The following is a 230,686-nucleotide window of genomic DNA, read 5'->3' on the forward strand; positions in this document are numbered from 1 at the left end:
GCGAGGCCGTGCCCTCCGATGCTATGCCCAACGGCCATGATGGGAAGACTGTAGAAGCGATTGTGTGCCCACCTGGTGACAGTGGGCATATCCACCGTGAGCCAGTCCCTCATCCGCAAGTCGGGAAAGAGCTGGCACGGACCGGAATGTCCGGTGCCCCGATAGTCATAGGTGAGCGCCGCGATGCCACGGCCCGCCAGGTACTGGGCAAACCCTCGATAGAAGCCCTGGGGTGTGGCAGTAGCCGAGTGAATGATCGTGACGCTCTTTGGTTCACCGTCTGGAAGGTAAAGGGTGCCGATGATGGGAGTGCCGGCAGTTGGAATGTCGACCAGTGAACCATGTAGAGCTGTGTTGACCATGAACCCAGCCTAGTGAGGTCAGTCGTGTTTGCACCCGAATCGATCCATTTCAGCTTATGTTCCGACTATTTGCTGCATCAGAGGGGAACAACCGGGGTGGAACTCGGCTTTACTGACCAGGGCTTCGCCTCCGGCAGGTCGAGCGCGCCAATCTCGGTGGTGATGGCGAGGAGGCGCTCGCGGAGAGGCTTGGCACGACCCGCAAAGTTCCGTTGCATCGCGGCATACTGGCTCCGCCCCGCGGGCGTTTCGATTCTGATGGGGTCAACACCCAGGTGGGAGAGGTCGTAGGCCGCTGCCGCCATGTCCATCCACCGAATGTCTCGGGCAAGATCAAAAGCATCGAGAAGAAGATCGCCGGGGATCGCGGGGCCGAGTTGAAGGCACCACTTGAGCACATCCATATTCGCGTGCAAACAGCCACCCTGCTCAAGTTCGAGCACCTTTTCACGCGTGGGCTGAAGCGTGTTGTGGGGGACCGCCTCGTCGGTGAAGAACCGGAACGCATCGTAGTGCGTGCACTTCACCGTCGCCTCATCGACAGCTTTCTTGGTGCCCTCCTGTCCGAGGCGGAGCGGGATGCCGTGGCGCGTTTCTCCGTCATACACCATGCACCACTCGTGCCAACCAAAGCAGGAAAATAGGGGAGTGCGACCAAGGATTGCTTTCGCAAGATCGTGAACAAAACGGATCCCACGAGCCCGGTCCGGAACGTACTGGGCGAGATCGAGGAACAGGACACCATTAATCTCCCGATGCCACCGCCACCCCAGCCTCTCCACGTACTCCTCGTACGCAGGATGATCTTCACCGGGGCGAGCGAGCCCAACCCCAGCGCCGGGATGCCAACGCTTGAGGAAGCTGGGACGGAGCGGATAGTACTCCCACAGGAAGTCCTCAACCGCGTGCCGTTCACCTAGCGCCCGACGCTGTTCGTGCGCTGCTGAGCGTGCGCCCGCGGCTGCCACGTGCTGTTGGCGCAGGTTCCACCAGGTATCAACGGAGAGGATGAACATCCCAACCATCTTGCCACGCTAATGTAGGAACATGCAGATCGCTCGAATTTCACTTGAAGCCGGCCCCCGCTATGCCATAGTCGACCACGAAACTGACGAGTATGTTGTGCTCGCTGGCGACCCCATCTTCCAAGCTCTTGACACGACCGGGCAGCGCGTGCCCATGGCGGGCACGCGGGTCCTCTCGCCGATCATTCCCCGTTCCAAAGTCATTGGTGTAGGCAAGAACTACATGGACCACATTGAAGAAATGGGAGGGGAAGTCCCAACCGCCCCGGTCCTGTTCTTCAAGCCCAACACCTCGGTCATTGGCCCCAACGATCCGATTGTTGCACCGTCGTGGGCCAAGGAACTCTCCTATGAGGCGGAACTCGCCGTGATCATTGGCCGCCCCTGCAAGGACGTACCTATCGAGCGTGTGGACGAAGTGATTTACGGGTACACCGCTGCCAATGACATCACCGCCCGCGACATTCAGCGCGATGAGCCCCAGTGGGCGCGAGCGAAAGGCTTTGATACCTCATGCCCCCTCGGCCCGGTCATCGACCTCGACTTCGATCCATCCGATGTTGCTGTGCGCTCCACGGTCAACGGTGAGCTACGGCAAGATGGTCGGACCTCGCAGATGATTCGTCCTGTCAAGGAACTCGTTTCCTACGTCTCTCACGCATTCTCACTGCTGCCTGGCGATGTGATCCTCACCGGCACCCCGGCAGGCGTAGGCATCATGTCGGAAGGGGACACCGTGACCGTTGAAATCGAAGGGCTCGGAGAGCTAACTAACCAGCTTCATTCCAGCTAGCAATTTCGCTTTCGAGCAAAGATTGAGTGGTGGCCTCGCATCGTGCGAGGCCACCATTTTCTTTGCCACCAAAGGGAATGGTCGGAACTTTCGGTGGTCCCGTTAGTCTGGGAAATCAAATATTTCACCCGGAAATCGATCGCATGGGTGCCGTCATAGCCGAAGGGGTTGAGTGATGTTCCTCACCCAAAGCTTCGCGTCTGCAAGATTTTCAATCAAAGAGCGGTGATGCCGCGCCGATTGAGAAGTTGGTGCGTAAAAAATTGCTGCGGTTTATTTCTGGCTCGGGGAATGGGCTTTAATCTCAAGATTAAACACGGAATAAGCCGTATCATGGAGAGCGGAGTTGACGAAACTCTGTTGAGACATCGAGGCCAATCAGTTCCCCAAGGAGGAAACATGGATCCGGATTTTCCTACGTGGCTTCGTGCCGCGCATCTCATTAACTTTGTTCTGATCGGCATTTTGCTACGAAGTGGTTGGGAAATGCTGGCATCACTGCCGCGCCTGTGGTGGCGAAACGACTGTGCACCCGGGACAGAGTGGCTCCGATTCACGCGGCGTAAGCTGCCCAAGGAGGAGGGTGTCTACACGTCGCTCATGGATGAGCGCAGCCTGAGCCCGCTTATTGCCCTTCCGGGCAAGAAAAACATCGGGTTAGGTCGGCACTGGCACGGTATCGGCACCACCCTGTGGCTCCTGAACGGCATTGTTTATGTGGTGCTTCTTTTCGCCACGGGACTGTGGCGTCGGATCATCCCAACGTCATGGGATGTCTTCCCTGAGGCGTGGGATTCCTTCGTGGTGTACATAGGTTTTGCCAAGCCCTCGATCGAGCACTTCCAGCCCTACGATGCGCTCCAGATGCTTGCATATACGGCGGTTATTTTCATCATCGCCCCGTTGATGATCCTGACCGGACTGGCAATGTCGCCAGCGATCCGTTCCCGTTTCCCCTGGTACGTCAAGCTGTTCGGTGGGCACCAGGGGGCTCGTTCCCTGCACTTCATTGGCATGGTGTCGATGACCCTGTTCATCATTGTTCACGTGACTCTTGTCTTCACCGTGCATGCTGAGTACAACCTGCCGCGCATGGTCTTCGGCTCCGATAACCCCGAACGCTACGCACAGGCATTTACTATCGCCATCACAACCATCGTCGTTGTTGTTCTCTTCTGGGTCGCTCTGTCCTACTGGTCGCTCTCGGATCGTCCGCGTGCGCAACGCTTCCTCGTTGCGGCCACCGAACCTGTCCGCAGAATCGCCTTTGGTTGGATGAAGCCCCGCAATCGCACCCAGGGGGCATACACGGAGAAGGACATTTCCGAATTCCATTGGACCAACGGACTCCCGCCGACCGAGGATGAGTCACCCGAGTGGCTGGAGATGAGAGACAACGAGTGGGATGGCTGGACGCTGCACGTGGGTGGCGACATGCTCGATGAGTCCCTGGAACTGACCATGGACGACTTGAAGAAACTTCCCAAGCACGAATACATTGCCACCCACACGTGCATGCAGGGGTGGTCCGCAACATCGAAGTGGGCCGGAGCCCGCCTGGAAGACATCCTTGCGCTGCTCGGCCCCAAACCGGAGTCGGCCAGGTACGTCATGATCAGTTCGCACGGCCTCGCCCAAGAAATGATCGACCACCGACCACGCGAACCCTTCTATGCGGTCATAGATCTTGAGACCCTTGCCGAAGAGGATACGGTCCTAACCTATGAGCGGAACGGCAACCCGATCGAGGAGCACCTCGGTGCGCCAGCACGACTTCGTGTTGAGTCGAATCATGGTTATAAGATGGTGAAGTGGGTGAAGTCCGTCGAATGGATTGAGGACTACACCGTGTATGGCGATGGCCGTGGCGGTACCCGCGAAGACTCAGCATTGCAGGCGTTCAATGGCCGCATCTAACGAACAGGAACACATGATCTCGACGATCTACCGAATTGATGGCGTGAGCTCCGATGACGATGTCCTCAAGCTGCGACTCGCCGTCAGTTCCTACGACGAGCAGGTCGGAGGTGTCTCTTTCGAGAGGCATGACGATGGCTCGACACTCATGATCATCAAGCACAAAGACGACGTCACCCTGAACGAAGAAAACATTCGTCGACTCGTCACCTCATCCGGTGAATTCACGCTGTACCGGAACGATTCATAGTTGCGAGAATAGGTTGGCCCAGATTCTATTCGGATCTGGGCCAACCTATTCAGGACGGAGCCTCAATCTACGTCGGCAACTGCCTTTTCGATAATGTTGAGAGCTTCATCCAGAATTGCTGGGGTAGTGCCGAAAACGAGGCGAACGTAATTCTCGTAGCCCGGTCCGCAATCAGCTCCCGGAGTGAGTGCCACTCCGCGGTCACGGAGGTAGTCAGTGACCGAATCGACCCGATCAGCAATTCCGGAAACATCGATCCAGGAAATGTAGGTGCCTTCGGGAAGGATCGTGGACAGGCCCGGAATGGCATTGATGCGTTCCGTGACAGTCTTGCGGTTCTGGGACAGGATCGCCTTGACGTTATCCATCCACTCGGTCGAGTCACGATAGGCGGCGATGGCGGACTCGACGCCGACCGTGGAGATCTGTCGCTCAATGAGACCGGCGGGAGCAGCAATTGTTGCCTGGAAGGGATGGCCGACAATCATCTGAGCATTCTTCAATCCCGGAGTATTCCAGCCCTTCGATGTGGACGTGGCGGTAATCGTGTGGTCGGCAGCTCGGTCCGACAGGCTTGCGTATGGAATATGCTCCCCATCGAACACGTGCGGGGCATGAATTTCATCGGAGAACACGACAGCATCGTTCTTAGCGACGATCTCGCACACCCGCTCGAGCTCGGCCCGCTCTAGTACCCGGCCAACAGGGTTCCAGGGATTGCAGAGAACAAATAACCCGCCGTCCTTCAATGCCTCATCGATCCCGTCGAAGTCGAGTTCCCAACGACCGTCCTTGATGAGGGAAGGTACGGTCACGAGTTCGCGGCCCTCCTCGGCTGGGAGGTTGAGGAAGGGCATGTACGCAGGGGTGGGAATGACGACCGGCCCCTCGGTTACGAGGTGTCGCAAAACATCCCTCATAGTCGACAACACGTCGGGGTAGAGGTAGACGGTTCCCGGGTCAATTTCCCAGCCGTAATCCCTCTCCATGAGCTCCGCGGTCGCCTCACGCAGATCCCCTGCCATGTTCGCCGGCAGATACCCTAGTGCGCCGTTTGCGGCGCGCTCACGAAGCTTCTCCGATACGACCGGCGGCACGCCGAAATCCATTTCGGCAATGAACATGCCGATCGTTCCAGGGAAAGAGGTCCACTTGACGGAACCGGTGGCGCGAAGAGTTTCGGGTGTGATGTTGTCGAACATGAGACCACTCTAGTAGCCGTGACGATTCGTTGCGCCAGCGAGGGCGGTAGTCTTGAGTCATGACTGAAGTTCGCGTTCGTTTTTGCCCATCACCCACCGGCACACCACACGTCGGTCTCATCCGCACAGCCCTCTTCAACTGGGCCTACGCCCGCCACACGGGCGGCACCTTCGTGTTCCGTATCGAAGACACCGATGCGAAGCGCGACTCCGAAGAGTCCTACCAGCAGCTGCTCGATGCCATGAAGTGGCTCGGCATGGACTGGGATGAAGGGGTGGAGGTGGGCGGACCCCACGGTCCCTACCGACAGTCGGAGCGCATGGACATCTACGCCGATGTCGCCAGGAAACTCCTCGACGGTGGATACGCGTACGAATCGTTCTCGACCCCGGAAGAAGTTGAAGAACGCCACCGGGCTGCTGGACGCGACCCCAAGCTGGGATATGACGGCTACGACCGCGACCTGACCGAAGAGCAGAAGGCAGCATACCGTGCCGAAGGTCGCGAAGCTGTTCTGCGCATTCGCATGCCCGACACAGACGTGACGTTCACAGATGCGGTCCGCGGGGACATCACGTTCGCTCCGGGCTCGATCCCCGACTACGTCATCGTGCGCGGCAATGGACAGCCCCTCTACACGCTCACCAACCCGGTTGATGATGCTCTCATGAACATCACCCACGTACTCCGCGGTGAAGACCTCCTGTCCTCCACGCCCCGCCAGATCGTTCTCTACCGGGCCCTCGTGGAACTTGGTATCGCGCAGCAGATCCCGACCTTTGGTCACCTGCCGTATGTCATGGGGGAGGGGAACAAGAAGCTCTCGAAGCGCGATCCCCAATCCAACCTCTTCCTCCACCGCGAGAAGGGTATGATTCCCGAAGGTCTCGTCAACTACCTGGCACTGCTGGGATGGGCGATCGCACCGGACAACGACATCTTCACCGTTGACGAGCTCGTCGAAGCATTCGATGTTCATGACGTTAACCCGAACCCGGCTCGCTTCGATGAGAAGAAGGCCATCGCCATCAACGCCGAGCACATCCGCCGACTCGAAACCGATGATCTCGCCCGCCGCATCATCCCCTTCCTCGATGCTGTTGGTGCAGGCTCCTACGAAGAGCTCAATGTCGAAGAGAAGCGAATCGTGGACGCAGCTACACCGCTTGCCCAGACCCGCATCCAAACCCTCTCTGAAGCGGGTACGATGATGGGCTTCCTCTTCAGATCCGCAGATGAGATCGAATACGACGAAAAGGCACTCGGCAAGCTCCGCGAAGAATCTGGCGCCGTTCTCGCCGCCGCCATCGAACACCTCGGCAAGCTTGAGGAGTTCACCGCCGTCACGATCAAGGACACCCTGTCAACGGTCGTCATCGAGGGAATGGGAATCAAACCACGACTTGCATTCGCGCCCCTCTTCGTTGCCATCACCGGTACCAACGTGTCCCTGCCCGTCTTCGACTCCATGGAGATCCTTGGCAAGGAAGAATCGATTACTCGTCTACAGAAGCTGGCTGATCACCTTTCGGCTGCTGAATAATTCACGGTAGGACTAAGTAGTGTGCTCGGACTGGTTTTCCAGTCCGAGCACACTCATGTCTAGACGTCTGTATGCCAACAAAGATTCAAATGGTCCAGAGGCGTTTATTGTGTCACTGTGCGCGAGTTCACCGGTAGGCCGCAGCTGGAATTTGGGAACTCATTTATGCTGATTTGAGAATCAAACTGGGTTAATTTCTCGTCCTCCCGATAGTAAAGCCGCCACGCCATGCGTGGCCTTTCTTATGTCGAGTGGGCGGATTTGAGCAGAGAGCGGGATGCGTGAAATCTCAGCGAACTTCTGCCTCCGGGCAGTCGAAGGAAGGACTGTCTGAACAGGCGGTTAGCTTTCTTCGAGACGAACATTTCCACTATCGCCTGTTGAGTGGCGTCGATGAGGAGACAGGCCTTCGAATTTTCGTTGGGAAGACAGGTCGCGCAGTGCTTGTCACTACTCCCGAAGAATTACCGAAGGCAACATCGTGGGCAAAGCAAAAATCTTCGCGGGTCAAGCCCGTATGGCTTCTCATGACCTACAAGCCAACTGAGGACGAGGAATCTAGACTCAGGTTGCGTTTTAATGCCATCGCACTCCTCGGGGATGATGGATTTGCGATGCGCGGAACCTTGAACCAGGGACTGCTTCGTAACGGTCTCACCCCTGGGTTTTCTGCATTAGGAATGCTGGTGCTGATGCCAACCTTGGTATTCCTGAGCTTTGGGATTGTGTTCCTTGCAAAAGGTTTGGCGAGTAGCGATCAATTCTTTGTAGACTTTGTGCTTCTGCTGCTTTTCGCACTTGTCACGTGGAAATTTACCAAACTAACTGTGAATTTGGGATACCGCATTGCCCGTCTGACATACAGGGCTCAGAGAAGTAAGAGTTCTGACGGCGGCGATAATGTCAATCTGGTAAGAAAGGCAACTCGGATAAATACGCTGACTGCGGCTGCAACGACACTTTTTCTATTCTTCGGCGTTACAGGAGGGGTGGCAAGTGAAGCTGACAGTAGTCGCGGAACCATTACAGTTGTTCGAGTTGTTGATGGCGACACTATCGTAGTTGAACAAGGCGGAAATGAGTTCACCGTTCGGCTCTTGAACATTGATACGCCCGAAACTGTTGATCCCGATGAAGACGTTCAGTGTATGGGGCCCGAAGCAACCGAGTTCCTCACCGAACGATTGCCGGTGGGCACGCAAGTTACGCTCGACTATGACAAGGAACGCCAGGATCAATACGGTCGCGACCTGGCGGGTATCTTTGAATCCGGTTCACTCATCAATGAGGAAATTGCGTCGCATGGCTACGGGTTTGCGGTCAGCTATGGCGAGAACGTGAAGTTCTATCCGAGAGTTCTTGCGGCTCAACAGCGAGCGCAGGAAGACCAGGTCGGACTCTTTGACCCAGCTATTGAATGCTCTTATCCAGCGCAGGTTCAAGAACTTCAGGCCCAGGTTGAAGAGGCCACATCCGCAAACCTGGAGGAGGCCGAAACTGATGAGCTCGATGAGGCAAGTTCTAACATCGCCGAACTACTTCTGCTCATCGATGCTCTCGAGGACCGCATCACCAAGCACCCCACGTGGTCCGAGAGTGATGGCCCCGCTGATGAACTCTTGTCCGAGCTCATACTCATGAAGACGATGCTAAGTGATCGGGATGAAGAGATTTCCGAGGAAGTCGAAGTTCGGGAACGAGAGGCAGAGGAAGAACGGCAGCGCGAAGAAGATGAGCGGAAACGTGCTGAGGAGGAAGATCGCGAACGCGAAGAGCGTGAGAGGGCTGAGAGAGAAGCCTCCCAGCAGGGAGAAGGAAATGCGGCAACCAATACTTCTGCGCCGACAAATAGTCAGGGAACGAGACAGCAGCCCGCCCCGGCCACTCAACCTGCTCCCGCAACGCAACCCGCACCGGCGCCACAACCTGCTCCGGCTCCGCAACCGGTGCCGGCTCCCAGTGTTGACAAGTACACGGGCTGTCGAGCCTACGGTGGCAACTACATTCCGAATGCGATCGATAGGCAGGGCAGACCCTATACGAGGATCGATTGCACAACGAAGGTACCGTTGCCATAGTGCGGTTCGACGGTGTTCGCAGAGTGTTTGTGAGGTGAAGTGCGGTCTTTGGTCGGGGATGGTACGGGTCTGAAACCCCTGTCAGTGACCACCTTCACCCCCAACAATTTTGCGAACAAAATGGCAAGCCGGTAGAGTCTAGTTCTGCGCGCAACCACGGTTGAATGCAAACCCTTGGGGTATGGTGTAATTGGCAGCACGAGTGATTCTGGTTCATTTAGTCTAGGTTCGAGTCCTGGTACCCCAGCAAGTTTCTTCCAGTTGTAAGACTGATAAGAGACTGAGGCCCCGTTCGTCTAGCGGCCTAGGACGTCGCCCTCTCACGGCGGTAACACCGGTTCAAATCCGGTACGGGGTACAGGTAGTGTCAACTACCGAGCGATAATTTCATACATTGTCGTGGAGCCCCGTTCGTCTAGCGGCCCAGGACGTCGCCCTCTCACGGCGGTAACACCGGTTCAAATCCGGTACGGGGTACCAAGGAAAGTCCAAGCATTGCTTGGACTTTTTGTTTACCATTTTCTTCGATCTAAACGCCCATTCGAGGATCTCCAACTTTTGCGATGGCGTTATGCAAAGACATAGTCCAGTTTTTAGCTCACACAATGGATGGAACAAGCCCCTAAGGGGCGTACTTTTCAGTATTTTTGAATTACGGGATTGCTGTTGCCGGAAAATTGTGGAATTCGCAATGCTTTGTCCAACCGCCATGAGAGAATCCGGTTAGTTGCAAAACGAGTTTTTCGTATCCCTTTTAGAGCATAGGAATCGTAAATGAGCGATACTCAGGAATTTGAGTATGGTCCCGCGTCGCTACCAGCGGATAACGAAGTGCAAGTTCAAAATGAGCCTCAAGTACCTTCCGCACCCTGGTTCAAGAATAAGCGGTATCTTTTCCCCACGATTCTGATGAGCCTTGTTTTAGTCGGGGGAGTGAGTTTTGCTATTGCAGATAGTGGTAACGATGAAGCAAGAACAGCTTTTTCGTTTGAAATTGAGTTACCGGAATCGAAGGATCCCATAACCGAGTCCACGGAATCTGAATCCGTGGAGACCAAGACTCACGACCCTGAAGCTAAGGAAGTCGAATCTCCAGAGCCAGAGATTGCGAATACCACAGAGGCAGTAGTCGATTCCGTCCCTGCCCAGGAAACGAGTAGGGAGCCTGTGCCTAGTGAGAAAGCTCCAACAACGATATCAGTGGATGATTCTGCACTTCGAGAGGAGGCATTGCTCTACGCTAGATCCATGTTGGGCCAGCGGGCCCACTCGCGTGGTGGGATAATTGGCGTCCTGGAACTCTCTGGGTATTCAAGAGAAGTTGCAACCTGGGCTGCCGATCAAACTGGTGCCGATTGGTACCATCAGGCATCTCTCGCGGCCTGGGAACATTTGGGAGTTATTGCAATCTCTCGTTCTGCTCTCATTATGGAGCTTGAGACATATGGATTCTCCCCGAGTGAGGCTGTTTACGGTGTCGATAGCATGGGGCTTGACTGGTATCAAGAAGCATCTGTGGCCGCAAGTGATTACGCCTCAATCTACGGGTTTGACCCGGATGCGATGTATAACTGGTTGATTTATGAGCGATTCACAGCATCAGAGGCCAGTGAAGCCGTTACGTCGGTCGGATTATCGATGCAGGAGTAGCTCTTGCAATTCTGTCAAGGTGACCCTTACTTAAGTATTTAAGACAGTCTGTAATCCACCAACCCATGCTGAGCATTTGTATTTACAGATCTTGGCATCGCAGTTAAGAGTAGAAAAGGTACGTAAATATGAGTGCTTGGCGCGGACTGGGACGAAGGTCAACAGCACAAGAATCTGATAGCGAATCGGCTCGCAGCGATGTGGTTAGCAATGAAGTGAGACATTGGTGGGGCAACAAGTGGTTTCTTTCGTTGTGCAGCTTTCTAGGACTTGCGATTGCAGTAGTTTTGGGCGTGCAGTTTGCAGATCGAACACCTGTGAAAGAATCTCGCGAAGTGATCGTTATCGATCTATCCACGGTTGACCCTGAAGCTCGGACAACAGAACCGCCTTCGTCCTCTATCGACAAGGACGATCCTGACAGTGCGGCTGATCCACGGACAGAGTCCACTGAGACACTTGAGATTTCTGCTGAGCCAGAATCAGGAACTAACCAAGGTACGACAGTACCTTCAAATCAATCTGAGATCTGGCTGAGTGAATGGTTTATTTTTCCAGGTTTTTCAGTCGTCGGTGGTGATGGTGATTACGACGATGATGAATTTGAAGATGAATCAGTGACCGAGCCCGAAGAACAGACGGTTCAAGAGAATCCGTATAGTCGAGAAAATGCATTGCGAACAGCGGAGAGTTTTCTCTACTACGCTTATTATTCTCGAAGTGGACTCATTACGGAGCTAGCGTACGAAGGGTTCTCACGAGACGACGCGACTTGGGCGGTCGATCAAACTGGAACGGATTGGTACGAGCAAGCGCTTGGAGCCGCGATTGATTACATCCATGATGCTCCCTATTCTCGCTCGGGCCTCATAAGTGTGCTGGAATATGACGGATTCGCAGCAAACGAAGCCGCATACGGTGCCGATAATTTTGCAGTCGACTGGTATGTGCAGGCGGAGCGATACGTCAGAACCTACTTGAATGATCCAGAATACTCTCGAAGCACTGTCTACGATCTTCTCATTTATGATGGATTTACCGATGCTGAAGCTCTACATGGAATGAACTCCATGGGCTATTGAAATCCTCTCACTCCGATGAATCCTATCGCTGTGCGAATTCGGCACGTGGCAGGGTCGAATTCGCACAGCTCACGGCAAGGTGCCTGGATGCCTTGCCGAAGTGTACGTTGCGGCAAGACATCGACAACGTGACGGAACCTAGAGCCGCGCAAGCACCTCAATGTCCTCCTCAAATTCCTTAGCGACTTCAGCCGACACAGTGGTTCTGGTTTGCGAGATCGCACTGAGATAGTCATCTGTGCTGAGGTTTGGGCTTTCCGATTTTGACACTGAGTTGGTAACTGCGCGTTCGAATGCGGCCTGGGATGCTCCTCTGGCCGCGAATTCGATATCGGCGGGGGAGAAGCCTTCAGTTGCTTGGACGAGCTGATCAAGATCGATCTGGGGGAGGATTTGCTCTGGAATGAAGCCCTGCCAAATGGCCTGCCGTGCCTCATCATCCGGTAGCCCAATGGGGATGACGTAGTCGAATCTGCCGTGGCGAAGGAAAGCAGGATCGAGTGCTCGAATGAAGTTGGTGGCACAGACCAGGAGCCTGCCAGGCTTTTCCCGGAAGGCAGGAATAGTCTTGAGAAGTTCGTTCGTCACCGCCTGCATGGGAGACGGTGGTTCACCACCTCTCCTGACGGCGATCTCCTCTACCTCATCAATGAAGACAACGACATTGTCGAGTTCCTCGATACGATCGAATGTTTCGCGTAGCTCGGCTGCGAGTCCCTTGGGTGAAGAAGCCAGGCGAGAGGGGAAGACTTCTACAAATGGCCATTCCAACCTCGAAGCAATCGCCTTGGCGAAGGTGGTCTTGCCGGTACCTGGAGGACCAAAGAGGACGATGGAGCGGGGAGGGACCACACCGTACCGGTCGGCTTCGGAAGGATTGGCGAGCGGAAGGACAAGACGGCGCTCGAGCATGTCCTTTTCCCTGGACATGCCGCCAATTGCATCCCACCGATCACGTGGCAGCATCCTGCCACCGAGTTCTTTCAGGGTGAGGATTTCTTCCTGACGGATGGGAATGATCCGCTCAAAGTATCTCAGGTGCCGCTGATCAGCAAAGCCCGCACGAGTCAGTGAGGTGATGGGTTCAATGCCATCGGGCACGAGAATAGACATGGAGTGAATGCCTTGGCTGGCCAGGCGCTGTTCGATGGCGGACAGCATCGCGCGGCTGATGCCTCGACGCCGCCATTTCTCATCCACCGTGTAGAACACGATCCATGCCTGGTCGTGTGCGGCCCTCGCGACTGTCACACCCACGATCTCGTTCCCGACTGTCGCAACAACGGCAGTGTCGGCTCGTGTGGAGGCAAGCACTTCGTTGAGCGCATAGACCGGGACGGTGACTTCTTCGACGTACTTCTCCCAGAGTCGAAAGAAACCATCAAGGTCGGTTTGCTGAAGGTCGCGGATCCGCCAGTGAGTCATGTCTACCTGCTTCGGTGAAGGGACGTTGAACACACAGTACTGAACCGAAGCGATGAAACCGTTGAGGACAGTGCGTTGTCTTTACAGGTGGACGTGCAGGAACTGGGGAGCATTAGGTAACTTGTTCTCAGCGGGGGTAGCGGAATCAAAGTTTCAGTGAATGAGGCATCGGTGTTTGGCTCATGCAGGTATGCGAGAACTTTCGGTTATTAGGTGAGAGCAGAAGAGTGTGCGGTCCGAGCACGTTTGCTCGGACCGCACATCAGCGAAGAATGTTCTTTACCTAGTTGGCGGTAGTGCTACTTCCTGCCGATGAGGTGCCAGGTGGCAGGCAGTAGTGCCATGGCGACAACGCCTTTGATGGCGTCACCGATCAGGAACGGGACGACGCCCATGTTCAGTGCCGCGGTGAAGCTTGCTCCGGTGTAGCCCATGAGCCAAGGCAGGCCGATCGAGTAGGTGAGGAGCGAGCTGGCGATGACAAGGAGTGCCATCCGTCCAATACTGCGGTCAAAACCGCGTTCGGCAAGGTAACCTGCCGCAACTGCTGCGAGGATGTAGCCGAGGATGTATCCGAAGGAAGCAAATGCCCATCCTGAGGTTTGCTCAGCGAAGATCGGTGCCCCTGCCACGCCGGCCACTGCATAGAGCCCGAGTGACAGGAATGCGCGGGTTGTGCCGAGGCAGGCTCCCGTAAGGATCACGGCAAAGGTCGAAAGTGAGAGCGGTACCGGCGTGAACCCGAGAGGAATGGTGATCTGGGAGGAGATGGCAACAAAGAGTGTCCCTCCCAGGACAAGCAGAACGTCTCGGACTCGTGAGGTAGGGATGCGGTCGGCAAGAACGCCGACGGTCACAGTAGGTGAGGACACATGGTTCCTTTCGTAGTTACGAATCAGTAAGTTACCAAATAGTAAGTATGGGCTATTGGTGACTGCAACGACATCTGACACTTGGACGCCAAGTGAGAGGGCAATCACGATTCTTTTCGGTTGTGACTTTGTCCGCTAAATGGCGTGACATCTTGATCGCTGTGTGGCGCCCTCAGAGTGTCCACTCGTGAGACGCGTCGCCGGTAGGGTGAACAGGTATGAAACCCGCTTGTCTCACAAACGCATCAACGACAGACGGTGACACCGCTCTGGCAGGCCTTCTACTCAACTCCTTGCCGCTCAACCGCCCCGTCTATGCTGCCTGTCTCGCCACAGTCGGCCCGGCAGGCACTCGCATCGCCACGATCGGGTGCGACCTGCAGAAAACGTTCCACATCGGTTCAATCAGCAAAGCCCTCAACGGCTTGATCTACACCGACATGGTGCAGACCAGGCTGATCTCACCGCACGACCGGCTCGAAGAGCACCTCCCCCTGGCCGGAACAGCTGCCGGTGAAGCAACCTTGGAGTCCTGTCTGACCCACACCTCAGGACTGCCTGCCACTGGTGGGGGAATCCGCTCAGCAGCCCGAGCGCTCGGCGCTGTACTGACAGGTGGTGATCCACAACCAGAGAACCTCGACGATCTGATGAAACAACTTCGCCGATCACGTATCCGTCATCCGGGGCGCTTCAGCTATTCCAACCTCGCTGCCTCAGCATTGGGCCACGCGTTAGCGGCCGCCGACGGGGCGGACTATCCGACCCTGGTGCGAAACAGGCTGACGATACCGCTGGGATGCCCCCGGCTGCGCGCTCAGCAACCTGCACAGCGAAACCTCCCGCATGACCTCAACGCTCTCACCGTGTGGGGCACTGACCAACTGCCCTGGACCGGGCAAGGCTATGGACCGGCCGGAGTGATCAGGGGAAGCGCCCATGATTTCGCCACGGTCATGTCAACCCTTCTCGCCGATGACTGTGTCTACGAGGACGCTTTCCGAGTGCGCTTCACTGATGACACTGAATCTGTCGCGGCGGGGTGGTTTGTTGAAGACAAATCCGATCGAACCCTGGTGTGGCACAACGGTTACGCCTCCGGATTCGGCGCTCACATGGTGCTGGATCGCCAGCGCCGACGAGGGGCGTTCATCTCGGTGGTCAGCCCGTATCCCGACCCGGACATCGAGCCCGTCGCGATGACAATGCTGGATGCGGCGGTGTAAGCGACATCCTCTGTACGAGGCCACGACGACAGCAGGACGTTCTCGTCAGTGCCCGAGGACCAGGGTGCTGGCAGCAGCCTCAATGACATCGTCGGTGATGGTCTCCAACTCGTTGATCTTCAACACCCGCTTGATCTGGGGGAACAATCGCTCCACTACGCGGAAGTTGCCGCGGGTCAGTCGCTCGATCGCGGCGATGGCCTGCGCATCCGTGAAATCCTCCGGGTCCAGTTCTCTACCTAGGCGCTTGTAGTGCCGGTTCAGCACGAACAGCAGCTCGTCTTTGCCCAGGGCACGGTAGCGATGAGAGAAGCCCAACCGGCTGAACAACTGGGGGTAGTGCCGGAAGCGCTGGTCAATGCCGGGCATGCCGATGAACATGATCGCCACACCGTCACGATCATGGATGTCGCGCAGCATCTCCAGGGCGGTGGGAGGCAGACGTTCTGCTTCATCAATGATAATCAGTTGGGTGAGCTTCTCACCACTGGATCTGCGCATGTGGAGCCTGTCTCGCTGCCCGGTGGCCATCAGATGCTCCATGATGCAGACATCGAGTTTGCCCCGGTAAAACTCGATATCCTTGATCAACGTCCGGTACTTCGGTTGGACCTCAGGGGTGTAGAACACCGTGCGGGCCCGGTGGGCTGCCGCGTAGATGGCCAGGTCTGATTCACTGCGCGGTCCCCATTCATCGATGAACGTGCCCAGGGTGTCCCAGTGGGCGTACCGTCTGGCGGACTGTGTTTTGCCGACTCCTGCCTCGCCGTGGCAGATGCCGATGGTGGTGTCTTTTCGGATGGCGTTGGCGAACTCGACGAAGCGACGGTGCTCTTTGGTGACAATGAAATCGCGGCTCATGGTGACAGGTCCTCTTCATAGGTCCGCAGGCGAGACGTACGACCACGCGGCCGTGGCGCTTCGGCGCTCACATCGGGGTTCACAGGGGAAAGGTCTGTTGGGTGTGACTCGTGAATGGGGATACGCTCGTTGATCCCGGCACGTAGTTGACGTCGTCGGCGTCGACGAGCGGCCTGGATATCTGCCAGGCTGTAGCGCTGGTTGGGGTGGTCTTCATCCACGGCGACACACAACAACGTGTCGTGGTCGTAGACCCGGATCTCGGAGAGATCCCTCGGGTCGTAGCGGATGGTGACGTCATGGCCGACAAAAGGTGCCAGGGTCGGACTGAGGTAGCGCTGTCCTTGGAAGTGGATGCCGTCTCGCTGCACCCGGCGGTGGGTGGAGACCCGCAGCAGGAGCCCGTCGAGTTCTTCCAGGTTCTCTGGCATCCTGGGAATCCATCCCCGTCCGATCCACGCGGCCTTCGGGCTGGTGTTGATTGAAGAATGCGTGCGTTGGTTATAGCTGCTGATGAACTCGCCGACAGCGGTATCCAGGCTTGTCAGGTCCAGTACGGGGTGTGGGTTTCGGACGCCAGGGGCGAGGTGGCCGGGCAGGGTGGTGAGCAGTTCGGTGTTGACGGTGCTGAAGAACCGCTCGATCTTGCCGCGCCCCTGCGGACGGGCAATAGTTGAATGGATGATCCGGATCTTTAGCGCTGTCGTGGTGTATGTGATGTGGCCACTGGTGAAGTCGGAGCCGTGATCGACATAGAGGACGTCGGGAATACCGCACATCGCCCAAGTGGGGTCTGTTTTCCGCCAGATAGCTTGGCGTAGTGCCAGGGCGGTGTTCATCGCTGAGGGCGCGGTGGTGGTGACCATGTAGCCGCACACTGCCCGGGAGTAGTCGTCGATGATGATGGTGAGCCAGGGGCGAGTCGGCGTGCCGTCCGGGTTCTGGATGAGAATGTCGAGTTGGGTGTGATCGGCCTGCCAGATGGCGTTGGGGCGTTCAGCCCGGTGCCGGTAGACGAGTTCGTGTCGATCCCGGTAGGACGCCGGGCCCTCCAAGGCGAGGGTGACCATCGCCGGGTCAAGCGCTTGGATGATGCCACGCACCGTGGCGTAGCTGGGTGGTTTCACCGATAGTTGCTGTGCTCGGGAGTTCACCAGGCGGTGCAGGGCGGCCATCGATGGCCGTGGCCTGGTGAGCCCGAGGTGTTCTATGTAGGCGACCAGTTCCGCGGATATGCGATGTGCCCCGGCATCGGATCGTGTGGTGGTGCGCAGACCGTGGATTCCGTCGGCCCGGTAGCGGGCAGCCCACCGGGATAGAGTGCGGGTGCTGATGCCGGTGGACCGTGCCAGGTCGGTCAGGGTGATGCCGTCTTCGATGTGCAGGCGAAGGATCTCCCAGCGCTGCATCTCGTCCATCACCATCACCTCACGACCTGGTCATTGTGCCCGCATCAGGCGGGCAGTGCTGACTGTCGTCGTTTAGCACCCTGCAGATGCCGGTACAGTGTTGCCCTCGACCAGCCGACCATGCTCGCGGCGTCTTCGGCACTACGGCCTTTGGCTCTCTCCTCGGCGACGATAGCGAGCTTGCGGTCGACCACCTCTGGATCCACAGGTGGTCGGCCGAAGCGGGTGCCCTGGGCTTTCGCTGCGGCGATGCCGGCGTTGACGCGTTCGGTGATCAGTTCTCGTTCGTACTCAGCCAGAGTCCCCAGCATCCCGAGCATCAGCCGACCCGAGGACGTCTCCGGGTCGATGCCGTCAGAGACCGACTTAATCTTCACCTCTCGTTCGCGCAGCAGGTTCACCGTGTTGAGTACGTCGAGCAGGGATCGGCCCAGCCGGTCGATGCGCCACACCACCACCGTGTCACCGGGTTGGGCATAGGCGAGAAGTTTCTTCATTCCGGGACGCTCGATCGCATTCTTCGCCCCGGAGGTGACATCGCTGAAGACATCACGGTCCTGGACCCCGGCGGTGACCAAGGCGTCGTGTTGAAGTGTCGGATCCTGACCGACGGTGGATACCCGGGTGTAGCCCAACAGTCTCATACCCACCATCATGCCTCACTAAATCCCAGCATGGAAGAAGGCGGGACACTTTTCGGTGAGACAGGTTGGTAAGACATTTTTCGTGTTGGTTTCCGCAGGAGCCCCGGTTCTCGACATGCTCGCCGCAGGTGTCTTTTAAACCTTTAGTATTTCAAGACAAGAAAGAACGGGCAGTACAGTTTTGCATTACTACTCATCACCTAGCCCGAGCCGAGGGAGAACATCAGACAGAACTGTTTCCACGGGCGTATGGACGTTGCTTGCCGCCGTGCCCCCATGGAGATGTAGGTACTCACTCACCAATCTGACCCCGGCGGCGTATCCAGCACCAGTGGGCAGGCCGACCGGTTCCGCCCCGAATAGTTGGGCGGTCTTGTCGCCGAGTACCCATGCAGCAAAGTCCTGCATTCCGGTGACCTGTAGGCCACTGGCGACCTTGGCCAGAACACTGTCGTCATTGCGGGTCTGGTCATCGACGAAGTGGGTGTAACCGTGGCTGCCGTAGAGCTCGGTAGCAAAAACATCAGCTAGGCCCTCTGCAACGACATGTTCGCCCACTGTCACTGTGACCGGATCCCACACGACTCCGCCGGGCGAGTACCGAACATTGTGGTGCAGTTCATGGACAACGATGGCCTCCAGACGATTGAGGACGTCAATGGTGGGCCAGACCGATATGACGATATAGCCACTGATGCCGCCGAACGCGCTGAGCCCTTTGACTTCCTCCATGAAGTGCCTGTTGGTGGGATCGCCAAGCAGCAGCAGTACCTTCAGGTCTGGGATGTGTAGGTCTGGGTTCGCTGTCTTCAGCGTTTCGATTCCACGTTCCAGAGCGTGGTGCATGCGTTCCCATGCGTTAGCCCGGATCAGGGTGTCCAGGGATTCACGAAGCTCTTCTTCGGGGCCATTTTCCGGGAAGCCGAAGTTCTGCTTGTGGATGACGGCCAGGTCCATCTCGCCGGGAACGAAGTGATACATGCCGTTCATGGGCGACCACATCTTCCTAATGAGGTCACGACGATGCTCTGGGGCCACGTCGAACACTCGGGTCATAGCTGCAGCAGTATCGATGATGTCGATGTTCATGCTGGCTCATTCTAGACCCTGACGCAGCGTCAAGGTCAAGGGATGATCGGGTAAAACAGAATAATGAACTATCAAGGGGTCCTCGCCGACGTCGTGTCCTGGGCCGAGCGAGAGTCCAACGTCCGAGCAGTCATCCTGACCGGTTCCGCCGCATCCAACGCCGAGCATCCGCTGTCCGATCGTGATCTTGAACTGCACGTCCAGCAAAGAGGGCCACTGGAAAACTCGGATGAGTGGTGGTCGAGCCTGGGCGATGTCCTTGCGGTCGAGCGACTAGAAAACGGCGAAGATCAACCAACCCGACTGAATCTACTATGTCGGTGGCAAGTTGGACTTCACGCTGATTCGTATCGATGAGGAGCGCGGGGTGTACGACCGCCCGTTCACCGTCTTGCTGGATAAGGATGAGGTAGCTGGTGATTTCACGCTCTGCGCTCCTACGGTGGTAGGCCCCACTCAGGCAGTGTTCGACGAATCCGCCAATTGGGCGGGTGCTGCAGTGTTGATGACCGCCAAAGCAATCATGCGTGATGAGCCCTGGTCGGTGATGATGCGTGACGCTGATTTCAAAGTTGAACTGCTTCGCATGATCGAGTGGGATCATATCCTGCGATACGGATCTTCCCGTGACGTGAGATACCTGGGGACACAGATGAGATCGTGGATGGACATCGGTGTTCAACATGTCCTTGACACCTGCACTGTGACGTATGGAGCTGATAACCGAGATGCCCTCTCTGCAGGGATCGAATTCTTCAGCCGTCTTTCCCATCAGGTGGCGGGTGAAGGTGGACTCGCGCCGTTTCCTTTCGAACGGATCGAGACCGAGGTCCTCCGCATCTTCAGTGCTTCATCATGGGCATGACCAACCACTGTATGGGCCCCTCACATAGTCGAGATGAAAGTTCGGATGACCAGGACAAGCAGGTCAGGCATCCGCGTGCTGTGATATGATTCGCGCCATGGGCGTAATGAATGCAATTTTCACCACCTTCGGTCGGCTCCGGAGCTCCGGAGCCGCCGGTGGGTGTGTGCGCTAACGGAGGACGTTCCACGGAGGTAGAGACACCCACCGCTCAGCTTGTCCAGCCGGGCGGCCGTTTCGGCATGCCCGGAGCACGATATCTGCTGCGGAGTGTCTTTTCTATGCCTACCTACAGGCCGAACAAGGGCCGTCACGAGAACGGCCAGAACTACCTTGTCAACAAGTCAATGATTAAGAAGGTCGTTGACCTTGTCCCTGTCAGTGCGTCCGTCCCGGTCATAGAGATCGGCCCGGGACACGGGGCGCTGACCTTTCCCCTCCAGGACCGTGTCCTGGCTACCGGTGGATCGTTGACCGCCATCGAGATCGACCCGGCCTCCGTCCGGTGGCTGGAGGAGCGGCTGCGCCCGGAGGTTCACCTGTACGAGCAGGACGTCCTTGATTTTGTGCTGCCGGACGGCCCGCACGTCCTGGTGGGGAACCTGCCGTTTCACCTGACCACCGCGATCCTGCGGCACGTCCTTCACTCACCGGGGTGGACTCACGCGGTCTTCCTGGTGCAGTGGGAGGTCGCGCGTCGCCGCGCCGGCGTCGGTGGTGCCACGATGATGACAGCCCAGTGGTGGCCCTGGTTCGACTTCGAACAGCACGGGCGAATACCATCCACACATTTCCGTCCCCGCCCCACCGTCGACGCCGGTGTCCTGGTGATGCGTCGCCGGGAAGAGCCTCTCGTCAACTGGTCGGAGCGTGCGCGGTACGCGTCGTTCGTCCATGCCGTGTTCACCGGCAAGGGCCGAGGCATCGCCGACATCGTGTCCCGGGTCGTGGGGCGTCGGCGTGAACGACGGTGTGCTGAGGTCCTGCGTGAGGCCGGTGTTCCGGCAAACGCACTGCCGAAACAGTTGGACGCGGGGCAGTGGGCCACACTGTTTAAGGCCGTGGGGCGCTAAAGGCGAGCTGATCGCGATGTGATCGGTCGCTGCGTCTGATGTCGGCAGCAGAAGAAGTGCCATCCCTCCCAGATCCTGTTCCAGGGAAACTCTAAAGACAGCACCGTTGGCCATACGAAGAGCAATGTCTTCCCGGTCCATCAGACCAGCACGCCATAGAGTGATCAAGAATCCACGCCATATAGCGCTCATATTCACACTTTTCGGTCTCGATAGCTCGGAGTGTCCAGAAGTCATTGCCGTGGGATAAAACATCGTTCCCACAGGTGCGAGCCTTGGTCGGGCGTACAGTTGGGGCATGGATATTGCTGGGATGAGGCGGGATTACGACGGAGTGGAACTTCTGGAGGAGAACATTCACTCAACCCCAAGCCAACTTTTTGAGCAGTGGCTCGAGGAAGCGGTGGCAGCGGGCGTCACGGATCCGAACTCCATGGTGTTATCGACGGTGAGCCCTAGCGGCACACCGTCGAGTCGAGTGGTTCTTGCTAAAGACATTACTGATCGGGGAGTTACGTTCTTTACGAATTACGACTCTCAAAAGGCGCATGAGATCGGTGCGAACCCCAATGTGTCGCTTCTCTTTCACTGGGCCGAACTGAACCGAGTCGTGAGGATTGAAGGGCGAGCGGAACGAATTTCGGATGAGGACTCTGACCGTTACTTTGACTCTCGTCCCCGAGGCTCAAGACTTGGTGCCATTGCCTCCCCGCAGTCGCAGGTGATCGCCTCGCGAAGCGTATTGACCGACAAGATTGCTGAACTTGAGAAGAGTGAAGAACCAATCAAACGACCCGCGAACTGGGGCGGTTATCTCGTCAGGCCATCGAGCGTCGAATTTTGGCAGGGTAGGCCCGACCGCGTTCACGACAGGATGCGCTACCGCGTGGATGGCGCGCAGTGGGTGAAGGAACGCCTCGCACCCTAGAGGAAAAATATAGGGTTTCTCGAGGATCGAAGTTGAGGCTTCGATCCTCGAGCTATGCTGTGGGCAGAAAGTTGGGCTTGGTTTTCGCGAAGTCGACCATGATTCCAGCCTGGCTGGGGGCACCGAATCCGGTCCCGCGAATGGCCTCCCGAAGCTTATTCGCGTCCGGTGTCGTAAATCCCGACAGGCCGTTTGCACCATGGTCGTAGAGGGCGGGGGACATGGGTGTGCTGGGGCCGGCAATCACAACGAAAGCATGCTGAGTCAGCTCGAGCAGTCGCGGGAGTGTTTTGTTCACGAGTGTGGATCCCGTGATGAATACGAAATCCTGCTCGGGAATTAGATACTCGGCGGCCGAATCGATGTAGTCGCCGGTCCGGGGCTCGCGCTCGAGGATTGTCAGTTCGCCAGCGTGCTCGAAGCGCTTCTCAATGAAAGCAAAGTGGCCAACCGTTGCCACTTTCTTGCCCTTAACAGCTTCTGCATAGGTGTCAAAGGCACCATCTCCCGCCCCGTTTAGCGGAAACTGGTATCCGCAATCGCCCAAGCGTCCCGGGTGCGAATACCAGGAGTTGATGGCGGCGAGGCCGATGGAGGCCTCGACAAGATTCCACGACTTCACAAGGGCGGCAGCATCACGCAGGCTCTTACCGACTAAGGATCCTTCAAAGAGTGCTGGTCTAGTTCGCACATCGGTTGTCATGGCGAGGCCGCTCGCACCATCACTCGAACTTACCCTCGTCCAAATATGACCCACCTGGTAGTCATCAACGGTGACGGAGCCAATGCCGTCAATCAGGTCATCGTAGAGAGCCCACGGATTCTTCATGACTTCAGGATATTGCACAAAAAGGCGCCAAACCGTAGGACCCAAGACTGAAGATAGTCCCCATCTTTACTGAAGTTCTCTGTATTTGATTGGGTTCAAGACTTGTGATGTCCAGTTTCTGAGATTCTTTGTGGCTGCCTCGTCGGGGTTGTTGGGAGCACATAGTCTGGTGCCACTATCGCGAGCAACTGAGAGACCTGGCTCTATGACGTTGCAGCAACCAGCCGAGATCCGGTCAGGTGCTAATGCCACGGTTCGATGGAGGAAGAAATGCGAATGTTCGCCGCGGCGCGAGGCCGCAGTAGCCCAAAGCTCTAAGGGGGTGCGACGCTCTCGTACCCACTCCCCATGGGGATAAATTGGCGTGCCAGAAAACACGCAGAAAACAATCAAACACAAACTTTTTGAGGAATAACTATGTCTATCGCAACTGAAACCAAGCCCAAGCTCACGACCATCTCCGCCAACGGCACCTGGGTGGGGGAGAGCAGTGCGGACGTCACATCTGGTGAATTTTCGTTCCGTGTCTCAGAACCGCAGGCGCTCGGAGGCAACAACTCCGGCCCGAATCCCTTCCAGTACCTCATCGGTGCTTTCGAGGGCTGCATCGCTGTCGTTGTCGAAACGGTGTCCAAGGAACAGAACTTTGATATCGACAGCGCCGATATTTCGATCTCTGGAACCCTGGATCTGCGAGGTTTTGAGGGTGTCGAAGGAGTTTCCCCGCACTTCCAGAGCGTCGTTGGTGAAGTGAACATCGGTGCGAATCTCGATGCAGAACAGTTCGCGTTCCTCGTGACGGAAACCGAGCGTCGTTGCCCCATCTACAACCTGATCAAGGACGCTGGGGTCACTCCCCAGATTTCCTGGAACCTGAACAACTAAGTTAATAGTGTGGGCACGAAATGCTCGCACTCACCGATCAGTTCGTTCGCCATAATCATGCTCAGGTCGGTTAGGTAAATGGGTGGCCTGACCGAGCGGAACTAGGTAGGTCTGCGTCCAGAATGCGGTGATTGAAATTAGAGTGTGGCTGTGCCCGAGATGTGGCTTCTCGGGCACAGCTACACGCCTTTAGGTTCCAGAGAACTTCAACGGAGAAGTGCCACGCAAGAGAGGCACACCAACAGATTCGCAAGATGAGAATCCAAACATGCTTTTAGAAGCTATGTCTTTAAAGACGGCATGTAGTCGAGGGAGTTACTGCCAAGAAAATGTTTCAAGGGCTTAAGCAAAGTTTTCGGAGAGATCGCTCTGCGAAAACCTAGAGGATGTGCTGGAGGGGCTGGATGAGGTGTTCCCAGCGCCAGGCTTCATCCACCCACTGTTTGCCTCGCTCACCCATGGCCTTCGCTCGATCGGCATCCTCGAGGAGATAGGTGAGGGCCTCGACGAGAGCGTTGCCGGATCTGCCATCGACCACGAGACCCGTTTCGCCGGGAACGACTGCTTCGGGGGCGCCGCCGGAGTTGCCTGCAATGACCGGCAGACCCGCTGCGTAGGCTTCCAGGTAGACGATGCCAAGTCCCTCGATATCGAGTCCGCCGCCTCGCGTGCGGCACGGCATCGCGTAGACGTCACCGAGAGAGTAGTGGCCGGGTAGCTCGGAGTAGGGGACCTCGCCAGTAAAGATAATGGAATCGCGGGCAGGCGAGGCCTCCGCCATTGCGTCCAACTTCTCCCGGTAGGGGCCCTTACCGACAATGACAAGGCGGGCCTGGGGGAAACGAGCAGAGACTCTCGCCCAGTTGTTAATGAGAAGGTCTTGACCCTTGCGTTCGACGAGGCGGGAGATGCAGATGACCACGGGCGCATCGGGAGCAATGTTGTAGCGCTCCCGAAGCTCCCGCCTCATATCCGCGTTGAACGCGAACTGTTCGGGGTTGATGCCGCCCGGCATTCTCATCGTCTCCACCCCGTCAAGGAGCGGCTGAAGCCTGTGAAGTGTGGCTTTCGTCAGGTAGGTGACAATGTCGTTGTCGCGGAAGATCTTAGCGACGAACTGGCGCGCACCCGGGATCATCGACCAGCCGATCTCGTGACCGTGAGTGGTCGCAATCGTTTGCTTGGCCCCTGCTTTCCTTGCATCGTTCGCCATGATCCCGAGCGGTGTTGATGCCCCGAACCATACGTTGTGAATGTTCTTCTCCCGGATGATCCTCATCATCGTGTCCCGCACGGTCGGAATGGGGAGCATCATCGTGCCGGGGTAACGGACCACGTGATAGGGAACCTTCGCGTCGTAGTCTGCCGCACCACCGTCGGGGGTGGAGGCGTACACGGTGAGCTTTGTTGGGTCTAATTGCCCAACAAAGCCCTCCAAGTAGGTTTGAATCCCTCCCGTGCGTGGAGGGAAATCGTTGGTGACGAGAAGGGTTTCCTGCATGCCCCTATCTTTGCAGACTTAGTAGTCTTCCGACCGCTTGAGCACCTCGGTCAGCCTGTTTGCTGCTGCGACAACGGAAACGGAGTGCTGGCGGCCGGGTTGGCGACCCATGCGCTCGATCGGGCCGGAGATGGAGACGGCTGCGACGACCCGGCCACTCGGTCCCCAAACAGGTGCCGAGATCGAGGCAACACCGGCTTCGCGCTCGGCAACTGACTGTGCCCAGCGCCTGCGGCGAACGGCAGAGAGGGTCGTGGCGGTGAAGTTAGCGCCATGGAGACCCCGGTGTAGACGGTCGGGTTCCTCCCATGCGAGGAGAACCTGGGCGGCTGAACCGGCGAGCATCGACAGGGCGGCACCGACGGGGATAGAGTCCCGGAGCCCGCCGAGATTCCGTTCGGCAGCCGCGACGCAGATCCTCACGTCACCCTGCCTGCGGAACAGCTGAGCTGATTCGCCCGTGTGATCGCGCAGCGCGATGAGGACGGGCTTGGCCGCGGCGAGAAGCGGATCGCCGCCCGCTGCGGAGGCGAGTTCCTCCATGCGGGGGCCAAGAATGAACCTGCCCTGCATGTCTCTCGTGACAAAGCGATGGTATTCAAGTGCAACAGCGAGGCGGTGTGCTGTTGGTCTCGCCAGGTGGGTTGCGGTGACCAGCTGAGCGAGTGTGTGGGGTCCCGATTCAAGCGCGCCAAGTACTGACGCGGCCTTGTCGAGAACGCCAACTCCAGATCCCTGTGAAGTGTCCATGTAGTGATATTCTCATCTCGCACTTTGATACGCAAGTGCGCTACAGTTGGAAAAAGCACATTGTGATGGGAACACCTTCCGGTGTGTCAGAACCGAGAAAGAAAGAGAGATTGTCATGGGCTCTACCCTGGCCGAAAAGGTTTGGAAGTCGCATATCGTCGCGCGCGGCGAAGACGGAGCTCCGGACCTTCTCTACATTGACCTGCACCTCGTTCACGAGGTCACCAGCCCCCAGGCTTTCGAGGGACTGCGACTGGCCGGCCGTGAGGTGCGTCGTCCCGATCTGACGATCGCGACCGAGGACCACAACGTTCCCACCCTCAATATTGACCTGCCGATTGCCGATAAGATTTCGGCCAAGCAGATCGACACGTTGCGCAAGAATGCCAAGGATTTCGGTGTGCGCCTGCATTCGCTCGGCGATTCCGAGCAGGGCATCGTGCACGTTGTTGGCCCCCAGCTGGGCATTACCCAGCCCGGTATGACCATCGTCTGCGGTGACTCTCACACCTCGACGCACGGCGCCTTCGGTGCGCTTGCCATGGGCATCGGCACCTCGGAGGTTGAGCATGTGCTCGCCACCCAGACCCTGCCCCTGCAGCCTTTCAAGACCATGGCGATCAACGTCAATGGCAAACTGCGCCCTGGCACTACGTCCAAGGACATCATCCTCGCGATCATCGCCAAGATCGGCACCGGTGGCGGTGCCGGTTACGTCCTCGAATACCGCGGTGAAGCCATCGAGGCGCTCTCGATGGAAGCCCGCATGACCATCTGCAACATGTCGATCGAAGCCGGCGCTCGCGCCGGCATGATCGCACCGGACGAGACCACGTTCGAGTACATCAAGGGCCGTCCGCACGCTCCCGAAGGTGAAGACTGGGACCGCGCAGTTGAGTACTGGAAGTCCCTGCGCACGGATGACGATGCTGAATTCGATGCCGTTGTCGAGCTGAACGCAGATGACCTCGAACCCTTCGTCACCTGGGGTACCAACCCCGGTCAGGGCCTGCCGATCTCGGCATCGGTTCCCGACCCGGAAGACTTCGCCGACGAGACCGAACGCAACGCTGCTGAGCGGGCACTGGAATACATGGATCTGAAGCCGGGCACCAAGCTCAAGGACATCCGTGTCGACACGGTCTTCATAGGCTCGTGCACCAATGGCCGCATCGAGGACCTCCGCAACATCGCGAACGTCATCAAGGGACAGCGGAAGGACCCCAACGTTCGAGTCATGGTCGTTCCCGGATCCGCCCGTGTCCGCCTCCAGGCGGAAGCCGAAGGTCTCGACAAGATCTTCACCGAGTTCGGTGCAGAATGGCGTAATGCTGGATGCTCCATGTGCCTCGGCATGAACCCGGACCAGCTGGCACCGGGTGAGCGTGCCGCCTCCACCTCGAACCGTAACTTTGAGGGACGCCAGGGCAAGGGTGGACGCACCCACCTGGTTTCTCCGCTCGTCGCCGCAGCAACCGCGATCCGCGGCACCATCTCGACCCCCGCCGATCTGTAAGGAGCACCCATGGAAAAGTTCAGTACCCACACCGGCATTGGCGTGCCCCTGCGTCGCTCCAACGTCGACACAGACCAGATCATCCCAGCCGTTTACCTCAAGCGCGTGACCCGCACCGGTTTCGAAGATGCTCTCTTCGCTGCTTGGCGCAACGACCCGGAATTCGTGCTCAACCAGGACGAGTACAAGAACGGTTCCGTCCTCATTGCGGGCGCGGACTTTGGAACGGGTTCCTCCCGTGAACACGCGGTATGGGCGCTCAAGGACTACGGCTTCCGCGCCGTTCTCGCACCTCGGTTCGCCGACATCTTCCGCGGTAACTCCGCCAAGCAGGGTCTCGTCGCCGGCATTATCACCCAGGATGACTGCGAACAGCTCTGGAAGATCCTCGAAACCGAACCCGGCACTGAAGTAACCGTGGATCTTGTCGAGCGGACCGTCACCGCGGGTAGCTTCACCACGACCTTCGAGATCGAGGATTACACGCGCTGGAGGCTCATGGAAGGCCTTGATGACATCGGTCTGACGCTCCGTCAGGAGGAGAAGATCACCGAGTTTGAAAAGACCCGTCCCTCCTTTAAGCCGGCCACGCTCCCGATCAAGGCGCTTCCCGTAGAAGAAGTTGTCTCGGCACGTCCTGTCGATGGGGAGGCACCGCTCACCTAATGTGAGCTCATGGTAGAACTACGAGTTGTGACAGTCGCCGATGTACCGGAGTTGACTGAGCTTCTTGTGCTGAGCAGAGAGTTCCTCGCGCCGTATGAACCACGGCGCGAGGACTCGTATTATGACCGTGCTTTCCAATTGAAGCTTGTGACGGCGAAACTTGCTGATCATGAGCAGGGCTCCGAAGTGCCGTTCGTCATCGTCGACAACGGCAAGATCGTGGGTCAGCTCGTCATTGATCGAATCGAATTCGGTCCCTTCCGCTCGTGCGACATCGGATACTGGGTGGCGGAAAGGTCCTGCGGCAAAGGCATAGCAACTGAAGCTGTTTCCCAAGCCCTCGACTATGTGCGTGATGAGCTTGGGCTCACCCGCGTCACCGCAGCGACCCTGCCCGACAACATTCCGTCGATCAAGGTCCTGGAAAACAACGGGTTTGAAACGATAGGGCTCGCACGTAGCTTCATGGAGATCGCGGGGGAGCGGCGCGACCACGTGCTCTTTGAATTCGTGCATTCGACGACCCAAAGCTGATCACCACACATTTCCCACATTGGTAAGCCCCTGGTGGTCGGTCGTAACGTTGCTAAAGAAGGTGACGAAATATGGCGGATCCTTGCAACAGGAATAACATCCGATATTAGTTCAAATAATATTGCGCAAATAATTGGAATTAATTGAGTTAAAGGCTTAGTCTCAAGTCGTGAGTGAAAAATTGGCAGTTGAGCCGCGGAAGTCGATTTGGCGCAATGGCAACTACACGTGGTGGCTCGCAGGCGATACGACGGGTGCGATTGGTCGCGGATTCTCCCTCTTCATCGTCAGCTTCGTCGCCTACGACCTGTCGGGATCGGAGGCCATCGCCGGCTCGATCAATACCGTGATTCTTCTTGTCATTCTGTTCTTCTCCGTACCCGGGGGAGTGATCACGGACAGGTCCGACCGTCGCACGCTGGTCTACCTCTATTCGGGTGTCGGCGCGGTGATTAGCCTGTTCCTATTTGCCCTCGTGCTCATGGGGAAGCTCAACATGGGAGTCTTCATCGCCTTCATGTGCATCCTCGGGGTCGCGGTTGGCTTCTTTGGCGAGGCGAGCAACGCTTCCCTGCGATCGATCGTTCAAGGGGTTGACTACGTTCATGCCCAGGCCGCAAACCAGGGCCGCGATGCTGCCGTTCAGCTCGCAACACGTCCTCTTGCCGGATTGTTTTATGGGATTGCCGCCTGGCTGCCCTATCTCCTGTCGGGCATCATGTTCGCCCTCCAAGGCCTCTTCTTCACGAGAATCAAGAAGTCCCTCAAGGCATCAGACGAGACTGCGGCATCGGATGCAAGATCCAGTGATACCGAGACCTCTCTGTGTGATGAAAATAGTGGCGACCAGGAACTTGATATCGATTCCCTTGATCCTGAATCACCGGTTGGCTTCGAAGGGGAGCCGGCGATGGATGGTGAGCACCTCTTCGTTGGGATGGGGCACGTCGAGGCCGAGAAGCAGAATGCTTCTCGGCCTCGCAGAGGCTGGCTTTCCTCGATGAAGGACGAATTTGTGGAAGGGCTGCGCTACCTTGTTGGGAGACCAACTCTGCTCACACTCGGAATTATCGTCACCATTATCAACCTGGGAACAGCGGGTATTGCGGCCGCCATCACCCTCTCCCTGATCGGGCGCGGCTACGCTGCAATCGAAGTGGGCTACGTGGGTGTTGCCGTTGGGGTTGCCGTCATCATCTCCTCGATATTTGCCGGAAAGATTGCGGCAACTCATCCCACCGGAATTATTACCATTATTGGTCTGGGATGGTGCGCGGTCTCCAATGTGCCAATGATCTTCTCCGATTCTTACGTCATGATGCTCGTGTGTTCGTTCCTGTTTGGTCTTGGCATGCCGATCATCAATGCGGCACTCATTGCCTATATCTTCGGGCGCACACCGGAGGGCCTGCAGGGCAGGGTGGGCACGGTTGTGAATCTGGCAGCGTCGGGCCTGGCGGCCCTTGCTCCGCTCATCGCCGGTGTGCTTGTTGAACAGGTGGACTTTAGGGCCACATGCGCGGTCTTTGTCGCGGTGTGTGCGATCAGCTTTGCAATTGCGCTCTTCTCCGCGCGCATCAGAAACATTCCGGTACCGAGCCATTGGGAACAATATGAGTGAAATGAATCGCCTGCGGGCAGTGTCGCATCCGCTCCGGTTACGCATCCTGTTTGCGTTAGATGCGCAAGGGGAGGCGCGCACCTCGGATCTGGCGAGCGAACTGGGTGTGGCCCCCAACAAGGTGTCCTATCATCTCTCCCTCATGGAAAAGGCAGGACTGCTCGAGAAGCGTGCCGGTGAGGATGCTCGAGAAACCTGGTGGAGCGTCATTGAAGAGAAGATGAGCATGGAGGCGGAAGGGGATGGGCAGCTGCGGGCCGAAGATGGTCGGACCTCGACCCTCGCGGCACTCGAGTACCTGCGCAGTCTCGTGCCGGGCCTCGTCCCCGCCCCTGATGGGTCCGGCCCCCGCCAGGCGGTCATGCTAACTAACGCCTACCTGACGGACGAGCAGATGACCAAGATAACCGGCGACATGGTGGCCTTGATCGAGCGTGCCAGGTCACTGTCGCAGCAGAATCGTGAGGAAGGTAATGGCCGTCTTTACGCGCTTGGGGCACAGCTCCTACCGGCACGCGCCGAGCTTGGATAAGCTCAACCAAGACTCTCCTGCCAGTATCCTTGTGGGAGACCACTTGAGGAGGAAACGTGACTTCAGTTCTTGAAGTACGTGGCGGGAAGCCACTAAAGGGCGAGATTTTTGTTCGCGGAGCAAAGAACCTGGTGCCAAAAGCCATGGTTGCCGCGTTGCTGGCAGAAGAAACCTCGACCCTGAGAAACGTTCCGGCGATCCGGGACGTGGAAGTCGTTTCCGAGCTTTTGAAGATGCACGGTGTGGACGTCGATTACAGCCAGGAAGAGGGCGAACTGAAGATCACGCCCGGCTCCCCGGAACTGCCGGACCCGGTCCAGGTCGATGCGCTTGCCGGCTCCTCACGTATCCCCATTCTCTTCTGCGGGCCGCTCCTGCACCGCCTCGGTGAAGCGTTCGTACCCGACCTGGGTGGCTGCCACATCGGTGACCGCCCCGTCGACTTCCACCTGAAGGTCCTGGAAGACTTCGGTGCCGTCCGCACCTCGACCCCGTACGGTATGCACATCACCGCGCCCCGCGGACTCAAGGGACGTCCCGTACGGTTGCCCTACCCGTCCGTAGGCGCCACTGAGCAGACCCTGCTGACGGCCGTCATGGCCCGAGGCATCACCGAGCTCTCGAACGCAGCCATGGAACCGGAGATCCTCGACCTCATTGCCGTCCTGCAGAAGATGGGTGCCATCATCTCGGTCGAAATGGACCGCACGATCCGCATCGAGGGCGTCGATAAGCTTCACGCCTACAACCACACGGCCATGCCCGATCGCATTGAGGCCGGCTCTTGGGCCTCCGCGGCACTCGCGACGAAGGGCGATATTTTCGTCAAGGGTGCCGAGCAGAAGGACATGACCACCTACCTCAACCACTACCGCAAGATCGGTGGCGCGTTCGATGTGCGCGATGATGGTATTCGCTTCTGGCATCCCGGCGGTGAACTCACCGCGGCCGTTCTTGAAACCGATGTGCACCCGGGTCTCATGACCGACTGGCAACAGCCACTCGTTGTTGCCCTCACGCAGGCCACCGGACTTTCGATTGTTCACGAAACCGTGTACGATAACCGTTTTGGGTTCACTGACGCTCTGCGTGGCATGGGTGCGAACATCCAGGTGTACCGTGAATGTCTCGGTGGGCTTTCCTGCCGTTTTGGGCGACAGAACTTCTACCACTCCGCAGTCATCCAGGGCCCGGTCAAGCTCAAGGCCGCCGACATTGACGTGCCGGATCTGCGCGGCGGATTCTCGCACCTCATTGCTGCCCTTGCGGCCGAGGGGACGAGCCACGTGTCCGGGATTGAGCTCATCAACCGCGGCTATGAGCACTTCATGACGAAGCTGGAGAAGCTCGGCGCGGATGTGACACTGTCATGACATTCGTCCCGCTCAAGGAGCGGACACCGGAGCGGGACATCCCCTCCCTCATGAGGGCAGTTTCCTGGCCCGTTATCACCCTGACTCGGTCGATCCAGAACTTGGTGGTGACGGGCCGGCACAATATTCCGACCACCCCGGCGATCTACGTTGCCAACCATACGAGTCACCTTGATGGTTTCATCGTGGCCGTCGCCCTCTACGAGGCCGGTGTTGCACCCCGGTTCATGGCCAAGAAGGAACTCTTTACCGGGCCGCTGGGGTCGATTATGAGGGGACTGGGACAGGTCCAGATCGACCGCGATACTCCCGGTGGGGCAGTGGAGCAGATGGCGGCGGAACTCGATCGGGGACACTCGATCATCATCTTCCCCGAAGGCACGTTCACGCACGATCGTGCGGGATGGCCGATGCGAGCAAAGACGGGAATCTCCCGCCTCAACGAAATCCGCCCCAACGTTCCCATCATTCCCGTCTCCCACTGGGGAAATGAGAGAATCGTGCACCAGTGGACCGGCAGGATCAGCTGGGGCAGGATCCTCAACCGGTCAGAAGAGGTTCTCCTCCATTTCGGCCCCGCGCTCACCATGCAGGGCGAAACTCACCAGGAACGAGCCAACTCGGTCATGACGATCATCGCCCAGGATGTTGCTCGTCTGAGGAAGCTCCTCGGCAGGCCCATGGGTGAACCGCCCGAGGAGCGCTATGTCCCCGGCACACTCAATCACGTCAAACGCAAGGAAATGCTGGCCGAAAAGAAGCGGAAACGGAAGCTGTCTTTCCCTTGGAAGCGCGGGAAGTAGCCCAATAGTGAGGATTCCCAGCTCCGCATTCGCGGAGCTGGGAATCTTTGGTTTCACTTGGTGAATGATTAATTCACGAGTTACTTCTCGATATCGACAACGATGCGGGTCGGGTCGTCGAAGACCTGCACCCTGTAGGGGCGCTTCTCGTCGGTTCCGATGAAGATCGTGTGCATGCCCTCAAACGGACCATCCACGTGGACGTCCTGGATGATGCTGGACTGGTCGAGTCCGGAGATCGGGAATTCTTCCTCAGTCATCTCATCTTCTGTGGGGTAGCGGACTCCCGATACCCAAATCGTAAGGAATTCAGTTCCTTCCATGTCCACTTCGAAGCCGGAACCATCTTGGATGGGGGCTTCTTCGTAGTTCGCTGCCCAGTTCAGTTCACCTTCTGTTCCGTCGTACTCAATGACGACACGGTCAAAGTTCTCGTGGCCACCCACGCGCCCTTCGGTTGCGTGAAACTCGCCGAGGAGGTTCGGGAACGATTCTGACTGCGTCTCCTCGAGACCGAATGCTGGAATCTCGGTTCCTTCGTCGCCGGTTTCATCCGTGCCGGTACTGGTGGAGTCTTGGTCCGGATCTTCAGTCACGGTGAGTTCCTCCGTGGTCGGATCCTCGCTCGAGCTCGGGTTGCCGGTTTCTGTTGGCTCTTCAACAGAAGTGCCTGCGGAGCCTTCCTCCGTGGCGCTCGGAGAGACGGTTGGCTCGCTATCTGTACTGCTCGAACAGCCCACGAGGGCGGCCGAGAGCACTACTGCCATCATTAGTCTTCTCATGAGGACAAATGTAGACCCACTACTGCACCTCCGTCCAAGGTAAAACGCAACTGTTACTGTACTGCAACGCGCCCGTAACGAGTTCGCAATTGCACCACTACGAACTTGCCATTGTGGGCAAAAATAAGAACTCTAGGTTCAATCAGATGTCATGTGAGAGCTGAGTGCAGGTTGATTACTGCTTTAGGTCTTTGGTGAGACTTCCCTTGGCCACGTCACACCGTGGCAAGGGAAGGAACATGCCCCCTGTGCCTCGCTTCGTGAGGAAGGGCAGCGGGCGGTGTTCTGGACTGTTGGGTATCTAGCTTTCCTGGACCGCGGTCTTAAGCGCCTGGTCGAGGTCCTCCCACAGGTCCTCGATGTCTTCGATGCCGCAGGAGAGCCGGAGCAGGTCGACGGGAACGGTTTCAGCTTCGTCCTCAAAACGACGCCTCCGTTCGAGCGTTGACTCCACTCCACCAAGGGATGTCGCGGGCAGCCACAGATTAGTTGCCTCAACGAGCCGGTCGGCCGCTTCCTGGCCTCCCTTCGGGCGCAACGTCAATACACCGCATCCCTTCGGTGCTCGTTCCCGGTTGGGATGATTGGGCAGGGACGGGTGGGCAACTGCCTCGACGAGGGGATGAGTGGACAGCCTTGCTGCAAGCTCGGCAGCGTTCTGGGTGATTCGCTCAAATCGTAGCGACAAGGTTCTCATGCCGCGCAGAGCAAGCCAGGTCTCCATAGGGCCCGCGATAGAGCCGGTGTGGGTGCGGTAGTTCCACATCCGGGTGTGAAGCTCCTCGGAGTTCGTGACAACCGCGCCGAGAACGACATCGGAATGCCCGGCGAGGTACTTCGTGGCCGAGTGTACGACGATGTCTGCACCGAGGGCGAGGGGCTGCTGACCGAGGGGAGTGGCGAATGTGTTGTCGACAATGACGAGGACGCCGAGCTCGTGGGCTGCCTTGGCAACTGTTTCAATGTCCGCAAGTTCAAGCATTGGGTTCGTTGGTGACTCCAGGAGAACAGCCTTCGCGCCCGGCAGTGCAGCCAGGGTCTCATCGGTGTTGGCGATGTCGACGGTCACGACCTCACCGCCCTCCCGCTCCGCCATCTCCTGCGCCACGATCAGGGAGGCGTGGTAGGAGTGGCGGGGTGCAACGATCTTGCCGGGAGGTGCACAGTGCAGGGCTGTGGTGATGGCGGCCATGCCCGATGCGTGCACGAGAGCGGGAAAAGCCGCCCCTTCGAGCGTGGCCAGGGTCTGCTCGAAGGGATTCCAGGTTTCCGTATCCCAGCGAGCATAGATGTTGCCCGGGCCGGTTCCTGCGTTGCGGTAGGTGGAGGACAGGACAATGGGCGGGTTGACCGGGTTGCCTTGGATTCGTTCGGGCCGACCAGATTGGGCAAGAATTGTTGCTGGGTTCGTCATGAAATAGACCCTAACTTGATAGGCTCGAGCGGTGAAGAATGGTTCCAGAATTCGAGTCGCGTTAATCTACGGTGGCCGCTCCGGTGAGCACTCCGTGTCGTGCATGACCGCCGCCTCCGTTATGGCGGCGATCGATACTAATCGGTATGAGCTTATTCCCATCGGGATCCGTCAAGATGGCACCTGGGTGGCGGGCACAACCGATACCGAGGTGCTCGGTACGGGAACCGCGACCGTGGGTCCCGGTGAACCCATCACCATGCCCTACGGCACGGGACTGATCCAGCGCGGGAATGAAACCCTTGAGGTTGATGTGGTGTTCCCGCTCCTGCACGGACCGTTCGGAGAGGACGGAACAGTCCAGGGGCTGCTGGAGATGGCGGGACTGAAGTACGTGGGTTCCGGTGTCTTTGCTTCCGCGGCTGTCATGGACAAGCACTACACGAAGATCGTCCTCAAGGAAGCCGGCCTTCCGGTCGGACCCTGGGTGCTGGTGACAGAAAACGGCTGGGCAACGCGCCGCGATGAACTCGTTGAGCAGATCAAGGAACTGGCTTTCCCTCTCTTCGTGAAGCCCTCACGTGCCGGATCCTCTCTCGGCATCTCCCGCATCGAATCCCTCGATGAGCTCGATGAAGCAATAAAGGTTGCTCAGGAACATGACCCGAAGGTCATTGTTGAGCAGGGAATTACCGGCCGCGAGATTGAATGCGCGGTCCTGGGCGGGCATGGCACAGAAGGCTCGCGGGCCTCCCTGCCGGGTGAGATCGTGCTCGACAATCCTGACTCCGGCTTCTACGACTACGAATCGAAGTACGTTGATACGGACGGCCTCATCTTGCAAATCCCCGCCGCGATGCCCGACACCGACCGGGAACGCATGAGGGACATGGCACTGCGGGCCTTCGAAGCAATCGATGGCGAAGGCATGGCCCGGGTTGACTTCTTCTACGATAACGGCGATCTCGTTATTAACGAGATCAACACGATCCCTGGCTTCACCCCGTACTCGATGTACCCACTCATGTGGCAAAAGACTGGACTCACCTACAGCGAACTGATTGATGAACTCATCGAGCTCGCGCTCGAGCGACGCGTGGGACTTCGCTAACAGAGATGCTTAACTGTGAGTGTGACGTGAGGTGGCTGCCCCGACTATGACGGGCAGTCACCTCTCTTTCTATGTGTCCTCTATGTGTCGAACTCTCTGTCGAAGGCTGGGGCTGTGAGGTTCCAGCCTTCGGAGATTCCCGCGCTGGATTGAACTTCAGGAGATGCGGGCGGTCAGAGACTTCTTGATATTTGACTGACCACCTACATGTGTAGCGAGACTGAAGGTCTCGTTCCTAGTCTTCCGTGCCGGTCCCGGGCGTGGCGGATGTTTCGTCCTCAACAATATTGTCGTCCTCGTCAACGAGGGGAGCATCGGTGAGCCCCACGCATTCCCGCTCCACGGTTGCTTGAGAAAGGGCGGGAGTGAATTGGGACAGCAGATCTGTCACCGTGCCACTACCAACAGCCTCGGTCGATAGGACGACCTCGACGGTGGGAACCCTGCCGTAGGACAGGAACGTCCAGGTCCCATCCCCACCATTGTCTGGAATGCGGGGATCGCTCGCATCGAGGCTCAGCCAATCCACACCATCAACGGTGATGCAGCGGTCGGTTGACGGGGTAGGGGGTTCGAGTCCGCACCGGAACGAGCCACCCTCACCCCACGCCGTGGTGGCCTGCGCTGAGCTCTTCGTGCGAGGAAAACTAGAAAGGTCCTCGGGTGTTGCCATGAGCATCGTTGCGCACGTCGGGTCCGAGGCATACGGGGTAGCTTCGAGCCCCACCGTCGTGGAACAGCCCGCAAGGGCGGTGGCGGATGCGAGGAGACCAAAAACGAGGCGAGACTTCACCCCTCCACTCTATCCTCCACCCGGTGAGTGAACACGGAGCGGGCCGTGAGAGAATATCCGCATGAGTGAAGACGAGCTCCTGGACCTCATCGGACGCCACCTGCCACCATCCACCGCCCCCGTTCCGACGGGGGATGATTGTGCGGTGCTGGCACCAACCGGTCAGGTCGCGGTCTCAACCGATATTCTTGTCGAGAGCATTCACTTCCGTACCGATTGGTCGAGCGGTGCTGATGTGGGGTGGCGGTGCGTCATGCAGAACGTGGCCGACGCCGCTGCCATGCGAGCCCGCCCCATGACCCTCGTGGTCGCCATGACCATTCCAGAGCACGTGAGCCCAGACTGGGTGGAAGACTTCTCCATCGGACTGCGAGAAGCCTGCGACCATGTTTCCGCACTCACGGGGCCGATGGCGGTTGATGGTGGGGACATGTCGAGAGGCCCCATCATTGTTGCCTCGGGAACGGTTCTGGGAGACATGGAGGGACGCAAGCCCGTGCTGCGTAGCGGTGCCCGCCCAGGAGACCTCGTCATCCACACCGGTAACCTTGGCGCCTCCGCGCGGGGCCTCGAACTGCTGGAAGCTGGGCACGTCGGGCCAGAGACGGAACTCTTCCGCAGGCCAGTTCCGCCTGTGGATCGGGCGCTCGCGGTTGAAGCGAGGGCGATGATGGACGTGTCGGACGGTCTCATCCGAGACAGCCGGAGAATCCTCGCGAAGTCAGCGGTCGCTATCGATCTTGATTCGGCGGCTATTCAAAGCGCCATGAGTCCGGGAGCCACCCTGCACCAGGCACTCATGGGAGGGGAGGACCACGGTTTCCTCGCCACCGTGGAACCGGGTTACGTACCGGAATCCTGGACTGTCATCGGCACCGTCAACGAAGGAAGCGGCGTCACGGTCGATGGGGAACCCGTAAGCGAACTGGGCGGCTGGGACCACTTCACTCAATGAGCTGGGACCACTTCACTCGGCAAAGCAAAGGAATGGGAGTATCTGCCGGATCCCTTTAGGCATCGCTTGACGAGCGAACAAACCTTCCGCGATATGGATGTCGCTGAGTCCGAGGTCGAAGCCGGATAGAGGGGCGAAGCTGGACAGGTCAGGGAATGACCTAGGTGCCCGGGTGTAGCCGCGAGGTGCATCGTGTGAGAAGCGTGCTCCGCACATTGTCCCGGAGACGACGGAACCCCCACCGGGGTGGGGGTTCTCGAGCTTACGGCTTTATCGCGTGTTGCGGACGATGCGGTCTGACTTAATGCAGTTCGTGCATACGTTCAGACGCTTCGGTGCTCCATCGACGAGGGCGCGCACACGCTGAATGTTTGGGTTCCACCGGCGGTTGGTCCGCACGTGGGAGTGCGAGACGCTCTTGCCGAAGCCCGGGCCTTTGCCGCAGACGTCACATACTGAGGCCACGGTTCTCTCCTGATCTTCTCGCTGACAAGACGCCAGCGGCGTCTCCTGACATGCACACACGGTGGTATGCAACCTGTTCATATTAACCGAGCTAGCCGAAAAGTGCCAAGATCTGCGTCCCCCTTCGGACGTGGTATCGCACACTATTCACGCGAATTGGTGCTCGACCACAGGCCGCGGGTATGTCCCGAACTTGGTGGACGCTACCGCTAGTCTATTACGGGGAGGGAACATGAAAGCTGTAGCGTCCGATGGTTTGACACTCATGGAGACCGGTCTTTACCGGATCCTAGGTGCACGGACAGCCAAAGCCCTCGACAAGCTCGGGCTCGAAACCGTGCGTGATCTCCTCGAGCATGCGCCGCGACGCTACGTCCACCGGGGCGAACTCGTTCCCTTATCGCATGCTGTCGAAGGGGAAAACGTGACGGTGGTGGCGCGGGTTCTGGACACGAGTGTGCGGCCCATGAACGCGCGCAGGGGGTTCCTCCTCAAGGTCGTGATCTCGGACGGTATGTACGACATGTCGCTCACCTTCTTTGCAAGCTCGTCCCGCCCCCTTGCTTTCCACCAGTCCAAACTCCAAAAAGGTACGCTTGCGACCTTCTCCGGCACCGTCTCCTCCTACCGCGGAGCCCTTCAGCTCACCCACCCCGAATATCAGGTGCTCGAGGACGAGGAGGATGTCGACGAAGAGGATATTGCTCGCCCGCTACCGCTCTACCCGGCCGGGGTGAAAGTCCCAACGTGGACCATCGAGAAGGCGGTGGGTGCTGTCCTTGATCAGCTCACACCTCAGGATGTGAAAGAGACCCTGCCGGAGGACTATCGCAAACGCTACGAACTGCTCGGGTCCTACGAGGCACTACTTGCCCTGCACCGCCCGAAAACGGATGCTGACTGGCAGCAGGCGCACACGCGTATGAAACACGAGGAAGCACTCGTCCTGCAGACTGTTCTCGCCCAGCGTGCCCACGAAACCACAGCGGTGGATTCCGAACCGCGGCCACGACTCAATGATGGGATCGCGGCAGAGTTTGATTCCCGGCTTCCTTTCGAGCTCACGGAGGGACAGAAAAAGGTGGGCCAGGAGATCGAAAAGGATCTCTCGTCCCGGCGGCCTATGAACAGGCTCTTGCAGGGCGATGTGGGTTCCGGTAAAACCATCGTTGCGCTCCGTGCAATGCTTCAAGTGGTCGACGGCGGGGGACAGGCCGCCCTCCTCGCCCCCACGGAAGTGCTCGCCGAACAGCACTACAGGTCGATTCTGTCCATGCTCGGAGACCTCGCGCAGGGCGGTATGTTCGGCGGATCCACGATCGGTACCCGGGTGGATCTCCTGACGGGATCGCTCGGAGCCCAAGCAAAAAGGAACGTCCTCGGCAGGCTTGCCGGGGGAGAGACCGGAATCATTGTCGGCACCCACGCGCTCCTGTCTGACAGCGTGCAGATTCCCTTCCTGTCCCTCGCCGTTGTGGATGAGCAGCACCGGTTCGGTGTGGATCAGCGAGATGCTCTGCGGACAAGCCCCGGTGTCAACCTGCTTGTCATGACCGCAACCCCGATTCCCCGCACCATGGCTATGACCGTTTTCGGGGACCTCGACGTGTCCGAACTGACCGAACTACCCGGTGGCAGGCAGGAAGTCTCCACCACGATCGTGCCGGCATCTAAAACCACCTGGGTTAACCGAGTGTGGGAACGTGTTGGTGAAGAAGTGCGGGCCGGGGGCCGAGCATTTGTCATCTGTCCACGCATCACCCCCACCGAGAATCCAACACTTCTTGAGGACAGTGAAGCCGAGTCGCGGCCGCCTCTTGCGTCCGTGGATGAAATTATTGAACAGCTCCAGGCCAACAGCGACCTAGCCGGACTGGTGATCGGGCGGTTGACGGGGCAGATGAGTTCCGAGGAGAAGACAGCCGCAATGGCTGCCTTCCAGTCCGGTGAGATACCGATCTTGGTCGCCACCACGGTTGTCGAGGTGGGCGTTGACGTTCCCGATGCCACCGCCATGGTCATCCTCGACGCGGACCGGTTTGGGCTGTCCCAGCTCCACCAGCTGCGTGGCCGTATCGGGCGCGGAAGGAAGCCCGGGATCTGCCTGGCACTATCGTGGGCGCCCCCGGGTACCTTGGCTTCCGACAGGCTTGATGCGTTCGCGAGCACGCGAGACGGCTTCGTGCTGGCAGAAAAGGACCTCGAGCTACGCCGAGAAGGCGATGTGCTCGGAACGAGCCAGTCAGGCTCGCGCTCCCACCTGAAATTCCTCAGCATGAGAAAAGATGGGAAAATCATTGGATCAGCGCGAGCTGATGCGATCGCCTACATTGAAACCGACCACACATTGAAACAGTGGCCCGGACTGCAGGACGCCGTCACCACGGCACGCACGCTCACGGAAACAGACTATTTGGGGAGGAACTGATGCCCCGCATCGTATCCGGCACCGCCAAGGGCATGACCATCAAAGTCCCGAAATCGGCTCGCCCCACCCCGGACATGGTGCGCGAAGCGATCTTCTCCCGCCTCCTCCACCGCGGCTACCTCGATGGCACCGACATCCTCGACCTCTATGCAGGATCGGGAGCCTTCGGCCTGGAAGCACTCTCCCGGGGAGCCGCACGAGTGATCGCCGTCGAAGCAAGCAGGGAAGCGGTCAACACCATCACCGCAAACGCGAAAAAGACCGGGCTCTCGCTCCAGGTCGTTCACGGTAAGGTCGACACCTTCCTCACCACCACAACGCTCATCTACGACCTCATCTTCCTCGACCCGCCCTACGACATGGACAACGAGGCTCTCGCAAGCGCACTCGAAAAGTCCGTTCCGCACCTCGAATACGACGGGCTCCTCATGGTGGAACGTGACAAGCACTCCGGGGAACCCCACTGGCCCGACGGAATCGTGCTCGATGAGCAACGCACATGGGGCGACACTGTTATCTGGTCTGCACTCCACGCCGACTATCAACGTAGTCTTAACTCATGAGTATCGCCGTATGCCCAGGATCGTTTGATCCGATCACGCTCGGACACGTCGACGTTGTTCGTCGCGCCCTCACTATTTTTGACGAAGTCATCGTCGGGGTCGCCCAAAACCCCGGGAAGAACTACCGGTTTGCTCCCGAGGAGAGGCTGGCGCTCGCGGAATCCGCGATTGCTGACCTGCCGGGGGCGAGGGTCATGCCCGTGCACGGACTGTTGGCCGACTTCGTCCAAGATACGGGTGCCTCCGCAATCGTCAAAGGCCTGCGCGGTGCGGCAGATTTTGATGCGGAGCAGGCTATGGCGCTCATGAACCGACACCTCTCCGGTGTTGAGACCGTGTTTATCATGGGTGATCCGCGCCTCGCCCATGTGGCCTCGTCACTCGTCAAGGACGTGGCGCGCCACGGCGGTTACATTGATGATCTTGTTCCAACGGAAGTTGCGGCAGCCCTGACACGAAAGGACTCAGATGTCTGAACACGAATACGATACTGACAATCAGATGGCAGGCGATTCGCTCATCGCAGTCCTTGACGAGTTGCGGCAAATCGTCGAAACGGCCCGCGGGGTACCGATGTCGGCCTCCGCCATGATCAACCGCTCCGAAGTGCTTGACCTGCTCGACACGGCACGGGACATCGTGCCCGACCAGATCGAGGCAGCGGACCGGATCATTGCAGAAGCATCCGAGGTGAAGACGGATGCGCAGAGGCGTGCCAGGACTATTCTGGAGCGTGCCCACGAGGATGCTGAACGAGCCATTAGCGAAGGCCGCCGCAAGGCAGCCGACCTCGTTGCCGAGCACGCCATCACGGCCGAGGCAGAGGCGAGGGCCGCGAAGATCATTGAGGACGCCAATACCTCGGCCGGGAAGCTTCGTGCCGGAGCCGATCGCTACTCGGACGATTCTCTCGCCCATCTGCAAAACGAACTAGACTCCCTCCTCGCGAAGGTCCATGCCGGCCGCCAGGAGCTCAGCCGCAGGCAGTCCCAGCCGGCAAGTGTCGAAAACGGACTTGACGAGGGGCAGACACCGCGGAGCGAACAGCTTGCCGAGCCGGCCGTTGATGCGAATGGGCAGGATTCTGTCCAGGCACCCCAGCGTCCCACGATCCGGGAAATCCGCGTCTCACCTATTGACGAAGAAGAGTTCGAGGAGCCCTTCGAGCCGGGACGCTAGGGCAGTCCGCCAGTGAGCAGTATTTTCGCTACCGAATAAATGCCTTGAAACCAACCCTGGTTGCGTGTTGACTAAAGGGTAGGAAGTAATGTTTGTCAGCAACGAAAGGAAACACAATGTCTGACTCCGTAGGTTCAGCACTTCAGTCCGTCCTCGTCGACCTCATCGATATTTCCCTCCAGGGCAAGCAGGCCCACTGGAACATTCAGGGACCGCGATTCCGTTCGCTCCACCTGCAACTGGACGAAATCGTTTCTTTCGCCCGCACCGCATCCGATGATGTTGCCGAGCGACTCTCCGCCATCAACGTTGCTCCCGACGGCCGCGCCGCCAACGTCGCCGCCACATCCTCTATCGGAGACATCTCCGGAACCTGGATCAAGGTGTCCGACGCGTACGAGATCATCGAGTCGAAGCTCCAGACCGCGTCCGATAACATCAAGAAGAACCTTGAAACAGTGGACGAGGCCGACCCGCTTTCGGGTGACCTCCTCATCGGGATCGCCACCGAGCTGGAGAAGCAGGCATGGATGCTCCGCGCAGCATCCGTCGCAGAATAATTTCCTTCATTTTTACTGGGCCCCGTGCGTTCGTCAGGAAGGCGCGGGGCCCCCACCATCACGAGGAGACACCATGTCCGATCCCTACCGCATCTCCCTGTCCGATCTGCGTCACCAGGAGGGATCACAGGCCGATCTATCGCTCACCATTACCGAACCAGACTTCGCAACGGATCTTGTGAAAACTGAGGGTGACGTCGATATCGAGGGAACACTCCAATCGGTCTCCGAGGGCGTTCTTGTCACCGCCCACGCCACCTACGACACGGTTGCCGAGTGCGCACGATGCCTCAAGGTCGTGGAAGAACCGGGTGACGCTGACCTGACAGAACTGTTCTTCTACCCGAACAGGGCGAAGGCACTGCAGGAATCGGGTGATGAGGAAGCTGAAGAGCTCCCCCTCATCGAGGACGACACCATTAACCTGGAAGTCCTCCTCCGCGACACAATTGTGGGCCAGATGCCGTTCATTCCCCGTTGTGAACCTGATTGCCAGGGATTGTGCGGGGTGTGCGGAGAACGCCTGGCGGACCTTCCCGAGGATCACGCACACGAGCAGGCACCTACCGAACCGGATCCGCTCGACGAACTGCGCGCCAAACTCGTTGCCGAAGAGCGTGGCGAATGAGCCGCTCGAAAGGACTGCGGAAGGTCAATCCGCCCGCACGAACGGATCGGGACGCCCTCATCACCTCCTGGGGCGCCAAGGTCGATTCCGAGCTTCTTGAGCTTGCCCTCACCCACCGTTCCTGGGCATTTGAGAACGGGGGAGTGCCAACGAACGAGAGGCTAGAGCTTCTCGGCGACTCCGTGCTCTCCATCATCGTCACCGACCGCATCTACCACGATTATCCGAACATGTCCGAAGCGGACCTAGTTCCGATCCGTGCCGCTGCCGTTTCCGAGAAGCCACTTGCGGAGATCGCGAAGACCATCGGGCTGGATGAATTTATTCTCCTCGGCAACGGTGAGCTCGTCACCGATGGTAGGAACAAGCCGTCGATCCTCTCGGACACTCTCGAAGCACTCATCGGCGCCACCTACCTAACCTCGGGACTGGCTGAGGTGAGGGGAGTCGTGGAACGACTGACGATGCCCTACGTGAAAGAGGCAACCGAGGCGGGTCCAGCACTCGACTGGAAGACATCGATCCAGATGTTGGCGAACGACGGGAAGCTGGGGGACGTCAGCTACGAGATCGTTGGTTCCGGCCCCGACCACGCTCGCCAGTACGTTGCGACCGCGATGATTGGCGGGCGTGCATGGGGGAAGGGCGAAGGTACCTCGCGTGCCAAGGCCGAGATTGCTGCGGCTGAAGCCAGCTACGACATGCTTCAGAAAGAAATGAATGCCTGAGTTACCCGAGGTGGAGACGGTCCGAGAAGGACTGGAGCGGCTCCTCCTCGGCCGCACACTCGAACTCATTACGGTCCTGCACCCGCGTGCCGTTCAACGTTCCGAAGGGGGCGTGGCCGGGCTTGCTGGCTTGCATGGGAGAACCGTTGAAGCTGTCGCACGCCGAGGCAAGTACCTGTGGTTTGAGATGGAGGGGCTGGCCCTCCACTTCCATCTCGGCATGTCCGGGCAGCTCCTTGTCTCGAAGCCTGGCGCATCCGCACCCGATCATCCCCACTTGCGTGCCAGGCTGCACTTCACGGACGGTAGCCAGCTCCGGTTCCTCGACCAGCGCACGTTCGGATACATCCAGAGATCGTCCCTGACCCCGGTTCCCGATGGGGCGCCGGCCGGTCTTGGCACCACATCCACGCTGATCCCCATTCCCGTTTCCCACATCGCCCGTGACCTCCTCGACCCGGCACTGGACCTCGCCGACCTACCGAAACGGACGAGGAAGAAACGAACAGAGATCAAACGAGCAATGCTTGACCAGACTCTCGTGTCGGGACTGGGAAACATTTATTGCGACGAGGCACTGTTCCGTGCTCGCATCAATCCGCGCAGGAAAACCAACGGACTCCCGTATCTAGCCCTTGAGGATCTGTGGCTTCAGTCAACGGAAGTCTTGACCGAGGCTCTCGCCCAGGGCGGCACCTCCTTTGATGCTCTCTACGTGAACGTGAATGGTGCGTCGGGCTACTTCGAACGTTCCCTCCAAGCCTACGGCCGAGGTGGGCAAGCGTGCGTCCGGTGCGGGGCGACGATGACCAAAATCCAGTTCATGAACAGATCCTCAACCTTCTGCCCGGTCTGCCAGCCACTGTCTACCAGGACCTAAGGGTAGGTGCCGCCGTATTTCCCGTTGAGTACATGGTCGCAAGGCCCAAATCCTTGGCAACAACCGTAAAAGAACGGCATGCAACTGGCACCGCTAGGATAGAATACTCGTATGAGCGAAGTCAGGGATGATATCCATGTCATGATCATTGACGACCACGAAGTGGTCCGTCGCGGAATCTCCGAAGTCGTTGAGCGAGCCGAGGGCCTATCAGTTGTGGCTGAAGCTGGCTCCGTTGCGGAAGCAATGACGAGGGCGAAGGTTGTGAGGCCCGATGTGGCGCTCGTTGACCTGCGTCTTCCAGATGGTACCGGTATCGACATTATTCAGCAGCTCGCGATTGAAGTGCCCACGGTGCGCCCCATTGTCCTCACGTCCTTCGACGATGATGATGCGCTCGACGAGGCCCTCCAAGCCGGTGCCAAGGCCTACCTGCTGAAGTCAGTTCGTGGCGCTGAGATCACGGAAGTGATCAAGGCGGTTGCTGCCGGTCGCGTGCTGCTTGATGAGCGGACGCTCACGCGTCGCCGTGCCGATCATGACGATCCGACCGCGGATCTGACCCCATCAGAACGGAAGGTCTTGGACCTCATCGGTGAGGGCCTCTCCAACCGTGAGATCGGCGAACGTCTCGGCGTGGCTGAGAAGACCGTGAAGAATCACATCACGTCCCTGCTGTCGAAGATGGGTCTGCAACGCCGCACCCAGGTTGCTGCGTGGGTGGCCGGTCAGCGTGCGGCGGGATGGCGGGCACAGAACTAGCCCAACTCATTCCTTTCATTCCTTGCGGTGCGGGAACTGATGATCGCACCGTTCTGGGTAGCAGGCTTCCGGCTTGCTACCCATTTTCTTAACTGCAGCAGCACTCTATCCTCGCGACTGCGAACCTCGTCAATGCGATCCGATTCAATTCAAGCCACCTCACACTGTTCCCTGCCATTCTGACCAAGACCGCACGGATCATCACCGCCCCATGACTGGAGTCGTCTCGGTAGCGGCTTGAGAGCCGGAATCCTCAGTGGTGTGATTCGGAGAAGGGGTGCTAGGTGAGAGGAACCGACCAGGTCATGATGCTTCCACGGTCAGGTGCAGGCGAGATGGCGAACGAGCCGTGGTGGCGGCGGGCACGCGCAGCGAGATTCGACAGACCGGAACGACGTGACTGGGACGGGCTGAGGCCCACACCATCGTCTTCCACCATGATATCGACCGACTCGTGAGTGATAGCGACGGTGACCGCTACCGAGGAGGCCTTAGCGTGGCGAGCAGCATTTGACAGGCCCTCACGAGTGACGGCGACAATGTCGTCCGCAATATCGGCACCGACCCTGTTGTCGACGTTAGCAACCGTTTGTAGATCAACATCGGGAGGGAGAATAGTGCCGTCGAGGGAGATGACGAATGATGGGGCGAATCCGAGGGAGTTGCGAGCAAGGGAGGCTTCCCGGCGGAGTCGCTCCACTAGAACAACGGTGGCATCGGGTTCGCGCAGACGGTGAACGATGTGTCGGATTTCTTTCACGGACTCGTCAACGGAAGATATTGCTTGATTGAGGAGCGACACGATGGCCTCGTCAGCTCCCTTGCTTTCCAGGCCTTCCCTGATCGCGGTGATTTGCATTCCGGTGGCGAAGAGTTGCTGGATGGCAAGATCGTGGAGGTCGCGGGAAATTGCGGCACGTTCGTCGATCTGTGCCGCGACGTCCTGGGCGTGGCGGGCTGCCGCAAGCTCAAGGGCAAGTGCCGCCTGCTTGGAAACAGATTCGGCCATCGCCAAATCCGCCAAATCAAACTCTTCCTGGCTGCGTGAACGCAGAAGGATGATGACACCGGCACCGGTACCACCGACGATCATTGGGGCGTACAGTGCGGGGCCATAGCCGCGCAGTTCCGGGATCCTCATGGTTCGGGTGCGGGTCATCGAGTCGACGACAACACCGGAGCCTTCGCGGATCACGGTTTGGGCCCTGCCATCGGGTGGGAATTCCAGACCGATGAGTTCATCGGCATTGAGGCCGTCCGCAATCTCGCACACCCAGGCATCCCCGATCGAGGGGAGGACGATGAGGGAGGTACAGGACTTGGACACTTCCCTCATTTTCTTCGCAATGAGTTCGAGTGCCTCCTCCTCGTCGGTTCCCTCCAAAAGTGCCGTTGTGATTGATTGGGAGACCCCGATCCAGGCTGCTCGGTCTTCGGATTCGGAATAGAGGCGGGCGTTTTGTATGGCGACCGCGGCGGCGGATGCGAGGAGGGAAATGTTGGAGGCATCGTCTTCGTTGAAGCCGTTCTCCTTGTCCGCCAAATAGATCCGGCCAAAAACCTGCTCCTGGATGCGGACGGGGGCACCGAGGAAGTTCTTCATCCGCGGATGGTAGCTCGGCCACCCTTCGAACGCGGGATGGTTGGACAGGTCGTTGATGATGAGAGGGGAGTCGACGGGTATTTCCGCAAACACACCATTACCGTGGGGCGGGTGGGGCAGTTTGCTCGGATCCGGCACGTCCATCCCCGAATAGTGGAAGGCGACCGTTTCCCCTCGGCTACCGAGAATGCCGAGGGCAGCGAACTGGGCCCCGGTCAGCTTCCGTGCAGATTCGACGAACTCCTGGAGGGCGGCCGTGATGTTGAGCCGGGAAGTCAGTGCTAGCGCAGAATCAAACAGGCCGCCGTGGTCTTCGTCGTTCTGGGTGATCGCATATCCGATGGGATCGGTCATTGACTCTCCTGTACCGCCCACCTCAGCTCGGGGCTCGTTGCCATGAGATCGGCCAGTGTGCCGACCTCGATACCATTGTCGCTCAGATAAACAATCGTATCGACATTCTCCAGTCCGGTCAGTCGGTGCGTTACAACAATCATGCCCAGCTCTGACGCAAACAAGTCTGCCAGCAACCTGTCAGCAGTCTCCGGATCGAGGTGTTCGCCCGGTTCGTCGAGGGCAAGGATCGGGGCGTGAGAGGCGTGTGCTCGGGCGAGGAGGAGCCGGCGTCGCTCACCACCGGAAACCGTCGTTCCATCCACACCAAGAATCGTGTCAAGACCGTGCGGGAGCCGCTCCAACCAGTCACCGAGCCCGGCCCGAGCAATAGCATCGTGAGCCTCGGCTTCGGTCAGGTCACGACGCACCACCCGGAGGTTCTCCATGACGGTCGTGTGGAAGATGTGAGCGTCCTCATAATTGAGCAGGAGGACGCGCGAGACGGACTCGCGGTCAAGATCGTAGGCGGGAAGATTGCCTATCGTGGCGGAACCGGCATGCGGTGGAATGAGTCCCGCAAACGTGGCTAGCAGGGTCGACTTGCCGATCCCTGAGGGGCCAACGATCGCGATCTTGCTGCCCGGTGTGATCGTGAGATTGAACGGACCGGCAATATCCGGTCCTCCCGGCCATCCCACCACCAGGTCCCTGGCCGCCACGACCGGTTCGAGGTCGGTAGCGTTCTTTTTAGGTTGCGGCTCGTCCTCACCGAGGAGGTCGCTGATCCGTAGCGCGGCCTGACCGGACTGGACAAGTTCCTGGGCGGCCGGGCCGAGCGCCGCGGTGCCCTCGAATGCTGCGAGCGGAACAAGAACGCAGACGGCGAGCTCAATCCCGTTGATGATCCCCGCATCGAGCTGTCCCACACCGATGATGATGGCGGCGATGACCGACAAGCCAAGCGCAAGCGTATCGATTGCTGCGGCCCACGCGAGCGGCTTCGCGGATCTGTCGCGGTGGCCGCGGATCCGGGCTTCGGTTCGTTCGACCTCCGCCATCATCTCACCCAGCCGGCCCGACACTCGAAGCTCGCCTGCACCCTCGAGAACGGCCAGGGACAGTGCCGTCAGCTCCGCCTCATCATCCACCTGGTCGGCGCCTGCCCTGCGGGCGCTGATGCCGGACAGGACGGGCCCCACTACACCGGACAGGAGGAGGCAGAAGATGAGGGCAATGGCAATGGGAGGCGACAGCCACCAGACGATGCCGACCGAAATGAAGGCGGTGGTGAAGGCAATGCAGGCGGGCAGGATCGCCTTCACCACGGTGTCGCCGATCGTATCCACGTCCGCACCAGTCCGGGCGAGAAGGTCGCCCCTGCGTAAACCAGCGACCCGCGAATCGGTCGAATCGGCGAGGTGTGCATAGATATTGGTCCGCAGGTTCCCCATCCCCGCCAGGGCCACCCGGTGGGAGGCGAGGCGTTCCAGGTAGCGGAAGAGGGCTTTACCGATGCCGAACATGCGCACGGACGTGGCTGCGACGGACAGTTCGAGGACGGGCGGCATTTGGCTCGCGCGAGCAATGAGCCACGCGGAGACCGCGGACAGCGCGATCGCACTGCCGAGCCCGAGGGAACCAAAGAGGACCGACAGGAAGAACCGGCCCTTCTTGATGTCGAGCATGGCCAGCACCCTGCGGAGGGCGTGGCGTTCGTTCCGACCCAGAATCATGAGACCAGTTCCTTACTCGTCACGTGAATGACGCGATCTGCGATCTTGAGGAGGGAGTCGCGGTGGGCGATGACGAGAACGGTTTGCCCGCGTTCCTTGGCGGCCTGCACCGTTGCCAAGATCCGTGACTCTGATACGGCATCCAAATGCGCGGTTGGTTCGTCAAGGACCAGGAGGGGACGATCCTCGGTGAAGGCCCTCGTGAGGGCGAGCCGCTGGCGCTGCCCAAGCGACAGTCCGACACCGCCCTGACCGATAACCGTGTCCCAACCGCTCGGTAGATCAGCGAGAACCTCATCGAAGCCGGTTAATTCGGCTGCAGCACTGTCCTGTGAGCCCACGTTGTCGGCGACGGTTCCGGGGACGATGACGGGGCGCTGGGGAACCCAGGAGATCTGGGACCACCAGGAAGCGGGATCGATCGTTGACAGATCCGCACCACCGACCGTGACAGTGCCCGTCGTGGGGGTGTGGAGTCCGAGAATGAGGGAGACGGCGGTTGACTTGCCGGCACCGGACGGTCCCGCGAGGGCCGTGATCAGGCCGGGTTCGATTGTCGCACTGAGGTTGGCGGGGGCAAGGACGCCGCGTCCTTCGGCCTCCACGGACACATCGAGGAGCTTGATGGGGGAGGTGGGCACGGGCGGTGCGGGAGTTTTGCCGGGCTCGGACACGGGAGTTTCGATGATCTCAATCGCCTGCTCGGCCGCAGCCAGACCATCCGTCGATGCGTGGTACTGGGAGCCCACCTCCCGCAGGGGCTTGAAGATCTCGGGAGTCAGCATGATGATGATGAGCCCCGTGGTCAGATCAAGGTGACCGTAGACCATGCGGAAGCCAACCTCGACTGCAACGAGAGCGGTCGACAGGGTGGCAAGAAACTCGAGGACAGAGCCCGACAGGAAGGCGATACGGAGTGATTCCATCGTTGTCTTCGTGTAGGACTCACCAAGGTCATTGATGCGCTTTTTCGGCCCCTGCTCGCGGCCGAGGGCCTTGAGCGTCGGCAGGCCTGCCAGCAGGTCGAGAACCTGCCCGCCAAGAGACTCCATCGCCGCCAGCTTCCGCTGCGACGTCGACTCCGTCATCTTCCCAATGAGGATCATGAAGATGGGGATGATGGGGATGCAGAAGACAACGATGAGAGCGGACGGCCAATCAAGCAGCAGGACGACAAGGAGGGAAGCGGGGGTGACGGTCGCGGTGAGAAGCAGTTGGGGCAGGTACTTCACAAAGTAGGGTTCGAGATCTTCCAATCCCCGGATCGCAAACGTCGCGATCGAGCTCGTGCGTGACGCAAGCCAGCGCGGCCCGAGCGCCCCCGCCCGGGTCAGGACGTTTTCCCGCAGTGTTGCGATCGTTGCGAGAGCAGCTCGATGTCCGAAGGATTCTTGCACCCACGTGACGAGAATGCGGCCCAGGACGACAAGTGCAAGCATGCCCACGTACGGCAGAGCATCCTCCAGACCCGCCCTACCGCCGATGGCGGGGGAGATCGCGTAGGAGATGAGGAAGCACTGGGCGATGATGAGCGCTGCTGACAGGAATCCCGTGAGGGTGACGAGCAGAACGTAGCGCCGTGCCGGGGATGCGTGGGACAGCAGTTTGGGATCCAGGGGTTTCACAACCACAACCTTAGAGAAAAGAAAGAGGTGGGCGCGGCCAGAGCCGCGCCCACCAGTCGTGCTACTAGCGTGCGTTATCCATCTGGATTGGCAGGCCTGCAGGAGTGTCAGGAATATCGTCGACGTGCAGTCGCTTCGAAAATACCTTATAGGACCAGATCGAGTATCCGATGATGATCGGTACGAGAATGAGTGCCGCCACCGACATGATGATCTGGGTTGGGCCAGTCGCGGACGCTTCACTAATGGTCAGGGAGTAGGCGGGATCGATGGAGGACTTCATGACGTTGGGAGCCATGGCGGTGAAGATGAACGCCACCGCGGCCGCGATTGCAATGAAGTTGGCGACGAAGGCACGCTTCTCGTCTGCTCGCTGCGTGAACAACACGGTCAGGACCAGGCAGATCGCGGAGATGCCGAGCGGCAGCCACGACCAGGCACCTGTCGCGTAGGCAAGCTGAGCCCAGATTGCCCACACGGCCGTGATGAGGAGGGAAGCGATGGAGAGGCGGGCCGCGAGCTTCTTCGTCCGTTCGTGAATATCACCGGAGGTCTTGAGCGCCATGAAGACCGCACCGTGGGTGAGGAACAGGCTGAGGGTGACAAGGCCACCGAGGATCGTGAACGGTGTGAGCAGGGAGAAGAACCCGCCCGTCAGGTGGTGCGTGTAGCTTGCGGCTTCCGCAACAGTTGCCGACTCAACCGCGGCGGGTGAGACGACCTCGAAGGTCTGCGTCGCGGGATCGGTGATGTGCAGGACCTCAATCTCCATCCCCTGCACGAGGTTCGCGAACGCGACACCCCAGAGGATCGAGACGAGCCAGGCAGATCCGGTGTGGATAATGTCCCAGCGCTTACGCCACACGTCGGAGTTGATCTTGCCACGCCATTCGAGCGCGCAGATGCGGACAATGAGGAGCAGCAGGACGAGGAGGAGTGCGAGGTACATGCCCGAGAACATGGTTGCGTACCATTCCGGGAAGGCAGCGAACATCGCGCCACCTGCTGTCAGCAGCCAGACCTCGTTACCGTCCCAGTGAGGGCCGATCGTGTTGAGCGCGACGCGGCGCTCCTTTTCGCCCTTCGATACGAGTGGGAACAGCATGCCGACACCGAAGTCGAATCCTTCGAGGGTCAGGTACCCAACCCAGAGGACAGCGATGAGAATGAACCAGAGTACGGGAAGAAAATCCATGATGTCTCCTAGTAGATGAAGCTCAGCGGCTGGTTTTCGTCATCGGGATGCGGTGCCTTCTCCGTCGTCAGGTCGATTCCCTCTAGCGTGTACCGCCGAACGAGGAAGAACCACACGACACCGAGCGCTGCATAGAGCAGGGTGAAGGCGATGAGCGAGGTGAGGACCGCGCCGGGGCTCGTTGTTTGCGAGACACCGTAATCGGTGAGTAGCAGGACGTTGTCGACACCCGTCGGGTTCGGTGCCACCACCCAGGGCTGGCGACCCATCTCGGTAAAGATCCAACCGAAGGAGGAGGCAATGAAGGGCATGGGGATTGTGACGAGCGCAAACTTCTGCCACAGGGGCGACTCCCAAATGCGGTCCTTGCGGGTGTACCAGAGCCCAGCAAGAGCAAGGATCACGGGGAACACGATCGGACCGATCATGAGGCGGAACGAATAGTAGGTGACGACGAGGTTCGGACGGTAGTCGTAGTCCTCACCGAACTGGTCCGCGTACTTTTCTTGGTAGTAGGCCTGGACCGAGTCCACGCCAGCAACCTCGGACTCGGGGCCCGTGAAGTGGTTGGTTGCCATGAACGAGGTCACGAAGGGGATGTCGATAATGCGAACGACGTTGTCACAGTCGTTTGTAAAGTCACCGATTGCGAGAATGGACAGGGGGGCGCTCTCTTCTGTGTGGCACTGTGCTTCGGCGGATGCCATCTTCATCGGCTGCTGCTCGTACATGAGCTGACCCTGGTAGTGGCCTGACAGGGCAACACCGGCGGACGCAATGAGGATCGTAACGAAGCCGAAACGGGCGGCCGAACGCCACATCTCGGGCTGGCCTTCAATATTCTGCTTCGAGGAACGCACCATCCACCAGACAGAGATGCCTGCCACGACGGTGCCCGCCACGAGGAACGCGGCCGTCACGGTGTGCGAGGTTGCGGCAATCGCCGTGTTGTTTGTCAAGACTTCGAGGAAGCCACCAACACCGTCGAGTTCGGCGCGGCCCGTCTCCTCATTGTAGATCGCACCAACAGGGTGCTGCATCCACGAGTTTGCGCAGAGAATGAAGTAGGCGGACAGGTTAACGCCGATAGCCACCATCCAGATGCACAGGGTGTTGAGCTTCGCGCTCATCCGTCCCTTGCCAAAGACCCACAGGCCAAGGAAGGTCGACTCGAGGAAGAACGCCATGAGCGCCTCGAAGGCGAGCGGAGCACCAAAAATATCTCCCACGAAACGGGAGTACTCCGACCAGTTCATGCCGAACTGGAACTCTTGGACGATGCCGGTGGCAACACCGAGAGCAAAGTTAATAATGAGAATCTTGCCGAAGAATTCGGCTAATTTCAGCCACTTCTCTTCGCCTGAACGCAGCCACTTGGTTTGCATGATGGCAACCAGTGGTGCGAGGCCAATCGTCAGTGGGACAAGGATAAAGTGGTAGACGGTGGTAATACCGAATTGCCACCGTGCGAGGTCGAGCGCTTCCACCTACATCCCCTTCCTTTTCAGTAATAGATGGCATAAATTTATGCCCTCAGCCCATTCGAGCATAGGACCAAAGTCCTGTTTTAAGACACTGTGTCATATAAAAACTTTAGATCTTTGACACGGCGCGGATTAGGTCGCCTCCCTTGATCAGTTGTTGATCTCCTCACCAAGTCAATCACCTTGCGGGCCTCTCGCGGCGTACACCTGCGCAAATGTCTCATTTGGATTTAAAGAGGTGGGTGATGGTGCGCCGCTAGGTTCGTCAAAGTGGCCAAATTTCAGGTGCACGACAGGTGTCTGGAAACGTGCTGGTCCCGTGCCGGCAATCCTGCACCCTTCTTTCCGTTCACCCGCGGTGCCATTCAGACAGGTGGGTATGAATCGAAAAAGAACGGACTTCCGTGCCCGCCTCTTCATGTCCGCTCACGCCGGCTGGTGGAAAGTATGAGAGAATTGCACGGAGCTTGACGGGCACGAGCCGTGAAGTGACTGCTGTTTGAGTGTGCGCCACCGCCGGTGTGCTGCCCGAGAACGATGCAGCTGAAGACTTCCGCCACAGCGGCGATTCACGTGGGAAGTGTTCCGTGCGACCTTCCCGGACAGGAGTTCTCATGGCCGAAGAACAGGCCGAAAACAACGCAGCGCCAAAGCGCGCCCTACCCGCAACCTACCTACTTTTCCAGGAACCGGACCCCAGCACCGCAATTCGACGCAGCGCACCCGAACCGGTCCGCCACGATGACGACGAGGACGAGCGTAAGCCCCGCAGAAGAGGATCGCGTGGCCGCGGACGCTCAAACGACAACCCAGACAGCTCCGACAATACCGACAGCACTGAAAGCAATGAGCAGTCGGATCAGTCGGATGATCACGGTGACTCCTCCGAACGGCACGAAGAAAGCAGTAACCAGCAGTCCCGTACCAGGACCCGGTCACGCTCGCGCAGGCAGACAGCCTCGTCCGATTCTGATGAATCTGGCTCGCAGGATGATCGTTCAGACTCTGACGACACCGACGGCTCCGGCAACACCGACCGTTCCGCTCGCGCCAATAGGAACACTGGCTCCGCGAATGCAAACAGGTCAGATGACAACGATTCCTCGGGCAGTGACGAGAGTGACGATCACGACTCGGTAGAAGAAGGGGTGACGACGAGGCGTCGCCGCCGTCGCCGCTCCACCTCCTCTGATGAAGTGACGGCACTCAAGGGGTCGACGCGACTGGAGGCGAAGCGCCAGAGACGGAAGGACGGCCGCGAGGCCGGACGCCGCCGCACCACGATCACCGAATCGGAGTTCCTCGCACGCCGCGAATCCGTCAATCGAAAGATGCTCGTACGCGAGCAGGACGGTCTCAACCAGATTGCCGTTCTCGAGGATGACATCTTGGTCGAACACTACGTGGCCCGCCACACCCAGGTGTCGATGGTTGGCAACGTCTACCTCGGCCGCGTCCAGAACGTACTGCCCTCAATGGAAGCCGCCTTCGTTGACATCGGTAAGGGACGCAACGCCGTTCTCTACGCGGGTGAGGTGAACTGGGAGGCCGCAGGCCTCGAAGGCAAGCCCCGCCGCATCGAATCCGCCCTTAAGTCCGGCGAAACCGTTCTCGTTCAGGTCACGAAGGACCCGATCGGGCACAAGGGTGCGCGCCTAACCGCGCAAATCACCCTCGCCGGTCGCCACCTCGTTCTCGTGCCCTCGGGCGCCATGACCGGTATTTCCCGCAAGCTCCCCGAGCGGGAGCGTCAGCGCCTGAAGAAGCTTTTGAAGGAACTGGTTCCCGATGAGCACGGCGTGATCGTTCGGACCGCTGCCGAGGGTGCTACGGAGGAGCAGCTCCGTAAGGATATTGAGCGACTGACCAAGAAGTGGGCCGAGATTCAGGAGAAGTCCGATTCCGCCAAGTCCGCCCCAGTCCTCCTCAAGGGCGAACCGGAGTTGGCTGTTCGCGTGGTCCGTGACGTCTTCAACGAAGACTTTGAATCCCTCCACGTGCAGGGCAACAACACGTACTCCACCATCAAGGAATACGTTCACGAACTGTCGCCCGAACTCGATGAGCGGGTCCACAAGTGGGTTGATCGCAAGGACATCTTCACCGATGCTCGCGTCGATGAACAGCTGGCGAAGGCCATGGACCGCAAGGTGTATCTGCCCTCGGGCGGCTCTCTTGTCATCGATCGTACGGAAGCCATGACGGTTGTTGACGTCAACACGGGACGCTTCACGGGAACCGGTGGCACCCTCGAAGAGACGGTCACGAAGAACAACCTCGAGGCCGCCGAAGAGATCGTCCGTCAGCTGCGCCTGCGCGACATCGGTGGCATCATCGTCATCGACTTCATTGACATGGTTCTCGAATCTAACCGCGACCTCGTGCTACGCCGCCTCATCGAGTGCCTGGGCCGGGACCGTACCCGCCACCAGGTAGCCGAAGTGACCTCCCTCGGTCTCGTCCAAATGACCCGTAAGAGGGTCGGGCAGGGCCTCGTGGAAGCCTTCTCGAGCACCTGTGAACACTGCGATGGGCGCGGCTACCACATCCACACGAACCCGGTAGAAAAGGGCGATGCCTCCAAGCAGGTGCAGCAGCAGCCCCAGAAGCAGGACAAGCCTGCTCCCGCACCGCAGGAAGATGATTCTGCCAAGCGGGAGGAAGTGAAGTCCGCTCTCGCCTCAATCGCTGCGGCTGCCGCTCAGAGTCACCAGGACAGTGAGAAACAGGACGACCAGTCGGCGAAGAAGCAAACCGCTAGCGGCGACTCTTCTTCGACCGAGGACAAGTCCGGCACTTCCACGCGCGGGGGTAAGGGCTCCGGTCACGGACGAAATGGAAAGAACGGTCGCTCGCGCTCGCAGTCACGCAAGACCTCGAACCAGTCGAAGTCGGATGCGGGCCACGAGATTCCGGACCTGAGCGAAGACCTGTCAAAGCTGGCAGCGGATGCATCGAGCAAGCCCGCCACGAAGGCGGTCTCGGGCAAGATTGAGTTCGGCAACGACACGGCGAACGTCCCCGCACATGTTGACGAACTTTCCGGTAATTCCACAGCATCAACGGGAGTGAGTGAGAAGGACCAGCAGGCTACGAGCACCGCACCCGCGGCAGAGCGGAAGTCCCGTCGCGCATCCTCAACGGGAACGATCACCACGTCCTCGGCAAGCCCCATTATCGTCACCGAGAAGCCCGCCCCCGCGGCCCCGGCGGTGAAGAAGGACAAGCCGAAGCCTGTACCGAAGGTTGTGGAGGCGAAGGTGGAGGATGAGAACCGGAAGACCCGACGTTCCGCCTCCTCGGGTACGATCATTCCCAAGTCATCCACGCCCGCGATCATGACCTTCCCAGCGAAGTAGTGCTGAAAAACACAGCCAATCGCCCTGACTTTCGCAGTTTCGGGCTTGGCTGGAAGAAACCGAATAAAGTAGTATGGGACGTCGGTGCCTAACCCGGGCACAAGACTTTAATGTCCGCATACGTCAACCAGAGATGAGCAACAACGTGGCTTACGCGATTGTCAAGGCTGGCGGCCGCCAGGAAAAGGTGTCCGTCGGCTCCATTGTCGTCATGAATAAGATCGAGGGCGAGGCCGGTGACAAGGTCGAGCTCGACCCGATCCTGCTTGTCGATGGCGATAAGGTCACCACGTCTGCGGACGGGATTTCCGCAACGGTGACCGCTGAAATCGTCCGTGCCGAAAAGGGCCCGAAGATCGACATCATTAAGTACAAGAACAAGACGGGGTACCGCAAGCGCCAGGGTCACCGCCAGCAGCTGACCCGCGTGAAGATCACCTCGATCGCCTGAGTAAAGAAGGACCTGAACTATGGCAACCAAGAAGGGTGCATCCTCAACGCGCAACGGCCGCGACTCTAACGCACAGCGCCTCGGCGTGAAGCGTTTCGGTGGTCAGCTCGTTTCCGCCGGCGAGATCCTCGTCCGCCAGCGCGGCACCAAGTTCCACCCCGGCAACAATGTCGGACGCGGCAAGGACGACACACTGTTCGCACTTTCCGCTGGCACCGTTGAATTCGGTGTCCGTCGCGACCGCAAGGTCGTCGACATCGTTCCGGTTTCCGCCTGAACTAGTATGTAGGGGAGGGGTGGACGGCACTGCCGTCCACCCCTCCTGTCATTTTATTTGGAGGTTACGGTGGCGAGTTTCGTTGACAGGGTCGTCCTGCACGCAAAGGCAGGGAACGGCGGCAACGGCTGTGTGTCCGTTCGTCGTGAAAAGTTCAAGCCCCTTGGCGGCCCCGATGGTGCCAATGGCGGCAATGGTGGCGACATTATTCTTCGGGTTGACCCGCAGGTCACGACTCTCTTGAGCTATCACCGTTCTCCTCACCAGAGTGCCGCGTCTGGCAAACCGGGTGAAGGTGACCTGAGGATCGGCAAAAGCGGCGAGGACCTCGTTCTTGGTGTGCCGTCCGGCACGGTCGTGAAGTCGATGAACGGGGATGTGCTGGCCGACCTGGTCGGTGCAGGTGCCGAATATCTGCTTGCGCAGGGTGGTCAGGGTGGCCTCGGCAATGCTGCTCTTGCCTCCCCGAAGCGTAAGGCCCCCGGTTTCGCTCTCCTGGGTGACCAGGGTGATGAGATCGATGTCGTACTCGAATTGAAGTCCGTGGCCGATGTAGCTCTGGTGGGCTTCCCGTCCGCAGGCAAGTCCTCTCTCATCGCCGCCATGTCCGCTGCTAGGCCCAAGATTGCGGACTACCCCTTTACGACCCTCATCCCCAATCTCGGTGTCGTGGATGCTGAGGGGGTGCGATACACGATCGCTGATGTGCCCGGACTGATTCCCGGGGCGTCGGAAGGTCGTGGCTTGGGGCTTGAGTTCCTTCGCCACATCGAACGCTGCGCTGTGATTGTCCACGTGCTTGACTGCGCCACACTCGAACCGGGCCGGGACCCGATTACGGACCTGGAAACGATCGAGAACGAGCTCGAGGTTTACTCCCAGCAGATCCCGCCCACCCACGGTCATGAGCCGCTCATGGATCGCCCCCGCATCGTCGTCCTCAACAAGGCCGATGTTCCGGAAGCGAAGGAACTGGCAGAGTTCGTGGCGGAAGAAATTGGCGATAAGTACCCGACCTACGTTGTGTCCGCCGTGTCCCACGAGGGACTGAGGGAGCTGTCGTTCGCTTTCGCAAGGACCGTGACGAAGGTGCGTGCCAACCAGCCCGAGGAGGAGCCCGCACCGATCGTGCTACGTCCCACCCCGCGCGGCGCACGGAACGAATTCCACATTAATCGCCTCGGTGGTAGCCAGGGCACGTTTTACCAGATCATTGGCGACAAGCCGGAGCGCTGGGTTCGTCAAACGAACTTCGACAACGATGAGGCCGTGGGCTACCTCGCTGACAGGCTTGCGAAGCTCGGTGTTGAAGACGCCCTCGTCAAGGAAGGTGCCCTCGCCGGGGATACTGTAGTCATTGGTGAGATTGATGGGGGAGTCGTGTTCGACTGGGAGCCGACCATGGCGACCGGTGCTGAACTGCTCGGCCCGCGCGGCACCGACCTGCGCTTCGACGATGTTTCCCGGCCCTCCCGTAAGGAGAAGCGCGAGGCCTTCTACGAGAAGATGGACGCGAAGGAGGCGGCTCGTCAGGAACTGTGGATGGAGCGTGAGTCCGGAGTCTGGACCGACCCGGAGGAACAGTGACCAGCGGAACCGACAAGAGGGGACTTGCCAACAGGTCGCTCGTCCCCAGCGCCCCCAAGTTCGTTGTCAAGGTTGGTTCCTCATCCCTGACTCTGTCCGATGGCACGCTCAACCACGAGCAACTCCAGTCACTGTCGGAGACCCTGGCTGAGGCCTATCGGCGGGACCAGCGCTTCGCGCTCGTCTCATCGGGTGCGGTGGCAGCCGGTGTCGGTAGCCTCGGTATCACATCCCGCCCCACGGACATGTCCGGACTTCAGGCCGCCGCCATGGTCGGACAGACGAAGCTCATGGCCGAATATAGTGAACGTTTCGCGGCTCACGGCATCGGCATTGGACAGGTCCTGCTCACGGCCGATGATGTGATCCGTCGCAATCACTACCGCAATGCTCGACTGGCTCTCGACAAGCTCCTCACCATGGGAATTGTTCCAATCGTCAATGAGAACGATGCCGTGGCAACGACGGAGCTACGACTGGGGGATAATGACCGACTTGCCGCACTCATCGCCCACCTGATCGATGCGGACTTCCTGCTTCTCCTGACGGACGTTGATGCGCTCTATTCCGGCCCGCCCAAGGAGCCCGGCTCACGCCGCATCCCCTTCGTTGGCGACATGTCCGAACTGCAGAAGTATTCAATCACCGGGCGAGGCAGCTCGTTTGGTACGGGTGGCATGGCAACGAAGGTGACGGCGGCCCGCATGGCCACCGCTTTCGGAATCCCCACGATCGTCACTTCCGCTGACAACCTCGGGAAGGCTCTCGCTGGAGAACCGGTCGGCACCTGGTTTGCGACAACCGGCAATAAGTCGAATGCGAGGGCTTTGTGGATCGCTCACGCAGCTCAGTCGTCGGGACAGGTTCGTCTCGATGCTGGTGCGGTCACAGCCCTTGAATCCGGAGGGAACTCGCTTCTCGCTGTTGGTATCACCGATGTTGTCGGCACCTTTGACCCAGGCGACCCCATCGACATTATTGGGCCCGGCGGTAATTTGGTTGCTCGTGGACTCGCCGGATGGGATTCGGAGCGCCTGCGCGGCTCCGCCGGTGTGGCGGGAGCGGGCCGTCCCGCGGTGCACGTCGACGACATGGTGCTCATGCGTCAATAGCGTTGCTTCACTATCCTCACTCACCGGGATTTCCACACGTAACCACGTAGATACCCCGGTGAGTTAGAGTCGCGGGATAGGTCATTTGCGGATGAACCCGTTTGGTGTTGTAGGCCTGATTGGTACCTAGGAGCTGACCTTCTTCTAGATCTATTCGGTACCTCGACCATTGGGCGAGCGAAAATTCCTATATGCTCAAGTTGAGCGCCGATGGCCTTGCTCCGATTCTGCTTGTTTGGTCGAATTGTCATGGCCGACTGAGGAATGGTGGGCAAATGGGGTGGTGACGGTGGGTTTTTCACAGCTAGTTATGATGGGAAAATTGTGAACCGTCCTGGGTTTTGTTCCGTCCTGTGATGAGAGGATGGAACTATGCCAAGTAAGTACCCTCAATCGTTTAAAGACCGCGCGACGCGTATGGTGTTTGATCGATTAGAAGATGATGATGCGCCAAGTCGCTATGTGGTGATTCGTGAGACCGCGCCGAAGCTGAGTATCGCAACCGAGACGTTGCGCCGATGGGTGGAACAGGCCGAGGTTGATACCGACAAGAAGTCGGGAGTGTCTACGGATGCGCAGGAGCAAATCCGGAAGCTCAAACGCGAGAACGCCGAGCTGCGCCGGGCCAATGAGATCCTCAAGACGGCGTCAGCTTTTTTCGCAGCGGAGCTCGACCGCCCCACGACGAGATGATTGCTTACATTGACATGTTCAGGGATCGTTTCGGAGTCGAGTCCATCTGTCGCGTGTTGGGTGCGACAGACCGTGGGTTTATCACCTCACGCGGGTACCGGGCAGCCAAGACACGACCAGCCAGTCAGCGCGCGCAACGCGATGCGGCGTTGATTCCGGTGGTCAAAGAGTTGCACCAGGCTAATTATGGGGTCTATGGGGTGCGCAAAATGTGGCATGCCATGACCCGTGCTGGGTGGGATGTGGGCCGCGACCAAGTCGCCCGGCTGATGCGCCTGGCCGGAATCCGCGGTGTCGTTCGTGGCCGGAAGCCACGCACGACGAGCCCAGCGAAGGTGCCAGATCACCGGCCGGATCTGGTCAATCGGAACTTCAAGGTGAATGCACCGCATCAGCTGTGGGTTGCTGATATTACCTATGTGCGCACGACCAGCGGATTTTGCTATACCGCGTTTGTCACCGATGCATTCAGTCGCAAAATTGTTGGCTGGGCGACTCGGACCACGATGCGCACCGATGCGCTGCCGTTGGAAGCGTTGGAACACGCGTTGCTCAGCGCCAAGGGCCAAGCGCTTGAAGGATTAGTTCATCACAGCGATCGAGGGTCGCAAGGTGGATTCAATTGATTGTCGCAACACCTTGGTGGGAAAGGTGTGAGTCGATGGCTACGGATGACTGGAGTAGGAAGCCTGGTGATATGCCGGTGGAGGTGCGTCGTCAGTGGCGGGCGGATCGGGCGCTTCGTCCCCCGATGCGTTCACCTGGCCGGCCGGTTCCCTCGCGGGCAGTTCAACGTGACTTTTGGGCGTTGATCGCTACGGGAATCACGACTGCGGAGGCTGCCGTGAGGGTGGGGGTGTCCGTACCGGTAGGGACACGGTGGTTCCGTCATGCTGGTGGGATGAGACCCTTAACATTGGACGAGCCCTCGGGGCGGTATCTATCGTTTGCTGAACGGGAGGAAATCGCGATCTTAAGCTCCCAAGAGTTGGGGGTACGTGAGATCGCCCGCCGGATCGGACGCAATCCGGCGACGATCTCTCGTGAGCTACGGCGTAACGCTGCCACCCGTGGTGGCACGACCGTCTATCGGGCAGGGGTGGCGCAGTGGAAAGCTCAGGAAGCCGCCAAGCGTCCCAAACAAGCAAAACTCGTGGGTAATCCGCGACTGCGAGACTACGTTCAGGATCGTCTTGCCGGGACGGTCCGAGATGAAAACGGGGTCGTTATGGCGGGGCCTGGTACTGCTGGGTGGAAGGGCCGGAACAAACCTCACAGGGCAGACCGTCAGTGGTTTACTGCATGGAGCCCGGAGCAGATATCGCAGCGGTTAAGGATTGACTTCCCCGATGATGAGAGTATGAGAATCAGCCATGAAGCGATCTACCAGTCCTTGTATATCGAGGGGCGCGGGGCGCTTAAGCGTGACCTCGTTGCCGCACTACGCACTGGGCGGGCACTGCGTAAACCCCGGGCCAGGAGCAAGTCGAAACCGCATGGACACGTGACTGACGATGTTGTCATCTCTAACCGGCCCCCTGAAGCCTCGGATCGGGCAGTACCTGGCCATTGGGAAGGCGACTTGATCATCGGCACCGGACGTTCAGCGATCGGGACCGTGATTGAACGCTACAGCCGGTCGACCCTGCTGGTGCACCTGCCTCGCCTGGACGGCTGGGATGAACAACCAAGGACGAAAAAGGGACCTGCCTTGAGCGGATTCGGAGCTCAAGCGATGAACTCCGCCCTACAAACCGCGATAACCGATCTGCCATTACAATTACGTCAAACGTTGACCTGGGACCGAGGAACCGAGCTCGCTGACCATGCCGCTTTCACTCTAGCCACGGGCACGAAAGTGTTCTTCGCTGACCCTCACTCGCCATGGCAACGGCCCACGAATGAAAACAGCAACGGGCTCTTACGCCAGTATTTCCCCAAAGGCACCGACCTGTCTCGATGGACAGCCCAAGACCTCGCCGCCATCGCCTACACGCTCAATAACAGACCAAGAAAAGTCCTCGGATTTCGAACCCCAGCCGAAGTATTTAAAGAACAATTACAATCAATTCAAAACAGCAGTGTTGCAACCACCGATTGAATCCAAGCAATACGTCAGCATTCGCTACACTGAACATCTGGCCAGGGCTGGTCTGACGGCCTCGGTTGGCACTGCTGGAGACGCGTACGACAATGCGTTAGCTGAGACCGTCAACGGGTTATATAAGGCCGAGTTGATCTATGCTCGCCCCGCTTGGCCGTCAGCTACTGAGGTGGAATTCGAAACGATGAACTGGGTCCACTGGTGGAACACGAGACGATTGCATGAAGCCCTGGACTATCAGACCCCGACCGAAATCGAAGCAAGTTATCATATGACCCAGGCTCAAGCCCTGAGCCCCGTATAAAAAGCGGAACAAAACCCAGGGCGATTCATTTCCACTGTTTGGTAGGTTAAATTGCTTGCTTTATGTGATGTGAAGCGAGTGGCAAGTGGTTGGCTTAGGGTTCTTCTGCGTGACGCGGGTCGGCTTGCTAAGAGAAAATAATCTGTGTCATGATGAAGATCTCACGAAGGGAAACTTCCTCCGCACAAAAAGTTAGGAAGTTGTCTGTGAATACCTTGCCGGCAAGGACGCTGGTGAGCTTTTTGGATGTCCGAAGGAGGACACAACATGTTCAACGCTAGGAAGGCCGTCGCAGCGCTGACGGTCGGCGCCTTTACTCTCGTCGGCCTTACTGCATGCGGGTCCGATGACGAGTCCGATGGCAAGGGCAAGGTCTATTTCCTCAACTGGAAACCGGAATCTGAAGAGACCTACAAGGAGATTGCGGCTGCCTACACGGAAGAGACCGGTGTCGAGGTCAAGGTCGTCACCGCAGCCTCGGGTACATACGAGCAGACCCTCAAGTCCGAGATCACTAAATCTGATGCCCCGACCCTGTACCAGATCAACGGACCGATGGGTCTCGTCAACTGGCAGGATTACGCTCTTGAACTAGACGACACCGATTTCGCTCAGGATCTGAACGACCCGGGCCTTGCCCTCAAGGGCGAGGACGGCAAGATCTACGGTGTGCCGCTGGCCGTTGAGGGTTACGGCATCATCTACAACCAGGCGATCTTCGATGACTACTTTGCGATGGACGATGCGGTCGTCACCTCCATGGACGAAATCGACAACTTCGACACCCTGAAGGAAGTCACGGATGATATGCAGGCTCGCAAGGACGAGCTCGGCATTGAGGGCGTCTTCGCCTCGACCTCGCTCGCAACGGGTGAGGAATGGCGCTTCCAGACCCACCTGGCGAACATCCCGGTGTTCTACGAGTACGACGAGGAGGGCGTGACCGACAAGGAAGAGATCGCCTTCTCCTACAACGAAAACTACAAGAATATTTTCGACCTCTACCTCACCAACTCGACGGTCGAGCCTTCGCTCACCCCCTCGAAGACCGTCACCGACTCCATGCAGGAGTTCGCGACCGGCAAGGCCGCCATGGTACAAAACGGCAACTGGGCCTGGAGCCAGATCGAAGGCATCGAAGGCAACGTTGTCGCCGAGGAAGACATCAAGTTCCTCCCGATCTACACCGGCGTTGAGGGCGAAGAGTCGAAGAGCATCAACATTGGTACCGAGGCTTTCATGGCCATCAACTCCGAGGCTTCCGAAGCCGACCAGCAGGCAACGATTGACTTCGTCAACTGGCTGTTCAGCTCCGAGGAGGGCATGGACTACGTGACCAACGATCTCGGCTTCATTGCCCCCTTCAAGTCCTTTGGTGATTCCACCCCGAACGACCCGCTCGCCCAGGAAGTAAACCGATACATGACCGACCCGGATCTTGAACCGATTCCGTGGGTGTTCACCACCTTCCCGTCACAGAAGTTCAAGGAAGACTTCGCTGGCGGCCTCGCACAGTACGCATCGGGCAACATGGAATGGGATGAAGTAGTCGATATCTTCGTCACGAGCTGGGCCACTGAAAAGGCCAACCTAGGCTAATACCTGACCGCTGGGGGCGGTGACCATACCGCCCCCAGCACCACCTTTGTCGATGGAGTGCAAGGACGCGCTCCCGAATCGAGACAGCATGCAAAAAGCATTAAAAAAATACTTCCCCGTCTTTGTGGCACCAACAGGAATTGCGTTTACGATCGCGTTCCTGCTGCCCTTCGTCATCGGGATCTACCTGTCGTTCTCTGACTTCACGACGATCACGAATGCCGAGTGGGTGGGGATCGAGAACTATCAGCGCGCCCTCGAGGAGAGCCAGGGCTTCACCAGCTCGTTCACGTTCACGATCCTCGTTGTCCTTGTCGCCGTCGTGTCGGTCAATATTTTTGCGTTCGCGATCGCGCGAATGCTCACCCAAAGGCTGCGGGGCACGAACTTCTTCCGGTCCGTGTTCTTCATGCCGAACCTCATTGGCGGAATCGTTCTCGGTTACACATGGCAGCAAATGATCAACGCCGTCCTCTCCAACTACGGCACCACCATCATCTCCAAGTGGGAATATGGTTTCGTTGGCCTCATCCTGCTCATCAACTGGCAGCAGGTGGGCTACATGATGATCATCTACATTGCCGGCCTGCAATCGGTCCCGCAGGAACTCACCGAAGTGGCTGAAATTGACGGGGCTACGAGGTGGCAGACCCTCCGGCACGTGACCATCCCGGTCATCATGCCCACGATCACGATCTGCATCTTCCTCACCCTCTCAAGTACCTTCAAGCTGTACGACCAAAACCTCGCACTGACCAACGGCGCACCGCAGTCGCAGACGGAAATGGTTGCGCTCAACATCGTCAACACGATGTTCGCCCGGATCGGACAGGAAGGCGTGGGCCAAGCCAAGGCCGTCATCTTTGTCGTCATCGTAGTCTTCATCGCACTTATCCAGTTACGTATGACCCGAAGCAAGGAGGTTGAGGCATGAGCGCCATCATCGAACATGCTGAACAGGCGGGTGAGCCGTTGCCCGAGGGAAACGAGAAGCTCGCGGCGGGGGAGAAGCCCAAATCGGTCCGCAACGGCTTCTACTACGTTGTGCTCGTCCTTCTTGTTGTTGTCTTCATCGGGCCAATCCTGTTCATCCTCATCAACTCGTTCAAACACAAGTTCTCGATCAGCTCCGATCCGTTCGCTCTGCCACTGGGGGACATGTGGGCGGGACTCCAGAACTACACGACAGGCCTGGCACGGACAGGGTTCTTCGAGGCCATCCTCTGGTCCTTTGTCATCACCGTGCTATCCGTTGCGGCCGTGGTGTTCTTCAGTGCAATGACCGCCTACTACATCACCCGGGTCAAAACCTGGTGGACATCGATCATCTACTACCTGTTTGTTTTCTCGATGGTGATCCCATTCCAGATGGTCATGTTCCCCACCGTGAAGATCGCCGACATGTTGCACTTCAACAACCCGCTCGGCATGGTGGTCCTTTACCTCGGCTTCGGCGCAGGGCTCTCGGTGTTTATCTTCTCCGGGTTCGTCAAAGGCATCCCGTTCGAGATTGAGGAGGCGGCCTACATTGATGGCTGCGGGCCGATCCAGAACTATTTCCGGATTGTCCTTCCCATCCTCAAGCCCACAACCGTGACCGTGGCAATCCTCAACGCCATGTGGATCTGGAACGACTACCTCCTCCCATACCTCGTCATCGGCCTATCTACCCGGTACAAGACCATTCCCGTGGTGGTACAGATGCTGGTGGGTTCGAATGGTAATCGGGACATGGGGGCGATGATGGCGATGCTGGTACTCGCGATCATTCCGATCGTTGTCTTCTACCTCGCGTCCCAGAAGTACATCATCAAGGGCGTCGTCGCCGGATCCGTCAAGGGCTGATTGGTATGGCGGGGTGGCTCGCACCCGACACCAAGTTCTACAACGGATTGCTCGCGGTTACCGAGGCAATCATCATCAACGTGCTGTTTGTTCTCTTCTGCCTACCCATCGTTACCGTGGGTGCCTCAGCAGCGGGTGCCCACGCGGCCCTCCTCCAGCAACTCCGGGAGGAGGGCTCCTCACCAGCCCGCACCTTCTGGAACAGCTTCAAGAAAACTTTTCGGCGGGCGACCGGTGCGTGGCTTTCAATCCTGGTTTTGCTGCTGGTGGCAACCTGGGAAATCTGGGCGATTGGCCGCATGGCATTGGGCCTGCCGGGCACGATCGCCACGATCCTTTCCATCACCGGCATCATCCTCATCCTGGGCTTTGCTATCTGGTACTTCCCGTACATCAGCCAGTACCGGGCTCCCATGAGTTCAGCATCCAAGAGATCAGCACTCCTGGCGATCCGATTCCTGCCCCGAACCCTCGTGTGCCTGGCTCTTCTCCTCATCCAGCCCGTCATCCTCTACCTCAACCCTGATATTCTCGGCGTCCTCGTCTTTGCCAACCTCATCATCCTTCCCGCAGCCATCATCTACGTTCACGACCTGCTCCTCGCTACTCCTCTCAAGACATTCGGCAGCGACGAGTAGCGAGGCCTGCCAAGGCGCTTTTAGTCATGTGTGACCGGTCTCGTACTTATTGATTATTTGGATTCAGGGGACCACGGCCAGACAAACCGGCTTCAGCCGCCCTCAGCCTGTGATTTCGAGGCTCACTATTCACCGCAGAAGAACCGGCCTTTCCTTGCCCTATCACCGAAAACAGATTGTGTCCCGTGTGCCTGGGTCGGGATCTGCATAGCTGGGTAACTCAGCGCCCGGTGAGCCTTAACGACACCCCGGAAGCTACCGATCGGTAGCTAGAAATTGGTGAACCCGGGCCGAGTATTGCCATGAGAACTGCCAATCTCACTTTTTGGGCAAGGCAGTCTTGACATTTGGACCGCTCATCGTGTTATTCTGTCGGTGGTCCAGAGAACCAGCGAAGAGCCCCGGCTAGCTGGTCGACAACCCCTCACGTGCGAGGGGTGCCCCGGGTGACGACCAGGCCTCAATTGGCAAGCGAAGCGCCGTTCGCGGTGGAGAGCACGAAGGAATAAAACATGACATTCTCGAATATTTATCGGACGACAGAGCAGAGCGTCAGCGTAACGGGTACATCCCGAATTCGCCGAATGTACATGTGCATGCATAAGTCCATGGCCTGATCTGGCCAACATGATCCGCCTGGGTTTTTTCCCACTCAGCGTTCACTTACGCACCTTCAATGAGCTCCGGTAGGAGCCGAAAGCTATACCATCCCAAGGATTTGATGATGACCATCGAACTGCCCGCCAATACCCAGCAACGCTCACGTTACAAAGTTCCCGCCCTGTCGATTGACCTGTCTGCCCTCGGTGCCGAGGTGCTCGACCCCTCCAGCGATTTCGATGAAGATTTCCCCGTCGAGACCTGCAACCTGGGCAAGCTCTCGACCATGGCCTCAGCCGCACTGACCGATGGCCTTGCCGGTATTTGTCTCGGCTCCTCATTCCTGCTCCGTTCGGATCTGCACTTGCGAGACTGCAGGCTCGACGCCGTCCGAGCAGCCCTCAAACTGACTTCCCGCATCACCGGCCCCATCTACGCATCCGTTACGGGCGACGCCGTTGGTGAAACTGCCCTTGAGGCGGTGAAGGATTCCGATGTTGGTCTTGAAATCCACCTGAACAAGCAGGATCTCGATTCCGCCCTCGATCTGGTTGCCCGTGCGAAAGAAGCCGGCACTCGGGTCGTCGTGGCCTTGACCGGCGATACGGCGCAGCAGATCGATCTCAGCAAGCTCGGTGCCGTCGTTGACACGGTGCGCCTGCGCGAGCCGGATCCGCACACGGCCCGCGAAATCCGTTACTCACTGCGCTCCGCAGCGCTCGAAGAGGGGCGGGATCTGACCGTTGTTGCCGACCTCTTCATGATCGTATCGGCGTGTGCGATGGATGCGGAGGAGAGGGCCAACCTCATCTCCGCCATCGGTGCCGACCGTTACGCCGCAGGCTCGGCCCGCGTCCTGGGAACGGTCCACGACGTGGCCGATCACATCGAGTCGTGGATCGCCCTCGGTGCAGCAGATGCCTTCACGATTCTTCCCGGCTCGCTCCCTACCGACCTTGCCTCCACCGTGTGCGGAGTTTTACCGCTGTTGAACGCCCGTCGCACAGTCGAAGCTCAGCAACAGTAAACACGTAGCTCAACTCTTGAGACCTGTCAGTGTGCCCGGACCGCGCGTCCGGGCACACTGCTGTCTTCGCTTGGTAGTGAGCCAAGGCTTTGGTTTCTCAGGTCTTCCTGCCTCTGCTTACCGGATCATCCCGATACTTCGGTTTTTCCCTCATGTGCCGGTCTGTGCTGCCGAAGAAAGGGGGGTGCAGAGTTGAAGAAAGTGGCAGCTACTGAGTTGTAGAAAATGGGGGCGCGTGAAAAGAAAGGAAGGTGGCGGGCACCTGTCGGTACCCGCCACCTCTATGCGCACAGCTATGTATGTGAACGTATATTGCTTACTTCTCGGCAGCTGCCTGCTGTTCGGCGATCTGGGCGCGAACCGCGTCCATGTCCAGCTTCTCGGCCTGGCCGATGAGATCGTTGAGAGCGGACGACGGCAGAGCGCCGGCCTGCTCGAAGATCTTGATGCCGTCACGGAAGACCATGAGGGTCGGGATCGACATGATCTGGAAGCTCGCGGCGAGTTCCTGCTGATCCTCGGTATCGATCTTTCCGAAGGTCACGTTCGGGTTCTCTTCCGCTGCCTTCTCGAAGGTGGGCGCGAACTGCTTGCACGGACCACACCAATCTGCCCAGAAATCAAGGAACACAGTTCCTTCCTTCACGGTCTCGGTGAAGTTTTCCTTCGTGACTTCGATAGTCGCCATTCTTCTACTTCCTATACAGTCGGGGACCTCAAAAGGTGATACATAGGCTGTAACACGGTGGACAGGGAATTAATTCCCTATACGCTTATTCCCATGACCAACACGAGTGAAGCAGTACGAGCGCTGGCGACAAAGGGGCGCGCAGCAGCCGGGGTGTTGAGGGCTGCATCCACCACCCAGAAGAATGATGCGCTGGCCGCCATTGCGGTCGCTCTGGAAAGTAATATTCCAGCGATTGTGGAAGCCAACGCGCGAGATCTGGAACGGGGGAGGGACACGGGGCTCACCGAAGCGCTCCTGGATCGTCTCACCCTGAACGAAGAACGCATTCGCGGTATTGGTGACGCCGTCCGCCAACTCATCGCCCTCGCCGATCCCGTTGGAGAAGTCGTTGCTGGCAGGACACTGCCCAACGGACTCGTTGTCCGCAACGTGCGGGTGCCCATGGGCGTGGTTGGCATGATCTATGAAGCACGGCCTAATGTCACTGTTGACGCCGCTTGCCTCGCACTCAAGTCCGGCAACGCCGTACTCCTTCGGGGAGGTAGTGCCGCTGAGGAGACGAACGTTGTTCTCGTGGGGCTCATGAGGGAGGCCATCGAGTCTGTTGGGATCCCTGCGGATGCCATCGCCTCAGTCGACGAATACGGCCGTGAGGGAGCAACAGAGCTCATGCGGGCCCGAGGATACATCGACCTCCTCATTCCGCGTGGCGGAACCGGGCTCATCCAGTCCGTTGTTCACGAATCCGTTGTTCCCGTCATCGAAACCGGTGTCGGTAACTGTCACGTGTTCGTCAACGCGGATGCTGACCCGGCGAAGGCCCTCCCGATCGTCATCAATTCCAAGACCCACCGCCCGGGCGTGTGCAATGCGGCAGAAACGCTTCTGCTCCACGAAGGATACGGTGAGGGTGGCGCCATCCTCCGTGCGCTGGCCGAGGCCGGAGTGCTGCTCCACGTCGATGCCAAGGCGCGGGCACTGGCCGAAGAGGCTGGCGTGGATGCTGAGTCACTCGTGGATGTGACGGATGAGGACTGGGATGCTGAATACTTGGCGCTGGAGATGGCAGTCGGAGTCGTTGACTCCATCGGCGCCGCCATCACCCACATCGCCAACCATTCTTCCGGCCACACGGACGCGATCGTGACCGATTCCGTCAAGGATGCCAATTCATTTGTTGCAGCCATCGATTCCGCTGCGGTCATGGTCAATGCCTCGACAAGGTTTACTGATGGCGGGGAGCTCGGGCTCGGTGCTGAGATTGGGATCTCCACTCAGAAACTTCACGCTCGTGGGCCGATGGGGCTTGCAGAGCTGACGACCACGACGTGGATCGTGGAGGGCTCGGGGCATGTCCGGTAACGGCGGACACGACCGTTCTACGGTCACCGACCTGTCGGCCATTCGGGCACCCCACCCGAACCCGGGTCCGCACCGCAAGATCGGGATCATGGGTGGCACGTTTGACCCGATCCACCATGGCCACCTCGTCGCCGCATCGGAGGTGCAATACCGGTTTGGTCTCGATGAGGTGATCTTTGTTCCTACGGGGGAGCAGCCCTTCAAGCAGGGGCAGCAGATCTCGCCGGCCGAGCATCGCTACCTCATGACCGTGATTGCAACCGCGTCCAATTCCCGTTTCTCCGTGTCCCGAATCGAGATCGATCGCCCCGGACTCACGTACACGATCGATACCTTGCGGGAGCTTAGGAAGCTCTATCCCGATGATGAATTCTTCTTCATTACGGGCGCCGATGTACTTCCCCAAATCCTTGAGTGGAAAGACTCCGGTGATCTGTGGGAGCTCGCCCACTTTGTCGGAGTCAACAGGCCGGGCCATACGTTGAAAACCCGTGGCCTGCCGTTCGAGCACGTCACGGTCATTGAAGTTCCGGCCATGGCGATCTCGTCCACCGATGTTCGTCTGCGTGAAGCCTCCGGCATTCCCATCTGGTACCTCGTGCCCGATGGGGTGGTCCAATACATTCGTAAGTACGCACTGTACTCAAGTAAACGTGTTCCTCTAGTTTCACAGCCGTGATGACCGGCGATCAGGGAGTGAGCCAGGTAGACTAGGCACCAGTCAAGTAAAGGAGAACCGATGAGCAAACGCATGTCGCGACGCGAAATGCGTCAGGCCGGGCTTCTGAAGCCAAAGCCGGCTGACGATCGCGAGGTCGAACCCACCGACAGTGCCCCGGATGCTGAACAGTCTCCCGATGCGCAGTCTGCAACCAGCGCGGGAACCGCACTTGATGAAGGCCGCGCAGTCGAAGGCGATGATGCCGATGATACGCGCGGATTCGATAGCCTCACGGACGATTCAACGCAGCAGCATGACACTCTTGGTAGCTACGAGAAAACTGATGAGCAAGAAAGCGCTGAGATCCCCGAACGGACCAGTGTCTTCGATCGTTTCTCCGCAGTTGAGAAAGACAAGGACGCTGAAGCAGACGGCGACCTAGGGGAGCAGGCGCCACGTGCGAGCTCGGCTGAGTCCGAAGACTTCGCGACCGGTGATATCGATGCGAATGATCAAGGAGCAGATCAGGAAGCTGCAGACGAGGTAGCGGCAACGGGTGCCTTTGCTGCTGGGAACACTGATGCTTCCGGCGATGACTCCGATCAGACCGAGCTCCACGACCGCGCTGTTTCGGATACTTCGGAGCCCAATGTGGCTCAAGATGTGTCCGACAGCGATCACGACGGGGAGTCGAACCACGATGATGATGAAGACTTCGCCGGTGCTCTGCGAGCCAAGCTCAAGTCCCAGCCTCCCATCCAGGAATCTGAGCGTGAGCGAACGGAAGACGTCGAGTACGAGGATGCTCCCACGAGCAAGTGGAAGACGATCCTGCTCTTCCTCGTGCTCATTGTTGTTGGCTTCGGTGTTGGCATCCTGCTCGGATCCCTCCTCTTCTCTGGCGGGGGCTCATCAGCATCCGCACTTCTGTCGACTTACTACCCTGGAGCATTGTGACCGCCACTCCTATGTCCGTCACCCACGCGCGAGCCGCCGCTGAAGCGGCCTTCGATAAGCTCGCAACCTCAGTTACCGTCATTGATGTGTCGGAACGACTCCCGTTCACTGACATTTTTGTCATTGCATCGGGCGAAACACCCCGCCAGGTCCGCGCCATCGTGGATGCCATCGACGAGGCCCTTGGAAAGGTCGGTGTCGATCGGATACGTCGTGAAGGATTCGAGGGCGAGGCTAGGTGGGTGCTCGCAGACTACGGGGACGTTATTGTCCACGTCCAGCACGATGAAGAACGCGATTTCTACGCATTGGATAGGCTGTGGGCGGACTGCCCAACGATTGACGTCTCTGACCTGGAGGAAAACCATTGATCACCAGAATGATCTTCTGGCGCCACGGACAAACCGATCTCAACAAGCAACGCCGGTTGCAGGGATCAAGCGACTACCCGCTGAACGATACTGGTAGGGAACAGGCGAAGGCCGCAGCCCCCAAGATCGCTGCACTCAAACCTGATTTCATCATTGCCTCCAACCTCGCCCGAGCCTACGACACAGCCCAGGCCCTGGCAGCGGAAACCGGACTCGACATCATCGTTGACCCCCGGATCCAGGAACGTACCTTCGGGGCCTGGGAAGGCCAGAACCTCGAGGAGATCGCTGTGCACTCCGCTGAGCGGCTCCAGCTCTGGCGGGACGGGAAAGAGCCCGGTGGCGACGTGGAGTCGCGACAAGACTGCGGCATCAGGGTTGCCAATGCCGTCCAGGATTGGACCGAGAAGCTTCACGATGAAGAGGGAGAAACCGTTGTGTTCGTCTCCCACGGCGCTGCGATCTCCAACGCAATCATGACGATGCTGGGTGTGAACCCATCAGAACAGCAACCGCTTGGGGGAATGGACAACTGCCACTGGGCAATCATGTCCCGCCAACAGAACCGCGAACCCATCTGGAGACTCAACTCCTACAACGTCAATTGATGATGTGTTGGGTACCACCCATTTCCGATTTGGTATCTGACAGGTGTTTCGGCCTAAAATGGGTAAGCACTCGGGGCTATGGCGCAGTTGGTAGCGCGCTTCCATGGCATGGAAGAGGTCAGGGGTTCGAATCCCCTTAGCTCCACAATCCGATAAGTCGGGACAAAGGTAAGAAGCCTTGGCCCCGACTTTTTCATTTCTCTGGTTCTGACCAGGGCCTGTGCCTGCGCTGGCCGATCTGGAAGTTCAACGGGATCTGGTTGCCTTTTGGCTCTATGTGAGGCGAGCAAGACTGCGCTGGATCTCGATGTGGGACCGGAAGCTGGCAGACATGGCGCGGGAGTCATGGAAGTTCATGACGATTGTCGTACCGTCCTTCGGGTTGATAAACGTGTGGACGGCAGTGACCCCAATGTGACCGGTGGGCCGGGGGAGGCCGCGTAGGAGCGGCATGAATCCTTCAAATTGCACCTGCATGGTTCCCAGGCCGTATTTGATTCCTGAACGGAAGCGATGTTGCGGTGTGGCCATGGTTTTCCACGTTTCTTGTTGAAGAAGGGTTCCGTCCGAGCAGGCGGTAATGAATCGGTGGAGGTCGTCTAGGGTGGTGACGATTCCACCACCTGCCCAGTCGCAGGAAAGGGAAGTGAACGTGCTGACCTCGACTCCGTTGATCCAGGCCGGAGCGATCTGGTCAGGTCCGTTCTCCCGCAGCCACAGGACGCTATCCTTCATCCCACACCTATCAAAGATCCTGCCGTGTAGGAGTCTCGTAAAGTCTTCACCCGTATGCTCTTCAAGGATCCGGCCAAGAAGAACATATCCCGTATCGGAATAGGAGAACTTTTCACCCGGTTGACCAATCGGGCGCTGATTGTCCCGGGTGAAGGAGAGTAGGTCGGAAGGCTTCCAAAACTTGTTCGTGTCGCCGAGGAACTGGTCGATGAAGGAAGGCCCGGACAATACTTGGCCTTCAAAGTAGTCCGATATTCCCGAGGTGTGCGACAGCAGGTGCTCGATGGTCACATCGGGAGTGGCAAAGAGACCGTTGTATTCCTTCGGTACGAGCGTTCGCGACTCCGTGGAAAGTGAGAGCCGGCCCGCCTCCACCTCCTGCATGACCAATACAGCCGTCGCTAGCTTACCGACCGAGGCGGCGTGGAATGGCAGATCCCGGTCCCCGAATCGGAAGCTGAATTGCGGTGTCGAGACGAGAACTTGTGGTTCAGGTAGGTTCTTCTTTGCTCGGCGCTGCGATTCTCGTGTGAAGTGGCGGTGAAGTGAATCGCTAACGGTGGCTTGGGATCGAGGCATGGCAAGTCCTTTCACGAACCTGTAGAAAAATCTACCGGTCAATGGGCTCCCGCGCATTGCCCCACACCGTTCCTCACCTCCGTGTTAAGCGAGGTCCTCAAGGCACCTTAGCTACGTACTGGCAGTAAGTCGGCTTCGGGAAAAGAAAAGTGGGATGAAACGAAGCGATGTGAGACCTGGGAGCGAGTGCCTGAGAAGAGGAATTGAGTTAGAGCATGAGAGATAGCCCGGAGGTGAACTCCGGGCCATCAATCTATTCAGATTGTCGTGAATGCTTGTCAGGCGTTAACCTGCTCGACTGTCTTTTTGGTCTGTGCGGTCGCCTTCGGTGCTGCGGTTGCTCCGTTGGTGTTTCGGAGTAGTCGCATGGCGTTGATGATGACGACGAGCACGGACGCTTCGTGGACGAGCATCCCGACCGACATGGTCACGCCACCCGCGAACACTCCAGCAAGGAGGAGGGCGACGGTGATGAGGGCGATGGCGATGTTCTGGCGCATGATCGACACGGTGCGCTTTGCGAGGCCAATCGACTCGGGCAGTTTGAGCAGATCATCACCCATGAGTGCGATGTCTGCAGTTTCGACTGCTACGGCTGATCCTGCGGCTCCCATGGCGACACCGATATCGGCGGTGGCGAGTGCCGGGGCGTCGTTGACGCCGTCACCGACCATTGCGATCGTGTGTCCCTCGGCCTGCAGCTTCTGCACAACATCAAGCTTGTCCTCCGGCAGGAGGGAGGCGTGAATCTCGTCGATTCCTGTTGCCTTGCCGACTGATTCGGCAACAAGCTGGGTGTCACCCGTCAGCATGACTACCTTCTTGACGCCGGCCCTGTGCAGGCGTGCAATCATCTCGGGTGCGTCTTCACGAATCTGGTCCGCGACTGCAATGACTCCGATGACGCGGTCGTCGATCGCGATGATCATGGGTGTCTTGCCTTCGAAGGCGAGAGTCGTCGCAATCTTTCCAGCACCCCCATCGTTCATCACCTCGTACTGTTCGAGCAGTGCGGAGTTGCCGATGAGGACGTTCTGGCCATCGATGTCGGTGATGATGCCCTTGCCCGGCACGGGGGTGACGGTTCCCGGAATGCCATCCGGGGAGACTCCCGCTTCACGAGCGGAATCAAGGATGGGGCGGGCGAGCGGGTGTTCTGAGCCAGCCTCGGCCATCGCAGCCCACCGCAAGACCTCAGTCTTGTTCATGTCACTATCGAGAGTGACGATGTCGGTGAGGACGGGCTGACCTTCGGTCAGGGTGCCGGTCTTGTCGAGAGCAACTGCCGAGATCTTGGCCGAGGTTTCGAGGTATTCGCCGCCCTTGATGAGGATGCCGTTGCGGGCTGCGCGTCCGATTCCAGCCACGATGGCGACCGGGATGGAGATGACGAGTGCACCGGGGCAACCAATCACGAGGAGGGTGAGAGCGAGGACCACGTTACCGGTGATGAGACCGGTTGCGAGAGCGAGGACCATGACCGCGGGGGTGTACCAGCGGGAGAAGCGGTCCATGAATGCCTGTGTGCGGGCCTTCGCATCCTGTGCTTCCTCCACGCGGTGGATGATGCGGGCGAGGGTCGTGTCCCTGCCAACGCCCGTGGCCTCGACCTGCAGGAAGCCGCCGCGTGAGACCGTTCCGGCGAACACCTGGTCGCCAACCGCCTTCTCGACAGGGATGGATTCACCGGTAATGGTGGCCTGATCGATTGCGGCGGTTCCCGAGACGACCTCACCATCGACCGGAACCTTTGCGCCGTTCTTGACGAGGACAATCTCGCCCATCTGCACCTGACCGGCGGGGATGTCCTGCTGCTGGCCATCGCGGATCACGGTTGCCCAGTCGGGAGCGACTGCCACGAGCTCTGAGAGTGCGGAACGTGTCTTATTGAGGGTTGCTACCTCAAGGGCGTGACCGATCGCGAATAGGAAGGTTACGGCCGCGGACTCCCAGAAGTTACCGATGATGAGGGCACCGATGGCCGCAACAGAGACGAGCAGGTCGATGCCGATAATCTTGACGGACAGGGCACGGAAGGCCTTGATGACAATCTGGTAGCCAGCGACGACCGCGGCCGCGATCATGAAGACATCTGCGAGCGTAAAGACGCCCTGGGCATGCGTTGCGTGCGCACCAGCATCGAGCCACCACTGGGGACCAATCGTGGGATTTGCTGAACCGCCGCCCAACTTCTCAAGAGCAAAAGAAATGAGGATCAGTACACCGGACAAAGTGGGAATAAACCAGTTTCCGGAAGCCCACGCCCGTAGCGTACTGACATTGTTGTTAATCCCGTTCAATTCCGGGCACGACCTTTCTCGGTGGGGTGCCGACCCTGCGGCACCCCATTAATGATTAATGTGGATGCGTCCAGTGACGCTGGTGGTTTAGAAAGCTGACGGGGAGGCCGAATATCCGGCCTTTGCGACAGCGTCGACCAGGTCCTGAACCGTTGCCTGGTCTGCATCGTGGTTGACTTCAATGCGGGAGGAGGCGAAGTGGACGGTGACGTCCTCGACGCCCTTCACTCGTCCAACCTGCTTCTCGATCTTGGTGACACAGGAGGGGCAGGAGAAGCCTTCGGCCCGCAGGATCGTGTTCGTGGTGGTGGAAGTCGACATGGTGTTTTCCCTTTCTTCAGGAGTAATCCTTAACTGACACTCTTAGATTAGGAATTTGGGCAAACTAGTACCTTGACCCAGGTCAAGTTTGGGTTTTGTCCTTGGAAAGATACCCAAAAGTGGCGAAAATATTGGCATTACTGGGCCTTGGGGTAAACTCAACCCATGCTTGAAGATGAGTTGTGCATTGCTCGAGTACCTATTTTTCAGGGACTCACGCGCGACGAGCAGCTAGAAGTTGCTGAATTTGTTCGGCCAATGTCGGTCAGCAAGGGAGATATCGTCAGTGCCCCGGGCCAGTCCGAATCCCGCCTTTATGTCATGCACACCGGACAATTGAAAGTTAGCCACACATCAGCCAACGGTCAGGAACAAATCCTTCGCACGGTGTCCGAGGGTGAGGTTGTGGGGGAGAGAGCCTTTCTCACCGGCCACACTCCGACCGACTTGGTTGTCGCACTCGAGGACAGTCAGATGTGCGTCTTCGACCACTCCAACCTCTCGGCACTTCTTCGCACCTATCCCGACATTAGTGCCCGCATGCTCCGCACCCTGTCCGACAGGCTTGCGTCCGTTGAACGCCTCCTTGCCACAATCACGTCGAACGATGTCACCGCACGTGTTGCTGCCTATCTGCTTGACCAGCCGGGCAAGATGGAGGGCAATAACTTCACTCTGCAGTTGCCCATGGCCAAGCAGGACATCGCCGCCTACCTCGGCACCTCCCCGGAGACCCTCAGCAGGCGACTGACAAAGTTTGCGGCTGACGGAATTATCGAGTCCAAAGGTCGGAGAGGCATCACCATCCTCGACTTCGAGGCGCTCGAAGAAATCGCTACACCCAACTAAAGAAACGAAAGAGAAACCTGTTCCCACGTCAGTATGGGTTGTGAACAATTTAGGCCCGGGAACAGTTTCGCTCCGCTATCAGGTTCAGGGTAGAGCCAATCTATTTGCTGTGAAGGACTGCGTACTCGAGATCGAGAAGGGTTGTCTTGGCCTTCAGGCCCCCCAGGTAGCCGCCCAACCCACCATCGGTCCGCAACACCCTGTGACAGGGAATGACGATCGGGAGGGGATTGGTTGCGCACGCGGTTCCAACTGCGCGAACTGCCTTCGGATTACCCAAGAGTTCAGCAACCTGCTTATACGTTTGCGTATCTCCATACCCGATCTTGGGCAGGTGGCGTTGGACCACCTGGCGGAAGCCCGCCGACAGCGTGTAGTCCACACGAATATCAAATGAGCGCCGGGTCCCCGCGAAGTACTCATCGAACTCGACGGCAATCGGATCGAGAGAAGCGGGAGACTCCAGCAGTTTTGGGCTCACCTTTTTCGCTAGGGAATCGAGTACCTTATCGAAGTCTTCCCGTTCAAAAGCCACTCGCACCAGACCTTGATTCGTTGAGGCAACGAGAAGTTTCCCGATTGGACTATCGATAGTCCGGTACGCAATGCCGAGGAGCCCTTCAGCCTCTGCCTGCTTCGTGAGGCGGGAACTGAGCGAAAAAACCTCCTCCTCCCCAACGGTAAACAGATGCTCGACGTCTGCCCCTTCATTGATTTCGTTACCTGCTTGCGGCACGGTTTTCTCACGGTTCGTCATGGGACAGTCCTTCCGATCTAAAGATCAGTCTCAATGTTTTCATCCCATCGGCTGCTGCCCTGCGTACTGCCTCGGGTGTGCTCCCCAGGAGCTCGATGGCTTCTGTATGACGGAGGCCGCCCAGATAGTGGTAGGCGATGGCGAGGCGTTGCCGCTCCGGCAGCTTGGCGACCTCGTCCCACACCCCCTCATCAGCCATACCCGGATTACCGTAGGGTGATGCCTGCTCGGGGAGATGTTGAGCGGGTTGGGCCTGGCGTGCTCGCATGCGGGTGATGTCGATGGCCTTACGGTGCGCGACGCGTACGAGCCACGCCTCAACGTTCGTGTCATCGTCCATCTGATCCCAGGCTTTAAGTGCGGACAGAAACGTTTCTGACCACGCATCATCCGCATCTGCACCCGGACCGAGCACGGCGCGACAGACCCGCAACACGGTCACCCCGTGCTGCTTCACTGCTCGATCAAATGGTTGTTTCATCCTCATCACAGAGTAGACGCATCAGACAATCGAAACGTGAGATCTAAGTTTTATTGACCTTGCTAACGTGCTGTGCTCGCTAAGGAAATTGGCACGTCAGCGTCAGTGTCAAGAATTTCTAGTGAGAAAAACCTATTGCAGGACGCTTGGGGAGCACTCGCATGCTGCCTCCCACGGAAATGACATCGATGGGAGTGTTATAGACGCGGGTGAGCGCTTCAGCTGTGCATACTTCAGCGGCCGGTCCAACGATGTCGATCTTGCCGTGCGACATGAGGACGACCTGGTCGGCGTAAGAGAGCGCGGCATCAATATCGTGGATGACAACTCCTACCGTAGCTCCCTGGGAGGCGAGCCTTCTTGTCAAGGACAGGGTCTCTTCGGCATGGCCGATATCCATGGCCGCGGTTGGTTCATCGAGTAGCAGGATCGATTGGGGGCCGATCGGGGCGGCCTGGACAATAATTCGGGCCAGGGCAACGCGCTGTCGTTCGCCACCCGACAGGGTCGTCATCTCGCGGTCGGTGAAGGGATCCAGATCCGTCAGATCCAAAGCAGCATCGACGATCTCGTCATTATCGGTTGTTGGGGTGTCCCACGGGGTGCGGCCCATGGCAACAACTTCCCGCACCGTGAAGGGAAAGGCTACCGTCACATCCTGCGGCATGACAGCCCGCCTGCGTGCCGCTTCCTTTGTGGTGAAGCTCTTGATGTCGCGACCGTCCAGGGTAACCGAACCTGAGGAGGGCTGAAGATGCCCGGCACCGACGTTGAGAAGAGTGGATTTGCCGGCACCGTTAGGACCGATGATCGCGGTGACCTTCCCCGGGGTAAAGGAAAGCGATGCACGGTCGAGAACGGCGTGGCCGTCATAGACGACACTTGCTTCGTGGATTTCTAGCATCATGCCACCTTCATGCCCTGCCCCCGCATCGTCCTCCGCAAGAGGACGAGGAACAGTGGGCCACCAACGATTGCAGTGAAAATACCGATCGGCATGTCGGCGTAGGGAATGACGGTGCGGGCAGCGATATCTGCCAAGCTCAGCAGGAACGCACCGCCGAGTGCAGAGAGCGGCACAAGAGCCCTGTGGGAGGGGCCGAGCACGATGCGGAGTGCGTGGGGCACGATGAGACCCACGAAGGCAATCACCCCCGCAAAGGCAACAGCAACGCCCGTCAGGAGGCAGACGAGGCCGATCGCGATGAGGCGAAGCCGCTCAACGTTCACGCCCGATGAGGAGGCCGACGGGTCACCGAGTGCGAGCACATCGAGTTGATTGCGGATCATCATGCAGCCGGCGAAACCTGCTGCGGCGACAAGAGCGGTGACACCGACAGACTGCCAGGTTGCGTCAGCCAGGGTTCCCATCTGCCAGAAGATCACCTGCTCGCGCGATGACGTGTCGCCAAGGAAGATAAAGAAAGACGTGCCGGCCGTGGCCATGGCGTTGATGGCGATGCCGGTGAGCACCAGGGTGAGGACCGCGGCCTTACCCCCGGACCGCGCAAACGCCCACACGGTGACCGTTGCAACGAGGGCCCCGATGAATGCAGTTGCCGGCAGTGCCCACGGGGTCACGGTCGTCAGACCAAAAACTATCGCAACTGTGGCGCCCACGGAGGCACCCGAACTGACACCGATAATGCTGGGTTCTGCCAGGGGGTTGGCGAACACGCCCTGCATGACAGCGCCGCTGACGGCAAGTGCTGCACCAACGAGGAGTGCCAGTGTCACACGGGGGAAACGCACCGTCCACAGTGCCGCATCGATTCGATTATCGAGCGGATCCGCACCCTGGAAAACAACGCGGCCAATGGACTCAATGACCTGCCCAAAGGACGCATCGAACTGTCCCGCCCAGGCGGACAGCACGGTCACGGCCACGACCGCAATAACAAGGAGGATCGTGACGAGGGTGATTCTGCCTCGCCTACCGGGGTGCACCCGCGTGGGGTGAGCAGGTGAGGTGGTGCGAGTGAGGGGTGTGGGCAGGGCCGACATCACTCGTCTGTCTCGCCCGCGTCCGGGTCGGTGTAGATTGCGTGAGCGAGTGCGAGAAGGTTGTCGGGAGTTCGCGGACCATAGGACAGGAGCTGGGTGTCGGCTGCCACGATCACGCGCCCATTGCTTCCCGCGGTGGTGGCTGCCATGCCCGGGCGACCGAGCAGTCCGACGACACCACCGGTTGAGTCGATCCCGTCCTTCATCGCCAAAATGATTTCCGGATCGAGGGAGATAAGGGATTCGGCGTTCGCGGGGCGCAGATCGGTGATGCCGCTGTTGAGGGCAACGTCGTCAAGACCGAGGATCTCCAGAACATCGGCCGCACCATAGTCTGCTCCGAGGATGAAGAAAACCCCGGCCGTGCCACGCACGTAGAGGACGGCACCCCGCGGCGCTCGTGGTGTTGCTTCCTTCAACTGGTCAATCTCGGCGCGCACCTCGTCCATGCGGTCCATCGTCGCATCCGCCAGTTCGGTTGCCTCATCGGTTAGTCCAAGCGCGTCACCAACCATCGTGATTTCGGTGGCGATGTTGTCGATGCTGGGGATCTGCTCGAAGTAGACAACGGTGATGCCGGCGGCTTCGAGCTGAGAATAGAGACGTTCTGTCCCGATTGTCGTGTTGGTGATGACGAGGTCAGGATCAAGGTTGAGGACGGCTTCGATGTTGAGGTCGTGACCCGACTGGGTGACGACTGGCAGGTCCGCCAAGACCTCCTGCGTATCGGAATTGGCGCGGCCCACGAGCCGGTCCTGCATGCCCAATCCAATGAGTGTGTCTGTCAGGGTGCCGTACAGGTCGAGGCTGAGGATCCGGTCCGCGCTTTCGATCGTCACCTCAACACCGCGGGAGTCGGTGACGGTCGCGGGAAGTTGCGGCTCCCGCCCGTCAAACATCGGCTCCATGTCCGCCACCGTCTCCGTTTCGGACGGTCCCATGAGTTCCAGAGCATTCACGCCCGCGACATCCGCCTCGTCCGGCCCGGATTCCACGTCGGTGGATTCTTCCGAGTCTGCGCCTGGGTCATTTGAGCCAGAGTCTGAAGACTGCTCGGAATCGGTGGAGCTGCCGTCAACCAGTGCTGACGTGGTCGATTCGGAAGAGGAAGCGGGTTCAGAATCGGTGGGGGATGAGCAAGCGGTGAGCACCATTAGTGCTGTGACCAGTCCGGTCAGGGCGGTCGTGGACCGTCTCATGCGCGTGATCCTTTCAGTGGCTCCGCGGGGAAGCAGACCCGAATGCCTGCTTCCCCGCGATGCCATGTGAGCGGTTGATAGGTGAACGGTTACTCCGTGCGGGTACCTGTGCGACGGATCGTGAGGAGCGTGCCGACGAGCAGCAGGGCCCCTGCCATGCCGATCAGGCCGGCGCTGTTGGTGCCCGTGACGGGGAGCTGACCACCGGTGTAGGCAGAACCATCGGCATTCACCCGGTTGCCGTCCTCGTCGTAGCAGGTTTCAACTGTCTGCTCTGGCAGGGCGCCGGAAACCGAGAGCGTCAGGTTGTCGAGTGCTTCGCCGGCACCGTAGAAGCCTGCGAATGCTCGGGCGCCCTCGGAGGTGAGGGTGACGGATCCGGTGCCACCGTTTGCTCCGAGGGAGGAGAAGGAGACGGTGCCGATGGTGACGGTGCCGTTCGCAACAACATTGCCTTCCATGTCGGTCGAACGCACGTGGGCGACAAGGCTTCCCGAATTCCCACCGGTGGACCGGACCTGAACATTCGAGATGGCAAGGTCGAGCAGGCCACCGTGGCCGGTGAAGCGGACGCTGCCGGGGAAAGAAACTGTTCCAATGCCCGAAGCGTTGAGGGAACCGGATCCGGTACCCCACGAGAAACCGTTACCGCTCCGGTATGCGCCGCCACCCGTTGTGACGGAGCCCTTGGCGATGCCGCCCTCAATGTAGGAAACAAACGAGGAGCGAACGCCCCACGAGAGGCTGACCTGGCCCGGGGAGCCTGGGATGGTTTCGGTCGTGCAGGTGATCTCACCCTTCCTCGCGATATCGGAAGTTGTGGGGAGAGTGGCCGTGCCCTTGGAGCCGGAACCACCAGTTCCGGCGGAGTTCCCGGAGGAGGAGAGGTCCGTGACGGTGAACTCTGCCCGCGCCTGCACACCCGAGGAAAGTCCCTGGAAGACCACGGCGTGAGTGCCAGGCTTGCTGTCCTTGGGGACGTTGAAGGAAATGGAGACGGTACCGTTCTTGTCGGCCGTTTTTGTGCCGAGGTTGACCACCTTCGAGTGGAGCGAGATCTTCACCTTTTCGCCCGGTTCGAAACCGGAAGCGGTCGCGGTCTGAGAGCGATCACCGGCGAGGTCGATGTGGGACTTGCCGACGGAGGCGGTGACATCCGTGCCCGATGCGGACAGGAGTCCGAGCGCACGGAGCTGATCGGCACTGAGCTTGACCGGCACCTCCGTGACGAAGGAACCGTCAGTCAGGAGACCGTGAGCCGACCAGACAACAATGCGGAGATCAGGATTCTTCGACAGATCGCCTGCCTTCGTGGTCAGAGTGGACGTGAAGGATCCGTTGCTCATCCGCCCGGGCATGACCCAGTCCAGTGCGAGCGCGTCAAGGTCCTTGTTGATATCGGCATAGGTCATGGTGTTCGCGTCATAGAGTGCGACGTAAACACCGTTGGCGGGGCCGCCGGTCGAGTTCTTGGGCAGGTCAACATAGCCCGTGCCCGTGACGTTGAGAACCAGCCCGTCGGCAACCGAGGACTTCGTGACCGCGACCTTCGTCTTGAGTCTGGTGGGATCGGGATCAACGGGGCCGGGCTCAACCGGCTCCTCGTTGCCACCGCCGGAGAACAGTGCCGCCTTCTGATCTGCGGACAGTGTCAGGTCACCTGCGTAGAGTAGTGTTTCGTCGGTGATGTTGCCGTGCGCAGCCCACACGAAGACCTCGTAGTCGGCGTTCGGATCAAGATCCTTGGCCGAGGTGTTGAGCGTCGTATTGAAAACACCCGGGGTGCCTGTTGGTCGGAAGTAGACGAAAGACAGGGCAGTGGCAATGCTCGTATCAGCATTGATGTCATCGTAGGAGTCGGACTTGTCGCGCAGGGCAACGTAGACGCCCACTGCATCCTTGCCTGTTGAGGCCTTCGGCAGGTTGACGTACTGGGAGCCCGAAATAGCGAGTGTCAGGCCATCAGTCTTGTTTGCTCCGGTTACCTTGATGGATGTGGTCCGTTCGGTGGCGGGCACTTCGGGATCGACCGGAACTTCTGGCTCTTCCGGTTCTTCAACGTCGGCGGGGAAAAGGGAAGCCAGCTGCTGAGGAGTGAGTGTCACGGGAATGTCGGCGATGAGAGTCTCATCCGTGATCGTGCCGTGAGCAACCCACACCGCAATGCGCAGATCAGCGTCTTCGGTGAACTGTGCAGTCGTGATGTTGAGATCCGACGTGAAGGAACCGTTGGTGATCCGCGCCGGCGTCACGTAGTCGGTCTTGAGTCCGCCACGATTGGCATTGAGCTCACCGTACGTCATTGTGTTCGCGTCATACACGGTGGTGTACACGCCCGCGGCAGGCCTACCAGTTGAGCTGTTCGGCAGATTGACGTAACCGTTTCCTGCCACGGACAGGGTGAGACCTGCGGACTTGTTCGCACCGGTCACTGTCACGGTTGTTTCGGGAGCCGGCTGGGGCTGGACGGGTTCCTCCACGGGGAAGAGCGCAGAATGCTCTTCGTCGCTCAGCGTGATCGGAACCTCAGTAATGAGAGTGGCATCGGTGAGAGTGCCGTGCGCGGACCACATGACCGCCCTTAGGTCGCTCTCTGGATCCAACTGGTCTGCCGCAATGGTGACATCCTTGGAGAAGGTGCCGTCCTGGACGTCGCTGGGCATGATCCAATCGGTCGATAGACCACTCTGGTTCTCGTTAATGTCCGCGTAGCTCGTAACGTTTGCGTCGTAGACGACAACGTAGAAGCCCATGGCGGGGCTGCCAGTTGATGCGGCCGGCAGGCCGGTGAAGCCAGTTCCGCTGACCGTCATGTCGAGGCCGGTGTCTGCGCTCGCGGAATTGAGGGTCACCGTTGCTTGGGGTACGGATGCGGCCTGTGCTGGGAGCGCAACAAAGACGCTCATGAGGCTCAAAAGCAGGGCCGATACGGTGGCACCAATGCGCCGGCTGACAACTGCCGTGTGTGAATTCATTCTTGGAACTCCTCTGGACTGATAAAAGTCGTTGACTCCCTGTTCATTCCTTGCAGGAATTGGGGGCCGCATAGCTATTTCACTTTATCCGGGCAACGACGTAACATAAACTACCACATATTAGGTTAGGCTTACCTAAGTAAATATTTCTCTCGGGTGTCCGTGAGAGACGATGATGGTGTCATCAGCGGATCTGTGAAAGGTTGCCGACAGTGCCGCAGCAACGAAAACCCCGCCTTCCCGTGCCTTCCGAGCAGGGCAGACGTGACACGGTGATCGTTGGTGGCCTGAGATTCGCCTCGGCGCTCGCCACCGGCGCCGCCCTCATTGGGATTGGGTTCATGATTGATTGGGGAGTGCAAGCAAGCAATCTCACAGTCTTGGTCTGCTTCGCGGTCCTCGCAGGACTGCTGGCGTACGGCGAAATCAGGTACGGAGGCCGTGCCGCACGGGCGGAAGAAAAGCGGATCCGAACCGAGATTCTTCAGAGACGGTTTCGTGCCGCCTCCGATCCGGGTGCGGCACGAAATGCTTATCCGCCTGCCCGATTGATCCAGATGATGACCGACGGTGCGGAGCGGGTCACCGAGTATCGCCAGGTCTACTTCGGATCCACGATTGCCGCCATAACAATCCCCGTTGCGGTCCTCCTTTACATCGGGGTCGCGATCGACCCCGTCGTTGGATTCGTGATCCTCGCCCTCGTCCCCTTCATCCCCCTGGCGATCTGGGGATTCATGAAGCTCTTCCGAAAGACTTCCGCGAACTCCCGAAAGCAGCGCGGAGCCCTCACCGTCAGATACCTCGACGCGATCCGAAACCTCGTCACAATCCGTTTGCTTGGTGCCGGGGAGCGCGTGACTGAGGAGCTACGTGCCCAGGGTGAAAAGAACCGGGGAGCAATCATGAAGCTTCTCGCAGGAAACCAAATCGTCATCATTGTCATGGACGGGATCTTTTCCCTCCTCCTCATCTGCGCGACCGTGTGGCTCACCATCTCGAGGGGGCACGTTCTGACACCCGGCGAAGCGCTCACGATCATCGCTCTCACGGTTCTCCTCCTTGAACCACTCCAGCAGGTCGCGGGCTTCTTCTACATCGGCATGGGAGGCATGGCCTCCCAGAAAGAAATCCGTGGCTACCTCGCGGCAACCAGCCACCTCTCCGGGCCAGGACACGACCTTCAGAAAACGAACGAGCCCGGCACATCGACCAGACCTGCGCTACTTTCTCCTTCTTCCAAGGGTGCACCCGTATCCGTTGATGAGCAGAGCCACCTAGCTACCAAGACTGCGACGAGTGATCGAGAAGAGAAGGGGGAGGCGGGTCTTGCGATCGCACTTGATGGCGTGAATTTTGACTACGGCAGGGGTCCGGTCCTCCAGGACCTCCACCTCGATGTCCCGACTGGGGCACGCGTGGCAGTGATGGGACCTTCCGGTGCGGGGAAGTCGACACTGCTTGGCCTGCTGCGAGGCTCAATTCCCCCACAGGGCGGCAGCATCACCATTGGTGATAGGAACCTTGTGGACATGGCTCCTGATGAGATCCGCTCACTCACGGCCACGGTTAGCCAGTCAACATGGATGTTCACCGGGACGATTGCGGACAACCTGCGGATCGCACGAGCCGATGCGAGCGAAGAAGCCATGTGGAACGTACTACGACTCGCACACATCGACACCGAAGTGTCCCGCATGCCCAACCGGTTGCACACGGACCTGGGTGAGGGCGCTGCGCTCATCTCCGGCGGCCAGGCACAGCGCCTCTCCCTCGCACGAGCCCTCCTGTCAGGACGAAAGATCCTGCTTCTTGACGAGCCAACGAGCCAGGTCGACATCGAATCCGAGGGACACATTATTGATGCGCTGGGCGCACTGCCGAGGGAATGGACACTGCTCATGGTGACCCACCGTCCCTCACTACTTCGCATTGCCGACTCCGTCCACACACTTCGCCACGGCGCACTTATCTCCGAGGAGGTAACCCATGTCCACCACTGACACCCAGGGAGCGCCGAGCGTTCCGCAGCTGCTGCGCTGGCTCCTGCCCATTACGCGACCAGTCCACCCACCACTTCTCGCATCGACAGCGTTCAGGATCATCAACCTCTCGCTCGACCTTGCACTCTTCGCAACCGCGGCCGCGGGCACGATGAGGCTCATGGGTGGTGGGGGAGGGCTGACCAGGCTCATACTCGCCCTCGTCGTACTCTCCCTCCTGAAAGCTGGCGCCTTCTACTGCGAGCAATTCACCGGACACTACGTTGCCTTCAAGGCCCTTGAACTCCTGCGAGGCCACGTGTTTGCCCAGCTGTGGCCAAAGGCGCCCGCAATCGTCACCCATTCACGCTCCGGAGACATCCTGACGAGCCTCACCCGCGACGTGGACCGAATTGAGGTCGTCTACGCCCACACCTTTGCCCCCGTCGTATCGGCCTACATTGTCGGCATCGGCGCAATCCTCGTGGGCGGCTTGACGGTCGGCTGGGGCACCATCTCCATTGCCGCCCTCTGCCTGCTCCTCTCCCTCTTTGTCGTGCCCTACCTCGGAACAAGGAAGGCGGGCAGGATGAGTAAGGAGGCGCTCGCGGCACGGCGCGACCTCACCCACCATGTCACCGACACCCTCTTCGGCATTGACGAAGTGCTGGGATATGGGAAGGCAGAACAGCGACGGGAAGAAATGGATGACCGCGGTGAACGGGTTGCCGAACTGTCGGCAGGACCACGAGACCTCAGGGGTGTACGGCGAGGACTCAACGTGTTCCTTTCCCTCATTGCCACGGCGTCGATCGTTGTTCTCGGGATCGAGACAGTGTCACCGGTTGCGCTCGCGGCAGTCGCTGTTGCAACCCTCAGGGTCTTTGAGGGGCCGCGGGGTATCGAAGATGCCGCCGGCTACCTTGACCAATCCCTGGCGGCCCTGCGTCGTCTGTGGGAAATGAGCCACGCACCTGAGCTCGTGACCGATGGTCCGCTCGAGTACGCGGACACCGCAGCTCCCGCGGTGGAATTCCAGTCCGTCACCTATGCTTACCCCGGTCCGTGGCAGACCGGTCACGACAACCGTGCCGCCACAGAACTGGATAATGCGCCCCGGTCAGAACCGATTCTTGCGGTTGAGGACGTGAGCCTCCACGTGCCCGCCGGTAGTCACGCGATCCTCGTGGGCCGGTCTGGGTCGGGCAAGTCAACCCTCGTGCAGCTCCTCCAACGCTACGACGACCCGTCCTCGGGCCGCGTCATGATTGGTGGCGAGCCAGTCTCCTCCTTCACTCTCAACTCCCTCCGACGGGCAGTAGTCTCGGTGTCCCAAAAGAATCAGCTCCTCCAGGCAACCATCGCCCACAATCTCCACCTCGGGACCCCGAATGCCACTGAGGCGGAGGTGTGGCAGGCCCTGGAAACGGCTGGCTTGGCCGACGAGGTGCGTGGTATGCCGGAGGGACTTGAGACGAGTGTCGGTCAGCGAGCGCTGACCCTCTCGGGCGGTCAGGTGCAAAGACTCTGTCTCGCAAGGGCCCTGCTCATGGATCCGCGGGTCCTCATCCTCGATGAGTTCACCTCAAACCTTAACCTTGACCTTGAGGTCGAGATCCGCGAGCGCCTCCGCCATGCGCTACCCAATTCGACGATTATCGAGGTGACGCACCGGCTGCGAGCGACGGAGAATGCTGATGTCGTTGCCGTTTTTGACCGCGGCCATCTCATTGCCTCCGGCAGTCCCAAGGACATCACTGAAACCTCGATCGCGGACATGTTCCGCACTCCCGTCGATTCCGCCAGGTAGCGGTCGCTGGCGGGTCTGGCCTAGAGCGCACCGGTCACGGCCAGACCCACCAGCGCGGCCGCGAAGGTGATGATGAGGTTGCCCATGCTGGAGGTGATTGCCTTCCCGGCATGGCCTTCACGGATCAGCGTGACCGTGTCGTGGCTGGCGGTCGAGAAGGTGGTGTAGCCGCCGAGGAAACCGGTTCCGAGGATGATCTGAAGAGTTGGGGAGGCGACGGAGGTGAGAACGAGGCCCGCGAGTATCCCCATGAGGAAGGAGCCGGTCACGTTAATGGTGAACACGCCCCAGGGGAATCGGCCTGCCGTGTGGGCCTGGATGAACTTGTCGATGCTGTAGCGAGTGGCAGCACCGAGCCCGCCCGCGACTGACATCCCGATAAACAGGAGTGGGGATATCAGTTCTTCCTCCCTTCGGAAGTGTTCTCTTTGGATGCGGTGTTATTCGCACTGGAGCCGCTTGGTCTATCAACACCGGTCTCGGACGTATCCGAAGTGGTGGCCTCGGGGCTTGGAGCGGATCGGACGATCTGCTGCACAGCAGGTGGCATGGTGGCAGGGCGCGGGTTCTGCGCTGCTTTGCGAGTTCCTTGCTTGGCCGTGGTGTCCTGACTGTGGTCGGGTTTTGCGACTTGACCGAGCAGGATGCCAAGAAGGGCTGCGAGGACGCCGGTGATGACCATCCCGAATCCGTACGCAAGAACCGTGCCGATTTGGTTATCGGTGATCAATTGGGCGTTGGCAAGTGCAAACGCGCTGTAGGTTGTGAAGCTCCCGAGGAAGCCCGTGCCGAGGAGTAAGCGGTAGTGCTGGTAGCGTTGACGGCTTTGACCGCGGAGGCGACCGAGATCCATGAGCAGTCCGAGCAAAAAAGATCCGACAACATTGACGACAAACAGCGACAGGGACGGGGACGTGTCAGGAAGTGCGAGAGTTACCGCATGACGGGAGGCAGTGCCCAAGCAACCGCCTAGGAATACCAGCAGTGCCTGAAAGAACCAGCGACTACCAATCGTGAGGGAGGACCGTCCGTAGGCAGAAGTTTGCTTGCGGGGAAAGTCTAAATGGGTCAAGAAAACCTACCTTTACGAGGAGTGTGCAGGTAGGGACCGTTGTCGTGACGAGGTTGGGAGCGGCGAGCCCCACCGCCGCGGTGGCGAACCACCAGCCCCCATCATGGCACGCATTGTTGCCTCAAGTAAAAGACAGGAAGAAACCAACGGTCTCACCGCCTTGGTGTCCGAGCACGGTTGACAGGATGAAACGGGATCGAAACTGAACTGTACTTGCCTGCGATTCCCATGGGGATCTTAGGGGCTTGGTGGAACCTCGCCTGAGTGGACGACCTTGTCTTGATCGTCAATCCACGTGAAGGTGGAGACGGCTCTGCCTGAGGCAGTCGCGGTTGCCTCTCCGTCGAGCGCATACGTGTACGTGACCCGAATCGTAGTGTCGTCTAGGCGTACGACGGTCGGGTGGAAGCCATAGTCCTCGAACGTTGCTCGACCGATCGGTTCACCGTCGTGGAAAAGCGCAATCCGGTAGGGAGAGGAGGCAGTCCCACGATCGATCGGGAGCGTGATCCACGAAAGGTCCGCACACGGCTCCCAATGATTCTCCGCCCACGATGGTCCCCACTCGTAACCCTGGGTGGAGACCGGGTTAGCAGCCACGTAGGCATTCAATACCTCAACCGGGGTCCCCGTTGCACACTGTGAACCATCATGGGCAGTCGCATCGTCACTGTCTTCCTCAGTTGTCGCATCCCGAGTGGTAGTTTCTGCGTCTTCCAAATCCTGATTCGTTGTGCCGGATGCGCTCTCACCTTGGGAAGTGTCGGAATCTGTTGCCTTGAGCGCAGTCTGTGATGTTTGCTCCGCGACGGATTCGTTTTCGTGAGCCTCTTCGGGGTGGGAATTGGAACAGGCAGTGATGCCTGCAAGGCTGAGAATACTGAGGGCAATCCAACGCGACAATCGGACCATGGAAACCTCCCGGAGGTGCCTGCGACACTGGCGGACTAGATGCAAGAGTAATGCACGAAATCTCTCGTTCCAATAGTTAACACATGAATATGTCGCACTAATGCATGGCAAGAGTATGAGCGTTGGTCATGAGTGGTGGCGCATGCAGAATCGAACTGAAATTACCTCAGCGCTCGCAAGTTTTAATTGACCAGAAGCGGGGACGGACGGGGACACTCCGAGATGCGTGGGATCATCCGAGGCAGCAAAATAACACTGCTAGGTTTCAAGTAACGAGAGCCTGGAGGGATGTCATGGCAACTACACGGGTGGAAGAGCGATCGTGCGCCACACTCACGGGGTTTATCCTCGGCGACTGCCTTGCTATGCCCACCGCAGGAATGAGTCCCAGCCAGGTCGTCGAAACCTACGGAATGATCTCTGGGATTGGTGCCCCTCACGAGAGCCAGCCCCTCCACGCAGGCAAACGGGCTGGGGAACCTACCTTTGTCACCACTCTGATGCTCCGTTACGGAATCCACCTTGCGAAGCACGGCACCATCAAACCGGGCCTGCTCGTAGAAGACATCGTCACGTGGGAACGAAAGGCAAGCAGGAGGCTGGAGGCGCAGTCGGACTGTGCGCCCCCGCTCTTCACGCTGTCGACAATGAAAGAGAAGAGATATCCCACGCGAGCCACACTCTTTCCCGCCACGTCTATCGCCGGCGCGATCACGATCGGGCTGGCGTGCGCACGTGAGACCGATCCGGAACGCCTGCACAGAATGGTCTCTGGTATGTGCCAGGTACTTGATGGGACGGCAACACTCTGGCAAAGCGCAACACTCGTGGCCAACGTTGTTCGTGCGGGATTGCGTGGAGCTACCGTCAAGGACGCCCTCGACATCGCGATCGCAGATACGGCAGAAGCGCATGCCGACGGATCCTGGTCACCCGGCGCATCAGTCCTGACACGCACCCTCGAAGCCATCGATAACGCAGAGAATCTGTCCCCATCAAGCCTCTCCACCTATCTTGTCTCCGCCGTGGGAGTCTCCGATACGGTCACGGAGGCAATTCCCGCAGCCTTTGCTCTCGCCTCCGCATACTCAGAATCACCCTTCCTAGGGCTCTGCACCGGAGCCCAACTCGGTGGCGCGAGTAGCACGATCAGTGCGCTCACCGGTGCGATCTTTGGTGCCTGCCACGGGAAGAGCGCCTTCCCTGACGACCAAATTGACCTCATCGATTCCGCAGTCATCGACCAGGCGGCGCAACTTGCTCGCGCGCTTCTCCCTGCGGAAGCCTCCGCCCACGTCCAGCGCCCTAACCAAGCGCGTTAAACCACAGGAAAACGTCGGGAGCTTCGTGAACCATGGGGTCCCATATAAAGATGGTTGAAATTCGTTAGTAGGCGGCTGGCCAACCATCTGAAACCGCTGGTCAGAGACCAGTATTGCCCAGTGTGTGTTGGTACTGACTCCTCGACCGAGGTTGCACTCGTGTAGATTGAGCCACAGGGAAGCTGACAATTTGCTGGGCGAGGAGAGTGCACATGGGACGCCGAACTACTGTCGTGGTGGCAGGACTGTCACTCGTTCTTGCTGCCTGCTCGAGCGTTCAACAAGACTCCAGTGACGGTCACAGCGAAACAAGCGAACCCGCTTCCGCTGTCGTTCTTCAAGAACCCGACACGGTTGTCATTTCCAGCACCGATCCGGCCGAAGTCTCCATCCGCACTTCCGAGGCTTTTTTCGAGAGCTCCGATGGTGCCATCGTCACATCTGAGGGCTCCGCACTGACTGCAGCATCACTCGCCCACACGTACCACCTGCCCGTGCTTGTCGAAGGTGAGGGGACCGTCGCGGAGCTTGATCGCCTGGGAGTCGAATGGATTCTGACTGTCGATATCCAGGAGGACTATCAGGACGTGGAGGCGATTCCCGCAGGTTCTCCATACGCGCCAGCTACCGGGACGGAAGCCGCCCAATCGAAGGAAGAAGCGACCGGTACTGGAACCGAGAATGAGAAGCCGGAGCGCGACGACCGGGTGCGAATCGTTGGCGGGGATATCACCGTTGAGGCCCTCGTCGATCTTGGGGAAGGCGAGGCCTTTATTGCACCCGAGAAGACCGATCGGAATCTTGACGTAGATGTTCAGGCCGACTCTGAAACTGACCTGCTGGTGCTGACTGATGGTCAGTCACCAGCTGCTATCGGGACCGCCCGAGCGGCCGGGGCCGATGTCATGATCGCGCCAGCCGACCCGCGGATTTCACCAGAGATTATTGAGAGAGTTGCTGAGCGTGACAATGTCATGGGAATCTTTGGCACGGAGGTGCCAGATTTTGAATGGCAGCTACGGACCGCCATGACCGGCGTGCAGCTTCCCGGTGGGGGACAGACCGTTTTCGATCACAAGAGGTACATCGCACTGTACGGGGCACCAACCACGCCGGCTTTGGGAGTGCTGGGGGAGCAGGATGCTCCGGGAACGATTGCACGCGCCGAAGCGAGCGCCGCAGAATATGATGCTCTCACTGATGACACGGTGGTCCCGACGCTCGAAATCATCGTGACCGTGGCTGCTGGAAGTGAAGGGCCGGACGGCAACTTTTCGCACGAGGCGCCCCCGGAGCAATTCGTGGAACTGATTGAAGCGGCGGGGGAGGCCGGACAGTATGTGGTCCTGGACTTCCAGCCGGGCCGCACCGACTTCCTTACCCAGGTCCAGCAATACGAGGAGTTGCTCAAATATCCCCACGTTGGGATTGCTCTTGATCCCGAGTGGCGGCTGGGACCGGACGAAATGCCGCTGACGAGAATTGGTCACGTTGAGATTGCCGAGGTGAACGAAGTGGTCAATTACCTCGCGCAATTCGTGCACGATCGGAATCTGCCTCAGAAGCTAGTTATTCTGCACCAGTTCCAGCTTCAGATGATTCGCGACCGGGACCAGCTCGATCTGTCGAATCCCGAGGTGGCACTACTCATTCATGCCGACGGGCAGGGGAGCCAGGGTGCGAAGAACGCGACCTGGGCAAACCTTCACACGGACGCACCCGAGGGCGTAATGTGGGGATGGAAGAACTTCATTGATGAGGATCAGCCCATGCTTTCCCCAGAGGAAACCTTTGCCATTGAACCAATGCCGCACTTCGTGTCATACCAATAGGTGGTATTTCTCGCATTAAGCCCTGAACGATCACACCTCATTTTGGGGTGAATGTCCGTTTTTCGTTGAAACATCGGGGAATTCTCAATTTCTAGGATAAAAGTCCTAGGAAAGGTGTTGAGAATCCCAGTTTTCGGGCCTACCCAGGGACTCCAAGATTCACTAGCGTTGGGCTCATGAACGTTGATCCTGAATCAGTACCTCACGTCGTCATTGTCGGTGGTGGGTTTGCTGGAATTGCTGCCGCTCGAGGCCTGCGCAAGTCCAACGTACGTGTCACCCTGATCGACCGTAACCCCTACTCGACCTTCCAGCCTCTGCTTTACCAGGTTGCTACCTCCACCCTAAATCCGGGTGACGTCACTTACTTCCTGCGTGCGCTGCGCCGTCGACAGTCCAATCTCCGAGTCGAGCTTGGCAACGTTGAAACCATGGACCACCAGGCACAGACCTTGACGTTGGATGATGGTCGTGTCGTGAACTACGACTACCTCATTATCGGCACCGGTGTGTCAGCGAACTTCTTCGGTATCCCCGGAGCCCAGGAGCACGCCCTGCCCCTCTATACCCGCCAGGAAGCGATCGATGTTCGCGACCGGATCAACGGGCTGCTCGACGCAGCGACCAAGCGCCAGGGTGAGAAGGTACGCCTCCTCATCGTTGGTGGTGGACCCACCGGTGTCGAAACTGCCGGTGCTCTGGCTGAAATGAGGCAGAAGGACCTCCCGGTCGTGTACCCGGAGCTCAACGAAGAATCTGTCGAAGTCATGCTCGTTGACATGGCTGACCAGGTGCTTGGTGCCTTTAGCGACTCGTCGTCCGAATACACGGCGGGGGAACTGCGCAGGCGCGGCGTCAATGTTGTCCTGTCGAAGTCCGTGAAGGAAGTGAAGGCCGACGGAGTCGTCCTCAAGTCCATGGGCGAAGACGAGACCGAAGAGTGGACCCCCGCAGCGGCTGTCCTTTGGGCATCCGGCGTCACCGTCCCGAAGGCCGTCAGCAACTGGGGCGTACCTCAGGTCCGCGGTGGTCGTATCCCCGTCTCTGATCGCCTCCGCGTCAACGACCTGCCGAACGTCTTCGCGATCGGCGACATCGCCGCGATTAACGATGGTGCGCTACCTCAGCTTGCGCAGCCAGCTAAGCAGACCGGTGCCCACGTCGCCAAGGTCATTCACGGCCTCGTGCACGGTGGAGACCCGGGCCCCTTCAAGTACAAGGACCTCGGTATTCTCGCGACCATCGGTCGTGCCGATGCCGTTGCTGAGGTCACGCACCTGCCGAAGCTCAAGGGCTTTGTGGCATGGGCGATCTGGAACGTGGTTCACCTCGCCACCCTCCTCGGTGGACGTAACCGCATCTCCTCTATGGTCAACCTGGGCACGAAGTACCTCATGTGGGGACGCAGCCACAACCTCATCGTTGGCGACATCTCCGACTTCTCCAAGAACGCCACCGAAGGACCGCTGTCCGCGGCGCGTTCGATGAAGCGTCACCACCACAAGTAAAAACACTTGTTGGTGTGAGGGGATGGAAACAGGCAAGACGCCTGTTTCCATCCCCTCCTTCTATTCTTATTTTCAATTAATTCACTAGGTACGGATACACCTGTGTGAAAGACGAATGGTCGCCTCAAGACTGAGGCGACCATGTCGCTACTTTATGCTTTTAGACGTTGACGTTCCTAGGTGTTGACCATGGCAGCATGCTCTGTGCAGTAGACGGGCTTGGTCATGCACGTGTCGCAGGTGACGAGGCGTTGCAAACACTGGCTGTCACCACAGTTGTGAAGCTTGCTGGCGGGACTGGCGCAGGAGTGGCAGATCCCGATGATGGCCGGATTGGGGCCAAAATCCATGGTTTCCCGATCATCAAAGACCGTGAGAGTACCCTGCCAGCGGCCCTCGTTTCCGAACTCTTCCCCGTACCTGACAATGCCGCCGGACAGCTGGTACACCTTGGTGAAGCCGCGACGTACCATGAGGGCGGACAGCACCTCGCAGCGAATCCCACCCGTGCAGTACGTGAGGATCGGGGTGTCTTTTAGATAGTCGAAAACACCGCTGTCAAACAGTTTGACGAAGTCATGCGTTGTTTCCGTGTCGGGAACGATCGCGCCTTCGAACCGGCCAATCTCAGCCTCTACCTTATTCCTGCCATCAAAGAACACAAGATCTGGGTGCTTCGCGATGAGGTCCTCGACCTCGCTTGGGCGCACGTGCGTTCCACCACCAACAACGCCCTTCTCGTCAACTTCGAGCTCCTCGGGAACTCCGAAGGACACGATCTCGGGGCGGGCCTTCACGGATAGGCGCGGGAAGTCCTTGGACATGCCCAACTCGTCCAAACCGGAGCCTTCCGACCACTTCATGTCGATGTTTTTGAAGGCGGGATACGACTTGAGGGTCTTGACGTATTGCTTGCAGGCCTTGAGCTCACCACCAACGGTCGCGTTGATGCCGTGCTCGGATACGAGGATCCTGCCGCGCAAGCCCAGTCGTTCGCACAGGTCACGCTGCCACAGCCTGATCGCCTCTGGATCGGGTAGGGGAGTGAAGCAGTAGAACAGAAGGACGCGGGACATCATGGGGTGGTGGCCTTTCAGTGAGCGGCAGGCAAGAAACAAAGAATAAGAACTCTTGATGGCGAAGCTACCTTGCGATTCGTTCGAGGCGTGCTTCAGTAAGACAGTATAGAGCGGGGCTGGGCTATACGGCCCTATGGTCCTGGTCATGATAGGGGTCGGCAACCACCCAGATAATGTCGGCAACCGAATCCGGGCCAACCGTCGATTCGTGAACCGTCACGGAACCGTCCGTCACGGTAATCGCGGTGCCCGGGTGGAGCCCGAGCTTCGAAGATTGGCGCAGTGCCTCCGGATCGGAATCATCGACCCTGAGAACACGGTATCGCCCGCTCGGTGCCTTCGAGAGCAGGAACGCATCGTGGGCAACCATCGATCCGTCCCTCGCGGGAATGGGATCCCCATGGGGATCGAAAGCCGGGTTGCCGAGTAGATCATCGATGGCGTCAATGAACCGTGTCGACACCGAATGCTCGAGAGCATCTGCCTCATCGTGGACCTCATCCCACGAGTAGCCCAGTTTGTCGTGGAGAAAAGTTTCAATGAGACGGTGTGCGCGGACGGTCATGAGCGCGTGGGCTTTGCCCTCCTCGGTGAGACGAATAGCCCGGTACTTGCGGTGCTCAACCAGCCCATCCTTTGCCAGCCGCGCAACCATTTCAGACACGGTTGATGGAGAAAGGCCGAGGTCGCCCGCGAGTCTGCTTGTTGTGACCGGCATGTCGGACCATTCGGTGGCGGACCAAATGTACTTCAAATAATCCTCAACGGTCGGACTCAGATTACTCACATGCTCTCCTTCAACTATCGAATTCGTTTCGGTTTCATCACGGTTCCTTGAGGAAATTGTCAGAATCATGGGCTTAAATAGAACCCATGGACAAAGACTCAGCCGACCCGAATTCTTCTAGTGGCGTCCTCGACATTCTACGGCCTCGTGCGCAGGCGCATAGCTTGCCCCTGTCCGTCGAGCTCCTCGATCACGTGGATCAGATGAAGGAACTGGATCGCAAGCTCGACCATCTCATCGACGAGATCGTCGACCTCAACCGTTCTGAACGCATCGTTCTCCAAGCCATTCGGTCCGGAATCACAAGCATCGACCCCCTCTCTGCCCACCTGGGACTCGTGGAGGATGCGACGCGCGCGATCTGCGCCTCCCTCCACGAAGCAGGTTTCGTTGTGGACGTGGACACGGAACTCAAGATCACGGCTCGGGGCATTGCTCTTGCGGACCAGACGCTGGCTCTGCGCTATCGGAACATGGAGGAGGCCTCGACCCAACTGTCACAGCAGCAGGTCGAGGCCGTCCGAGAAGCACTAAATCACACGCGACACGTCAGGAATGCGCCGCAGCTACCGCAAGCTTGAGCGCACCCTCGAAACGAGACTCCCGATCCTCGGGAGACATGTCCTGCGAAGCATCAAACAGATGGTCCGACACGGTCAGAACCGTCAGAGCCTCCGCGCCGTGCTGGGCTGCCAGGGTGTAGAGAGCCGCTGACTCCATCTCCACACCCAGGGTGCCGTGATCGGCCAGTTTCTTCACCCCGTCCGGATCGTTTCCGTAGAAACCATCCCGGGACACGATCGGACCGACGTGAACGACCTGATCGTCACCGGCAGCCGCCACGGCAGCCGCCAACAAATTCCACGAGGCGGTGGGAGCGTACTTGATGCCGGGAATGATATTGGTCAGGCTCGAGTCCGTGTGGGCACTCATACCAACCACGACGTCACCGAGCTTGACCTTAGGGGACATGCCACCGCACGTTCCCACGCGAATGATGCGCTTGACACCGTAGAACTGAAACAGTTCGGTCGCATAGATCGACAGGGATGGCTGGCCCATCCCGGATGCCATGACCGATAGCGGCTTGCCGTTGTATTCGCCCGTGAAGGCACCGATGCCGCGGACGTCGGAAACCTTTTCCGCATCCGGCATCAAAAAGTTGGCAATACGTTCTGCGCGGCGTGGATCTCCCGGCATGAGGACCGCGGGTGCGAATGCTCCGTCGGGTGCATTGATGTGTGGTGTTGGCATGATGCTCCTTTACATAGCTGTCCCCACCAGTGTACTGGTGGGGACAGCTAGCTATTCACCCATTATCAACTCAATGTTCACGCGGGCCTAAACGACTTTTTAGGAGAGCTGCTCGTTGGCGAGCTGAGTGCCCTTAACGAGGGTGTCGAGCTTGGCCCAGGCAATATCCGGGTGGATACGGCCACCAAATCCGCAGTCCGAAGAGGCGATGACGTTCTCGGCTCCTACGAGGTTGGCGAAGCGGATCAGGCGGTCTGCGACCAGCTGAGGATGCTCGACCACGTTGGTGGCGTGGGAAACAACGCCGGGGAGGATCTTGCGACCACCCAGGTCACGGTTCTCCCACACACGCCACTCGTGCTCGTGGCGGACGTTGCCGGCCTCGAACGTGTACTGAGCTACGTCGATGTCCAGCATGGCGTCAGCGATGTGTTCGAATTCGAGGTCGGTGGTGTGGGGGCCGTGCCACGAACCCCAGCACAGGTGGTAGCGAACGCGCGAACGGTCCAGTCCTTCAAGTGCCTCGTTCACAGCATCGATACGGGTGCGGATGAAACGCACGTAGTCCTTCGGATCGATCTCGGGAGTGATCTGGTCGTAGGACTCGGCAAGCGACGGGTCATCGATCTGAAGGAACAGACCAGCATCAAGAATGGCCTTGTACTCTTCACGCAGGACCGGAACCCAGGCCTTGATGAAGTCCTCTTCGTTCTTGTAATAGGCGTTGGAGATACGGGAAGCGGAACCGGGGGCGATCGCCGTGATGAATCCGGTATCGGTGGGACGTCCGGCTTTCGCCAGTGCCGCGGTCAAGTTCTTTGCATCTGCCGCAACAGCATCCTGACCAATGTAGGAGATGGGACCGGTTGCGGTCGGCTGCACACCGGCAGAGTCACCCATGGCAACGGTCGCTTCGGGACCGAAGTAGGCATTGATGAAACGGTTCATGTCGCGACGCTGAGCAAATCCAGCAAGCTGAATGTCGTCCGGGGTGGAGTGGTGAACCTTGTTCAGCCACGCATCATCGCCCTCAACGATCTCAAGCCCGCCCGTGCGAGCAAAGGAGTACGACCACCATGCACCGTAGTCAACCGACTTGGACATGAACTTGCCGTATTCGCCGTCGTTGACGATATCGATGCCGATCTCGCGCTGCTTCGCGACAACCGCGGCAACCTCGTCGGTCAGGATCTCGGCGTAAGCCTCAGGGTCCTTCACGCCAAGGTCAGCCTGGTTCGCTTCAATAAGTCGCTCGGTTCGCGGGAGGGATCCCGCGTGACTGGTGAGGATCAAGTCCATAGTCCTTTCAAGAAAACAATTTCGTTCCCACATGGTTGCAGGGACACCTGAAACTTTGTCCCCCACTCTTTCCATTTCTCACATCGTGACCATCTTTCTCAATGGGTGGTCAAGGAATTGGACGTGGCAATACGCCCTCGTGGAGGCCTCAGCGCAATGATCGGAGTTCGAGCAGCGCGGTCTAATCGATCAAAATAGGGGAGCGGCAGTGAAATGCTTCGGTTGGGGAGAGTGAGGCACGGCCAGTATGACGGTTGCGGTTTGATCGCCACCAGGCGCGGAAATAACTCAAGGTATGGCGATGATGAAAATTCCTCCCCTGGTGACCACTACCCAACACGGTTTTCGTTTTGCCAACAGCATTTCGGGAAGAATAAGCGGATGAAACGAGAAGTCTCGGAAATTCCGGTACGCTCGAGAAGACACGTGAAAGGAAGTCAAATATGTCGCAACAGCCAGATGGACCGCAGGGTCAGAACTTCGGCCAGAACAATAATTTCCAACAGAACCAGAATCCGCAAGAAGGATACGCTCCGTCCGCGTACTCGGCTCCCCAGCCCGGTTACGGCCAGCAGCAGGCTCCCTACGGCCAGCAGCAGAGCTTCGGACAGCCCTCATTCGGGCCCCAGCAGTCCAGCGGGTTCGGTGCGCTCTTCTCGACCAGCTTTGCTAGCAGGGCAACATCGTCGCTCCTCAAGAACCTGATGCTCGTGGGCATTATTGCTTTTGGTATCTACGCTGGTTACGCTCTCTTTGACCTCATTTCTATCATCGCTTCGGATTACGGCCCGGGCGCGATGACGATCATCGCGGAGATCATCCACTTTGCCTTCCGTGTTTCGATCGGCCTCGTCCTGCTTGGCCTGCTCCGAATCTCGCTCGAGTTCTTCGGCGAGCAAGACAAGAAAGCTGACTCGAACTCCAATTGAGCTCCCATTACCGAATCGTTGCTTTTGATCTAGACGACACACTCGCGCCTTCAAAGTCTCCGCTTCCAAAGCGGATGGCGAACGCTCTGGTGGAACTCCTGAATCGTGCAGATGTGTGCATCATCTCCGGGGGAAATGTCGACCAGTTCGAAAGGCAGATTCTCGATCATCTTGAGGCTGACACAGAGGTTCTTGAGCGCCTCCACCTCATGCCCACCTGCGGAACGCGCTACCTGCGATACCAGGAGGAGGCGTGGACCACGGTGTACGCGCACGACCTCTCGGAAGAAGAACGTGACTCCGCGATCGCTGCGCTCACGGAACGTGCGAAGGAACTGGGTTACTGGGAGACCGAGACGTGGGGTGATGTGATCGAAGATCGCGGTTCCCAAATCACGTTTTCGGCTCTTGGCCAGTCCGCACCTATCGAAGCAAAGCGAGCCTGGGATCCTGATGGGTCCAAGAAGGAAGCTTTGCGTGAAGCGGTGGCAGATGAGCTGCCCGAGCTCGAAGTTCGCTCCGGAGGCTCCACCTCGATCGACATCACCGCAACCGGTGTCGATAAGGCCTTCGGCATCACCCGACTGTCCGAATACACGGGCGTGGCGTTTGATGACATGATCTTCGTCGGTGACCGCCTCGATCCGGGGGGCAATGACTACCCTGTCGTTGCCCTCGGTTGTAAGACGGTCCACGTGAAGGATTGGGAAGAAACGGCAGAGTTTGTCGAAAAGCTCGTCTCCGTCTTTCCAGCACGATAGAGACTCGATCGAAATCCAAACGATATCCGATACCCCGGTGAAAACTCACCGGGGTATTGCTTTCCCGGGAACACGTACCCGCTCGAGAAGGAATGGCGTCATTCTTTCAGGATCGTCTTTTCTTTACAGCCTTAGTCCCGTGGGTTTTCGCTGCTCACGAGATTGGGGAAATCCTCGCGCATGAAAAATCGTGGCAGTTCCGTACTCCGGTTCTCACACAGCTGTCCCGAGTAATTCACACCCGTGTCCCGAGCAGGCACCTTTTGCACTGGTACAGAGTGATTCTCTTGCGGGACGGTGAGGAGATTCGTGCAGGGTGTTGGAAAAGATTGGGGGAGTGTCACCCTGGGGAGTTGTGTGGGGTGAGCAGACGCGGCGGAATGATCGTCGTAGTGTGAAGATATGAGCTATCCACAACCCGGTTACCAGACCCCGCCCGTCTCCTCCAAGAGTGGCATTCTCGTCACGACACTCCTGACAACAATCGCTGTTGCGATCGCCACCGTTGCTTTCTTCGCACTGTCATTCCTGGAAGACAGCACCTCCTCAGTTACCTACTGGGAATTCATTGACCTCAATGACAATTTGGTCCTGGATGCCGCGATCACCGGTGGCGGCCTTGTCCTCGCCCTACTTGCTGCATGGTCGATCTATGCGCAGCCCCTCGGCGGTGCAGGCGTGTTCTTCCGAGTGCTCATGGTCCTGGGTGGGATCGTCGGACTCGGCGGGGCCCTCATGAACTTATTCCTCGCAAAAATCAGTAACGGTCCAACCATCTGGGAACTCACCCAGGAGGGCGGCATGGTGGGCTGGGGGCTTGGTCAGTGGGTCATCGTCGGCGCCACCGCGGTTGTCTTCATCCTGTCCATCACCATGCTTCTTGTCGTCTCCTCCTACCGGAAGAAGATCGTTTCAGCACAGCGCTACGGCCAGCCCTGGTAGGGAGCCAGCCGGCCTCCGGCTGAGATCCAAGGGAGCAGGTTCAGTCTCGCCTGAACTGAACCCGGGGGAGTAGCTGGGGAGACTTACCCCGCCCGGACCGCCAATTCACAGAAATCTACAAGGTACTTTTGTCCTATGAATACAGCACCAGGGTTCAATCCTTACCAGAATCCACAGCAGCCCAACTCACACCAACTAAGGGGCAGGCTCCTGCCAGGCATGATCATTACCTGCGCCGCAGCTGTCCTCGTCCTTATCGGATGCGCACTGCCCTTCATCCAGGCCAGCGCATACGGTCAGAGTGAAACGCAGTCGCTCTTCAGCTCGGCATTCGGTGGCGGCGGCCAGACACTGGCTGGAATTTTAATCATCGTTTCCATCCTGCTGCTGTTCCTCGGGCCGGTCTCGGCATACTTCAAGCCGACCGTTGGCCAGATGGCACGCGCAGGCATCATCTCTATCGTCGGCGGTGTCGTCGGCATCATCAATATCCTGCTCATGATGTTCGTCTACCAGACCTCGGATGGTAATTCGATCAGCGAAGAAATGGGCATGCTCAAGGATTACGGCCTCGATGCTGGATACGGAATTGGCCTGTGGATCACCATCATCGCCTACATTATTGGTCTCGTCGGCGGCGTCCTGTTCTTCATGAACGCTCGCCCCTTCGAAGCGGCCCTCAAGCAGGAACAGATGCAGGCGACACAGAACGCTCCCTACCCAGGCCAGCAAGGCCAGCCCGGCAACTACGCTCAGCAGCCTCTCCATGGACAGCCCGCACCGGGCCAGTTCCAGGCTCAGCCTGGTCAGTACCAGAACCCCAGCCAGCAGCAGGCCCCCGGACACTTCCAGGGCCAGCCCGGTCATCAGTTCCCGAACCAGCGGGCCACCGGACAGTCGGGTGTGTCAGGGCAGACCCCACATGAAAGCGGTTGGCAGAACAATCAGCAGCCTCCCCACCAGCAGTAAAGCTGAGGGATTACTCAGATCAGAATGAGTGATGGGTGTGGCCGGGTTTTGACCCGGCCACACCCATCTTCACACCCGTTCACGCAATCCTGTGATCACTCTTAACATCAACGGCGTTAAACAGTTCGCTCACAGTCCCCGCTAGGTGCTGAGGAGCTCTCTTAGCTGCTTGAGTCGCGGCACTCCTTCAATCCGCCAAAGCTCCCCGTCATCGGAGACAGAGATCAGGGTGGGAGTGGACGTAATCCCCTCCGCCATGGCCCGCTCCGGATGTTCGGAAGCATTGATTTCCTCCAGCTCGAAGGGAATCGTTTGACCGACGTAGTCGAGGACTTGACGAGCAGATCTGCACGGCGCGCAAAAGCCCGTCGTGTACAGCACGAGCTTAGGCATCGGCCCGGCCTTCGGGGCGAACCTCTTCACCGGGGCGGACAGGACCGGGCGCGGTGCCCTCGCCGAAGGGTGAGCCGCCGAGCGCTCCACGTCCGTGCTCGGACAACCAGACGGAATTGTCGGGCCCAAGCGGCACGATCTGAGTCGGGTTAATGTCCTTGTGGACGATGTAGTAGTGCTTCTTGATCTGATCGAAGTCGACCGTGTCGCCAAAGCCGGGGGTTTGGAACAGGTCCCTGGCGTATGCCCACAGGACCGGCATCTCACTCAGCTTCTGCCTGTTGGTTTTGAAGTGACCGTGGTAGACCGCATCGAAACGGACAAGAGTGGTGAAGAGTCGTACGTCGGCTTCCGTGATGTGGTCACCCGTGAGGTAACGGCGGGTCTCGAGGCGTTCTGAGATAGTGTCGAGGGCATCAAAGAGTCGGTGGAAGGCATCGTTGTAGGCTTCCTGGCTACCTGCGAATCCGCAACGGTATACACCGTTATTAATCTCGGTGTAGATGTAGCGCATCAGCTGATCCATCTCGTCCCTCAGGTGCTCGGGGTAGAGATCGGGAGCTCCCTCGCGATGAAACTCTTTCCATTCCGTCGAGAAGTCGAGAGTGATCTGAGCGAAGTCATTTGTCACAACCGCGCCATCTCTCGTATCGACGATCGCGGGGACGGTGATGCCGTGGGGGGAGTTGGGGTCGCGCTTGAGGTAGGCGTCCTTGATGCGGGGGATTTGCAGAACAGGATCGACTCCGCCTTCGTCGAGGTCGAAGGTCCACGAGTCAGCGTCATGCGTGGGGCCCGGCAGACCCACCGAGATCGCGTCCTCGAGTCCGAGGAGGCGGCGCACGATGAGTGTGCGGTTGGCCCAGGGGCAAGCCCGCGCGGCGACGAGACGGTAGCGACCGGATTCAACCGGGTAGCCCTCATCACCCAAGGCGGTGATCCGGGTCGTAATGTACCGTGAGGTTCAAAAGACTTTCCCGGTACGGAGTAGACTCCACCCTTGCTGTGTTCTTCCCGTGACATATCTTCCTCTCCAAACTGGTGTTCTACCTGGTTCAACAGGTTTTGGAAGTACGATATTCCCAGCCGAAAGTGAACAAGACTCATGCTCTGGTCCATCCAGCTACGTGTCGGTCACCCTGATATGGGAGCCCTACCATCTCCGGTTCCCTGTAAGAGCCCTGGGGAGTTGCTCGTGGGATGGTCACCGGTACCGATTGCTTATTGCTACGATAAACCCGTTGTAGCCATTCGGTTGAAGAGGCAATGAGTTGACTGCGCTTGTTGACGAGGGGCTGTGACGCCTCTGTTGGTTAACTGGCTGGGAATACAATGATCAATTTCGACGAGATGACGGATGAGGAAGTTGACGCCTATCTCGCGCAACAGGAAAAGTCACCTGTGGCTGCTCGTGGGGCTCGAGAATTCTCCATCGTTCTCATGGTGTCCGGGATCCTGGGGCTCGTGGCCTCGATCCAACTCCTCCTTGGCGAGCTCGAACTGAAAGCGGACCCAGCCGCCAGCCTCGTCTGCGACGTCAACGAACTTCTTGCCTGCTCCACCTTCCTCAACTCGTGGGAAGGTAGCCTGCTCGGAGTTTCCAACAGCTATGTGGGTATCGCAGGATTCCTTAGCATGCTTGCGCTCGGCACCTACCTGATTGTGAAGAAGTCCCTGCCGCGAGTCATGTGGATCCTTGTCGGGGTGGCTGCGGCAGTCAGCGTGCTGGCGCTCTTCTGGTTCCAATACACCTCCTTTATCGTTGCTCGTACTCTGTGCCCCTGGTGTCTGGTCATCTGGGCCGCCCTCATCCCATTCATTACCCAGTCTGTGGGACAGGTCCGCGCAAACCTCACCGGTCAGGACAGTGCGATTTGGAAGTATCGCTGGGCAATCATCGTCATCTGGATTGCCCTCGTTTTCGGATTTGGCCTTTTCTACTTCTACGACACCCTCGCACGGATCTACGGCTGGTAGACAGGTAGCGCAACCGGCGGGGCATAGTGGACCGAGCTAGACCGAGATCCTGATGCACGCCGGAATGGTGCGTGCCTGAACGGCGCGGACTTGAACGGTCATACATGAACGGCATACCTGAGTGGTGATGAGTGCCGGGGCTTCGATCCTTGAAGTCCCGGCGCAGTCTTTCTTGGAGGCAGTGCAGTCCGACTTGAAGGTGGAGACAGACGTGGTGCCGCAACCGAGGAGGTTGCGACACCTTTCATATCTGGGGTCGACCTTTCTAGGGTCGACCTTGGTCAGCTCTGAACTTCTCTTCGAGGGAGCCGATTCTTAGAGTGAGTCGATGGCGGCGGGGACGTGGTCTGCGTGACCCACGGCGATCAGGCCTTCTCGTAGCCGTGTCATGGCGGAATCGATCCTGTCTTGTGGCTCGTCCTTGCGTGCCGCGTCGAAGGAAAGTTCCTTCTCGCTACGCATCGGGATGACGTGGAGGTGGCAGTGGGGGACTCCGTAGCCGGCGATAACCATGCCGGCACGGGGCACATCGAACACGGATTCTTGGACCTTGCCGATCCGGCGCGCAACCGTGAAGAGGTGATTGGCGGTGTCGTCGTCGAGGTCGGTGAACTTGTCGATCTCGGCCCGGGGGATGACGAGGATGTGCCCGTCGGCATGGGGTTCGATTGTCGCAATTGCGACGCACACCTCGTCGGCCCACACGAAACGACCCGGAATCTCGCCAGCAAAAATCTTGGTATAGATACTCATATTCCCCATTCTAGGATCGTCGCTCTCGTCACGTGGGCTGATGAGTGGATCGGGGAGGGGCCTAGGCTAAAGTTGTGAGGAAACGAAGGGAGAATCATGTCCGAAAAAACCGAGCACCCATATCGGTATACGGCAGAGCTCGCCGGTGACATTGAACGTCGCTGGCAGGACCGCTGGGAGGAAGAAGGTACCTATCACGTGCCGAACCCAGAGGGAGATCTTGCAGGTTCGGTATCTTCGGAGAAGTTCTATCTTCTTGACATGTTCCCCTACCCCTCGGGCAAGGGCCTCCACGTCGGCCACCCGTTTGGCTACATCGCGACGGATGTTGTGGGTCGCTTTCAGCGCATGCTCGGCAAGTCCGTGTTGCATACGATGGGCTTCGACGCATTTGGTTTGCCGGCAGAACAGTATGCGGTGCAGACCGGCCAGCACCCTCGGATCACGACCGAGCAAAACATTGAAAACATGAAGCGTCAGCTGTGCCAGATCGGGCTCGGCCACGACCAACGCCGCTCTTTTGCGACCACCGATATTGACTACGTGCGGTGGACGCAATGGATCTTCCTGCAGATCTACAATTCCTACTACGACGAGGAAGCGGAAGGACGGGTCGCCGGAACCAAGGGTCGTGCCCGCCCCATTTCTGACCTCATCGCGGAGTTTGAGAACGGGACACGTGCGACACCGACCGGTCAGCCCTGGAGCGAACTGAGCACGAGCGAACGCTCCGCTATCCTCGACGAGCACCGCCTCGCCTACATTTCCTACGCCCCGGTCAACTGGTGCCCGGGACTCGGCACTGTGCTTGCCAACGAGGAAGTGACGAACGAGGGACGCTCCGAACGCGGCAACTACCCGGTATTCCGGCGTCAGCTGCGCCAGTGGATGATGAGGATTACCTCCTACGCGGACCGTCTCGCCGCCGACCTGGATACCGTGGACTGGCCCGACAAGGTCGTGACCATGCAGCGCAACTGGATCGGGAAGAGCCAGGGCGCGTCCGTGACGTTCCAGGCGCACGGCAACGACCGTGACCACGGCCTCGAAGTCTTCACGACCCGTCCCGATACTCTGTTTGGCGCGACCTTCATGGTTGTTTCCCCGGAGCATCCGATGCTCGACGGTGAAGCCGTACCCACGTCGTGGCCCGAGGGTACGAAGGATTCCTGGACGGGTGGTGCACCAGGCCCGCGGGGCGCAGTAGCTGACTACCGGCGTAAGGCCGCGGCCCTGGGCGATATGGACCGGACAAATGACGAGCGGGAGAAGACCGGTGTCTTCACCGGCATCTTCGCCACCAACCCGGTCAACGGCACCCAAATCCCTGTCTTCACGGCAGATTACGTTCTCATGGGGTACGGAACGGGTGCGATCATGGCGGTCCCGGCCCACGATCAGCGCGACTACGAGTTTGCGACTGCTTTTGAGCTGCCCATTATCCTGACCATTACACCGCCGGAGGATTTCGAGGGCGGTGCCCCTTACACCGGTGATGGCGTTGTGCAGAACTCTGCGAACGAGGACGTCTCCCTCAACGGTCTCGATAAGGAACAGGCAACCAACACCATCGTTGAATGGCTGGAGAAGACCGGTTCCGGACGCGCGAATACGACGTACCGTCTGCGTGACTGGCTGTTCTCTCGCCAGCGCTATTGGGGTGAACCGTTCCCCATCGTCTATGACGAAGAGGGCGGTGCACACGCTCTGCCCGAGACGATGCTGCCAGTCGAATTGCCCGAAACACCGGACTATTCGCCGCGGTCCTACGATCCTGATGATGCTGATTCCGAGCCGGAGCCGCCGCTCGGCAGGCTCACCGACTGGGTGAAGGTCACTCTCGACCTGGGTGATGGGGAGAAGACCTATTACCGGGATACGAACACGATGCCGAACTGGGCAGGTTCCTGCTGGTACGAACTGCGCTACCTCGATCCGAATAACGACAGTGCGTTCGTTTCGCCCGAGAACGAGCAGTACTGGATGGGGCCCCGCCCCGAGGCTGGCAATACCTCGGGCGGTGCCGACCTGTACGTGGGCGGTGTCGAACACGCCGTTCTCCACCTGCTGTATGCCCGTTTCTGGCACAAGATCCTCTTCGACCTCGGTCTCATCTCCTCGTCGGAGCCGTTCCACAAGCTCTTCAACCAGGGCATGATCGAGGCATACGCATACACGGATTCTCGCGGCCAATACGTGCCCGCCGACGAGATTGAAACCGTGGAAGAAGGTGGCGAAGAAGTCTTCTACTACAAGGGTGAGCGAGTCAACCGTGAATACGGGAAGATGGGCAAATCCCTGAAGAACACCGTCACCCCGGAAGAAATCAGTGCCGAATACGGTGCGGACACCTTCCGCGTGTACGAAATGTCGATGGGCCCGATCGAGCAGTCCCGTGTCTGGGAGCCACGCGCGGTTGTTGGTGCGCAGCGCTTCCTGCAGCGCCTGTGGCGCAACATCGTTTCCGAGGAGACCGGGGAAGTCATCGTGACCGATGATGCTCCGACGGAAGAGACGGCACGCCTCGCGGCACGCACGGCTCACGATGTGCGCACCGAATACGAGGCGATGCGACCCAACACGGCGATTGCGAAGCTCATCGTGCTCAACAACCACCTGACCGGACTTACTTCCGTCCCGCGTTCTGTCGCAGAGCAACTGGTGGCCATGACCGGTCCGGTCGCCCCGCACATCGCCGAAGAGCTGTGGGCGAAGCTCGGACACGACACGTCGGTTGTGTACGCGCCCTTCCCCGAGGCTGACGAGGCACTGCTGGTCGAAGACACGGTCACGTGCGTTGTGCAGGTTAAGGGTAAGGTCCGTGACCGCATCGAAGTCGCCACCGATATCTCAGATGATGACTTGACTGCGAAAGCACTCTCACTGCCCAAGATTCAGCAGTACCTTGAAGGGGAGCCTCGCAAGATTATCGTGCGCGCACCCCAGCTCATCAACATCGTTCCCTAAGGAGACTGCATGGATCACCCAACCATCACGGAAGTGGATTTCGGTGGTAATGCGTGGCGACTCGAACACGATGGTGCGAGCGCAACCATTGCCGCACGGGGTGCGACACTGCTCGACTGGGACCCCGGAACCGGACACTCGGTCATCGCAGGATTCGTTAGCCCCGAGGAGCTTCGTGACGGTCAGGGATCGCGCAGCCGGATCCTCGCCCCCTACCCGGGGCGAATCAAGAACGGCACATTCACGTGGGGAGGTAGGACCACGTCCCTTCCCACGCAGAGTGACGGGCATGCGCGACACGGATTCATCGACAAGCTCGAGTTTGAGGCGATCTCCACCAGGTCCACACTCCAACTTCGCGCCGAACACCTCGGTGATGACGTGTGGCCGTGGTCGTTCGCGCTCGACGTTGTCTATGCCCTCGGTTCGGGTGGGCCGGGAGTATCCAACCTGTCGATCACGCTGAAACTAACTAACCTCAGCCCCGAAACGGCCCCGGCTGGTCTTGGCTGGCACCCGCTGTTCCAGTTCCCGAATAACCCGAAGATCACCAACCTGTCCCTAACGGTCCCGGCACGAACCGCGATCGCCACGACACAGGATCTCATTCCGCAACCGGGAGAAGCAGCCTACTCAGGAATTCATGCTCCCGTGGTCGTGGACAGGATCGGTGATCAGCAGTTCGATTCGATCTACACGGGTCTGGTTCCGAACGACGAGGGAGTGGTGCGCACGAGCATTATTGAGCCAAAGTCTAACCACGAAATCTCCCTCAGCCAGGAACCGGGTGAAGCACCGTATATCGTCGTGTGGACCGGGGAAGGCTTGAAACGGGGGTACCGGGAAGCGATCGCGCTCGAACCCTACTCCCACATTCCCGACGCGGTGAACAGGGCGGATGCGAAAGCACTCATGGCGCTCGCTCCGGGGAAGTCACGAGCCATGACCGCCACCGTGTCTTTCACCTAAGTTAACAAACCTAGTTGTGATGCCGAGCAGGCATCGACCCTGGTTGTGAGTGGCCGTCCGCATTTGCCGGCGGCCACCTCTCATTTAATCAACTGAACAGAATGGGCGGACTATCGCCTGCGGGTGCCGAAAAAGGTGCGCGAGATTTCGCGGCCGAGGGTGCGTGCACCGGACTTGAGGAACGTGTCCATGACCGAGTCCTTTCGGCGGGAGGTTTGCTGACGCTCGCGCTGTTGGGTCTTTTCTGCTTCCTTCCGTAGCCGCTCGGCTTCTTTCTCGGCTGCCTTCGCTCGCGCTTCGCGGGCCTTCTCTTCGGCGGCCTCAATTTCTGCTTGTTCGGCTGCGGCCTGCTGTTCGGCAATGCGAGTGTTCAGCATTTCCGATGCGGAGACTGGATCAACAACCTCGTCGTACTGGCCGACAAAAGCCGAACTTGAGAGGATTTTGGCAATGCTTTGCTCGGAGGCGGGGCCCATGTTTGCGGCAGGTGCCCACAGCCTGGTGGGAGCCACGGGGGAGGGACGTCCCTTCCTGTCGAGTACGGTCACGAGGGCTTCACCCGTACCGAGGTTGGGCAGGACCTCCTCCAAATCCAACGGTGAGTTGGGGAAGGTCTTGACCGTGGCACGGAGCGCCTTCTGATCGTTGGGCGTATGGGCACGCAGGGCGTGCTGCACCTTTGAACCGAGCTGTGCAAGCACATCGTCGGGTACATCCTTCGGTGTCTGGGTGACAAAGAAGATGCCAACTCCCTTGGACCGGATGAGGCGAACGGTCTGCACGACGGCATCAAGGAACGCCTTGGTCGCGTTTTTGAAGAGCAGATGTGCTTCATCAAAGAAGAACACGAGCTTGGGCTTATCCACGTCACCCACCTCGGGCAGGATCTCAAAGAGTTCTGCCAGGAGCCACATGATGAAGGTGGAGAAGAGCCGAGGGTTCTGTGAAAGCTCGGGTAGTTCGAGAGTGGAGATAATGCCCGTGTTGTTCTCGACTCGGAAGAAGTTCACCGGATCAAAGGCCGGTTCACCAAAGAAGACATCTCCTCCCTCGGACTGGAGGACCGCGATTTCGCGGAGAATCACTCCGGCTGTTGCGGGAGCGATGCCACCTAGGTTCTTCAGCTCATCCTTCCCCTGGTCGGTGAGGAAGTTGACGACGGAACGTAAATCTTCAAGATCGACAAGGGTCAGTCCCTGCTCATCAGCCCAGTGGAAGATCAGCGACAGGGCGGACTCCTGCGTGTCATTCAAATCAAGAACACGTGCGAAGAGTAGGGGACCAAACTCTGTGACACTCGTGCGAATCGGGATCCCAGTGCCTCGACCACCGAGGGAGAAGAGCTCGGTTGGGAAGGAGCCGGCCACCCAATCCTGACCCTGCTCCCTGCAGCGAGCAAGCAGGCCCTCGTTGGAACCGCCTTCTTCGGCAAGCCCGGTGAGGTCACCCTTGATGTCGGTGAGGAAGACGGGAACGCCATTGGCCGAGAGCCCCTCGGCGAGAAGTTGGAGCGTGCGGGTCTTGCCGGTACCGGTGGCGCCTGCGACCAGGCCGTGCCTATTCATCATTGCGAGCGGTAGGGTGATTGGAACGGAGGGGACCGGCTCCTCATTCTCGATCAGCACACCAATCTGCATGGCACCCTCGAGGCTGTAACCCTCCTGCACGATTCGCGCATAGTCAGACAACTGCGCACCATCCGCACCTACAGGTGCCGTTCCATCGGACGGTTTCGGTGTTGTTGGAGAAGTATCGGCCTGCGGATCTGGAACAGAATCATCTCCCTGCTCAGCCTCACTCATCGCACCGTCACCCACCGGTAAATTGGCTGCAGCAGTAACGGAGTCTGGCTCTGGAAGACTCTCAGATGCTACTGGTTCGGGGCTGCCAGTATCGGTGGGGTTGGTGGCTGATGCTGCGGCGAGCGCCGCATCCAACGCTGCCTGTGCGGCTTCTGCTTCCGCTCGTGCCGCTTCGGCTTTTGCTTGGGCTGCTTGAGCCTTGAGCCGTGCAATCTCTGCTTGATCCATAGAATCAAGGATAGGGTGAGCGTCCCCAGGATGTGAGGTGAACGATCATGCACCTCACGAACTCCTCCCGGTGGTGAGGGTGGCTGGCGGGGTGATTCTTGGTGGATGAAAGCGAAAGAACTCATGAGGGTCGCGTACCGGGTGGGTACGGGTGAGGATGTGATGGCCCCGCCGGAGCGTGATGAGCGGAGCCTCCGCTTTGCCTACGACCCGCGCACCGCGATCCTCATCATTCTCGTGTTTTCCCTCCTGTGCGGGGTTGTTGTTGCGTGGACACTGTCGCGTCCCGTTGAAGTTATGGCACTACCCGGCAACGAGCCAGAAACAATTACGCAAGAAAGTAATGAGACCGCAGGAGGCGGGGATCGTGACCACGCCACGACCGGTGGAGAGGCTGAAGGCGGATGGCTCGGCAGTGAGGAAATGGACCAATCAGGGGGAGCCTCGACCCCAGAGGAACACAGTGTTCCCGTTCAATCACCAAGTGAGCCAGAAGCTGGTTCACTAATCACGGTTTACGTATCGGGACACGTAGCGAATCCAGGTGTTATCGAATTGGCTCCGGATGCACGCCTGATTGTTGCCATCGAAGCCGCGGGAGGAATGACAGCTGACGCGGATCCCGATGCTCTCAACCTCGCACGCACCCTGGTTGATGGCGAGCACATTCTCGTCCCAGCACCGGGTGATCCGCCCCGTGAGCAAGCTGCACCAAGCTCGGGTTCAAGTGAAGGAACCGGATCCGGAACCGAATCAGCCCCGGCAGGGCCGATCAACCTCAATACGGCGACAGTTGCAGAACTCATGACACTACCCGGGGTTGGTCCCGCGATCGCTGGCCGCATCGTTGACTGGCGCGAGGCAAACGGGGGATTCACGACCGTTGAGGAACTCATGGAAGTATCGGGGATTGGTCCGGCTACCTTCGCCAACCTCGAAGCCCTCGTCACGGTATGAGCCACGGCGACCTGCGCATCCTGCTCGCAGCCGGGGCATGGTGGATCGCAACAATCGGGAGTCTCCTGCTTGGAGCCGGGCCCATCATCACCATTGCCGTCACCATCGGTGGAACCCTTTTCTGCACGTATCTCGTGCGGCGCCATTTCGGTCGAGGTAAGCAGATCAAGTATTGGACCCCAACCCTTCTCGTCATCGTCGCTGCGGTTCTTCTCGCCTCCGGAGTGACAGCCGCCCACGACTATCAGGCGAAGCAGGGCACCCTCCCATCACTCATCCAAGCCAAGGCTGTCGTCACGGTACGGGGAACGGTCGAGTCCTACCCGAATCCCGCTCGGGACAAAGTGCTCGTGACAATGAGCGTTGACGAGGTCGAAGGCAGGGGCGAGATATCAACGGGATACTCGACAGTCATGCTCGTTGGAAAGGAGAGCCTTCGAGAACTCAACCTCCAAGAAACCGTTTCAGTCCTCGTGCGCCTCGAACCAACCGATCGGGGATCTCAAACAGCCGCCTGGGCAACAGTATTGGCTGAGCCCGTTCTCCTGAAGGAGGCGGGGCCTGTATCACGGTGGATTGCGATGCGAGCAGATGCCATGATGAGGCACCTATCGGGAGAGTTACCGCAGGTGCGCGGTCTTGTTCCGGGACTCGCAATCGGTGATGACTCCGAGATCCCAGAGATACATGGGGATGCGCTCGCGGCCGTGAACCTCACGCACCTGACAGCGGTCTCGGGAGCACACGTGTCGATGATCTGCTCCATTGTTCTCAACCTGATCGGCAGAAAGCATCGATTCCTTGCCGTGCTTGGTGCCGCCGGTGTTCTGGGTGCACTCATTCTCGCCACGGGGGCGCAGCCTTCTGTCATGCGGGCGGGGGTCATGGGCGTCGTTGTTCTTGCGGGAGTCTGGATGCGCAGACCGTCGAGTGCATTACCGGCACTCGGAGTCTCAATCGTCGTGCTTCTGGCCACGGATCCGTACCTCGCCCTTGCCTACGGATTCATTCTGTCGGTCGTCTCCACCGCCGCCATCATTACCTGGACCCGCCAAGTCACGGCACTGCTTGCTCCCGTGTTCACGGTCCCGGGAGCGAACCTCCTGGCGGTCCCCATCGTTGCTCATCTCGCATGCGCACCGATCATCCTCATGCTCAGCGACACGGCGTCTCTTTGGTCTGCCCTTGCCAATGCTCTGGTGGCTCCCGTGGTTCCCGCCGGGACAGTGTTTGCACTCGCGGCACTCATTTGTGCCCCATTCCCGCTCCTTGGTCCGTTCCTGGCGTGGCTGGCGGCGCGGTGCGTGTCATGGATCGACATTGTGGCTGGCGAGCTGGCCTCGTGGCCAGGCTCTGGACTTCCTGGTGAGCTGGTCATCCTGATCTATCTCATTGTCCTTCTTCTTGCTTGGCTCCTGACCTATCACCGGCGCACCGCATATGTCGTCGCAACCGCCGGCTTGGGTGCCATGTCGATGCGCTTCCTCCCATCGTCGACCCCCGACTGGGACATCGTGGCGTGCGATGTGGGGCAGGGAGCGGCAACACTGTTTCGTCACCGAGAAACGACCTACCTTGTGGATACGGGGATGAAGGGGGAGGGACTGGAGGACTGTTTGGAGGCGTCAGGTGCACGTGTGGACATCCTCATCCTCACCCACCTTCACGACGATCATGCAGGGGAGGCGGACCTGGTGATTGCTAGTGGAACACGGGAAGTGTGGGTAGGTCCCGGAATTGGATCCCAGCTTCCACGCTGGGACGATGTTCACGTTCGTGAGGTCAAGGCAGGTGAATCGCCGGACGGGATTGAGATCCTGTGGCCGGAGCGGGAACGCAACTGCACGAGTAGCTCATGTGAGAACGACCAATCACTTGTCGTCAGGGTTGATCTAGGACAGACCCTCCTCATCCCGGGCGACATCGAACTCATGACACAGTCCCGACTTGCTCGAGCAGACATCGCCTCCGATATCGTGCTGGTACCGCACCATGGTTCACCCGCTCAGGACCCCGAATTTGCACGAGCACTGGGTGCTCACCTCGCCATCCTCTCCTACGGTGAGAACAGCTACGGTCACCCGGCACCTGCCACCATCGACCTTTACGCCACCTACGGAGAGATACGTACAACCGAGGGAGGGCACATCTTCCTCAAAATTGATGACACGAAATAGGATTCGCGCGGCCCAGGATTGTAGCGCGTCACCCCCTGCGGATTTTGACCTGCGGATCGTCTCCGGGCGGTCTCGCATGGGATAATGGCGGAATGGCGCAGGCAAAGAAAAGTGGACCCGGATGGGACACGGTTGAACTCGCACCCGTTGTTCTCATTAAGTCGAAAGAAGAGGCACTTAGCGATCGGGCACGCGACAGGCTCATCGGGCAAGCTCGCCAAGCCGACCCTGAGATCGAAATTGTAAAGCTCGATGCGGGAGACTACCCTCCCGGTGAACTGGCAGTCCTAGCCAGCCCATCGCTGTTTGGCGGCGCAAAGCTCGGGATCATTACCGGCCTAGAATCGATGACCGATGCGTTCCTTGACGATGCCATGGAGCTGGTTGCTCACCCGGGCCCCGAGCTCACTCTCATCGCCATTCGTTCCATGAAGTCACGTAGCGCCGCTCGAGGCGTAAAGCTCGACAAGCTCATCGAAAAATCGGGTTTCCCCGTCGTCGATATCCCCGAACTCAAATACGATTCCGACAAGATTGCGCTGCTGAAAGCGGATGCGAAGCGAGCAGGTCGCACCGTGGCGGAAGATGCCCTTCGCATGCTCGTGGACGGTCTCGGAAGTGACATTCGTGAACTCACTTCGGCACTGCGCCAACTGATCGATGACACTAGTGGCACGATCACCGTGGCGCACGTCAACACCTACTACGGTGGGCGAATCGAGGCGACCGGATATGCGGTTGCAGATGCCGTGGTGGAAGGAAACCTGGCTTTTGCCCTGCAACAGATGCGGCACGCACTATCGACCGGCACTCATGAAGTTGCTATCGTCTCCGCACTCGCATACAAGTTCCGGGACATGGCCAAGGTTTCGGCAACGATGGGGAGGGATGGGCGAGACGTCAAACTGTCGATGGCTCCCTGGCAAATGGACCGCGCCAAGAAAGCCCTCCGGTTCTGGTCAGATGCCGCGCTAGCCCGCGCCATCACCGCCATCGCACAAGCCGATGCCGACGTGAAGGGCTTCCGTGGAGAAGCACGCGACGCGACCTATTCCCTGGAGAAGTGCATCCGGGTTGTTACTGCCGCCCGCAGGCTCTAGCTCTGATCTCAAGATTTAGCGCCGGATCTGCCGACCCGAACGAGACAGCGCTGTCAATATCAGGAAGACCGGGGATTGGACCCGGCGCAAGTCTCTCGCGGGACCGGTTCGGGGGAAGGTGAGGGAATGAGCATAAGAAAATGGCGGCACATCGTGCCGCCATTCCCACATGATTTACTCTTAGGCATCGATCTTTGCGACGGCCTTGGCAAGCTTCGACTTGCGGTTAGCTGCCTGGTTGCGGTGGATTACACCCTTGGAGACAGCCTTGTCGAGCTTGCGGCTAGCAGCAGCAAGAGCAGAGGTAGCCTCATCCTTGTTGCCCTCGGCAGCGAGAGTACGAACCTTGCGGACGTAGGTCTTCAGCTCGGCCTTGACGGCCTGGTTGCGTACGCGAGCCTTCTCGTTGGTCAGGTTACGCTTCTTTTGCGACTTAATATTTGCCACGATCTCAATTCTTTCGTCGACTTCGCGGATGCGAATGATTACACGGTCAGTGAGGGCTCCGCCATGACCGGGACGAGGGCGTGGGGCACCCTGTGGTGTGGTCGGTGGCTACGACTCAGCTATCGACCAGATAGCAAGTCCGATTTAAAAGGTTACCAGTTACTTGCCGTGAATCGAATTAATAGCGGACGTAATCTGTGTGAACCTCGTCTTATCGAGCTTGCCGCCTTCGCGGCGAATCGAATTCTTGTGAGCCAGAAGTAGCCGATCGATGCGAACTTCGGAAGGTCTGCCCTCGGGGTCCCAGTTGCCGGAACCCATGTCCATCCAGTGCCGGCCCAGATGATCCTCGTACCTGAATGATCCCGGGCCGTCGACGTGATCCTTCGATGTCATCTGAGCAAAGACCACGCATTCGCCAATGCGTGCCACCACGAGGACGGGACGATCCTTACCCTGGGTGGGGTCGTCCTCGTACGGTACCCATGTCCACACAACCTCACCAGGATCAGCATCCCCATCGTCAGCAGGCTCGTAGGTGAAATTGGGGGCACCAAACTCGGTAAAGGAGTAAACGATCGCCTGATCGTACGGGCCCGGCATGCCACCACCCGAACGTGAAGGCTGAGGGGTCGCGTGCCTAGCCTTGTTTGCGGGGCGGGATGGCGAACCTGAGCGGGGTGCTGACTTCTGCTTCGAGTCTTTTGTCAGCTCGTCGGTGACTTGGCGTGCGAGCCTGCGCGCCTGCGGGGAGCGCAGTGCTGACTTGGCTACATTCAATGCTCTATTAAGGAAACTCACGGCCCCACCTTAATGCGATTCTTTCCAGGTTTTCAGACTTTCGCTCGCCCAACGTGGCCGAGGTAGCCGTGACTCCGTGAATAATGTCAGTGCTTTGGTGAGGTGGGTAAGTTAAAAGCACTGTCCCCGCACAGGACCGGAGCCCGATGCGGGGACAGAGCGATCAATGCTGACGAAGATCCCTTCGTTGCTTTGCCACACTCAAGGAAGGTATGGCCGGGTTCTAGTAGTCCCGTTGGAAGCTCCGATTGAAGTCCGGGTCGTGATCGTCACGGAATAGCAATTCGGTCAATTCAACGTGCACCTCTTCGACCTTGGGAATGTCGTGAAGGCGCAGCGGATTATCAGCTGAGGTCTCGAGGATGAGAGTGCCGCAACCAAAGATCCGGTCAATGAGATCGTGCTCATACGAAACGTTGGAGATGCGGGCGAGAGGGATGTCGTGTCCATTCTTGGCGATGATGCCCGTGCGGGTGATGATTCGGCGTGAGGTAACCGTGTAGGTATCGGTCGCCCACTTGAGCCAGGGAATGATGACCTTCCAGACCATGAGGATGACGGCGAGGCCGAGCACCACGAGAGGAGCCCACGGCTTCAGTGATTCGGGAATGAAGATGAAAGCGGCAATGACGGCGGCAACGAGCAGGATGCCGAGGCCGATGGAGAGGAAGAGTTCTTTCACATGGCTGTGCATGTGGCGGATGATGACCTCATCCTTGCCTAAATACTTTGTCGGTAGTCCCATGGCAAACATCGTCCCACACGACAGGTTGATCCACCTCATGTATCCGCAATTTTGCGTGGGGACTTGTCCCAAAATGAGGGCGTGGGATATCCCCCGGCAAGAATGGCATTGAGCCCGTGACCAGGGAGGTCGCGTGTCGCTCCTACGAGATGATTGCGGTAAGAATCAACAGGAAGAACGACAGGGGGCCAGCCGCCAAGGTCACCAGGCCGGCGATGATCGTAATCCGCAGATCGGCCTTGAGGTAGGGCGCCTGCACGGTGCCACCGGCTGCGGCAATCGCTGCCCGTTGGGCGGCTTTTACTCGGGGCATGAACTTTCCATCCCTCAGGCTTGCCTCGTAGGCTGCGTCTTTGATTCGCTGGTTGATCTCTTCATCCCGCGTTGACCTGCCATCGGCCGTGATGATTTCTTGGCTCGGTTCAACCTGAAGGTTGGCGAGCTCATCAACGTGCTTGGAGAGCCTGCTCCCTCGGATCGCGAACACGAGGATCCCGAGGAGGAGGAGTGCAGCGATGATGAGGAAGAGCCAGACGGAGGGGTGCCCGTCCCTGACCGCATTGATCGTCAGCCACAGCAGGAGACCGGTGAGGAGTCCATTGATGGCCACGAGGATGGTGCCCGGTCCTTTCAACAGTTTGACCAGGAGCGGGAGGAAAAGGGAAAGAGATCCGGGCAACGCACTCATGGGTCTCATTCTCTCAGCTCGTGGCTCATAAGTAATGGGAGTTTGCTGAGAATTACCCTAGAGCGAACAGGGAGTTGGGTCGGTTGGGATCGCCTAGATCCCCAGAACCTTCACTGAGTTGCAAAGTGTTTCGATCGCCTCGGTCATGTTCATCCGCGGGAGGGCTCCACAAGGTCGGTTGAGGCAGGTCACCCAAACATGTCATTGGTTGGGGAGCAATGACGGGTAGACTAGTTTGGAACATAGAATGGAGACCAGTGTCTACGTTGAATCCCACCCAGTCACTCCAGCCGGCAAAAACGCCCGCTGACCGGTTGCGGAACTTCTGCATTATTGCGCATATTGACCACGGCAAATCGACCCTGGCCGATCGCATGCTTCAGCTCACCGGCATTGTCGAGGAGCGTCTCATGCGCGCCCAATATCTTGACCGGATGGACATTGAGCGCGAGCGCGGCATTACCATCAAGTCCCAGGCAGTCCGCATGCCCTGGACCGTGGATGGCACCGAATATGCGCTCAACATGATCGATACTCCCGGGCACGTTGACTTCTCCTACGAGGTCAACAGGTCGCTCGCCGCCTGCGAGGGCGCAATCCTCCTGGTGGATGCCGCCCAGGGCATCGAGGCGCAAACCCTCGCGAACCTTTACATGGCGCTCGAGAACGATCTGGCGATCGTCCCCGTTCTCAACAAGATTGACCTCCCGGCAGCGCAGCCGGAAAAGTATGCGGAAGAACTCGCCTCCCTGATCGGTGGTGAACCCGAGGACTGCCTGCGCGTATCGGGCAAGACTGGTGAGGGCGTTTCTGACCTGCTGGATCGGATCGTGGGTGAAATCCCGGCACCCGTTGGTGACCCGGAGGCTCCCGCCCGCGCCATGATCTTCGACTCCGTGTACGACTCCTACCGCGGCGTCGTCACGTACGTGAGGGTGAAGGACGGACTGTTCACGCCCCGCACGAAATTGACCACGATGTCTACGGGAGTGACGCACGAGCTTCAGGAAATTGGCGTGATTTCCCCCGAGCCGCGGCCGGCGAACGGTCTTGGTGTGGGAGAGGTCGGCTACCTCATTACGGGTGCAAAGGATGTTCGCCAGACTCGCGTCGGTGACACGGTCACGATCTCCGCTCACCCCGCCACTGAGGCACTCCCGGGCTACGTCGAACCGAAGCCCATGGTGTTCTCCGGTATCTACCCGATCGACGGCTCGGACTTCCCGGCACTGCGTGAGGCCCTAGACAAGCTACAGCTCAATGATGCGGCCCTGACCTTTGAACCAGAATCGTCCGCAGCCCTCGGCTTTGGTTTCCGCTGCGGCTTCCTCGGACTGCTCCACCTAGAGATCATTCGCGAGCGGCTTGAGCGTGAGTTCGGTATCGACCTGATTGCGACCGCTCCCTCCGTCATCTACTCGGTGACGAGCGAGGACGGCACCGAGATCGAGGTGACGAACCCGTCTGAATTCCCGGATATCAAGGTCGACAAGATTTCTGAACCGATGGTGCAGGCTACGATCCTGACCCCGGCCGACTACATTGGTGCGGTCATGGAGCTGTGCCAGCAGCGACGTGGAACGATGGGCGGCATGGACTACCTGTCGGAAGACCGGGTGGAAATGCACTATCGGCTTCCGCTCGCTGAGATCGTGTTCGACTTCTTTGACCAGCTCAAGTCCAAGACCCGTGGCTACGCATCCCTCGACTACGACATGGATGGGGAGCAGAATGCCGATCTGGTCAAGGTCGATATTCTGCTCAACCACGAGAAGGTTGATGCGTTCTCCGCGATCGTCCACCGCGACAAGGCTTACGCCTACGGGACGGAAATGACCGGCAAACTCAAGAACCTCATCCCGCGCCAGCAGTTCGAGATTCCCATCCAGGCAGCGATCGGATCGCGTGTCATTGCTCGTGAAACGATCAAGGCGCTCCGTAAGGACATGCTCGCAAAATGCTACGGTGGCGACATTTCTCGTAAACGTAAACTTCTGGAAAAGCAGAAGGAAGGTAAGAAGCGCATGAAGTCGATCGGTCGCGTCGATGTTCCGCAGGAAGCATTCGTTGCAGCCCTGACCTCGGATCAGGCTCCCGCGAAATGAAATGGCTCCTGCTTGCAGCCATCATCATTGTCATGATCGTGATTTGGGCAAGAGCCAACCCGCCCGGAAAATAATGACCGGTCGAGCCGCGGAGTGCACGTGCTTCCCTCACGGTTCGCACAGCACACCGCTACAGTGGAGAGCATGCTAGTCACCCACCTGTGTATTGTATCCGAACTCGTGCCCGTCCCATTCGGGCGAGTCGGGGTCACCGCCATCAACAAACTACCCGTCACCGGCCCGATTAAGATTGTCCCAATGGGGTTGTGGGGTGACATCCAGTGCGATCGCGCCAAGCACGGCGGAGTCGAGAAGGCCGTCTATGCCATGTCGAATGAGCAGATGGCGTGGTGGGAGCAGGAACTGGGCGAAGAGCTACGTCCCGGGATCTTTGGGGAGAACCTGAGGGTCGATGGTGACGTCGATTCGCTGATTCTCGGGTCTCGCTACAGGCTGGGAACGGTCGAGCTCGAGGTGACAGGATGCCGGAACCCATGCCGAACCTTCGAATACTGGCGCGGGGAAGAAGGCTGGCTGAAACGCTTCCTCCACCACGGCTACTCGGGAGCCTACTTTCGAGTACGAGTTGCCGGCGAGGCCCAGGCGGGGGACGAGCTTTTTGAACTGCACGTACCCGGTCACGGCATCACAGTCCGGGATCTCTTCCATGACCGCACCAACCACGTGGAGACGCTCGCAAAAGCCCACCGTGCCGGTGACATTGAACTGGCCACCTACGTCCAAAACTATCTACCAGAAGAACTAAGGAACACACTGTGACCGAGCCCCATCACCGCCGCATCACCTCCTTCGTTAGGCGCAGTGGACGCCTCCCGGAACGGAACCAGCGCGCACTCGACCAATACGGGGACCGGTACGTTATTGATGCGAAAGTGGATCGCAGCCTCGTTCTGACCGAAGTTCCGGACCTCACGGAAATCTTTGAACGGGACGCACCGCTCATTGTTGAGATCGGTGCGGGGGCTGCCGACCAGATCGTTGCCCACGCCAAGGCACATCCCGAAATCAACCACCTGGCTTTTGAAGTCTGGTGGCCGGGAGTGGCCGCCTCCGTTGCCCGGATCGTTCGCGAAGGGGTCGATAACGTCCGCATGATCTGTGCTGACGCAGTCCCTGCGCTCCCTCTCATGTTTGGACCCAACCGGCTGCCCGACGAGGTGTGGACCTTCTTCCCAGACCCGTGGCAGAAGGCACGCCACCGTAAGCGTCGCCTTGTCACCCCGGATTTCGCTCGCCTCGTCGCCGGTATCCTCCCCGAGGGTGGTGTTTGGCGGTTGGCGACCGACTGGGATGACTACGCGTGGCAGATGAGGGACGCGATCGCGGCCGTCCCCGAGTTCATCAACCCTCATGCCGGGCAGCGCCCCGACGAGGACGATCCCGCAGAAGCCGGGATCACGGGAGGATTCGCACCCCGCTGGGAAGGCCGCATCACAACCCGCTTCGAGACCCGCGGACTCAATGAGGAACGCGGAATCCACGACCTGGAGGTGTTCCGTGCCTGAATTGCCAGACGGTGACCCGGCACCCAAGGACGGGACCCTGCCCGATATTTCCATGGACAGGCCCTTCTCGGCCTACGTTCACGTCCCGTTCTGCCAGGTGCGCTGCGGGTATTGCGACTTCAACACCTATACGTCCACCGAACTGGGACCCGGTGCCACACCGCGTGAATACGACTCCCAGTTGCTTGGCGAGATCGCACTCGCCGGCCAGGTGCTTGATGGTGGGAAACCCCTGTCAACTATTTTCTTCGGTGGTGGCACCCCCACCTACCTGCAGGCATCCCAGCTTGCCCACATCCTCGGCGTTCTCGAACTTGTCTTCGGCTTTGAAGACGGCGCGGAAATCACGACCGAAGCAAATCCCGAAACGGTTGATGCCGAGTATCTGCGTTCCTTGAAGGACGCGGGTTTCACACGGGTCTCGGTTGGAATGCAGTCCGCCGCCACCCACGTGCTCGCCACTCTCGACCGCCTGCACACTCCCGAACGGGTCCCCATGGTCATCAACTGGGCACGGGAGGCCGGGCTCTCCGCTTCCGTTGACCTGATCTACGGCACCCCCGGGGAGTCCCTCGACGACTGGCGCCACTCCCTGGCTGAAGCAATAGCCATGAATCCCGACCACGTTTCCGCCTACGGGCTCGGTATCGAGCCGGGGACGAAAATGGGGCAGCAGGTGAAGAGAGGAATCCTGCCCGACACGGATCCCGATGATCTTGCTGCCAAGTATGAGATCGCGGACGAGATGCTGAGCACGGCCGGCTACTCCTGGTACGAGGTTTCAAACTGGTCAAAGCCAGGCCACCAATCGCGCCACAACATGGCGTACTGGCGCAACAGCAACTGGTGGGGATTCGGCCCTGGGGCGCACTCCCACATCAACGGCACGCGATTTTGGAACGTCAAGCATCCGAGAGCCTGGGCCGAACGACTCAAAGCGGGGGAATCACCTGCTGCAGCACGGGAGATTCTCTCCCCGCAAGAGCGTGCCGAGGAGGACATCATGCTCGGCATCCGTTTGGCCGAGGGACTGCCGGATACGGCTGGGCTGGCAGGACCTGGGCAAGCCCTCGACCGTGCAGAGCTCGCCAAGCGACGTCACAAGACCATGATCTTGGCACACGATGGACTTCTGGATCCCAGCGAGCTAACAGGTGGCCGGATGGTCCTGACCCTCAACGGACGGTTGCTAGCAGACACCGTGATCCGGCAACTCTGGGACTAGCAGTCAAGGCGACCTCTTTGAGGCGACTTCAATAGCCGGATGAATCGAACACGCGGTAGGTCGCTGGGAGAGTGCGATCGGGTACGTACCGGGCTGTCGCACTGCCTCACTGTCTTAGTACGTACTGGCTACCAAGCAGCCGAACGATGCGGTGGGAAAACATGTCCGTGAGCTAGGCAAGCGCAATGGGCACTGACTCATTCCCCGGGCTAGGGCGGTTTGGCCGAACTCTTCGGCGATCTGCATCACGTTCGTGCGGGGTATGGTCCACAGTGTCCCTGGCACCCTACGAGTGCCTGCGTGCCACGTGCGAATATTCAACGATCGATGGAAATTTAACCAGCCAGGGGCCTTCGCAAAGCGTTACGAAGGCCCCTGGACCTGTACTAGCGCCTGACTAGTGGTGTACGGCTATTAGCCGTTGGCGACGATGTCGTCGATCGCGGCATACCCGAGGGTCAGGCCCTGGCCAATGGTGGCACCGGGTCCCGGGTAGACACCACCGAAGACGTTGGCTGCAGCGTTACCGATGGCGTAGAGGCCGTCGACCGTGCCACCGCCCGACGAGTAGACGCGGGCCTTCTCGTCTGCTCGGAGGCCGCCACACGTGCCGAGGTCGCCGGGGACAACTTTGATCGCGTAGTAGGGGCCCGAATCGGAGAGAGGCCGCAGGTTCGGGTTCGGCGTGATGGTCGGATCGCCGTAGTAGCGGTCGTAGGCCGTCTTTCCACGCTGGAAGTCATCGTCGGTGCCCTGGGCAGCCAGGACGTTGAAGCGCCTGACACCACCCGGCAGGTCCTCCGTGCCGATCTTACTTCCCAACTCAACAATCGTGTCCGCTTGAACGGCAACCCCGGCCTTGTACCACTCGTCCGGAATCGGCATCATCGGCATCTTCACACCGCCCATGACGTAGTTCTTCACAAACTTGTCATCGATAATCATCCAGGCGGGCAGGTGCGGTTCTTCTCCATCATCAATGCCGAGCATGGTCTCGCCTGCACGCATGTAGTCGATCGACTCGTTGAAGAAACGGTGGCCAGTACGGTCAACAATGAGGGAGCCGGGCAGTGAACGTTCCGCGAGGAGAACGGTGGGGCCGGCGCCTTCCTTCAGTTCCGGAATTGCCGGAAACCACCAGGACTTGTCGAGTAGATCAAGGTCCAGTCCATGCTTTTCGGCAAGGTCAATCGTGTCGCCCGTATTGCCGGGAGCACCGAACTGCCAGCCGCTTTCAATAACCTCGGACTGGTATTGCTTGCGCTTTTCAATATCGCGATCGAAGCCGCCAGCGGCAAGAATCACGGCGCGGTTCGCGCGAATACGAACTTCTCGACCGTTTCGTTCGACAACGACGCCAATGGCCCTGCCGTTCTCGATGACGAGGTCAACGAGAGGAGTGTCGTTCCAGAGGTCCACTCCTGCCTTCTTGGCGCCCGAGTAGAGACCCGCGGCGAGTGCCTTACCGGAGGCCGTATAGTCCCTACCGAAAGCCATTCCTCCCATGCCCAGGGCGACTCGTCTCAGGATCCTTGGGAAAGCCTTGAGCGGCTTCCTCATCATAAGGTTCATCCACTTGAAGTCACCGCCGGTGATCGGCATGGGAACCGGGGCGGACAGGTCACCCGACTGGATGAGGTCCTTGTCGTCACCAAGCGAGTTCATGTCGAAGGGGGAGGGTTCAACCGAGCGTCCGCTAGCGGACCCACCGGGAACGTCCGAGTAGTAGTCCGCGTACTCGCGCATGACCTCAAGCTTCAGGTCCGTGTGGGTGACGATCGCGTCGACGGTCTTCGCGGCGTAGTCGAGATGGGTCTGCCACCTAGGCTCGGGAGAGACACCGGCTACAACCTCACGGAGGTAGGTTTCTGCACGATCCCTGCTGTCCTTCATTCCTGCGGCGCGACTGATCCGGTTACCCGGCATCCACATACCGCCGCCCGACAGTGCGGTTGAACCGCCGAACTTGTGATCCTTTTCGACAATGACAGTTTTCAGGCCAGCATTCGCGGCCAAAATCCCCGAGAATAACCCGGTGCCGCTGCCGACGATGACGACGTCGTAGTTTTCATTCCATTGCTCAGACATTTCTGGGTGCACGCTCCTTTGCGATGTGACGTGTAACGGCTGTCTCTCTCAAAATATCCCGTCAAGTGAACGACGTCTAGCACTAGGCCTGACCGGCGAATTTGGTTCCCCGATGCACAATTTGGGCAATTCGGACGGGCAGAATTGAGACTCTCCAACCTCTCCCATGTGTCCTATCTTCAGGGCGTGAAAACCCCAATAAAACCGCGGGTTTAAGGAGAGGAGAAACCTACGGTACTAGAAGCTTCACCACGCGAACTGACGACCCATTCGCGCAGGCCCAGGTGGTCAAGCTTGTGTTCTGCTACTGACAGAAAACTATGCACGGCGGGTAAGACACTGTTACTCGCTAGGAGCAGGCGTGTTCTCCCGATCGAAAGGGAGAGCCTACCCGAAGACAAGAGTAAGGAGGCCGAACACCCAATGGGAAATAGTCTGTGGTCGTTCGGTTGCGGGTCTGCCACTACGGAGATATTGAGGATTTGGGTAGGGGAGACTGCTTGTGGATATGTGGTAAGCGCACTTCCAAGAGGCAGTGGTGCAATTGCGGGTGGCTTCTGGCTATGGGGGCGTCAGGAAGCTATTGGGGTGCCGTCAGGAAGTCGATGAGTTCCTCGACCCTGCCGAGCAGCGAGGGTTCAAGGTCTTTCCAATCCCGGACGCGACCAAGGATCTTAGACCAGCCAATGCCAACGTCCTCGACGGTGTCGTGGGGGAGGCCAAGGGCCGCGAGGCTACCCTTCTTGATGTCGATGTGCTTGGGGATATGGGGCCACTCTTTCAAACCTACGCGGGCCGGTTTAATTGCCTGCCACACGTCAACGTAGGGGTGGCCGAGAACGAGGACGTGGTCGTTACCGTAACGACCAAGGGCCTCGTCTACGAGGCGGGATTCTTTCGTTCCAGGGAGCAGATGGTCGACGAGGACGGCTGCGCGCCGGCCCGGGCCGGGTTCGAAGGACGCCAGCATGTCGCCAAGCCTGTCCACGCCAGCAAGTTCTTCCACGGCAATGCCTTCGAAGCGCAGGTCCTCGCCCCAGACTTTGTCGATGAGCTGCCAATCGTGCCGGCCCTCGACCCACATGCGAGACGGCATGATCGTGGATGGTTTTGCTTGCACGCGTACTGAACCGGAGGCGGTGCGTGCCGGTGCTTGGGCCCTTGCGGCCTGCTTTTTGGGGGCGATCATGTTGACCGGTTCCCCGTCGATCCAGAAGCCGGGACCGAGAGGAAACTTTCGTTTCACCCCGCCGCGGCCCTCGAGGGTCATGAGGTATTCACCGGCAACTTTCCCACATGCCACGAGTTCCCCAACAAAACCGCTCGCCACGTCCTCGAGTACGAGGCCCACGTCGGCAGACACATCCTTTTGTGTGCGCAGACGGGAAGGCTTGGGCTGGGACAGGACATCCCTGCCATATCTGTCAGCTGGTCGCGAAGCTCTCACCGTTCCAGGGTATGCAGTAAAGTCAATCGTGCATAGAATTAGCACTCGGGCATGTCGAGTGCAAAGAGGGAGGAACGGTGCGAAGCGACCAACGTCGACTGAGGGTCTTGCAGGCGATTGTGCAGGACTATGTGCACACTCGTGAACCCGTTGGCTCAAAGGCCATTGCTGACCGGCACGGGTTCGACGTATCTTCCGCCACGATTAGGAATGACATGGCGGCGTTGGAGGAGGGCGGGCTCATTCACCAGCCGCACACCTCAGCGGGGCGCGTTCCTACAGATCGCGGCTACCGTGCCTTCGTGGACTCCATCTCCCAGATCAAGCCCCTCTCGTCCGCTGAAAAGCGTGCAATCGAGACGTGGTTGGAGGGCGCGGTCGACATGGATGATGTGCTGATCCGTGCCGGCAGGCTCCTCGCCCAGCTCACCAACCAGGTGGCTGTCGTCCAATACCCGAACCGGAAACGTCACGCACTACGTCACGTCGAACTTGTCCCCATTTCGGATCACCACGCCATGCTCATAGCCATTACCGACTCCGGCGCAGTCCAGCAGCGCACCCTGGAAATCTCGTTGACCGATGAGCTGGCAACCTCGATCGCCGCCCGGGTGAACAGTGCCACGGTGGGCAAAGCCGGTCCCGAGATCACCCTCGACTCGAAAGAATTCGATCACCTTCCTCCCCTTGAGAAGCGGATGGTGGGGGCGATCACGGCCGTGTTGAAGGATGTCATGACCGATGAGGCAGAGGAACGCCTCGTCATGGCAGGCACCGCGAACCTTGCCCGCACCAACCTGGATTTCGCCCGCACCATTACCCCGGTCCTTGAAGCCCTCGAAGAACAGGTCGTATTACTGCGGCTCTTTGCTGACGTGGGAGATGAGCTGGCCGTGACCATTGGCGAGGAGAACCAGGATGAGGGGCTGGCGGAAGCATCGATCGTCACCTCGATGTACGGTGAACCGGGTACCTCCCGTCTCGGCATCGTGGGACCCACTCGCATGGACTACGCCAACGCGATGGTGAGCGTACGTGCCGTGGCCCGCTACCTCACCCGAATCCTTGGGTCCTAGCGTGGTGGGACTCAACCTCGTGAGAAGATCACGTGCGCACATGCCAGGCCTGGCACTCCGGACCTGACCGGTTACCCTCGGGAACTTTGATAAGACTGACCGTGACCAAAAGTAACGACAACTCGAACAGAAAGATACGGCGTTAGTGGCTGACTACTACGACATTCTTGGGGTATCGCGTTCAGCGACCCAGGATGAAATCAAGAGAGCCTACAGGAAAAAGGCACGCACCCTGCACCCGGACGTTGCCGGCCCCGACAAGGCCGACGAGTTTAAGGAGGTGACGGGCGCCTACGAGGTCCTCTCCAACGAGGAGAAGCGCCGCCTGTACGACATGGGAGGCGAATCCGCAGTCCGCAACGGCGGCGGGGGAGCGGGCGGATTTGGTGGCTCCTTCCACGACATCTTCGACACCTTCTTCGGAGGTAGCACCGCCGCACGGGGACCCGTTCCCCGCGGACGTCGCGGACAGGACGCCCTCGTTCCCGTAGAAATCGATCTCATTGATGCAACCTTCGGTATCGAAACTGAACTGACGATCGATACCGCGATCCGCTGCAAGACCTGCAACGGCACCTGCTCCCGCGAAGGCAGCGAACCGACGACCTGTACTGCGTGTGGTGGTTCCGGTTCGGTCCGCAAGGTTACCAACTCCTTCCTCGGCCAGGTTATGTCCACCAGCTCGTGCGGTGTCTGCCAGGGCCACGGCACCGTCATCACCGATCCCTGCCTCGACTGCGCGGGCGAGGGGCGCGTCCGCGCCCAGCAGACCCTCCAGGTCAAGATTCCTGCCGGTATTGAGGACGGCATGAGGATTCGGATGCCTGGGAGAGGCGAAGTTGGTCCGGCCGGCGGACCCCAGGGTGACCTGTTTGTCGAGGTGCACGTCAAGCACCATCCCGAGTTCACCCGCCAGGGAGACGACCTCGTGTGCGAACTCGAGATCCCTATGACAGCCGCCGCGCTCGGTACGACGATGACCATTGAGTCTTTCGACGGACCCCAGAATGTGGAGATTGAACCCGGCACGTCCGGTGGCGTGTCCCTGCGAGTACGCGGCAAGGGCGTGGGCAGGCTGCACCGCTCGGACCGCGGTGACCTCGTCATCAACATTCACGTCCAAACACCCACGAAGCTCTCCTCACGGGAAAAGGAACTGCTGAAGGAACTAGCTGAAATCCGGGGAGAAACCCAGCCCGAAGGCAACCTGGTATCCGAATCAAGCTCTGTCTTCTCCCGTTTCAAGGACCGCTTCAGGTGACCAACCAGGTCTACTACGACCCCAACCTCGGCAAAACCGTTGAGGTTGGTTCCCCGGTGGAGCTGACAGGAGATGAAGCCCGCCACGCCCACGTCAAACGCGTCACCCCAGGTGAGGTCATCGACGTGGTCAACGGCGCAGGCACAAGGGCAACGATTAGGGTCGCCTCCGCCAGCCCCACCAGCCTTGTCGGCACCGCCGAATCGGTTTCGCACGAGGAACGCGGCATCGCCATCACCCTCGTTCAGGCACTAGCCAAGGGTGGGCGTGACGAGTCCGCCATCGAAGCAGCAATCGAAGTCGGCGTGAACGGCATCGTTGCCTGGCAGGCAGATCGGTCAATCGTGCGCTGGTCCGGACCGAAGGCGGACAAGGGGATTGCGAAGTGGGAGCAGCTGGGATTGGCCGCCATGAAGCAGTCCCGCCAATCCCACCTCCCCACCGTGAGCGGCCCCTACACGTCGAAACAGCTGACCCAGGCCATCGCCGACACCGTCCAAGACGGCGGGCGAGTCCTGCTCTGCCAAGAAACAGCAACCACGAGGCTTGCTGGGTTGGAATTCGACCCCACGGACCGGGTGTGGATCATTGTTGGTCCCGAGGGCGGAATCAGCGAAGTCGAACTCGACAGTTTCGTTCGTGCCGGCGGGGAACCGGTGCTGCTTGGCGATAATGTTCTCCGGTCGGGTACTGCAGGAACAGTTGCCGCCACGGTCGTCAATGTTTTGAGCGGAAGCTGGCGATAGGATGAGCTCACCGGCAGGAAGGTCACATGTGCAGGTCTTAAACGTCCCAGACGATATCCCCCTCATCAATCTCCTCGGCCACAGGGACGAAGTCCTGCGAGCCCTGGAACGCGGACTCGCACCCGCAAGCATCCACGTGCGGGAACGAGAGATCACGATTGACGGAGCCGAGGGGCCCGTTGCTCTCGCGGCCTCGCTTATTTCAGAACTTATCAACGTTGTTCGCGGGGGCACGGCACTGACCGTGGATTCGGTCGAGCGTGCCATCACCATCACCAAGGAGGGTCTCGCGGCCCCCTCGGATGTGATGAACACGGATATTCTCTCCAACCGGGGAAAGACCATCCGGCCCAAGACCGTGGGACAAAAGAAATACGTCGATGCGATCGACGAGAACACGGTCATCTTCGGTATCGGACCTGCCGGTACCGGCAAAACCTACCTGGCGATGGCGAAAGCCGTTGTTGCTCTGCAGAGCCGTGAGGTCTCCCGCATCGTCCTCACCCGTCCGGCTGTGGAGGCGGGGGAGTCGCTCGGATTCCTTCCCGGAACGCTGAACGACAAGATTGACCCCTACCTGCGCCCGCTGTATGACGCGCTGCACGACATGCTAGATGCTGACGCGATCCCGAAGCTCATGGCGGCCGGCACGATCGAGGTGGCGCCGCTCGCGTACATGCGTGGCCGCACCCTCAATGACGCATTTATCATCCTCGACGAGGCGCAGAACACGACGCCGGAGCAGATGAAAATGTTCCTCACCCGCCTCGGATTCGGCTCCAAGGCAGTCATCACGGGTGACGTCACCCAGGTGGATCTGCCGGGCGGCACACAGTCCGGACTCAAGGTGGTCCGCACAATTTTGAAAGACATTGACGGTCTGGCATTTGCTGAACTGTCGAGCGCGGACGTGGTACGACATCGCCTCGTTGGCGAAATTATTGACGCATACGAGCGCTGGGGAGTGGACGAGACCCAGCCCAACCATAGGAGGCGGCGTTGATCGAGTACGCGGACGAGTCGGGATTTGAACCGGCTCTCGATGGTGAAGAAATCTCGGCACTCGCACGGTACGTGCTGGACGAGATGAGAGTCCACCCCGGTTCGGATCTGACCGTCATGCTCGTGGACGAGGACACGATGTCGGACCTGCACGTCAAGTGGATGGATGAGGAGGGGCCGACCGACGTGCTCTCGTTCCCGATGGACGAGATCAGGCCCGCACCCGCCGGCCAGGAACCGGTCGAAGGGCTCCTCGGTGATGTCGTTGTTTGTCCCACGGTTGCCGCCGAGCAAGCGAAAGTAGCAGGGCATGCCACGATCGAGGAGGTCCTCCTGCTCGTCACCCACGGCATCCTGCACGTGCTGGGCTACGATCATGCAACTCCCGAGGAGGAGAAGGAAATGTTTGGGTTGCAGCGCAAGCTGCTCCTCAACTTCCTCGCGGACAGATAATGACACCCATGCTTAACGAGGTCCCGGAAGCACCCCTTGTCGGCCTCGTCATCATTCTCCTCCTCATCGAAGTGAGCGCTTCGGCACTCGATGCTGCACTTGCACGGATCACCCGGACCGAGGCCGCGGAGGCCATGGCTCTCGGGAAAAATGGGACGAAGATCGCCCACATCGTCGAATCTCGTACCGCTGCACGTGTTGCCGTCACATCGATTAGGGCAATTTCAACCATTACCGCCGGCTCCGTTCTTGCCCTCGTTGCCGCGGACTTCCTGTCCGCCTGGTGGCAGGTGGTGCTCTTCACCCTGGTCGTCGCCATCGTTCTCGCACTGATCATGGGTGTGTTTTCTCCGCGCAAGCTCGGACGAAAGAACCCGGTCAAGACCATCGGTGCGTTCGCTACACCGCTTGCCGTTCTCACGAAACTCTTTGCCGCCTTTGTCCAGAAGGATGAGGAAGAAAAGGACGATGATGATCTGGCGATCATGATGGAGCGCGTGAGCGAATCGGATGAGCTCGAAGAGGACGAACGGATCCTTCTCCAATCGGTCATGGGCATGAGGGACACGATGGTGCGTGAAGTCATGGTGCCCCGTACCGACATGATCACCATTCACACCGACACATCCCTCGACAAGGCCATCTCCCTCTTTGTTCGGTCCGGCTACTCCCGTATCCCCGTCACGGGCGACACGGTCGATGACGTGGCGGGCGTGCTGTACGTCAAGGACATTATTCGCCGCACCCACCGCAGGCTCGACACCGACGAACTCACTGTCTCCGACGTCATGCGCCAAGCCGTCTTCGTTCCGGAAATGAAGCCGGTTGACGACGTGTTGCACGACATGCAGGCTAAGTATTTCCACATGGCTCTCGTCGTTGATGAGTACGGCGGCATTGCCGGGCTCGTGACGATGGAGGATCTTCTGGAAGAGCTCGTGGGGGAGATGGTTGACGAACACGACCACGCAGCCCCCGAAGTGGAACAGCTCGGGGAGGGAATCTACCGTGTTCCCGCACGCCTCCCCATCGACGAACTCGGCGAGCTTTTTGGTCTCTCGATCGAGGATGATGACGTGGATACCGCCGGCGGTTTGCTCGCCAAGGGGCTTGGCCAAATACCGATTTCGGGCTCCGAGACCGATATCCTAGGGTTGCACCTTCAGGCAGAACGCTTCGAAGGACGACGAAAGAGGCTCGCAACGCTTGTTGCGAGGGTGGAGGAAGAATGACGAGAGCCGGATTCGTGAGCCTGGTGGGTCGCCCCAATGCAGGTAAATCCACCCTGACCAACGCGCTCGTTGGTGACAAGGTTGCCATCACCTCGGCACGCCCTCAAACCACCCGCCGCGTTATCCGCGGCATCGTCAACCGGGATGCTGGCCAGGTCATCATGGTTGATACCCCGGGAATGCACCGTCCCCGCACCTTGCTGGGTGAGCGGCTCAACGACCTCGTGCGCGAGACCCTGGGCGATGTTGATGTCGTGGCGCTGTGTTTGCCCGCAACGGACAAGATCGGCCCCGGCGATGCCTACCTGTTGGAAGAAATCCAGAAGTCACGGACCCCCGTCATCGCGATCGTGACGAAGACCGATCTCGTGACGAAGGAGCAGCTCGCCACCCACCTCATCGAAGTCTCCCAATTCCACGATTTCAAGGAAATCATTCCCGTCAGTGCGGTCACCGGTGACAACGTCGACTACCTCGCCGACCTACTGATCGGTCTCATGGAGGAATCTCCCATCCTCTATCCCGAGGGAGAAACGATCCACGAACCGGAACGCATCGTCGTTGCCGAGCTCATCAGGGAGGCGGCACTCGAAGGGGTGCGCGACGAACTTCCGCACTCGATTGCCGTGCTCGTGGAAGAAATGAACGAGCGCCCCCAAAAGCCGGGGGACAAAAGGCCGCCCCTCATCGATATTCATGCGGACCTCTACGTTGAGAGGAGCTCCCAGAAAGGCATCGTCATCGGTGCGAAGGGAGCAAGGCTCAAAGAAGTGGGGAAAGCCGCGCGCGAAGAGATTGAGAAGCTCCTGGCGTGCCGGGTCTACCTGGACATCCACGTCCGAGTAGCGAAAGAGTGGCAGCGAGACCCAAAGCTCCTAAGAAGACTCGGATTCTAGTGACACGAGAGGTGCGGCACCCCCGACTGGTCGCCACCATTATTCTCGTCCTCATCCTGGGCATGTGGGGAACGATTGCCGGACCGGGCTGGAATCCCGACCCGTATCTCAACCAGATCGTGCCGCAAACCTCCGATACTCGGATCGGTTCGAACGCCGTCACGACCCCGCCCCGCACCTACGAGGTGAAGACAGAGGTTTACGATGTGGAACTGTCCGATGGGCAGACCGTCCAAGTGACCCTTCGCACCCCGATCGGTGTCGACCACGACATTCCGGGCGTCGTGTTCATTCACGGCACCGGCACCTACCTGCACACGGCATTCAACCAGCACGCAACCACGCTGGCCTCGGCCGGCATCGCAACGCTGGTCGGGGATAAGCCGCTTGACAGCTATTCGGTCACGTCCCGCGACTACGAGCAGCTGGCACTCGCCTACGAGGACCAGTGGAATTGGCTTGCGGAACGCCCGGGCGTTGACCCGCACCGAGTCGGTGTTTACGGAGAATCCGAGGGCGCATTCATCGCCCCCATTGTCGGTGCCGCAGAGCCGCGGGTCAGCTTCGTCATCCTCGTTTCCGCGCCAGTCCTTCCCATTCGTCAGCAGGGCGCACTGGCGGCCGACACGTACCTGCGGAGGCTGGGAGTTCCCGAACAGCTCCTCCAAGCCATTCCCCGTCTCATCGGAGGCGAGCTCCCCGGCGGCTTCGACTACATCGATTTCGACGTCAGCCCCTATCAGCAGCAACTCGAACAGCCAGTCCTCATCATGTACGGAACCGGCGACTATTCCATGCCCGTCATCCAGGGCGCGAACCTCATCATCGATGACCTCGCCGTCAACGGGAACCGAGACTACACGCTTCGCTACTACGAGGATGCCGACCACGGGCTCCGGAACGAGACCGAATCTGGGGACCTGCTCCTCTCAACCGAAGCGGGTCGGGATGTGTCGAGATGGATCCTCGGACTGCCGAACACGGCCCACGCCGAGCCGCGCATCGCGGGAGACCAACCGGTCCAAAACTTCACCGCGGAACGACCCGGGGCACCGCGCTGGTACGCGTCAGGGACGGCCGCGGTTGTCATCCTCATCGCCGGTCTCGCCCTCACCGTCCTGTCCTTCCTCGGGGGACTTCTTGGTCAGATCCGCTTCCGCGGGCAACGGATACTGAACATGAAGGGCGTGGCCACCTCGCTGATCATTGCGGGAGTCGGGGTGCTCGCCGCCTGGGGAGCCTTCATCTGGTACGTCCTCTCCATCGCGGAGCTCGCCCTGTCCTACCAGACGGATGCGCTCATTGTGCGTGGCGGCTGGCTCCTCTGCCAGGTGGTGGCACTCGTCGCCGCGGCCCTCGTGGTGCATCTCCTCTACGCCTGGTTGGGTGCCCGCCCCCTCAAGGGGCTCGCACACGGAGTCATAGTCATCGGCATAATCGGCCTTGCGACCCTGTTGACGGCTCTCGCCTATTGGAATGTCTATCCCTCACTTATCTCAGGTTTGTCATAATCTGGGTTCCAGCATGAACACGACCAAGGCCCCGCGCCGCACCCGCCCCCGAATCGAGACCGGATTTGCCACCTCGATCGGGAACGTGCGCGATAAGCAGGAGGACCGCTACCTGGGTGGGGATCCGATTATTGCAGTCGCGGATGGCATGGGCGGACTGAGCCGCGGCGATGTTGCGGCCGAAACCGTCATCGACACCCTCTCCGCGATTACCTTCACCGGCACCACCGTCCAGGCCCGCAAGGAAATCCGCAAGGCTCTTGCCAAGGCATCGGCGAAGCTCGCCAAGTCCGCACAGAAGAAGAACGCGAGCGAATCGGGTACGACAGTCGTGGGCGCGGTGCTGGGTAGGGGCACAGCCAAGAACTGCTGGCTGGTGTTCCACGTGGGTGATTCCCGACTCTACTCTTTTGGAGATGGTGAGCTGATCCCGCTCACCACGGATCACTCGATCGTTCAAGAACTGGTCGACACAGGAGCCCTCACCCCGGCTCAGGCCCGGATCGATCCTCGCCGCTCCATCGTCACCCGTGCCATCGGAACCGCCGTGCCGGCGGAACCCGACTTCCGACTTGTTGAAGCCACGGGGCAGCTGCTCATGGCCTGCTCGGATGGGATCACGGATGAGCTGGACGATGAGGATATTGCCTGGATTCTCGAACAAAACGCCGACCTTGAACTTGATGAACTAGCGCAGAAACTCGTGGATTCTGCTCTCGAAGTCGGCGGACACGATAACGCCACCGTTGTCCTCGCACGGGCCATTCCGGATACTATGGTCACCACGAGGGAAGGAAGTTCAAATGACCGTATCGATTGAATTTGTTGGAGAATGGTACACGGTCGATAAGGAAGAACCATTCCTTATTGGGCGTGAAGGTCCCCTGCAGCTCGACGATAACCAGTACCTGCACCGCAGGTTCCTCACCATCAGCTACGTGGACGGCATGTACTGGATCGAAAATGTCGGTTCCCGCCTGTCCGCGACGCTCGCCGATAACGATGGTGCGACCCAGGCCTACCTCGCACCCGGTGCGAAGCTCCCGCTCGTCTATCCCCAAACCGTTCTGCTGTTCACCGCGGGACCGACGACGTATGAGATGACGGTCTTCAATGATGAACCCGCCTACCTGCCGTCCCACGTGGCCGATACGGATGATGCGGGGGAGACCACGATCGGACCGGTCGAGCTCACGCCGTCCCAGATCCTCCTGATCCTGGCGCTCTCAGAGCCCGTTCTCACCGGACGCGGCACCACCTCCTCCATTCCCTCTTCCCAGCAGGCAGCCGACAGGCTCGGTTGGCCGATCACGCGCTTCAACCGCAAGCTTGACCATATTTGTGAGCGCCTCACCCGGTATGGAATCCGCGGACTTCACGGTGGCCCCGGCAAGCTCGCTGTCAACAGGCGTGCACGCCTCGTCGAGCATTCGGTTGCAACCCGCCTCGTCACCACCGATGATCTCTACAAGCTTGAGAACCCATCTGAGTACGACGACGCCAGCTAACAGCAGCACGGTTATCAGGTAGCGAAACTCGAAGAGAACTCAATCATTAAGATAGGGGCCCGCACGAACTTTGATTCGTGCGGGCCCAATCCTTTCTGATTGTCCTTTCCTGATTGTCCGGGCTGACTGTCCTGGCTGAGTGTCCTGTTCCCACTTCTGATCATGGACAAAGTTCTGCCCAAAGCTCGGGGAGATCAGTGGTGTCGAGATTCTTTTCCCGTGTATCAATCACCCACAAGTAACCAGTTCTCTGCCGGATAGTGGCCACGTTGTGGACGTTCGACAGAATTGGGGGACTGAGGCGTACAATGTTCCCATGCGTAACCTCCTGCTTAGTTGCCGCGGCGAGGCCTGAAACGACCGGCCCCTCCCCGCGGAGTTCTCGTTGCGCCGGTCCCATGAGACTGACAAGTAAAGCAGGAGAAACGTGAAAACCACCGGATCAAATAATCAGCAGCGCACTTCCGGAATGCCGTTCAGCAAGTACCGACCATTCCTCGACACGAACCCGGTTGAGCTGCCGAATAGGCAGTGGCCCAACCGCCGGATCGAGAAGGCCCCCAGGTGGCTTTCAACAGATCTGAGAGACGGTAACCAGGCCCTCATTGAACCCATGGATCCCGCCCGCAAGCGCGCCATGTTCGACCTCCTCGTCAAGATGGGATACAAGGAAATCGAGATCGGTTTCCCCGCTGCCTCCCAAACTGACTGGGATTTTGTGCGTGCTCTCGTCGACGACGATGCTGTGCCGGAGGACGTGACTGTTTCCGTCCTCACCCAGGCCCGTACAGACTTGATACATCGGACCGTGGACGCTCTCGAAGGCTTCCCGCGGGCCACCGTCCACCTCTACAACGCGACCGCACCCGTATTCCGCAACGTCGTATTCCGCAACGACCGGGAAGCAACCAAGCAGCTCGCAGTTGCTGGCACCCAGGACGTCATGGACTATATGGAGAAGAAGATGGGTGACGACGTCGTGGTCGGATACCAGTATTCTCCTGAAATCTTTGTTGACACCGAGCTCGACTTCGCACTCGAAGTGTGTGAGGCGGTCATGAACGTGTGGCAGCCCGCTCCGGACCGCGAGATCATCCTCAACCTGCCGTCAACCGTTGAACGCTCCACCCCTAACGTGTACGCCGACCAGATCGAGTGGATGAGCACAAACCTGCCCAGGCGCGAACACGTTGTTCTGTCCGCCCACAACCACAACGACCGCGGCACCGGTGTGGCTTCGTCGGAGCTAGCGATGCTCGCAGGAGCAGACCGTATCGAAGGCTGCCTGTTCGGTCAGGGCGAGCGCACCGGGAATGTCGACCTCGTCACCCTCGGCCTCAACCTGTACACGCAGGGCATCGATCCGCAGATCGACTTCTCCAACATTGACGAGGTGCGTTCCGTGGTCGAATACTGCACCCGCATGGAAGTCCCAGCCCGCGCACCCTACGCCGGCGATCTGGTCTACACCTCATTCTCCGGTTCGCACCAGGATGCGATCAAGAAGGGCTTCGAGGCGCGTAAGAAGAAGATCGAAGAGACGGGCGACAACACGTGGGACCTGCCGTACCTGCCCATTGACCCCGCCGATCTCGGACGGTCCTACGAGGCCGTTGTTCGCGTCAACTCCCAGTCCGGTAAAGGCGGTGTCGCCTACCTCCTGTCGACAACACGGAACTTGGATCTGCCTCGCCGTCTCCAGATCGAACTCTCCTCGATTGTCAAGAACCACACCGACAAAACCGGTGGCGAGGTCACGGCAGACGAACTGTGGCACATCTTTGCTGACGAATACCTGCCGGCCTCCGAAGTGAACGGTTTGAAGCCCTGGGGGCACTACGCACTCAAGGGCACAAACATTGCCACGGGTGAGGATTCCCGCTCGGACCTGACCGCGACCTTCTCCGTAGCTGGCAAGGACCAGGAGATCCACGCTTCGGGGAACGGGCCGATCGACGCATTCGTTAACGCGATTGAGCAGCTCGGCCACCGCATCCACATCCTCGACTACCAAGAACATGCGCTTGCCGAGGGTGGGGACGCGACAGCGGCCGCCTACGTGGAAGCGGAAATTGACGACACGATCATGTGGGGTGTGGGTATCGATCCGTCCACGCTCACCGCATCGTTCAAGGCCATCATCTCCGCCCTTAACCGAACCCGCCGATAGTGCCTACCCTCCCGCTCTTAGGGAGCGGGAGGGTACTAGAATGGTGGGGTGAAACTTTACCGTGACCAGGGGATTGTCCTGCGCACCCACAAGCTGGGTGAAGCAGACAGAATCATCACCCTGCTAACGCGTACACACGGGAAAGTCCGTGCCGTGGCGAAGGGCGTGCGCCGAACCAAATCGAGGTTCGGTGCACGGCTCGAACCCTTTTCACACGTCGATGCTCAGATCTATCGCGGCCGTACCCTCGATATTGTTACCCAGGTTGAGTCTGTCCACGCCTACGGTCGAGAGATTTCGGCGGACTACGAGCGCTACACGGCCGGTGCCGTCATTGTCGAAACTGCCGACAAGTTGGTGTGGGATGAGGGGAGTCCGGACATTCAGCAGTACCTGCTGCTCCACGGTGCGCTCCACTCACTCGCCAACAACGAACACCGGCCCGAGCTGATCGCCACCGCCTATCTCCTGCGCGCTTTTGCCTACGCGGGCTTTGAACTCGCGACCAGGGACTGCGCCTCGTGCGGCATGCTCGGCCCCCACAGCGCCCTGTCGATTCCCGCCGGCGGAACCGTGTGCGCCGATTGCCGCCCACCCGGGGCGAGCATGCCCGACCGTGAATCCGTTGTTCTCCTGGGCTCAATGCTGGCAGGGGAGTGGGACGGCGCTGATGAACAGCCTGAACGCATCAGAAACGAAGCCACGGCACTGGCCTCCGCCCACGCCCAATGGCATCTCGAACACAAGATTAAGTCACTGTCCCTGCTGACCTAGAAGGCAGGCGAGGCGAAGGTAATCGCCTGACCAGCAAGAATCGGCCTGACCAGTGTTTTCTCCGCACGGAGCAACGCTGGCGGTTTCGAAGCCTTTCATAGGCATGGAGCCAGGCAATCGTTACACCAGCTGGGATGGTTGTCGTGCAGGTTCCCCGCCGCGTGCGCGGGTACGATAGCGGAAGCTCAAATCGTAGGAGAGGAACAGTCATGGAACCCGTGAGCAAGCCCGGACTCACCCCGCCCAACATCCCGCCCGACCTGGTACCCGGGCACGTGGCAATCGTCATGGATGGGAACGGCAGGTGGGCGAATGCTCGGGGACTACCCAGAACCGAGGGTCACAAGAAGGGTGAACCGGTTCTCCTCGATGTCATTGCGGGTGCGATCGAGCTCGAGGTGAAAGAGCTCTCCGCCTACGCGTTCTCGACAGAAAACTGGTCCCGTAGCCCCTCCGAAGTTCGCTTCCTCATGGGCTTCAACCGGGACGTGATCCGCAGGCAGCGTGACACTCTGAACGAGTGGAATGTGAAAGTGCGCTGGGCCGGGCGCAAGCCGCGACTGTGGGCCTCGGTCATCAAAGAACTCCAGGTCGCTGAAGAAATGACGAAGGACAATGACGGCCTGATCGTTAACATGTGCGTCAACTACGGAGGCAGGCCCGAGATTACCGATGCCATGACTGCGATTGCGCACGATGTTGCGGGTGGCAAGCTCAACCCCAAAAAGATCGATGATGAGCTGATCAATCGTTACCTGTACCAGCCGATGAGCGACGTGGACCTGTTCTGGCGTTCGGGTGGTGAACAGCGACTGTCCAACTTCCTCCTGTGGCAGTCCGCCTACGCCGAGATCGTGGTCACCGATAAGCCCTGGCCCGAACTGGATCGCACGGACCTGTGGGCAGCGATAGAAACGTATGCGCGACGGGACCGGCGGTGGGGCGGAGCCGTGGACGCTACCGCATCGGATCCTGCTGAGCAATAGAATAGAACCATGTTGTCTCGACTTGATCTTCGTTCCGGCGTCAACGCCACCACACTCGCCAACTCTCTACCGCGAGCAGCACTCAACATCGATACGGCACTGGAAGCGGTCCGTCCCCTCGTCGAGGACGTTCGCGAGCGCGGAGTGGATGCACTGCTCGACCAGGCTGAACGATTTGATGTCATCCGCCCCGACAGCATTCGCGTACCCCAGGAAGCGATCGACCGGGCACTTTCTGACATCGATGCTGACTTGAGGGACGCTATCGCTCTCTCGATCGAGCATGTCCGGGCCGGCCACGAGGCGCAGATGCCGAAGGAAAAGTCAGTCGACATCATTCCCGGTGGCACGGTGACCCAGCGCTGGATCCCCATGCGCCGAGTTGGCCTCTACGTTCCCGGCGGGCTCGCAGTTTATCCATCATCGGTTGTCATGAATGCCGTGACCGCGCAGGTTGCTGGCGTCCCCTCGATCGCCCTCACCTCGCCCGCGCAGGAACGCTTCGGGGGACTCCCGCACCCAACGATTCTTGCTGCCTGCGCGCTGCTCGGAATTGATGAGGTGTACGCGGCGGGTGGCGCCGGTGCGATCGGTATGTTTGCCTACGGCGCGGGCGAATGCGAGCCCGTTGATGTCGTGACCGGGCCGGGCAACATCTATGTCGCAGCCGCGAAGCGGCTCGTCCTCGGCACCGTCGGGATCGACTCGGAGGCGGGCACCACCGAGATTGCGATCCTTGCTGACGAGACCGCTAACCCCCGCTACGTGGCGGCCGACCTCCTGTCGCAGGCGGAACACGACCCGGCAGCGGCGTCCGTTCTTGTCACCGACTCGGTTGAGTTGGCCGATGCGGTTGATCGTGAACTGGAGGACCTGGTCGCCTCCACCAAGCATGTGGAAAGAGTGCGCACAGCACTTTCTGGACCGCAGTCCGGCACCGTTCTTGTGGCGAATATTGAGGATGGGCTGGAGGTCATCAATGCGTACGGGGCGGAACACCTCGAGATTCATACCCGGGACGATGAGGAGGTTGCTTCTCGTGTGACGAGTGCGGGTGCGATCTTCCTTGGCTCCTACACGCCGGTTCCCGCGGGTGACTATCTTGCTGGATCAAATCACGTGCTACCTACGGGCGGTACCGCACGCTACAGTTCAGGACTCAACGTTCACGTGTTCCTCAAGTCCGTACAACAGGTCAAATACACTCGTGAGGCACTCGAGGAGATCACAGATCCTCTCGTGACGTTTGCGAATGCGGAAGACCTACCCGCGCACGGAACGGCTCTCGAAGTACGTCGGGGCTAGGTTGCAACGCGGTAACAATATCGCTTGTGCCTGGACTTGTGCTAGATGCTGATTGATAGGATCTCTGTTGGTCCTCAATTGAAAGGTATTTCGGAGAAGTGTTTAACCCTGGTGTGGCGTTAGTTGCCCTCACCGCTATTGGCGGGGGCACAGATTCGGTCGCACCCGACTACGTGAGCGACGTTGACTTCGATTCGTCGGTTGTCAGCAGGACTCAGACTGATTCCGAAGTTCGTGACACGGTTGCGTCATATGGGGAGCTGTACGATCTTTCGTGGAATGACGCTTATGTCTGGTATCTCGATGAAGATAACCGGTACTACGGACTGTTGGATGCGGCGGAGAAATTCTCGAGCATCTACCAGGGCTATAGCTTCGACGATGGCATCGTGACGATCTGGGTTACCAGCCCGGTGAAGTCGGGTGGCATCGCCGATCTGCTTGAAGACTACGACATTGAGGCCGAGGTCAGGGTTGTTCCCTCCGATGTGAACCTGGAGCGTTCCGCCTACGATTTTGTGAGCCGCTACGGCTCATCCGAGTACTACCTGGCTCAGCCGAGTACCGATGGGCAGGGTCTCGTCGTCTACTCGAGCTCGGAAGAAGCGGCAGACCGCGGTCCCGAACTGCTCGGTACCGTTATTGACGGCGTCCCGATCGAGTACGTGTACTCAGAGTAAAGGGTCGGACCGTCTTGGCGCCCGCACTCAGCAGGAGCTGCCCCGTCACGGTCATCGTCCACCCCTCATCCCACTCCGTCCCAAGAAGCAAAACGTGCGATCCGGCAATGGCTGACACGTGCGCAAGCTTCGGATCAAGACGAAGCAAACCAGCAAGCCTGCTCACCCGTTCGGTAGCGGACATTCCGGGCTTGAGCTCGCGCAGTCCCGTTACCTCACCGCCGTCGCGGGCACCGAGGAGAATACGGATGCCGGAGGACAGGTGGTTGAGTAACTGCGGATGTGTGAGCGAGGGTGCTCGCACAACCGTGTCCACTGTCGTGCGCCCCGATAGCTGACCCCACGAACTAAGCAGGGCAAGGCACGTGGGGCGGAGCGTCTCTGGGAAGGGCCCGTCGGGCAGGGTAAGTACCTCCGCAACGTCCTCACCCAGTCCCAGGTCACCAAGGTGAGCCAGAGCCTTGCCCGGCAGGAGCCGCGAGGAAGACGGGATTCGAGAGCCGGAGGGCCACACGCCGAGTGAGGGAAGGTCCACCCCGCGCTGCCATTGCTCCTCCAGAAGGGCCCGAATCCGGGCGGTTACGACGCGATCCTCGCTGATTCCCAGTGAGTCGATATCGTGGTAGGTCTGCACACCGGGGAGCTTCTCACTGCCCGCCGTGAGATATCCGCGTGTCGCCTGCGCCTCGACCTCGCCTCGGGGGAGAGGGCGTCCCTTCCTTACGGTTGAGAGCGGTACTCCGCCGCTTCGGCACACGAGCTCCACACCATCGAGCTGTACGGGGTTGCCGACGTTGACCTGGATGGGGCCGGGCGAGACACGGATGTGCTCTATGAGCTGTGCGAGCCTTCGGGGGAGTTCTGATGCGCGGGACATAGCACGATCGTGCCACCTGGAACGGACAAATACACTCTCGGAACGGAAGGTATCTTGGGCTAAAATGTTGTCCGTGATTGAATCTGGGATCATTCTTGTTGGCACCGACGGCTCGCACCGTGCACGCTATGCAGTGCTCGAAGCTGCCCGCATTGCACAACTGTCCGGATCCCCTCTGAGGGTTCTCAGTGCCTACTCGCCCCTGTTCGCGATCATGGCCTACGATCCGGAGCCCCCGAAAGAAGAGATCGACCGCATCGAGACTCTGCTGGAAGATTCCCGCAAGCTCATCCGCTCCACCTATCCCGACGTCACGGTCGAGACCTCGTGGGTGCTGGGTGAACCGGCCAACGCACTCATTGACGCATCGCGCGATGCTCGACTCCTCGTCGTGGGAGCACGCGGTCAGGGTGCGGTCCATCGGATGCTAGTCGGATCCGTGGCCACGAAAGTTGCGACCCGCGCCGCCTGCCCCACGTTTGTTGTGCGCGATGGTGACTACGACCGGGAAGGACCCATCACGGTTGGGCTAGGGCCGGAAGAAACCTCCATTGGGGCCCTTGAGATTGGCTTCCGTCTCGCACGCGCCGAAGGCGCGACCGTCCATGCGCTCCGCGCTCACCAGCACAGCGCGGCAGGTGTCACGAACATTCCCGAGGGACACCGCCGGGACTGGATGGAGGGGGAGATCCAGAAGTCCGTTGACCTATCGAGGGGATGCTTCGATCAGGTGCAGGCAAAATATCCCGACGTGACTGGGGAATTCGTCCACCTCCAGGCGCACGCAACAGACAGCCTGATCGACGCGGCCGCGAGCAGCAGGCTCCTGGTAGTCGCCCCGAATGGGACGTCGATGACTAAGCGCGCACTGGGCTCGGTCGCCCTCGCAGTCCTCCACCACGCACCCGCCGTGCTTATTGCCCGATAACACCAACCATCGGAGTCTGTGTCGCATGCCGGTCGTGTCACTGGTCTCGCTCGAGTCACTGACCGCGATAGTGGCACGGGAATCTGGACGGGAATGTCGCACGAGTGCCCGATTTCGTAGACTTGGCTTGTGACCATTCCATATCGCCCCGCCCTTACCGGCCTCGAACCCTACGGTGCGCCCCAGCTGGATGTTCCCGTTGCTCTCAACGTGAACGAAAACCCGTACGCACCTAGTCCCGCACTGATCGCAGACATCGCCAAAGCGGTGTCGGAGGCGGCCGCCACCCTCAACCGCTACCCCGACCGTGAATTCATGGGCTTGCGGGAGGACTTGGCGGACTACCTGGCAGTTGAATCAGGTGTAAGACTGAGTCCGGAACAGGTGTGGGCCGCTAATGGTTCGAACGAGGTGATGCTCCACCTGCTCCTCGCATTCGCAGGTCCCGGACGCACGGTCATGTCCTTCAGCCCCACCTATTCGATGTACCACGAGTACGCGCGGGACACCGATTCGACTTGGGTGGCAGCACCGCGGCTAGAGAACTTTGCCCTCGACCTCGACCGGATCGAGTCCGCATTCGATGAACACCGGCCCGCAATCATCCTCCTGGCGAGCCCCAACAACCCAACCGGAACCGCACTGACCGAGCAGGAGCTACGGACCGTCCTGGAAGCCTCGAAGGGCAGGGGCCCAAGAGATGCTGAGGGTGCCGACTGCCTCGTCGTTGTTGACGAGGCCTACGGGGAGTTCCGCAGGGACGGAGTGCCGTCCGCCCTCAAACTTCTTGCGGACTACGACAATCTCGTGGTCTCCCGCACAATGTCGAAGGCCTTCGGTGCAGCCGGACTCCGCCTCGGATACTTTGGGGCCAGTACCGAGATCGTGGACCAGGTCAGAATCGTGCGCCTGCCCTACCACCTCTCCGCCATCACCCAGGCCGCGGCCCGCGCGGCACTCGATCATGCCGAGGAGCAGCTGGCGCAGGTGGAGACGATCCGGGAAGGCCGGGATGCGATGGCGGAGCGTCTAACTTCGCTAGGCTTAGACGTGGCACCATCGGACGCGAACTTTGTCATGTTCGGGACCTTCCCGGACAGGCACCGCATCTTTACTGAATTATTGGATAGGGGAGTTCTTATTCGCGAAGTCGGCCCAGTGGGCTGGCTCCGAGTTTCGGTGGGAACACCGGAAGAGAATGAGACTTTCTTTGCAGCACTGGAAGAGGTACTGGCATGAGAACAGCAACAATTGAACGCGAGACGGGCGAATCGAAGGTCAAGCTCACGATCGACCTGGACGGTGACGGCACCTCGACAATCGATACGGGAGTCCCGTTCTACGATCACATGCTGACCGCGCTGTCCCGCCACAGCCTCATCAACATGGATATCCACGCCCGCGGTGATGTCGAAGTCGACGTCCACCATACCGTGGAAGACACCGCGATCTGCCTCGGCGAAGCACTCCGCGTCGCACTCGGCGATAAACGTGGCATCCGCCGTTTCGGCGACGCCACCGTTCCGCTGGACGAATCGCTGGCAAGGGCCGTTGTCGATATTTCCGGTCGCCCTTTCCTTGTCCACGACGGTGAGCCGGCGGGCCAGGAATACCACCTGATCGGTGGCCACTTCACCGGGTCCATGACCCGCCATGTCTTCGAAGCCATCGCCTTCCATGCTGGTATTTGCATGCACATTGATGTCATCCGTGGCCGGGACCCCCACCACATTGTTGAATCACAGTTCAAGGCGTTCGCACGGGCCCTGCGCACCGCAGTTGAGCCGGATCCGCGCGTCACCACAATCCCATCCACCAAGGGGACCTTGTGAGTGCAAACTCCAAACGTTATGTCATCCTGACGCCTTTCAAGAAAGCCGACGTTCTCGCCGGCCTGTGCAAATTGCACGGCTTGGATGTGTGGGTTGTGCCGTCGAAGGCCGGTGCCATGATCGTGCACGACCTACCCGTTCCCGTGTTTGATGACTGGGATATTTCCGAACTTCTCGGCGGAGTGTCAGCAGAAGGCGTAAGTGAATCCGGACAGCCGAACGACAATGCGGCCGACGGTGCGCTAGAAACTCCTGAAACCGCCGCGTTCGAAACTGACGCTCGGGAAGACGATCCTGCGACGGACAAAAATACTGCTCCTGAGACAGGTGACGAAGACGGAGCGGACCAGGATAGTGCAGAGGATGCTGACGAGGATAGTCAGCAGCTCGACGCCAATGATCAGCATGCTGTTGCGAAGCGGCTTGCACGCCTGTCGCGTGCCGGCGTCATCGTTCTCACCTCCGAGCTGGGAGAAGACGTTGGCAACGAGGTCGGAGTTTCCGGGCTGGTGACAGCACTGACCTACGACTCGAAAGGCAACGCGACCGACACACCTGCCGGACTCATCGTGGCAACGGGGGAGCCCATCCTCGAAGATCTCCTCCTCGGTTCGACAAACCCGCAAGACGCGAAGGGTGCGATCCAGTCCGGAAGCATCAAGTCCGATTTCCTTGAGGGACTCGCGCACGGGAAGAGGGATGCTGGTCAGGTTATGCCGCCCCGCAAGCCCCGCCGCTTCTTCGGGAAGGACCCGAAGTGAACGTTGTCGTTTTCGACTACGGTTCCGGAAACGTGCACTCGGTTGCGCGTGCCCTCGGGGCCGCAGGTGCCGACGTCGAGCTGACCTCCGATCCCGCGAAGGCCATGGCGGCCGACGGCCTGGTCGTACCCGGTGTGGGAGCATTCGACACGGTCGTGTCCAGGCTGCGTGCCCTGCGCGGCGAACGCTTCATCGAACGCCGCCTTGCGGGCGGTATGCCCGTCCTGGGCATCTGCGTGGGACTCCAGATCCTGTTCGAAGGATCCGATGAACACGACTCAACGAAACCGGGTCTCGAGCAGTTCCCGGGCCGAGTTACACGCATCCAGTCCGACATCGTCCCCCACACGGGCTGGTCAACCGTCGAGGCCGCACCGGGCTCCAAGCTTTTTCAGGGCATCGAAAACGAACGCTTCTATTTCGTCCATTCCTACGGCGTCCACACCGATCCGGCCGCCAAAGCCGATGAGAGGTTCGAGGAAATGGCGGTGACGTGGGCCGAACACGGCTCACGCTTTATTGCCGCCATCGAACAGGGACCGCTCTCGGCAGTACAGTTTCATCCAGAAAAGTCAGGCGAAGCAGGCCTTCAACTGCTCCGGAACTGGCTCAGCACACTCAAGGACAGGTCATGACCACACCACTACAGCTTCTGCCCGCCATCGACGTCGTTGACGGGAAGGCCGTTCGGCTCCTGCGCGGCGAGGCAGGAACCGAAACCGGATACGGCGACCCGCGCGATGTTGCACGGGACTGGATCGCGGGCGGAGCGACCTACATTCACCTCGTCGACCTCGACGCAGCATTCGGTCGCGGACACAACCGCGACCTGCTTCGCACCATTGTCGAAGAGTCCGACGTCCGAATTGAACTCTCCGGTGGCATCCGCGACGATGCCTCGCTCAAGGCCGCACTCTCATCGGGCGCTGCCCGAGTCAACCTCGGCACCGCAGCACTGGAGGACCCGGAATGGACTGAACGCGTCATTAAGGAATACGGGGAGCAGATCGCGGTTGGTCTCGACGTTCGTGGTCGCACCCTGTCGGCGCGGGGATGGACGAAGGACGGAGGAGAGCTGTACGAAGTTCTCGACCGCCTGAACGAAGCCGGATGCTCCCGCTACGTCGTGACCGACGTCGCGAAGGACGGCACCATGGAAGGTCCCAACACTGTCCTGCTCTCCGATGTGTGCGCCCGCACCGATGCCCCGGTCATCGCCTCCGGTGGTGTCGCCACCTTGGGTGATATCGAGGCACTGCGTGCGCTGACCGATATTGGTGTGGAAGGTGCGATCGTTGGTAAGGCGCTCTATGCCGGCGCCTTCACCCTTCCGGAAGCTATCGAGGTGGCAGGCGAGCAGTGAGTACCGCTCAAGACAAACTCAAGCCCAACCCGTTTGCATCGGATGATGGCAGTGCCGTACCGGCACTAGCTGAGGCACTCGAGATTGGCGAGTTCGCACCCCGCCTGGAAGCGATCGTCAAGGTCCTGCCGACCGCGCGCGTGCTCGTCCCGGTCCTCGCACACGACCATCCCGGACGCACCGCAGATGGCGGCGTGGTCGAGCATTCTGCACGGGAGAAGGATCCGTGCAAGGCGGCCGCAATGCTGGCCGTGGAGGCTCCCGATGGGCGGGCCGCCATGCCCATCTTCTCCTCCGCCCAGGCACTCCTGGCCTGGAATCCGCAGGCGCGCCCCGTTCCCGTACACTCCCAAAACGCCGCCATTGCGGCCGTTGCCGAGGCCGACGCGCTCCTGGTTCTCGATGCTGGGTCCGATCGTCCCATGCTGTTGGGCAGGCCGGCGGTCAACGCGCTGGCCACGGGCGAGGAATGGACGGCACCCTGGCACGACGAAAACCTGCCAACCATTCTTGCCCGCACTCTTGCCGGGATCCCCGGTCTCAAGGGCTTACAGATCACGCCGGGACGCAACGCCGAAACCGCCATCGTCATCGCAGTTGACGGGGATGCACCCCGTGATGAAGTTTCGGCGGCACTAACGGAGGCAAGTCAAAGACTCGGTAGAGTCGACGAACTCACCCACCGGGTTGACTCGATCGAACTCATTCCCGCGCGCACACAAAGCTAAGATAAAGCTAAGACAACGCAACAGAGCTGGAACAACACGTTCGAGAACGGAATCTATGCGGATGTGGGTTCGTGAGTGGCCCGGCCCAGTCGCCCCTACTCACGAGCCCACTAATCCCGAATCCCACTGGTTCGGACCCTGTTTGGATTGAAACGTCCAGGGTCTGTTCAGCTTCAGTAATGAAGAACACAGAAGTCTGATAGAACCGGTCTGCTAGAATAGTGAGCGACCGACCGGTCACATGGACCGGAACGCAAGCGGAGAGATCCCACCTGGGTACCTGAGGTACCGGGTTATGAGAGTCACGAGGGCATGTTATGCCCCGATGGCACCTCTGCTCCGTGCGCGTACACGTCGAGAATACAGAGGAGCAATTATCAACGAACCAAGAGTCAATGAGCGGATCCGAGTGCCCAAGGTACGTCTTGTCGGTCCCGCCGGCGAGCAAGTGGGTGTAGTCCGCGTCGAAGACGCACTGCGCCTGGCACAGGAAGCCAATCTTGATCTTGTCGAGGTTGCGCCGAACTCTGAACCTCCTGTAGCCAAGCTCATGGACTACGGCAAGTACAAGTACGAGGCCGCCATGAAGGCACGCGATGCTCGCCGCAACCAGGTGAACACGCAGCTCAAGGAGATCAGGCTTCGCCTCAAGATCGATACCCACGACTACGAAACCAAGAAGGGGCACGCCGAGCGATTCCTTCACGGTGGCGACAAAGTCAAGGTAATGATCCAGTTCCGTGGACGTGAACAGTCGCGTCCCGAAATGGGAGTGAAGCTCCTGCAGAGAATGGCTGAGGATCTCGTTGAGGTCGGCACCGTCGAATCGCACCCCCGTCAGGATGGGCGCAACATGGTGATGGTGCTTGCCCCGATCCGCAAGAAGTCCGAAGCCAAGTCTGATCAGCGTCGTCGCCGTGAGGCCGAGCGCGAAGCGCGCCGCGCCGAGAAGACCGACAGCTGACACTCCCCGCCCGCGAACACAACTTCGTGGCTTACGAAAGAGGAAACATCCATGCCTAAGAACAAGACGCACTCCGGTGCCAAAAAGCGCTTCCGCGTAACAGGATCGGGCAAGATCATGCGCGAGAAGGCCGGAAAGCGCCACCTCCTCGAGCACAAGTCGTCCCGTCGCACCCGCCGCCTGTCCTCGGACCAGGTTGTCAGCCCGGCAGACGCCAAGAACGTTAAGAAGATGCTCGGCCTTTAGGTCGACAAGGAGGATTCATCATGGCACGTGTGAAACGCGCAGTAAACGCTCAGAAGAAGCGTCGTACCGTCCTTGAGCAGGCCAGCGGCTACCGCGGCCAGCGCTCACGCCTGTACCGCAAGGCCAAGGAACAGGTAACGCATTCGTTTACCTACAACTACCGCGACCGCAAGGTCCGTAAGAACGAGTTCCGTAAGCTGTGGATCTCCCGTATCAACGCAGCAGCTCGCGCCGAAGGCATGACCTACAACCGGTTCATGCAGGGCCTGAAGCTCGCCGAAGTTGACGTTGATCGTCGCATGCTCGCAGAGCTCGCAGTGAACGAACCCGCTGCCTTCAAGGCACTCGTGGAGACCGCGCGCAAGGCACTCCCCGAAGATGTGAACGCCCCCAAGGGCGAAGCAGCCTAAATACGATCAATTAGATCGATAGGATGGGGCCGGCACGTGTTGCCGGCCCCATTCGTCACGAAAGAAGCACATGCGCAAATACCACGACTCGTTCACCGGCCAGCTCCAGAAAGTACAGGGACTCTACCAGGCTAAAAATAGGTCCACGTACTCTCAGGAAATCGCTGAAGGACCCCAGGCCGTTCGGGAGGCACTGACGTTCGCGGGGGAGCGTGTGCGCGACATTTACGTCACCGAGGACGTGCTCGAACGATATCCCGAATTTGAATCGTTGACCGATGGGCACTGGACCCACGTGGTACCCAACCAGGTGCTCTCACAGGTCTCTACCGACTGCCAGGGCATCCTCGCCGTTCTCAACACTGCACCTGCACGGGATGTTGATGAGTTGTTTGAGGGCACGGACCTGGTTCTTTTGGGCGTGGAAATGCAGGATCCGGGCAACGCGGGAACCGTTGTGCGAACTGCCGATGCTGCGAGTGCGGGAGCGGTCTTCTTTGGTACCGGCTCCGTCGACCCCAACTCACCCAAAGTCATCCGGTCCGCGGCAGGCTCCACCTATCACATCCCGGTCTCTTCAGGGCACGACCCGCGCACGATCATCGCCAGCGCCAAAGCCCACGGATTCCAAGTGATCGCAGCCGACGGTCACGGAGAGCTTACCCTGGGGGATAGGGAACTTGACCTCACCGGTCCGACTCTGTGGGTGCTCGGTAACGAGGCGCGCGGACTGACCGCTGATCTCATCGATCGTTGCGACATAATCGTGTCGATCCCGATCCCCGGTCAGGCCGAGTCGCTCAACGTCGCAACCGCCGCCGCCATCTGCCTATACGCGAGCGTTCTCGCCAGGCCCTCCTAGACTGGACTATCCTGAAGGCGGAAACGTTAGGGGTCCGTCAGTGTCAAAGTTGAGAACCGTCGCCTTCGGGGCGGGTGCCGTGATTGCTGGAAGCCAGGTCATGGCGCGCAGAGCGCGCCGTGTCTCCAACCAACGCAAACCCTTCGCCCGCTACTGGGAGCAGTCCAATCTTGCGATCATCTCCAAGATTCACCGCAACCGCCAAGCCGGCATCGCCGACCCACTGATCTACGTGGCTCTTGGGGACTCGGCCGCCCAGGGGCTTGGTGCCGAGCATGTCTTCGACGGATATGTTCCGCGTGTGGCAGCCGCGCTGAAGGACATGACCGGGCGCGAGGTCGCACTCATCAACCTTTCGGTCTCAGGGGCTGTTATGCCCTCCGTTCTGACCCACCAGATCATGTCTCTCAAGGGCCTCGAATCACAGGCCGATATTGTTCCCGACGTCGTCACGCTGGATGTGGGTGGCAACGACGTTGGATACGGTATCGATCGGCATCTGCTTGCCGAATACGTATCCGCACTCACCGCATCCCTACCACCCGGCACGTTCATCTCCGACGTCCCCTCCTTCGGCCCCGGACCATTCGGAGCACGTGCCAAAGAACTGTCCTCCATGATCCACTCCTATGTGGACCGGGATGGTCACCACCTGGTTGAGCTTGAGAAGTTCACCAGCTCGCTGCCGCTTGCCAGCTATCTCTTCCGCTACCATTCAACGGACCTGTTCCACCCGAACACGCACGCCTACCAGCATTGGGCACAGCTGTGGGCGGAAAGGATCGCACCCACCCTCAATGCCCCCACGGTCGAGATAGCGGATGTGGCAGCGTATCAGCCCTGGGCGTAGTGACCGCCGGAACAAATTGATCTCATAAGAAGTTGCACCCGGGAAGCGCACAAACCGTGATGCACAAAATTGTGAACGATTGTGATTCTCGTGGAGTGATCGCACGCGACGAGCAATGTGCATTGCAAATCCGTGTACTCCCCACCTGGAATTCTTAGGCAGCTTGCAAACTTCCGTGGCTCCCAAACGGAGGTCACACAACAACGACGTGGAAAGGATGGCTGTGTCCCAGCTCTTCACCCCCATCACCATCAACAACGTGACAGCGCGCAACAGGGCGTGGATGTCACCCATGTGCCAATACTCCGCATCCCCAAGCGGAGACGATCTGGGACGGCCCAATGACTGGCACTACGTTCACTACGCGAGTAGGGGATGGGGAGGGGTCGGCGCGATCATCGTCGAATCCACGGCAGTGACAGCGAACGGTAGGATCTCCCCCTACGACCTCGCCATCCACAACGATGACCAGATACCATCCTTCACAAGGCTCGCGGAACTCATCGTGTCCACCGGCGCGACGCCGGGAATCCAATTGGGCCATGCTGGGCGTAAGGCATCGGGACCGCGTCCCTGGGAACCCGAGGTTCTGCACCCGAAGGATTCGGAGCTGGGCTGGGAGCCCGTGGCACCATCACCCATCCGCTTCTCAGGCTCATACGAGACACCCCACGAACTTACTGAGGACGAGATCCTTGATCTTATTGACTCGTTCGTTGAGGCGGCACGCAGGGCAGTTGAAGCCGGGTTCGAGATCATTGAATTGCACGGAGCCCACGGTTACCTCATTCACGAATTCCTGTCACCGCTTTCCAATAAGAGAACGGATCGGTGGGGACAGGACCGGATGCTCTTTGGTCTCGAGGTCATCAAAGCTGTCCGCGCTGTCGTGCCCGGTGTCCTCGCCATCCGCATTTCCGCTACCGACTGGTGCGAGTTCGTTGATGATTCGAGGCAGGGATGGACGGTAGCCGATTCGGTCGAATTCATTCGCAGGGCCAAGGAACTGGGACTCGACTTCGTCGATGTGTCGACCGGAGGCAATATCCCCGACATTCAGATCCCTGCCGGCCCCGGATACCAGGTGCGATTTGCTGCACAGATCGCAGAAACCGGAATACCAACCGGCAGCGTTGGCCTTATTACCGAAGCCACCCAGGCTGAGCAGATTGTGCGCGACAGTGCCGACGTGGCAATCCTGGGTCGCGTGCTCCTTTCCGACCCGTATGTGACGCAAGCATGGCGGGCACGGCTCCGCGAGGAACCCGAGTTCGCCCAGCCCTACCACCGTCAACTGATGCGCAGCTAACGACCGATACGCAGCTAATACAGGAGCTGTGCTTCTCTAGTTAGGAGCTGGGTAGGATGATTGTGGGGGTGAGCCGGTCAGCTCACCCCCACAACTATCTTGATTGTCTCGATTGATACCTAGTTGTAATCTCCAGTGAGGTTGGGTACGCGGCTGGCTGGTGGTTGACCTTTGAGTGAGGTGTGGCCTCGGTGGTGATTGTAGTCGTGTAGCCCTTCAGGGAAGGTAGCGACGCGTTCGTTCTCTGATGTGTAGGGCTTGGCGTAGGCCCATTCCTCGAGCATGGTGCGGTTGTAGCGTTCGACCTTGCCGTTGGTCTGGGGCCGGTAGGGCCGGGTGCGTTTGTGCGTGATGTCCTCGCCTAGCGCCTCGGCGAACGTCTTCGATCGGTAGCACGAGCCGTTGTCGGTCAGCACGCGTTTGACTCTCACACCACAGGACTCGAAGTAGCTGTTCGCCCGCTGCCAGAATCCGGCTGCGGTTTCCTTCTTCTTATCGGCCAGTGTCTCGACATACGCCAGCCGGGAGTGGTCATCGACCGCATTATGCACATAGGCATACCCAGGGCGCTGGTTCGTAGCCGTGTCGGTCTTGTTCCTCTTTCCTGCTTGGCGGCCCAGGACTTTGCGTCCTCCACCGTCGGGGATCCGGCCGAGCTTCTTGATGTCCACGTGCACCAAGTCGCCGGGGTGCTCGTAGCGGCGGATCGTCCGCCCGGTGGCTCGGTCCTGCCAGGTGAGCCTGGCCGTGCCATCACGCGACAGCACCCGGTGGACGGTCGATGGGTGGATTCCCAATTTGTGACCGATGCGGTCCGGTCCCCATCGCCGGCCCACCCGCAGGGCAATGATGCGCCGCTCGCGCCGCTTGGGAGTCTGTCGTGGGCTGTGGTGGGGGCCGACTGGAGCGGTCATGCATCCCTGCCTCACCCTCGACACGGAAACGGGCAGCTCAGCTTTGGGCGGTACTGACCGAGACTTGGAACCGCTCCGTAGCCCGCCGGTAGGACCAGCCGTCTTCGACGATGCATTTGGCGAGCTCGAGACGACCCTTGGGAGACAGGAACGCGTTAGGGTGGGACATGAAGACCTCCGGGGGAAAGTGTGAACTCTGACAAGCTCCACCTCGCCCGGAGGTCTTCTTCATGTCACTCAACCACGCCGCATGTATCTAAAGTCTGTGGAGACTACACCTAGGTGATGGCACTGCTGCAGCAAGCGACCGCGTTCGCCACCTCATTGAGGATGAGACCAGGGGCGGGGGCCGGATTATCATGCTCAGCCCCGGCGTGACCATGCTGGTCACCGTCGGTTTCTCTCCGGCCGTCCCCGTTCCCGACGGCGCCACTATTCTCACGTGTCTCGCGGCCGTATAGCATCATTACCCGGATGCCGGCGGGTACTCCATTCGGGCACGTGGTGATTGCCAAGAAGCATTCTTAGGCGGTGTCGGCGGGTGTCTGCGAGATGCGAGCTCGGTACCAGTCCGATTCCTCGAGCTTTGTCTCGAACTCCCGAATTCGAGCAAGCCCAGCGTTGAGAGAGTTATCCAATTCGACCAGGTCTTCAGGCGAAACATTCCTCGGATCCATTTCCATGGTCGTCTCGGGTAGCAGGAAGATGTTGTACAGTCTGTCGCGCTTGTTATGGCCGGCCAGTTTCCACGGACTTTCCGGAGCCGTCCTCAGATATTCCGCTGTTTCAATTAGCTGAGACTTTCTGTTTCCAGTTGCTGATGATTCGTTGAAGACAAGTTGGATATTAAACTTGATACGTGAACGGTTGCTGTCAATCGCAAGTTCGTAGTTCCAAAACGTCAGCCCATCCCAAGCGTCAGTTTGTGAGGTTTTGGGGAGCAGATTCAGCATCGTTTCTGTATAGAAGCGATAGCGGAACCACGATCCCTTTTGGTCCGGGCGCGACTCGGATGCGAAGGAGGGAAGGTTCTCCTTCCCCCACTCGATGACTTTTGCCTTAACGAGTTCTGAATAGTCGGGGAGATGCTTGATGATCAGATCGATGGCTTTCTGATGCTTGCGATAGATGCGCGCAACGATGTCATCGAGTTCGGGATCCGTCACGATATTTCTCCTGATCATGTCAATGTAGGAATCGATGAGTAATTCGGCTGTCGTGGTGAGCTGCGCACCCGATCGCGCCTGCGCGATGATGTCGGTGAGGTCGGCGTAGGACACGGAGGCCCACTGATCAGGATTCGACGACTCCGCGCCGTCTGGGGTGAGGTACACCCGCAAGACATCGTAACTGGGGAAGTTCCTGTCGATGATCGATTGGTAACGACGGAGCTGGTTGTCGTGCTCGCCCGACCAGATCTTGTTCTCGAAAGCGACCAGAACTTTGTCCCTGCCATTGACCGCCAGGATGTCAATGTGCTCGTATTCGCGTCGGATCTCGAAGTTGACCGGATCCATTTGGAGCAGCTTAAAGCCGAGGGGGTCATCAACCAGCGATTGCGAGGCGACATACTGGAAGAGGTGCTCCAACACTGCGCCGTGAAGACCGTGGGATTCCATCGGATCCAAGAGCCAGCCGATCATCGTAGAATGGCGGATTTCGTTGTGCGCTAGATTCAGGATCTCAAAGATGTTGTCACGCACGAGCCACGGGTTAAGTTCCTCGAGCGACGCAACATCGAGCAGAAACGCTTGGAGGGCTTGCCTGCCCTCAGTATTCGCTTCTTTATCGGCGCCACCTGTCATGAGTTGAGTCTATCTATGTTTCGGTCAGTATTGGGACATTTTCGTAGATCCGAGCCTCGGTTCGTAGCGTCGCCTCTTTCGACCGGATGACTGTCATTGTGTCTGTTGCTGGCCAATGATCTACCGCTGTTCGGTCGGCAAGGTTGTTTGCCTCGTCCGTGAGTGACCAGGTGTCTCCTGTCGCGATCGAATGCTGGCCAGGCCAAGGGCTCTGCCTCGCTCACGTGGATCATCGCAGAAGTAGGGGAGAGTGTGATCCTCGAAGAACTCACGAGCGGTGATAAAAGCTTCCTCAACCGTATTCGGGTCATAGCCAAGAGCGAGCGCGTGCTCAGCTTCCTTGCGTAGAAAGGCCAGAGTCTCCTGGCCTGTCATGCCTCGAATCGCCCATGCGTTCTTCACGCTATCCGAGGCAAGAGCGGCCACGTCTGGCATTGAGTCTTGTGAATAGCGTCGCGTCAGTTTCATGAAGGTGCGGCAATCATCGTCTTCTTCGGGCTCGAGGTGTTCGATGATGGAGGGGCAGAAAACCGCATACTCCCCGCATCCCACACAACGATCCATATCCTCGAAGAATCTCCAGTAAGCATCCTGAATACTTCAGCAGTGCTCGTGGTAAAACTCGCGAACGAATCATGCAGCGTTCTCACCGGAAACATGTTCGAAGGGGCGAATGTCAGCCTCGTACCACCAGTAGCTACTAATTCGCCGATCAGATGCGTTGATCCAGGCGAATGGCGAAACGATGCGCCCCAGATCCGATGTCATGATGTCCCCTTACTGCGTATTCTCACGGTAGTAGAGGCTGTGGACACACATGGACGAACAGTTTTCAGAGGACGGACCGGTACTTTGCCGTCCTGGTCGGTCACACGTGGTTTTGACGATCAGAGCGCCGCGTTTCGGCTACGCTGCTCTGTAGGCGAAAGGAGCGGGATGACTGAGCAGTCAGCGGTGTACACCGACACTCTCTTCGGCTATATCAACCGCACTCTTCCCGCCTCGAAGAAGTACTCTCCCCAGCTCATCTCCAACACCGGTGAAGCGACGATGCTCACCGCGATCAACTCCCTGCTGGGAAGCTGTCAATCGTTCGTCTTCTCCGTAGCCTTTATTTCTTCCGATGGTTTGGCGGCCCTCAAGAACGCCCTCGTAGAGACGAAGGCGCGCGGCACGATCATCACCTCGACGTACCTGGACTTCAACGATCCCGATGATCTGCGCGAGCTCCTCCTGCTGGAGAACTGCGACGTGTATCTGGCCGATGAAGAGCGGGGCTTCCACGCCAAGGGCTATATCTTCAACCACGAGGCCGGTACCACCGCCATTGTCGGCTCGTCGAACCTCACCGCCTACGCCCTCAAGGTCAATGCTGAATGGAACCTCAAGTTCTCCGCTGAGCGGGACGGCGACGTGGCGAGCCAGCTTGCTGACGCTGTGCAGTTCCAGATCGGGCGCGCTCAGCCGCTGACTGAGGAACTCATTTCCGCTTACGAGCGGCGCCGCCGGCGCCGTGTCATCGTCACCGGTGACGATGACACACCCTTGGAGGCAAACGATTCGTCGGTGGTGATTCGGCCGAATGCGATGCAGGCCGATGCTCTCGAAGAACTCGACAAGCTGTACGCGGCGGGGGAGAAGCGCGGGCTCATCATCTCCGCCACCGGTACGGGCAAGACGATCCTCGCGGCGCTCGCGGTCAAGAACGTCGATCCTCATCGAGTACTCTTCCTTGTCCACCGCGAACAGATCGCGAAGAAGGCGGCACTGGAGTTCCAGAAGGTTCTCGGCCTTGCCGATCACGAGATCGGGTTCTTCGGCGGAGGAACGCAGAACATTGATGCTCGCTTCACGTTCGCGACCGTACAGTCGCTGTCCAAGGGGGAGAACCGGCGCATATTCGCCCGCTCTCACTTCGACTACATCATCATCGACGAAGTGCACCGCAGTGGTGCCGGCACGTACCGGAAGCTCATCGACTACTACACGCCAGGCTTCCTTCTTGGCCTGAGTGCAACGCCTGAGCGTACGGACGGGTTCAACATCTTCGAACTCTTCGATTACAACGTGCCCTACGAGATCCGGCTCCGGGATGCTCTGGGAGCGAAGATGTTGTCTCCGTTCCACTACTACGGGATCACCGATTACACCGATGGTTCACAGCGGTCGATGACCCGGCAGTCCAGCTTGGAGGAGCTCACGAGTGATGAGCGGGTCGACTACATCGTCTCCAAGCTTCGGGCCTACGGGCGTGCCCGCGGTGTGTGCGGCCTCATCTTCTGTTCGCGGAACGAAGAAGCGACTCGATTGGCATCCATGCTCAACGAGCGTGCCATTGACGGTCGACCACTGCGAAGCCGGGCACTGTCTGGCGCGAACACCCAAGAAGAGCGTGAGCAGGGCATTGTTGACCTCACCGAGGGCCGTCTCGACTACCTCATCACCGTCGACATCTTCAACGAGGGCATCGACATTCCCGCTATCAACCAGGTGGTGCTCCTGCGACCCACCCAGTCCGCCATCATCTTCACCCAGCAGCTCGGGCGCGGCCTGCGCAAAGCTGCTGGCAAGACCCACGTGCGCGTCATTGACTTCATCGCGAACTACGACACGAACTATCTCATTCCCGTTGCCCTGGGTGGTGTCCAGGACGGCTCGAAGAACACGGTGCGCAAGCACGTGAGGAGCCCGGATGTTCAGGGCGCCTCGACCATCAGTTTCGAGCGCATCGCCCAGGAGCGCATCCTCTCCTCGCTCGACAAGGTGAAGCTTGCGGCTCGCCGCGAAATCCGATACGACATCAACACGCTCATGCAGCGCCTGCAGAGGGTCCCTCGGTTGGGCGACTTCGTCAACTTCGAGCTCCTATCCCCAAATATCGTAGCGGCGGCTGAAAAGCCCTTCAACTATTGGTCCCTGCTGCATCTCCTCAAGTTCGTCGACCATGGACCCACGTTACTGGAGAAGAACTTCTTGTCGTTCCTCTCAGTGGAACTACTGGCAGGGAAGCGCCCCCACGAGTTGCTCATTCTCCGGGAGCTGCTCAACCGTGGTGGCCCCATGGGACTGACGGATGTTGCTTCCCTGTTGGCCGGGGCCGGCACGACATCGGCTCCCGAGGTCGTCGCGTCCGCCGTGCGGGTGGTCACCGGCAAGTTCTTCAAGGATATTGACCGTGCTCGTTTCGGTGGCGTCGCTCCTGCGACCATTGATGATCGCGGCCTTGTGCTCGATCCGGATTTCGCCACCCTGTATCGCGCGTACAAGCCGACGGACGATTTACATTCGAGCGAGTGGGCGACGTCCTTCCGTGCCCACGTTGATGATCTCATCGACACGGGGCTCCGACTGTGCAGGATCCGTGGCAACTGGCAGGGTGGCCTCAACCTTGGCGACCAGTACACGCGTAAGGACGTGTGTCGCCTGCTTGGATGGGACCAGAACGAGACCGCCACCATGTTCGGATACAAGGTGGATGAGAATACGAAGACTGCCACGATCTTCGTCACCTACCACAAAGGGCCAGATACTGACCTGTCTGTCTCCTACGAGGACGAGTTCCTCAGTCCACGAGACATGGTGTGGTTCTCAAAGTCAGGCAGAACGACGAGTAGTCCGCTGGAGAAGAAGATTCTTTCGGGTGCCTACACCATCCACCTGTTCGTGAAGAAGCACGACTCCGAAGGAGCCGAGCACTACTACCTCGGTACTGTCGATCCACAGGGTGCTGTCGACACGTTCATGCCCGGCAAGGACAAGGATTTGCCTGTCATCAAGGTTGACCTTGAGCTTGACTCCGCCGTTGAAGAATCGTTGTACGAGTACATGCTCAGTACCGACTCGTCAGAACTGTGCCCCGATGTGTCGGGGGCGAAGATACGATGATGGTCGAGACTAACCGCGCGGGAATGGATATCCAATGAAGGGCATTGTTCAAAGTATTACGAAGATTTTTGACGGAAAGAGCCTGGAACTCATCGTTCCCGTTTATCAGCGCAACTACGACTGGACACAGAAGCAGTGTGAACGCCTCTTTGATGACCTTGTGGATGTGGTGCGGTCGGAACGAGAGAAGCACTTCTTCGGCGCGATAGTTGGCCATGCTGAGACCTCATGGAATTGGATTGTGATCGATGGCCAGCAGCGCTTGACAACTGTCAGTTTGCTCATGCTTGCATTGGTTCATGCCCTCGAGGATGGTGACATCGAGAGTGTAGATCCCACCCTGGGCAAGAAGATCAACGGCGACTTTATTGTGTCGGGAGATGATGATCTTCAGGTGAAATTCAAGCTCAAGCCCGTCAAGAATGATCTCGATGCTTACCAGCGCGTTTTCGAGCAGTCGGAAGAGCTTCGTGAATCATCGAATGTGACTGGGAATTACCGGTATTTCCGTGAGCGTCTCAGGTCCAGTGATCTCACGGCCGACCGTGTGTGGGAGGCAATTTGCGGCCTCGAAGTGATGCATTTGAACCTTGAGAAGCATGATGATCCGCAGCGCATCTTCGAGTCTCTGAACTCGACAGGTCTCGACCTGACGGAAGCCGACAAGATCCGAAACTTGGTCCTCATGGGCTTGGATTCCAAGAAGCAACAGCACCTCTATGACAAGCGCTGGAACCCCATGGAGATCAATGTCGATTACAAGACTTCCTGGTTTATTCGCTGGTATCTCGTCTCCAAGACGGGCCGAACACCTCGCGAGTCTGAGGTCTATGAGGACTTTAAGGCATACCTATTGTCGGCGTCAGACGTTGAGGCGGTTGTCGACGACATGCACATGTTCTCCAAGCTGTGTCGCGAGCTGCACTCAGCAGCGACTGGTATGCCAACAGTCGACAAGCGGCTTGCGCGCTTCTCGCTGATCTTCTCTGACGTCACGCTTCCGTTCCTTATGCCTGTGTATCGAGATGTCCTCGATGGTAAGACCACCGAGAGCGACTTTGAACGAGTCATTCACCTCGTTGAGTCCTATATCGTTCGCCGGGTTATGGCGGAAATTCCGACAAATTCGTTGAACAAGATATTTGCCACGATGTACAACGAGTTGATCAAATTGCGGCAGGGTAAAGAGGAGTACACCGATATCCTCACCTACCTGTTACGCCGACGCGATGGCGGTAGCGGTCGCTTCCCCAGCAACTCTGAGTTTCTCGAAGGAATGCGGACGCGAAACGTGTACAAGATGAGGCGAGAGAGCCGACAGTTCCTCTTCGAGTCACTTGAGAATCTCTCTTCAAAGGACAGTCGAGAAATTGCGAACAAGCTGGCATCGGGGGAGCTCAGTATTGAACACGTTATGCCACAAACCTTGTCTGAGGCATGGAAGAAGGAACTCGGGGAAGACTACGAGGAGATCCACGAGACGTGGCTCAATCGCCTGGGTAATCTCACCATCACCGGGTACAACTCGGAGTACTCGAATCTGCCGTTTGCTGAGAAGGTCTCTCGACTCAATGGATTCTCGTCAGCGTCCTACCGTCTCAATCAGATGATTGTGGCCAAGGAAACCTGGGGCCGCGCCGAAATTGAGGAACGTACGGATGCGCTCGCTAAGGACGCGTTGACACTGTGGCCCATGGCAGAGACCGACTTTGTGGCGCCACCTGTCATCTTGCCATCTGAGCCCCTCGGTTCTGAAGGTAGCTTTAGATATCGCAAGGTCGCAGGCGTCTCCCTGTGGGGAAGCAGCAAGACCGTCTCGGTGTGGCCCGATGCAGTCGTCTGGATCCTTCAGACCTTGCTGGAGTCGTATCGGTCAAAGCTTTTCGCTTTTGCTGAGAATGAGTCACTTCTTCACGTGGGGGAGAAGCCAGAATCCATGTGGGGTCCGAAGCCTGTAACTCCGGGATTGTGGTTCGAGGGATCAAACGACACGGACACGAAGATCGACTTCCTTCGCCGAGTCTTTGAGGACCTTGAGCTGGATCCGGAAGAAGTTGTCTTTACGTTGAGGCCAGATTCTGAAGCGGTGCGACGACAGGAAGAGACGGTAACCGAGCCATTCGAGGAGTTGCTCAAGTTTGTCCCGAAGTTGTGTGAGCTTGAGACTCTTAACGTTGAACAACAAGACACAGCCGATATCCGACAAGAGCTCGGTGAACAGATCGAGAAGTGGGCCCCGGGCGGATCGGTGCAAGCTCTGGGTGTACCTCTCGACGAATTCCTGCAGTCTCATGATCCAGCGAATGCTAGTACGCAGGAAATTCTTGCTGTCCTTGGCGCTATTCGGTCGCTGGGTCGAGGGTATGTCCACAGCCGACTCGTTGACGGAACGCTATCATCTTGGCTCTCTGCCTTGGAAGGGCGAAAAGAGGAAGCCTGATCACGTGGGAGGCTCGGGTGAGCCTCCCACTCTCATAACTCTCTAGTTGCTCAACGCCTTGTCGATGATCAGCCATGAACTCAAAAGAGAACCTGACCGATCTCATTCATCACGCCGATCATGATCCCAGCACATGCCCAATGTCGACAGTGAGCTACTAGCTGACTCGGAATTCCTTCCTCGACCTGGAGCGTTGGTGATTCCTATGACAATGCTTGAGCTGAGACGGTCAATGGTCTGCACAAGACTCAGTTAATCGAATTCCAGTCGTGGAGATCATGCACAGTGGCCCGCTGGGCAGCACTGCGCTGAGTCCACGGCAGCACTTGCCTTTACTCGGCACTCGGCTACACCACCCCAGAAGAGATCACCAGTAACAATCGACACCGGGCCAGTCATCTGACCCCATATAAGAACCGGAACAAAACCCAGTACGCTTCACTTCACTTCGAGCTAGTCGGGCCTACTTCTTGATGACGTTCTCGTAGAGAACATTGACGAGTACGTCGAGGTTCTCCTCCACGGCCTTGGAGGCGGGGACGGTCAGGTCGGAGAAGATGAAGGTCTCGGGGTTTTCTTCCAAGAAGGTTTGGACGGCCTCGAAGGACTGCTTGTCCGCGTACGTGTAGTAGTTGATCTTCCGAACACCGCGGTTGATGCATTCGCGGTATTCGGCCCCCGACAGACCTGATGCTCCGTGCATGACAATCGGCACACCGGTGCGCTCACGCAGCGTTTCGATGAGATCGAAGTTGAGCTTGGGCTCGGCCTTGTAGAGGCCGTGAACGGTACCGAAGGAGCAGGCCAGTGCCGTGACCCCGGAGTCCCGAACAAAGGACTCCGCCAGGTCCGGATCCGTGTAGAGGGTTTCGTTGCTCTCTCCGGAACCGACCTGCGAGCCGTCCTCACGGCCGGGCATGACACCCAGCTCGGCCTCCACACCGTAGCCGTATTCGTTGGCGAGCTCGACAACCTTCTTTGTGACGGCGAGGTTCTCTTCGTAGGGCAGGCGGGAGGCGTCGATCATGGCGGAGTTGAAGCCAACATCGAATCCGCGCTTCACGTATTCGAACGATTCGCCGTGGTCGACGTGAACGACGAGAGGAGCGGTGGAACGCTTGGCGAGGGCGACCATGACGGGGCCGATGTCCTCGATCTTGTTGATCGGCTCGTGCACCTCGGCATGCTGCAGAATCATCGGGATGTTGTACTTCTCCGCGACCCGGATCGTTGCCAACAGCATTTCGAGCGTCGGGGTGTTGATGGCGGCGATGCCAACGTTATTCTTCTCCGCGTATTCCAAAGCCTCGTGAAGACTGATGAGCATGTCTATTCCTCTGCGTTGAGTGGGGCAGGTGCTGTAAAACCTGACTTTATTTCAATATTTGGGTGAAAAACTCTCCTTTCAACCAATAAATGGTGGGAAAAAGAGTGCCCGCTCTTGATAATACTCGCCTTGGGTGTGATTTGAAATGCAGTGAGGGAATGAAATGTCGCCCACTGTTCGTGGGCGACATTTCAATACTAAGAACCGGTATCGGCTACGCAGCGAGCAACTTCAGTGCCTCGAAGGACTGGCGAGCGTTCTCAATGGGACCCGCACCTTCTGCTGGTTCGCGATCGAGCATGATGTCCTGTTCGAGAACGTAGTAGCCATCAAACCCCGCATCCGACAGCGTCTTGACGATCGTGGCGAAGTCGATGTCGCCCTGGCCGATGGGGGCGAACATGCCGGCCTTGATGCCATCGCCCCACACGAGTTCGCCGGTGAGTAGCCTGTCGGTCATGTCCTTGTGGATGTCCTTGGCATGGACGATGGCGACGCGGTCCGCGTACTTTTTGGTGAGGGCAACGACGTCGGCACCCCCGCAGGCGACGTGGCCGGTGTCGAGGCAGAGTGCAACGGTCGAGTTGTCGAGCACGCGCTCAACCTCGTCAACGTTTTGGACCATGGTGCCCCAGTGAGGGTGGATGCTGGCGGTGATGCCACGATCGGCGCACGCCTGGGAGATGCGATCGAGATTCGTGAAAAGTGTGGACCACCCCTCCTCGTCAAGAACAGGGCGATTATCGTAACCATCCCGGCCCGAGTCCGCGGCAAGCACGAGGTTCGAACCCCCGGCAGCTTCGAATGCGGCGAGCTCCTGCTCGACGAGAGGAATTGGATCGAAGTCCGGGTCGTGCATGATCGCCAAGAAGAACGAGCCAACCGGTTCAAGGCAGTATGTACTGACGGCTTCGGCTCGGGCCGTTGCTTCAATTGGTAGCCAGCCCTGCGGGCCAAACTCGGTGGCCGAAAGACCAATCTTCTTCATTTCGGTGAGGACCCGTTCGGGGGACATTTGGTAGCCCCAGTTGGGTACTTCGCATACGCCCCAGGAAATGGGTGCGCCAGCAATCTTCATGGTGTGACGTCCTTGTCTGTTGTGCAGTGGGTGACTGTGCAGTCGTGGTTTTGAAATTGCGCCTGGTTCAAAGCGTCCACCGGAGGTCAATGACCTGTCGTGGTTGCTTCGATCGTGGCGAGTATTGGGGTGCTGTGCTTCTGTCTGCCCAGCAGGTCTTTCTTAGAGCCGGACGATGATTCCGGTCCGTGCGGACCTATCGGCGGCTTCTGCGATTTCGAGGGCCTTCTTCCCATCATCGATTGAGGGCGAGGGATTGCGGCCTTCGGTGATGGCGGAGATGAACTCGTTGAGTTCTGCCGTGTATGCAGCCTCGTAGCGGGTGAGGAAGAAGTCGAGGTAGGGCTCCCGCGCATCCGTATATTCGCTGCCCGAGACCGTCACGGTCGTGGGGCGAATATTGTCGGCATTGAGGGTGGCTCTGTCGCCGAAGACTTCGAGCCGCTGATCGTAGCCGGCCGCGCAGTGGCGCGAGTTCGTGATCGTGGCGGTGGCACCCTCGGCGTTCGTCAAAGTAATGATCGCACCATCAAAATCGCCGGTGTCTTTAAGTGCTGGATCGAGGTTTTGGCCAATGGCGACGACGGAGGTGATGTCACCAAGGAAGAACCGTGCCACATCGAAGTCGTGGATTGTCATGTCCTTGAAGATTCCGCCCGAGGTCGCAATGTATTCGGCCGGGGGAGCGGCCGGGTCGCGGGAAATGATCGTGACCTGCTCGACCTTGCCGACCGTGCCGTCCGTCGCCAGGGCGTGGAGCTTCGCAAATGATGGATCGAACCGCCTGTTGAAGCCCATCATGACACGAGCATGAAGACCCTCGAGGTCCCGCTCCAGCTGTTCAACGGTTGCGATGTCCATGGCCACCGGCTTCTCGCACAGAACAGGCTTGCCTGCCCTGGCTGCAGCCAGGATCTGCTCGGCGTGGAAGGGGGTGGGGGAGCAGATGATGATCGCTTCGACCTCGGTGTCGTTGATCAAGTCGTCCGCGGATGCGGTCCACCGTGCTCCGTAACTGTCTGCCAGTGTCCGACCTGCCTCCTCGATTGGATCTGAGATCACGGTGAGGGTAGCGAGTGGGTGTGCTGCGACGGAACGAGCATGGACGCGGGCAATACGGCCGGCTCCGATGATGCCAATCTTCATAGTGTGTCGATTCTGTTGTGTGGGAATGGGGGCGCGAGGTGACCGCGCCCCCACGAGTTGATCAGGGTGCGGTCAGGATGATGTCACGAACGAGGACATCAAGGTCGTTGTCGGACTCGAGGAAGCCGCGTAGCGTGCGTGCCGATGGGCCGAAGCTCGCAAACTCGTCGATGCTGAGCCCGTCTTCGTCGTAGGCACGATTGAAGTCCGGGATCCTGCGCAGCTGCTCAATGTAGTGCGGGTCGACCGGGCGGCTCATGCGCTCTTCCACCACGTAATCGGAATCGTTCACGAGCTTCTGCCACTTGAACGGGGGCGAGATCACCATGTCGGCACCCTGGAATTCCGCCCACTGGTAGGGGTTGCGGAATGCGGCAACGAGCAGACGCGAGGTGAAACCGCGCTCCTGGAAGATCTCGTACGCCTTCTTGGTGGCGGCAATGCCGGCCCATTCGAGCGCCGAGTAGTCGAGGAACAGCTGGTCGCGGGCCACCACGTACTTGAGCCAATCATCGAGGCGACCAACCATGATCGTGACAACGGGACCCATGGTCGAAACATCGTGACCGGCGGCCTTACGAGCATCGAGTCCACGCTCAATGGCGGTTGCTGCGGCGACGGCCTGCGGCACGGAAAACGACACGGTGACGTTGATGGAAATGCCCCGCTTGGTGGCCTCTTCAATGGCTTCAATGCCGGTCTTGGTGGCGGGGATCTTGACGACAATATTGTCGGCGAGATTGTGGAATTCTTCGGCCTGAGCAACCAGAGCCTCCGCGCTGCGGTGGAGACGGGGGTCGGTCTGGACGGACAGTCGGCCGTTTCTGCCATTGCTCTCGCGGAAGGCGGGTTCAAGGAGCTTCGCTGCCTCAACCGACATGTCCTTCACGGCCTGCCAGCCAATGGCGGACTCGTCCCAGTTCGGGTTGTTCTCAGCGATTGTGCGAATCCTGTCACCCCACACATCACGGTGCTTGTTGAGCGTGGTGTAGGCGATCTGGGGATTGCAGGTGGCCCCAACAGCGCCAAAAGAAATGGACTGAGAGAGTTCATCGAGATCGGACGAGTCGTTCCACAGCACCGTGGGGAAGGCCTTGGTCGCGTCATTCAGAGGACCGGGTGTCACTTGTGTATTCATGTCATGCTCCTGGAATGTTCCGCTGTCGTGCCCGTCTTTGGGTCAGCGGCTATATCCCACAGATTATTAACATAGAAGACCTATGTCAAATATTTGTATGGACAAATAGAAGATAAGGTGTTGTTGGAGGAAAGTGCAGGATGCCCACCCCGCATCTGAACCTTTCTGGTGCGGGGTGGGTATTGCGTTGGGTGTGGTGGTTGTCAGTCGGCGACGAGCGGTATGGTCACGTTGTACTGTGATGCGTCGTAGATGTGGCGGCCGTATTCGACGACGTCGCCCGCGACGTCGTAGACCGTGCGTTCAATTGTCATGAGTGCCGCCCCGGTTTCGAGCCCGAGGATCTCGGCCTCCGATTCGGTTGCGATGCGGGCACCGATTGTCTGGACCGCGGTTGCCATCTTGACGTGCCGATCCGCCAAGCACTTGTACAGGCCGTTCTGGGACAGCTCGGTCAGGGTGGGGGCGACCTTCGAGGGGATTGTGTTGCGCATGATTCCCAGTGGGGAGTCGTTAATCCAGCGGAGTCGCTCAATGGAGACCACTTCGTCCCCGACCTGACAATTGAGCTGCTTCGACTGGGCTTCGTTTGCCAGCTGCACCTGGTAGGACAGGACCTCGGTGCGAGTTTCGTATCCGGCTTTTTCGAGGTCCTCATTGAGGCTTGTCAGTCCGATTTGGCGATGAACGTGGGTGGGGGTGACGCGGGTGCCAACGCCCCTTCGGCGGACGAGCAGTCCGCTGTTGACAAGATCCTGGAGCGCGCGCCGCGTTGTGGGGCGGGAGACCTCGAGACGGTGAGCGAGGGAAACTTCGTCCTCAATGAGTCTGCCCGGCGCAATGGCGCCGGACATGATGAGCTTTGTTAGAGGCTCTGCAATCTGCTGGTACAGCGGAACGATCGACTGACGGTCGAGCGTGATGTCAGCGATATAGGGGATATCAAGAGAAGTATCAGTCATTTTGTCAGCCTTTGCTCAAGTGTATGCATAACAATAGTGCGCATATTTCGCGAATTGTCACACTTCCGGTGAATTGTCGCCGGTATCTCGCACCAAGTCAAGGTCTTAATGTTCTAACAATCAATTGACTTGGTCTGACAAGATGGGGGATGATGGATCTGTAGTTCCCTCAATGGTGCGGAAATGCGAAAGGAGTCGCTATGGGCGGCACGCTCGTCGAGGTTCTCACGATCGGTCGATCCGGCGTCGATATTTATCCTCTGCAAGCCGATGTTGGTTTGGAAGAGGTTTCCACGTTTGGCAAGTTTCTAGGTGGGTCCCCCACCAATATCGCGGTAGCTGCGGCCCGCTACGGTCACAGCTCTGCCGCGATCACGGGCGTGGGTGATGATCCGTTCGGCAGGTTTGTGCGAATGGAGATGCGCAGGCTCGGGGTGTCGGACGACTACGTGGTGGAGAACAGGGACTTCAATACTCCCGTCACGTTCTGTGAAATCTTTCCGCCCGATAACTTTCCCCTCTACTTCTATCGGGAACCATCGGCACCGGATCTGCAGTTGCGACCCTGTGACATCCCGGAGGACGCCGTGCGAGCTGCCAAGGTCTTTTCCATGTCCGGCACCGGACTGTCGGTCGAGCCTTCCCGTTCCGCCCACCACCACGCCTTCAAACTGCGTAACAAAGAGGGGTGGACGATCGCGGACCTCGACTATCGGCCCATGTTCTGGGAATCGGAAGAGGAAGCATCAACGGAAATCGGTGGCATTCTCGAAATGGTCAACGTTGCCGTTGGGAACAGGGAGGAATGCTGGATTGCGGTCGGGGAGACCGATCCGGACCGTGCCGCCGACGCTCTTCTCGAACGGGGCGTTGAGCTCGCCATCGTCAAGCAGGGACCCAAGGGCACTCTCGCGAAGACTGCTGATGAGCGAGTGGAGGTGCCGGCCACCGAGGTTGAGACCGTCAACGGTCTCGGGGCGGGTGACGCCTTCGGAGGGGCCCTGGCGCACGCCTTGATTGAAGGCTGGGACATTCCCCGTGCCATACAATTCGCCTCCACCGCGGGCGCGATCGTCGTGTCGCGACTGGAATGCTCGACGGCGATGCCGCATGAACACGAGGTCCTCGACCTGATCGCAGAAAATCCGCACGCAGCACCCATTGTCGAGGCGCGCTCATGATTACCATTTCCGACCTTACGGAGATCCGTGCCTACGAGCCGGAGCGTATCGCTGCCGCGTTCAAGGCCCGCATGCCCGGCCCCGGTCCAGTCCAGGGAACCCAGCAACTGATCATCGCATGCGACCATCCCGGCCGCGGCGCCATGGGTGCGGGTGGGGACCCGTTGGCCATGGGAGACCGGACGGATCTTCTTGAGCGCTGCATCGCTGCCCTTGCTCGGCCGGGAGTGACCGGTTTTCTTGGCACCGCCGACATCATCGAAGACCTCGTGCTGCTCGGTGCGCTCGAAGGCAAGGATGTTTACGGGTCCATGAACAGGGTGGGCCTGCAGGGGTCGAGCTTTGAGATGGACGACAGGTTCAACTGCTACGACGCGACAGGCATTGTGAAGGGCGGGCTCGAGGGCGGAAAGACCCTCACTCGCATCAACTTCGCCGATCCCGCCACGGCCGACACGCTGACCGCGACCGCGAAGGCGATTGACGAGCTGTCTGCCGCGGGGAAGCGGATCTTGGTGGAGCCCTTCATTTCAACCTGGGTTGATGATCGGATACAAAACGACCTCTCAACCGATGCCGTCATCAAATCTGTGTCGATTGCGACCGCGCAGGGCCGGACGTCGGCCTACACGTGGCTGAAACTGCCGTGTGTGGAGGACATGGAGAGAGTGATGGCCTCAACAACCGTTCCCGCCCTTATCCTGGGTGGGGAAGTTCCACGAGACCAGGAGGCAGTGCTCGGACAATGGAGCCGTGCACTCGCCCTGCCCAATGTTTTGGGACTGGTTGTGGGACGAACACTGCTATACCCGAACGACGGTGATGTCGAACGGGCCGTTGACAACGCTGTGGAGCTACTATGAATGAGAACGATAAATACGTCATCAAGGCCGGGGAGACCCGGAACGGAAATTTCGACACCGTCATCACCGCCGAGCGAGCCGGATGGGAGTTCTGCTCCCTGAAGATTGCTGATCTCAAGGCGGGTGAAAGCGAAGTTGTCGAAACCGGGCAGGCGGAACTTCTTGTGCTGCCGCTATCGGGCTCGGTGAACGTCGAGGTGGATGGTACCTCGTTCGAGCTTAAGGGTCGCACATCCGTTTTTACCGACATCACGGACTACATTTTTGTGCCCCGAGGAAAGCAATTCACGTTGACAGCCGTCACGGACGGGCGGTTCGCACTGCCCGCCACGAAGGCATCAAAGGACCTCGAGGTCCGGTACTGCTCGCGTGAAGAAGTGAAAACCGGGCTGCGCGGCTCGGGCATCATGTCCCGCCAAGTCAACAACTACGCACTCGGCAACGACGTTGAAACTTCCCACCTGCTCGTATGCGAAGTGCTGACCCCCGGTGGCAATTGGTCGTCCTACCCGCCCCACAAGCATGACGTCCACTCCGATGACGAGCGCGTACTCGAAGAGATCTACTACTTCGAAATTCGCAACGGGGGTCCCGACCAAGCAACCGAAGGCTTCGGGCTGCAGAGGGTCTACTCCTCACCGGGTCAAGACATTGACGTCACTGCCGAAGTACGAAGCGGCGACACCGTCATCGTCCCCTGGGGCTACCACGGACCCTCCGTCGCGGCACCCGGCCACGACATGTACTACCTCAACGTCATGGGCGGCCCCGCCGAAGACTCGACGTGGCTCATGACCGACGACCCGTGCCACACGTGGCAGCGCCAAGCCTGGGAAGGTGACGACATTGACCCGCGCCTGCCCATGACCCCACTCAATGAGGAGAACTAAATGACCTACGCAACAGTCCGGCTCACGGTAGCCCAGGCAACTATCCGCTTCCTCATCAACCAGTACTCGGAACGAGACGGCATCGAGCAGCGCTTCTTCGCGGGCACCTTCGGAATCTTCGGGCACGGTAACGTAGCCGGCCTCGGTCAGGCACTCCTCCAAAACGAACTCGATCCCGAACCGGATGGGGGAGCGATGCCGTACTACATGCCCCGTAACGAACAGGGGCAGGTCAACGCGGCAGCGGCCTTCGCAACCGCCAAGAACCGCCTCCAAACCATGGTCTGCACCTCCTCGATCGGGCCCGGGGCACTCAACATGGTGACCGGTGCGGCCGTGGCAACGACCAACCGAGTCCCCGTACTTCTGCTTCCCTCGGACCAGTTCGCGACCAGGTACCCGGATCCTGTCCTCCAGCAGATTGAGAACCCCCAGACCCTCGACACCACGGTCAACGACGCGTTCCGACCCGTCTCCGTCTTTTTTGACCGAATCAATAGGCCCGAACAGCTCCTGCCATCGCTCATGCAAGCCATGAGGGCGCTGACCGACCCGGCAGACACCGGCGCCGTCACGCTCGCCATGCCCCAGGACGTCCAGGCCGAGGCCTACGACTTCCCCGTCGAAGCATTCAAGAAGCGCGTCTGGCACGTACGTCGCGATCCGCTCGAAAAGGCCGCACTCAACCGGGCCGTCGAGATCATCAGGAAGGCCAAGAAACCCCTTGCCATCGCCGGCGGAGGAGTCATCTACTCCGAAGCCTCCGAAGAACTGCGAGCATTCGCCACCGCCACGGGCATTCCCGTCGCCGACACCCAGGCAGGCAAGGGCGCCATCAACCACGACTCACCCCAGTCCGTGGGCGGTGTCGGATCAACCGGTGCAGCTTCCGCCAATGGCCTGGCTGATGAAGCGGATGTCGTTATCGGCATTGGCACCCGCTACTCTGACTTCACGACAGCCTCCCACACCCAGTTCAAGAACCCCGACGTCAAGTTCGTCAACATCAACGTCAAGGCATTCGATGCTGTCAAGAACGGCGGGGAAATGCTCGTTTCAGACGCACGCGAAGCCCTCGTGGATCTGACGGAGGCGCTCGCGGACTACCGGGTCTCGGATGAGTATGCGGAGCGGATCGCCACCGTCAAGGAGGCGTGGGACAAGGTCGTGGACGAGTGCTATCACCTCGACCATCAGCCGCTTCCTTCTCAGCTTGAGGTGTTTGGTGCACTGAACGAGATGATGGGGGATGAGGACGTGGTCATCAACGCCGCAGGCTCCATGCCCGGCGACCTTCAGGCACTTTGGCGCGCCAAGACCCCCGTCCAGTACCACGTCGAGTACGCATTCTCGACGATGGGATACGAGATTCCTGCGGCCATGGGCGTGAAGATGGCTCTTCCGGACTCCGAGGTCGTCGCAATCGTGGGCGACGGCACCTACCAGATGCTGCCGATGGAGATCGCCACCATTGTCCAGGAACGTCTCAAGGTCATCTTCGTCCTCCTCCAAAACCACGGCTTCGCCTCCATCGGCGGGCTCTCAGAGTCGCGTGGTTCCCAGCGCTTCGGCACGAGGTATCGGATGGGTGCGGATAATCCCCACAACCAGGAAGGCGACATTGTGCCCGTGGATCTTGCGGCCAACGCGGAGTCCTGGGGGCTCAACGTGCTACGAGTCTCTACAATCGCCGAGTTCAAGGATGCCTACCGGGAAGCGGAAAAGGCCGAGCGTGCGACGATGATCTACATCGAGACCGACCTCTACGGGCCGAACCCTCCCTCCACCTCCTGGTGGGATGTTCCCGTCTCCGAAGTGTCCCGCATCGAATCGACCCAGAAGGCCTACGAAGAGCACGTGGAGGCGAAGAAGCCGCAGCGGCACTACTTCTAGTTCACCTTCTAGTTCACCGAATACAGACAACTGCACGTTTCTGTACAACCCTAGTTGTTCTTAAGTAGTTGCCCAACAGTGTGAGGGGCAGGTCAAAGAACCTGCCCCTCACGCATGCCTGAAACAAGTAGATGAATACCACGTGCCTGAGCATCCAGGAATGGTGCTCCCGTGCCGGCTGTGAAGCCGATCTACGAATGAGTCGGGTGAATTCCTGGCAAGCCATGTGAAACACAGAGGTGGCCAGGTGTGACATGATCTTTGTTCGCAATTTCTAGTAAATGTTAGTACAAATGCCTATAGTCCTGTATGGTGGTCGTATTGACGCCGCAACGAGGTGGCGAGAACGCAATGAGGAGTTCAATCGTGAAGACAATTCAGAACTGGGTCGACGGGGAACTGTACACGGGCACCCCGGACGGAACTGTTCCGGTAGAAAACCCTGCAACCGGTGAAATTGAAGGCGAGCTGCTACTTGCCTCGCAGGCCGACCTCGACCACACCGTCGAGGTCGCTCGAAAGGCTCAGAAGGAGTGGGCGAAGACCCCGCTTGCCAGGCGCACCGCCATCATGTTCAAGATGAGGGAGCTGGTGCTCGCGAACCAGGATGAGATCGCCAAGGCCATTGTTGCCGAGCATGGCAAGGACTACTCCGATGCCATTGGCGAGATCCAGCGCGGCCGAGAAACCCTCGACTTTGCAACCGGTATTAACGTGGCGCTTAAGGGCGAGTACTCCTACGATGTCTCGACGGGAGTTGACGTGCACGCCATCCGCCAGCCGGTCGGCGTTGTTGCGGGCATCTGCCCCTTCAACTTCCCCGTCATGGTCCCGATGTGGATGCACCCGATCGCCATTGCGACCGGCAACGCCTTCATCCTCAAGCCTGCCACCCCGACACCGTCCGCGTCGCTTATCATCGCTCGCCTCTACAAGGAAGCAGGCCTGCCCGACGGGATCTTCAACGTCCTGGCTGGCGAAAAGGAGCAGGTGACGCGCATCCTCGAACATCCGGGCATCGACGCCATTTCCTTCGTGGGATCCACCCCGGTCGCCCACATCATTCAGGACAAGGCCATCCAGAATGGCAAGCGCGTTCAGGCGCTTGGTGGAGCAAACAACCACGCGATTGTCCTACCCGATGCCGACCTCGACTTTGCAGCCAAGCACCTGTCTGCTGCCGCGTTCGGCGCTGCCGGTGAGCGCTGCATGGCACTACCCGTCGTCGTCGCCGTTGGTGGGGTCGGTGAGAAGCTCGCTCGCCTCATCAAGGACAACGCAACCCAAATCAAGGTCGGTTACGGCATGGACGAGGGCGTGCAGATGGGACCGGTCATTTCCAGTGCCGCCAAGTCCCGCATCGTCAACCTCGTCGATGATGCGGAACAGGGTGGAGCAAATGTTGTGCTCGACGGACGCGACCTTGTCATCGAAGGTAAGGAAGGTGGACACTTCCTCGGACCCACGATCGTGACCAAGGCATCGACTGACTCGAACCTGTACAAGCAGGAAGTCTTCGGCCCCGTTCTCACCATTGTCGAAGCCGATACCTACGAGGAAGCCATCGGTATCGTCAACTCCTCCGAATTTGGAAACGGCGCAGCGATCTTCACGAACGATGGTGGAATGGCACGCAAGTTTAAGCTTGAGGTTGAGGCTGGCATGGTCGGCATCAACGTTCCGATCCCGACCCCGGTCGCCTACTACTCGTTTGGTGGATGGAAGCAGTCGCTCCTGGGCGACCACCATATCCACGGCCCCGAGGGCGTCCGCTTCTACACCCGAGCCAAGGCTATTACCACTCGTTGGCCCTCAGAGTCGGGTTCGTATGAGGCATCCATGTCCTTCGTTCGCGAAGACTAATTACGTTCATTGAGGGCGATCATGACGATCGCCCCAGTGGGAGGCAGGCTTGATACTGCCTCCCACCACTACTTTTGGCAACATTTCCTCGGCTGTGCTCCTGCTCGGGGTGATGAGACCCGGTCAAGCAGGTGCTGTATAAAATTGACCCTTGAAAACGTTTGCCGGGAACGGATGATCCCGGTCAGTTAAGCTGGATCCGGGGCTGGAAGTGAGCGTGACAACTGCGAGCTGGAGCCCGCAACGTTAGGGGAGAGCTCATGAACAATTCTCAACAATCAATCCTGTGCGTGGGTGAAGCGCTCATCGACATAGTCGACCGCGGTGGCAAGAAATCCGAGCATGTTGGTGGCAGTCCGATGAATGTCGCGACCGTTCTCGCGAGCCTTGGTCACCCAACGTCTCTCGCATCTTGGTGGGGCAATGATCGACGCGGGCACGAAATTGCGAGAGTAGCCGCATCAGCGGGCCTTCAAATCGTCGAGGGTAGCGACCGCGCAGAGCGCACATCGGTCGCGCACGCAACCGTTGACGAGACCGGGCGTGCGACCTACGAATTTGATCTCCTCTGGGAAGTTCCGATTCTGCCCACTCCACGCGAGATTACGCACCTTCACGTCGGTTCCATTGGTGCCACGATGGAGCCTGGAGGTTCTGACGTTCTTGCGGCAGTCAAGAGGATGGCTATCCAGGGAACGGTCTCTTACGACCCGAATCTCCGCCCCGCCATCATGAAACGACCCAGCAGTGTCAAGGCGCGAGTCGAGGAAATCGTTACCCACTCCGATGTCGTCAAGGTGTCAGATGAGGATCTCGAGTGGTTGTACCCCAACACCCCTGTTGAGCAGATCATGCGGAACTGGATCGCCAAGGGCCCCGGACTTGTCATTGTTACCAGGGGACCCTGGGGAGCCTACGCGAAACTCAGTGCGGACCGAGACATGCTCGTTGTTGATGCACTCGATGTTGAGCTCGCCGACACCGTTGGAGCAGGAGACTCATTCATGGGTGGCCTGATCTCGGGACTGATTGATGCTGGACTGCTCGGAAGTGCTGCTTCCAAGGGCGCCCTGCGTGAGGCACGCTGGCATGACGTTCAGCCCGCCCTTCATTGTGCCGTTATCTCCTCCGGGCTTACTGTCAGTCAACACGGTGCTTACGCGCCCACCCGCGAGGAGATCAACAACGTCATCCTCGCCCAACCAGGACTCAAGTAACTGAGAATAGATTGGCCCCAGAGCGCACGAAAATGTGCGCCTGGGGCCAACGTTCGTTTCGTTCGCCTACCAGAAAAGTAGGTAGAGAGCCGAAATGATGGTGAGCGAAATGATGATGATGTTGAAAAGCTTCTGGTCAATGCGGCGAACGATGAGGTAACCAATGTATGCGCCAATAAGAACGACGGGGATCAAGATCGCCGCGGTGGAAATGATTTCTCCGGTCATGAGCCCAATGCTTGCGGAGAACGGTACCTTGATGACGTTGACAATAAAGAAGAACCAGGCCTGAGTTCCGAGGAACCTCCTCATATCGAAACCTGAGGCGATGAAGTAGAGGTTCATAACGGGCCCGCCAGAGTTTGCCGCCATTGTCGTAAACCCACCCAAAGACCCGTACAGTGAGCGGATGGAGCGCTTGGCAAACACGTCTCTGATTGTCTCGGCACTGCCCCGTCTCATAAGTAGCAGAGTGAGCGCTGTGAGGATGAGAAGGATGATGCCGATTGAGCGCCGCATCGTCCCATCACTCACAAAGTAGAGGAATACTGCGCCGATAACGACCCCGATTGTGACCGAGGGGACGAGTTTTTTCAGTGCGTGCCAGTCAACGTCCTGGTAGTACATGCGCACCGCAATAATGTCCCCAACGATCAGCAGAATGAGGAGGGCTGCCGTCGATTCGCGGGCCGGCAACACCGCCGCAAAGAGCGCCACAGATAAGGTGACGATCCCCGGTAATGCAGTCTTTCCAATACCCACAAAAAGAGCTGCGATGATCAATGTTGTCCACGCGATCGGGGCGAGGTTGGGAATTATCAAAAAATCCTCACTTAGAGACACAATGTTAAGCACTAGATCTCGTAATGTTAATACAAATAATAATATGTTGGCGACAAGGTAACGATAGTCAGTACAGTGCTGATAGATCCAATGGAGCGAGTGCTCTGGGCAATATGTCTCACTCGATAGAGGAAGCGTTTTTCTAAATCTTGGAGCGAAGAATTCTTGGACAAAGAGTTGAGGACTAGTCTCGCATTGAACTGTGGACCTGAATCAATCATTGGCAAGTGACTTGTTAGCGTGCATGGGACGAATTGTGGTTGGATCCAACGCCGACATGGTGAAAGTCTGCGAGGGATTGACGACCATTGTCGGTGGGGAGAGGGTGCTGTCTTCGTCGTCCGTAAAAGTCAAAAACCCTGGCGATTGGCGATCGTGGGCCTGCGTGGCTCCCGTGCGTGGATCATTGATCCTGGCGTTAACGTTGGGGTTAAGGGAATGACGGGACTGACTCGTGCGGCTTGCTGCCGAAGGCTGATCGGTGCGACCGGCCAGAAAGTATGGCTTGATATCTACGTGGAATTGGCGGCCAATAGAGCGGAGAGTGGGCAAGGCTGGCGTTCTCGAAGCGCCTGCCCTGTAGTATTTCAGGTAGTTCAGGCCCTGTGTTGCAAAAGCGGGTCCAAGTATGTAAGCCGTACAAGCCAATTCTGAATTTCTGCATGTGCCATTGCGTGAAAAGCGCTGTTCGGTGGTGACATTAAGATGTTCAGCAGTGCGCGATTCATGACTATGGGGGTGATCAGAGTGTCCGCAATTCCTTTGTTTATTGAGGTTTTGCGGCTTGACCCGCTCACCATGTTCGCGTAACTTAGAGATATCAATTTGTTATTACAAAAGGATTGACATGAACAAAGAAGTTCGCCCATTTGCAATCGCCCTCCTCGGAGTCGGCCGCATCGGGACGATGCACGCAAGGCTCTTGAAAAAGCATCCGCTCGTCAGTCGATTGATTCTTGCTGATGTCCTGCCGGAACGTGCGGAAGAAGCTGCGCAAGAATTGGGCTGCGAGTCCGCAACGCTTGATGAGGTACTCTCACTAGATAACCCGCTGGGAGTCGAAGGCTTCGTCATCGCAACCGCTACGTCGACCCACGCAGATCTCTTGATCAAGGCCAGCGACCTGGGGATCCCCACATACTGTGAAAAGCCAATCTCAATGACACTGGACGAGGCGGTTCGTGCACAGGAGGCCCTGGAAGCTGCAGGCTTGCTTCACCACATCGGATTCCACCGTCGCTTTGATGTTGGATACACAAGGGCGAAGGAACTTGTGCAGAGCGGCGAGCTAGGTGAGGTACGCAGGTTCCATGCTGTTACATGCGATCAGCTACCGCCTGCCGACGATTACATCCCAACATCCGGCGGAATTTTCGTTGATTGCAATGCTCACGATTTCGATATTCTGCGGTGGGTACTTGGGCGTGAAGTTGTCGAGGTCTACGCAACTGGATCGGCCCGCGGCAGGGCAATTTACGCGGAATCTAACGACTATTCCGATGCGGTCTCGATTCTGACTTTTGACGATGGAACGGTCGGAAGTGTTCAGTCCTCGCGCTACAACGGACAGGGCTACGAAGTTCGCCTTGACATCATGGGCGACAAGGGGTCCGCCAACGTTGGGCTCGACAACAAGGCACCAATGAGGTCGGTTGAAGATGATGTTGCTTACCCGACTGAAGAACCGTGGACAGATTTTATTGAGCGCTTCAAGCCTTGTTACGAGGCAGAGCTCGATCATTTCCTGAGGAATCCCATGATTGGGAAGCCCGGTGCATGCACGGCAGCGGATGCAGTGGCAGCTCTCAAGATTGGTCTCGCCTGCAACATCTCGCGCGATGAAAATCGTCCGGTACGAATTGACGAAATAAAGTAGTTATGCTGGTGCCCGCGGGCATCTGCATGCAAGTCTTGAGGCGAGTCCGAGAAGGGTGAACGTTTCTAAGTGCTACTAAATCTGTAATGAAAAGCTCCGGGTTATTTGGCCAGTGTCTTGATTAAACAACCCGGAGCCTATGTGTCTGTATATTGTTTTGAATAAAGATGGGGCGTACTGACTGCTATAGAGGGAATTGGACTTGGTTAACCTCGACGGGCTAGAAGTACGCGAAGATTCACGGATTGCGTCGGCGAGACGAACCGCCTGAGCGCCATCCTCAAAGGTTGCGTAATCGAGTGACGTGGGATCTTCTGAACCTGTAATAGCACTGATGAAACTGATCCACTGATGTGTAACCGTGTCATCCCATCCCATCACATGCCTTGGTGCATACTAGTACTCCTGGAAGGGGTGGCTCGGTTCGGTGACCATGATCTTACTGAAGCCGGCGAGCCCTGACTTTTCAGCTGACGTGAAGTACACGTGTAGGTGAGTCAGGTCTTCCATATCCCATATCACTGCTCCCTGTGAGCCGGTGATTTCAATGTATTGGCGACCTTTGCGAACTGTAGCAACCCTGCTTGCATGAAGAAATGCTGTCTCGCCGGACTTGAGCTGTACCATCAGGTTGAAGCTGTCTTCCGGGTCAACGCCATGCCGTGCTCGTCTAAGGTGTTCGTTGTCCAGAGTGAATACAACGCCGCTGGCCTCGGCGGGATCTCCAACAATTCAACGGAGGAGGTCAAGGATATGAGAGAAGTCGTAGACCCATGATCCCTGCGTGGGATTCTCGAATCGCCACCCGGACCTTGCCTCGGGTGCTCCTGTCCAATCCTGCCCATAACCAATCGTGATGTGGCGTAGTGCCCCGGTTGCGTCCCTTAGTGTGGTGTAACGCTTTCTGATGGTGGGCCTTGGGAAATATTGGGGCGGCCACCGTCAGTAACCTTTCGACTCAACTACCACATCTCACCGAAAGGCACGTAACGATGACCGCTGCTCCGCATTCTATCGACCCTGCAACCTATCTGGACGATCTGCTGGCACAGGCTTCCCCGGATCTGATGCGTCAGATGCTGCAAGGGTTTATCAACCAGATCCTCTCCGCCCAGGCTGATACCGTCTGCGGGGCTGAATACGGCGTCGCTTCTGCTGAGCGGGTCAACCACCGTAACGGGTACCGTCACCGAGACCTCGACACCCGGGTCGGCACGATCGATGTGGCGGTACCGAAGCTGCGCCACGGCGCGTTCTTCCCGGACTGGCTGTTAGAGCGACGTTCACGGGCCGAACGAGCCTTATCGACTGTGATCGCGACCTGCTACCTCAAAGGGGTTTCCACCCGTAGGATGAATGACCTGGTGGCAACACTTGGGATTTCCAACATGTCGAAATCCCAAGTATCGCGCATGTCGGAAGAACTCGACGAGATGGTCGCAGACTTCAAAAACCGCCCACTCGATCCCGGCGGGTACGCCTACCTGTCCTGCGACGCATTGACGATCAAAGTGCGCGAAGGCGGCCGGGTGGTCAAATGCTCCGTACTTTTGGCCACCGGTGTTAACGCTGACGGGTACCGCGAAATGCTCGGCATACATGTCGCCACTGCGGAATCCAACGCATCGTGGAAAGGCTTCTTCCAGGACTTAAAAGCCCGCGGGCTTTGTGGTGTCTTCCTTATAACCAGTGACGCCCACGAAGGCATCCAGCACGCCATTTCTGAAGTGCTGCCTGATGCGTCGTGGCAGCGGTGCCGCACCCACTTCGCGAAAAACCTCTACGAAAAGGTCCCGAAGACACAGTGGCCGATGGTCTCTGCGATGTTCCAGACCATCTTCCAGCAACCCGATGCCTCATCTACTTGGGGACAAGCCCGGGAGGTCGTCGACTTGTTGGAGCCGAAATTCCCGCAGGTTGCGGCCTATCTGGAGGAGTCGCTTGATGAGGTGTTGGCGTTTACCGCAGCGCCGAAACCAGTCTGGACGAAGGTGTGGTCGAACAACCCCACCGAGCGGTTAAACAGGGAGATCCGCCGGCGCACCGATGTCGTGGGCATCTTCCCGAACCGCGAATCCATCATCCGGCTTGTCGGTGCGGTTCTTGCCGAGCAACACGACGATTGGATCCAACAAAAGCGCTACATGTCACTGTCCGCACTCGAACACACCAAACACCTCATGCACCACCCAGGAGGTGATCATGGCGACCAACACCAGCTAACCGCCTAACCCAAAACCCCGAACTTCATACCGAGCCGAAAGCTAGACCGCTACACCACTACACGGGACTTGACCTAGTGCCCCCGTCCTTTCGGACTTTATGAGGTCGCGAAGCGCACGGGCAGCGGGTACGAAACGATAATTGTATCCGTGGCTGAGAGTGCTTGGGAGGAATGCGCAACCTGCAGTAGGTCGGAAGCTTCGTCTGGTTGGATGGTTAGAGGCTTCTCGCACAGCACGTGTTTATTGAGGTTTAATGCCGTAATTGAAGGAGTAGCGTGAATGTGGTTGGCAGCTAAATTCACGACGAGGTTGACGTCCGAGTGTTCGACAACAGATTGCCAGATGTTTGTACTTTCTCGAAAACCCCACCGCTGAGCTGTGGCCGTAGTTTTTCTGAGTTTCGTCTGGCTATGCTGATCAGTTCGATTTGAACTGGAAAATCCAGCATGGTTGCGAGGTTTCTTAGGGTGCGGGTGTGAGCGCGTGCCATCCATCCCGTCCCGATCATACCGATCCCAATTGTGGTCATGTTCTTCGTTAAGCTTCGAAGCTAGATCTTGCCGGTTGTACTCCGAACAATGAGACTTGGCGTGATCCCTTTTTGCATGGCGGGAATGTCCTGATGAGTAAGTCGGCGCTGTGCCATGCGCGCGGCGATTGAACCCAACTCAGCCCCGTGAATGTCGATGGTCGAAAGTCCGGTGCCGGGAGCGCGACTGATAAGGGAGTTGTCGAACCCCAATACCGAGATATCTTCGGGAACACGGATCCCCGATCCAAAGGCTGCATCGAGTACGCCAAGTGCCGCGGCATCGTTGTGGGCGAAGACTGCAGTTGGGCGTTGTTCTGAGTCAAGCTCAAGAATTGGCTTGATATCGGCTGCTGCTTGCCCGCGTGAGTAATTGGACATGATGATGTTTGGCTGTAAGCCCGAGTCTCTCATTGCCTTCTTGTAACCCTCCAATCGACCGGTGTAGCCGTTTGTTTGTGGATTGGAAAGAAACGTGATGCGCTTTTGGCCGAGTGAAAGTAGATATTCGGTAGCCATGACGGCACCTACGAAGTCCTCGACGTAGACACTGTCGACTCCTGGAATCTGTCGGGCCACGCTAATGATTGGGATGTTCTGGTTGTGTTTCTGAACATGTGTATCTGGCATGAGCAAACCCGCAGCTAGAATCACCCCGACCCGTGATTGAACGAGTGTTTCGAGAGCGGATGCGTCGCGACTTCTATCGGATTGTCCGACGGACAAGACCGTATGTTGATTGTTTTGGTCTGTGATTTCCCGAATCCCGTCGTACATGTCCGCGTAGATGTCTTGCCTCAAATCAAGCAGGAAGACGGCAAGTGTCTTTGGTGAGTGAGATGCAAGGCTGGATGCGATACGATTCACTCTGTAGCCCATGCGGTCCGCAACCTCGAGAATTCGAAGTCTCGTTTGGTCGCTGGCACCGGCAACATTTCGGAACGCCATCGATACGAGGGCGCGAGAAACACCCGCCTCCTTCGCGACGTCATCCATTGTCACGGATCGTATCCTTGCCATGAATCTCAATCTTTCATTTTGACTGTGAGCCTAGATAGTAGCCGTTCCTACCATCACACTTTTACAGTGGCACCACCTTGTTCGTGACTCTTCTTGATGGCTTCCACAATCTTCATCGTGTGCAGACCGTCAGTAAGGTCGGCATTCCGGGGCAGGGCACTAGGGTGCTCGAGGATTTCGTCAATGAAGACACGAATTTCGTATGTGAACAGATCGCCGTAGCCAAACGAAATATTTCCACCGGGCATTGGCACTGCATCGTCAAAGACACGAGAGGTATTTGGGGCCACATAAACGACACGATCGCCACGAGTACGAGCATCAGGTTGCATGTCGCTGACGACAAACTCTGCCGGTCGCTTCCAGTCGAACTCAGCCCTGCACTCGGTACCAGTCACAGTCAGGACCAGGTCATTGGGCAGGCCAAAGGCCACCCGGGATGTTCGAATCGTCGCGACGGCACCGTTATCGAAAGTGGCTGTGAATATGGCGGTGTCGTCATTTGTAACGGGTTCAGTTTCTTCCGAAAGTTCGGCCATGTCGTGACCGATAACATTTCCAATTGGCAAATGACGTTCCGTGATCGTTGTGGTGAGCTGTGCTCCCGAAACTGACACGATCGGACCGCACACGTACTCCGCCAAATCAATGATGTGAGCACCGAGATCTGAAAGAGCGCCAGTTCCCATTTCGCCACGGAATCGCCATCCCATCGGGCCCTTAGGATCGGTCGCGTAATCGGCGAGATATCGGGCGTCAACCAATACCGGGTTTACAAGAGAACCGTCGGCAATCAAGTCGCGTATTGCTTCAATAGCGGGGTTGCGACGGAATGAATATGCGGTTGATGCCACAAGGTTGGACTGGCTCGCAATTTTCACCATTGCTTCCGCATCTTCAATGGAATTGGATGGTGGCTTCTCGCAAAGTACGTGCTTGCCGGCTGCCAACATTGCCTCGGCGATCTCGCGGTGCAGTGAGTTACCGACAACGATACTGACGGCATCAATGCTTGGGTCATTTGCTGCCTCTTCCCAGCTGCCCGCAGCATCTTCAAAACCGTATCGATCCGCCACCTCCTTCGCCAACTTAACGTTGACGTCCGCGATTGCGGCAAGACGGATGGGGGGAAGTCCTGCACCGTGAATTGTATTGGCTTCACGGTATCCGTTGGCATGGCTGCGTCCCGCCATGCCCGCGCCGATCACTGCTACGGAAAGTTGTTCTTTGCTCATAATGAATTTCTCCTTGAAAGTCTCTTAAAGGGTTCCGAGGTTGTTCTGGGCTAGAACTTCTCGGGTCTTGATGGCGATGGGAAGGGGCACATCGGTGTACACGGGTAGAGTTCCTGTTCGACGATGACATAGATTTCGCGATTGAGCTCAGCCAGGGCATCAATGACCGGACCAACCTTTGGTGCGCCACCATCTGGGGTAACGCAAACACCGGCGGCAACCGCTTCACCAAAGGAAAGATCTTCGTGCCTGACTTTTTGAACCACTTCCGGATCCATCTGTTTGATGTGCACAATCGAGATTCGATCTGCGTAGTTCTTGATGAATTCGACAGTGTCGACTTCTCCGTACTCGAGATGCCCGGTATCAAGACAGAACGCAACGTACTCAGGATCCGTGGCATCAACGAAACGAACGATCTGTTCCCTCGTTTCAAGGTGGGAGTCTCCGTGTGAATGCACTGAGAACGTGACGTTGTATTCGTCCTTAAGAATCTTGCCTACCCTGTTTGCATTCTCGACAAAGAGCGCAAGGTCTTCGACGCTCATATTGGGATCCTCAACCCAACCCCCTGTCTGGAGATCGCGGAGCTGAGGAGGCAGTTAGACGAGGAATCGAGCATCGAGGGCTTTGAGCACCTCGGCGACTGCACGCAGTGACTTCTCGGCTGCTTCGTACTCTTCTGGCTTATGAAGAGTGGCGCCTTGCGTGCCGTCAACGACACGGATGCCTCGCTTCTCGGTTTCTTCACGAAGAACCTCAGGGTCAGTGGGGAGGAAGCCAAATGGGCCGGTCTCAATGAACTCGTAGCCGGCTTCGGCAACCTCGTCGAGAAAGGTCTGCCATGAAACCTGCCTATCGTCTTCTGGGAACCACACTCCCCATGAGTCGGGAGCAGTTCCGAGAATGAGGTTGTTATAGGGGGCATTCTGATTGCGTGCGCGAGACGTCATCGTCGACTCTCTTTCAATGGCTACATGAGAATTTGGGCTGAACGCAACGGATGTGAAGCGCTCTAGTTTCAGGATATTTTGTTTGCGAGAGAGCAAAGTCAATTGTTTGTCACAAAGTTGTGGAAGATTTGTCAATTTCTGTGTTTGTGCCAGGATATTAGCTTGCGCTGGCCTTGAAACATGCTTCCGAGTGTAATATTCCACGTAAATAGCGGGATTTAACCCGCACATATTGTTCTCATCTAAATAAGCAATTGCGTTCAAATTGTCTTGACAATTGGACCTAGGTCTTTCATAGTATGAAGCGAGGGGTGTTATCCCGGAGTGACATGGGAGTCATTCTGAAGCGCCCACGGTCGAGAAATCGATCAAGAAAGAGTCAGATCAGCGAGGAGGCTGAGAATGATGGAACCGACGCAGGGTGATACCCAAGTCGATCCTGGTCTTAGAAGCGTTTTGCTCGAGGCACAGGGAGTGAGTAAGTCATTCCCCGGGGTGAAGGCCCTGGACAATGTCGACTTCACACTACGACGGGGAGAAGTTCATGCGGTTGTAGGCGAAAACGGTGCAGGTAAATCAACTTTGATGAAGATACTCGCCGGCATTTACCAGCCTGACTCAGGTGAGATTTGCTTGAGGGGGGAAAAGGTTCACCTGCCGGATCCACTGTCCGCCCAGCACAAGGGTATTAGCGTGATTCACCAAGAATTCTTCCTCATGAATCACCTGACGATTGCGCAGAATATTTTCATTGGCCGGGAGCCGAAGAGATTTGGAATCTTGGATGAGGACAAACTCAACAGGGATGCTCAGGAGCTCCTAGACCGTGTTGGACTCGAAGTTAGCCCAAAAACACGTGTTAGCAGCCTATCGGTCGCTGCCCAGCAAATGGTCGAAATCGCAAAAGCGCTGTCCTTCAACTCCTCGGTTCTCATCATGGACGAGCCGACCGCAGCGTTGACGTCGAGAGAATCAGATCGTCTTTTCGAAATCATTCACGATTTTGTGAACGAATCTGACGACAGGGCAGTTGTCTACATTTCTCACCGTATGGATGAAATTCGCACCATTTCAACGCAAGTGACGGTCTTGCGAGATGGAAAGTTTGTTGAAACTAAGCCAATGCGAGAGCTGACCATTCCTCGAATTATTCAGCTGATGGTTGGGCGTGAAATTAAGTCAGACGTTCGTCCGGAACCTCGGGAACATACTGAATACGTTCTTGAAGTCGATAACCTCTCAACAGCGGAGCTCGTCCGGGATGTCAGTTTCAAGGTGGAACGTGGAGAAATCCTAGGTTTTGCCGGGCTCATGGGTGCCGGAAGAACAGAAGTGGCGAGAGCCCTCATCGGAGCTGATCCAAAGACCAGTGGCTCCGTAACCCTGCATGGCAAGCCCGTCAAGATTTCACATCCTCAGGATGCAGTTAGGGCCGGGATTGGCTACCTGTCGGAGGACAGGAAAAAGTACGGGCTCGTCATGGGGCAATCTGTTGCTCAAAATACGGTACTGGCATCGCTTCCTCATTTCACGAAGGGCGGAGTGATTGACGATTCTAAGATTCGACGGGTTGCTGGAAAGTGGGTCAAGACCCTCGGTACCAAGACTCCTCACATTCAGCAGCAGGTCCGAAACCTGTCCGGCGGCAATATGCAAAAAGTTGTTCTCGCCAAGTGGTTGGAAAGAGACTGTGACGTCTTAATTTTCGATGAACCGACACGCGGAATTGATGTTGGTGCGAAACAGGAAATTTATGACTTGCTCGACCGGCTCACGAGCGAAGGAAAGTCAATCATCATGATTTCTTCAGAAATGGAAGAAGTCTTGAGGCTTTCTGACCGGATCGCCGTGATGTGCGACGGAAGAATTACAGGTTTCCTCACGAATGCTGAGGCAACCCAGGAAAAAATTATGGAACTAGCGACACAGTTCAGTGCTGTGCGCGAAGAAGAAGAGGAAGTGGCATGACTGTGTCTCAAGAGGAACTCGAGATTAATGTCAAACATCGATCGTCGGGATTACCTGAACGTTACAAGGTGTTCATCCAGCAGGCTGCTGTCCTATTGGTTTTGATCCTTCTCATGGTTTTCTTCAGCTTCATGAGGCCACAGTTCTCTAGCTGGAGCAACTTGTCCTCCCTGCTGTTGGCATCCGTCGTTACTGGTGTCCAGGCCCTGGGACTGTCGTTCGTCATTGCCACAGGCGGTATTGACCTCACACCAGGCTTCGGTATGGCGGTGACATCCGTTTTTGGTGGCATGTTGATTGCTAACGAAGTTGGCTATGGATTACCAATCTGGGTGGGTGTCCTTGGCGGCATTCTCGCGGGCTCATTGCTGGGCTTGATAAACGGTCTCTTGGTTTCATATGTAAAGATGCAACCGATGATCGCCACCCTCGCGATGATGATGGTCAGCTGGGGTATGGCGCTAGTTATTGCAGATGGTCGTACGGTATCTCTCCGTAGCGTTGAGGGCTATGACCAGATTGCTATGGGGGAGCTGATTCCAAACCTTCCTAACGCGGTTTTGATCTTTGTTGTACTTGCCATCATCGCTGGGTTCCTCATGAACAAGACGCCAATCGGCCGCTACTCGTTGGCTATCGGTTCGAACGAAGAAGCAACCCGTATCTCCGGTGTCAATACGCGTCGCTGGAAGGTTCTTGCGTACGTTATCGGCGGTACCTTTACCGGAATTTCCGGCATCCTCATGTCATCGCGACTCTCTGCTGCACAGCCGACTCTGGGTCAAGGCTACGAAATGTATGCCATTGCCGCTGCAGTTATTGGTGGCACCTCACTCCGAGGTGGACGTGCTTCGATCTTCGGTGCAGTTATCGGCGCTGTCACCATTCAAACGATTTTCAACGGTCTTACGATCATGGGAATTGGAGACCAATGGCAGCGAGTGGTCCTCGGCGTTGTCGTCCTGGTGGCTGTCTTCGTTGACATCCTCCGGCGCGGCGGTAAGGAGGAGTAGTTCTTTTTTTCAATCGGAAACCAAAACCCAACTCTTCAAAAATCTAACAAGGAGATAAATGTGAAGAAACTATTTACTGGGGCGCTGGTGGCAGCAATGTCGCTCACGCTAGTCGCATGTGGTGATGACAATGGAGATTCGGATGCCAACGGTGGCAACTCCGAAAACCGTGTCGCTATGATTGCGAAGGCCAACTCGGCCGAGTACTGGATGAAGGTCAAGGAAGGCGCCGAGGAAGCCGGCGAAGACCTTGGCGTTACCGTCACGTTCAATGGACCTGATACGGAGTCCGAAGGTGACAAGCAGATCAACATGCTTCAAAGCGCAATCAACGATAATGCGATGGCAATTGCTTTTGCTCCGCAAGACGGTGCGCAGGATGGAGCCCCGCGCCTCATCGATGAAGCCTTCGATCTGGACATTCCAGTCGTAATCTTTGATACCCCGCTCGCAGGTTCAGACGTTCCTGTGGCAACCGTCGCCTCAGACAATGAAGGTATGGGCGCTGAAGCTGCCGAACGGATGATCGAAGGCCTTGATGTAACCGAAGGTAAGATTGCCATCATTGCTCATGGAGAAGTCGGTACCGCCGCCGCACGGCGCGATGGTTTCCGCGACTGGATCGAGCAGAATGCTCCCGGATTCGAAGTTGTCGACGTCCAAAATGGTCAGTCGGACCCCGCGATCTCACGAGACAAGGCGCAGGGCATCCTGCAGGCTCACCCCGACCTCGTTGGATTCTTCGGCACAGACGATGATTCGGTCATCGCCATCGCTGACGAAGTGGAAGCCAAGGGCTTCGACATCTCAGTTATCGGCGTTGACTCCTCTCCTGACGTCATCACTCTTGTCGAGGGTGGTCAGATTACCGGTGTGATCACCCAGGATCCCGCTGGCATGGGCTACCGAACAATTGAAGTTGCCGTTGCGGCAGCTCGTGGTGAAGAGCCTTCGGAGAAGAACATTGTGTCCGAATCGGTTTGGGTCACGGCAGAGAACCTGAACGATGAAGATATTCAGGCGATCATCAACTGACGACTGAATATTTGTTGGACGAGGGGCTAGTCAATTAGAGGCTAGCCCCTCTCTATGTCCAGGGACCTTTGGGAAGTCTTGGCGGTCGTCAGGCTCGCGTACGTGTTTCGCCACCACATATTTGGTTCTAGGACGCGAGAAACAATCACCATTGTTCAGTCGATCGATCGGTTTGCTGTTGGGAAGTGGTTGGACTTGCACTGGGGGCCTCGGACTTCTCAGGGCGAGGTATGGCTGGGTAAGTAGACAAAGAAGGGTAACTCGTTTGAGTTACCCTTCGTTTCTCGTTTGACCTATCCGTCCAAGGTCTTCTGGTACAGGATTCGTCTGTGTCAGGTCTAAATTTAAATTAGGAGGAGCCCGATGAGTTACAGGCTAGACCGGCGGCGCTGATTCCGTAGTGCGAGACTAACGGCGGTGGTCACAGAGATAATGCCGGCGAAAATACTCAAGACCGGAGCGCCAAAGCCGATACCTCCAAGCGCAATCACGTTCATGACGATGAGGAAACTAAAGAATGCTTGGAATTGTGCATGAGAGGTGGTGACGGGGTAATCAGAAACGTGCAGTTCTTGATGGTGTGCTCGTGCTTCAATATTGTTAGACATGGTGGTCTCTTTCAATAAGGTGCAGAGCTGTGGATGTGTGCTCTGCACATCCGCGTGCTTGATCCCGTTGGATCGCCCTTTGTGAGGTACTTCCAGCTTATCGATATCCTGTGCGTAAGAAAGAGGATTGTTAGCGATTTGCGCCTCATTTGAGCGATTTTGTCGTTTCAGATGGTCAGAAATCTGTCAGCATGCGACGAACGCGGATTCTTCGAAGCGGTCGGCGCAATCTGGGTAACTTTCGAGAAAAGAAAAGGCCCCTCAAGGGCCTTCACTTATTTCTCTTCACGCCATCGTCACGGTGTGGTATCCGCGGACTTGCCCGACAAATTAAAGTCGCTTGCTTGCTACGCGTCCGTGTGAAAGAGTACTTGCTCTTTCACGTCTAGTTGTAGATCTACTTCTCGTACCGGGCGTCGACGATTGTAGCGGTGATGATGGTGCCAACACCGATAATCGTGGCAACAACGGAGATGTAGGGGAGTGAGAGGGCAAGGCCAGCGACAGCTGCGACGAAGAGGACCGCGAGCACCGAGAGGATTGCTCCAGCGTTGATCGACTTTTCGTTGGTTACGGCTGGGGTTTCAATAATCTGAGACATTTTACTTCCTTCTGGTGCAAGGTCCACATCTGCCTTGCACATCTGTGTACCTGATCCCGAAGGGATCCGTTAGTTTGGAACACCCTCATCGTAACAACTGCTGAAATGATTGCAATATAGTTGCAAAAACTTGCCAACATGTTTCTGCAGATTTTGAAAGTCGTTTTGTAACCGCAATGAATAGCCCAAAAAAATTCAATGCCACTCTAAATTGTGGACTTTGAGGGAGGCTGCAAAAGGTTGCAAGAAAAATGTTGAGTTTGAAGCTGTGAGGCTCGACTGGCAAAGAAGGGGTTTTGAAAAGGTCTTGCAGGCAAGTGTTAGGAATAGTTCAAGGCAGGTGGTCTCGAGTGTGCATCTCCAGGAGGCTCAGCGAAATAGACGGACTATTTGTGGCTGTGGTCATGGTGGCCCCACCGAGGAATCCTGACTACTAGGCCTTGCGTGAACTGATGAGTCCCGATAACCTGGCGGCATGTCGTCCTAAGTGAACTTTTCGAACCGTGTCTGAGGCTATGCCCGGCGGTTAACTTCACGTTCAAGGACACCCGTGCACAATCACAATTATCGCGACGTTTCGCGCACCTTCCTGGCTTCGAATTCCTCATCGGGTACTCACATCCGTGTCGAGAGAATATCAAAGTCGTTCCCGGACCGACGCGTCCTCACAGATGTGAGCCTGACTGTGAGCGCTGGCGAGCGCGTCTGATTCGTAGGCGAAAATGGTAGCGGGAAAACAACCCTCTTAAGGATCATTGCCGGACTGGATGAAGACTTTGGAGGTGAGATTCAGGTCCCGGGTCAGGCGGGCTTTTACCACCAGGAGCTCCCTTTCCCGCTCTCGTGGTCAGTGGACGAAGTGCTGCTGGACGCGATGGCGGAACATAGGCAGGTGCTTGCCCGGATTGAAGATGCTGCAGTTCGGATCGCCCGGGGTGAGGACGAGACTGGGCAGGAATACGATGATGCTCTGGCTCATGCCGAACGGGTTGGCGCATGGGAGATTGAAGCTCTGTCGAGCCAGCTTCTTGATGGTTTTGGACTGGCTGATATTGACCGCATGCGAGATGTGGCGTCACTGTCGGGCGGTCAGCGACCATGCCTGTCCGTTGCCTGGCTTCTCATTCGATCCCCGGAAACGCTCCTTCTTGATGAGCCAACGAACCATCTTGATGATCGTGGAATGGATCTGCTGGCGAGCATGGTGGTCTCGTGGAGGGGCCTGTCCTTCTAGCGAGCCATGACCGAGCGTTCCTCGATCAGGTGGCAACAACGATTCTCGACCTTGACGCGTCACCTAGCCGCCACGCCGACACCGTCAGGGATGATTCCCCGGGTAGCGGCTTCGGCCTATCAAAATATTCCGGTTCCTACAGCGACTATCTCGAAGCCCGTGCCCAGGAACGTGAGCGCTGGGAACAGCAGTATCGAGATGAGCAGGAACAATTAAAGGAACTGTAGGCGCGAGTCGCGCGCGGTCACGCCGTCGATAATCCCTCTCGTCCTCCCAAGTCGGAGGTGCGCATGGCTGCGAAGTTCTACTCAGACCGCAACGCCAAAGTCGTCTCCCGCAGGGCGAATGACGCCGAACGGGCGCTCGACCAGCTAAGACAAGAGCAAGTCCGGAAACCTCCCGAGCAACTAACTTTTAGCGGGCTTGCGGCCGCTCGTGCAGATGGTCCCGATGATGAAGGTGATGATCGAACTGTGCTTGTCGGAACGAACCTTGCTTACCCGAGGAGGCTGAGACCGACCTCTGTCACTATTCGGCACCGCGACCGCCTCCTCATTACAGGGGAAAATGGGTCGGGCACGTCAACCCTGCTGAAGATCATCGGCGGTCAGCTGGGACGTCATGAGGGGAGCGTTAGTGCTCCCGGCCGGCTGCGTATCAATGCCTTGGCGCAGGATGTTGGAACAATCTTGAAGCAAAAGACTGTGGGTAGAGATTGGCGAGAGCTCAGTGTTAGCGATGCTTACCGGCAGGCCGTTGGTGAAGAACTGAGTGATCGTGTCAGTCTCAATACGTTCGGGCTCCTCTCTGGTCGCGACCAAAACCGGCCCGTGAGCTCACTGTCGACAGTACAGCAGCGCCGGCTCGAACTGGCCGTCCTCCTTGCCGACCCGCCGGACATACTCCTCCTCGACGAACCGACCAATCACTTCTTGTTGAAGCTGACGACCGAACTGGAAGAATCCATTGCCAGATATCCGGGAGCTGTGGTTGTTGCTAGCCACGACCGGTGGTTGCGGCAGCGATGGGAGGGAAGAATCATTCACCTCAGATCCGTCACGGAGAATGACGGATGACGATATAAGAGGATGACGATATTAGAGTGAAGGTATGTGCGCTCATCGTCGACTCAACGGTGGAGAGGTATAAGTGCCGACCACGGGCTGTCGGCACTGTCATTGGGGCTTATGCGGGTTCTTACCCATTCGTGGTTTCGGTTCAGAGGAGATAAAAAGTGGTGGGCAGGTCGTGCCTGCCCACCACGAAGGTCTAAGAAAGAAATAAAGATTAGTCCTTCTTAAAGAGGTCCTTAACCTTATCGCCAGCGCTTTCAGCAAAGCCCTTGACGGACTCGCCAGCCTTCTTTGCCTTTGCGCTCAGCTGGTCACCCTTGCCTTCAGCTTCTAGCTTCTCGTTGTCAGTGGCCTTGCCAAAGCTTTCCTTGGCCTTGCCGCTGGCATCTTCGAACTCGTTCTTAGCCTTATCATCTAATCCCATGATGTGGCTCCTTTCCGTTGACGACGGGTTTACACAACCCAGTGTGCTCCACATCTCACGACCGCGCATCTTTTTACGCCATGAGGATAGTGGCCAGCAGTTTTATCCTCGATCGGCAACGCCGCTATTAGTGCGGAGGAAGTGAAGATGAAGAGCAGAGTGAAGAAGTCGCAGTCGTCGATCACAGCCCCGTCAGAACCTGATTGTGAATCAACAGGTGAGCAACCCATCAGAATGCGTGCCAGACACTTGTTGAGCTAATGAGGGGAGGACAGGGGAGGTTCGTTAAGATGGTGCGAGATGTCAAGAGAAAGGCCAACATGTCCGAAGCACCATTGGACCCGCGCGACGAAGTGGGAGTGGCACAAGCCGTCACGGAGGCGCAGGAGGCATTTGCCCAAGCCACCACTTTTGACGAACTTAAGGAGGCGCGCCTTGCACACAGCGGCGATCATGCCCCCATCACCCTCGCAAACCAGCAGATCCGCGGCCTCGACAAGGCCGACAAGCCCGTAGCCGGCAAGATCATGGGTCGGGCACGCAAGGCAATTCAAGAGGCGCTCGCGGCAGCTACCGAGAGGCTCGAGGCAGAGGCCGAGGCGCGGATTCTCGTTGAAGAAACCGTTGACGTCACGCTGCCCACTCGCCGTGCACCCCTCGGAGCTCGCCACCCGCTTACGGTGATTATGGAAGATATCTCTGATTTCTTTATCGCCATGGGATGGGACATCGCTGAAGGCCCGGAAGTCGAGCATGAATGGTTTAACTTCGATGCCCTCAACTTCGGCCCCGATCACCCGGCGCGCCAGATGCAGGACACGTTCTACATTGACGGTGTGGCAGCAGGCGGGCAGGTTGAACACCAGGATGGTCTCATCCTCCGCACCCACACGTCACCCGTGCAGGCACGCGAAATGCTTGATCGCGGCGTACCCCTGTACGTTGCGGTGCCCGGCAAGGTGTTCCGTACGGATGCTCTCGATGCGACCCACACCCCCGTTTTCCACCAGATTGAGGGACTCGCTGTCGACAAGGGCCTGACTATGGAGCACCTGAAGGGCATCCTCGACCATCTCGCCAAGCACCTGTTCGGCCCCGATGCGAAAGCACGACTGCGGCCCTCGTTCTTCCCGTTCACGGAACCCTCCGCCGAGCTTGATATCTGGTTCCCGCAGAAGAAGGGCGGCGCTGGCTGGATCGAGTGGGGCGGTTGCGGCATGGTGAACCCCAACGTCCTCCTGTCGGCAGGAATCGACCCGAACGAATACTCCGGTTTCGCATTCGGCATGGGTATTGAACGTGCCCTCATGCTCCGCCACGGTATTGCGGACATGCGCGACATCGTCGAGGGCGATATTCGTTTCTCGCAGCAATTCTCAACCACTGGAAGGAGCATCTAACATGCCACGTATTCCTCTTGACTGGCTCTCCGCCCACGTTGAAACCCCCGCCGATCTCACTGCCGATCAGCTCGCCCACGACCTCGTCAAGGTCGGGTTGGAAGAAGAAGAAATTCACCGAGGTGACGTGACCGGACCTATCGTGGTCGGCAAGGTCCTCACACTCGTGAAAGAAGAGCAGAAGAACGGCAAGCTCATCAACTACTGCCGAGTGGATGTGGGTAAGCACAACGACGCACCGGGCGAAGGTAAGGAGCCATCCGATCTGCCTTCCCGAGGGATCATTTGCGGTGCGCATAACTTCAAGGAAGGCGACTATGTTGTCGTCAGCCTGCCCGGCGCCATCCTGCCCGGTGACTTCCGCATTGCAGCCCGCAAGACCTACGGACACATTTCTGACGGCATGATCTGCTCCCGTGCAGAACTCGGTCTTGGCACCGACCACGAGGGCATTATCGTGCTCGCTGAAGCCGGTGACGAAGAAGCCATCTCCGAGATCCCCGCTCCCGGTGAGGACGTCCTTGGCTACCTCGGTCTCGGCAAGGAGACGCTTGAGATCAACGTGACTCCGGATCGCGGTTACTGCTTCTCCATGCGAGGCGTGGCGCGCGAGTACTCCCACTCGACCGGAGCAAAGTTTACGGACCCGGGGCTACCCGAAAACCTTGCGTACCCGCTACCCGAGCCGCACGGGGACGTGACGGTACGAGTGAACGATGAGGCGCCGATCAACGGTGTTGTTGGGTGCGATCGTTTTGTCACCCGTATTGTCACGGGCATCGATCCCAATGCGAAGAGCCCGAAGTGGATGACCGACCGCCTGTTCGAGGCCGGTATGCGACCCATTTCCCTGGCTGTCGATGTCACGAACTACGTCATGCTTGACCTGGGGCAGCCACTGCATGCCTACGATTTGGACAAGATGAGCCTCCCGATCGTTGTCCGCCGGGCACAGGAAGGGGAGAAGCTGACGACCCTCGACGATGTTGAACGCACCCTGCATGAGGAGGACCTCCTCATCACCGACATCGACGGCACCCGAATTCTTGGACTGGCCGGCGTCATGGGCGGGGAATCCACCGAGATTGGGGAAACTACGTGCAACGTTCTCATCGAGGCCGCTCATTTCGATTCGATTTCAATTGCACGCACCGCACGTCGCCATCACCTGCCAACCGAAGCATCGAAGCGATTCGAGCGCGGCGTTGATACCCAGCTGGCTCCCGTTGCGGCCCAGCGCGTCGTCGACCTGCTCGTGGAGTACGGTGGCGGCACGGCCGGAGAAGATGTCTTCGATTTCAATGAAACCGCTCCCTACCCGGTTATCATCTTTGACCCGGCCGAGGTGACGAGACTGACGGGACTCAACCCGTCAAACGATGAAGTTGTGTCCCTACTTGAACAGATTGGGTGCGCCGTGGAAGGGGACTTCCCGCTCGAGGTGCAGCCCCCAACGTGGCGCCCCGACCTCGTCGGTCCCGCTCACCTGGTGGAAGAGATCGCTCGCCTCATTGGCTACGACGAAATTGCTACCCGCCTGCCAGCAGCTCCCGTCGGCCGTGGCCTGACGGCGCGTCAGCGTAGGCGTCGTGACATGATGAGGACCCTGGTGGAGATGGGGTGGACCGAAGTTCTGTCCTACCCGTTCGTGTCCTCCCAGGTCCACGACAAGCAGCTGATGGATGCGGATGATGAGCGGAGGGAGAGCCTCGCTCTGCACAACCCCCTCCAGGACGATGTCCCGCTCATGCGGACCTCGATCCTTGACTCTCTCCTGTCGACCGCCGCCCTGAATGTGGCACGTCAGAACACCGGTACCGCGGTTGTTGAGGCCGGGCTCGTTACCCATCCCTCCGGTATCATTCCCCAGGCCCCGCTCCCGGGTGCGGTCAAGCCCTCAAAGGAGCAACTCGATGGGCTCGCTGCGGCAACACCTTCCCAGCCGTATCACGTCGCGGGCGTTGCCGTACCCCAGGTGCACGAGCCGGGAGCCGGCTTCGCCCCGGTCGAATGGGATTGGCGGGACGCTATCGAAGCTGTCCTATCCATGGCCCGCGTGCTCGGACTCGAGGTGACGGTCCATGCGGACCAGCGCGCCCCCTTCCATCCCGGACGTCTCGCCCGTATCCAAGCCGGCGATACCATCATTGGCTACGCCGGTGAACTTGCTCCCGCAGTGTGCAAGAATTTTGATTTGCCCGCCCGCACGATTGCCTTCGAAGTCAATGCGGATCGCATTGACGAGGCCCGCGGTGACGAAGCGATCTCGGTACAACAGGTCAAAACCCATCCGGCTGCGAAGGAAGACATCGCACTTGTCGTGTCCGACTCCGTCACCTCTGGCGAAGTCGAGGCCGTGATTCGCGAGGCAGGCGGCGACATTCTTGAGAATGTTTTGCTGTTTGATGTCTACACCGGCTCCCAGCTTGATGAGGGGACGAAGTCGCTTGCCTACGCCCTCCAGTACCGCAGTGATCACACGTTGACGGCGGAGGAAACGGCTGCGGCCCGCGAGCGCATCGTCAAGGCCGCCGCGAAGGCAGTTGGGGCTACGCTCAGGTGAAGCCCTTCCTCTTCCTCGTTGCTCGCCCCGGGGGTGTCGTAGCCGACAGCGAATTGGCGGATCTGCGCAATTTCGGGGGGCTCGGCGACGACGATCTCGTCTCGATTCGCCTCGAACAGCCGGTTCCCGTGCCGGATTTGGAGGACTTCTGTGCGGTCATCATTTCTGGTTCGCCCTACAACCTCATGTCGGCTCCGGAAGCGAAGCCACCCGCCCAGGTGAAAACCGAAGAAGTTCTCGCACGCGTGTGCGATGAGATTCTGGAGAAGGATTTCCCCACCCTGGGCCTGTGTTATGGGCTGCAGATGCTGACGTTGCGGGCCGGAGGATCTCTTACCAGGGACTATCCAGAGCGTATTTCAGCCCCCTATATCGAATTGACCGACGAAGGGAAGAGTGACCCGCTGCTGGAGGGAATGCCCGCAATCTTCCAGGCCTATTCCGGGCACGGCGAGTCCGTTGGTCAGGTCCCGGAAGGCGCCCGCATTCTCGCTTCGAGCGATCTCGTTCCCGTGCAGATGATGCGGATCGGACAGCACGTGTACGGCACACAATTTCATCCCGAAGTGTCGCGCGAGGGAATCCAGATCCGGATCGATGCTTATGGTGGCGCCTATTTTGCTACTGATCAGCGCGAACAGGTCTTGGACGAGTGCCTCTCCGCTTACACTGACAACACGATTATCAGTAGGTTCATCGACACGTATCGGAGCTAGCTATGGACTTTTCTCGTTCCGCCCAATCCACCGTCGGGATCGAATGGGAGCTTCAGCTCATCGACCAGGACTCAAATGACCTGCGTCAAGCGGCTGGCTATGTCATGGAGCAGTTGGAAGGCCAAGAATTTATTCAGGCCGAAATGCTCATGAACACGATCGAGGTGACCTCGGGCGTACACGAGACCATTGCTGGCTGCATTGACGACATCAGGATTGGTGCCGAGGCGGTCCGGAAGGTGACAGATCCGCTCCGGATCGATATTGCGACAGCAGGTTCCCATCCCTTCGCCAATCCGGCCTACCAGCGGGTGACGGACTCGGCCCGCTACGAAGAACTCGTCAACCGCACCCAGTACTGGGGGCGCCAAATGCTCCTCTTCGGCACCCACGTTCATGTCGGCATCAACAGGAGAGACAAAGTCCTGCCGATCCTGCGCGCCATGCTGACCCGCGGATTCCACATTCAGGCGCTCTCCTCATCCTCCCCCTACTGGGCTGGTGAACATACGAAGTACGCCTCGAACCGGGCCATGGTCTTCCAGCAGCTCCCCACAGCTGGTACGCCCCGCCAGTTCGAAGAATGGCACGAGCTTGAGCAGTTCACAACGGATCTTCAAAAGACCGGTGTCATCCAGGACTTTAACGAGGTGAGGTGGGATATTCGCCCGTCGCCGGGATGGGGGACATTGGAAACCCGGGTGTGCGATGCAAACACGAACGTTCATGAGCTGCAGGCCATCGCCGCACTCATCCACTGCCTCGTCGACTACTATTCGACCGAACTCGACGAGGGCCGGGAGCTTCCCACCATCCCTGAATGGTATGTCAACGAAAACAAGTGGCGGTCCTCGAGATACGGAATGGATGCGGTCCTCATCGTCGACCGTGAGGGCAATCAGGAACCCGTCACGGATACGGTTAATCGCATGCTCCGCAATCTTGAGCCAACCGCCGCGAAGCTCGGCTGTCTTGACGAACTCTCCGGCATCTACGACATCCTCGAACTCGGTGCCGCCTACCAGCGGTTTATTGAGGTCGCGAACAGAAATGAAGGCTCGCTCGATGCCGTTGTTGAGCACATGAGGAGCGAAATGAGGGAAGACAAGCCCCTCCCACCAGCATTCACCGCACCCCACAGAAAGGGACCCCGTTGAGAATTCTCGTCACCGGCGCATCGCGCGGCATCGGAGCACACATTGCTACCGCTCTTGCAGAACCGGGCCGCACACTCCACCTTCAAGCCCGAACCACAGAAGCACTGAACAATACGGCCAGAGCCTGTGAAAAGGCCGGTGCCACCGTCATGACCCACGCTGACGAACTGACAATCGAGGGTGCAACAGCCCTGGCCGAGGCGGTGGGGCAGCTGGACATGATTGTTAATAATGCTGGGGTGGCCGGGACGGAAAGCCTGCCGTGGGAAACGTCGACTGACGATTTCGTTGAGACGATGACAACGAACGTCTTTGCCCCGTTCATTCTGAACTCGGCAGCGGCACGAGGAATGCTCGGCAGGGGCGGATACATTGTCGACCTGTCGTCCGGTGCGGCCGTGACCGACAGGGCGGACTCGGTTGACTACTGGGTGTCGAAAACCGCTCTCATGAGGCTTGGCGGCTCATTCCACCTCGCAGGTCAGGAACACGGAATCAAGGTCTTCGAAGTGGCACCCGGCGTTGTGAAGACCGATATGACCCTCAGCATGTCGATGCATGACGGCCGGACCGAGTGGACGGAACCATCCGAGATCGCCGGCATTGTTTCCGCGATCTCCCGCGGCGAGCTCGATGCACTTGCAGGCACCCACATTCGTGCCGGAGTCGATCAGCTGTCCGAGCTCAAAGAGCGGGCTCGTCAGGGTGTTGGCCCCAATGCGCGCAAGCTTCGGCTAACCGGCTGGGATGAATAGCTCAGGCCGGCTGGGATAAGGAGCACAGGAAGCCAGGCTCATCTTCACTGCCCACCTGGAATTGTGGGACACGGAAGCATATAGAGATACGAGGAGGGGGTGCAAGCTGGTTGCACCCCCTCCTCTTCGTTCTATTTAAGGCTTCCGAATGAATTACTCGGTCTTGTCCTTGGCAGAGTTTTTCGCGGTTACGTCATTGCCATCGTCATTTGTTTCGACCTGGACCGTGGTCTTGCGCAGCTGAATCGCGGTGATGCGATTGGCTTCGACTGTGGCGACCTCAAGCTCGTAGCGGATCGTCACAGAATCGTCTTCCTGGTCGGCCGTCAGATTGTGGTCGATTGGTACGACGTCACCGGGTTCAGCGAGGCGGCCCATGAGGGACAGCATCCAGCCAGCAATCGTTTCGTAGGGTCCTTCGGGAAGGGCGATACCGGTACGGTCGTAGAAGTCTTCAAGGGATGTTTGACCATCAAACATCTTCGACTCGTGGAGCTTCATTTCCTCGCGGTACAGCTCCGTGTCGTACTCGTCCCAGATTTCGCCCACGAGTTCCTCGATGAGATCCTCCAAGGTCACGAGGCCATCGGTGCCACCGTATTCGTCGATGACGACTGCGATGTGGTGGCCGGTCGACCGCATGTTGTTCATGACCGGCATGAGAGTTCCGGTTCCGGGCACCATGAGAATGTCACGGATAATGGTTTTGATCGAGGCGTCGGCTGTGAGCTTGTAGCGTGCCTCGTACAGGTCCCGAATGTGAACGAAGCCGATGACATCATCGATTTCTTCCCGGTAGACGGGGTAGCGGGAGTACGGGTGTTCGCCAACCGTTGTGATCGCTTCACCAAGCGTTGCATCCTCGGGGATTGCGATGACGTCACGGCGGTGCCTCATGACCTCACGCAGTAGCGTGTTGGAGGCTTGGAAGACATCTTCAACCATGTCGCGTTCCGCCACGTCGAAGCCTTCGTGTGACACCACAATGTCCCGCACCTCCTCATCCGACATTGCACTCCCGTTGTCATCGGGGTTGATACCAATGAGGCGGAGAATCGCTGTGGAGGAGACGTTGACGATCCAAATAACCGGCTTGAGAAGCACGGCGAACTTCGAGAGCGAGGGACCGAGAAGCTTGGAGACTTGTTCGTTCCTTGCGAGTGCGATTCGTTTCGGAACAAGTTCACCGAGAACGAGGGACAGGTAGGAGACGATGAGAGTCATCGTCACGAGTGCAACCGGGCCAGCCGCACCTTCCGAAAGGCCCCAGCCAACGAGCACGGGTTCCAATTGGGGTGCGATGGTTGATGCTCCGAAAGCGGAGGAGAAGAATCCAGCGAATGTGACGCCGATCTGGACGGCAGAAAGGAATGTACCCGAGTCACGGGCCAGGATCGCTACGCGCTTACCTGATTTCGATTCCTTCTCCATGCGCCGCAACTGGCTCTCACGGAGCGACACCAGGGCCATTTCTGATGCGGCAAAAATGCCGCCGATAATAACGAAGACGAACACCATGATGATGTTCACTGCGAGGCTGTTCATGATCCGACCACCCCACCATTCTTAGCGGCCACGTGGCCAGGTAAGGCGGTCATAATACTGTCAGGGTCTGATTGAGCGGTTTTGTCCACAGCAACATAGTAAAGCAAGCAGTGCAAGGACCAATATCAACCGTGCCGTAATTCATGAGAAAAACCCAGGCCGTGAATGAGGTTGACGTAGCCGGAACGGTATCCAGCAAAGTCGCAGGTAACACGCCCATGTGACCAGACCCAAGACGCTTACTTTTCATTTGAGGCTTCGTCCCGCCATTTTCTCCATGTTCTTGAGACCATGGGATGCACGTAGGCGCCTCGCTGGAGTCACCCCTTCGTGCATGAATGAATGCACGAAGGGCTCTTGCACGTCATTTCTCATGGCGAACAAGGTTCGGTCAACCGGAAACCCGCAGCGTCGACCATTCGACTCTCGATCAGGGCATTCCAAGGCGTCATGATCGAGAGTCGATTTGTGTGGATCATAGGGACTAGGAAGGTGCTTAGTGGATCTTGATCAGAGTCTTTCCAATCGACTTTCCGGATTCGATGTGAGCGTGAGCCTTGCTCGCGTATTGTGCATCGAATACCTTGCCGATGAGGATGTCGAGATGTCCGGCGGCGGTTCGTTCCGTCACCTCATTCCAACGCCATTCCTGTTCCTGACCGAGGTAGTTCGCAAGCGTGGGCCGGGTGATGTAGAGGCTACCGAGGGCATTGAGCCTTTGCAGGTCGAAGGGTGGGACCTGGCCTGAGGCTCCACCGAAAAGACACATGAGGCCCCGTGGTCTCAGGCAGGTGATCGTGTGATCGAAAGACGCCTTGCCCACTCCGTCGTACACGACGTCAAGCAGTCCGACTCGATCTGTCACTTGCTGTTTTATCGTGGCCCAGTCCGAGACAACGATTGAATGAGTGGTGTCGGTGAAGGCAAGCTTTTCTTCTGTACTGACAGTTCCAACGGAGATCGCACCCTGTGCGGAAGCAAGCTGACCGGCGATGCGGCCCACGCCGCCTGCAGCACCGGTGATGAGAATCTTTGTCCCTCGATCGACCGGGTAGGCGGAACGAATGAGATAGTGCGCGGTCATGCCCTGCAAGGGGAGTGCCGCTGCCGTATCCATCCGAATTGAATCGGGAACGTAGAGTGCCGCCGAGGCGGGGATTACGATCTTCTGGGCGTAGGACCCCATCTGGTTCGTCCACGCAACACGGGTGCCATCCCACCAGCCCTCAACATCTTCACCGCGGCCGATCACTCGGCCCGAGCCTTCCTGTCCGGGAATGAACGGCGTCTCTATCGTGTAAACGCCGGATCGCTGGTAGGTGTCGATAAAGTTCAATCCTGCGTACTCGACTTCGACTAGGAGCTCGCCCGGTCCGGGAACCGGATCGGGCACGTCCACCCACTCCAAGACTTCGGGACCGCCGGTCGTAGAAACACGTATTGCCTTCATGATCGTCCTCCTTGGCGCCACTTAGTTCCTAGACTAGATCGAAAGCAGACATAAGGGGAGAGAAAAATGGTAACACCGGGCAGGCTCTACATCGATCGTCAGCATCCGCTCGCATATCGGTCGGCACTTGAGTTCGCGGACACGGTTAAGCAAATTGCGGAAGAGGCGGGCCTGGGAAGGGATCTCGTTGAACTGATCAACGTCCGGTGCTCCCAAATTAACAAGTGCCCCAGCTGCCTGAAAGCCCATGTTCCCCAACTCGTGCGGTCGGGGATGGACGCGGTCAAGATTGCCGTGATTCCGGCGTGGCGGAATGCGCCCATCTTCACCGCCGAGGAACGAGCGGTGCTGGAAATGGCCGAGCTAGCCACCGAACTTCCGCAAGCGCGGGATGCTGATGTACGCTATGACGAAATCGCATCCGTCCTCACCCCCGAACAGCTTTCTGCAGCCGCCTGGATCGCCATCGCCATCAACGCCTTCAATCGCATCTCGATCCTCTCCGGACACCCGGTCAAATAGAACTGCGGAACCGGGGGAGAGGCGGACCTACCTGCTTGAAGACATGCAGTCACCTTGAAGCCAGGCAACCACCCGGCATAGCGCCGAACTTTTCCCTGCAAGGTTCGGTACTGGACTGTCCATTGCCTAGACTCATCCGTTGACCTACGCGGAAGCTGACCGGAACCGATTCGGGTGAGTTGCGCGACACATGCCCGGGTATACGGAAAAATTCGATTGCACGCTCCCTTCCCTTTGCACCCAGTTTGTGCCTTGTTAACCGGGATAATGTGAGATTATTTCGTGGCACTCCACGGAGCCCCCTACTTGAAATTAATACGGACAAACGTATACTTATACGCATGGTTAAAGTGTCTGTTGCAGGGGCATCGGGGTATGCCGGGGGAGAGGCCGTACGACTCTTGACCTCCCACCCTCAGCTCGAAATTGGTGTGCTTGCCGCGCACTCATCGCGCGGTCCAATCGGTCAGTTCCATCCCCATCTGCGAGCAATAGGGGACCGTGAGCTTGTGCCCATGGAAGCCGAGACACTTGCCGACTCCGACGTCGTCATTCTTGGCCTGCCTCATGGCGCCTCTGCCGAGATTTCAGAAGCCATCCTCCAGATCAATCCCGAGGTGCGGATCATTGACCTTGGTGCTGATCACCGCCTCGAGGACGCTTCCGCTTGGGAGGCGTTCTATGGTGGGCAGATGGCGGAACCGTGGGCGTACGCCATGCCCGAACTCATTCGTGAAGGGAAGTCGCAGCGTGAGATCCTTTCCTACTCCCGGCTCATTGCCGCCCCGGGATGCAATGCTTCGGCGGTGACCTTTGCAGCCCAGCCTGCCCTGCACGCCGGTATTGCCACCGGTGAGGGAATCGTTGCGATTCTGGCAGTCGGATACTCCGGTGCCGGCAAGGCCGCCAAGCCCCACCTCATGGCTTCCGAAGCCCTTGGAAGTCTTGCTCCCTACGGAGTAGGTGGAACCCACCGTCACATTCCCGAGATCGTGCAGAACCTCAAGAAGGCTGGTGGCACGCTAGAGACGCTCTCGTTCACCCCGGTGCTCGCCCCCGTTTCCCGTGGAATCCTCGCCACCGTGTCGATTCCTGTGAAGGAAGGGACGACCGCGGAAGACGTGAGGGACGCCTACCGGGCAACCTATGTAGATGAACCTTTCGTCCAATACAGCGAGCAGGTCCCCACAACTTCAATGGTGACCGGCGCCAATACGGCGCTCGTGCACGCGGTTCTGGACAGGGATGGACAGCGCCTGACCGCGATCTGCGCTCTCGACAACCTTGTTAAGGGCACGGCAGGTGCCGCAATCCAATCCCTCAACCTGTCCCTCGGCATCCCGGAGGATATTGGCCTGACAACGGTGGGAGTTGCCCCGTGATTACCTTTCCTCAAGGATTTGTTGCCTCCGGCGTGACAGCCGGCCTCAAAGAGTCCGGTAAACCTGACCTCGCCCTCGTGGTCAACGAGGGTCCGCTGGATGAGGCGGCCGGAGTGTTCACGACGAACCGGGTCGTGGCGTGGCCCGTGCAATGGACTCGTAATGCGCTGGCTGACGGCAGGCTCAAGGCCGTTGTACTTAATTCGGGGAACGCCAACGTTGCGACCCCTGGCGGCATGGATGTGACAACCGCGACCGCGGAGGCCGTTGCTCAGCATCTCTCACTCGAGGCGAGCGATGTTGGCGTGTGCTCGACCGGTGTTATCGGCGTGACACTTGAATCGGCTCCGCTCGTTGCTGGCGTGGCAGAGGCGGTTGCCGGCCTGGGGGTCGATGGTGGGTCTGACGCTGCCGAGGCCATCATGACAACCGATACGGTGTCGAAGCAGGCAACATTCGAGTCCGGTTTCAAGATCGGTGGCATGGCCAAGGGTGCTGGGATGATTGCCCCGGGCATGGCCACCATGCTCTGTATCATCACGACCGATGCTGTGATCGACTCCGAAAGCGCCCAAAACGTTCTCGTTGACGCGGTGAACACGACATTTAATAGGATCGATGTTGACGGTTGCATGTCGACCAACGACACGGTCCTCCTCCTAGCAAGCGGTGCCTCAGGGATCACTCCCGATCTGCAGGAGTTTGCTCGCGGAGTGAACGAGGTATGTTCCGATCTAGCGAAGCAGATGATTGGGGACGCCGAGGGTGCGAGCCACGACATTGATATTCAGGTGACCCACTCGGCAACGGAAGAGGGTGCGCTCGCGGTTGCTCGCGCAATCGCACAATCAAACCTGTTCAAGTGCGCGATCTTCGGCAATGACCCCAACTGGGGCCGCATCATCTCCGCGGCGGGAACAGTTCCCGAATCGGAAGCGCCCTTTGATCCGCAAGATCTTGCGGTCATTATTAACGGCGTGCCCGTGGCCGAGCAGGGAGTTGATACCGGCAGGCGTGATGAGGTGGACATGGCCGCGAACCGTCTCGTGACGGTTGAGTTGCAGCTGGGGTCGGGAACCGAGTCCGCCAGCATCCTCACCAACGATCTGACCTACGACTACGTGACAGAGAATTCGGCATACACAACATGAGTACGATTTTGGAACGATTGTTAGCAGCCCAAGACAAGGCGGAAGTTCTCGTCCAGGCACTGCCCTGGATTCGGGAGTTTGCGGGACAAACCGTTGTCATCAAATACGGTGGCAACGCTATGGTCAACCAGGAGCTGAAGGAAGCGTTCGCTCACGACGTCCTGTTCTTCTACCACGTGGGATTGAAGCCTGTCGTGGTGCACGGCGGTGGCCCGCAGATCAACGCCATGCTGGCCAAGCTCGGAATTGAATCCGAGTTCAGGGGCGGACTACGAGTCACCTCGGCTGAGGCCATGGAAGTTGTCCGCATGGTCCTGACCGGACAGGTGCAACGTGACCTCGTGTCCCTGCTCAATAGGGATTCTCCCTACGCGGTGGGCATGTCCGGTGAGGATGCGGCCCTGCTGACGGCGCGCAAACGCTTCATCGAGCTCGACGGCAAAAGGGTCGACCTGGGTCATGTCGGTGATGTTCACGAAGTCAACCCGGCCTCGATCCACGACCTTCTCGACAACGGCCGGATCCCCGTCATTTCCACCATCGCCATGGATGTGGAGGGGGATGGGATCCTCAACGTTAATGCGGACACTGCAGCGGCAGCGATCGCATCGGCGCTCGGAGCCTCCAAGCTCCTCATGCTGACCGACGTTGAGGGACTGTACCTGGATTGGCCCAACAAGGACTCGCTTGCGTCCGAGATCGGCACGACCGCACTGCGCGAACTGCTGCCGAAGCTCGATGCGGGAATGCGGCCGAAAATGGAGGCCGCGCTCCACGCGATTGATGGCGGGGTGAAGGCCGCGCACGTCATTGATGGGCGGATGGAGCATTCGATGCTGCTGGAAATCTTTACTGATGCGGGAGTGGGAACTCTCGTCACGGGGGACACGAAATGACGATCTCAACCTACGAATCCGTGTACATCAACGCATTCGGTACACCCTCCCTCGTGCTCGACCACGGGCAGGGCGTGCACGTGTGGGACACGGAGGGAAAGAAGTACCTGGACCTGCTGGCAGGTATCGCAGTCAACGCACTCGGCTACGCCGATCAAGCTATGGCCCGCGCAATCACTGACCAGGTGTCCAAACTGTCCCACGTCTCCAACTTCTTCACGACCGAGCCTCAAATCAATCTAGCGAAGAAGCTGGTCGAGCTCCTCGTTAGCGAAGGTGGACGCCCCGGCAAGGTGTTCCTCGCGAACTCGGGAACCGAAGCCAACGAAGGTGCGATGAAGCTTGCGATGCTCCACAAGCCGGGGGGCAAGATCGTTGCGCTTGAGGGAGCCTTCCACGGACGTACGCTCGGTGCACTTTCCATTACCCACAAGCCCGCCATCCGCGAACCCTTCGGGCAGATCCCCGGATGCGAATTTATTGTCCCCGAGGTTGAGGCGCTCGCCGGACTCGGCGATGACGTTGCAGCGATTTTCCTCGAACCCATCCAGGGTGAGCGGGGCGTCATGCCGCTGAGCGAAGAGTTCCTGCAGGAAGCTCGAGCGACCGCAGACCGCATCGGTGCGCTCCTCGTTGTTGACGAGATTCAGACGGGGATGGGACGGACCGGCCGCTGGTTTGCACACACCGCCAGTGTCCAGGCCGATGTCATCACCCTGGCCAAGGGCCTGGGAGGAGGCATGCCGATCGGTGCAATCATCGCCACCGGTGAGGCAGCTAATCTCTTCACCCCGGGAAGCCATGGCTCCACCTTCGGTGGGAACCCCGTCGCTGCAGCAGCTGCACTCGCCGTTCTTGATCGCATCACCGAACTGCTACCTCACGTGGGGGACATGGGCGAGTGGATCATGGGGGAGCTGAACGCGGCTGGTTTCGAGGTTCGTGGCCGGGGCCTGCTCCTGGGCGTCACCGTCAACGACGCACCGGGGCTCGTGACCGAGCTGCGCAAGGCCGGTTTCATTGTTAACGCAACCGGACCGGATACTCTCCGCCTTGCACCGCCACTCATCATTTCCCGTGATGAGTTTGCGCCCTTTGTGCAGGCACTGTCCGAGCTGAGGAAGTGATGTGAAAACAACGCCAACCACTCGCGCTGCCCGCCACGCGGTCATCACCGAAATCATTAGCGGATCCCAGATCGCGAGCCAGGAAGCACTCCGGCTCGAACTCCAGGACCGCGGTATTGTAGTGACCCAGGCAACGCTCTCACGAGACCTGGATGACCTGCGGGCAACCAAGGTCCGGTTCCCGGGCGGACGCCAAGGCTATGTCCTGCCCAACCCCGATGATGTTCCGGACGCCACGATCGCTGCCCGCGACTATCTGGAACGCTGGTGCAAGGACCTCCTCCTGACCGCTAAGGTCGCCTTCAACCAGGTTGTCATGCGAACCCCGCCCGGTGCGGCGCAGATACTTGCAGCGTCGGTCGACCGGGCTGTCCTCGACGGTGTCCTCGGCTGCATTGCCGGTGATGACACGGTCCTCGTCATCACAAATACCCCTGAGCGAGCACAATCGCTCGCCACCTACCTACTAAGTCTTGCTGAACAAAGAGCTACAGAGAAAGAGAAGAACGCATGAGCGCACACAAGGATCGGGTTGTCCTCGCCTACTCGGGAGGGTTGGACACATCGGTCGCCATCGGCTGGATCGCAGAACAGACTGGTAAAGAGGTTGTCACAGTCTCCGTTGACGTCGGTCAGGGCGGTGAAGACCTCGAAGCCATCCGCCAGCGCGCACTCGACTGCGGCGCAGTTGAAGCGTACGTTGCTGACGCTCGTGACGAGTTCGCCAATGAATACTGCATGCCGGCGCTCGCCGCGAATGGCCTCTACATGGATGCCTACCCGCTCGTCTCCGCAATCTCCCGCCCCACGATCGTCAAGCACCTCGTAACCGCGGCACGCCGCTTCGGAGCAGACACCGTTGCGCACGGCTGCACCGGTAAGGGCAACGACCAGGTCCGTTTCGAGGTTGGCATTACCTCGCTCGGCCCGGACCTCAAGTGCATCTCGCCCGTCCGCGACCTCGCCCTCACCCGCGAATTCGCCATCGAATACGCAAACAAGCACGATCTTCCGATCGAAACGACGCACAACAACCCGTTCTCAATCGACCAGAACGTGTGGGGCCGCGCCATCGAAACCGGCTTCCTTGAGGATATTTGGAACGCACCCACGAAGGATGTCTACTCCTACACGGATGACCCGACCTACCCGCCGCTCCCGGACGAAGTGATCATCACGTTCGAGAAGGGCATTCCGGTCGCCATTGATGGACGCAAGGTCACCCCGCTCGAAGCGATCCAGGAACTCAACAAGCGTGCCGGCGCCCAGGGTATTGGTCGCATCGATATCGTTGAGGACCGCATGGTCGGCATCAAGTCCCGTGAAATCTACGAGGCACCGGGCGCCATGACCCTCATCGAAGCCCACCGTGAGCTCGAGAACGTCACCCTGGACCGCGACCAGGCACGCTTCAAGCGCACCGTTTCGGACCAGTGGACCAACCTCGTGTACGAAGGCCAGTGGTTCTCGCCGCTCAAGCGTTCCCTCGACGCCTTCATTGCCCACACCCAGGAGTACGTGTCGGGTGACATTCGGATGACCCTGCACGGTGGTCGCGCCACCGTCACCGGGCGCCGCTCGGACACCTCGCTCTACGACTTCAACCTCGCAACCTACGATGCTGGAGATACCTTCGACCAGTCCTCAGCACGTGGCTTCATCGAGATCACCGGCCTTCCGAGCAAGCTTGCTGCCGCCCGTGATGTTGCTTTTGGTAAGGGTGAAGATCTTGGTGAATCGGTCCTGAACTAGACACAAGAAGTTCTGTACGAACCGGATCCCCTGAGTCCAAGAGTGAATTGTGCCCTGCTAGTGGTGACGAAATAGCGTCCTACTAGCAGGGCACAATTGTGCGTTGAGCGCGGGTGAGGAGGCGCGACCCTGGAATGGAAATGAATGCTCATGCTGTATCCACCCCACCCTTCAAACAATCAGGACGTCAGGGAGAAGATGAGCCGCGTGATCTTGTGAGTCCTCTGCTGTTTTGGACCCTATTGGATGACAAGCAAAAGTCCTAAAATGAATAGGGCCTGGCCGCTAATTTTTTGAGGGGGAGGTCTATTTACATGAAGGTTCTTCAGATAATTCTCGAATGGGCAGGAGTTCTGCTGTTCATCATCGGCGCCGGCACATTCATCGGGTCATTCAACTCGCTCTACACGGCAAACCTCACCCTTGAGATGAGTCGCAGCGCATCTGACACCGTTAGTTTTTATGATGTTGAGAAGCTCATGCGGGCACTTGAACTCTTCATGCTCGGAACCGCTTGGCTGATCGTAGGTTTCCTTCTCTGGTTTGGATCGCACCAGCTCAAGCGACGAGTACTTGCGACCCAGGGATCTTAACTACTCGATGCTGTCTCACTGAACTAGTCTTTGGCTCGGTCGTTTGCCACCTGCGGTATCAAAGGATTGGTCAGCACGCATAGCCTGATTCACAACACTCATGCAGTGAATGAATGAGTGTTGTTTTGCTATTGCTGTGAATTCTCTTCTCCGTGATTTGGCTACGTGGCAGGAGACTCGTGGATCCTTGCAAGTTCATTGCCAATCTTCACCCGCACTGATCTGCCGAAATCTTCGAAGCCGATGTTTGGAGCGAAGCCCGCCTCACGGAGATGTTCGGCCAAGTCATCAAGATTGGGATGTTGGAAAGAAAGCTTTATCTGTGGAGCCGCGTCGTCGTTCTCGTCAAGAACGTGAAGGGCAAGGATGCCGTCGCCATCGAACTCGGCGTAAGTTTCATCGGCACTGATGGATCGTAATTCGAGACCAAGTGACTCTAGGACCGGAATATTGTCTTTCACCTGGGAAGTGAAGAGCAGGGGAGATGCTGACAGTTCCCCGCCCCGGTCGGGCTCGTATCCAAGGTTATGGACGAGCAACTCAGGCAGGTCATAACCAACGACCGACAGGTCGGGTTGCTCGCCGGGCCTAGACACCCGCACGTAGGGGCTACTGAATCGATCAAGTCGGTCAATGTCGAGGCTCACGGAGACAGAGCCGGCGGGATCATACTGGGCGAGGAAGACACCGAGCTGCCCGCGACCAAGCCCATACACAGACCACGTATCACTTTCGGTGATTGGGGCCGCTCTGCAGGCATGAACAAACTCTTTCCAAGCTTCCGGATCCGCGGTATGGATCGTTTGGCGAATGATCATGATGAGCCTCCTCGGAGTGCGGGAACGAAGTTATTCCTCTTGTTCACGCTAGCACCTGATACCGACCATGATCAGGCAGTTACCGAATTGAGTCCATCGATAAACCCTAATTAAAAGGGGAATGGACCCCGAAGGGTCCATTCCGTCTACGCATGTTGTACCTTGTGCGATCGTTCGTTCCGACTACTCGCAGGCGATGCCGTCCCTGTCACGGTCCATGGCAACTCGGTAACCCGGCTTGCCTTCATAGATCGGGGCGGCGCCAGCGGCCCGAGCCTCCGTGCAGTTTGCGTAATAGACTTCGGCGGCCGGTGCCGGAGCTGGTGCCGGTGCAGGGACAGGAGCCTGGGTTGGAGCAGGTGCCGGTGCAGGGACAGGAGCCTGGGTTGGAGCAGGTGCCGGTGCGGGAGCAGGGGCCGGGGCCTGAGTTGGGGCTGCCTCCACCGTGGGAGCCGGTGCGGGAGTAGGTGACGTCACTTCCACAGTGGCGAGGACGTCCGAGTCAGGGATGATTTGGTCGGGGCAGTCTGTGAGGATCCGGACGATCGCGTCCTTTTCAGCCTGAGTCACCCACAGGTTGTACTTCGCCTTGACGCCTACCTGGCGTGCAACATATTCACAGCGGTAGCTCTTGTTGGCTGGAAGCCAGGTGGCGGCATCGCCATCGCCCTTCTGTGCATTACTCGAACCGTCCACCGCGAGCAGGTTAAGCGGATCGTTAGCGAACAGAGTGCGGTCCTCGAAGCTGAGCTGCTGAGCACCCTTTTGCCACGCATCAGACAGGGCCACGACATGGTCAATTTGAACGAGGCTGGAGGTGCCCTGGCCACGCTCGAACGCAATCGTGGCGCCGGTGAAGGGGCTGATGAGGGTGCCGGTTTGGACAACGCAGTCGCGGGTCCCCGGCTTGTAGGACTTATTCGTCAGGTCGCGATCAAGGATGTCATTGCGAGTATCGCAACCATTGCGGTCTGTATCAGCCCAGCGCTGACCAAACTCGTCGCGTGAATAACCGGTCTTGGGAGCGCGGCCTTTAACCTCGAGCGTCTCGACAACGTCGAGAGCCCTCACGCCTTCGATCTCTTCGGAGGAGACGACAACGGATCCGACCTCGGTGGTCGACTCCGGTTCAGGAGTTGGTTCTGGTGTAGGAGCCTGTGTGCTTGGTGCTTCAGTCGAGGGTTCCTCGGTCGTTGGCTCAGCCGTCACCGGCTCTTCTGAGACAGGTGCTTCCGTCACCACCTCTGAAGCATGACCAGCCTCAACCTCATCGAGATCAGAAGTTACGGCATTGTACGATCCCGCCAGTACAACAAGTGCAGCAATCCCCCAGAAAAGCCGACGCATAGCCGTCCCCATTTCAAAACAAGAAGGAGTTATTAACAGAAATAAATATATCTTGGGGTGACGGAGGGTTTTCGTGTCCTTCGGTGGAGATAGTCACAAGGCCCATATGTCAATGCGTTAAAAATTAGTGAACGATCATGTTTCAACACCTAATTCCTCACTAGAGAAAGGTTGCACAGAAGTGATTGGTTAACTCACAGATGCCAGGTGAACTCTCGAATCCCCACGTGCGTGGAAAAGGAAACGGACCCCGACGGGTCCGTTTTTTTGATGTGCTACGCAGAAGCTATGCGCAAATCATCCCTATTCGCAGGCGATGCCATCCCTGTCGCGATCCATAGCTGTGCGGTAGCCCGGTTCTCCGACACACAGCCGTGCCGCACCGGCAGCTCGTGCCTCCGTGCGGTTCGCGAAGTAAACATCACCAGCGGGAGCAGGTGCCGGCGCCGGAGCGGCCGCAGGTGCGGGCGCGGGTGCCTCGGTAGGAGCGGGTGCCAGAGCAGGAGCCTCAGTTGGGGCGGGTACCGGAGCTGGGGCGGTCACTTCGGCTAGTCCTTCTTCGGCGTTCGAATCGTCTGCGACAGCTTCGTCAGCAGCGGGTTCAGCTGTCACAACATCTGCTACATTTCGGCCTCGATACCGTCGTCAGAGGAGGATGAATCGAATGAGCAACCTGCTAGTGTGGCGACCGCTATGACACCCATGAAAAAACGACGCATAGTCGTCCTCATTTCAAGACAAGAAGGAGTTATTAACAAGTTCAAATATATTGTTGCGTGACTCGAGGATTCCATGTCTTCCACTGGAAACGGACACAAGATCTGACCGTGAGCGCGCTACGATAAACGAGACGTAATACCCGGGGTGCAATGGTGCACGAATGGATGGAGTGACCTGTGCGAATTGACATGCAGGGGCAGGGCCGTGAACGTGTCGGCACGGCCGACGAGCAACCTGAAGACGACTTCGTTGGCTCGGACGGCACTCCTCGGGTGACCACACCGATGCTCCGCGTTCCACAGAGACCGCCTTGGCTACAACCATCGCGTTCGCAGCCGATTGATGACGGTACCGAGGCACCCGGAGTTGAAGATGTTGCAGCGGTGCCGCCAGCGTATTCGGTCACAGAGAAGTCACTTAAGACTTCAGCGGTGACAGTTTCCGAGCTTCGTGAGCAACCGGAGATGCAGTTGACCGTGCAGGGGGCGCAGGCTGTGATAGCGGAGATCGCTGCCATGGTGGAACACGTGACGTCCGACGTCGCAGCTGAGTCGCACGCGGTCCGCAATGCTCGCATGATCCATCAATATTCCCAAGGGGCGAGCCTTGACGAAGTCGGGCAGGAATACGGTCTCACCCGTGAACGGGTGCGACAAATTATTAATAAGAGTCCGTGGCCAACGGGGCGCATTATTGATGCGCGGAAGATCCTGCGGGAGTGGGAGGCGGAGCAGGAAACCCGTCGCATCTCCGAGTCTGTTAATGACTGGTCGATGGAAAATCCCGGAGTTTCCATTGAGCAGGCGGTACGCGATCTTGAGCTTTCTCGATCAGTTATCTCTCGTGCACTGGGGGAACGTCGAACCCTCCACAGTACGTCGAGGAAACGAGCCGGTGGCCGCCGCGTATGGGAAGACCACGAGCTCATTGCTTTGCTGCGCCAATTCCACCAAGAAACTGGCTTAACATCCGCGGACGGATTCGAGCAGTGGAGCCGAGCCCGCGGCGGTCCGACGAAGCAAACTCCCTCGAACCGGTTCGGTAAATGGTCTGGTGCACTCGCCGCGGCAGGTATCGAAGGTTCGTATTCCGTGGAGCGAGAACGGGCTCATAGTGACGATGACCTGTGGGCGGCGATTGTTGAATTCTTTACGGAACCGCGCGAGGGATATACGTATCGGCATCTTGAAGAGTGGCTTGCAGCAGTACCAGGGCGACCATCGGGTGCGCTCCTGCGCATCCGGTTGAGTGGAACTTGGCTTGACATGTCGCGTACTGGGCAGCGTCTCGCCGCGGGATTTGTTGATAAGCACGATCCGAACTGGGTTGCTGATGTGAGGAAACGTCGAGACTGGTCGACTTTTGTCCGCGAAGATATTAACTATGAGGATCATCTGCGCAGAGCGCTGGCCGAGATTGGTCCGGTCCTCACCATTGCTGCCTATTCACAGTGGGCGAAGGAAAATAATGCCCCGAACGGAAACGTGCTCGTAAGAAATAGTGAACTGTCGTGGAATGAACTTGTGAGGTCGGTTGGGGGTAGGCCGGGGCAACGGGGGAAGTACATGAACATGAGCGATGATGAGCTGATCTCTCCGCTTGTCGACTATTGCCGCACACACAACGTCGTGACCTTCACCGGTTATGAGGAGTGGTCACGTGAGCACGACAAACCCCGCCCAACCACTCTCGTCAAGAGATTCGGAAGCTGGGAAGAAACCGTGCAACGTGCCCGCCAGCATGCCGATACCGCGGTCTCTTCACCACGAACCAGTAACAAAATCACCCGACGCATTTAACAGGTGAGGGGTCGGCCACCCCAAGTGGTGACCGACCCCTGTATCCCTTGGGATTTTTCCCTACACACGTAGTAGATGAACTAGTAGCAAACAGCTCCGATGGAAGCGGACTGGACGAGCTTCGCGTACTTGCCGAGCACGCCGTGGAGGCGCGGGTTGTCGGGATGAGTAAGGTTCTTTCGGCGCTCCTCAAGGGTTTCTTCATCCACGTGCAGGTCGATCGTCCTCTTCGGAATATTAACCGTGATTCTGTCACCATCTTCCACGAGTGCAATCGGTCCACCATCAACCGCTTCGGGAGCAACGTGGCCGATGCAGAGACCGGTCGAGCCGCCCGAGAAACGACCATCGGTAATGAGGAGAACGTCCTTGCCGATTCCCGCACCCTTGATGGCACCGGTGATGGCGAGCATCTCCCTCATGCCAGGGCCGCCCTTGGGGCCTTCGTAACGGATGACGACCACGTCACCTGGTTTGAGCTCGCCAGCGAGAACGGCGTCCATCGCCGGTTTCTCCTGCTCGAAAACGCGTGCGGTGCCGTCGAAGACCTCCGCGTCAAAACCTGCGGTCTTCACCACGGCCCCTCCGGGAGCGAGTGAGCCCTTGAGAATCGAGAGTCCGCCGGTGGCGTGGATCGGGTTGCTGAGTGCACGGAGGATCTTGCCGTCCGGATCGGGTGGGTTGATGTTCGCGAGGTTCTCGGCGACGGTCTTGCCTGTTACTGTCATGCAGTCGCCATTGAGAAGTCCAGCATCCAGCAGTGCCTTCATGACCACCGGCACACCACCGACCTTGAACACGTCGTTCATGACGTACTCACCGAACGGCTTGAGGTTGCCCAGGTGTGGGACCTTGTCTGCCACAGCATTGAAGTCATCGAGGCTAAGTTCGACATCCGCTTCGTGGGCGATCGCCATGAGGTGCAGGACAGCGTTCGTTGATCCCCCGAAAGCCATGACAACCGCAATCGCATTGAGGAGTGATTCGCGGGTGATGATGTCACGGGCGGTCATGCCCCGGCGAAGGAGCTCGACAACCGCATTGCCGGATTTGCGGGCAAAGAGGGAACGGTTGCGGTGAATGGCCGGGGGAGCGGCAGAGCCGGGGAGTGACATGCCCATCGCTTCCGCGGCTGATGCCATGGTGTTCGCGGTGTACATGCCGCCGCAGGCGCCCTCGCCCGGGCAGACAGCCCTCTCAATGGCATCAACGTCCTTCTCCGACATCTTCCCAGCCCTGCATGCGCCAACCGCCTCGAAGGCATCGATGAGGGTCACTTCCTTTTCGGTGCCGTCTTCGAACCGTGCCGTGCCTGGCATGATCGAACCGTTGTAGAGGAACACGGATGACAAGTCGAGGCGGGCCGCCGCCATGAGCATGCCGGGAATAGACTTGTCGCAGCCCGCGAGAAGGACGGAGCCATCGAGTCGCTCGGCTGCGAAGACTGTCTCAACCGAGTCCGTAATAACTTCCCGAGAGACGAGAGAATAGTGCATACCCTCGTGTCCCATGGAAATACCATCGGAGACCGAGATTGTGCCGAATTCGAGCGGGTAGCCTCCCGCTTGGTGGACGCCTTCCTTAGCGAAACCAGCCAGTTTCGACAGTGTCATGTTGCACGGAGTGATTTCGTTCCAGGATGAAGCAATGCCAATTTGGGGCTTCACCCAGTCGTCATCTCCCATGCCGACTGCGCGGAGCATACCGCGAGCCGCCGTTTTTTCCAGGCCGTCCGTGACGTCACGCGACCTGGGTTTAATATCGATTCCTGCGGGGTATTCCTCATCACTCATACGACAAGTGTATTCTGGGTCACGCAGAATCGGTACAGGCGTCCAATTGCCCACTTCAGTCTTTTGGTCGTCACGGCTCACACCTGGACTTTGACGATGCCCGTCGAGAGGGATATTCAGCACATGCCCCGGCACCTTCACCGGTTCTTTTCGTTTGAAGGGACGAAAGTCGACCTCAAATAACGGTGGTTCCCACCATAATGAAGACAGCTGGTGCGGGCGGTTCCGCACTCGGACATTGAATCTATCGGGTTATGAAGGATGAGTCGTGAGTATTCGGGTAGCAGCAGGTCGGTTCAGTCAGGCCATGTCCGCCTTCGGGAGCGGCACGCTCATTGCCCATCATCCCGACGGCTACATTCGGATCTTTACGGTTGATCCCGAGATTGGGTCGGACGGATCTGCCAGAATCCGCGGTCTGCACGGCACGATCCTTCAAGGGCTTGCCAACAACGACAAGGTCACGATCATCTGGCAGCCCCGTGAGCATCACGGGTGGACCTTGATTCACGATGGCGAGGTGGACCCGGCGAGCCCAATCTTGGCAGACGATGCGGATGAGGATGCCGAGCTGATCATCACCTACGTATCCGGAATGCTTCATCGTCCCAGGGCCCACGCAGATGGGCCGGAATGGACGTGGCCTGAAGGCTGATGATCGGGAGATTGTTCAAGAGCGGTCTTCGGGGAAGTTGATGGGCATGCTCCTCATCGTCAGTCCCAGCCTGCGATAGGTGGCGGGCAGAAGTGCGCGGGACCAGATCGCACCAAAGAGTCCGAGCCCTGCTGTTGCCGACAGGCCGCCCGATACGCCCATGATTGCTGTTAGTCCTGCGACCACGAATGGGCCGGTAGCGGATCCCGAGTTCGCGATCGCCTGCCAGTAGCCAAGGAAGGTTGCCCTGTTGCGTGAGGGGGAGGTCCGCACCGAGCGTCATGAGAATCCCGGAACCGAATCCATTGCTGAAGCCGAGCAGGATAGAACCAACAAAGAATCCGGCGACCGTCGATTACGAGACCATGAGGATGATCGCAAGCGACATGATGATGAGAGAAGGAAGCAGAGCCCACAGGCGACCCTTTCGATCCGCGAGGTTCCCAGCGGGATGGAACATGATCGTGTCGATGAGGGCGTATGCAGCGAAGGCGAGTGTCACGACCTCGTTACTGAGACCAAGGGCGGTTCCCCAGAGCGGAATGATGACGTTCTTATTGGCACGAAGAATCGTGAGGGACGTGATGCCGATCCCGGCAATGACGGTAGAACGTAAATCCGGAGGGGGCACACCTGCGGACCCACCCGATATACTCGGTACATTCGTTACTTTTGCCGGTTCCTCACCGCGTGCACTCGCCAGTTCTTCTTTTTGAGCATTCGCAGGAGACGCATCGTCATGGTCCGCGTTGCTGCCAGTGTCAAGGACGGTTGATCGTTGTTTTCGGAGGCGGCTTCAGTCCCGAACTTGGTTTCCGCCGTCACCTGCTCCGGATCTGCCTGGGTTGATGTGTCGCGCTGCTTGGACGAGCCGCGTTGTCCTGTTAAGTCTCGTAAGTCTCGAGAACTCTCGGATGACTCTTCGAAATCAATCGAAATGGGAACGAGGTAACGGATGATGAGGGCGAGAGCAGTCGCGACTGTGATGGCGTTGAGAGTGAAGACGGAGCCGAGGTCCCACTGCGCAATGAGACCCGTGGCAAGGAGTGGTCCCACGAGTACGCCAATGCGCAGTAAGCCGCCCAGCATGGAAAGTCCTCGACCGCGCCACATGCCCGGCAGGGTGTCAGCGATATAGGCCTGCCTCGCGAGAGTCCACACATTGAGCGATATGGCGAGAGCAACGATGTCGGTCATGAATGCGGTCTTCGCGTAGGTGGAATCACCAAAGAAGAGTGCACTGCCTGACAGGGCGAGAGCGACGAGTGCCAGGATCGACGCGATGATGAGGGAGCGCCGGTCCCCAACCTTCGTAATGAAGGAACCGAGGACCGGGGCGGTGAACACACCAACAACCCCCGCCACGCCCAGCACGGCCGACGATCCAGCATCACCAAACCCAATATCGAGGGCGGCGAGCACGATCACTGGCTGCAGGGCTCCGTTACCGATCGAATAGATGAGCGACGGAATATAGACGGGGGCCGCGAGTGCCCGCAGGGGATTCACGAAAGCGTGGCCACCATGACTGCCTTGATCGTGTGCAGGCGGTTCTCGGCCTGATCAAACACAACGGATGCGGGGGAACGGAAGACTTCATCCGTCACCTCGAGCTCGGCCACACCAAACGAGTTGAACACGTCCCGACCCACGGACGTCTCCTGATCGTGGAATGCGGGAAGGCAGTGCATGAAGATCGCCCCCGGTGCCTTCGCCATGAGGCCCGCATTGACCTGGTAAGGGAGGAGAGCGGCAATTCGCTCGGACCACACGTCCTTCTTCTCTCCCATTGACACCCACACATCGGTCGAGACAGCATCCGCACCCTCGACCGCATCCAAGGAATCGGTGATGGTGATGCGGGCACCGGTGCCGGCAGCGATCTCTTCAGCGAGTTCAACAACGTTGGCGGGCGGTTCAAAGCCGGCGGGGGCGACGATGCGGACGTCCTGACCGAGCAGGGTTGCGGAGACAAGGAAAGAACGGCCTGTATTGAACCGAGCATCGCCCACATAGACCGACACGACCTCCGAGAACGGCTTCTTCACGTGTTCGCGAATCGTGAGAGCATCGGCCAGCATCTGCGTGGGATGCCAATCATCGGTCAGGCCGTTGTAGACGGGCACCCCAGAATTCGCCGCCAGCAGCTCCACATCCGCCTGACGGTCCCCACGGAACTGGATCGCATCGTACATGCGACCCAGCACCTTGGCCGTATCCTCGATCGACTCCTTGTGCCCGATCTGCGAGGAAGAGGTATCAAGGAACGTCGTGCCCGCACCCTGATGGATTGCAGCAACCTCGAATGCTGCGCGGGTCCTTGTCGAGGTTTTCTCGAAGATCAGGGCGATGGCCTTACCTTGAAGGCGCTGCACCTCGGTTCCGGAGGCTCGTTCCTGCTTCAACTGCTCCGACAGCCCAATCAGTGAGAGCCACTGCTCGGGAGTGAAATCGGATTCCTTCAGAAAATGTTGCCCCGTCAAAAAAGTCATGCCGCAATTCTAGACACCAACCGGCAAGCATCACATGCCATCCCACCCTTCCTACATTGGGATCCTGCACGTGGCTAGTCGAGGAGCGAAGCAGAATCGGAACAGAGCCAGATCATGATGCGTGAGACGTCAAACGCGAATCGTCAGCAGACTTGCGGACCGTGCCCGTTGGTGAGGCAAGATGGTTCTATGACCGACAATCAACTCGCCCTCTGGGGTGGCCGCTTCGCTGGCGGCCCAGCCGATGCTCTCGCACACCTGTCCAAGTCCACTCACTTTGACTGGCGACTTGCCCGCTACGACATTGCGGGTTCCCGTGCACACGCGAGAGAACTCGGGCGAGCAGGCCTCCTCACAGACACTGAGGTGACCGACATGATTGCCGCACTCGACCAGCTCGAAGCAGATGTCACCTCAGGTGCGTTCGTTCCCGCCGAAGCCGACGAAGACGTGCACACGGCACTGGAGAGGGGACTGCTTGAGAGGGCGGGGGACCTTGGAGGGAAGCTCCGCGCGGGTCGCTCACGCAACGACCAGATCGCCACCTTCATCCGCATGTACCTCCGTGACGAATCCCGTCGCATCGGTAACCGCGTCCTCGACCTGGTCGAGCAGCTCATTGGCCAGGCGGAACGTGCGGGGGATGCGATCATGCCCGGACGCACCCACCTCCAGCACGCACAGCCCATTCTTGTCGCCCACCACCTGCTTGCTCACGCATGGCCACTACTTCGGGACGTGGCACGCCTGGCAGATGCCGACCGCAGGGCAGCGATCTCTCCCTATGGTTCGGGTGCGCTCGCGGGCAACACTCTCTCGATGAATTCGCAGGCGATCGCTGAAGAGCTTGGTTTCGATTCCCCGACCGTGAACTCGATCGACGGAACGGCGTCCCGCGACATCGCTGCCGAATACTCCTTCATCTTTGCTCTCATCGGAGTTAATCTCTCCCGGATCTCGGAAGAGGTCATCATCTGGAACACGAAGGAGTTCTCCTTCGTCACCCTCGATGACTCGTATTCGACCGGATCGTCGATCATGCCGCAGAAGAAGAATCCAGACGTGGCGGAATTGGCTCGCGGTAAGGCTGGCCGCATGATCGGCGACCTGACTGGTCTCCTCTCGACACTCAAGGCTCTCCCGCTCGCGTACAACCGTGACCTCCAAGAGGACAAGGAACCGATCTTCGATCAGGTTGACGCTCTCGATGCGCTGCTGCCCGCCATGACTGGCATGATCGCAACTATGAGCTTGAACTATGAGCGGATGGCGGAGCTGGCACCCCAGGGATTCTCGCTTGCCACCGACATCGCCGAATGGCTCGTTAAGGAGGGCGTTGCCTTCCGTGATGCTCACGAAATCTCCGGAGCCTGCGTGCGTGTGTGCGAAGAGCGCGGGATCGAACTCCACGAGCTGAGCAACGCCGATTTTGCTGACATCGACGAGAGGCTGACTCCGGACGTCCGATCTGTCCTCACCGTCGAAGGCTCGGTTGCCTCCCGTGATGGAATCGGTGGCACCGCCCCCGTCCGAGTGCGCGAACAGCTTCAGCAGGCAAGCACCGAACTGTCCCGACTGCGGAAGTTTACGAACCAGAGTGCTTAATCTGCTCGCGGATCCGTGCGAGGTGGCGCCCGCACTGCTGGGTGCCACCCTGGTCACGGACGTCGCGATCAGAATCGTTGAGGTGGAGGCCTACCGGGGCAGCGTCGATCCCGGTTCGCATGCCTACCGCGGGCAAACCCCTCGCAACTCAGTCATGTTTGGACCACCCGGGCACGTGTACGTGTACTTCAGCTACGGCATGCACTGGGCAATGAATATCGTGTGCTGGCCGGAAGGCACCGCGGGCGCGGTCCTCATTCGTGCCGGCGAAGTCACGAGCGGACTCGAGCTGGCACGCAGCCGCAGAGTAGCGGCACGAACCGACCGGGATCTCGCACGTGGGCCGGCCCGCCTCGCCCAAGCACTGGGGATTGATGGTCGCTACAACGGAGCGGCGCTCACTGTGCATTCAAGTGATGTGGAGCCGTCCGATCTTCTTGCCCCAGGCCCACCGAGACAGGCCTCCGGCGGAGACGAACGTCTTCCCCTTCATCTCGCTCAAGCGTCTGAGCCGGTCGATTACGTGACCGGTCCCAGGGTAGGCGTCTCCGGTCCCGGGGGTAGCGACGAGTATTCGTGGCGGTACTGGATCCCTGGGGATCGTCACGTTAGTGCGTACCGGCCGGGAAAGACGCGGAAGTAGCGATGGCATACTTCCTCTTCCTCGTGAACCCCAACCTTGCCTACGATCCGTACCCGGATTGGGCGGAGTGGGAACCGAAGATCACCCAGGGGATATACCCGGCGAGCAGATGGAACACGGGCAACAGAAGGAACGGAATCACTCCCGGCGACCGAGGTTTCATCGTCAAGGTTGGTTCCGATCCCCGCGGCCTAGTCGGTGCATGCATTGTGACGTCTGTGGTTCAGTTGGGCCCGCACTGGAACCCGGAGGCCAGGACCGTCGAAACTGGCTACGTGGATATTGAGATGAGAGAAGTCATCGATCTGGAGGATCCACTGTCAATGACAGAGTTGAAGATCCTTGGCCCTTCCGTTCAGTGGGCACCCAGGCAGTCGGGTACAAAGCTTCCGGACGAGGTCGGGGAGCGCCTATGGTCCCTTATCTTCGATGAGATTGACGACGGAGCAGATGAGGCTCCGTGGCATACTTTGTAAGAAACATTGGAAAAGGAAAGGTAAAACACGTGTCCCACATTCTCGATGAGCTGCAGGCCAGGGGCCTGATCGCTCAGCACACGGATATTGATGCGCTGCGGGCGGCAATGGACGAGGGACCGATTACCTATTACTGCGGCTTCGACCCGACCGGACCTTCCCTGCACCACGGACACCTCGTCGCCGTCATTCTCATGCGGCACCTCCAGAACGCGGGACACAACCCGCTCGTTCTCGTTGGCGGAGCAACCGGACTCATCGGTGACCCCCGCGATTCGGGCGAACGCACCCTCAATGCGGAAGAGCAGGTGAAGGAATGGACCGACAAGCTGGCAGGTCAGCTCTCCGGCTTCCTCAAGTTCGATGGCGAGAACCGGGCACGGATCGTCAATAACTTTGACTGGACCTCGGAACTGTCCGCCATCGATCTGCTCCGCGGACTCGGAAAGTATTTCCGTATGGGAACGATGCTCGCCAAGGACACGGTGGCCCGCCGCCTGGCCTCGGATGAAGGAATCTCCTACACCGAGTTCTCCTACCAAATCCTCCAGGCCAACGACTTTCTCGAACTCAACCGCCGCTACAACTGCGTCCTCCAAACCGGTGGTAATGATCAGTGGGGCAACCTCGTGGGCGGTATGGACCTCATCCACAAGACTGAGGGAAAGTCCGTCCACGTCCTGACCTCGCCGATCATCACAAAGTCCGATGGCACCAAATTCGGCAAGACCGAAGGTGGAGCTATTTGGCTCGACCCCACCATGCTCAGCCCGTACGCCTTCTACCAGTTCTGGCTCAACACCGCCGATGCTGATGTGGAGCGACTCCTCAAGGTCTTCACCTTTGTTGACCTCGACGAGATTGATGCGATCGTCGCCGAATCCGTCGAGAAGCCTTACCTGCGCCTCGGACAGCGCCGCCTGGCAGATGAAGTCACCACCTTTGTGCACGGAGAAGAAGCAACCGAACGCGTCAAGGAAGCATCGGCTGCTCTCTTCGGAAAGGTCAACCCTACCAACCTGGACGGCGCCACCCTCCGTGACGCAGTCGCTGAACTGCCGTCTGCTCCTGTGACGGTGGGCATGCCCGTCGTGGACCTGGTCGAAGCACTTGGACTTGAAAAGGGTAAGGGTGCGGCGCGGCGTATTATTTCGGCAGGCGGACTTTCGATCAACTCCGTCAAGGTGGAAGATCCGGAAGCAGTTATCGCGCAAGAACAGATTCTTCCCGGGGGACTGGTTCTCGTACGCAAGGGCAAGAAGAACCTGGCCGTTGGCCGTCTAGAAAACTAAGCTGATGAGATGAAAGTGCGTCATATCAACGAAAAGCACGATGGTGGCGCGCCTCACCCTCAACGGAATTGACCTAATGGTGTCGGATCCGTAAAGTTATATCTCGCCGCGGGGATGCGGAAAACCGATCAGGAAAAACTTCCTGGGTTGAACGCGCCCCAAAGCCGAGTGAGTTGGCCGAGTTACCTCGGACACAGAACTTGACGGAGAGATCCGCAGGTACTAAGCTCGTGAAACGCCCCTTTCGGCGGAATACCAGTCATTCCAATGGGTGTGGGTTGCTTGTTTTGAATCTCAATAGTGTGTCGTTTTTTGTTTTTATTGTTTTTTTGTTGATTTCTTTGTTTTGTATTTTTTATTGAGTCTGTTTTCGGATTCTTCTGTTTTTTGCGGAGAGTTTGATCCTGGCTCAGGACGAACGCTGGCGGCGTGCTTAACACATGCAAGTCGAACGATGAAGCCCTAGCTTGCTAGGTGTGGATTAGTGGCGAACGGGTGAGTAACACGTGAGTAACCTGCCCCCTTCTTCGGGATAAGCCTGGGAAACTGGGTCTAATACTGGATATTCTGCTTCTGCCGCATGGTGGTTGTGGGAAAGATTTTTTGGTGGGGGATGGGCTCGCGGCCTATCAGCTTGTTGGTGGGGTGATGGCCTACCAAGGCTTCGACGGGTAGCCGGCCTGAGAGGGTGACCGGCCACACTGGGACTGAGATACGGCCCAGACTCCTACGGGAGGCAGCAGTGGGGAATATTGCACAATGGGCGCAAGCTTGATGCAGCGACGCCGCGTGAGGGATGACGGCTTTCGGGTTGTAAACCTCTTTCGATAGGGAACAAGGCCATATTTTTGTGTGGTTGAGGGTACCTGTATAAGAAGCGCCGGCTAACTACGTGCCAGCAGCCGCGGTAATACGTAGGGCGCGAGCGTTGTCCGGAATTATTGGGCGTAAAGAGCTCGTAGGCGGCTTGTCGCGTCTGCTGTGAAAACGCGGGGCTTAACTCCGCGCTTGCAGTGGGTACGGGCAGGCTTGAGTGTAGTAGGGGAGACTGGAATTCCTGGTGTAGCGGTGGAATGCGCAGATATCAGGAGGAACACCGATGGCGAAGGCAGGTCTCTGGGCTATAACTGACGCTGAGGAGCGAAAGCATGGGGAGCGAACAGGATTAGATACCCTGGTAGTCCATGCCGTAAACGTTGGGCACTAGGTGTGGGGCTTTTGTTCTGCGCCGTAGCTAACGCATTAAGTGCCCCGCCTGGGGAGTACGGCCGCAAGGCTAAAACTCAAAGGAATTGACGGGGGCCCGCACAAGCGGCGGAGCATGCGGATTAATTCGATGCAACGCGAAGAACCTTACCAAGGCTTGACATACACTGCGATGTTCCAGAGATGGGGCAGCCTTCGGGGTGGTGTACAGGTGGTGCATGGTTGTCGTCAGCTCGTGTCGTGAGATGTTGGGTTAAGTCCCGCAACGAGCGCAACCCTTGTCTCGTGTTGCCAGCATTTGGTTGGGGACTCACGAGAGACTGCCGGGGTTAACTCGGAGGAAGGTGGGGATGACGTCAAATCATCATGCCCCTTATGTCTTGGGCTTCACGCATGCTACAATGGCCGGTACAGAGGGTTGCGAAGTCGTAAGGCGGAGCGAATCCCTTAAAGCTGGTCTCAGTTCGGATTGGGGTCTGCAACTCGACCCCATGAAGTCGGAGTCGCTAGTAATCGCAGATCAGCAACGCTGCGGTGAATACGTTCCCGGGCCTTGTACACACCGCCCGTCACGTCACGAAAGTTGGCAACACCCGAAGCCCGTGGCCTAACCACTTCTGTGGGGGGAGCGGTCGAAGGTGGGGCTGGCGATTGGGACGAAGTCGTAACAAGGTAGCCGTACCGGAAGGTGCGGCTGGATCACCTCCTTTCTAGGGAGTTTTTCCCGAAATCCACTGGACACTTATTTCACTATGCCTTTGTGGTGTGGTGGTGGCTGGTGGTGGCGATGTTCCTGCCGATGGGATAGTTGTGGTGCGTTCTTGATTCGCACCCGAAACAAGTGCAATTTGCAAAAGTTAATGGTTTAAACGGGAAACGGCATGCTGTTGGGGTTTGGGGTTAGCAGCCCTGGTGCTCTGCAACGCGGGCGGGATTGTGTTCTTGTTTGTGTTGTGTGGGTGGGTTGTTTGGTAACTGTATAGTGGACGCGAGCATCTTTGGTTTGTTGTGAATTGAAGAGTTCTAGTATTTGTTTTTTGTTGTGTAATTTTGTAGGGGCGTTCGGTGGATGCCTTGGCACTGGGAGCCGAAGAAGGACGTTGTAGCCTGCGATAAGCCTCGGGGAGTTGGCAAACAAGCTGTGATCCGAGGGTGTCCGAATGGGGAAACCTGGCCCACGTTATGGTGGGTTACCCGCACCTGAATGTATAGGGTGTGTGGGGGGAACGCGGGGAAGTGAAACATCTCAGTACCCGTAGGAAGAGATATTCCGTGAGTAGTGGTGAGCGAAAGCGGATGATGGCTAAACCGTGTGTGTGTGATAGCTTACGGGCGTTGCGCATGCGGTGTTGTGGGAGTGTATTGTCGGCCTGCCGTAATGGGTCGGGATGTGTGTTGTGTGGTAGTTGAACCTGGTGGGAAACAGGGCCGTAGACGGTGAGAGCCCGGTAGATGAAACTGCATGATGCGCTCTGGATATGCCACCCAAGTAGCACGGGGCTCGTGGAATCTCGTGTGAATCTGCAAAGACCACTTTGTAAGCCTGAATACTCCCTAGTGACCGATAGTGGATAGTACCGTGAGGGAATGGTGAAAAGTACCCCGGGAGGGGAGTGAAATAGTACCTGAAACCGGGCGCCTACAATCCGTCAGAGCCTCCTTTGTTGGGGTGATGGCGTGCCTTTTGAAGAATGAGCCTGCGAGTTAGTGGTGTGTGGCGAGGTTAACCCGTGTGGGGTAGCCGTAGCGAAAGCGAGTCTGAATAGGGCGTTTGAGTCGCATGCTCTAGACCCGAAGCGGGGTGATCTACCCATGGGCAGGGTGAAGCACGTGTAAGAGCGTGTGGAGGCCCGAACCCACTTCTGTTGAAAAAGGAGGGGATGACCTGTGGGTAGGGGTGAAAGGCCAATCAAACTCCGTGATAGCTGGTTCTCCCCGAAATGCATTTAGGTGCAGCGTTGCGTGTAGCGTGCTGGAGGTAGAGCTACTGGATGGCTGATGGGCCCCACCGGGTTACTGACGTCAGCCAAACTCCGAATGCCGGTTACGTTTGCGTGGCAGTGAGACTGCGGGGGATAAGCTTCGTAGTCGAGAGGGAAACAGCCCAGACCATCGGTTAAGGCCCCTAAGCGTGTGCTAAGTGGGAAAGGATGTGCAGTTGCAGTGACAACCAGGAGGTTGGCTTAGAAGCAGCCACCCTTGAAAGAGTGCGTAATAGCTCACTGGTCAAGTGATTGTGCGCCGACAATGTAGCGGGGCTAAAGTACACCGCCGAAACCATGGCAACAGCCTTCGTGGTTGTTGGGTAGGGGAGCGTCGTCATTGTGGTGAAGCCAGGGCGTGAGCGTTGGTGGAATGGTGACGAGTGAGAATGCAGGCATGAGTAGCGAAAGACGGGTGAGAAACCCGTCCGCCGAATGACTAAGGGTTCCAGGGCCAGGTTAATCCGCCCTGGGTTAGTCGGGACCTAAGGCGAGGCCGACAGGCGTAGTCGATGGACAACCAGTTGATATTCTGGTGACCGGCGAAGGACCGTTCAATGCTGAGGTGAGGGATACTAACCACCCAAGCTACCGCTGATGCCTTCGGGTGTTGGTGGTGGTGCGCGTGGGACCTGATCTTACGGTAGGCAAGCGTGTTAACAGGGGTGACGCAGAGAGGTAGCCACCGCGTGTCTTATGGCTTGGCACGTTTAAGGACGCAGCCCGTTTCCTAGGCAAATCCGGGAAACATGTGGGTGAGGTCTGATGATGACCCATTATTTTGGGGAAGTAGGGTGATCCTGTACTGCCGAGAAAAGCCTCGACGTGAGGGACTAGCCGCCCGTACCCGAAACCGACACAGGTAGTCAGGTAGAGAATACTAAGGCGATCGAGAGAATCGTGGTTAAGGAACTCGGCAAAATGCCCCCGTAACTTTGGAAGAAGGGGGACCTGAGCCTTGAAACACTTTGCGTGTTAGGGGCGAGGGTCGCAGAGACCAGGGAGAAGCGACTGTTTATCAAAAACACAGGTCCGTGCGAAGTCGTAAGACG

The 230,686-nt window shown here is 58.5% G+C and carries 206 protein-coding genes, 4 tRNA genes, 2 rRNA genes, 5 pseudogenes and 2 riboswitches (2 of these 219 running past the window's edge); of the genes and pseudogenes, 139 read left to right on the top strand and 78 right to left on the bottom strand.

The window, feature by feature from the left end:
- Both BN1241_RS02845 and BN1241_RS02850 read right to left on the bottom strand, forming a co-directional pair.
- A protein-coding gene (locus tag BN1241_RS02845; RefSeq protein WP_054952202.1) for an alpha/beta hydrolase family protein crosses the window boundary here: on the bottom strand, positions 1 to 362 show its 5' portion. Its footprint begins 328 nt before the window's first position; the window shows 362 of its 690 coding nt (coding positions 1–362); the start codon lies at positions 360 to 362; the stop codon falls past the left edge of the window.
- A 77-nt stretch (positions 363 to 439) separates the two neighbouring features.
- The gene (locus tag BN1241_RS02850) at positions 440 to 1,387 is read right to left on the bottom strand and encodes a hypothetical protein (RefSeq protein WP_077138243.1); all 948 of its coding nucleotides are present in this window, start codon (positions 1,385 to 1,387) and stop codon (positions 440 to 442) included.
- A gap of 22 nt (positions 1,388 to 1,409) precedes the next feature.
- Here BN1241_RS02850 and BN1241_RS02855 point away from each other — a divergent pair, with 22 nt between their 5' ends.
- The 3 genes from BN1241_RS02855 (at position 1,410) to BN1241_RS02865 (ending at position 4,347) form a co-directional block, all read left to right on the top strand.
- Positions 1,410 to 2,180, top strand: a complete 771-nt coding sequence (locus BN1241_RS02855; protein WP_054952203.1) for a fumarylacetoacetate hydrolase family protein — start codon at positions 1,410 to 1,412, stop codon at positions 2,178 to 2,180.
- A 399-nt stretch (positions 2,181 to 2,579) separates the two neighbouring features.
- The gene (locus BN1241_RS02860) at positions 2,580 to 4,097 is read left to right on the top strand and encodes a molybdopterin-dependent oxidoreductase (RefSeq protein ID WP_054952204.1); all 1,518 of its coding nucleotides are present in this window, start codon (positions 2,580 to 2,582) and stop codon (positions 4,095 to 4,097) included.
- Complete coding sequence (locus BN1241_RS02865) at positions 4,084 to 4,347, top strand: hypothetical protein (RefSeq protein WP_147599236.1); 264 nt, start codon at positions 4,084 to 4,086, stop codon at positions 4,345 to 4,347. Before BN1241_RS02860 ends, BN1241_RS02865 begins: the two co-directional genes overlap by 14 nt.
- 62 nt (positions 4,348 to 4,409) lie before the next feature.
- Here BN1241_RS02865 and BN1241_RS02870 read toward each other — a convergent pair whose 3' ends face one another.
- Positions 4,410 to 5,549: a MalY/PatB family protein gene (locus BN1241_RS02870; RefSeq protein ID WP_054952206.1), complete on the bottom strand. Its 1,140-nt coding sequence runs from the start codon at positions 5,547 to 5,549 to the stop codon at positions 4,410 to 4,412.
- Positions 5,550 to 5,608: 59 nt separating this feature from the next.
- On the opposite strand from BN1241_RS02870, the gene gltX reads away from it, so the two are divergent.
- The 7 genes from gltX to BN1241_RS02905 all read left to right on the top strand — a co-directional run bounded on the left by gltX (position 5,609) and on the right by BN1241_RS02905 (position 11,903).
- Positions 5,609 to 7,093 carry a glutamate--tRNA ligase gene (gene gltX / locus BN1241_RS02875; RefSeq protein ID WP_054952207.1) on the top strand — a complete coding sequence of 495 codons (1,485 nt, stop codon included), beginning with the start codon at positions 5,609 to 5,611 and terminating at the stop codon, positions 7,091 to 7,093.
- A gap of 281 nt (positions 7,094 to 7,374) precedes the next feature.
- The gene (locus BN1241_RS12510; RefSeq protein WP_082418175.1) at positions 7,375 to 9,171 is read left to right on the top strand and encodes a thermonuclease family protein; all 1,797 of its coding nucleotides are present in this window, start codon (positions 7,375 to 7,377) and stop codon (positions 9,169 to 9,171) included.
- Positions 9,172 to 9,346: 175 nt separating this feature from the next.
- A tRNA-Gln gene (locus BN1241_RS02885) sits at positions 9,347 to 9,418 on the top strand.
- A gap of 38 nt (positions 9,419 to 9,456) precedes the next feature.
- Positions 9,457 to 9,529 (top strand) — tRNA-Glu (locus BN1241_RS02890).
- Positions 9,530 to 9,575: 46 nt separating this feature from the next.
- A tRNA-Glu gene (locus BN1241_RS02895) sits at positions 9,576 to 9,651 on the top strand.
- A 294-nt stretch (positions 9,652 to 9,945) separates the two neighbouring features.
- Entirely contained in the window at positions 9,946 to 10,821 is an 876-nt protein-coding gene (locus BN1241_RS02900) for a hypothetical protein (protein WP_054952209.1), read from the top strand.
- A gap of 128 nt (positions 10,822 to 10,949) precedes the next feature.
- Complete coding sequence (locus tag BN1241_RS02905; RefSeq protein WP_082418176.1) at positions 10,950 to 11,903, top strand: Ltp family lipoprotein; 954 nt, start codon at positions 10,950 to 10,952, stop codon at positions 11,901 to 11,903.
- Positions 11,904 to 12,041: 138 nt separating this feature from the next.
- Here BN1241_RS02905 and BN1241_RS02910 read toward each other — a convergent pair whose 3' ends face one another.
- The gene (locus BN1241_RS02910; RefSeq protein WP_054952211.1) at positions 12,042 to 13,328 is read right to left on the bottom strand and encodes an ATP-binding protein; all 1,287 of its coding nucleotides are present in this window, start codon (positions 13,326 to 13,328) and stop codon (positions 12,042 to 12,044) included.
- A gap of 299 nt (positions 13,329 to 13,627) precedes the next feature.
- Positions 13,628 to 14,200 carry a biotin transporter BioY gene (locus tag BN1241_RS02915; protein WP_054952212.1) on the bottom strand — a complete coding sequence of 191 codons (573 nt, stop codon included), beginning with the start codon at positions 14,198 to 14,200 and terminating at the stop codon, positions 13,628 to 13,630.
- A 218-nt stretch (positions 14,201 to 14,418) separates the two neighbouring features.
- On the opposite strand from BN1241_RS02915, the gene BN1241_RS02920 reads away from it, so the two are divergent.
- Positions 14,419 to 15,426: a serine hydrolase domain-containing protein gene (locus BN1241_RS02920; protein ID WP_054952213.1), complete on the top strand. Its 1,008-nt coding sequence runs from the start codon at positions 14,419 to 14,421 to the stop codon at positions 15,424 to 15,426.
- A gap of 45 nt (positions 15,427 to 15,471) precedes the next feature.
- Here the strand turns inward: BN1241_RS02920 and BN1241_RS02925 are convergent, their stop codons facing one another.
- The 4 genes from BN1241_RS02925 to BN1241_RS02940 form a co-directional block, all read right to left on the bottom strand.
- Positions 15,472 to 16,287, bottom strand: coding sequence for an AAA family ATPase (locus tag BN1241_RS02925; protein ID WP_042622780.1), 816 nt, complete (start codon positions 16,285 to 16,287; stop codon positions 15,472 to 15,474).
- A complete protein-coding gene (locus BN1241_RS02930) occupies positions 16,284 to 17,705 on the bottom strand; it encodes a Mu transposase C-terminal domain-containing protein (protein WP_042622786.1) in 1,422 nt (473 codons plus the stop codon). The genes BN1241_RS02925 and BN1241_RS02930 overlap by 4 nt, the downstream gene beginning before the upstream one ends.
- A gap of 35 nt (positions 17,706 to 17,740) precedes the next feature.
- Positions 17,741 to 18,340, bottom strand: coding sequence for a recombinase family protein (locus tag BN1241_RS02935; protein WP_042622781.1), 600 nt, complete (start codon positions 18,338 to 18,340; stop codon positions 17,741 to 17,743).
- A 189-nt stretch (positions 18,341 to 18,529) separates the two neighbouring features.
- The gene (locus BN1241_RS02940) at positions 18,530 to 19,429 is read right to left on the bottom strand and encodes a DUF2268 domain-containing putative Zn-dependent protease (protein WP_042622782.1); all 900 of its coding nucleotides are present in this window, start codon (positions 19,427 to 19,429) and stop codon (positions 18,530 to 18,532) included.
- A gap of 63 nt (positions 19,430 to 19,492) precedes the next feature.
- Here BN1241_RS02940 and BN1241_RS02950 point away from each other — a divergent pair.
- The 3 genes and pseudogenes from BN1241_RS02950 to pdxH all read left to right on the top strand — a co-directional run bounded on the left by BN1241_RS02950 (position 19,493) and on the right by pdxH (position 22,295).
- Positions 19,493 to 20,294 (top strand): annotated as a pseudogene (locus BN1241_RS02950) (aminoglycoside 6-adenylyltransferase).
- 281 nt (positions 20,295 to 20,575) lie between these two features.
- Complete coding sequence (erm, locus tag BN1241_RS02955) at positions 20,576 to 21,367, top strand: 23S ribosomal RNA methyltransferase Erm (protein ID WP_039586621.1); 792 nt, start codon at positions 20,576 to 20,578, stop codon at positions 21,365 to 21,367.
- Positions 21,368 to 21,665: 298 nt separating this feature from the next.
- On the top strand, positions 21,666 to 22,295 hold the full coding sequence (pdxH, locus tag BN1241_RS02960; protein WP_054952216.1) for a pyridoxamine 5'-phosphate oxidase: 630 nt from the start codon (positions 21,666 to 21,668) through the stop codon (positions 22,293 to 22,295).
- Between the two features lie 52 nt (positions 22,296 to 22,347).
- Here the strand turns inward: pdxH and BN1241_RS02965 are convergent, their stop codons facing one another.
- Positions 22,348 to 23,124: a DUF364 domain-containing protein gene (locus tag BN1241_RS02965; RefSeq protein WP_077138244.1), complete on the bottom strand. Its 777-nt coding sequence runs from the start codon at positions 23,122 to 23,124 to the stop codon at positions 22,348 to 22,350.
- A gap of 172 nt (positions 23,125 to 23,296) precedes the next feature.
- A riboswitch (SAM riboswitch) is annotated at positions 23,297 to 23,389 on the top strand.
- A 152-nt stretch (positions 23,390 to 23,541) separates the two neighbouring features.
- Here BN1241_RS02965 and BN1241_RS02970 point away from each other — a divergent pair.
- Positions 23,542 to 24,009: an OsmC family protein gene (locus tag BN1241_RS02970; protein ID WP_054952217.1), complete on the top strand. Its 468-nt coding sequence runs from the start codon at positions 23,542 to 23,544 to the stop codon at positions 24,007 to 24,009.
- A 379-nt stretch (positions 24,010 to 24,388) separates the two neighbouring features.
- Here the strand turns inward: BN1241_RS02970 and BN1241_RS02975 are convergent, their stop codons facing one another.
- A complete protein-coding gene (locus BN1241_RS02975) occupies positions 24,389 to 25,510 on the bottom strand; it encodes a glycosyltransferase family 4 protein (protein WP_054952218.1) in 1,122 nt (373 codons plus the stop codon).
- 18 nt (positions 25,511 to 25,528) lie between these two features.
- Positions 25,529 to 26,260 (bottom strand): IclR family transcriptional regulator, encoded by a 732-nt coding sequence (locus tag BN1241_RS02980; RefSeq protein ID WP_054952219.1) that lies wholly within the window; start codon positions 26,258 to 26,260, stop codon positions 25,529 to 25,531.
- Between the two features lie 115 nt (positions 26,261 to 26,375).
- On the opposite strand from BN1241_RS02980, the gene leuC reads away from it, so the two are divergent.
- From leuC to BN1241_RS03015, 7 genes are all read left to right on the top strand, one after another.
- On the top strand, positions 26,376 to 27,776 hold the full coding sequence (gene leuC / locus BN1241_RS02985; protein WP_054952220.1) for a 3-isopropylmalate dehydratase large subunit: 1,401 nt from the start codon (positions 26,376 to 26,378) through the stop codon (positions 27,774 to 27,776).
- Positions 27,777 to 27,785: 9 nt separating this feature from the next.
- Complete coding sequence (gene leuD, locus BN1241_RS02990) at positions 27,786 to 28,442, top strand: 3-isopropylmalate dehydratase small subunit (RefSeq protein ID WP_054952221.1); 657 nt, start codon at positions 27,786 to 27,788, stop codon at positions 28,440 to 28,442.
- Between the two features lie 9 nt (positions 28,443 to 28,451).
- Positions 28,452 to 28,976 (top strand): GNAT family N-acetyltransferase, encoded by a 525-nt coding sequence (locus BN1241_RS02995; protein ID WP_077138245.1) that lies wholly within the window; start codon positions 28,452 to 28,454, stop codon positions 28,974 to 28,976.
- 169 nt (positions 28,977 to 29,145) lie between these two features.
- Entirely contained in the window at positions 29,146 to 30,597 is a 1,452-nt protein-coding gene (locus tag BN1241_RS03000) for an MFS transporter (RefSeq protein WP_054952223.1), read from the top strand.
- Entirely contained in the window at positions 30,590 to 31,129 is a 540-nt protein-coding gene (locus tag BN1241_RS03005) for an ArsR/SmtB family transcription factor (protein WP_082418177.1), read from the top strand. Before BN1241_RS03000 ends, BN1241_RS03005 begins: the two co-directional genes overlap by 8 nt.
- A gap of 56 nt (positions 31,130 to 31,185) precedes the next feature.
- The gene (gene murA / locus BN1241_RS03010; RefSeq protein ID WP_054952225.1) at positions 31,186 to 32,502 is read left to right on the top strand and encodes a UDP-N-acetylglucosamine 1-carboxyvinyltransferase; all 1,317 of its coding nucleotides are present in this window, start codon (positions 31,186 to 31,188) and stop codon (positions 32,500 to 32,502) included.
- Positions 32,499 to 33,305, top strand: coding sequence for a lysophospholipid acyltransferase family protein (locus BN1241_RS03015; RefSeq protein ID WP_054952226.1), 807 nt, complete (start codon positions 32,499 to 32,501; stop codon positions 33,303 to 33,305). Before murA ends, BN1241_RS03015 begins: the two co-directional genes overlap by 4 nt.
- Before the next feature lie 80 nt (positions 33,306 to 33,385).
- On the opposite strand, the gene BN1241_RS03020 is transcribed toward BN1241_RS03015, so the two are convergent.
- Positions 33,386 to 34,087, bottom strand: coding sequence for an AMIN-like domain-containing (lipo)protein (locus tag BN1241_RS03020; protein ID WP_147599238.1), 702 nt, complete (start codon positions 34,085 to 34,087; stop codon positions 33,386 to 33,388).
- A 301-nt stretch (positions 34,088 to 34,388) separates the two neighbouring features.
- On the bottom strand, positions 34,389 to 35,501 hold the full coding sequence (locus BN1241_RS03025) for a trans-sulfuration enzyme family protein (RefSeq protein WP_054952228.1): 1,113 nt from the start codon (positions 35,499 to 35,501) through the stop codon (positions 34,389 to 34,391).
- A 31-nt stretch (positions 35,502 to 35,532) separates the two neighbouring features.
- Here BN1241_RS03025 and BN1241_RS03030 point away from each other — a divergent pair, with 31 nt between their 5' ends.
- Positions 35,533 to 36,612: a D-alanine--D-alanine ligase family protein gene (locus BN1241_RS03030; protein WP_054952229.1), complete on the top strand. Its 1,080-nt coding sequence runs from the start codon at positions 35,533 to 35,535 to the stop codon at positions 36,610 to 36,612.
- 235 nt (positions 36,613 to 36,847) lie between these two features.
- Here BN1241_RS03030 and BN1241_RS03035 read toward each other — a convergent pair whose 3' ends face one another.
- Positions 36,848 to 37,405: a DUF3515 family protein gene (locus BN1241_RS03035; RefSeq protein WP_054952230.1), complete on the bottom strand. Its 558-nt coding sequence runs from the start codon at positions 37,403 to 37,405 to the stop codon at positions 36,848 to 36,850.
- A gap of 61 nt (positions 37,406 to 37,466) precedes the next feature.
- Between BN1241_RS03035 and thiL the strand changes: the two genes are divergently transcribed.
- Complete coding sequence (gene thiL / locus BN1241_RS03040) at positions 37,467 to 38,360, top strand: thiamine-phosphate kinase (protein WP_054952231.1); 894 nt, start codon at positions 37,467 to 37,469, stop codon at positions 38,358 to 38,360.
- A gap of 270 nt (positions 38,361 to 38,630) precedes the next feature.
- On the opposite strand, the gene rpmB is transcribed toward thiL, so the two are convergent.
- Entirely contained in the window at positions 38,631 to 38,825 is a 195-nt protein-coding gene (gene rpmB, locus BN1241_RS12190) for a 50S ribosomal protein L28 (RefSeq protein WP_077138246.1), read from the bottom strand.
- 232 nt (positions 38,826 to 39,057) lie between these two features.
- On the opposite strand from rpmB, the gene BN1241_RS03045 reads away from it, so the two are divergent.
- The 9 genes from BN1241_RS03045 to BN1241_RS03085 all read left to right on the top strand — a co-directional run bounded on the left by BN1241_RS03045 (position 39,058) and on the right by BN1241_RS03085 (position 46,553).
- Entirely contained in the window at positions 39,058 to 41,253 is a 2,196-nt protein-coding gene (locus BN1241_RS03045) for an ATP-dependent DNA helicase RecG (protein ID WP_054952232.1), read from the top strand.
- Positions 41,253 to 41,816 (top strand): 16S rRNA (guanine(966)-N(2))-methyltransferase RsmD, encoded by a 564-nt coding sequence (rsmD, locus tag BN1241_RS03050; protein WP_054952233.1) that lies wholly within the window; start codon positions 41,253 to 41,255, stop codon positions 41,814 to 41,816. The genes BN1241_RS03045 and rsmD overlap by 1 nt, the downstream gene beginning before the upstream one ends.
- Positions 41,813 to 42,292, top strand: a complete 480-nt coding sequence (gene coaD / locus BN1241_RS03055; protein ID WP_054952234.1) for a pantetheine-phosphate adenylyltransferase — start codon at positions 41,813 to 41,815, stop codon at positions 42,290 to 42,292. Before rsmD ends, coaD begins: the two co-directional genes overlap by 4 nt.
- Positions 42,285 to 42,995 carry a hypothetical protein gene (locus tag BN1241_RS03060; RefSeq protein ID WP_054952235.1) on the top strand — a complete coding sequence of 237 codons (711 nt, stop codon included), beginning with the start codon at positions 42,285 to 42,287 and terminating at the stop codon, positions 42,993 to 42,995. Before coaD ends, BN1241_RS03060 begins: the two co-directional genes overlap by 8 nt.
- Before the next feature lie 116 nt (positions 42,996 to 43,111).
- The gene (locus BN1241_RS03065) at positions 43,112 to 43,555 is read left to right on the top strand and encodes a Dps family protein (protein WP_054952236.1); all 444 of its coding nucleotides are present in this window, start codon (positions 43,112 to 43,114) and stop codon (positions 43,553 to 43,555) included.
- Positions 43,556 to 43,628: 73 nt separating this feature from the next.
- On the top strand, positions 43,629 to 44,183 hold the full coding sequence (locus BN1241_RS03070) for a YceD family protein (protein WP_054952237.1): 555 nt from the start codon (positions 43,629 to 43,631) through the stop codon (positions 44,181 to 44,183).
- The gene (gene rnc, locus BN1241_RS03075; RefSeq protein ID WP_054952238.1) at positions 44,180 to 44,911 is read left to right on the top strand and encodes a ribonuclease III; all 732 of its coding nucleotides are present in this window, start codon (positions 44,180 to 44,182) and stop codon (positions 44,909 to 44,911) included. Before BN1241_RS03070 ends, rnc begins: the two co-directional genes overlap by 4 nt.
- Positions 44,904 to 45,791, top strand: a complete 888-nt coding sequence (gene mutM, locus BN1241_RS03080) for a bifunctional DNA-formamidopyrimidine glycosylase/DNA-(apurinic or apyrimidinic site) lyase (RefSeq protein ID WP_054952239.1) — start codon at positions 44,904 to 44,906, stop codon at positions 45,789 to 45,791. Before rnc ends, mutM begins: the two co-directional genes overlap by 8 nt.
- 141 nt (positions 45,792 to 45,932) lie before the next feature.
- Positions 45,933 to 46,553: a response regulator gene (locus tag BN1241_RS03085; RefSeq protein WP_452124446.1), complete on the top strand. Its 621-nt coding sequence runs from the start codon at positions 45,933 to 45,935 to the stop codon at positions 46,551 to 46,553.
- A 280-nt stretch (positions 46,554 to 46,833) separates the two neighbouring features.
- On the opposite strand, the gene BN1241_RS03090 is transcribed toward BN1241_RS03085, so the two are convergent.
- The 5 genes from BN1241_RS03090 to BN1241_RS03110 form a co-directional block, all read right to left on the bottom strand.
- Entirely contained in the window at positions 46,834 to 48,510 is a 1,677-nt protein-coding gene (locus BN1241_RS03090) for a GAF domain-containing sensor histidine kinase (RefSeq protein ID WP_077138248.1), read from the bottom strand.
- A complete protein-coding gene (gene cydC / locus BN1241_RS03095; protein WP_054952241.1) occupies positions 48,507 to 50,225 on the bottom strand; it encodes a thiol reductant ABC exporter subunit CydC in 1,719 nt (572 codons plus the stop codon). Before cydC ends, BN1241_RS03090 begins: the two co-directional genes overlap by 4 nt.
- Positions 50,222 to 51,850, bottom strand: coding sequence for a thiol reductant ABC exporter subunit CydD (gene cydD / locus BN1241_RS03100; RefSeq protein ID WP_054952242.1), 1,629 nt, complete (start codon positions 51,848 to 51,850; stop codon positions 50,222 to 50,224). Before cydD ends, cydC begins: the two co-directional genes overlap by 4 nt.
- 64 nt (positions 51,851 to 51,914) lie before the next feature.
- Positions 51,915 to 53,045: a cytochrome d ubiquinol oxidase subunit II gene (gene cydB / locus BN1241_RS03105; RefSeq protein ID WP_054952243.1), complete on the bottom strand. Its 1,131-nt coding sequence runs from the start codon at positions 53,043 to 53,045 to the stop codon at positions 51,915 to 51,917.
- A gap of 8 nt (positions 53,046 to 53,053) precedes the next feature.
- Positions 53,054 to 54,532: a cytochrome ubiquinol oxidase subunit I gene (locus BN1241_RS03110; RefSeq protein WP_054952244.1), complete on the bottom strand. Its 1,479-nt coding sequence runs from the start codon at positions 54,530 to 54,532 to the stop codon at positions 53,054 to 53,056.
- A 611-nt stretch (positions 54,533 to 55,143) separates the two neighbouring features.
- On the opposite strand from BN1241_RS03110, the gene BN1241_RS12195 reads away from it, so the two are divergent.
- The 14 genes and pseudogenes from BN1241_RS12195 to BN1241_RS03180 all read left to right on the top strand — a co-directional run bounded on the left by BN1241_RS12195 (position 55,144) and on the right by BN1241_RS03180 (position 70,125).
- Positions 55,144 to 57,888 (top strand): Rne/Rng family ribonuclease, encoded by a 2,745-nt coding sequence (locus tag BN1241_RS12195; RefSeq protein WP_077138249.1) that lies wholly within the window; start codon positions 55,144 to 55,146, stop codon positions 57,886 to 57,888.
- A 133-nt stretch (positions 57,889 to 58,021) separates the two neighbouring features.
- A complete protein-coding gene (gene rplU, locus BN1241_RS03120) occupies positions 58,022 to 58,339 on the top strand; it encodes a 50S ribosomal protein L21 (protein ID WP_077138250.1) in 318 nt (105 codons plus the stop codon).
- A gap of 19 nt (positions 58,340 to 58,358) precedes the next feature.
- Positions 58,359 to 58,616: a 50S ribosomal protein L27 gene (rpmA, locus tag BN1241_RS03125; RefSeq protein ID WP_054952246.1), complete on the top strand. Its 258-nt coding sequence runs from the start codon at positions 58,359 to 58,361 to the stop codon at positions 58,614 to 58,616.
- Between the two features lie 69 nt (positions 58,617 to 58,685).
- On the top strand, positions 58,686 to 60,203 hold the full coding sequence (obgE, locus tag BN1241_RS03130) for a GTPase ObgE (RefSeq protein ID WP_054952247.1): 1,518 nt from the start codon (positions 58,686 to 58,688) through the stop codon (positions 60,201 to 60,203).
- Positions 60,200 to 61,315 carry a glutamate 5-kinase gene (proB, locus tag BN1241_RS03135; RefSeq protein WP_054952248.1) on the top strand — a complete coding sequence of 372 codons (1,116 nt, stop codon included), beginning with the start codon at positions 60,200 to 60,202 and terminating at the stop codon, positions 61,313 to 61,315. The genes obgE and proB overlap by 4 nt, the downstream gene beginning before the upstream one ends.
- 372 nt (positions 61,316 to 61,687) lie before the next feature.
- Positions 61,688 to 62,008, top strand: coding sequence for a transposase (locus BN1241_RS03140; protein ID WP_054951752.1), 321 nt, complete (start codon positions 61,688 to 61,690; stop codon positions 62,006 to 62,008).
- Complete coding sequence (locus BN1241_RS03145; protein WP_077138251.1) at positions 62,005 to 62,634, top strand: IS3 family transposase; 630 nt, start codon at positions 62,005 to 62,007, stop codon at positions 62,632 to 62,634. Before BN1241_RS03140 ends, BN1241_RS03145 begins: the two co-directional genes overlap by 4 nt.
- Positions 62,635 to 62,705: 71 nt before the next feature.
- Positions 62,706 to 64,109 carry an IS30 family transposase gene (locus BN1241_RS03150; protein ID WP_147599188.1) on the top strand — a complete coding sequence of 468 codons (1,404 nt, stop codon included), beginning with the start codon at positions 62,706 to 62,708 and terminating at the stop codon, positions 64,107 to 64,109.
- Positions 64,110 to 64,116: 7 nt separating this feature from the next.
- Positions 64,117 to 64,416: pseudogene (locus BN1241_RS12950) on the top strand (integrase core domain-containing protein); the annotation flags it as partial.
- A 267-nt stretch (positions 64,417 to 64,683) separates the two neighbouring features.
- Positions 64,684 to 66,015, top strand: a complete 1,332-nt coding sequence (locus tag BN1241_RS03160) for an ABC transporter substrate-binding protein (protein WP_054952250.1) — start codon at positions 64,684 to 64,686, stop codon at positions 66,013 to 66,015.
- An 88-nt stretch (positions 66,016 to 66,103) separates the two neighbouring features.
- Entirely contained in the window at positions 66,104 to 66,949 is an 846-nt protein-coding gene (locus tag BN1241_RS03165) for a carbohydrate ABC transporter permease (protein ID WP_054952251.1), read from the top strand.
- On the top strand, positions 66,946 to 67,860 hold the full coding sequence (locus tag BN1241_RS03170) for a carbohydrate ABC transporter permease (RefSeq protein WP_082418179.1): 915 nt from the start codon (positions 66,946 to 66,948) through the stop codon (positions 67,858 to 67,860). Before BN1241_RS03165 ends, BN1241_RS03170 begins: the two co-directional genes overlap by 4 nt.
- Before the next feature lie 5 nt (positions 67,861 to 67,865).
- Positions 67,866 to 68,498 (top strand): MusI family membrane protein, encoded by a 633-nt coding sequence (locus BN1241_RS03175; protein WP_054952252.1) that lies wholly within the window; start codon positions 67,866 to 67,868, stop codon positions 68,496 to 68,498.
- A 377-nt stretch (positions 68,499 to 68,875) separates the two neighbouring features.
- Positions 68,876 to 68,978: riboswitch (SAM riboswitch) on the top strand.
- Positions 68,979 to 69,219: 241 nt separating this feature from the next.
- Entirely contained in the window at positions 69,220 to 70,125 is a 906-nt protein-coding gene (locus BN1241_RS03180; protein WP_187117592.1) for an LLM class oxidoreductase, read from the top strand.
- 316 nt (positions 70,126 to 70,441) lie between these two features.
- Here the strand turns inward: BN1241_RS03180 and trxA are convergent, their stop codons facing one another.
- Positions 70,442 to 70,813 carry a thioredoxin gene (gene trxA / locus BN1241_RS03185; RefSeq protein WP_054952254.1) on the bottom strand — a complete coding sequence of 124 codons (372 nt, stop codon included), beginning with the start codon at positions 70,811 to 70,813 and terminating at the stop codon, positions 70,442 to 70,444.
- Between the two features lie 93 nt (positions 70,814 to 70,906).
- On the opposite strand from trxA, the gene BN1241_RS03190 reads away from it, so the two are divergent.
- The 6 genes from BN1241_RS03190 to BN1241_RS03215 all read left to right on the top strand — a co-directional run bounded on the left by BN1241_RS03190 (position 70,907) and on the right by BN1241_RS03215 (position 74,920).
- A complete protein-coding gene (locus BN1241_RS03190) occupies positions 70,907 to 72,178 on the top strand; it encodes a glutamate-5-semialdehyde dehydrogenase (protein ID WP_054952255.1) in 1,272 nt (423 codons plus the stop codon).
- Positions 72,168 to 72,857 (top strand): nicotinate-nucleotide adenylyltransferase, encoded by a 690-nt coding sequence (gene nadD / locus BN1241_RS03195; RefSeq protein WP_077138252.1) that lies wholly within the window; start codon positions 72,168 to 72,170, stop codon positions 72,855 to 72,857. Before BN1241_RS03190 ends, nadD begins: the two co-directional genes overlap by 11 nt.
- Positions 72,858 to 72,917: 60 nt before the next feature.
- A complete protein-coding gene (locus BN1241_RS03200; protein WP_054952256.1) occupies positions 72,918 to 73,796 on the top strand; it encodes a hypothetical protein in 879 nt (292 codons plus the stop codon).
- Positions 73,793 to 74,167 (top strand): ribosome silencing factor, encoded by a 375-nt coding sequence (gene rsfS, locus BN1241_RS03205; protein WP_054952257.1) that lies wholly within the window; start codon positions 73,793 to 73,795, stop codon positions 74,165 to 74,167. Before BN1241_RS03200 ends, rsfS begins: the two co-directional genes overlap by 4 nt.
- Positions 74,164 to 74,775, top strand: coding sequence for a histidine phosphatase family protein (locus BN1241_RS03210; RefSeq protein WP_082418180.1), 612 nt, complete (start codon positions 74,164 to 74,166; stop codon positions 74,773 to 74,775). The genes rsfS and BN1241_RS03210 overlap by 4 nt, the downstream gene beginning before the upstream one ends.
- Positions 74,776 to 74,847: 72 nt before the next feature.
- Positions 74,848 to 74,920: transfer RNA gene (locus tag BN1241_RS03215), tRNA-Ala, on the top strand.
- A 128-nt stretch (positions 74,921 to 75,048) separates the two neighbouring features.
- Here the strand turns inward: BN1241_RS03215 and BN1241_RS03220 are convergent.
- From BN1241_RS03220 to BN1241_RS03230, 3 genes are all read right to left on the bottom strand, one after another.
- On the bottom strand, positions 75,049 to 76,089 hold the full coding sequence (locus tag BN1241_RS03220) for a serine hydrolase domain-containing protein (protein ID WP_054952258.1): 1,041 nt from the start codon (positions 76,087 to 76,089) through the stop codon (positions 75,049 to 75,051).
- A gap of 278 nt (positions 76,090 to 76,367) precedes the next feature.
- Complete coding sequence (locus BN1241_RS03225) at positions 76,368 to 78,389, bottom strand: heavy metal translocating P-type ATPase (protein ID WP_222704385.1); 2,022 nt, start codon at positions 78,387 to 78,389, stop codon at positions 76,368 to 76,370.
- A gap of 87 nt (positions 78,390 to 78,476) precedes the next feature.
- The gene (locus BN1241_RS03230; RefSeq protein ID WP_054952259.1) at positions 78,477 to 78,710 is read right to left on the bottom strand and encodes a heavy-metal-associated domain-containing protein; all 234 of its coding nucleotides are present in this window, start codon (positions 78,708 to 78,710) and stop codon (positions 78,477 to 78,479) included.
- 258 nt (positions 78,711 to 78,968) lie between these two features.
- Here BN1241_RS03230 and BN1241_RS03235 point away from each other — a divergent pair, with 258 nt between their 5' ends.
- On the top strand, positions 78,969 to 79,559 hold the full coding sequence (locus tag BN1241_RS03235) for a Crp/Fnr family transcriptional regulator (protein WP_230198246.1): 591 nt from the start codon (positions 78,969 to 78,971) through the stop codon (positions 79,557 to 79,559).
- A 100-nt stretch (positions 79,560 to 79,659) separates the two neighbouring features.
- Here the strand turns inward: BN1241_RS03235 and BN1241_RS03240 are convergent, their stop codons facing one another.
- The 6 genes from BN1241_RS03240 to BN1241_RS03265 all read right to left on the bottom strand — a co-directional run bounded on the left by BN1241_RS03240 (position 79,660) and on the right by BN1241_RS03265 (position 86,975).
- The gene (locus tag BN1241_RS03240) at positions 79,660 to 80,316 is read right to left on the bottom strand and encodes a methylated-DNA--[protein]-cysteine S-methyltransferase (protein WP_054952261.1); all 657 of its coding nucleotides are present in this window, start codon (positions 80,314 to 80,316) and stop codon (positions 79,660 to 79,662) included.
- Entirely contained in the window at positions 80,303 to 80,797 is a 495-nt protein-coding gene (locus tag BN1241_RS03245; RefSeq protein ID WP_054952262.1) for an RNA polymerase sigma factor, read from the bottom strand. The genes BN1241_RS03240 and BN1241_RS03245 overlap by 14 nt, the downstream gene beginning before the upstream one ends.
- Before the next feature lie 118 nt (positions 80,798 to 80,915).
- Positions 80,916 to 81,704, bottom strand: coding sequence for a heme ABC transporter ATP-binding protein (locus tag BN1241_RS03250; protein WP_082418182.1), 789 nt, complete (start codon positions 81,702 to 81,704; stop codon positions 80,916 to 80,918).
- Complete coding sequence (locus tag BN1241_RS03255) at positions 81,701 to 82,801, bottom strand: FecCD family ABC transporter permease (protein WP_054952264.1); 1,101 nt, start codon at positions 82,799 to 82,801, stop codon at positions 81,701 to 81,703. Before BN1241_RS03255 ends, BN1241_RS03250 begins: the two co-directional genes overlap by 4 nt.
- Entirely contained in the window at positions 82,801 to 84,000 is a 1,200-nt protein-coding gene (locus tag BN1241_RS03260; RefSeq protein ID WP_054952265.1) for a heme/hemin ABC transporter substrate-binding protein, read from the bottom strand. Before BN1241_RS03260 ends, BN1241_RS03255 begins: the two co-directional genes overlap by 1 nt.
- A gap of 89 nt (positions 84,001 to 84,089) precedes the next feature.
- Entirely contained in the window at positions 84,090 to 86,975 is a 2,886-nt protein-coding gene (locus tag BN1241_RS03265) for an HtaA domain-containing protein (RefSeq protein WP_054952266.1), read from the bottom strand.
- A 212-nt stretch (positions 86,976 to 87,187) separates the two neighbouring features.
- On the opposite strand from BN1241_RS03265, the gene BN1241_RS03270 reads away from it, so the two are divergent.
- Positions 87,188 to 88,978 carry an ABC transporter ATP-binding protein/permease gene (locus BN1241_RS03270; protein ID WP_077138254.1) on the top strand — a complete coding sequence of 597 codons (1,791 nt, stop codon included), beginning with the start codon at positions 87,188 to 87,190 and terminating at the stop codon, positions 88,976 to 88,978.
- Positions 88,965 to 90,767 carry an amino acid ABC transporter ATP-binding/permease protein gene (locus BN1241_RS03275; RefSeq protein WP_054952268.1) on the top strand — a complete coding sequence of 601 codons (1,803 nt, stop codon included), beginning with the start codon at positions 88,965 to 88,967 and terminating at the stop codon, positions 90,765 to 90,767. The genes BN1241_RS03270 and BN1241_RS03275 overlap by 14 nt, the downstream gene beginning before the upstream one ends.
- Positions 90,768 to 90,787: 20 nt before the next feature.
- Here BN1241_RS03275 and crcB read toward each other — a convergent pair whose 3' ends face one another.
- From crcB to BN1241_RS03290, 3 genes are all read right to left on the bottom strand, one after another.
- Complete coding sequence (crcB, locus tag BN1241_RS03280) at positions 90,788 to 91,141, bottom strand: fluoride efflux transporter CrcB (RefSeq protein ID WP_054952269.1); 354 nt, start codon at positions 91,139 to 91,141, stop codon at positions 90,788 to 90,790.
- 23 nt (positions 91,142 to 91,164) lie between these two features.
- A complete protein-coding gene (locus BN1241_RS03285; protein WP_077138255.1) occupies positions 91,165 to 91,839 on the bottom strand; it encodes a fluoride efflux transporter FluC in 675 nt (224 codons plus the stop codon).
- A 237-nt stretch (positions 91,840 to 92,076) separates the two neighbouring features.
- Positions 92,077 to 92,751, bottom strand: a complete 675-nt coding sequence (locus BN1241_RS03290) for an LppP/LprE family lipoprotein (protein WP_054952271.1) — start codon at positions 92,749 to 92,751, stop codon at positions 92,077 to 92,079.
- 293 nt (positions 92,752 to 93,044) lie between these two features.
- Here BN1241_RS03290 and BN1241_RS03295 point away from each other — a divergent pair, with 293 nt between their 5' ends.
- From BN1241_RS03295 to BN1241_RS03305, 3 genes are all read left to right on the top strand, one after another.
- On the top strand, positions 93,045 to 94,073 hold the full coding sequence (locus tag BN1241_RS03295; protein ID WP_054952272.1) for an ADP-ribosylglycohydrolase family protein: 1,029 nt from the start codon (positions 93,045 to 93,047) through the stop codon (positions 94,071 to 94,073).
- Positions 94,074 to 94,285: 212 nt separating this feature from the next.
- Positions 94,286 to 95,905, top strand: coding sequence for a hypothetical protein (locus tag BN1241_RS03300; protein ID WP_077138256.1), 1,620 nt, complete (start codon positions 94,286 to 94,288; stop codon positions 95,903 to 95,905).
- 176 nt (positions 95,906 to 96,081) lie between these two features.
- A complete protein-coding gene (locus BN1241_RS03305) occupies positions 96,082 to 97,413 on the top strand; it encodes an NAD(P)/FAD-dependent oxidoreductase (RefSeq protein ID WP_054952274.1) in 1,332 nt (443 codons plus the stop codon).
- Between the two features lie 176 nt (positions 97,414 to 97,589).
- On the opposite strand, the gene trhO is transcribed toward BN1241_RS03305, so the two are convergent.
- Together trhO and BN1241_RS03315 are read right to left on the bottom strand one after the other, a co-directional pair.
- Complete coding sequence (gene trhO, locus BN1241_RS03310) at positions 97,590 to 98,492, bottom strand: oxygen-dependent tRNA uridine(34) hydroxylase TrhO (protein ID WP_054952275.1); 903 nt, start codon at positions 98,490 to 98,492, stop codon at positions 97,590 to 97,592.
- Between the two features lie 121 nt (positions 98,493 to 98,613).
- Positions 98,614 to 99,279, bottom strand: coding sequence for a metal-dependent transcriptional regulator (locus tag BN1241_RS03315; RefSeq protein ID WP_230198247.1), 666 nt, complete (start codon positions 99,277 to 99,279; stop codon positions 98,614 to 98,616).
- 86 nt (positions 99,280 to 99,365) lie between these two features.
- On the opposite strand from BN1241_RS03315, the gene BN1241_RS03320 reads away from it, so the two are divergent.
- On the top strand, positions 99,366 to 99,860 hold the full coding sequence (locus BN1241_RS03320) for a hypothetical protein (protein WP_054952276.1): 495 nt from the start codon (positions 99,366 to 99,368) through the stop codon (positions 99,858 to 99,860).
- Here the strand turns inward: BN1241_RS03320 and deoD are convergent.
- Complete coding sequence (gene deoD / locus BN1241_RS03325; RefSeq protein ID WP_054952277.1) at positions 99,829 to 100,533, bottom strand: purine-nucleoside phosphorylase; 705 nt, start codon at positions 100,531 to 100,533, stop codon at positions 99,829 to 99,831. The genes BN1241_RS03320 and deoD overlap by 32 nt on opposite strands.
- A 99-nt stretch (positions 100,534 to 100,632) precedes the next feature.
- Positions 100,633 to 101,832 carry a cobalamin-independent methionine synthase II family protein gene (locus BN1241_RS03330; RefSeq protein ID WP_054952278.1) on the bottom strand — a complete coding sequence of 400 codons (1,200 nt, stop codon included), beginning with the start codon at positions 101,830 to 101,832 and terminating at the stop codon, positions 100,633 to 100,635.
- 443 nt (positions 101,833 to 102,275) lie between these two features.
- On the opposite strand from BN1241_RS03330, the gene BN1241_RS03335 reads away from it, so the two are divergent.
- The 4 genes from BN1241_RS03335 (at position 102,276) to BN1241_RS03355 (ending at position 105,433) form a co-directional block, all read left to right on the top strand.
- A complete protein-coding gene (locus BN1241_RS03335) occupies positions 102,276 to 102,761 on the top strand; it encodes a hypothetical protein (protein WP_054952279.1) in 486 nt (161 codons plus the stop codon).
- Positions 102,758 to 103,522, top strand: a complete 765-nt coding sequence (locus BN1241_RS03340; protein ID WP_054952280.1) for an HAD-IIB family hydrolase — start codon at positions 102,758 to 102,760, stop codon at positions 103,520 to 103,522. The genes BN1241_RS03335 and BN1241_RS03340 overlap by 4 nt, the downstream gene beginning before the upstream one ends.
- 402 nt (positions 103,523 to 103,924) lie before the next feature.
- Entirely contained in the window at positions 103,925 to 104,464 is a 540-nt protein-coding gene (locus BN1241_RS03350; protein ID WP_054952282.1) for a hypothetical protein, read from the top strand.
- A gap of 219 nt (positions 104,465 to 104,683) precedes the next feature.
- Complete coding sequence (locus BN1241_RS03355; RefSeq protein ID WP_054952283.1) at positions 104,684 to 105,433, top strand: hypothetical protein; 750 nt, start codon at positions 104,684 to 104,686, stop codon at positions 105,431 to 105,433.
- A gap of 141 nt (positions 105,434 to 105,574) precedes the next feature.
- Here the strand turns inward: BN1241_RS03355 and BN1241_RS03360 are convergent, their stop codons facing one another.
- Both BN1241_RS03360 and BN1241_RS03365 read right to left on the bottom strand, forming a co-directional pair.
- Positions 105,575 to 105,826, bottom strand: coding sequence for a thioredoxin family protein (locus BN1241_RS03360; protein WP_054952284.1), 252 nt, complete (start codon positions 105,824 to 105,826; stop codon positions 105,575 to 105,577).
- Positions 105,819 to 106,757 carry a glutathione S-transferase family protein gene (locus tag BN1241_RS03365; RefSeq protein WP_230198249.1) on the bottom strand — a complete coding sequence of 313 codons (939 nt, stop codon included), beginning with the start codon at positions 106,755 to 106,757 and terminating at the stop codon, positions 105,819 to 105,821. Before BN1241_RS03365 ends, BN1241_RS03360 begins: the two co-directional genes overlap by 8 nt.
- A 401-nt stretch (positions 106,758 to 107,158) precedes the next feature.
- Between BN1241_RS03365 and BN1241_RS03370 the strand changes: the two genes are divergently transcribed.
- Entirely contained in the window at positions 107,159 to 107,803 is a 645-nt protein-coding gene (locus BN1241_RS03370) for a vitamin K epoxide reductase family protein (protein WP_054952286.1), read from the top strand.
- A 315-nt stretch (positions 107,804 to 108,118) separates the two neighbouring features.
- Here BN1241_RS03370 and BN1241_RS03380 read toward each other — a convergent pair whose 3' ends face one another.
- Positions 108,119 to 108,556, bottom strand: a complete 438-nt coding sequence (locus BN1241_RS03380; RefSeq protein WP_054952288.1) for an HIT family protein — start codon at positions 108,554 to 108,556, stop codon at positions 108,119 to 108,121.
- 96 nt (positions 108,557 to 108,652) lie between these two features.
- On the opposite strand from BN1241_RS03380, the gene leuS reads away from it, so the two are divergent.
- Together leuS and BN1241_RS03390 are read left to right on the top strand one after the other, a co-directional pair.
- Positions 108,653 to 111,523, top strand: a complete 2,871-nt coding sequence (leuS, locus tag BN1241_RS03385; RefSeq protein ID WP_054952289.1) for a leucine--tRNA ligase — start codon at positions 108,653 to 108,655, stop codon at positions 111,521 to 111,523.
- Between the two features lie 9 nt (positions 111,524 to 111,532).
- A complete protein-coding gene (locus BN1241_RS03390; RefSeq protein WP_054952290.1) occupies positions 111,533 to 112,492 on the top strand; it encodes an aldose 1-epimerase in 960 nt (319 codons plus the stop codon).
- A 110-nt stretch (positions 112,493 to 112,602) separates the two neighbouring features.
- Here BN1241_RS03390 and BN1241_RS03395 read toward each other — a convergent pair whose 3' ends face one another.
- A complete protein-coding gene (locus BN1241_RS03395) occupies positions 112,603 to 114,522 on the bottom strand; it encodes a helicase HerA-like domain-containing protein (RefSeq protein ID WP_054952291.1) in 1,920 nt (639 codons plus the stop codon).
- A 105-nt stretch (positions 114,523 to 114,627) separates the two neighbouring features.
- Here BN1241_RS03395 and BN1241_RS03400 point away from each other — a divergent pair, with 105 nt between their 5' ends.
- From BN1241_RS03400 to holA, 3 genes are all read left to right on the top strand, one after another.
- Positions 114,628 to 115,479, top strand: a complete 852-nt coding sequence (locus BN1241_RS03400; RefSeq protein WP_054952292.1) for a ComEA family DNA-binding protein — start codon at positions 114,628 to 114,630, stop codon at positions 115,477 to 115,479.
- Positions 115,476 to 117,656 (top strand): ComEC/Rec2 family competence protein, encoded by a 2,181-nt coding sequence (locus tag BN1241_RS03405; protein WP_054952293.1) that lies wholly within the window; start codon positions 115,476 to 115,478, stop codon positions 117,654 to 117,656. The genes BN1241_RS03400 and BN1241_RS03405 overlap by 4 nt, the downstream gene beginning before the upstream one ends.
- A gap of 92 nt (positions 117,657 to 117,748) precedes the next feature.
- Positions 117,749 to 118,756: a DNA polymerase III subunit delta gene (gene holA / locus BN1241_RS03410; RefSeq protein ID WP_054952294.1), complete on the top strand. Its 1,008-nt coding sequence runs from the start codon at positions 117,749 to 117,751 to the stop codon at positions 118,754 to 118,756.
- Between the two features lie 180 nt (positions 118,757 to 118,936).
- Here holA and rpsT read toward each other — a convergent pair whose 3' ends face one another.
- The 4 genes from rpsT to BN1241_RS03430 form a co-directional block, all read right to left on the bottom strand.
- Complete coding sequence (gene rpsT, locus BN1241_RS03415; protein WP_054952295.1) at positions 118,937 to 119,203, bottom strand: 30S ribosomal protein S20; 267 nt, start codon at positions 119,201 to 119,203, stop codon at positions 118,937 to 118,939.
- 159 nt (positions 119,204 to 119,362) lie between these two features.
- The gene (locus tag BN1241_RS03420; protein WP_077138257.1) at positions 119,363 to 120,004 is read right to left on the bottom strand and encodes a type II toxin-antitoxin system PemK/MazF family toxin; all 642 of its coding nucleotides are present in this window, start codon (positions 120,002 to 120,004) and stop codon (positions 119,363 to 119,365) included.
- 223 nt (positions 120,005 to 120,227) lie between these two features.
- Positions 120,228 to 120,788, bottom strand: a complete 561-nt coding sequence (locus BN1241_RS03425) for a PH domain-containing protein (RefSeq protein ID WP_230198250.1) — start codon at positions 120,786 to 120,788, stop codon at positions 120,228 to 120,230.
- Positions 120,789 to 120,891: 103 nt separating this feature from the next.
- Positions 120,892 to 121,437: a hypothetical protein gene (locus BN1241_RS03430; RefSeq protein WP_054952297.1), complete on the bottom strand. Its 546-nt coding sequence runs from the start codon at positions 121,435 to 121,437 to the stop codon at positions 120,892 to 120,894.
- A gap of 218 nt (positions 121,438 to 121,655) precedes the next feature.
- Between BN1241_RS03430 and lepA the strand changes: the two genes are divergently transcribed.
- The 4 genes from lepA to hemW all read left to right on the top strand — a co-directional run bounded on the left by lepA (position 121,656) and on the right by hemW (position 126,293).
- Complete coding sequence (gene lepA / locus BN1241_RS03435; protein ID WP_082418186.1) at positions 121,656 to 123,542, top strand: translation elongation factor 4; 1,887 nt, start codon at positions 121,656 to 121,658, stop codon at positions 123,540 to 123,542.
- Between the two features lie 144 nt (positions 123,543 to 123,686).
- Positions 123,687 to 124,322 (top strand): MOSC domain-containing protein, encoded by a 636-nt coding sequence (locus tag BN1241_RS03440; RefSeq protein ID WP_054952299.1) that lies wholly within the window; start codon positions 123,687 to 123,689, stop codon positions 124,320 to 124,322.
- Entirely contained in the window at positions 124,319 to 125,068 is a 750-nt protein-coding gene (trmB, locus tag BN1241_RS03445) for a tRNA (guanosine(46)-N7)-methyltransferase TrmB (protein WP_054952300.1), read from the top strand. The genes BN1241_RS03440 and trmB overlap by 4 nt, the downstream gene beginning before the upstream one ends.
- The gene (hemW, locus tag BN1241_RS03450) at positions 125,061 to 126,293 is read left to right on the top strand and encodes a radical SAM family heme chaperone HemW (RefSeq protein ID WP_054952301.1); all 1,233 of its coding nucleotides are present in this window, start codon (positions 125,061 to 125,063) and stop codon (positions 126,291 to 126,293) included. The genes trmB and hemW overlap by 8 nt, the downstream gene beginning before the upstream one ends.
- A 414-nt stretch (positions 126,294 to 126,707) precedes the next feature.
- Here hemW and BN1241_RS03455 read toward each other — a convergent pair whose 3' ends face one another.
- On the bottom strand, positions 126,708 to 128,381 hold the full coding sequence (locus tag BN1241_RS03455) for an FAD-dependent oxidoreductase (protein WP_054952302.1): 1,674 nt from the start codon (positions 128,379 to 128,381) through the stop codon (positions 126,708 to 126,710).
- 580 nt (positions 128,382 to 128,961) lie between these two features.
- Complete coding sequence (locus BN1241_RS03460) at positions 128,962 to 129,828, bottom strand: DUF3097 family protein (RefSeq protein ID WP_054952303.1); 867 nt, start codon at positions 129,826 to 129,828, stop codon at positions 128,962 to 128,964.
- A gap of 77 nt (positions 129,829 to 129,905) precedes the next feature.
- Here BN1241_RS03460 and hrcA point away from each other — a divergent pair, with 77 nt between their 5' ends.
- The 15 genes from hrcA (at position 129,906) to BN1241_RS03535 (ending at position 145,428) form a co-directional block, all read left to right on the top strand.
- On the top strand, positions 129,906 to 130,904 hold the full coding sequence (gene hrcA, locus BN1241_RS03465; RefSeq protein ID WP_054952304.1) for a heat-inducible transcriptional repressor HrcA: 999 nt from the start codon (positions 129,906 to 129,908) through the stop codon (positions 130,902 to 130,904).
- Positions 130,905 to 131,049: 145 nt separating this feature from the next.
- Positions 131,050 to 132,165: a molecular chaperone DnaJ gene (gene dnaJ, locus BN1241_RS03470; protein WP_054952305.1), complete on the top strand. Its 1,116-nt coding sequence runs from the start codon at positions 131,050 to 131,052 to the stop codon at positions 132,163 to 132,165.
- The gene (locus tag BN1241_RS03475) at positions 132,162 to 132,911 is read left to right on the top strand and encodes a 16S rRNA (uracil(1498)-N(3))-methyltransferase (protein WP_054952306.1); all 750 of its coding nucleotides are present in this window, start codon (positions 132,162 to 132,164) and stop codon (positions 132,909 to 132,911) included. The genes dnaJ and BN1241_RS03475 overlap by 4 nt, the downstream gene beginning before the upstream one ends.
- Position 132,912: 1 nt before the next feature.
- Complete coding sequence (locus BN1241_RS03480) at positions 132,913 to 133,914, top strand: PhoH family protein (protein WP_054952307.1); 1,002 nt, start codon at positions 132,913 to 132,915, stop codon at positions 133,912 to 133,914.
- Entirely contained in the window at positions 133,911 to 134,366 is a 456-nt protein-coding gene (gene ybeY, locus BN1241_RS03485) for an rRNA maturation RNase YbeY (protein WP_054952308.1), read from the top strand. Before BN1241_RS03480 ends, ybeY begins: the two co-directional genes overlap by 4 nt.
- Complete coding sequence (locus tag BN1241_RS03490; protein ID WP_082418188.1) at positions 134,366 to 135,598, top strand: hemolysin family protein; 1,233 nt, start codon at positions 134,366 to 134,368, stop codon at positions 135,596 to 135,598. Before ybeY ends, BN1241_RS03490 begins: the two co-directional genes overlap by 1 nt.
- Positions 135,595 to 136,494: a GTPase Era gene (era, locus tag BN1241_RS03495; protein WP_054952310.1), complete on the top strand. Its 900-nt coding sequence runs from the start codon at positions 135,595 to 135,597 to the stop codon at positions 136,492 to 136,494. Before BN1241_RS03490 ends, era begins: the two co-directional genes overlap by 4 nt.
- Positions 136,494 to 138,005, top strand: a complete 1,512-nt coding sequence (locus tag BN1241_RS03500; RefSeq protein ID WP_054952311.1) for an alpha/beta hydrolase family protein — start codon at positions 136,494 to 136,496, stop codon at positions 138,003 to 138,005. Before era ends, BN1241_RS03500 begins: the two co-directional genes overlap by 1 nt.
- Before the next feature lie 13 nt (positions 138,006 to 138,018).
- A complete protein-coding gene (locus tag BN1241_RS03505; protein ID WP_054952312.1) occupies positions 138,019 to 138,825 on the top strand; it encodes a PP2C family protein-serine/threonine phosphatase in 807 nt (268 codons plus the stop codon).
- Positions 138,809 to 139,513, top strand: a complete 705-nt coding sequence (locus BN1241_RS03510) for a hypothetical protein (protein ID WP_054952313.1) — start codon at positions 138,809 to 138,811, stop codon at positions 139,511 to 139,513. Before BN1241_RS03505 ends, BN1241_RS03510 begins: the two co-directional genes overlap by 17 nt.
- A 427-nt stretch (positions 139,514 to 139,940) precedes the next feature.
- The gene (gene leuA, locus BN1241_RS03515; protein ID WP_054952314.1) at positions 139,941 to 141,683 is read left to right on the top strand and encodes a 2-isopropylmalate synthase; all 1,743 of its coding nucleotides are present in this window, start codon (positions 139,941 to 139,943) and stop codon (positions 141,681 to 141,683) included.
- Positions 141,684 to 141,731: 48 nt separating this feature from the next.
- The gene (gene recO, locus BN1241_RS03520) at positions 141,732 to 142,457 is read left to right on the top strand and encodes a DNA repair protein RecO (RefSeq protein ID WP_054952315.1); all 726 of its coding nucleotides are present in this window, start codon (positions 141,732 to 141,734) and stop codon (positions 142,455 to 142,457) included.
- 209 nt (positions 142,458 to 142,666) lie between these two features.
- Positions 142,667 to 143,443, top strand: a complete 777-nt coding sequence (locus BN1241_RS03525) for an isoprenyl transferase (protein ID WP_147599243.1) — start codon at positions 142,667 to 142,669, stop codon at positions 143,441 to 143,443.
- A gap of 9 nt (positions 143,444 to 143,452) precedes the next feature.
- Complete coding sequence (gene hisD / locus BN1241_RS03530; RefSeq protein WP_054952317.1) at positions 143,453 to 144,748, top strand: histidinol dehydrogenase; 1,296 nt, start codon at positions 143,453 to 143,455, stop codon at positions 144,746 to 144,748.
- A 98-nt stretch (positions 144,749 to 144,846) separates the two neighbouring features.
- The gene (locus BN1241_RS03535) at positions 144,847 to 145,428 is read left to right on the top strand and encodes a hypothetical protein (protein ID WP_147599245.1); all 582 of its coding nucleotides are present in this window, start codon (positions 144,847 to 144,849) and stop codon (positions 145,426 to 145,428) included.
- Here the strand turns inward: BN1241_RS03535 and BN1241_RS03540 are convergent.
- The gene (locus tag BN1241_RS03540) at positions 145,388 to 146,305 is read right to left on the bottom strand and encodes a hypothetical protein (RefSeq protein ID WP_054952319.1); all 918 of its coding nucleotides are present in this window, start codon (positions 146,303 to 146,305) and stop codon (positions 145,388 to 145,390) included. The two genes, BN1241_RS03535 and BN1241_RS03540, sit on opposite strands and share 41 nt — an antisense overlap.
- Before the next feature lie 73 nt (positions 146,306 to 146,378).
- Between BN1241_RS03540 and BN1241_RS03545 the strand changes: the two genes are divergently transcribed.
- The 13 genes from BN1241_RS03545 (at position 146,379) to BN1241_RS03605 (ending at position 156,558) form a co-directional block, all read left to right on the top strand.
- The gene (locus BN1241_RS03545; protein ID WP_187117593.1) at positions 146,379 to 147,233 is read left to right on the top strand and encodes a universal stress protein; all 855 of its coding nucleotides are present in this window, start codon (positions 146,379 to 146,381) and stop codon (positions 147,231 to 147,233) included.
- Positions 147,234 to 147,362: 129 nt separating this feature from the next.
- On the top strand, positions 147,363 to 148,472 hold the full coding sequence (locus tag BN1241_RS03550) for a histidinol-phosphate transaminase (RefSeq protein ID WP_054952321.1): 1,110 nt from the start codon (positions 147,363 to 147,365) through the stop codon (positions 148,470 to 148,472).
- A complete protein-coding gene (gene hisB / locus BN1241_RS03555; protein WP_054952322.1) occupies positions 148,469 to 149,065 on the top strand; it encodes an imidazoleglycerol-phosphate dehydratase HisB in 597 nt (198 codons plus the stop codon). The genes BN1241_RS03550 and hisB overlap by 4 nt, the downstream gene beginning before the upstream one ends.
- Positions 149,062 to 149,826, top strand: a complete 765-nt coding sequence (locus BN1241_RS03560; RefSeq protein WP_054952323.1) for a hypothetical protein — start codon at positions 149,062 to 149,064, stop codon at positions 149,824 to 149,826. The genes hisB and BN1241_RS03560 overlap by 4 nt, the downstream gene beginning before the upstream one ends.
- A complete protein-coding gene (gene hisH / locus BN1241_RS03565) occupies positions 149,823 to 150,461 on the top strand; it encodes an imidazole glycerol phosphate synthase subunit HisH (RefSeq protein ID WP_054952324.1) in 639 nt (212 codons plus the stop codon). The genes BN1241_RS03560 and hisH overlap by 4 nt, the downstream gene beginning before the upstream one ends.
- A complete protein-coding gene (priA, locus tag BN1241_RS03570) occupies positions 150,458 to 151,189 on the top strand; it encodes a bifunctional 1-(5-phosphoribosyl)-5-((5-phosphoribosylamino)methylideneamino)imidazole-4-carboxamide isomerase/phosphoribosylanthranilate isomerase PriA (protein ID WP_054952325.1) in 732 nt (243 codons plus the stop codon). The genes hisH and priA overlap by 4 nt, the downstream gene beginning before the upstream one ends.
- Positions 151,186 to 151,917 (top strand): SseB family protein, encoded by a 732-nt coding sequence (locus tag BN1241_RS03575; RefSeq protein ID WP_054952326.1) that lies wholly within the window; start codon positions 151,186 to 151,188, stop codon positions 151,915 to 151,917. Before priA ends, BN1241_RS03575 begins: the two co-directional genes overlap by 4 nt.
- Before the next feature lie 325 nt (positions 151,918 to 152,242).
- Positions 152,243 to 152,881 carry a translation initiation factor IF-3 gene (gene infC, locus BN1241_RS03580; protein WP_077138258.1) on the top strand — a complete coding sequence of 213 codons (639 nt, stop codon included), beginning with the start codon at positions 152,243 to 152,245 and terminating at the stop codon, positions 152,879 to 152,881.
- A 51-nt stretch (positions 152,882 to 152,932) separates the two neighbouring features.
- Positions 152,933 to 153,127, top strand: a complete 195-nt coding sequence (rpmI, locus tag BN1241_RS03585; protein WP_054952328.1) for a 50S ribosomal protein L35 — start codon at positions 152,933 to 152,935, stop codon at positions 153,125 to 153,127.
- A 20-nt stretch (positions 153,128 to 153,147) separates the two neighbouring features.
- On the top strand, positions 153,148 to 153,537 hold the full coding sequence (gene rplT, locus BN1241_RS03590) for a 50S ribosomal protein L20 (protein WP_054952329.1): 390 nt from the start codon (positions 153,148 to 153,150) through the stop codon (positions 153,535 to 153,537).
- 70 nt (positions 153,538 to 153,607) lie between these two features.
- Complete coding sequence (locus BN1241_RS03595) at positions 153,608 to 154,399, top strand: TrmH family RNA methyltransferase (RefSeq protein WP_054952330.1); 792 nt, start codon at positions 153,608 to 153,610, stop codon at positions 154,397 to 154,399.
- 40 nt (positions 154,400 to 154,439) lie between these two features.
- Positions 154,440 to 155,249 carry an SGNH/GDSL hydrolase family protein gene (locus BN1241_RS03600; protein WP_147599247.1) on the top strand — a complete coding sequence of 270 codons (810 nt, stop codon included), beginning with the start codon at positions 154,440 to 154,442 and terminating at the stop codon, positions 155,247 to 155,249.
- Between the two features lie 217 nt (positions 155,250 to 155,466).
- The gene (locus BN1241_RS03605) at positions 155,467 to 156,558 is read left to right on the top strand and encodes an NADH:flavin oxidoreductase/NADH oxidase (RefSeq protein WP_230198257.1); all 1,092 of its coding nucleotides are present in this window, start codon (positions 155,467 to 155,469) and stop codon (positions 156,556 to 156,558) included.
- A 119-nt stretch (positions 156,559 to 156,677) separates the two neighbouring features.
- On the opposite strand, the pseudogene BN1241_RS03610 reads toward BN1241_RS03605, so the two are convergent.
- The 4 genes and pseudogenes from BN1241_RS03610 to BN1241_RS13415 form a co-directional block, all read right to left on the bottom strand.
- Positions 156,678 to 157,641 (bottom strand): annotated as a pseudogene (locus tag BN1241_RS03610) (IS481 family transposase).
- A gap of 355 nt (positions 157,642 to 157,996) precedes the next feature.
- Positions 157,997 to 159,277: a PDDEXK-like family protein gene (locus BN1241_RS03620; protein WP_054952333.1), complete on the bottom strand. Its 1,281-nt coding sequence runs from the start codon at positions 159,275 to 159,277 to the stop codon at positions 157,997 to 157,999.
- Between the two features lie 120 nt (positions 159,278 to 159,397).
- On the bottom strand, positions 159,398 to 159,841 hold the full coding sequence (locus BN1241_RS03625; protein ID WP_147599251.1) for a hypothetical protein: 444 nt from the start codon (positions 159,839 to 159,841) through the stop codon (positions 159,398 to 159,400).
- A gap of 69 nt (positions 159,842 to 159,910) precedes the next feature.
- Positions 159,911 to 160,045, bottom strand: coding sequence for a hypothetical protein (locus BN1241_RS13415; protein WP_261795461.1), 135 nt, complete (start codon positions 160,043 to 160,045; stop codon positions 159,911 to 159,913).
- 168 nt (positions 160,046 to 160,213) lie between these two features.
- Here BN1241_RS13415 and BN1241_RS03630 point away from each other — a divergent pair, with 168 nt between their 5' ends.
- Positions 160,214 to 163,162 (top strand): DUF3427 domain-containing protein, encoded by a 2,949-nt coding sequence (locus tag BN1241_RS03630; RefSeq protein WP_054952335.1) that lies wholly within the window; start codon positions 160,214 to 160,216, stop codon positions 163,160 to 163,162.
- Positions 163,163 to 163,196: 34 nt separating this feature from the next.
- Positions 163,197 to 165,602 (top strand): DUF262 domain-containing protein, encoded by a 2,406-nt coding sequence (locus BN1241_RS03635; protein ID WP_054952336.1) that lies wholly within the window; start codon positions 163,197 to 163,199, stop codon positions 165,600 to 165,602.
- Positions 165,603 to 166,065: 463 nt separating this feature from the next.
- On the opposite strand, the gene BN1241_RS03640 is transcribed toward BN1241_RS03635, so the two are convergent.
- The 5 genes from BN1241_RS03640 to BN1241_RS03660 form a co-directional block, all read right to left on the bottom strand.
- Complete coding sequence (locus BN1241_RS03640) at positions 166,066 to 166,929, bottom strand: class II fructose-bisphosphate aldolase (protein WP_054952337.1); 864 nt, start codon at positions 166,927 to 166,929, stop codon at positions 166,066 to 166,068.
- A 214-nt stretch (positions 166,930 to 167,143) separates the two neighbouring features.
- Complete coding sequence (locus tag BN1241_RS03645; protein ID WP_054952338.1) at positions 167,144 to 168,007, bottom strand: sugar phosphate isomerase/epimerase family protein; 864 nt, start codon at positions 168,005 to 168,007, stop codon at positions 167,144 to 167,146.
- A gap of 162 nt (positions 168,008 to 168,169) precedes the next feature.
- Positions 168,170 to 169,153: an inositol 2-dehydrogenase gene (gene iolG / locus BN1241_RS03650; RefSeq protein ID WP_054952339.1), complete on the bottom strand. Its 984-nt coding sequence runs from the start codon at positions 169,151 to 169,153 to the stop codon at positions 168,170 to 168,172.
- A 61-nt stretch (positions 169,154 to 169,214) separates the two neighbouring features.
- Entirely contained in the window at positions 169,215 to 170,291 is a 1,077-nt protein-coding gene (locus BN1241_RS03655; RefSeq protein ID WP_054952340.1) for a transaldolase family protein, read from the bottom strand.
- Between the two features lie 203 nt (positions 170,292 to 170,494).
- Positions 170,495 to 171,253, bottom strand: coding sequence for a GntR family transcriptional regulator (locus tag BN1241_RS03660; RefSeq protein WP_054952341.1), 759 nt, complete (start codon positions 171,251 to 171,253; stop codon positions 170,495 to 170,497).
- Between the two features lie 200 nt (positions 171,254 to 171,453).
- On the opposite strand from BN1241_RS03660, the gene iolC reads away from it, so the two are divergent.
- The 6 genes from iolC to BN1241_RS03690 all read left to right on the top strand — a co-directional run bounded on the left by iolC (position 171,454) and on the right by BN1241_RS03690 (position 179,160).
- Positions 171,454 to 172,434 carry a 5-dehydro-2-deoxygluconokinase gene (gene iolC, locus BN1241_RS03665; RefSeq protein WP_054952342.1) on the top strand — a complete coding sequence of 327 codons (981 nt, stop codon included), beginning with the start codon at positions 171,454 to 171,456 and terminating at the stop codon, positions 172,432 to 172,434.
- Positions 172,431 to 173,297, top strand: coding sequence for a Cgl0159 family (beta/alpha)8-fold protein (locus BN1241_RS03670; protein ID WP_054952343.1), 867 nt, complete (start codon positions 172,431 to 172,433; stop codon positions 173,295 to 173,297). The genes iolC and BN1241_RS03670 overlap by 4 nt, the downstream gene beginning before the upstream one ends.
- Entirely contained in the window at positions 173,294 to 174,187 is an 894-nt protein-coding gene (gene iolB, locus BN1241_RS03675) for a 5-deoxy-glucuronate isomerase (RefSeq protein ID WP_054952344.1), read from the top strand. The genes BN1241_RS03670 and iolB overlap by 4 nt, the downstream gene beginning before the upstream one ends.
- Positions 174,188 to 176,080, top strand: coding sequence for a 3D-(3,5/4)-trihydroxycyclohexane-1,2-dione acylhydrolase (decyclizing) (iolD, locus tag BN1241_RS03680; protein ID WP_054952345.1), 1,893 nt, complete (start codon positions 174,188 to 174,190; stop codon positions 176,078 to 176,080). It begins immediately after the preceding gene.
- A gap of 366 nt (positions 176,081 to 176,446) precedes the next feature.
- A complete protein-coding gene (locus tag BN1241_RS03685; RefSeq protein WP_054952346.1) occupies positions 176,447 to 177,943 on the top strand; it encodes a CoA-acylating methylmalonate-semialdehyde dehydrogenase in 1,497 nt (498 codons plus the stop codon).
- Positions 177,944 to 178,203: 260 nt separating this feature from the next.
- A complete protein-coding gene (locus BN1241_RS03690) occupies positions 178,204 to 179,160 on the top strand; it encodes a carbohydrate kinase family protein (RefSeq protein WP_054952347.1) in 957 nt (318 codons plus the stop codon).
- 66 nt (positions 179,161 to 179,226) lie between these two features.
- On the opposite strand, the gene BN1241_RS03695 is transcribed toward BN1241_RS03690, so the two are convergent.
- Complete coding sequence (locus BN1241_RS03695) at positions 179,227 to 179,982, bottom strand: sulfite exporter TauE/SafE family protein (RefSeq protein ID WP_230198252.1); 756 nt, start codon at positions 179,980 to 179,982, stop codon at positions 179,227 to 179,229.
- Positions 179,983 to 180,850: 868 nt separating this feature from the next.
- On the opposite strand from BN1241_RS03695, the gene BN1241_RS03700 reads away from it, so the two are divergent.
- The gene (locus BN1241_RS03700; RefSeq protein ID WP_054952348.1) at positions 180,851 to 181,879 is read left to right on the top strand and encodes a Gfo/Idh/MocA family protein; all 1,029 of its coding nucleotides are present in this window, start codon (positions 180,851 to 180,853) and stop codon (positions 181,877 to 181,879) included.
- Between the two features lie 579 nt (positions 181,880 to 182,458).
- Here BN1241_RS03700 and BN1241_RS13560 read toward each other — a convergent pair.
- A pseudogene (locus BN1241_RS13560) lies at positions 182,459 to 182,611 on the bottom strand (hypothetical protein); the annotation flags it as partial.
- A 260-nt stretch (positions 182,612 to 182,871) separates the two neighbouring features.
- Here BN1241_RS13560 and BN1241_RS03710 point away from each other — a divergent pair.
- On the top strand, positions 182,872 to 184,110 hold the full coding sequence (locus BN1241_RS03710; RefSeq protein ID WP_054951813.1) for an IS256 family transposase: 1,239 nt from the start codon (positions 182,872 to 182,874) through the stop codon (positions 184,108 to 184,110).
- Positions 184,111 to 184,199: 89 nt separating this feature from the next.
- Here BN1241_RS03710 and BN1241_RS13565 read toward each other — a convergent pair whose 3' ends face one another.
- From BN1241_RS13565 to BN1241_RS13190, 5 genes are all read right to left on the bottom strand, one after another.
- Complete coding sequence (locus BN1241_RS13565) at positions 184,200 to 184,598, bottom strand: Gfo/Idh/MocA family oxidoreductase (RefSeq protein WP_077138260.1); 399 nt, start codon at positions 184,596 to 184,598, stop codon at positions 184,200 to 184,202.
- A gap of 56 nt (positions 184,599 to 184,654) precedes the next feature.
- On the bottom strand, positions 184,655 to 185,629 hold the full coding sequence (locus BN1241_RS03715; RefSeq protein WP_222704388.1) for a LacI family DNA-binding transcriptional regulator: 975 nt from the start codon (positions 185,627 to 185,629) through the stop codon (positions 184,655 to 184,657).
- Between the two features lie 77 nt (positions 185,630 to 185,706).
- Complete coding sequence (locus BN1241_RS03720) at positions 185,707 to 186,888, bottom strand: Gfo/Idh/MocA family protein (protein ID WP_054952351.1); 1,182 nt, start codon at positions 186,886 to 186,888, stop codon at positions 185,707 to 185,709.
- A gap of 50 nt (positions 186,889 to 186,938) precedes the next feature.
- Complete coding sequence (locus BN1241_RS13185) at positions 186,939 to 187,436, bottom strand: sugar phosphate isomerase/epimerase family protein (RefSeq protein WP_222704389.1); 498 nt, start codon at positions 187,434 to 187,436, stop codon at positions 186,939 to 186,941.
- 54 nt (positions 187,437 to 187,490) lie between these two features.
- A complete protein-coding gene (locus BN1241_RS13190) occupies positions 187,491 to 187,841 on the bottom strand; it encodes an apurinic/apyrimidinic endonuclease family protein (RefSeq protein ID WP_222704390.1) in 351 nt (116 codons plus the stop codon).
- 402 nt (positions 187,842 to 188,243) lie between these two features.
- Between BN1241_RS13190 and BN1241_RS03730 the strand changes: the two genes are divergently transcribed.
- The 3 genes from BN1241_RS03730 to BN1241_RS03740 are packed head-to-tail and all read left to right on the top strand — an operon-like array spanning position 188,244 to position 191,857.
- Positions 188,244 to 189,809, top strand: a complete 1,566-nt coding sequence (locus tag BN1241_RS03730) for a sugar ABC transporter ATP-binding protein (RefSeq protein ID WP_230198253.1) — start codon at positions 188,244 to 188,246, stop codon at positions 189,807 to 189,809.
- Positions 189,806 to 190,822 carry an ABC transporter permease gene (locus BN1241_RS03735; RefSeq protein WP_054952352.1) on the top strand — a complete coding sequence of 339 codons (1,017 nt, stop codon included), beginning with the start codon at positions 189,806 to 189,808 and terminating at the stop codon, positions 190,820 to 190,822. The genes BN1241_RS03730 and BN1241_RS03735 overlap by 4 nt, the downstream gene beginning before the upstream one ends.
- A 60-nt stretch (positions 190,823 to 190,882) precedes the next feature.
- Positions 190,883 to 191,857, top strand: coding sequence for a substrate-binding domain-containing protein (locus BN1241_RS03740; protein WP_147599253.1), 975 nt, complete (start codon positions 190,883 to 190,885; stop codon positions 191,855 to 191,857).
- A 368-nt stretch (positions 191,858 to 192,225) separates the two neighbouring features.
- Here BN1241_RS03740 and BN1241_RS03750 read toward each other — a convergent pair whose 3' ends face one another.
- Together BN1241_RS03750 and BN1241_RS03755 are read right to left on the bottom strand one after the other, a co-directional pair.
- On the bottom strand, positions 192,226 to 192,465 hold the full coding sequence (locus BN1241_RS03750) for a hypothetical protein (RefSeq protein ID WP_054952355.1): 240 nt from the start codon (positions 192,463 to 192,465) through the stop codon (positions 192,226 to 192,228).
- Positions 192,466 to 192,862: 397 nt separating this feature from the next.
- Positions 192,863 to 193,066, bottom strand: a complete 204-nt coding sequence (locus BN1241_RS03755; RefSeq protein ID WP_054952356.1) for a hypothetical protein — start codon at positions 193,064 to 193,066, stop codon at positions 192,863 to 192,865.
- Between the two features lie 724 nt (positions 193,067 to 193,790).
- Between BN1241_RS03755 and BN1241_RS13195 the strand changes: the two are divergent.
- The 3 genes and pseudogenes from BN1241_RS13195 to BN1241_RS13205 form a co-directional block, all read left to right on the top strand.
- Positions 193,791 to 194,300, top strand: a pseudogene (locus BN1241_RS13195) (ATP-binding cassette domain-containing protein); the annotation flags it as partial.
- The gene (locus BN1241_RS13200) at positions 194,279 to 194,527 is read left to right on the top strand and encodes a hypothetical protein (protein ID WP_054952358.1); all 249 of its coding nucleotides are present in this window, start codon (positions 194,279 to 194,281) and stop codon (positions 194,525 to 194,527) included. The pseudogene BN1241_RS13195 and the gene BN1241_RS13200, both read left to right, overlap by 22 nt.
- A 63-nt stretch (positions 194,528 to 194,590) precedes the next feature.
- Positions 194,591 to 195,376, top strand: coding sequence for an ATP-binding cassette domain-containing protein (locus tag BN1241_RS13205; RefSeq protein ID WP_054952359.1), 786 nt, complete (start codon positions 194,591 to 194,593; stop codon positions 195,374 to 195,376).
- A gap of 211 nt (positions 195,377 to 195,587) precedes the next feature.
- Here the strand turns inward: BN1241_RS13205 and BN1241_RS03775 are convergent, their stop codons facing one another.
- The gene (locus BN1241_RS03775; protein WP_054952360.1) at positions 195,588 to 195,797 is read right to left on the bottom strand and encodes a CsbD family protein; all 210 of its coding nucleotides are present in this window, start codon (positions 195,795 to 195,797) and stop codon (positions 195,588 to 195,590) included.
- A 320-nt stretch (positions 195,798 to 196,117) separates the two neighbouring features.
- On the opposite strand from BN1241_RS03775, the gene pheS reads away from it, so the two are divergent.
- Genes pheS through BN1241_RS03800 form a run of 5 tightly spaced genes read left to right on the top strand, consistent with a single transcriptional unit; the run spans position 196,118 to position 202,388 of the window.
- Positions 196,118 to 197,197 (top strand): phenylalanine--tRNA ligase subunit alpha, encoded by a 1,080-nt coding sequence (gene pheS, locus BN1241_RS03780; protein WP_054952421.1) that lies wholly within the window; start codon positions 196,118 to 196,120, stop codon positions 197,195 to 197,197.
- A 1-nt stretch (position 197,198) separates the two neighbouring features.
- Positions 197,199 to 199,760, top strand: coding sequence for a phenylalanine--tRNA ligase subunit beta (gene pheT / locus BN1241_RS03785; protein WP_054952361.1), 2,562 nt, complete (start codon positions 197,199 to 197,201; stop codon positions 199,758 to 199,760).
- On the top strand, positions 199,757 to 200,476 hold the full coding sequence (locus BN1241_RS03790; protein ID WP_054952362.1) for a glutamine amidotransferase-related protein: 720 nt from the start codon (positions 199,757 to 199,759) through the stop codon (positions 200,474 to 200,476). The genes pheT and BN1241_RS03790 overlap by 4 nt, the downstream gene beginning before the upstream one ends.
- 2 nt (positions 200,477 to 200,478) lie before the next feature.
- Positions 200,479 to 201,633, top strand: coding sequence for a glutamate--cysteine ligase (locus tag BN1241_RS03795; RefSeq protein ID WP_054952363.1), 1,155 nt, complete (start codon positions 200,479 to 200,481; stop codon positions 201,631 to 201,633).
- Entirely contained in the window at positions 201,630 to 202,388 is a 759-nt protein-coding gene (locus BN1241_RS03800; RefSeq protein WP_054952364.1) for an SDR family NAD(P)-dependent oxidoreductase, read from the top strand. The genes BN1241_RS03795 and BN1241_RS03800 overlap by 4 nt, the downstream gene beginning before the upstream one ends.
- A 153-nt stretch (positions 202,389 to 202,541) precedes the next feature.
- On the opposite strand, the gene BN1241_RS03805 is transcribed toward BN1241_RS03800, so the two are convergent.
- Positions 202,542 to 203,933, bottom strand: coding sequence for a hemolysin family protein (locus tag BN1241_RS03805; RefSeq protein ID WP_054952365.1), 1,392 nt, complete (start codon positions 203,931 to 203,933; stop codon positions 202,542 to 202,544).
- A 496-nt stretch (positions 203,934 to 204,429) separates the two neighbouring features.
- Entirely contained in the window at positions 204,430 to 205,383 is a 954-nt protein-coding gene (locus BN1241_RS03810) for a quinone oxidoreductase family protein (RefSeq protein WP_054952366.1), read from the bottom strand.
- A 66-nt stretch (positions 205,384 to 205,449) separates the two neighbouring features.
- On the opposite strand from BN1241_RS03810, the gene BN1241_RS03815 reads away from it, so the two are divergent.
- The 8 genes from BN1241_RS03815 (at position 205,450) to BN1241_RS03850 (ending at position 212,806) form a co-directional block, all read left to right on the top strand.
- Positions 205,450 to 205,905: a carboxymuconolactone decarboxylase family protein gene (locus tag BN1241_RS03815; protein WP_054952367.1), complete on the top strand. Its 456-nt coding sequence runs from the start codon at positions 205,450 to 205,452 to the stop codon at positions 205,903 to 205,905.
- A 341-nt stretch (positions 205,906 to 206,246) separates the two neighbouring features.
- The gene (gene argC / locus BN1241_RS03820; protein WP_054952368.1) at positions 206,247 to 207,287 is read left to right on the top strand and encodes an N-acetyl-gamma-glutamyl-phosphate reductase; all 1,041 of its coding nucleotides are present in this window, start codon (positions 206,247 to 206,249) and stop codon (positions 207,285 to 207,287) included.
- The gene (gene argJ, locus BN1241_RS03825) at positions 207,284 to 208,438 is read left to right on the top strand and encodes a bifunctional glutamate N-acetyltransferase/amino-acid acetyltransferase ArgJ (RefSeq protein ID WP_054952369.1); all 1,155 of its coding nucleotides are present in this window, start codon (positions 207,284 to 207,286) and stop codon (positions 208,436 to 208,438) included. Before argC ends, argJ begins: the two co-directional genes overlap by 4 nt.
- Complete coding sequence (gene argB / locus BN1241_RS03830; protein WP_054952370.1) at positions 208,435 to 209,334, top strand: acetylglutamate kinase; 900 nt, start codon at positions 208,435 to 208,437, stop codon at positions 209,332 to 209,334. The genes argJ and argB overlap by 4 nt, the downstream gene beginning before the upstream one ends.
- Positions 209,331 to 210,461: an acetylornithine transaminase gene (locus BN1241_RS03835; protein ID WP_054952371.1), complete on the top strand. Its 1,131-nt coding sequence runs from the start codon at positions 209,331 to 209,333 to the stop codon at positions 210,459 to 210,461. Before argB ends, BN1241_RS03835 begins: the two co-directional genes overlap by 4 nt.
- A gap of 1 nt (position 210,462) precedes the next feature.
- Positions 210,463 to 210,975, top strand: a complete 513-nt coding sequence (locus BN1241_RS03840; RefSeq protein WP_054952372.1) for an arginine repressor — start codon at positions 210,463 to 210,465, stop codon at positions 210,973 to 210,975.
- The gene (locus tag BN1241_RS03845; protein ID WP_054952373.1) at positions 210,972 to 212,213 is read left to right on the top strand and encodes an argininosuccinate synthase; all 1,242 of its coding nucleotides are present in this window, start codon (positions 210,972 to 210,974) and stop codon (positions 212,211 to 212,213) included. Before BN1241_RS03840 ends, BN1241_RS03845 begins: the two co-directional genes overlap by 4 nt.
- A 314-nt stretch (positions 212,214 to 212,527) precedes the next feature.
- Entirely contained in the window at positions 212,528 to 212,806 is a 279-nt protein-coding gene (locus BN1241_RS03850) for a hypothetical protein (RefSeq protein ID WP_054952374.1), read from the top strand.
- A 161-nt stretch (positions 212,807 to 212,967) separates the two neighbouring features.
- Here BN1241_RS03850 and BN1241_RS03855 read toward each other — a convergent pair whose 3' ends face one another.
- The 3 genes from BN1241_RS03855 to BN1241_RS03865 form a co-directional block, all read right to left on the bottom strand.
- Positions 212,968 to 213,624: a VOC family protein gene (locus BN1241_RS03855; protein ID WP_054952375.1), complete on the bottom strand. Its 657-nt coding sequence runs from the start codon at positions 213,622 to 213,624 to the stop codon at positions 212,968 to 212,970.
- Between the two features lie 183 nt (positions 213,625 to 213,807).
- Entirely contained in the window at positions 213,808 to 214,971 is a 1,164-nt protein-coding gene (locus BN1241_RS13570) for a GmrSD restriction endonuclease domain-containing protein (protein WP_054952376.1), read from the bottom strand.
- 303 nt (positions 214,972 to 215,274) lie between these two features.
- On the bottom strand, positions 215,275 to 215,583 hold the full coding sequence (locus BN1241_RS03865; RefSeq protein WP_054952377.1) for an excalibur calcium-binding domain-containing protein: 309 nt from the start codon (positions 215,581 to 215,583) through the stop codon (positions 215,275 to 215,277).
- Positions 215,584 to 215,867: 284 nt separating this feature from the next.
- Here BN1241_RS03865 and BN1241_RS03870 point away from each other — a divergent pair, with 284 nt between their 5' ends.
- Complete coding sequence (locus BN1241_RS03870; RefSeq protein WP_054952378.1) at positions 215,868 to 217,490, top strand: homing endonuclease associated repeat-containing protein; 1,623 nt, start codon at positions 215,868 to 215,870, stop codon at positions 217,488 to 217,490.
- An 80-nt stretch (positions 217,491 to 217,570) separates the two neighbouring features.
- Here BN1241_RS03870 and ilvD read toward each other — a convergent pair whose 3' ends face one another.
- Positions 217,571 to 219,283, bottom strand: a complete 1,713-nt coding sequence (gene ilvD / locus BN1241_RS03875; RefSeq protein WP_054952379.1) for a dihydroxy-acid dehydratase — start codon at positions 219,281 to 219,283, stop codon at positions 217,571 to 217,573.
- Positions 219,284 to 219,551: 268 nt separating this feature from the next.
- Between ilvD and BN1241_RS03880 the strand changes: the two genes are divergently transcribed.
- Positions 219,552 to 219,938 (top strand): hypothetical protein, encoded by a 387-nt coding sequence (locus BN1241_RS03880; RefSeq protein WP_147599255.1) that lies wholly within the window; start codon positions 219,552 to 219,554, stop codon positions 219,936 to 219,938.
- A 15-nt stretch (positions 219,939 to 219,953) separates the two neighbouring features.
- On the opposite strand, the gene BN1241_RS03885 is transcribed toward BN1241_RS03880, so the two are convergent.
- The 4 genes from BN1241_RS03885 to argF all read right to left on the bottom strand — a co-directional run bounded on the left by BN1241_RS03885 (position 219,954) and on the right by argF (position 222,430).
- Positions 219,954 to 220,211 carry a hypothetical protein gene (locus BN1241_RS03885; RefSeq protein ID WP_054952381.1) on the bottom strand — a complete coding sequence of 86 codons (258 nt, stop codon included), beginning with the start codon at positions 220,209 to 220,211 and terminating at the stop codon, positions 219,954 to 219,956.
- Between the two features lie 82 nt (positions 220,212 to 220,293).
- The gene (locus tag BN1241_RS03890) at positions 220,294 to 220,569 is read right to left on the bottom strand and encodes an MFS transporter (RefSeq protein ID WP_054952382.1); all 276 of its coding nucleotides are present in this window, start codon (positions 220,567 to 220,569) and stop codon (positions 220,294 to 220,296) included.
- Positions 220,570 to 220,604: 35 nt separating this feature from the next.
- Positions 220,605 to 221,447: an MFS transporter gene (locus tag BN1241_RS03895; protein WP_054952383.1), complete on the bottom strand. Its 843-nt coding sequence runs from the start codon at positions 221,445 to 221,447 to the stop codon at positions 220,605 to 220,607.
- On the bottom strand, positions 221,444 to 222,430 hold the full coding sequence (argF, locus tag BN1241_RS03900; RefSeq protein ID WP_054952384.1) for an ornithine carbamoyltransferase: 987 nt from the start codon (positions 222,428 to 222,430) through the stop codon (positions 221,444 to 221,446). Before argF ends, BN1241_RS03895 begins: the two co-directional genes overlap by 4 nt.
- A gap of 189 nt (positions 222,431 to 222,619) precedes the next feature.
- Here argF and argH point away from each other — a divergent pair, with 189 nt between their 5' ends.
- From argH to BN1241_RS03930, 6 genes are all read left to right on the top strand, one after another.
- A complete protein-coding gene (gene argH, locus BN1241_RS03905; RefSeq protein ID WP_054952385.1) occupies positions 222,620 to 224,035 on the top strand; it encodes an argininosuccinate lyase in 1,416 nt (471 codons plus the stop codon).
- Positions 224,028 to 224,678 (top strand): DNA-3-methyladenine glycosylase, encoded by a 651-nt coding sequence (locus BN1241_RS03910; protein WP_054952386.1) that lies wholly within the window; start codon positions 224,028 to 224,030, stop codon positions 224,676 to 224,678. The genes argH and BN1241_RS03910 overlap by 8 nt, the downstream gene beginning before the upstream one ends.
- A gap of 2 nt (positions 224,679 to 224,680) precedes the next feature.
- Positions 224,681 to 225,154, top strand: a complete 474-nt coding sequence (locus BN1241_RS03915; RefSeq protein ID WP_054952387.1) for a hypothetical protein — start codon at positions 224,681 to 224,683, stop codon at positions 225,152 to 225,154.
- Between the two features lie 29 nt (positions 225,155 to 225,183).
- A complete protein-coding gene (tyrS, locus tag BN1241_RS03920; protein WP_054952388.1) occupies positions 225,184 to 226,446 on the top strand; it encodes a tyrosine--tRNA ligase in 1,263 nt (420 codons plus the stop codon).
- A 386-nt stretch (positions 226,447 to 226,832) separates the two neighbouring features.
- Positions 226,833 to 228,362 (top strand): 16S ribosomal RNA (locus BN1241_RS03925).
- 332 nt (positions 228,363 to 228,694) lie between these two features.
- Positions 228,695 to 230,686, top strand: a 23S ribosomal RNA gene (locus BN1241_RS03930) (it continues 1,099 nt past the right edge of the window).
- Together the 16S and 23S rRNA genes form the textbook arrangement of a ribosomal RNA operon.

This window comes from Flaviflexus massiliensis, from assembly GCF_001375495.1.
GTDB classification, from domain to species: domain Bacteria; phylum Actinomycetota; class Actinomycetes; order Actinomycetales; family Actinomycetaceae; genus Flaviflexus; species Flaviflexus massiliensis.

Coding starts and splice junctions, on each gene's coding strand:
- BN1241_RS02850 (WP_077138243.1), bottom strand. CDS start 1,387: ATGGTTGGGATGTTCATCCTCTCCGTTGATACCTGGTGGAACCTGCGC.
- BN1241_RS02855 (WP_054952203.1), top strand. CDS start 1,410: ATGCAGATCGCTCGAATTTCACTTGAAGCCGGCCCCCGCTATGCCATA.
- BN1241_RS02860 (WP_054952204.1), top strand. CDS start 2,580: ATGGATCCGGATTTTCCTACGTGGCTTCGTGCCGCGCATCTCATTAAC.
- BN1241_RS02865 (WP_147599236.1), top strand. CDS start 4,084: ATGGCCGCATCTAACGAACAGGAACACATGATCTCGACGATCTACCGA.
- BN1241_RS02870 (WP_054952206.1), bottom strand. CDS start 5,549: ATGTTCGACAACATCACACCCGAAACTCTTCGCGCCACCGGTTCCGTC.
- gltX (WP_054952207.1), top strand. CDS start 5,609: ATGACTGAAGTTCGCGTTCGTTTTTGCCCATCACCCACCGGCACACCA.
- BN1241_RS02900 (WP_054952209.1), top strand. CDS start 9,946: ATGAGCGATACTCAGGAATTTGAGTATGGTCCCGCGTCGCTACCAGCG.
- BN1241_RS02905 (WP_082418176.1), top strand. CDS start 10,950: ATGAGTGCTTGGCGCGGACTGGGACGAAGGTCAACAGCACAAGAATCT.
- BN1241_RS02910 (WP_054952211.1), bottom strand. CDS start 13,328: ATGACTCACTGGCGGATCCGCGACCTTCAGCAAACCGACCTTGATGGT.
- BN1241_RS02920 (WP_054952213.1), top strand. CDS start 14,419: ATGAAACCCGCTTGTCTCACAAACGCATCAACGACAGACGGTGACACC.
- BN1241_RS02925 (WP_042622780.1), bottom strand. CDS start 16,287: ATGAGCCGCGATTTCATTGTCACCAAAGAGCACCGTCGCTTCGTCGAG.
- BN1241_RS02930 (WP_042622786.1), bottom strand. CDS start 17,705: ATGGACGAGATGCAGCGCTGGGAGATCCTTCGCCTGCACATCGAAGAC.
- BN1241_RS02935 (WP_042622781.1), bottom strand. CDS start 18,340: ATGAGACTGTTGGGCTACACCCGGGTATCCACCGTCGGTCAGGATCCG.
- BN1241_RS02940 (WP_042622782.1), bottom strand. CDS start 19,429: ATGAACATCGACATCATCGATACTGCTGCAGCTATGACCCGAGTGTTC.
- erm (WP_039586621.1), top strand. CDS start 20,576: ATGCCTACCTACAGGCCGAACAAGGGCCGTCACGAGAACGGCCAGAAC.
- pdxH (WP_054952216.1), top strand. CDS start 21,666: ATGGATATTGCTGGGATGAGGCGGGATTACGACGGAGTGGAACTTCTG.
- BN1241_RS02965 (WP_077138244.1), bottom strand. CDS start 23,124: ATGAAGAATCCGTGGGCTCTCTACGATGACCTGATTGACGGCATTGGC.
- BN1241_RS02970 (WP_054952217.1), top strand. CDS start 23,542: ATGTCTATCGCAACTGAAACCAAGCCCAAGCTCACGACCATCTCCGCC.
- BN1241_RS02975 (WP_054952218.1), bottom strand. CDS start 25,510: ATGCAGGAAACCCTTCTCGTCACCAACGATTTCCCTCCACGCACGGGA.
- BN1241_RS02980 (WP_054952219.1), bottom strand. CDS start 26,260: ATGGACACTTCACAGGGATCTGGAGTTGGCGTTCTCGACAAGGCCGCG.
- leuC (WP_054952220.1), top strand. CDS start 26,376: ATGGGCTCTACCCTGGCCGAAAAGGTTTGGAAGTCGCATATCGTCGCG.
- leuD (WP_054952221.1), top strand. CDS start 27,786: ATGGAAAAGTTCAGTACCCACACCGGCATTGGCGTGCCCCTGCGTCGC.
- BN1241_RS02995 (WP_077138245.1), top strand. CDS start 28,452: ATGGTAGAACTACGAGTTGTGACAGTCGCCGATGTACCGGAGTTGACT.
- BN1241_RS03005 (WP_082418177.1), top strand. CDS start 30,590: ATGAGTGAAATGAATCGCCTGCGGGCAGTGTCGCATCCGCTCCGGTTA.
- BN1241_RS03015 (WP_054952226.1), top strand. CDS start 32,499: ATGACATTCGTCCCGCTCAAGGAGCGGACACCGGAGCGGGACATCCCC.
- BN1241_RS03020 (WP_147599238.1), bottom strand. CDS start 34,087: ATGAGAAGACTAATGATGGCAGTAGTGCTCTCGGCCGCCCTCGTGGGC.
- BN1241_RS03025 (WP_054952228.1), bottom strand. CDS start 35,501: ATGACGAACCCAGCAACAATTCTTGCCCAATCTGGTCGGCCCGAACGA.
- thiL (WP_054952231.1), top strand. CDS start 37,467: ATGAGTGAAGACGAGCTCCTGGACCTCATCGGACGCCACCTGCCACCA.
- BN1241_RS03045 (WP_054952232.1), top strand. CDS start 39,058: ATGAAAGCTGTAGCGTCCGATGGTTTGACACTCATGGAGACCGGTCTT.
- rsmD (WP_054952233.1), top strand. CDS start 41,253: ATGCCCCGCATCGTATCCGGCACCGCCAAGGGCATGACCATCAAAGTC.
- coaD (WP_054952234.1), top strand. CDS start 41,813: ATGAGTATCGCCGTATGCCCAGGATCGTTTGATCCGATCACGCTCGGA.
- BN1241_RS03060 (WP_054952235.1), top strand. CDS start 42,285: ATGTCTGAACACGAATACGATACTGACAATCAGATGGCAGGCGATTCG.
- BN1241_RS03065 (WP_054952236.1), top strand. CDS start 43,112: ATGTCTGACTCCGTAGGTTCAGCACTTCAGTCCGTCCTCGTCGACCTC.
- BN1241_RS03070 (WP_054952237.1), top strand. CDS start 43,629: ATGTCCGATCCCTACCGCATCTCCCTGTCCGATCTGCGTCACCAGGAG.
- rnc (WP_054952238.1), top strand. CDS start 44,180: ATGAGCCGCTCGAAAGGACTGCGGAAGGTCAATCCGCCCGCACGAACG.
- mutM (WP_054952239.1), top strand. CDS start 44,904: ATGCCTGAGTTACCCGAGGTGGAGACGGTCCGAGAAGGACTGGAGCGG.
- BN1241_RS03085 (WP_452124446.1), top strand. CDS start 45,933: ATGATCATTGACGACCACGAAGTGGTCCGTCGCGGAATCTCCGAAGTC.
- BN1241_RS03090 (WP_077138248.1), bottom strand. CDS start 48,510: ATGACCGATCCCATCGGATATGCGATCACCCAGAACGACGAAGACCAC.
- cydC (WP_054952241.1), bottom strand. CDS start 50,225: ATGATTCTGGGTCGGAACGAACGCCACGCCCTCCGCAGGGTGCTGGCC.
- cydB (WP_054952243.1), bottom strand. CDS start 53,045: ATGGATTTTCTTCCCGTACTCTGGTTCATTCTCATCGCTGTCCTCTGG.
- BN1241_RS12195 (WP_077138249.1), top strand. CDS start 55,144: ATGGCCGAAGAACAGGCCGAAAACAACGCAGCGCCAAAGCGCGCCCTA.
- rplU (WP_077138250.1), top strand. CDS start 58,022: ATGAGCAACAACGTGGCTTACGCGATTGTCAAGGCTGGCGGCCGCCAG.
- rpmA (WP_054952246.1), top strand. CDS start 58,359: ATGGCAACCAAGAAGGGTGCATCCTCAACGCGCAACGGCCGCGACTCT.
- BN1241_RS03140 (WP_054951752.1), top strand. CDS start 61,688: ATGCCAAGTAAGTACCCTCAATCGTTTAAAGACCGCGCGACGCGTATG.
- BN1241_RS03145 (WP_077138251.1), top strand. CDS start 62,005: ATGATTGCTTACATTGACATGTTCAGGGATCGTTTCGGAGTCGAGTCC.
- BN1241_RS03150 (WP_147599188.1), top strand. CDS start 62,706: ATGCCGGTGGAGGTGCGTCGTCAGTGGCGGGCGGATCGGGCGCTTCGT.
- BN1241_RS03160 (WP_054952250.1), top strand. CDS start 64,684: ATGTTCAACGCTAGGAAGGCCGTCGCAGCGCTGACGGTCGGCGCCTTT.
- BN1241_RS03165 (WP_054952251.1), top strand. CDS start 66,104: ATGCAAAAAGCATTAAAAAAATACTTCCCCGTCTTTGTGGCACCAACA.
- BN1241_RS03170 (WP_082418179.1), top strand. CDS start 66,946: ATGAGCGCCATCATCGAACATGCTGAACAGGCGGGTGAGCCGTTGCCC.
- BN1241_RS03175 (WP_054952252.1), top strand. CDS start 67,866: ATGGCGGGGTGGCTCGCACCCGACACCAAGTTCTACAACGGATTGCTC.
- BN1241_RS03180 (WP_187117592.1), top strand. CDS start 69,220: ATGATGACCATCGAACTGCCCGCCAATACCCAGCAACGCTCACGTTAC.
- trxA (WP_054952254.1), bottom strand. CDS start 70,813: ATGGCGACTATCGAAGTCACGAAGGAAAACTTCACCGAGACCGTGAAG.
- BN1241_RS03190 (WP_054952255.1), top strand. CDS start 70,907: ATGACCAACACGAGTGAAGCAGTACGAGCGCTGGCGACAAAGGGGCGC.
- nadD (WP_077138252.1), top strand. CDS start 72,168: ATGTCCGGTAACGGCGGACACGACCGTTCTACGGTCACCGACCTGTCG.
- BN1241_RS03200 (WP_054952256.1), top strand. CDS start 72,918: ATGAGCAAACGCATGTCGCGACGCGAAATGCGTCAGGCCGGGCTTCTG.
- BN1241_RS03220 (WP_054952258.1), bottom strand. CDS start 76,089: ATGCCTCGATCCCAAGCCACCGTTAGCGATTCACTTCACCGCCACTTC.
- BN1241_RS03230 (WP_054952259.1), bottom strand. CDS start 78,710: ATGTCGACTTCCACCACCACGAACACGATCCTGCGGGCCGAAGGCTTC.
- BN1241_RS03235 (WP_230198246.1), top strand. CDS start 78,969: ATGTCGGTCAGCAAGGGAGATATCGTCAGTGCCCCGGGCCAGTCCGAA.
- BN1241_RS03240 (WP_054952261.1), bottom strand. CDS start 80,316: ATGACGAACCGTGAGAAAACCGTGCCGCAAGCAGGTAACGAAATCAAT.
- BN1241_RS03245 (WP_054952262.1), bottom strand. CDS start 80,797: ATGAAACAACCATTTGATCGAGCAGTGAAGCAGCACGGGGTGACCGTG.
- BN1241_RS03250 (WP_082418182.1), bottom strand. CDS start 81,704: ATGATGCTAGAAATCCACGAAGCAAGTGTCGTCTATGACGGCCACGCC.
- BN1241_RS03255 (WP_054952264.1), bottom strand. CDS start 82,801: ATGTCGGCCCTGCCCACACCCCTCACTCGCACCACCTCACCTGCTCAC.
- BN1241_RS03260 (WP_054952265.1), bottom strand. CDS start 84,000: ATGAGACGGTCCACGACCGCCCTGACCGGACTGGTCACAGCACTAATG.
- BN1241_RS03265 (WP_054952266.1), bottom strand. CDS start 86,975: ATGAATTCACACACGGCAGTTGTCAGCCGGCGCATTGGTGCCACCGTA.
- BN1241_RS03275 (WP_054952268.1), top strand. CDS start 88,965: ATGTCCACCACTGACACCCAGGGAGCGCCGAGCGTTCCGCAGCTGCTG.
- crcB (WP_054952269.1), bottom strand. CDS start 91,141: ATGTCAGTCGCGGGCGGGCTCGGTGCTGCCACTCGCTACAGCATCGAC.
- BN1241_RS03290 (WP_054952271.1), bottom strand. CDS start 92,751: ATGGTCCGATTGTCGCGTTGGATTGCCCTCAGTATTCTCAGCCTTGCA.
- BN1241_RS03295 (WP_054952272.1), top strand. CDS start 93,045: ATGGCAACTACACGGGTGGAAGAGCGATCGTGCGCCACACTCACGGGG.
- BN1241_RS03300 (WP_077138256.1), top strand. CDS start 94,286: ATGGGACGCCGAACTACTGTCGTGGTGGCAGGACTGTCACTCGTTCTT.
- BN1241_RS03305 (WP_054952274.1), top strand. CDS start 96,082: ATGAACGTTGATCCTGAATCAGTACCTCACGTCGTCATTGTCGGTGGT.
- trhO (WP_054952275.1), bottom strand. CDS start 98,492: ATGATGTCCCGCGTCCTTCTGTTCTACTGCTTCACTCCCCTACCCGAT.
- BN1241_RS03320 (WP_054952276.1), top strand. CDS start 99,366: ATGGACAAAGACTCAGCCGACCCGAATTCTTCTAGTGGCGTCCTCGAC.
- deoD (WP_054952277.1), bottom strand. CDS start 100,533: ATGCCAACACCACACATCAATGCACCCGACGGAGCATTCGCACCCGCG.
- BN1241_RS03330 (WP_054952278.1), bottom strand. CDS start 101,832: ATGGACTTGATCCTCACCAGTCACGCGGGATCCCTCCCGCGAACCGAG.
- BN1241_RS03335 (WP_054952279.1), top strand. CDS start 102,276: ATGTCGCAACAGCCAGATGGACCGCAGGGTCAGAACTTCGGCCAGAAC.
- BN1241_RS03350 (WP_054952282.1), top strand. CDS start 103,925: ATGAGCTATCCACAACCCGGTTACCAGACCCCGCCCGTCTCCTCCAAG.
- BN1241_RS03355 (WP_054952283.1), top strand. CDS start 104,684: ATGATCATTACCTGCGCCGCAGCTGTCCTCGTCCTTATCGGATGCGCA.
- BN1241_RS03360 (WP_054952284.1), bottom strand. CDS start 105,826: ATGCCTAAGCTCGTGCTGTACACGACGGGCTTTTGCGCGCCGTGCAGA.
- BN1241_RS03370 (WP_054952286.1), top strand. CDS start 107,159: ATGATCAATTTCGACGAGATGACGGATGAGGAAGTTGACGCCTATCTC.
- BN1241_RS03380 (WP_054952288.1), bottom strand. CDS start 108,556: ATGAGTATCTATACCAAGATTTTTGCTGGCGAGATTCCGGGTCGTTTC.
- leuS (WP_054952289.1), top strand. CDS start 108,653: ATGTCCGAAAAAACCGAGCACCCATATCGGTATACGGCAGAGCTCGCC.
- BN1241_RS03390 (WP_054952290.1), top strand. CDS start 111,533: ATGGATCACCCAACCATCACGGAAGTGGATTTCGGTGGTAATGCGTGG.
- BN1241_RS03395 (WP_054952291.1), bottom strand. CDS start 114,522: ATGGATCAAGCAGAGATTGCACGGCTCAAGGCTCAAGCAGCCCAAGCA.
- BN1241_RS03400 (WP_054952292.1), top strand. CDS start 114,628: ATGAAAGCGAAAGAACTCATGAGGGTCGCGTACCGGGTGGGTACGGGT.
- BN1241_RS03405 (WP_054952293.1), top strand. CDS start 115,476: ATGAGCCACGGCGACCTGCGCATCCTGCTCGCAGCCGGGGCATGGTGG.
- holA (WP_054952294.1), top strand. CDS start 117,749: ATGGCGCAGGCAAAGAAAAGTGGACCCGGATGGGACACGGTTGAACTC.
- BN1241_RS03425 (WP_230198250.1), bottom strand. CDS start 120,788: ATGAGGTGGATCAACCTGTCGTGTGGGACGATGTTTGCCATGGGACTA.
- BN1241_RS03430 (WP_054952297.1), bottom strand. CDS start 121,437: ATGAGTGCGTTGCCCGGATCTCTTTCCCTTTTCCTCCCGCTCCTGGTC.
- lepA (WP_082418186.1), top strand. CDS start 121,656: ATGACGGGTAGACTAGTTTGGAACATAGAATGGAGACCAGTGTCTACG.
- BN1241_RS03440 (WP_054952299.1), top strand. CDS start 123,687: ATGCTAGTCACCCACCTGTGTATTGTATCCGAACTCGTGCCCGTCCCA.
- BN1241_RS03455 (WP_054952302.1), bottom strand. CDS start 128,381: ATGTCTGAGCAATGGAATGAAAACTACGACGTCGTCATCGTCGGCAGC.
- BN1241_RS03480 (WP_054952307.1), top strand. CDS start 132,913: ATGAGCTCACCGGCAGGAAGGTCACATGTGCAGGTCTTAAACGTCCCA.
- BN1241_RS03490 (WP_082418188.1), top strand. CDS start 134,366: ATGACACCCATGCTTAACGAGGTCCCGGAAGCACCCCTTGTCGGCCTC.
- era (WP_054952310.1), top strand. CDS start 135,595: ATGACGAGAGCCGGATTCGTGAGCCTGGTGGGTCGCCCCAATGCAGGT.
- BN1241_RS03505 (WP_054952312.1), top strand. CDS start 138,019: ATGAACACGACCAAGGCCCCGCGCCGCACCCGCCCCCGAATCGAGACC.
- BN1241_RS03510 (WP_054952313.1), top strand. CDS start 138,809: ATGACCGTATCGATTGAATTTGTTGGAGAATGGTACACGGTCGATAAG.
- BN1241_RS03525 (WP_147599243.1), top strand. CDS start 142,667: ATGGAACCCGTGAGCAAGCCCGGACTCACCCCGCCCAACATCCCGCCC.
- hisD (WP_054952317.1), top strand. CDS start 143,453: ATGTTGTCTCGACTTGATCTTCGTTCCGGCGTCAACGCCACCACACTC.
- BN1241_RS03540 (WP_054952319.1), bottom strand. CDS start 146,305: ATGTCCCGCGCATCAGAACTCCCCCGAAGGCTCGCACAGCTCATAGAG.
- hisB (WP_054952322.1), top strand. CDS start 148,469: ATGAGAACAGCAACAATTGAACGCGAGACGGGCGAATCGAAGGTCAAG.
- priA (WP_054952325.1), top strand. CDS start 150,458: ATGACCACACCACTACAGCTTCTGCCCGCCATCGACGTCGTTGACGGG.
- infC (WP_077138258.1), top strand. CDS start 152,243: ATGGCACCTCTGCTCCGTGCGCGTACACGTCGAGAATACAGAGGAGCA.
- rpmI (WP_054952328.1), top strand. CDS start 152,933: ATGCCTAAGAACAAGACGCACTCCGGTGCCAAAAAGCGCTTCCGCGTA.
- rplT (WP_054952329.1), top strand. CDS start 153,148: ATGGCACGTGTGAAACGCGCAGTAAACGCTCAGAAGAAGCGTCGTACC.
- BN1241_RS03595 (WP_054952330.1), top strand. CDS start 153,608: ATGCGCAAATACCACGACTCGTTCACCGGCCAGCTCCAGAAAGTACAG.
- BN1241_RS03605 (WP_230198257.1), top strand. CDS start 155,467: ATGGCTGTGTCCCAGCTCTTCACCCCCATCACCATCAACAACGTGACA.
- BN1241_RS03620 (WP_054952333.1), bottom strand. CDS start 159,277: ATGACAGGTGGCGCCGATAAAGAAGCGAATACTGAGGGCAGGCAAGCC.
- BN1241_RS03625 (WP_147599251.1), bottom strand. CDS start 159,841: ATGGATCGTTGTGTGGGATGCGGGGAGTATGCGGTTTTCTGCCCCTCC.
- BN1241_RS13415 (WP_261795461.1), bottom strand. CDS start 160,045: ATGACATCGGATCTGGGGCGCATCGTTTCGCCATTCGCCTGGATCAAC.
- BN1241_RS03630 (WP_054952335.1), top strand. CDS start 160,214: ATGACTGAGCAGTCAGCGGTGTACACCGACACTCTCTTCGGCTATATC.
- BN1241_RS03635 (WP_054952336.1), top strand. CDS start 163,197: ATGAAGGGCATTGTTCAAAGTATTACGAAGATTTTTGACGGAAAGAGC.
- BN1241_RS03640 (WP_054952337.1), bottom strand. CDS start 166,929: ATGCTCATCAGTCTTCACGAGGCTTTGGAATACGCGGAGAAGAATAAC.
- BN1241_RS03645 (WP_054952338.1), bottom strand. CDS start 168,007: ATGAAGATTGCTGGCGCACCCATTTCCTGGGGCGTATGCGAAGTACCC.
- iolG (WP_054952339.1), bottom strand. CDS start 169,153: ATGAAGATTGGCATCATCGGAGCCGGCCGTATTGCCCGCGTCCATGCT.
- BN1241_RS03655 (WP_054952340.1), bottom strand. CDS start 170,291: ATGAATACACAAGTGACACCCGGTCCTCTGAATGACGCGACCAAGGCC.
- BN1241_RS03660 (WP_054952341.1), bottom strand. CDS start 171,253: ATGACTGATACTTCTCTTGATATCCCCTATATCGCTGACATCACGCTC.
- iolC (WP_054952342.1), top strand. CDS start 171,454: ATGGGCGGCACGCTCGTCGAGGTTCTCACGATCGGTCGATCCGGCGTC.
- BN1241_RS03670 (WP_054952343.1), top strand. CDS start 172,431: ATGATTACCATTTCCGACCTTACGGAGATCCGTGCCTACGAGCCGGAG.
- iolB (WP_054952344.1), top strand. CDS start 173,294: ATGAATGAGAACGATAAATACGTCATCAAGGCCGGGGAGACCCGGAAC.
- iolD (WP_054952345.1), top strand. CDS start 174,188: ATGACCTACGCAACAGTCCGGCTCACGGTAGCCCAGGCAACTATCCGC.
- BN1241_RS03690 (WP_054952347.1), top strand. CDS start 178,204: ATGAACAATTCTCAACAATCAATCCTGTGCGTGGGTGAAGCGCTCATC.
- BN1241_RS03700 (WP_054952348.1), top strand. CDS start 180,851: ATGAACAAAGAAGTTCGCCCATTTGCAATCGCCCTCCTCGGAGTCGGC.
- BN1241_RS03710 (WP_054951813.1), top strand. CDS start 182,872: ATGACCGCTGCTCCGCATTCTATCGACCCTGCAACCTATCTGGACGAT.
- BN1241_RS13565 (WP_077138260.1), bottom strand. CDS start 184,598: ATGGATGGCACGCGCTCACACCCGCACCCTAAGAAACCTCGCAACCAT.
- BN1241_RS03715 (WP_222704388.1), bottom strand. CDS start 185,629: ATGGATGACGTCGCGAAGGAGGCGGGTGTTTCTCGCGCCCTCGTATCG.
- BN1241_RS03720 (WP_054952351.1), bottom strand. CDS start 186,888: ATGAGCAAAGAACAACTTTCCGTAGCAGTGATCGGCGCGGGCATGGCG.
- BN1241_RS13185 (WP_222704389.1), bottom strand. CDS start 187,436: ATGAGCGTCGAAGACCTTGCGCTCTTTGTCGAGAATGCAAACAGGGTA.
- BN1241_RS13190 (WP_222704390.1), bottom strand. CDS start 187,841: ATGACGTCTCGCGCACGCAATCAGAATGCCCCCTATAACAACCTCATT.
- BN1241_RS03730 (WP_230198253.1), top strand. CDS start 188,244: ATGATGGAACCGACGCAGGGTGATACCCAAGTCGATCCTGGTCTTAGA.
- BN1241_RS03735 (WP_054952352.1), top strand. CDS start 189,806: ATGACTGTGTCTCAAGAGGAACTCGAGATTAATGTCAAACATCGATCG.
- BN1241_RS03750 (WP_054952355.1), bottom strand. CDS start 192,465: ATGTCTAACAATATTGAAGCACGAGCACACCATCAAGAACTGCACGTT.
- BN1241_RS03755 (WP_054952356.1), bottom strand. CDS start 193,066: ATGTCTCAGATTATTGAAACCCCAGCCGTAACCAACGAAAAGTCGATC.
- BN1241_RS13205 (WP_054952359.1), top strand. CDS start 194,591: ATGGCTGCGAAGTTCTACTCAGACCGCAACGCCAAAGTCGTCTCCCGC.
- BN1241_RS03775 (WP_054952360.1), bottom strand. CDS start 195,797: ATGGGATTAGATGATAAGGCTAAGAACGAGTTCGAAGATGCCAGCGGC.
- pheS (WP_054952421.1), top strand. CDS start 196,118: ATGTCCGAAGCACCATTGGACCCGCGCGACGAAGTGGGAGTGGCACAA.
- pheT (WP_054952361.1), top strand. CDS start 197,199: ATGCCACGTATTCCTCTTGACTGGCTCTCCGCCCACGTTGAAACCCCC.
- BN1241_RS03795 (WP_054952363.1), top strand. CDS start 200,479: ATGGACTTTTCTCGTTCCGCCCAATCCACCGTCGGGATCGAATGGGAG.
- BN1241_RS03805 (WP_054952365.1), bottom strand. CDS start 203,933: ATGAACAGCCTCGCAGTGAACATCATCATGGTGTTCGTCTTCGTTATT.
- BN1241_RS03810 (WP_054952366.1), bottom strand. CDS start 205,383: ATGAAGGCAATACGTGTTTCTACGACCGGCGGTCCCGAAGTCTTGGAG.
- BN1241_RS03815 (WP_054952367.1), top strand. CDS start 205,450: ATGGTAACACCGGGCAGGCTCTACATCGATCGTCAGCATCCGCTCGCA.
- argC (WP_054952368.1), top strand. CDS start 206,247: ATGGTTAAAGTGTCTGTTGCAGGGGCATCGGGGTATGCCGGGGGAGAG.
- argB (WP_054952370.1), top strand. CDS start 208,435: ATGAGTACGATTTTGGAACGATTGTTAGCAGCCCAAGACAAGGCGGAA.
- BN1241_RS03835 (WP_054952371.1), top strand. CDS start 209,331: ATGACGATCTCAACCTACGAATCCGTGTACATCAACGCATTCGGTACA.
- BN1241_RS03845 (WP_054952373.1), top strand. CDS start 210,972: ATGAGCGCACACAAGGATCGGGTTGTCCTCGCCTACTCGGGAGGGTTG.
- BN1241_RS03850 (WP_054952374.1), top strand. CDS start 212,528: ATGAAGGTTCTTCAGATAATTCTCGAATGGGCAGGAGTTCTGCTGTTC.
- BN1241_RS03855 (WP_054952375.1), bottom strand. CDS start 213,624: ATGATCATTCGCCAAACGATCCATACCGCGGATCCGGAAGCTTGGAAA.
- BN1241_RS13570 (WP_054952376.1), bottom strand. CDS start 214,971: ATGCGTCGGCTTTTCTGGGGGATTGCTGCACTTGTTGTACTGGCGGGA.
- ilvD (WP_054952379.1), bottom strand. CDS start 219,283: ATGAGTGATGAGGAATACCCCGCAGGAATCGATATTAAACCCAGGTCG.
- argF (WP_054952384.1), bottom strand. CDS start 222,430: ATGACTTTTTTGACGGGGCAACATTTTCTGAAGGAATCCGATTTCACT.
- argH (WP_054952385.1), top strand. CDS start 222,620: ATGACCGACAATCAACTCGCCCTCTGGGGTGGCCGCTTCGCTGGCGGC.
- BN1241_RS03915 (WP_054952387.1), top strand. CDS start 224,681: ATGGCATACTTCCTCTTCCTCGTGAACCCCAACCTTGCCTACGATCCG.